Source organism: Sphingomonas sp. GW821-FHT04B01, assembly GCF_059420425.1.
In genome coordinates, this window is sequence record NZ_JBWKTR010000003.1 from 1 (window position 1) to 225,869 (window position 225,869).

General features: G+C 68.2%; 215 protein-coding genes, 1 tRNA gene, 1 other RNA gene and 1 pseudogene (1 of these 218 running past the window's edge). 97 read left to right on the top strand and 121 right to left on the bottom strand.

Annotated elements, in window-relative coordinates; genetic code table 11:
- Window positions 1–195: 195 nt before the first annotated feature.
- Together AC07UH_RS08860 and AC07UH_RS08865 are read right to left on the bottom strand one after the other, a co-directional pair.
- Window positions 196–1,182 (bottom strand): quinone oxidoreductase family protein, encoded by a 987-nt coding sequence (locus AC07UH_RS08860; RefSeq protein ID WP_495180089.1) that lies wholly within the window; start codon window positions 1,180–1,182, stop codon window positions 196–198.
- A gap of 56 nt (window positions 1,183–1,238) precedes the next feature.
- Complete coding sequence (locus AC07UH_RS08865) at window positions 1,239–1,910, bottom strand: polyamine aminopropyltransferase (RefSeq protein WP_495180088.1); 672 nt, start codon at window positions 1,908–1,910, stop codon at window positions 1,239–1,241.
- Window positions 1,911–2,075: 165 nt separating this feature from the next.
- Between AC07UH_RS08865 and AC07UH_RS08870 the strand changes: the two genes are divergently transcribed.
- Complete coding sequence (locus tag AC07UH_RS08870; RefSeq protein WP_038659824.1) at window positions 2,076–2,426, top strand: DUF6481 family protein; 351 nt, start codon at window positions 2,076–2,078, stop codon at window positions 2,424–2,426.
- Between the two features lie 117 nt (window positions 2,427–2,543).
- Here the strand turns inward: AC07UH_RS08870 and AC07UH_RS08875 are convergent, their stop codons facing one another.
- The 3 genes from AC07UH_RS08875 to AC07UH_RS08885 all read right to left on the bottom strand — a co-directional run bounded on the left by AC07UH_RS08875 (window position 2,544) and on the right by AC07UH_RS08885 (window position 11,848).
- Window positions 2,544–5,582: a TonB-dependent receptor domain-containing protein gene (locus tag AC07UH_RS08875; RefSeq protein WP_495180087.1), complete on the bottom strand. Its 3,039-nt coding sequence runs from the start codon at window positions 5,580–5,582 to the stop codon at window positions 2,544–2,546.
- A gap of 219 nt (window positions 5,583–5,801) precedes the next feature.
- Window positions 5,802–9,920 carry a translocation/assembly module TamB domain-containing protein gene (locus AC07UH_RS08880; RefSeq protein WP_495180086.1) on the bottom strand — a complete coding sequence of 1,373 codons (4,119 nt, stop codon included), beginning with the start codon at window positions 9,918–9,920 and terminating at the stop codon, window positions 5,802–5,804.
- A complete protein-coding gene (locus AC07UH_RS08885) occupies window positions 9,917–11,848 on the bottom strand; it encodes an autotransporter assembly complex protein TamA (protein WP_495180085.1) in 1,932 nt (643 codons plus the stop codon). The genes AC07UH_RS08880 and AC07UH_RS08885 overlap by 4 nt, the downstream gene beginning before the upstream one ends.
- Before the next feature lie 188 nt (window positions 11,849–12,036).
- On the opposite strand from AC07UH_RS08885, the gene AC07UH_RS08890 reads away from it, so the two are divergent.
- Window positions 12,037–12,798, top strand: coding sequence for a ThuA domain-containing protein (locus AC07UH_RS08890; RefSeq protein WP_495180084.1), 762 nt, complete (start codon window positions 12,037–12,039; stop codon window positions 12,796–12,798).
- 97 nt (window positions 12,799–12,895) lie between these two features.
- Window positions 12,896–13,066, top strand: a complete 171-nt coding sequence (locus tag AC07UH_RS08895) for a hypothetical protein (RefSeq protein WP_171009451.1) — start codon at window positions 12,896–12,898, stop codon at window positions 13,064–13,066.
- Here AC07UH_RS08895 and AC07UH_RS08900 read toward each other — a convergent pair whose 3' ends face one another.
- Entirely contained in the window at window positions 13,067–13,684 is a 618-nt protein-coding gene (locus AC07UH_RS08900; protein WP_495180083.1) for a LexA family transcriptional regulator, read from the bottom strand.
- Between the two features lie 91 nt (window positions 13,685–13,775).
- Between AC07UH_RS08900 and AC07UH_RS08905 the strand changes: the two genes are divergently transcribed.
- The 6 genes from AC07UH_RS08905 to AC07UH_RS08930 all read left to right on the top strand — a co-directional run bounded on the left by AC07UH_RS08905 (window position 13,776) and on the right by AC07UH_RS08930 (window position 19,831).
- Window positions 13,776–13,952, top strand: a complete 177-nt coding sequence (locus tag AC07UH_RS08905; RefSeq protein WP_171009450.1) for a hypothetical protein — start codon at window positions 13,776–13,778, stop codon at window positions 13,950–13,952.
- The gene (locus AC07UH_RS08910; RefSeq protein ID WP_495180082.1) at window positions 13,949–14,260 is read left to right on the top strand and encodes a hypothetical protein; all 312 of its coding nucleotides are present in this window, start codon (window positions 13,949–13,951) and stop codon (window positions 14,258–14,260) included. Before AC07UH_RS08905 ends, AC07UH_RS08910 begins: the two co-directional genes overlap by 4 nt.
- Before the next feature lie 9 nt (window positions 14,261–14,269).
- Window positions 14,270–15,052 carry a tryptophan 2,3-dioxygenase gene (locus tag AC07UH_RS08915; protein WP_495180081.1) on the top strand — a complete coding sequence of 261 codons (783 nt, stop codon included), beginning with the start codon at window positions 14,270–14,272 and terminating at the stop codon, window positions 15,050–15,052.
- 126 nt (window positions 15,053–15,178) lie between these two features.
- Complete coding sequence (locus tag AC07UH_RS08920; protein WP_495180080.1) at window positions 15,179–17,293, top strand: TonB-dependent receptor; 2,115 nt, start codon at window positions 15,179–15,181, stop codon at window positions 17,291–17,293.
- A gap of 186 nt (window positions 17,294–17,479) precedes the next feature.
- Window positions 17,480–18,664: an acyl-CoA dehydrogenase gene (locus tag AC07UH_RS08925; protein WP_495180079.1), complete on the top strand. Its 1,185-nt coding sequence runs from the start codon at window positions 17,480–17,482 to the stop codon at window positions 18,662–18,664.
- A 27-nt stretch (window positions 18,665–18,691) separates the two neighbouring features.
- Window positions 18,692–19,831, top strand: a complete 1,140-nt coding sequence (locus tag AC07UH_RS08930) for a CaiB/BaiF CoA transferase family protein (RefSeq protein WP_495180078.1) — start codon at window positions 18,692–18,694, stop codon at window positions 19,829–19,831.
- Here AC07UH_RS08930 and AC07UH_RS08935 read toward each other — a convergent pair.
- A pseudogene (locus AC07UH_RS08935) lies at window positions 19,816–20,241 on the bottom strand (DODA-type extradiol aromatic ring-opening family dioxygenase); the annotation flags it as partial. The gene AC07UH_RS08930 and the pseudogene AC07UH_RS08935 sit on opposite strands and share 16 nt — an antisense overlap.
- Window positions 20,242–20,603: 362 nt before the next feature.
- Between AC07UH_RS08935 and AC07UH_RS08940 the strand changes: the two are divergent.
- The 3 genes from AC07UH_RS08940 to AC07UH_RS08950 all read left to right on the top strand — a co-directional run bounded on the left by AC07UH_RS08940 (window position 20,604) and on the right by AC07UH_RS08950 (window position 22,813).
- Window positions 20,604–21,176: a (2Fe-2S)-binding protein gene (locus tag AC07UH_RS08940; RefSeq protein ID WP_495180077.1), complete on the top strand. Its 573-nt coding sequence runs from the start codon at window positions 20,604–20,606 to the stop codon at window positions 21,174–21,176.
- 91 nt (window positions 21,177–21,267) lie between these two features.
- Window positions 21,268–22,065 (top strand): RcnB family protein, encoded by a 798-nt coding sequence (locus tag AC07UH_RS08945; RefSeq protein WP_495180076.1) that lies wholly within the window; start codon window positions 21,268–21,270, stop codon window positions 22,063–22,065.
- Between the two features lie 64 nt (window positions 22,066–22,129).
- Window positions 22,130–22,813: a 2OG-Fe(II) oxygenase gene (locus AC07UH_RS08950; RefSeq protein ID WP_038659861.1), complete on the top strand. Its 684-nt coding sequence runs from the start codon at window positions 22,130–22,132 to the stop codon at window positions 22,811–22,813.
- Between the two features lie 10 nt (window positions 22,814–22,823).
- Here AC07UH_RS08950 and ffs read toward each other — a convergent pair.
- From ffs to rpsB, 14 genes are all read right to left on the bottom strand, one after another.
- Window positions 22,824–22,921, bottom strand: an RNA gene (ffs, locus tag AC07UH_RS08955) — signal recognition particle sRNA small type.
- A gap of 46 nt (window positions 22,922–22,967) precedes the next feature.
- A complete protein-coding gene (locus AC07UH_RS08960; protein WP_495180480.1) occupies window positions 22,968–23,288 on the bottom strand; it encodes a PilZ domain-containing protein in 321 nt (106 codons plus the stop codon).
- A gap of 47 nt (window positions 23,289–23,335) precedes the next feature.
- Window positions 23,336–23,569 (bottom strand): 50S ribosomal protein L31, encoded by a 234-nt coding sequence (gene rpmE / locus AC07UH_RS08965; protein WP_037535430.1) that lies wholly within the window; start codon window positions 23,567–23,569, stop codon window positions 23,336–23,338.
- 185 nt (window positions 23,570–23,754) lie between these two features.
- Window positions 23,755–24,204: a 3-hydroxyacyl-ACP dehydratase FabZ gene (gene fabZ, locus AC07UH_RS08970; protein ID WP_038659868.1), complete on the bottom strand. Its 450-nt coding sequence runs from the start codon at window positions 24,202–24,204 to the stop codon at window positions 23,755–23,757.
- A gap of 46 nt (window positions 24,205–24,250) precedes the next feature.
- Window positions 24,251–24,988, bottom strand: a complete 738-nt coding sequence (locus AC07UH_RS08975) for an OmpH family outer membrane protein (protein WP_038659872.1) — start codon at window positions 24,986–24,988, stop codon at window positions 24,251–24,253.
- Complete coding sequence (gene bamA, locus AC07UH_RS08980; protein WP_495180075.1) at window positions 24,988–27,822, bottom strand: outer membrane protein assembly factor BamA; 2,835 nt, start codon at window positions 27,820–27,822, stop codon at window positions 24,988–24,990. The genes AC07UH_RS08975 and bamA overlap by 1 nt, the downstream gene beginning before the upstream one ends.
- 80 nt (window positions 27,823–27,902) lie before the next feature.
- On the bottom strand, window positions 27,903–29,036 hold the full coding sequence (rseP, locus tag AC07UH_RS08985; protein ID WP_038659878.1) for an RIP metalloprotease RseP: 1,134 nt from the start codon (window positions 29,034–29,036) through the stop codon (window positions 27,903–27,905).
- Between the two features lie 13 nt (window positions 29,037–29,049).
- Window positions 29,050–30,225, bottom strand: coding sequence for a 1-deoxy-D-xylulose-5-phosphate reductoisomerase (locus AC07UH_RS08990; protein WP_495180074.1), 1,176 nt, complete (start codon window positions 30,223–30,225; stop codon window positions 29,050–29,052).
- Between the two features lies 1 nt (window position 30,226).
- Window positions 30,227–31,018, bottom strand: a complete 792-nt coding sequence (locus AC07UH_RS08995) for a phosphatidate cytidylyltransferase (RefSeq protein WP_495180073.1) — start codon at window positions 31,016–31,018, stop codon at window positions 30,227–30,229.
- A complete protein-coding gene (locus tag AC07UH_RS09000) occupies window positions 31,015–31,764 on the bottom strand; it encodes an isoprenyl transferase (RefSeq protein ID WP_495180072.1) in 750 nt (249 codons plus the stop codon). The genes AC07UH_RS08995 and AC07UH_RS09000 overlap by 4 nt, the downstream gene beginning before the upstream one ends.
- A complete protein-coding gene (gene frr / locus AC07UH_RS09005; protein WP_038659886.1) occupies window positions 31,761–32,318 on the bottom strand; it encodes a ribosome recycling factor in 558 nt (185 codons plus the stop codon). Before frr ends, AC07UH_RS09000 begins: the two co-directional genes overlap by 4 nt.
- Window positions 32,319–32,321: 3 nt before the next feature.
- Window positions 32,322–33,053 carry a UMP kinase gene (pyrH, locus tag AC07UH_RS09010; protein ID WP_038659889.1) on the bottom strand — a complete coding sequence of 244 codons (732 nt, stop codon included), beginning with the start codon at window positions 33,051–33,053 and terminating at the stop codon, window positions 32,322–32,324.
- Window positions 33,054–33,260: 207 nt separating this feature from the next.
- Window positions 33,261–34,196: a translation elongation factor Ts gene (gene tsf, locus AC07UH_RS09015; protein ID WP_038659892.1), complete on the bottom strand. Its 936-nt coding sequence runs from the start codon at window positions 34,194–34,196 to the stop codon at window positions 33,261–33,263.
- Between the two features lie 85 nt (window positions 34,197–34,281).
- Window positions 34,282–35,115 (bottom strand): 30S ribosomal protein S2, encoded by an 834-nt coding sequence (gene rpsB / locus AC07UH_RS09020; RefSeq protein ID WP_038659894.1) that lies wholly within the window; start codon window positions 35,113–35,115, stop codon window positions 34,282–34,284.
- A 336-nt stretch (window positions 35,116–35,451) separates the two neighbouring features.
- Here rpsB and AC07UH_RS09025 point away from each other — a divergent pair, with 336 nt between their 5' ends.
- Entirely contained in the window at window positions 35,452–35,688 is a 237-nt protein-coding gene (locus tag AC07UH_RS09025; protein WP_081974326.1) for a hypothetical protein, read from the top strand.
- Here AC07UH_RS09025 and AC07UH_RS09030 read toward each other — a convergent pair.
- On the bottom strand, window positions 35,627–36,463 hold the full coding sequence (locus AC07UH_RS09030) for a CDP-alcohol phosphatidyltransferase family protein (RefSeq protein ID WP_052075505.1): 837 nt from the start codon (window positions 36,461–36,463) through the stop codon (window positions 35,627–35,629). The genes AC07UH_RS09025 and AC07UH_RS09030 overlap by 62 nt on opposite strands.
- Before the next feature lie 11 nt (window positions 36,464–36,474).
- Window positions 36,475–37,206, bottom strand: coding sequence for a phosphatidylserine decarboxylase (locus AC07UH_RS09035; RefSeq protein WP_495180071.1), 732 nt, complete (start codon window positions 37,204–37,206; stop codon window positions 36,475–36,477).
- 146 nt (window positions 37,207–37,352) lie between these two features.
- Between AC07UH_RS09035 and AC07UH_RS09040 the strand changes: the two genes are divergently transcribed.
- Window positions 37,353–38,573 carry an NADP-dependent isocitrate dehydrogenase gene (locus AC07UH_RS09040; RefSeq protein WP_495180070.1) on the top strand — a complete coding sequence of 407 codons (1,221 nt, stop codon included), beginning with the start codon at window positions 37,353–37,355 and terminating at the stop codon, window positions 38,571–38,573.
- Window positions 38,574–38,608: 35 nt separating this feature from the next.
- On the opposite strand, the gene AC07UH_RS09045 is transcribed toward AC07UH_RS09040, so the two are convergent.
- On the bottom strand, window positions 38,609–39,181 hold the full coding sequence (locus AC07UH_RS09045; protein ID WP_495180069.1) for a TetR/AcrR family transcriptional regulator: 573 nt from the start codon (window positions 39,179–39,181) through the stop codon (window positions 38,609–38,611).
- 62 nt (window positions 39,182–39,243) lie between these two features.
- Between AC07UH_RS09045 and AC07UH_RS09050 the strand changes: the two genes are divergently transcribed.
- A complete protein-coding gene (locus AC07UH_RS09050) occupies window positions 39,244–39,738 on the top strand; it encodes a monooxygenase family protein (protein WP_495180068.1) in 495 nt (164 codons plus the stop codon).
- A gap of 47 nt (window positions 39,739–39,785) precedes the next feature.
- Here the strand turns inward: AC07UH_RS09050 and AC07UH_RS09055 are convergent, their stop codons facing one another.
- The 3 genes from AC07UH_RS09055 to AC07UH_RS09065 are packed head-to-tail and all read right to left on the bottom strand — an operon-like array spanning window position 39,786 to window position 42,530.
- A complete protein-coding gene (locus tag AC07UH_RS09055) occupies window positions 39,786–39,935 on the bottom strand; it encodes a hypothetical protein (protein ID WP_495180067.1) in 150 nt (49 codons plus the stop codon).
- Between the two features lie 50 nt (window positions 39,936–39,985).
- On the bottom strand, window positions 39,986–41,404 hold the full coding sequence (locus tag AC07UH_RS09060) for a hypothetical protein (RefSeq protein WP_495180066.1): 1,419 nt from the start codon (window positions 41,402–41,404) through the stop codon (window positions 39,986–39,988).
- Between the two features lie 46 nt (window positions 41,405–41,450).
- A complete protein-coding gene (locus tag AC07UH_RS09065; RefSeq protein ID WP_495180065.1) occupies window positions 41,451–42,530 on the bottom strand; it encodes a PA0069 family radical SAM protein in 1,080 nt (359 codons plus the stop codon).
- 56 nt (window positions 42,531–42,586) lie between these two features.
- Here AC07UH_RS09065 and AC07UH_RS09070 point away from each other — a divergent pair, with 56 nt between their 5' ends.
- Window positions 42,587–42,928 (top strand): VOC family protein, encoded by a 342-nt coding sequence (locus AC07UH_RS09070; RefSeq protein ID WP_495180064.1) that lies wholly within the window; start codon window positions 42,587–42,589, stop codon window positions 42,926–42,928.
- 182 nt (window positions 42,929–43,110) lie between these two features.
- Here AC07UH_RS09070 and moaB read toward each other — a convergent pair whose 3' ends face one another.
- On the bottom strand, window positions 43,111–43,638 hold the full coding sequence (moaB, locus tag AC07UH_RS09075) for a molybdenum cofactor biosynthesis protein B (protein ID WP_495180063.1): 528 nt from the start codon (window positions 43,636–43,638) through the stop codon (window positions 43,111–43,113).
- Between the two features lie 3 nt (window positions 43,639–43,641).
- A complete protein-coding gene (gene dnaE, locus AC07UH_RS09080) occupies window positions 43,642–47,142 on the bottom strand; it encodes a DNA polymerase III subunit alpha (RefSeq protein WP_495180062.1) in 3,501 nt (1,166 codons plus the stop codon).
- 100 nt (window positions 47,143–47,242) lie between these two features.
- On the opposite strand from dnaE, the gene AC07UH_RS09085 reads away from it, so the two are divergent.
- On the top strand, window positions 47,243–47,821 hold the full coding sequence (locus tag AC07UH_RS09085; protein ID WP_137898669.1) for an HdeD family acid-resistance protein: 579 nt from the start codon (window positions 47,243–47,245) through the stop codon (window positions 47,819–47,821).
- Window positions 47,822–47,882: 61 nt separating this feature from the next.
- Here AC07UH_RS09085 and AC07UH_RS09090 read toward each other — a convergent pair whose 3' ends face one another.
- From AC07UH_RS09090 to AC07UH_RS09110, 5 genes are all read right to left on the bottom strand, one after another.
- Window positions 47,883–48,362, bottom strand: a complete 480-nt coding sequence (locus AC07UH_RS09090) for a glutathione peroxidase (protein ID WP_495180061.1) — start codon at window positions 48,360–48,362, stop codon at window positions 47,883–47,885.
- The gene (locus tag AC07UH_RS09095; RefSeq protein ID WP_495180060.1) at window positions 48,359–48,952 is read right to left on the bottom strand and encodes a GNAT family N-acetyltransferase; all 594 of its coding nucleotides are present in this window, start codon (window positions 48,950–48,952) and stop codon (window positions 48,359–48,361) included. Before AC07UH_RS09095 ends, AC07UH_RS09090 begins: the two co-directional genes overlap by 4 nt.
- Complete coding sequence (locus AC07UH_RS09100) at window positions 48,949–49,620, bottom strand: ABC transporter ATP-binding protein (protein ID WP_038659931.1); 672 nt, start codon at window positions 49,618–49,620, stop codon at window positions 48,949–48,951. Before AC07UH_RS09100 ends, AC07UH_RS09095 begins: the two co-directional genes overlap by 4 nt.
- Window positions 49,613–50,857, bottom strand: coding sequence for a lipoprotein-releasing ABC transporter permease subunit (locus AC07UH_RS09105; RefSeq protein ID WP_038659934.1), 1,245 nt, complete (start codon window positions 50,855–50,857; stop codon window positions 49,613–49,615). The genes AC07UH_RS09100 and AC07UH_RS09105 overlap by 8 nt, the downstream gene beginning before the upstream one ends.
- A 624-nt stretch (window positions 50,858–51,481) precedes the next feature.
- Window positions 51,482–53,971 carry a TonB-dependent receptor gene (locus AC07UH_RS09110; RefSeq protein ID WP_495180059.1) on the bottom strand — a complete coding sequence of 830 codons (2,490 nt, stop codon included), beginning with the start codon at window positions 53,969–53,971 and terminating at the stop codon, window positions 51,482–51,484.
- A gap of 255 nt (window positions 53,972–54,226) precedes the next feature.
- On the opposite strand from AC07UH_RS09110, the gene AC07UH_RS09115 reads away from it, so the two are divergent.
- Entirely contained in the window at window positions 54,227–54,691 is a 465-nt protein-coding gene (locus tag AC07UH_RS09115) for an Hsp20 family protein (RefSeq protein ID WP_038659940.1), read from the top strand.
- A 38-nt stretch (window positions 54,692–54,729) separates the two neighbouring features.
- On the opposite strand, the gene AC07UH_RS09120 is transcribed toward AC07UH_RS09115, so the two are convergent.
- The 4 genes from AC07UH_RS09120 to secG form a co-directional block, all read right to left on the bottom strand.
- Entirely contained in the window at window positions 54,730–55,068 is a 339-nt protein-coding gene (locus AC07UH_RS09120; RefSeq protein ID WP_495180058.1) for a DUF6883 domain-containing protein, read from the bottom strand.
- Window positions 55,065–55,289 (bottom strand): DUF4926 domain-containing protein, encoded by a 225-nt coding sequence (locus AC07UH_RS09125; protein ID WP_495180057.1) that lies wholly within the window; start codon window positions 55,287–55,289, stop codon window positions 55,065–55,067. Before AC07UH_RS09125 ends, AC07UH_RS09120 begins: the two co-directional genes overlap by 4 nt.
- Window positions 55,290–55,341: 52 nt before the next feature.
- Window positions 55,342–56,976, bottom strand: a complete 1,635-nt coding sequence (gene pyrG / locus AC07UH_RS09130) for a CTP synthase (protein ID WP_038659946.1) — start codon at window positions 56,974–56,976, stop codon at window positions 55,342–55,344.
- Between the two features lie 89 nt (window positions 56,977–57,065).
- Window positions 57,066–57,413, bottom strand: a complete 348-nt coding sequence (secG, locus tag AC07UH_RS09135) for a preprotein translocase subunit SecG (protein ID WP_038659948.1) — start codon at window positions 57,411–57,413, stop codon at window positions 57,066–57,068.
- Window positions 57,414–57,683: 270 nt separating this feature from the next.
- On the opposite strand from secG, the gene AC07UH_RS09140 reads away from it, so the two are divergent.
- The 8 genes from AC07UH_RS09140 (at window position 57,684) to eda (ending at window position 65,378) form a co-directional block, all read left to right on the top strand.
- A complete protein-coding gene (locus AC07UH_RS09140; protein ID WP_038659952.1) occupies window positions 57,684–58,004 on the top strand; it encodes a MarR family transcriptional regulator in 321 nt (106 codons plus the stop codon).
- On the top strand, window positions 57,961–58,317 hold the full coding sequence (locus AC07UH_RS09145) for an SH3 domain-containing protein (protein WP_495180056.1): 357 nt from the start codon (window positions 57,961–57,963) through the stop codon (window positions 58,315–58,317). Before AC07UH_RS09140 ends, AC07UH_RS09145 begins: the two co-directional genes overlap by 44 nt.
- Complete coding sequence (gene argC / locus AC07UH_RS09150; protein ID WP_495180055.1) at window positions 58,314–59,243, top strand: N-acetyl-gamma-glutamyl-phosphate reductase; 930 nt, start codon at window positions 58,314–58,316, stop codon at window positions 59,241–59,243. Before AC07UH_RS09145 ends, argC begins: the two co-directional genes overlap by 4 nt.
- Before the next feature lie 13 nt (window positions 59,244–59,256).
- Window positions 59,257–60,720, top strand: coding sequence for a glucose-6-phosphate dehydrogenase (gene zwf, locus AC07UH_RS09155; RefSeq protein WP_038659959.1), 1,464 nt, complete (start codon window positions 59,257–59,259; stop codon window positions 60,718–60,720).
- A gap of 230 nt (window positions 60,721–60,950) precedes the next feature.
- A complete protein-coding gene (pgl, locus tag AC07UH_RS09160) occupies window positions 60,951–61,655 on the top strand; it encodes a 6-phosphogluconolactonase (protein WP_495180054.1) in 705 nt (234 codons plus the stop codon).
- A gap of 195 nt (window positions 61,656–61,850) precedes the next feature.
- Window positions 61,851–63,662: a phosphogluconate dehydratase gene (edd, locus tag AC07UH_RS09165; RefSeq protein WP_495180053.1), complete on the top strand. Its 1,812-nt coding sequence runs from the start codon at window positions 61,851–61,853 to the stop codon at window positions 63,660–63,662.
- 130 nt (window positions 63,663–63,792) lie between these two features.
- Window positions 63,793–64,758, top strand: coding sequence for a glucokinase (glk, locus tag AC07UH_RS09170; protein WP_038659969.1), 966 nt, complete (start codon window positions 63,793–63,795; stop codon window positions 64,756–64,758).
- Between the two features lie 14 nt (window positions 64,759–64,772).
- Window positions 64,773–65,378 (top strand): bifunctional 4-hydroxy-2-oxoglutarate aldolase/2-dehydro-3-deoxy-phosphogluconate aldolase, encoded by a 606-nt coding sequence (gene eda, locus AC07UH_RS09175; protein WP_495180052.1) that lies wholly within the window; start codon window positions 64,773–64,775, stop codon window positions 65,376–65,378.
- A 22-nt stretch (window positions 65,379–65,400) separates the two neighbouring features.
- On the opposite strand, the gene AC07UH_RS09180 is transcribed toward eda, so the two are convergent.
- On the bottom strand, window positions 65,401–66,270 hold the full coding sequence (locus tag AC07UH_RS09180; protein WP_495180051.1) for a LysR substrate-binding domain-containing protein: 870 nt from the start codon (window positions 66,268–66,270) through the stop codon (window positions 65,401–65,403).
- 92 nt (window positions 66,271–66,362) lie between these two features.
- Here AC07UH_RS09180 and bla point away from each other — a divergent pair, with 92 nt between their 5' ends.
- Entirely contained in the window at window positions 66,363–67,232 is an 870-nt protein-coding gene (gene bla, locus AC07UH_RS09185) for a subclass B3 metallo-beta-lactamase (RefSeq protein ID WP_495180050.1), read from the top strand.
- A gap of 6 nt (window positions 67,233–67,238) precedes the next feature.
- On the opposite strand, the gene mltG is transcribed toward bla, so the two are convergent.
- The 6 genes from mltG to fabD all read right to left on the bottom strand — a co-directional run bounded on the left by mltG (window position 67,239) and on the right by fabD (window position 72,121).
- Entirely contained in the window at window positions 67,239–68,207 is a 969-nt protein-coding gene (gene mltG, locus AC07UH_RS09190; RefSeq protein ID WP_495180049.1) for an endolytic transglycosylase MltG, read from the bottom strand.
- A gap of 4 nt (window positions 68,208–68,211) precedes the next feature.
- Window positions 68,212–69,468, bottom strand: coding sequence for a beta-ketoacyl-ACP synthase II (fabF, locus tag AC07UH_RS09195; protein ID WP_495180048.1), 1,257 nt, complete (start codon window positions 69,466–69,468; stop codon window positions 68,212–68,214).
- Between the two features lie 140 nt (window positions 69,469–69,608).
- The gene (locus AC07UH_RS09200) at window positions 69,609–69,845 is read right to left on the bottom strand and encodes an acyl carrier protein (protein WP_019515010.1); all 237 of its coding nucleotides are present in this window, start codon (window positions 69,843–69,845) and stop codon (window positions 69,609–69,611) included.
- Window positions 69,846–69,962: 117 nt separating this feature from the next.
- The gene (gene fabG / locus AC07UH_RS09205) at window positions 69,963–70,703 is read right to left on the bottom strand and encodes a 3-oxoacyl-[acyl-carrier-protein] reductase (RefSeq protein ID WP_038659990.1); all 741 of its coding nucleotides are present in this window, start codon (window positions 70,701–70,703) and stop codon (window positions 69,963–69,965) included.
- Between the two features lie 12 nt (window positions 70,704–70,715).
- Complete coding sequence (locus AC07UH_RS09210) at window positions 70,716–71,132, bottom strand: GxxExxY protein (protein WP_495180047.1); 417 nt, start codon at window positions 71,130–71,132, stop codon at window positions 70,716–70,718.
- A 29-nt stretch (window positions 71,133–71,161) separates the two neighbouring features.
- Window positions 71,162–72,121 (bottom strand): ACP S-malonyltransferase, encoded by a 960-nt coding sequence (fabD, locus tag AC07UH_RS09215; RefSeq protein ID WP_495180046.1) that lies wholly within the window; start codon window positions 72,119–72,121, stop codon window positions 71,162–71,164.
- A 194-nt stretch (window positions 72,122–72,315) separates the two neighbouring features.
- Between fabD and AC07UH_RS09220 the strand changes: the two genes are divergently transcribed.
- The 5 genes from AC07UH_RS09220 to AC07UH_RS09240 all read left to right on the top strand — a co-directional run bounded on the left by AC07UH_RS09220 (window position 72,316) and on the right by AC07UH_RS09240 (window position 74,753).
- Window positions 72,316–72,678 (top strand): RcnB family protein, encoded by a 363-nt coding sequence (locus AC07UH_RS09220; RefSeq protein ID WP_495180045.1) that lies wholly within the window; start codon window positions 72,316–72,318, stop codon window positions 72,676–72,678.
- 153 nt (window positions 72,679–72,831) lie between these two features.
- A complete protein-coding gene (gene rpsF, locus AC07UH_RS09225; protein ID WP_495180044.1) occupies window positions 72,832–73,281 on the top strand; it encodes a 30S ribosomal protein S6 in 450 nt (149 codons plus the stop codon).
- Window positions 73,281–73,505, top strand: a complete 225-nt coding sequence (gene rpsR / locus AC07UH_RS09230) for a 30S ribosomal protein S18 (RefSeq protein ID WP_007403456.1) — start codon at window positions 73,281–73,283, stop codon at window positions 73,503–73,505. The genes rpsF and rpsR overlap by 1 nt, the downstream gene beginning before the upstream one ends.
- A gap of 11 nt (window positions 73,506–73,516) precedes the next feature.
- Complete coding sequence (gene rplI, locus AC07UH_RS09235) at window positions 73,517–74,119, top strand: 50S ribosomal protein L9 (protein ID WP_038660005.1); 603 nt, start codon at window positions 73,517–73,519, stop codon at window positions 74,117–74,119.
- A gap of 166 nt (window positions 74,120–74,285) precedes the next feature.
- Window positions 74,286–74,753 (top strand): hypothetical protein, encoded by a 468-nt coding sequence (locus AC07UH_RS09240; RefSeq protein ID WP_038660008.1) that lies wholly within the window; start codon window positions 74,286–74,288, stop codon window positions 74,751–74,753.
- Here AC07UH_RS09240 and mutL read toward each other — a convergent pair.
- Window positions 74,662–76,506 carry a DNA mismatch repair endonuclease MutL gene (mutL, locus tag AC07UH_RS09245; RefSeq protein WP_495180043.1) on the bottom strand — a complete coding sequence of 615 codons (1,845 nt, stop codon included), beginning with the start codon at window positions 76,504–76,506 and terminating at the stop codon, window positions 74,662–74,664. The genes AC07UH_RS09240 and mutL overlap by 92 nt on opposite strands.
- Window positions 76,507–76,636: 130 nt before the next feature.
- Here mutL and AC07UH_RS09250 point away from each other — a divergent pair, with 130 nt between their 5' ends.
- The 21 genes from AC07UH_RS09250 (at window position 76,637) to cobA (ending at window position 100,330) form a co-directional block, all read left to right on the top strand.
- A complete protein-coding gene (locus AC07UH_RS09250) occupies window positions 76,637–77,677 on the top strand; it encodes a rod shape-determining protein (RefSeq protein WP_038660014.1) in 1,041 nt (346 codons plus the stop codon).
- A gap of 42 nt (window positions 77,678–77,719) precedes the next feature.
- Window positions 77,720–78,631: a rod shape-determining protein MreC gene (locus AC07UH_RS09255; protein ID WP_495180042.1), complete on the top strand. Its 912-nt coding sequence runs from the start codon at window positions 77,720–77,722 to the stop codon at window positions 78,629–78,631.
- Between the two features lie 14 nt (window positions 78,632–78,645).
- Window positions 78,646–79,170: a rod shape-determining protein MreD gene (gene mreD / locus AC07UH_RS09260; RefSeq protein ID WP_038660022.1), complete on the top strand. Its 525-nt coding sequence runs from the start codon at window positions 78,646–78,648 to the stop codon at window positions 79,168–79,170.
- Complete coding sequence (gene mrdA, locus AC07UH_RS09265; RefSeq protein ID WP_495180041.1) at window positions 79,167–81,269, top strand: penicillin-binding protein 2; 2,103 nt, start codon at window positions 79,167–79,169, stop codon at window positions 81,267–81,269. Before mreD ends, mrdA begins: the two co-directional genes overlap by 4 nt.
- Window positions 81,266–82,375, top strand: a complete 1,110-nt coding sequence (rodA, locus tag AC07UH_RS09270; protein ID WP_038660025.1) for a rod shape-determining protein RodA — start codon at window positions 81,266–81,268, stop codon at window positions 82,373–82,375. The genes mrdA and rodA overlap by 4 nt, the downstream gene beginning before the upstream one ends.
- 115 nt (window positions 82,376–82,490) lie before the next feature.
- Window positions 82,491–82,566: transfer RNA gene (locus AC07UH_RS09275), tRNA-Lys, on the top strand.
- Between the two features lie 622 nt (window positions 82,567–83,188).
- A complete protein-coding gene (locus AC07UH_RS09280; protein WP_495180040.1) occupies window positions 83,189–83,764 on the top strand; it encodes an opacity protein in 576 nt (191 codons plus the stop codon).
- Between the two features lie 182 nt (window positions 83,765–83,946).
- On the top strand, window positions 83,947–84,378 hold the full coding sequence (locus AC07UH_RS09285) for a hypothetical protein (RefSeq protein ID WP_038660031.1): 432 nt from the start codon (window positions 83,947–83,949) through the stop codon (window positions 84,376–84,378).
- A 49-nt stretch (window positions 84,379–84,427) separates the two neighbouring features.
- Window positions 84,428–84,919, top strand: a complete 492-nt coding sequence (locus AC07UH_RS09290) for a DUF421 domain-containing protein (protein ID WP_038660034.1) — start codon at window positions 84,428–84,430, stop codon at window positions 84,917–84,919.
- Between the two features lie 143 nt (window positions 84,920–85,062).
- Entirely contained in the window at window positions 85,063–85,971 is a 909-nt protein-coding gene (gene coxB, locus AC07UH_RS09295; RefSeq protein ID WP_495180039.1) for a cytochrome c oxidase subunit II, read from the top strand.
- Window positions 85,968–88,478, top strand: a complete 2,511-nt coding sequence (ctaD, locus tag AC07UH_RS09300) for a cytochrome c oxidase subunit I (RefSeq protein WP_495180038.1) — start codon at window positions 85,968–85,970, stop codon at window positions 88,476–88,478. Before coxB ends, ctaD begins: the two co-directional genes overlap by 4 nt.
- Window positions 88,475–88,852, top strand: a complete 378-nt coding sequence (locus AC07UH_RS09305; RefSeq protein WP_495180037.1) for a hypothetical protein — start codon at window positions 88,475–88,477, stop codon at window positions 88,850–88,852. Before ctaD ends, AC07UH_RS09305 begins: the two co-directional genes overlap by 4 nt.
- Complete coding sequence (locus AC07UH_RS09310) at window positions 88,849–89,427, top strand: cytochrome c oxidase assembly protein (RefSeq protein ID WP_495180036.1); 579 nt, start codon at window positions 88,849–88,851, stop codon at window positions 89,425–89,427. The genes AC07UH_RS09305 and AC07UH_RS09310 overlap by 4 nt, the downstream gene beginning before the upstream one ends.
- A complete protein-coding gene (locus tag AC07UH_RS09315) occupies window positions 89,424–90,464 on the top strand; it encodes a c-type cytochrome (protein WP_495180035.1) in 1,041 nt (346 codons plus the stop codon). The genes AC07UH_RS09310 and AC07UH_RS09315 overlap by 4 nt, the downstream gene beginning before the upstream one ends.
- A 123-nt stretch (window positions 90,465–90,587) precedes the next feature.
- Entirely contained in the window at window positions 90,588–91,166 is a 579-nt protein-coding gene (locus AC07UH_RS09320) for an ANTAR domain-containing response regulator (protein WP_137897054.1), read from the top strand.
- Window positions 91,166–92,380: a CmpA/NrtA family ABC transporter substrate-binding protein gene (locus tag AC07UH_RS09325; RefSeq protein WP_495180034.1), complete on the top strand. Its 1,215-nt coding sequence runs from the start codon at window positions 91,166–91,168 to the stop codon at window positions 92,378–92,380. Before AC07UH_RS09320 ends, AC07UH_RS09325 begins: the two co-directional genes overlap by 1 nt.
- A gap of 231 nt (window positions 92,381–92,611) precedes the next feature.
- Window positions 92,612–93,994, top strand: a complete 1,383-nt coding sequence (locus AC07UH_RS09330) for an MFS transporter (protein ID WP_137897052.1) — start codon at window positions 92,612–92,614, stop codon at window positions 93,992–93,994.
- A 79-nt stretch (window positions 93,995–94,073) separates the two neighbouring features.
- Window positions 94,074–96,566, top strand: a complete 2,493-nt coding sequence (gene nirB / locus AC07UH_RS09335) for a nitrite reductase large subunit NirB (protein WP_495180479.1) — start codon at window positions 94,074–94,076, stop codon at window positions 96,564–96,566.
- Window positions 96,563–96,901, top strand: coding sequence for a nitrite reductase small subunit NirD (gene nirD, locus AC07UH_RS09340; protein ID WP_171009305.1), 339 nt, complete (start codon window positions 96,563–96,565; stop codon window positions 96,899–96,901). The genes nirB and nirD overlap by 4 nt, the downstream gene beginning before the upstream one ends.
- On the top strand, window positions 96,898–99,540 hold the full coding sequence (locus AC07UH_RS09345; RefSeq protein WP_495180033.1) for a molybdopterin-dependent oxidoreductase: 2,643 nt from the start codon (window positions 96,898–96,900) through the stop codon (window positions 99,538–99,540). Before nirD ends, AC07UH_RS09345 begins: the two co-directional genes overlap by 4 nt.
- Complete coding sequence (gene cobA, locus AC07UH_RS09350; RefSeq protein WP_081974328.1) at window positions 99,530–100,330, top strand: uroporphyrinogen-III C-methyltransferase; 801 nt, start codon at window positions 99,530–99,532, stop codon at window positions 100,328–100,330. Before AC07UH_RS09345 ends, cobA begins: the two co-directional genes overlap by 11 nt.
- On the opposite strand, the gene AC07UH_RS09355 is transcribed toward cobA, so the two are convergent.
- From AC07UH_RS09355 to AC07UH_RS09385, 7 genes are all read right to left on the bottom strand, one after another.
- Window positions 100,264–100,449 carry a hypothetical protein gene (locus tag AC07UH_RS09355; protein ID WP_495180032.1) on the bottom strand — a complete coding sequence of 62 codons (186 nt, stop codon included), beginning with the start codon at window positions 100,447–100,449 and terminating at the stop codon, window positions 100,264–100,266. The genes cobA and AC07UH_RS09355 overlap by 67 nt on opposite strands.
- 1 nt (window position 100,450) lies before the next feature.
- Window positions 100,451–102,058: a family 43 glycosylhydrolase gene (locus AC07UH_RS09360; RefSeq protein WP_495180031.1), complete on the bottom strand. Its 1,608-nt coding sequence runs from the start codon at window positions 102,056–102,058 to the stop codon at window positions 100,451–100,453.
- On the bottom strand, window positions 102,055–102,729 hold the full coding sequence (locus tag AC07UH_RS09365) for a DUF6445 family protein (RefSeq protein ID WP_495180030.1): 675 nt from the start codon (window positions 102,727–102,729) through the stop codon (window positions 102,055–102,057). The genes AC07UH_RS09360 and AC07UH_RS09365 overlap by 4 nt, the downstream gene beginning before the upstream one ends.
- Window positions 102,730–102,740: 11 nt before the next feature.
- Window positions 102,741–105,767, bottom strand: a complete 3,027-nt coding sequence (locus AC07UH_RS09370) for a TonB-dependent receptor (protein WP_495180029.1) — start codon at window positions 105,765–105,767, stop codon at window positions 102,741–102,743.
- A 160-nt stretch (window positions 105,768–105,927) separates the two neighbouring features.
- Complete coding sequence (locus AC07UH_RS09375; RefSeq protein ID WP_495180028.1) at window positions 105,928–107,451, bottom strand: tryptophan halogenase family protein; 1,524 nt, start codon at window positions 107,449–107,451, stop codon at window positions 105,928–105,930.
- Window positions 107,439–108,857 carry a glucoamylase family protein gene (locus tag AC07UH_RS09380; protein WP_495180478.1) on the bottom strand — a complete coding sequence of 473 codons (1,419 nt, stop codon included), beginning with the start codon at window positions 108,855–108,857 and terminating at the stop codon, window positions 107,439–107,441. The genes AC07UH_RS09375 and AC07UH_RS09380 overlap by 13 nt, the downstream gene beginning before the upstream one ends.
- Entirely contained in the window at window positions 108,857–109,858 is a 1,002-nt protein-coding gene (locus tag AC07UH_RS09385) for a LacI family DNA-binding transcriptional regulator (protein ID WP_495180027.1), read from the bottom strand. Before AC07UH_RS09385 ends, AC07UH_RS09380 begins: the two co-directional genes overlap by 1 nt.
- A 168-nt stretch (window positions 109,859–110,026) precedes the next feature.
- Between AC07UH_RS09385 and AC07UH_RS09390 the strand changes: the two genes are divergently transcribed.
- Entirely contained in the window at window positions 110,027–112,306 is a 2,280-nt protein-coding gene (locus tag AC07UH_RS09390) for a glycoside hydrolase family 3 N-terminal domain-containing protein (protein ID WP_495180026.1), read from the top strand.
- A 28-nt stretch (window positions 112,307–112,334) separates the two neighbouring features.
- Here the strand turns inward: AC07UH_RS09390 and AC07UH_RS09395 are convergent, their stop codons facing one another.
- Genes AC07UH_RS09395 through AC07UH_RS09405 form a run of 3 tightly spaced genes read right to left on the bottom strand, consistent with a single transcriptional unit; the run spans window position 112,335 to window position 118,467 of the window.
- Window positions 112,335–113,555 carry a dipeptidase gene (locus tag AC07UH_RS09395; RefSeq protein WP_495180025.1) on the bottom strand — a complete coding sequence of 407 codons (1,221 nt, stop codon included), beginning with the start codon at window positions 113,553–113,555 and terminating at the stop codon, window positions 112,335–112,337.
- Window positions 113,555–115,648, bottom strand: coding sequence for a penicillin acylase family protein (locus AC07UH_RS09400; protein ID WP_495180024.1), 2,094 nt, complete (start codon window positions 115,646–115,648; stop codon window positions 113,555–113,557). The genes AC07UH_RS09395 and AC07UH_RS09400 overlap by 1 nt, the downstream gene beginning before the upstream one ends.
- A 14-nt stretch (window positions 115,649–115,662) precedes the next feature.
- Entirely contained in the window at window positions 115,663–118,467 is a 2,805-nt protein-coding gene (locus AC07UH_RS09405; protein ID WP_495189828.1) for a TonB-dependent receptor domain-containing protein, read from the bottom strand.
- A gap of 68 nt (window positions 118,468–118,535) precedes the next feature.
- Between AC07UH_RS09405 and AC07UH_RS09410 the strand changes: the two genes are divergently transcribed.
- The 3 genes from AC07UH_RS09410 to AC07UH_RS09420 all read left to right on the top strand — a co-directional run bounded on the left by AC07UH_RS09410 (window position 118,536) and on the right by AC07UH_RS09420 (window position 121,852).
- On the top strand, window positions 118,536–119,273 hold the full coding sequence (locus tag AC07UH_RS09410) for a sigma-70 family RNA polymerase sigma factor (protein ID WP_081974528.1): 738 nt from the start codon (window positions 118,536–118,538) through the stop codon (window positions 119,271–119,273).
- Window positions 119,182–120,189, top strand: a complete 1,008-nt coding sequence (locus AC07UH_RS09415; protein WP_495180022.1) for a FecR family protein — start codon at window positions 119,182–119,184, stop codon at window positions 120,187–120,189. Before AC07UH_RS09410 ends, AC07UH_RS09415 begins: the two co-directional genes overlap by 92 nt.
- Before the next feature lie 109 nt (window positions 120,190–120,298).
- Window positions 120,299–121,852, top strand: coding sequence for a CRTAC1 family protein (locus AC07UH_RS09420; protein ID WP_495180021.1), 1,554 nt, complete (start codon window positions 120,299–120,301; stop codon window positions 121,850–121,852).
- 52 nt (window positions 121,853–121,904) lie between these two features.
- On the opposite strand, the gene acs is transcribed toward AC07UH_RS09420, so the two are convergent.
- From acs to madL, 4 genes are read right to left on the bottom strand one after another with little or no spacing between them, the layout of a single operon-like run.
- Window positions 121,905–123,812, bottom strand: a complete 1,908-nt coding sequence (gene acs / locus AC07UH_RS09425) for an acetate--CoA ligase (RefSeq protein WP_495180020.1) — start codon at window positions 123,810–123,812, stop codon at window positions 121,905–121,907.
- Window positions 123,813–123,830: 18 nt separating this feature from the next.
- Window positions 123,831–124,514, bottom strand: a complete 684-nt coding sequence (locus AC07UH_RS09430; protein WP_495180019.1) for a GntR family transcriptional regulator — start codon at window positions 124,512–124,514, stop codon at window positions 123,831–123,833.
- 2 nt (window positions 124,515–124,516) lie between these two features.
- Window positions 124,517–125,284, bottom strand: a complete 768-nt coding sequence (gene madM / locus AC07UH_RS09435; protein WP_495180018.1) for a malonate transporter subunit MadM — start codon at window positions 125,282–125,284, stop codon at window positions 124,517–124,519.
- Window positions 125,281–125,715, bottom strand: coding sequence for a malonate transporter subunit MadL (madL, locus tag AC07UH_RS09440; protein WP_495180017.1), 435 nt, complete (start codon window positions 125,713–125,715; stop codon window positions 125,281–125,283). The genes madM and madL overlap by 4 nt, the downstream gene beginning before the upstream one ends.
- A 154-nt stretch (window positions 125,716–125,869) precedes the next feature.
- On the opposite strand from madL, the gene mdcA reads away from it, so the two are divergent.
- The 10 genes from mdcA (at window position 125,870) to AC07UH_RS09490 (ending at window position 133,605) form a co-directional block, all read left to right on the top strand.
- Entirely contained in the window at window positions 125,870–127,537 is a 1,668-nt protein-coding gene (mdcA, locus tag AC07UH_RS09445; RefSeq protein WP_495189827.1) for a malonate decarboxylase subunit alpha, read from the top strand.
- A gap of 13 nt (window positions 127,538–127,550) precedes the next feature.
- Window positions 127,551–127,868: a malonate decarboxylase acyl carrier protein gene (gene mdcC, locus AC07UH_RS09450; protein ID WP_038660098.1), complete on the top strand. Its 318-nt coding sequence runs from the start codon at window positions 127,551–127,553 to the stop codon at window positions 127,866–127,868.
- On the top strand, window positions 127,865–128,767 hold the full coding sequence (locus tag AC07UH_RS09455) for a biotin-independent malonate decarboxylase subunit beta (protein WP_495180015.1): 903 nt from the start codon (window positions 127,865–127,867) through the stop codon (window positions 128,765–128,767). The genes mdcC and AC07UH_RS09455 overlap by 4 nt, the downstream gene beginning before the upstream one ends.
- The gene (locus AC07UH_RS09460; protein ID WP_495180014.1) at window positions 128,754–129,461 is read left to right on the top strand and encodes a biotin-independent malonate decarboxylase subunit gamma; all 708 of its coding nucleotides are present in this window, start codon (window positions 128,754–128,756) and stop codon (window positions 129,459–129,461) included. Before AC07UH_RS09455 ends, AC07UH_RS09460 begins: the two co-directional genes overlap by 14 nt.
- A complete protein-coding gene (gene mdcG / locus AC07UH_RS09465) occupies window positions 129,454–130,071 on the top strand; it encodes a malonate decarboxylase holo-[acyl-carrier-protein] synthase (RefSeq protein ID WP_495180013.1) in 618 nt (205 codons plus the stop codon). The genes AC07UH_RS09460 and mdcG overlap by 8 nt, the downstream gene beginning before the upstream one ends.
- Entirely contained in the window at window positions 130,068–130,901 is an 834-nt protein-coding gene (gene mdcB, locus AC07UH_RS09470; RefSeq protein ID WP_495180012.1) for a triphosphoribosyl-dephospho-CoA synthase MdcB, read from the top strand. The genes mdcG and mdcB overlap by 4 nt, the downstream gene beginning before the upstream one ends.
- Window positions 130,898–131,818 (top strand): ACP S-malonyltransferase, encoded by a 921-nt coding sequence (locus AC07UH_RS09475; RefSeq protein WP_495180011.1) that lies wholly within the window; start codon window positions 130,898–130,900, stop codon window positions 131,816–131,818. The genes mdcB and AC07UH_RS09475 overlap by 4 nt, the downstream gene beginning before the upstream one ends.
- A gap of 416 nt (window positions 131,819–132,234) precedes the next feature.
- A complete protein-coding gene (locus tag AC07UH_RS09480; protein WP_038660127.1) occupies window positions 132,235–132,432 on the top strand; it encodes a hypothetical protein in 198 nt (65 codons plus the stop codon).
- Between the two features lie 47 nt (window positions 132,433–132,479).
- Window positions 132,480–132,896, top strand: coding sequence for a secondary thiamine-phosphate synthase enzyme YjbQ (locus tag AC07UH_RS09485; RefSeq protein WP_495180010.1), 417 nt, complete (start codon window positions 132,480–132,482; stop codon window positions 132,894–132,896).
- A 112-nt stretch (window positions 132,897–133,008) separates the two neighbouring features.
- The gene (locus AC07UH_RS09490; RefSeq protein WP_038660133.1) at window positions 133,009–133,605 is read left to right on the top strand and encodes a CC0125/CC1285 family lipoprotein; all 597 of its coding nucleotides are present in this window, start codon (window positions 133,009–133,011) and stop codon (window positions 133,603–133,605) included.
- 183 nt (window positions 133,606–133,788) lie between these two features.
- Here the strand turns inward: AC07UH_RS09490 and secA are convergent, their stop codons facing one another.
- From secA to AC07UH_RS09505, 3 genes are all read right to left on the bottom strand, one after another.
- Complete coding sequence (secA, locus tag AC07UH_RS09495) at window positions 133,789–136,536, bottom strand: preprotein translocase subunit SecA (protein ID WP_495180009.1); 2,748 nt, start codon at window positions 136,534–136,536, stop codon at window positions 133,789–133,791.
- A 101-nt stretch (window positions 136,537–136,637) separates the two neighbouring features.
- Window positions 136,638–136,907, bottom strand: a complete 270-nt coding sequence (locus tag AC07UH_RS09500; protein WP_495189826.1) for a hypothetical protein — start codon at window positions 136,905–136,907, stop codon at window positions 136,638–136,640.
- A gap of 60 nt (window positions 136,908–136,967) precedes the next feature.
- Window positions 136,968–137,528: an energy transducer TonB gene (locus tag AC07UH_RS09505; protein WP_495180007.1), complete on the bottom strand. Its 561-nt coding sequence runs from the start codon at window positions 137,526–137,528 to the stop codon at window positions 136,968–136,970.
- Between the two features lie 40 nt (window positions 137,529–137,568).
- On the opposite strand from AC07UH_RS09505, the gene argJ reads away from it, so the two are divergent.
- Together argJ and AC07UH_RS09515 are read left to right on the top strand one after the other, a co-directional pair.
- Window positions 137,569–138,795, top strand: a complete 1,227-nt coding sequence (argJ, locus tag AC07UH_RS09510; protein ID WP_495180006.1) for a bifunctional glutamate N-acetyltransferase/amino-acid acetyltransferase ArgJ — start codon at window positions 137,569–137,571, stop codon at window positions 138,793–138,795.
- A gap of 1 nt (window position 138,796) precedes the next feature.
- Window positions 138,797–139,594: an inositol monophosphatase family protein gene (locus AC07UH_RS09515; RefSeq protein ID WP_495180005.1), complete on the top strand. Its 798-nt coding sequence runs from the start codon at window positions 138,797–138,799 to the stop codon at window positions 139,592–139,594.
- Window positions 139,595–139,700: 106 nt separating this feature from the next.
- On the opposite strand, the gene trxA is transcribed toward AC07UH_RS09515, so the two are convergent.
- The 9 genes from trxA to AC07UH_RS09560 form a co-directional block, all read right to left on the bottom strand.
- Window positions 139,701–140,024, bottom strand: a complete 324-nt coding sequence (gene trxA, locus AC07UH_RS09520; RefSeq protein ID WP_038660146.1) for a thioredoxin TrxA — start codon at window positions 140,022–140,024, stop codon at window positions 139,701–139,703.
- A 59-nt stretch (window positions 140,025–140,083) separates the two neighbouring features.
- On the bottom strand, window positions 140,084–143,506 hold the full coding sequence (addA, locus tag AC07UH_RS09525; protein ID WP_495180004.1) for a double-strand break repair helicase AddA: 3,423 nt from the start codon (window positions 143,504–143,506) through the stop codon (window positions 140,084–140,086).
- Entirely contained in the window at window positions 143,493–146,459 is a 2,967-nt protein-coding gene (addB, locus tag AC07UH_RS09530; RefSeq protein ID WP_495180003.1) for a double-strand break repair protein AddB, read from the bottom strand. Before addB ends, addA begins: the two co-directional genes overlap by 14 nt.
- A complete protein-coding gene (locus AC07UH_RS09535; protein ID WP_038660155.1) occupies window positions 146,452–147,207 on the bottom strand; it encodes a nucleotidyltransferase family protein in 756 nt (251 codons plus the stop codon). Before AC07UH_RS09535 ends, addB begins: the two co-directional genes overlap by 8 nt.
- Window positions 147,204–148,169, bottom strand: coding sequence for an aminoglycoside phosphotransferase family protein (locus tag AC07UH_RS09540; protein WP_495180477.1), 966 nt, complete (start codon window positions 148,167–148,169; stop codon window positions 147,204–147,206). The genes AC07UH_RS09535 and AC07UH_RS09540 overlap by 4 nt, the downstream gene beginning before the upstream one ends.
- Window positions 148,166–148,612 (bottom strand): tRNA (adenosine(37)-N6)-threonylcarbamoyltransferase complex ATPase subunit type 1 TsaE, encoded by a 447-nt coding sequence (gene tsaE / locus AC07UH_RS09545; RefSeq protein WP_081974332.1) that lies wholly within the window; start codon window positions 148,610–148,612, stop codon window positions 148,166–148,168. The genes AC07UH_RS09540 and tsaE overlap by 4 nt, the downstream gene beginning before the upstream one ends.
- A gap of 217 nt (window positions 148,613–148,829) precedes the next feature.
- A complete protein-coding gene (locus tag AC07UH_RS09550) occupies window positions 148,830–151,181 on the bottom strand; it encodes a sensor histidine kinase (RefSeq protein ID WP_038660161.1) in 2,352 nt (783 codons plus the stop codon).
- A 163-nt stretch (window positions 151,182–151,344) separates the two neighbouring features.
- Window positions 151,345–152,766, bottom strand: a complete 1,422-nt coding sequence (ahcY, locus tag AC07UH_RS09555; RefSeq protein ID WP_038660164.1) for an adenosylhomocysteinase — start codon at window positions 152,764–152,766, stop codon at window positions 151,345–151,347.
- A gap of 100 nt (window positions 152,767–152,866) precedes the next feature.
- A complete protein-coding gene (locus AC07UH_RS09560) occupies window positions 152,867–153,427 on the bottom strand; it encodes a YqgE/AlgH family protein (RefSeq protein ID WP_038666475.1) in 561 nt (186 codons plus the stop codon).
- Window positions 153,428–153,548: 121 nt separating this feature from the next.
- On the opposite strand from AC07UH_RS09560, the gene AC07UH_RS09565 reads away from it, so the two are divergent.
- The 3 genes from AC07UH_RS09565 to AC07UH_RS09575 all read left to right on the top strand — a co-directional run bounded on the left by AC07UH_RS09565 (window position 153,549) and on the right by AC07UH_RS09575 (window position 156,172).
- On the top strand, window positions 153,549–154,028 hold the full coding sequence (locus AC07UH_RS09565; RefSeq protein ID WP_038660167.1) for a peroxiredoxin: 480 nt from the start codon (window positions 153,549–153,551) through the stop codon (window positions 154,026–154,028).
- 86 nt (window positions 154,029–154,114) lie between these two features.
- On the top strand, window positions 154,115–155,551 hold the full coding sequence (locus tag AC07UH_RS09570) for an AMP nucleosidase (RefSeq protein WP_038660170.1): 1,437 nt from the start codon (window positions 154,115–154,117) through the stop codon (window positions 155,549–155,551).
- Window positions 155,552–155,632: 81 nt separating this feature from the next.
- Complete coding sequence (locus tag AC07UH_RS09575) at window positions 155,633–156,172, top strand: hypothetical protein (RefSeq protein ID WP_137897019.1); 540 nt, start codon at window positions 155,633–155,635, stop codon at window positions 156,170–156,172.
- Between the two features lie 232 nt (window positions 156,173–156,404).
- Here the strand turns inward: AC07UH_RS09575 and AC07UH_RS09580 are convergent, their stop codons facing one another.
- Together AC07UH_RS09580 and AC07UH_RS09585 are read right to left on the bottom strand one after the other, a co-directional pair.
- Entirely contained in the window at window positions 156,405–158,216 is a 1,812-nt protein-coding gene (locus AC07UH_RS09580) for a M2 family metallopeptidase (protein ID WP_495180002.1), read from the bottom strand.
- A 73-nt stretch (window positions 158,217–158,289) separates the two neighbouring features.
- The gene (locus AC07UH_RS09585; RefSeq protein ID WP_495180001.1) at window positions 158,290–159,051 is read right to left on the bottom strand and encodes an alpha/beta fold hydrolase; all 762 of its coding nucleotides are present in this window, start codon (window positions 159,049–159,051) and stop codon (window positions 158,290–158,292) included.
- Between the two features lie 192 nt (window positions 159,052–159,243).
- Between AC07UH_RS09585 and AC07UH_RS09590 the strand changes: the two genes are divergently transcribed.
- Entirely contained in the window at window positions 159,244–159,516 is a 273-nt protein-coding gene (locus AC07UH_RS09590; protein ID WP_495189825.1) for a hypothetical protein, read from the top strand.
- Window positions 159,517–159,615: 99 nt separating this feature from the next.
- Window positions 159,616–160,239: a YitT family protein gene (locus tag AC07UH_RS09595; RefSeq protein WP_052075512.1), complete on the top strand. Its 624-nt coding sequence runs from the start codon at window positions 159,616–159,618 to the stop codon at window positions 160,237–160,239.
- A gap of 3 nt (window positions 160,240–160,242) precedes the next feature.
- On the opposite strand, the gene AC07UH_RS09600 is transcribed toward AC07UH_RS09595, so the two are convergent.
- From AC07UH_RS09600 to AC07UH_RS09620, 5 genes are all read right to left on the bottom strand, one after another.
- Complete coding sequence (locus tag AC07UH_RS09600; protein ID WP_495180476.1) at window positions 160,243–160,629, bottom strand: type II toxin-antitoxin system VapC family toxin; 387 nt, start codon at window positions 160,627–160,629, stop codon at window positions 160,243–160,245.
- A 5-nt stretch (window positions 160,630–160,634) separates the two neighbouring features.
- Complete coding sequence (locus AC07UH_RS09605) at window positions 160,635–160,916, bottom strand: CAP domain-containing protein (RefSeq protein ID WP_495180000.1); 282 nt, start codon at window positions 160,914–160,916, stop codon at window positions 160,635–160,637.
- Between the two features lie 44 nt (window positions 160,917–160,960).
- Window positions 160,961–161,989 carry an aspartate-semialdehyde dehydrogenase gene (locus AC07UH_RS09610; RefSeq protein ID WP_495179999.1) on the bottom strand — a complete coding sequence of 343 codons (1,029 nt, stop codon included), beginning with the start codon at window positions 161,987–161,989 and terminating at the stop codon, window positions 160,961–160,963.
- Window positions 161,990–162,052: 63 nt separating this feature from the next.
- Complete coding sequence (locus AC07UH_RS09615; RefSeq protein ID WP_495179998.1) at window positions 162,053–162,769, bottom strand: MgtC/SapB family protein; 717 nt, start codon at window positions 162,767–162,769, stop codon at window positions 162,053–162,055.
- 169 nt (window positions 162,770–162,938) lie between these two features.
- Window positions 162,939–165,149 (bottom strand): S9 family peptidase, encoded by a 2,211-nt coding sequence (locus AC07UH_RS09620; protein ID WP_495180475.1) that lies wholly within the window; start codon window positions 165,147–165,149, stop codon window positions 162,939–162,941.
- Window positions 165,150–165,380: 231 nt separating this feature from the next.
- Here AC07UH_RS09620 and AC07UH_RS09625 point away from each other — a divergent pair, with 231 nt between their 5' ends.
- The 5 genes from AC07UH_RS09625 (at window position 165,381) to AC07UH_RS09645 (ending at window position 169,140) form a co-directional block, all read left to right on the top strand.
- The gene (locus AC07UH_RS09625; protein ID WP_495179997.1) at window positions 165,381–166,040 is read left to right on the top strand and encodes a DUF6975 family protein; all 660 of its coding nucleotides are present in this window, start codon (window positions 165,381–165,383) and stop codon (window positions 166,038–166,040) included.
- Between the two features lie 77 nt (window positions 166,041–166,117).
- A complete protein-coding gene (locus tag AC07UH_RS09630; protein ID WP_495179996.1) occupies window positions 166,118–166,963 on the top strand; it encodes an AAA family ATPase in 846 nt (281 codons plus the stop codon).
- A 173-nt stretch (window positions 166,964–167,136) separates the two neighbouring features.
- Window positions 167,137–167,646, top strand: a complete 510-nt coding sequence (locus AC07UH_RS09635; protein ID WP_495189824.1) for a CHAP domain-containing protein — start codon at window positions 167,137–167,139, stop codon at window positions 167,644–167,646.
- A 31-nt stretch (window positions 167,647–167,677) separates the two neighbouring features.
- Entirely contained in the window at window positions 167,678–168,856 is a 1,179-nt protein-coding gene (locus tag AC07UH_RS09640) for a vWA domain-containing protein (RefSeq protein ID WP_495179994.1), read from the top strand.
- Between the two features lie 47 nt (window positions 168,857–168,903).
- Window positions 168,904–169,140 carry a hypothetical protein gene (locus tag AC07UH_RS09645; protein ID WP_038660207.1) on the top strand — a complete coding sequence of 79 codons (237 nt, stop codon included), beginning with the start codon at window positions 168,904–168,906 and terminating at the stop codon, window positions 169,138–169,140.
- A 218-nt stretch (window positions 169,141–169,358) separates the two neighbouring features.
- On the opposite strand, the gene AC07UH_RS09650 is transcribed toward AC07UH_RS09645, so the two are convergent.
- Window positions 169,359–170,444, bottom strand: coding sequence for an anhydro-N-acetylmuramic acid kinase (locus tag AC07UH_RS09650; protein WP_495180474.1), 1,086 nt, complete (start codon window positions 170,442–170,444; stop codon window positions 169,359–169,361).
- A gap of 120 nt (window positions 170,445–170,564) precedes the next feature.
- Here AC07UH_RS09650 and rimO point away from each other — a divergent pair, with 120 nt between their 5' ends.
- Window positions 170,565–171,890, top strand: a complete 1,326-nt coding sequence (gene rimO / locus AC07UH_RS09655; RefSeq protein WP_495179993.1) for a 30S ribosomal protein S12 methylthiotransferase RimO — start codon at window positions 170,565–170,567, stop codon at window positions 171,888–171,890.
- Window positions 171,891–171,950: 60 nt separating this feature from the next.
- Here the strand turns inward: rimO and AC07UH_RS09660 are convergent, their stop codons facing one another.
- Window positions 171,951–172,442 carry a P-loop nucleotide/nucleoside kinase family protein gene (locus AC07UH_RS09660; RefSeq protein WP_137897006.1) on the bottom strand — a complete coding sequence of 164 codons (492 nt, stop codon included), beginning with the start codon at window positions 172,440–172,442 and terminating at the stop codon, window positions 171,951–171,953.
- A 306-nt stretch (window positions 172,443–172,748) separates the two neighbouring features.
- Here AC07UH_RS09660 and AC07UH_RS09665 point away from each other — a divergent pair, with 306 nt between their 5' ends.
- The 4 genes from AC07UH_RS09665 to AC07UH_RS09680 all read left to right on the top strand — a co-directional run bounded on the left by AC07UH_RS09665 (window position 172,749) and on the right by AC07UH_RS09680 (window position 176,562).
- Window positions 172,749–174,140 (top strand): serine hydrolase domain-containing protein, encoded by a 1,392-nt coding sequence (locus tag AC07UH_RS09665; protein ID WP_495189823.1) that lies wholly within the window; start codon window positions 172,749–172,751, stop codon window positions 174,138–174,140.
- A 1-nt stretch (window position 174,141) separates the two neighbouring features.
- Window positions 174,142–175,506, top strand: a complete 1,365-nt coding sequence (locus AC07UH_RS09670) for a leucyl aminopeptidase family protein (protein WP_495179991.1) — start codon at window positions 174,142–174,144, stop codon at window positions 175,504–175,506.
- Complete coding sequence (locus AC07UH_RS09675; protein ID WP_495179990.1) at window positions 175,503–176,012, top strand: DUF2867 domain-containing protein; 510 nt, start codon at window positions 175,503–175,505, stop codon at window positions 176,010–176,012. Before AC07UH_RS09670 ends, AC07UH_RS09675 begins: the two co-directional genes overlap by 4 nt.
- A gap of 82 nt (window positions 176,013–176,094) precedes the next feature.
- Complete coding sequence (locus AC07UH_RS09680) at window positions 176,095–176,562, top strand: DUF1203 domain-containing protein (RefSeq protein WP_495179989.1); 468 nt, start codon at window positions 176,095–176,097, stop codon at window positions 176,560–176,562.
- Here AC07UH_RS09680 and AC07UH_RS09685 read toward each other — a convergent pair.
- Entirely contained in the window at window positions 176,559–177,320 is a 762-nt protein-coding gene (locus AC07UH_RS09685) for an energy transducer TonB (RefSeq protein WP_495189822.1), read from the bottom strand. The genes AC07UH_RS09680 and AC07UH_RS09685 overlap by 4 nt on opposite strands.
- Window positions 177,321–177,367: 47 nt before the next feature.
- Entirely contained in the window at window positions 177,368–178,114 is a 747-nt protein-coding gene (gene tpiA, locus AC07UH_RS09690; protein WP_495179987.1) for a triose-phosphate isomerase, read from the bottom strand.
- Window positions 178,115–178,223: 109 nt separating this feature from the next.
- On the opposite strand from tpiA, the gene AC07UH_RS09695 reads away from it, so the two are divergent.
- Window positions 178,224–180,185 (top strand): peptidylprolyl isomerase, encoded by a 1,962-nt coding sequence (locus tag AC07UH_RS09695; protein WP_495179986.1) that lies wholly within the window; start codon window positions 178,224–178,226, stop codon window positions 180,183–180,185.
- Between the two features lies 1 nt (window position 180,186).
- Window positions 180,187–181,689, top strand: a complete 1,503-nt coding sequence (gene trpE / locus AC07UH_RS09700; RefSeq protein ID WP_495179985.1) for an anthranilate synthase component I — start codon at window positions 180,187–180,189, stop codon at window positions 181,687–181,689.
- Between the two features lie 39 nt (window positions 181,690–181,728).
- Here trpE and AC07UH_RS09705 read toward each other — a convergent pair whose 3' ends face one another.
- Window positions 181,729–182,151 (bottom strand): hypothetical protein, encoded by a 423-nt coding sequence (locus AC07UH_RS09705; RefSeq protein WP_038660231.1) that lies wholly within the window; start codon window positions 182,149–182,151, stop codon window positions 181,729–181,731.
- A 151-nt stretch (window positions 182,152–182,302) separates the two neighbouring features.
- Between AC07UH_RS09705 and AC07UH_RS09710 the strand changes: the two genes are divergently transcribed.
- Genes AC07UH_RS09710 through lexA form a run of 6 tightly spaced genes read left to right on the top strand, consistent with a single transcriptional unit; the run spans window position 182,303 to window position 187,044 of the window.
- Entirely contained in the window at window positions 182,303–182,887 is a 585-nt protein-coding gene (locus AC07UH_RS09710) for an anthranilate synthase component II (RefSeq protein ID WP_038666493.1), read from the top strand.
- Complete coding sequence (trpD, locus tag AC07UH_RS09715) at window positions 182,884–183,879, top strand: anthranilate phosphoribosyltransferase (RefSeq protein WP_495179984.1); 996 nt, start codon at window positions 182,884–182,886, stop codon at window positions 183,877–183,879. Before AC07UH_RS09710 ends, trpD begins: the two co-directional genes overlap by 4 nt.
- The gene (gene trpC, locus AC07UH_RS09720) at window positions 183,876–184,652 is read left to right on the top strand and encodes an indole-3-glycerol phosphate synthase TrpC (protein WP_495179983.1); all 777 of its coding nucleotides are present in this window, start codon (window positions 183,876–183,878) and stop codon (window positions 184,650–184,652) included. Before trpD ends, trpC begins: the two co-directional genes overlap by 4 nt.
- Window positions 184,649–185,116, top strand: a complete 468-nt coding sequence (gene moaC / locus AC07UH_RS09725) for a cyclic pyranopterin monophosphate synthase MoaC (protein WP_495179982.1) — start codon at window positions 184,649–184,651, stop codon at window positions 185,114–185,116. Before trpC ends, moaC begins: the two co-directional genes overlap by 4 nt.
- A gap of 4 nt (window positions 185,117–185,120) precedes the next feature.
- A complete protein-coding gene (locus AC07UH_RS09730; RefSeq protein ID WP_495179981.1) occupies window positions 185,121–186,302 on the top strand; it encodes a molybdopterin molybdotransferase MoeA in 1,182 nt (393 codons plus the stop codon).
- 58 nt (window positions 186,303–186,360) lie between these two features.
- Entirely contained in the window at window positions 186,361–187,044 is a 684-nt protein-coding gene (gene lexA, locus AC07UH_RS09735; RefSeq protein WP_495179980.1) for a transcriptional repressor LexA, read from the top strand.
- 201 nt (window positions 187,045–187,245) lie between these two features.
- On the opposite strand, the gene AC07UH_RS09740 is transcribed toward lexA, so the two are convergent.
- Window positions 187,246–189,354 (bottom strand): ComEC/Rec2 family competence protein, encoded by a 2,109-nt coding sequence (locus AC07UH_RS09740; RefSeq protein ID WP_495179979.1) that lies wholly within the window; start codon window positions 189,352–189,354, stop codon window positions 187,246–187,248.
- A 92-nt stretch (window positions 189,355–189,446) separates the two neighbouring features.
- Here AC07UH_RS09740 and gltX point away from each other — a divergent pair, with 92 nt between their 5' ends.
- The 3 genes from gltX to AC07UH_RS09755 are packed head-to-tail and all read left to right on the top strand — an operon-like array spanning window position 189,447 to window position 192,356.
- Entirely contained in the window at window positions 189,447–190,853 is a 1,407-nt protein-coding gene (gltX, locus tag AC07UH_RS09745; protein ID WP_495179978.1) for a glutamate--tRNA ligase, read from the top strand.
- 16 nt (window positions 190,854–190,869) lie between these two features.
- Window positions 190,870–192,153, top strand: coding sequence for a citrate synthase (locus AC07UH_RS09750; protein WP_137896993.1), 1,284 nt, complete (start codon window positions 190,870–190,872; stop codon window positions 192,151–192,153).
- Window positions 192,153–192,356 carry a hypothetical protein gene (locus AC07UH_RS09755; protein ID WP_495179977.1) on the top strand — a complete coding sequence of 68 codons (204 nt, stop codon included), beginning with the start codon at window positions 192,153–192,155 and terminating at the stop codon, window positions 192,354–192,356. The genes AC07UH_RS09750 and AC07UH_RS09755 overlap by 1 nt, the downstream gene beginning before the upstream one ends.
- Window positions 192,357–192,583: 227 nt before the next feature.
- Here AC07UH_RS09755 and AC07UH_RS09760 read toward each other — a convergent pair whose 3' ends face one another.
- The 4 genes from AC07UH_RS09760 to AC07UH_RS09775 form a co-directional block, all read right to left on the bottom strand.
- On the bottom strand, window positions 192,584–193,927 hold the full coding sequence (locus AC07UH_RS09760) for a sensor histidine kinase (protein ID WP_495179976.1): 1,344 nt from the start codon (window positions 193,925–193,927) through the stop codon (window positions 192,584–192,586).
- Entirely contained in the window at window positions 193,924–194,991 is a 1,068-nt protein-coding gene (locus tag AC07UH_RS09765; protein ID WP_495179975.1) for a DUF2336 domain-containing protein, read from the bottom strand. The genes AC07UH_RS09760 and AC07UH_RS09765 overlap by 4 nt, the downstream gene beginning before the upstream one ends.
- Before the next feature lie 67 nt (window positions 194,992–195,058).
- Window positions 195,059–196,240 carry a nucleotidyltransferase family protein gene (locus AC07UH_RS09770; protein WP_495179974.1) on the bottom strand — a complete coding sequence of 394 codons (1,182 nt, stop codon included), beginning with the start codon at window positions 196,238–196,240 and terminating at the stop codon, window positions 195,059–195,061.
- Window positions 196,241–196,305: 65 nt separating this feature from the next.
- Window positions 196,306–196,596, bottom strand: coding sequence for a hypothetical protein (locus AC07UH_RS09775; RefSeq protein WP_038660267.1), 291 nt, complete (start codon window positions 196,594–196,596; stop codon window positions 196,306–196,308).
- A gap of 111 nt (window positions 196,597–196,707) precedes the next feature.
- Here AC07UH_RS09775 and AC07UH_RS09780 point away from each other — a divergent pair, with 111 nt between their 5' ends.
- Complete coding sequence (locus AC07UH_RS09780; protein ID WP_495189821.1) at window positions 196,708–198,996, top strand: coiled-coil domain-containing protein; 2,289 nt, start codon at window positions 196,708–196,710, stop codon at window positions 198,994–198,996.
- A 16-nt stretch (window positions 198,997–199,012) separates the two neighbouring features.
- Here the strand turns inward: AC07UH_RS09780 and AC07UH_RS09785 are convergent, their stop codons facing one another.
- From AC07UH_RS09785 to relB, 31 genes are all read right to left on the bottom strand, one after another.
- Window positions 199,013–199,168, bottom strand: coding sequence for a hypothetical protein (locus AC07UH_RS09785; protein ID WP_169742522.1), 156 nt, complete (start codon window positions 199,166–199,168; stop codon window positions 199,013–199,015).
- Window positions 199,169–199,278: 110 nt separating this feature from the next.
- Entirely contained in the window at window positions 199,279–199,563 is a 285-nt protein-coding gene (locus AC07UH_RS09790) for a DUF1467 family protein (RefSeq protein WP_038660276.1), read from the bottom strand.
- 6 nt (window positions 199,564–199,569) lie between these two features.
- Window positions 199,570–201,225 carry a ribonuclease J gene (locus AC07UH_RS09795; RefSeq protein ID WP_038660279.1) on the bottom strand — a complete coding sequence of 552 codons (1,656 nt, stop codon included), beginning with the start codon at window positions 201,223–201,225 and terminating at the stop codon, window positions 199,570–199,572.
- Window positions 201,226–201,281: 56 nt separating this feature from the next.
- Window positions 201,282–202,064 carry a type III pantothenate kinase gene (locus tag AC07UH_RS09800; RefSeq protein ID WP_495179972.1) on the bottom strand — a complete coding sequence of 261 codons (783 nt, stop codon included), beginning with the start codon at window positions 202,062–202,064 and terminating at the stop codon, window positions 201,282–201,284.
- A gap of 2 nt (window positions 202,065–202,066) precedes the next feature.
- Window positions 202,067–202,774, bottom strand: a complete 708-nt coding sequence (locus AC07UH_RS09805) for a biotin--[acetyl-CoA-carboxylase] ligase (RefSeq protein WP_495179971.1) — start codon at window positions 202,772–202,774, stop codon at window positions 202,067–202,069.
- Window positions 202,771–204,225 carry an NADH-quinone oxidoreductase subunit NuoN gene (gene nuoN / locus AC07UH_RS09810; protein WP_137896985.1) on the bottom strand — a complete coding sequence of 485 codons (1,455 nt, stop codon included), beginning with the start codon at window positions 204,223–204,225 and terminating at the stop codon, window positions 202,771–202,773. Before nuoN ends, AC07UH_RS09805 begins: the two co-directional genes overlap by 4 nt.
- Entirely contained in the window at window positions 204,225–205,754 is a 1,530-nt protein-coding gene (locus tag AC07UH_RS09815; protein ID WP_495179970.1) for an NADH-quinone oxidoreductase subunit M, read from the bottom strand. Before AC07UH_RS09815 ends, nuoN begins: the two co-directional genes overlap by 1 nt.
- Window positions 205,751–207,910 carry an NADH-quinone oxidoreductase subunit L gene (gene nuoL / locus AC07UH_RS09820; RefSeq protein WP_495179969.1) on the bottom strand — a complete coding sequence of 720 codons (2,160 nt, stop codon included), beginning with the start codon at window positions 207,908–207,910 and terminating at the stop codon, window positions 205,751–205,753. Before nuoL ends, AC07UH_RS09815 begins: the two co-directional genes overlap by 4 nt.
- 6 nt (window positions 207,911–207,916) lie before the next feature.
- Window positions 207,917–208,222 carry an NADH-quinone oxidoreductase subunit NuoK gene (gene nuoK / locus AC07UH_RS09825; protein ID WP_038660292.1) on the bottom strand — a complete coding sequence of 102 codons (306 nt, stop codon included), beginning with the start codon at window positions 208,220–208,222 and terminating at the stop codon, window positions 207,917–207,919.
- Window positions 208,219–208,830: an NADH-quinone oxidoreductase subunit J gene (locus AC07UH_RS09830; RefSeq protein ID WP_038660296.1), complete on the bottom strand. Its 612-nt coding sequence runs from the start codon at window positions 208,828–208,830 to the stop codon at window positions 208,219–208,221. Before AC07UH_RS09830 ends, nuoK begins: the two co-directional genes overlap by 4 nt.
- Window positions 208,831–208,873: 43 nt before the next feature.
- A complete protein-coding gene (gene nuoI, locus AC07UH_RS09835; protein WP_038660298.1) occupies window positions 208,874–209,359 on the bottom strand; it encodes an NADH-quinone oxidoreductase subunit NuoI in 486 nt (161 codons plus the stop codon).
- Between the two features lie 124 nt (window positions 209,360–209,483).
- On the bottom strand, window positions 209,484–210,539 hold the full coding sequence (gene nuoH, locus AC07UH_RS09840; RefSeq protein WP_495179967.1) for an NADH-quinone oxidoreductase subunit NuoH: 1,056 nt from the start codon (window positions 210,537–210,539) through the stop codon (window positions 209,484–209,486).
- Window positions 210,536–212,539: an NADH-quinone oxidoreductase subunit NuoG gene (gene nuoG, locus AC07UH_RS09845; RefSeq protein ID WP_495179966.1), complete on the bottom strand. Its 2,004-nt coding sequence runs from the start codon at window positions 212,537–212,539 to the stop codon at window positions 210,536–210,538. Before nuoG ends, nuoH begins: the two co-directional genes overlap by 4 nt.
- Entirely contained in the window at window positions 212,539–213,249 is a 711-nt protein-coding gene (locus AC07UH_RS09850; protein ID WP_495179965.1) for a hypothetical protein, read from the bottom strand. The genes nuoG and AC07UH_RS09850 overlap by 1 nt, the downstream gene beginning before the upstream one ends.
- Window positions 213,246–214,550 carry an NADH-quinone oxidoreductase subunit NuoF gene (gene nuoF, locus AC07UH_RS09855; protein ID WP_322847804.1) on the bottom strand — a complete coding sequence of 435 codons (1,305 nt, stop codon included), beginning with the start codon at window positions 214,548–214,550 and terminating at the stop codon, window positions 213,246–213,248. The genes AC07UH_RS09850 and nuoF overlap by 4 nt, the downstream gene beginning before the upstream one ends.
- Window positions 214,550–214,780, bottom strand: a complete 231-nt coding sequence (locus AC07UH_RS09860; RefSeq protein ID WP_495179964.1) for a hypothetical protein — start codon at window positions 214,778–214,780, stop codon at window positions 214,550–214,552. Before AC07UH_RS09860 ends, nuoF begins: the two co-directional genes overlap by 1 nt.
- A complete protein-coding gene (locus tag AC07UH_RS09865) occupies window positions 214,777–215,445 on the bottom strand; it encodes a complex I 24 kDa subunit family protein (protein ID WP_495179963.1) in 669 nt (222 codons plus the stop codon). Before AC07UH_RS09865 ends, AC07UH_RS09860 begins: the two co-directional genes overlap by 4 nt.
- Entirely contained in the window at window positions 215,445–215,675 is a 231-nt protein-coding gene (locus AC07UH_RS09870) for a hypothetical protein (RefSeq protein WP_495179962.1), read from the bottom strand. Before AC07UH_RS09870 ends, AC07UH_RS09865 begins: the two co-directional genes overlap by 1 nt.
- A gap of 45 nt (window positions 215,676–215,720) precedes the next feature.
- Entirely contained in the window at window positions 215,721–216,932 is a 1,212-nt protein-coding gene (locus AC07UH_RS09875; RefSeq protein ID WP_038666501.1) for an NADH-quinone oxidoreductase subunit D, read from the bottom strand.
- A gap of 59 nt (window positions 216,933–216,991) precedes the next feature.
- Complete coding sequence (locus AC07UH_RS09880) at window positions 216,992–217,846, bottom strand: NADH-quinone oxidoreductase subunit C (protein WP_038660325.1); 855 nt, start codon at window positions 217,844–217,846, stop codon at window positions 216,992–216,994.
- Window positions 217,843–218,394, bottom strand: a complete 552-nt coding sequence (locus tag AC07UH_RS09885) for a NuoB/complex I 20 kDa subunit family protein (RefSeq protein ID WP_038660327.1) — start codon at window positions 218,392–218,394, stop codon at window positions 217,843–217,845. Before AC07UH_RS09885 ends, AC07UH_RS09880 begins: the two co-directional genes overlap by 4 nt.
- A gap of 5 nt (window positions 218,395–218,399) precedes the next feature.
- Window positions 218,400–218,774, bottom strand: a complete 375-nt coding sequence (locus tag AC07UH_RS09890) for an NADH-quinone oxidoreductase subunit A (protein ID WP_038660330.1) — start codon at window positions 218,772–218,774, stop codon at window positions 218,400–218,402.
- A gap of 285 nt (window positions 218,775–219,059) precedes the next feature.
- On the bottom strand, window positions 219,060–219,872 hold the full coding sequence (locus AC07UH_RS09895; protein WP_038660333.1) for an inositol monophosphatase family protein: 813 nt from the start codon (window positions 219,870–219,872) through the stop codon (window positions 219,060–219,062).
- 147 nt (window positions 219,873–220,019) lie between these two features.
- Window positions 220,020–220,583: an elongation factor P gene (gene efp, locus AC07UH_RS09900; RefSeq protein WP_037530700.1), complete on the bottom strand. Its 564-nt coding sequence runs from the start codon at window positions 220,581–220,583 to the stop codon at window positions 220,020–220,022.
- Between the two features lie 64 nt (window positions 220,584–220,647).
- Window positions 220,648–221,235, bottom strand: a complete 588-nt coding sequence (locus AC07UH_RS09905) for a M23 family metallopeptidase (protein ID WP_495179961.1) — start codon at window positions 221,233–221,235, stop codon at window positions 220,648–220,650.
- 142 nt (window positions 221,236–221,377) lie between these two features.
- Window positions 221,378–222,400: a L,D-transpeptidase family protein gene (locus AC07UH_RS09910; RefSeq protein WP_495179960.1), complete on the bottom strand. Its 1,023-nt coding sequence runs from the start codon at window positions 222,398–222,400 to the stop codon at window positions 221,378–221,380.
- A gap of 93 nt (window positions 222,401–222,493) precedes the next feature.
- Window positions 222,494–223,177 (bottom strand): thiamine phosphate synthase, encoded by a 684-nt coding sequence (gene thiE, locus AC07UH_RS09915; protein ID WP_038660346.1) that lies wholly within the window; start codon window positions 223,175–223,177, stop codon window positions 222,494–222,496.
- The gene (locus AC07UH_RS09920) at window positions 223,174–223,704 is read right to left on the bottom strand and encodes a hypothetical protein (protein ID WP_137896974.1); all 531 of its coding nucleotides are present in this window, start codon (window positions 223,702–223,704) and stop codon (window positions 223,174–223,176) included. Before AC07UH_RS09920 ends, thiE begins: the two co-directional genes overlap by 4 nt.
- Before the next feature lie 4 nt (window positions 223,705–223,708).
- Entirely contained in the window at window positions 223,709–224,632 is a 924-nt protein-coding gene (locus AC07UH_RS09925; RefSeq protein ID WP_495179959.1) for a class I fructose-bisphosphate aldolase, read from the bottom strand.
- 26 nt (window positions 224,633–224,658) lie between these two features.
- Entirely contained in the window at window positions 224,659–224,985 is a 327-nt protein-coding gene (locus AC07UH_RS09930) for a type II toxin-antitoxin system PemK/MazF family toxin (protein ID WP_495179958.1), read from the bottom strand.
- Window positions 224,976–225,200: a type II toxin-antitoxin system RelB family antitoxin gene (gene relB / locus AC07UH_RS09935; RefSeq protein ID WP_038660352.1), complete on the bottom strand. Its 225-nt coding sequence runs from the start codon at window positions 225,198–225,200 to the stop codon at window positions 224,976–224,978. The genes AC07UH_RS09930 and relB overlap by 10 nt, the downstream gene beginning before the upstream one ends.
- Before the next feature lie 124 nt (window positions 225,201–225,324).
- On the opposite strand from relB, the gene AC07UH_RS09940 reads away from it, so the two are divergent.
- Window positions 225,325–225,831, top strand: a complete 507-nt coding sequence (locus AC07UH_RS09940; protein WP_495179957.1) for a TlpA family protein disulfide reductase — start codon at window positions 225,325–225,327, stop codon at window positions 225,829–225,831.
- An 18-nt stretch (window positions 225,832–225,849) separates the two neighbouring features.
- On the opposite strand, the gene AC07UH_RS09945 is transcribed toward AC07UH_RS09940, so the two are convergent.
- Window positions 225,850–225,869 carry the 3' portion of a phosphoglycerate kinase gene (locus AC07UH_RS09945; RefSeq protein WP_171009308.1) on the bottom strand. It continues 1,174 nt past the right edge of the window, so only the last 20 of its 1,194 coding nucleotides appear in the window; its start codon lies off the right edge, out of view — the gene reads right to left on this strand; it ends in the stop codon at window positions 225,850–225,852.

The window sequence follows — 225,869 nt, forward strand, 5'->3', positions numbered from 1 at the left end:
AGTACATTCCAAACCCACTCCGCCACCCCGGACTTGATCCGGGGTCCCGCTTCTCTGGACGGTGCGAAGAAGCGGGACCCCGGATCAAGTCCGGCATGACGGAAGATAGATGCCGTCAAAAACTCCAAATGGTCAGCTACGATAGCCCGCCCCGCCGGATGAGGACTTTCGCCACACTCCGCTCGTCAATGCGGCCTAACCCTGCGGCACGACCAGAACCGTGCTGCCGTGCGTGTCGCCGGCTTCGAGCGCGCGATGCGCCTCGGCGGCCTGTTCGAGCGCGAAGCGCTGGCCGATGTGCGGGCGGATCGCGCCACGGCGCAGCATCGCGAAGACGCGGTCGACGCCGGCGCGGCGCTCCTCGGCGGTGACGTAATAGTCGAACAGCGTCGGGCGGGTGACGAACAGCGAGCCCTTGGCGGCGAGCGTGCCGAGCGCGACGCCGGTGACCGGGCCGCCGGCATTGCCGTAACTGACGATCAGCCCGCGTCGTGCGGTGGCGGCGAGCGTCGCGTCCCACGTCGCCTTGCCGACGCCGTCGAAGACGACCGCGACGCCATCGCCGTCGGTCAGCGTACGGACCCGCGCGGCGACATCCTCGTCGCGGTGGAGGATGACGCGGTCGGCGCCGGCGGCACGGGCGTGCTCGGCCTTGTCGGCACTGCCCGCGGTGCCGATCACCGTCGCGCCGATCGCCTTCAGCCAGCCGACCAGCAGCTGGCCGACGCCGCCGGCCGCCGCCCAGACCAGCACCGTCTGCCCGGGCTGCACCCGCGCGCAGCGATCGGCCAGGCATTCGGTGGTGCAGCCCTTGAGCAGCAACGCCGCCGCGGTCTCGTCGTCGACGTCGTCGGGGAGGTGGAGAAGCTGCTGCGCGGCGACGTTGCGCGCGGTGGCGTATGCGCCGCGCGCCGGGCCGAAGGTGCCGACGCGATCGCCGACCGCAAAGCCCTCGACGCCGTCGCCGACCGCCTCGACCACGCCCGCCGCCTCGCTGCCGAGGCCGGCGGGCAGCTCGACCGGATAGACGCCGCTGCGGTGATAGGTATCGATATAGTTGAGGCCGACCGCGTGGTGGCGCATCCGCACCTCGCCGGGGGCGGGCGGCGGCAGGTCGGCGTCGACCCATTCGATCACCTCGGGCCCGCCGGTGCGGGTGATGCGTGCTACGCGTTCGCTCATCTCATCCTCCTTCGTCCACGCCTTCCGAACCGTCCGGCCGGCGCGGGGTTGCACGGTCAGCGCGGCACGGCGAACCAGATCGTGTGCATCGCGCCCTTGCCGTTGCTGCGCGCGCGGACGGTGACCTCGTCGACGGCGAAGCCGCCCTCGCGCAGGCGGCGGGCGAAGGCGGCGTCCTTCGCGGCGGACCATATGGCGAGCACCCCGCCGAGGGTCAGCGCCGCGCGCGCCGCGGCCAGGCCGCGTGCCGCATACAGCCGGTCGTTGGCGGCGCGCACCAGCCCGTCGGGGCCGTTGTCGACGTCGAGCAGGATCGCGTCATAGGTCCGCGGCGTCGCGGCGATCACCTCGGCGACATCGGCGAAGGTGACGGCGACGCGCGGGTCGTCGAGGCAACCGGCAGTCAGCGCCGCCATCGGCCCGCGCGCCCAGTCGACGATCTGCGGCACCAGTTCGGCGACGGTGACCCGCGCCTGCGGGCCGAGCGCGGCGAGCGCGGCGCGCAGCGTGAAGCCCATGCCATAGCCGCCGACGAGCAGATGCGGCGCGGCGCGGCCGGCGAGCCGGTCGATCGTCATCGTCGCCAGCGCCTCTTCGGAGCCGCTCATCCGGCTGTTCATCAGCTCGTTGCGGTCGAGCACGATCATATAGTCGCCGCCGCGGCGGAACAGGCGCAGCGGCTCGCCGCCGGGGACCGGGGCGGTGTCGATCAATTCGCGTGGCGTCATGCCGGCTCGCTCCTGCTGCGCACAAAGCGCGCCTCTACCGCGACGATCGCCGCGCCGCGATGGGCGTTTTTGCAGAATCGGGCGTTTTGCTTTAACGGGCGTCGCCGAGACGGCGTGCCTGCTGCGCGCCGTCCATATCGAATCGACAGGATCATCACGCCCCACATGTCAGCCTACAAGCCCCAGACGTTCCAAGAGCGCGCCGCGCTGTCCGCCCAAGCCAAGCAGGCGGCGTTGGAGAAGCTGCGCGCCAAGCCGCCGCTCGACCCGGCCGTGGTGGCCGCCCGCGTCGCCGCCGCCGAAGCCAAGGAAGCCGCGCTCGCCAAGGCGCGCGCCGACAAGCAGGCCGCGCGCGAACAGGCGATCGCGGAGAAGAAGGCCGCCGCCGAAGCCGCCGCGCTCGCAGCCGCCGAGGCCGCCGCGAAGGCCAAGCCCAAGATGCCGACCGAGGCCGAGATGAAGGCGGCGCGCGACGCGCGCTACGCCGCCCGCAAGCAGCGCGCGGGGAAGAAGTAAGGTCGCTTCGACAACCAGCGCGTTCGACATACGAAAGGGGGCCGGCGGAAAACCGCCGGCCCCCTTTTTGCATATCATCGAGACATCGTCTCCGACGAGTGACCGACTACTACGATCCTAGAATTTCACGTTCGCCGCGGCGCGGAAATAGCGTCCGAGAATGCCCGAGAAGTATTGGGTTGTCCCACCGCCAGCCGGTGACGGATAGGGCGGCGCGCGGTCGAAGACGTTGTCGACGATGAAGCGCAGACCAAACTGCTGGTTCACCTTCACACCCACCGTCGTATTGAATACCGTCCAGGCTCCGACGCCGCGAATGTCGCGGGAATTTGCCGCCTCGTCGATATCGAAGGCACCCTTGCCGATATATCGGCCCTGGAAGAGCAGATTGAAATTATCGCTGTCGTAGGTGATGTTCGCCGTACCCGAGTGACGCGGATAGCCGACCTCGCCAGCGGTGTGATCGATGTCGCCGGTGCCGACCTGCGTCTCAAGCTTGTCGCGGTAGAAATAATTGGTCGACAGGCCGACGACGCCGCCGTTCGTCAGACCGATCCGCTCTAGCGGCAGGCGATAGGCTGCGGTCACGGTCAGGCCGGCCATCTTGTAAGACGCCGCATTGTAATAGCCTTCCCGGATCGTCGTCAGCTGGCCGTCAGCGTCACGATCGAACGTGCCGCAAAATTCGTTCGGGTAGCCCGGCGAATCATAGCAGGCGTTGAGCAGTGACGCACCGTCGAGCGAGGTGATCGCGTTCTTCAGCTTGATGTCCACCCAATCGACCGCGAGCGAGAAGCCACGGACGAACTGCGGCTGGAAGATCGCACCGACGGTCCAACTGTCGGCGGTCTCGTTTTGCAACGCCGGATTGCCCGCGATCGTCACCGGAATGGTGAAGTTGCTGAAATTGGAGTCGAACGTCGCGGTGTTGATCCCGGCCGCAGCGCAATTGGCGGCGCGTACCGACGGATTGGGGCCGCTACCGACATAGCGGGCATCGCAAGGATCGTTGCCCACATCGAACGCGCGAGACGTCGGATTGAACACCTCGGTGATCGCCGGCGAGCGGATCGAGCGGGTGAAATTGCCCCGGAAGGTCAGATCGCGGAAGAAGCCAAGGCGGCCGCCCGCGGTCCAGGTGAGGTCACCACCCGACAGCGAGTTGTCGACGTAACGCGCCGCACCGTCGAACTCGAGCGTCTTGAGCCACGGCAGAGCATTCTTGCTCGAGACGAAGGGCACGACCAATTCGCCGAAGACCTCGTCGGTATTGTATTTGCCGGCAATCGGATCGATCGGGATCGTCCGGCCGAACTGCTGTTTGGTACCGTCGGCGAGCGTCTCGCCGGCATAATAGGTACCCGGATCGAACCGCGTCTTCTCTTCGCGATGCTCGTAGCCCGCCGAGATGCTGACGTCGTTGCCGAACAACGTGAACACCGGACCATTGATATTGGCGTTAAACACATATTGTTCGTTGACCGAACGCGGCGTGGCGATCGCGAAGATATAGTCGCGTGCTGCCTGGCTCGCCTGCCCGACACCGAAGATGTTCAGCGGCGCGCAGGTGCTGTTAAGCGTCGCGATATTGGCGTTCACGGCGCCGGGGCGACAGGTGATATTACCTGAGGCGTCACGCACCGCGTCGATCGCATTGGCGAAATTCTGCTGGACGAGCTCATAGTTGCGGCCGGTGGTCTGCGAACGGCCGTAGACGCCCGAGACTTCCCACTTGAAATCGTGACCGCCAACGTCGAGTGCGCCGTCGAATCCGGCGACGAACCGATAGGTTTCGACCGTCGCCTGCGACCGTCCGGTGGTCAGATCCGAGAGCGCGCGACCCACGTAGAATTGCTGCTGGCCGGGCGCGAGATTGGCGGCGATCGTCGCGCGATCGGCCGTCGACAGATACGGGTTGTTGATGTTGACGAGCAGGTTGCCGTCGGGGGTGCCGGCGTCGTCGAACAGCGCCGTGTTATAATTGGGCTGGTCGATCAGGTTGACGCCCTTGGCGTGGACATACCATCCCTCGCCGAAGAAACGGATGTTGTCCGTCAGCTGATAGCTCGCCTGCACGCTGCCGATATAGCGTTCGGAGTTGGTGAGCAGATTCGACTGCGCGGGCAAATCGTAGCCGTTGCCGCCGCTGCTGATATAGCCCTGACGGAGCACGGTTCCGAGATCGAGCGGCACCAGCGTGCCGTTCGGCCCGAACTGCTGGAGCTGGCCCGCAGCATTTCGGATGCCCGAGCGTGACGCGAGATAATCGTCCTCACTGAACGGCACGCCGCCGCTGGTGAAGGCGCTGTAACGCTGCGACGGATAGAGCAGACGGGCGAATTGCGAATTGGCGGAGGCGGGGGGCGTGCCGAAGAAATTGCCGGCGGCGGTAATCGCGCGATCGCTGGCAGTCAGGCCGGTGACTTTGTTATACTCGCCCGAGATCGTGATATTGCCGCGTCCTCCCGCGAAGTTCTTGCCGGCGAGCAGGCTGAGGCGGTTGTCAGGGGCATCGTCGTGATCGGACAGACCGGTCTGCGCCTCCAGGTTCAGGCCTTCGAAATTGCGCTTGAGGATGATGTTGACGGTGCCGGCGATCGCGTCGGAGCCATAGATCGGTGCGCCGCCGATCGCGACCGTCTCGATCCGCTCGACCAGGGTCGAGGGGATGTTGTTGAGGTCGACCTGCGTACCGGCGGACACTGGACCAAAAATGCTGGCGGTGTTCGACGAGACGAAACGGCGGCCATTGACCAGCACCAGCGTACGCTGCGTACCGAGACCGAAAAAGTCGACGAAGGTCTGCGCCGGGCCGAAGGACGATTGCGCACCGACTCCGCTGTTGCCCGGTGGGCCGAAGGCGGGAAGCTCGGTCAGTGCCTGACCGACGTTGGTATAGCCGCGGTTCTGGATCTGCGCCGCGCCGATCACCTGCGTCGGCTGCAACGTGTCGAATTCGGGCCGCGCAATGCGCGAGCCGGTGACGACGATATCAGCGCCTCCGGCCTGATCCGGCGCTGCCGGCGCCCCCGTCGTCTGGGCGACGCCAGTCTGATCCTGGCCAGGGTCCTGCGCGGCGACGTCGGCGGGTTGGGTCGGCGCTGGCGTAACCGTCTGCGCGGCAGCCGGGCTGGCCAATCCTACGAGAGCGAGCACGCTCGCGCCCAACAGAGCACGCGACCGGGAAGCACGGAAGATCATCTAACAGCCCCTGAACAAAGAATTTTTTAGCTCAACGCTGCTGTTAGGTTCAGGACTCGCGATGGGTCAATCTGACTGACCAACATAACTCAAAATGTTTCCGAATGTTGCGCAAATGCTACAGTTCGATGAACAACCCGAGGCTGAGCGAGCAGGGCCGCTCCCGCAACGAGCTCAATAATCCTTCGACACGCGGACGTTGGCGCTCTGTCGGCCGAGCGTCGAGATGCTCGACAGCAGCGATAGCCAGCGGGTCACCTGGAATTCGACCTGCGTCGCCGAATAGCCCTGACCGTCGGTGACGATCTCTGCATAGAGGCGGCGGGTCACGTATTTGCCGGCGGCGATCGAGGTGCCCTGGCCGGTCTGCGGATCGGCGGGGAGGATGCGCAGCCGGTCGAGGCCGGCGGCGCGGCGTACCGCGTTGATCGGGTTGAGGCCATTGCCGCCGTTCTGCAACGCCGCCACCGCCGCGGCGAGCTGCAACGCCTCCGGCGCGGACAATCGCGTGATCGAGGTGCCGAACAGCAGCCGCGACAGCAGTTCGTCCTCGGGTAGCGCCGGCGTGCTGGTGAAGCCGATCTCGGGCTTGAGCGCAGTGCCGGTGACGCGGATCGTCGCGTTGAGGCCGGTGCTGTCGGCATTCGCCTCGATATCGAGCACCGGATTGGCGGGCACCTCGCCGGCGAAGCGGATGACGCCGCGCGACAGCTGGAACTTGCGGCCGGCGAATTCATAATCGCCGCGGATCATGTTCGCCTGGCCGGTGATCGCGGGATTGCCGGGCTGGCCGGCGATGCCGAGGTCGGCGGACCATTCGCTGGACAGGCCGAGGCCGCTGACGATGACCTTGTCGGGCGCCTTCGCCTTGATCGCCAGTGTCCACGGCGCGGGCGGCGCCTCGTCCTCCTCGCCGCCCTCGGGCAGATTGATCTCGCGGATCTTGAGCTGCGGCAATGCGCTGGCGGCGCTCGCCTGGCCGAGCCGGTAGCGGCTGCGGTCGAGGACGACGTCACCCGCGATCGTGCCGCCGGCGCCGTCGGAAGTGAAGGTGAGCGGCCCGGTGACGGTCGCGCCGATGTCGTCGCGGTTGATCATCACCGCGTGATCGGCGCGCAGCTTGAGGTCGAGGCCGATGCCGTGCGCCGCGGCGAAGTCGAAGCCGCCGCTGCCGATGACGCGGCCGCCCTTGCCGGCGTCGGCGGCGAACCGGTCGATCTGCAGGCGCGAGCCGCCGAAACGGCCGGTCGCCTGGACGTTGGTGAGGACGGTGCCGGTATTGGCGCTCTCGATGCGTGCGCCGTTGGCCTGCAGCACGCCGCGGATCACCGGCGCGCCGATCCGGCCGCTGACGTCGGCGCCGATCGCGACCGGGCCGGAGAGGTCGAACAGTTCGAGGCCGGTCAGCCGCCAGACGGTGTCCGCCGGACCCTGGTAGCGCAATTGCGCAAACAGCGGCGCGGCGGCGATGCGGCTGGCGAGATCGCCCTCCCCCAACGGCCGCAGCAACGCCTGCGCGCGGCCGATCGTCCTGCCGCCCGAGGCCATCACCGCGCGCACGCCGAGCCGGTCGGCGGACAGTACGGCGGCGAGGCCGAGATCGATCGGTCGCGACGCCAGCACCAGCCCGGCGCGGCTGAGCCCGCGCACGGTGAGATCGGCCTTGCCGGTCGGCGCGGCGCCGGCGGCGGTCGCATAGCTGACGCTGCCCGAGGCGGTGCCGCTGAGGCCGAGGCGCGGATAGCCGATGTCGAGGATCGCCAGCGGCATGCGGGTGAGCGAGGCGTCGACCGCCAAAGCGGTGTCGCTGAACCGGCCGCCGACCTGCGCCTCGCCGCCGGCGAAGCTGAGGCGGGTCGGCGCGAGTGTCCAGCCGTCGCCGTCGCGGGTGATCTCGGCGGGCGAGAGCAGGCGCAGCGGACGGCGATCGAGCGTACCCTGCGCGGCGACCGAGAACCGATCGGGGGCGACCTGCGTCACCGTCTGGATATCGAAGGCACGGCCGCGCGAGCCGGCGATCGAGGCGCGCACCTCGCCGACGCCGCCGCGCAGCTTCGCATTGGCGGCGAAGCGGGCGAGGCTGAGCCGGCCCTGGCGGACGCCGGCGCCGGTCGCGGTGAGGTCGAGCGCGGTGCCGGCGGGGTCGAGCAGCAGCGCGGCATCGACATGGCCGCGGCGCAGGGTGGCGGCGCCGAGCCGCGCGTTGGTGGCGTCGAGATGCGTTTCGATGCGCTGCACGGTGCCGACCGGGCGGAACAGCAGCTCCCCCGCCAGTCCGCCGCCGGTGACGGCGAGGCGACCGGTGAAGCCGCCATGGCCCATCGCCAGCCGGCCGGCGGCGGTGGTGCCGCTGACCGCGATGCGATCGACGACGAGGATGTCATCGACGCCGGGCGGCAGCAGCATAATCGATCCCGCCGCGGTGAACGGCCCGAGCCGCGACCCGCCTTCGCCGCGCCAGGTGAAGCCGGTCGGGGTGGGATCGAGATGCGCGCGCACCTGCGACAGGCCGAGTGCATCATTCGGGGCGGCGAACTGGAGATCGAGCGTCGGGCGATCGATCTTGCCGTCGAGGCGCAGCGTCACCGGACCGTAGGTGCCGTGGCGGCCGCTCGCCTCGATATGGAAGGTGTCGTCGACGCGGCGATAGCCATTGCCGCGCAGCGTGAGCAGCGGCGAGGTCAGCACCATGTTCGAGAAGTGGAGCAATCCGTCGGCGCTGCGTTCGAGGTTGGTGACGATGCGCGGCAGGCCGCCGGTGAGGCCGCGCAGGAAGCCGTTGTCGAGCCGCACCACCTGCGCGGTGCCGCGACCGACGATGCGCGTGCCCCGGCCGCCCGGACCCGGCACGACGCGCAGATCGGAACGCAGGTCGACGACGCCCAGCCCCTTGATGAACAGGCGGTTGAGCGTGCCGTTGAGCCCGACCTCGTAGCGGCCGGTGGCGAGGTCGAGCGCGACCATCAGCCGGCCGGCCAGCTTGTCGGAGCGCAGCCGCAGCGCGTCGCCGGTCAGCAGCGACCCGTTGAGCACGAGCGGCCCGTCGAGGCTGAAGTTGCGCAGGATACCGCCGGCGACGGTGCCGATGCCGGTGACCTGCGCCGCGGTGAAGCGGGTCGGCAGCGTCAGCTTGCCCGGCCCGAGCCGGCCGCTGCCGGCGAGGCGGACGGTGTCGAGCCCGGTACGGTCAATCGCGAGCCGGTCCGCCTTCAGGCGATAATCGAAACGGGCGGTGCGGAAGCCGCCGTCGAGCACGGCACGCAGCTCGACGCCGGTTCCGGTCATCGTCGGGATCACCGCCGCCGGGCGGAGCAGCCGCGCGCGCAGTCGCACGTTGCGCCAGGCGTTGGCGCCGAGATCGACCAGTCCAACCGCGTCGAGCGCGAGCGCCGGGCTGCGCAGGTCGAGCCGGCCGTCGAGGCGGCGGTCGGTGAAGGTCGCGTCGCCGCGGACGCGCATCCGCGGGCCGGCGAGGCGCAGCGCGGCGCCGGTCACGATGCCGGCGGGGGCGATCTCGCCGGACAGCGTGTACCGGCCGTCGGTCGCCGCCAGCGCGAGGTCGAGCGCGCGCGCGGCACCGACGCGGCCGGTCGCCCTGCCCCGCCAGCGCGACCAGCGGCCGTCGCCGTCGATGTCGAGCGCGACGCTGCGCTTCAGCCCGAGGCTGCGTGCGAGCACGCCGCCGGCGGCGCCCGCGGCGCGGACATCGACGTCGAAGCGGTCGCGGTCAGGCTCGGCGTCGAGGCGCAGCGCGAGCCGGTCGGAGCCGGCGACGCGCGCGTCGAGCCGGACCAGCGCGCGACCGTGGCGGATGTCGGCGCGGCCGGCGACGCGGCCGACCCGCTCGCTGCCGAGCACGCGGCGGGCGAGCACCAACCGATCGACGCCCAGCGCCCCGATGCGGATATCAAAATCCGGCAGGATCGGCCCCGAGCGCGCCGACGGTCGGGTATGGGGAACGTGAAACAGCGTCGCCTGCGCGATCGCGAGCCGCTTGATGACGAGCTGGTGCCGCGCCCAGCGCCACGGCGCCCAGTCGAGGTCGACCGCGGGCGCCTGGACGAGCAGACCGTCGAGATCGTAGACGCGCACGTCCTTGAGCCGCGACCGGCCGTAGAGCGAACCGTCGATCCGGCCGATGGTGAAGCGCAGTCCGTTGGCGGTGCGGATCGCGCCGATCCGTTGCGCCACCCAGCGATGGCCGACGTCGGTGTCGACGATCAGCAGCGCCAGCGCGGCGATCGCGGCGAGCGCGACCAGCGCAGTCGCGATGCGCCGCAGCCAGCGCCTCAAAACGCCTGCCCCAGCGACACGTAGACGGCGATGCGGCTGTCGCCCGGCTGCGGATTGAGCGGGGTGCCGACGTCGAAGCGGATCGGGCCGAAGTTGGAATAATAGCGAACGCCGACGCCGGCGCCGTATTGGAAGTCGCCGAGCTTCGGGATCGCGCTGGTGTAGATCGTGCCGCCGTCGAGGAAGGGGACGATGCCGAAATTGCCGAAGGTCTTGACCCGTGCCTCGATCGAGAATTCGGCGAGGCTGCGGCCGCCGATGGGGTCGTTGTTGACGTCGCGCGGGCCGATCGCCTGATAGCCGTAGCCACGTACAGAGGCGCCGCCGCCGGCGTAGAAGCGCCGCGACGGCGCGATGCTGTCGCGCGATGCGCCGAGGATCGAGCCGAGCCGGATACGCTCGGCCAGCACGACGCCGCGGTGCGCCGGCTGGTAGGCGCTGGCGTCGATCTGCACGCGCGCATAGCCGAAGGCGTCGTTCTCGAGCGAGAATTCCGGGCTGAACCGGCCACCGAGGCGGAAGCCGCGGGTCGGGTTGAGCAGATCGTCCGAGCCGTCGTAATTGAGGCTGGTCGGCGCGGCGGCGATGTAGAAGGTGCGGCGGCGCGGCTCGCCGGTCGCGGCGATGACGTCGCGTTCGTCGGAGCTGAGCACCTCGCCGCCGATCGACCAAGTCCAGGTCTTCTGGAAGAAGATCGTCGTCTGCCGCTCGATATTGGCGGCGACGGTATAGGTCTTGGCCTCATAGGCGTCGCGCTGGACGTGGCTGGCGGAGATCTGCGCGGTGAAGACGCGATCGCGGTCGCCGAAATTGTTGCGGCGGAAGACGACGCTGCCGAGCTGTTCGCGGGTGCCGAGCACGCTGCGCAGCGTCAGCGCGCCTTCCGGTGGGAACAGGTTGCGATGCGTCCAGCTCAATTCGGCGCGGGCGCCCTCGCCGGTGCCATAGCCCAGCTCGCCGGCGATGGTGTGCGGCGGCGCGGCGGCGAGCTTGACGCCGATGTCGACGCTGCCGGGCGCGTCGCCGGGGATCGGCTTGACCTCGACCGAGGAGACGAGCCCGGTCTGGATCAGCGCGCGGCGCAGATCGTCGAGCGTCGTCGCGTCGAACGTATCGCCGGGGGACAGGCGGGCGATCTCCTGCACGTGTTCGGCGTCGAACACGCGGTTGCCGGGCAGCGCGACGAACTTGCCGAAGCGGCTCTCGGTGCCGGGCGCGACCTGCAGGTCGAGCGTCGCGCTCTTGCTGGCGTGGTCGACGACGACCTGCGGCTCGCCGACGTCGGCGAAGGGGAAACCGGACTGGCCGATCTTCGCGGTGAGGCGCGCGGTGCCGGCGACGATCGCATCGGCATTGACCGGATCCTGCGGCTTTACACCGAACGCCTCGCGCAGCGGCTGCGCCTTGGCGCCCGCTGCGGCGATGCCGCCGAGCGTCACGTCCTTGAGCCGATAGAGCGTGCCGGGCTCGGCGGCGAGCACGACGAGCGGCTTGGCGCCGGCCTCGACCCGCGTCGTCACCCGCGCGTCATAATAGCCCTCGCCGCGCAACAGCGTCTGGAGCAGGTCGGCGTCCTCGCGCGCCCGGCGATCGAGTTGCGCGGCATTGGCGACGCTGCCGTCGTTGGCATCGAGCGTCGAGAGTTCCTCGAAGCGCTTGCGCAGCAGCGGCGTCGCGGCGGTGTCGATACCGTCGATCCGCCAGCTATAGCGGCGTTCGGCGGCCCCGTCGGTCGCCGCCGCAGCCGCCGCGCCGGCGGGGTCGGCGCCGAGCTCGGGCCAGGCGACACCGATGTCGGGCAGCGGCGCGAGCGGTGCATTGGGATCGAGCGGCGTCGCCTCCGCCGGCATGGTCTGCGCCGCGGTTTGTCCGGGAAGAAGGAGCACGGCAGTCGCGCCAAGCCCGAACCACCCCAAACGCAACAGCATAGCGCCGTCCTAGCGCGCGTCCGTGGCTCGCAACAGTCCCATTTCCGACGCTTTTGCGCTCGAACGAGCGTGCATATCGCCCGGCCGGGCGCGGTATGGCCGCGACGGCGAGCCCGACCAAGGTTGCGGTTGCGCCGTTACGCCCGGCGCGGGCATGCGAGCGAACGTTCGCCGATGAAAGGAACGCCATGAAGGCCCTGCCCCTGCTCGCCGCGCTGGCCGTGTCGCTCGTCCCCGCCGCCGCGGTGGCGGAGGACCAGTTCAAGCTGCTCGTGATCGCCGCGCCGAGCACCTATCATTATGAATACATCCCCGTCGCGCGGGAAAATCTGGAGCGGCTGGCGCGGCTGCACGGCTTCGCAGTGACCTGGACGAGCGACGGTGCGGCGTTCGACGGCGATCTCGGCCAATATGCCGCGGTGATGTTCCTCAACACGCCCGCCGAGACGCTGAGCGAACCGCGACGGCGGCGGTTCGAGACCTATATGCGCGGCGGCGGCAATGCGATGGTGGTGCATCGCGCCGCGATCATCCCGCCGGCGGCGTGGCCGTGGTACGAGCAACTGGTCGGCCGCTCCTTCGTCAACCATCCGATGCTGCAGACCGGGGTGGTGACGGTGACCGACAAAAGCTTCCCGGCGACCTTCGGCCTGCCCGATCGCTGGATCTGGAGCGACGAATATTACGTCACCGCCAACCCCTATAAGGTGACGATCCATTCGGTGCTGAACGCCGACGAGACGAGCTACGATCCGACGCGGATCTGGCCGGGGCAGATCGGCCGGCGGATGGGCAAGGACCATCCCGAGGCCTGGTATCATTCCTACGAGAAGGGGCGCGTCTTCGTCACCCTGCTCGGCCACAATGTCGAGATGTACCGCGACGACCGTTACCTGCAACACCTGCTGGGAGGCATCTACTGGACCGCGACCGGGCGCGGGCAAGGGTGAGAGGCGGGGATCGGGTTACCGGGTCATCGCCGGCCGCCCCGGCGCGGGCGTGGAGGGCGATCTGGCGTCTCGCGGCGGGACGTGGCAGGACCGCGGCATGGCCGAAACTCCTCCTTCCGCCGCCGGCGGCATTCTCGTGGCGATCTGCTCGATCGGCGGCGCAGTCGTCGGCCTGATCCAGGGTCAGGTGACGATCGGTTTCCTCGCTGGGCTGGCGATCGGCGCGGCAGGTGCGGTCGCGGTGTGGCTGCGCGACAGCCGCCGCTGATCAGCGCGGCTCGCGCATCAGCCAGACGACGCGGCCGATCACCTCTACTTTGCCGTCCGGCACCGGCGGCGCGGCGGGATTGTCGCTGGCGATCGTCAGCCTCTCACGGCGCCGCGCGATACGCTTGACCATGACGGCGTCGTCGATGCGGATAACGAAGACCCGCCCCTGCGCATCCGGCGTGCGACGCGCCTGATCGACGACGATCAGGTCGCCGTCGACCAGCCCCGGCTCCATCGAATCGCCGCGTACGCGAACGATCGCCGCCATCCCCTCGCGCAGCCCGGGCCGCGTCGCCAGCGCCGGATCGATCGCCGCCGCGCCGAGCGTCACCTCGCCATCGACGAACGCGCCCGGCCCCGCCGAGGCGGCGACGTCGAGTCGCGGCAGCGTGAACGGGCGGCGGCCGGGGTCCGCGCCGAGTTCGGCCTCATCGACACCGAAATAATCGGCGAGCCGGCGGCGATCGTCGGGCGCGAGCCGGCGCGGCGAGCCGCGCGCGACGAATTGCTGAAGATAGGCGGCGTTGCGGCCGAGCATCGCCGACAACGCCGCGAGGCTGTCGCCCCGCGCCGCTGCCAATGCCTTCAGCCGCAGCCCTGCCTCGCCTTGTGCCATGCCGACGGATGTAGCGTAGGAAATTTTCCTAGACAAGTTGGATCGACCGGAACAGATCAAGAACGTCACCCCAGGGATTCGGGAGGGAACGATGTCATTGCTGCTCAAGATCGACCGCTATCTGCGGCGGACCAACATGTCGCGGACGCAGTTCGGCCGGCTCGCGGTCAACGATCCGAGGCTGGTCACCGACATGGTGCGCGGTCGCGTGATCGGCCCGGCGGTCGCGGCGCGAATCACGCGGTTCATGGACGGGACGGAGGCATGACGCGCCGTCCCGCCGAACAGACCCGGCTGCATCGCGCGCTGGCGGCGAGTGCGGCCTGTCACGGGCTGACCGTGCACCCCGTCACGGTGCACGAGCGGCCGTGGTCGAGCGCCACCTTCACCGGCTGGCGGCTGACGCTCGACGTGGCGATCGCCGGTGGCGATCCCGGCGACTGGCTGGCGGCGCTGCCCGAGGAGGATCTGCCGGTGCCCGGCCGGCTGGTCGCCGACCTGGTGGTGACGCACGCCGCCGGCGCGCGCGCGACGCTGGCGGTGCTGCTGCTGGAGGGCGGTGACGGCTTCGGCTAAGCTGCTGCAATGACGATCACTTATCGCAGCTACCTGCGCCTGCCGGAATTGCTCGACCTGCAAACGCCGCTGAGCGGCGTGCATGACGAATTGCTGTTCGTGACGATCCATCAGGCGTCGGAGCTGTGGATGAAGCTCTGCCTGCACGAACTCGGCGAGGCGCGGCGGCGGATCGCGGCGGACGATCTGCCGCCGGCGCTCAAGATGATGGCGCGGGTCAGCCGCATCCAGACGCAGCTCATCCAGTCGTGGGAGGTGCTGGCGACGATGACCCCGGCGGATTATGCCGCGATGCGCGGCAGCCTGGGGCAGAGTTCGGGCTTCCAGTCCGATCAATATCGCTGCCTCGAATTCATCATGGGCAATCGCAATGCGGCGATGGTCGCGCTGTTCGAGGAAGAAACCGTGCGCGCGCGCCTGACGGCGGAGCTCGCGGTGCCGAGCCTGTACGACGAGGCGCTGCGGCTGCTCGCGCGCCGCGGCCTGCCGGTGCCCGCGGAACGGATCGAGCGCGATTTCGCGCAGGTCGCGCCGCCGTCGCGCGAGGTCGAGGCTTGCTGGGCGATCGTCTACGGCCGGCCGCACGACCATTGGGATCTCTATGAGCTCGCCGAGAAGCTGGTCGATCTGGAATATCACGTCCAGCTCTGGCGGTTCGGGCATCTCAAGACGGTCGAGCGGGTGATCGGCTTCAAGACCGGCACCGGCGGCACCGCCGGCGTGCCCTATCTCGCCAAGGTGGTGGAACAGCGTTTCTTTCCCGAATTGCTCGACGTGCGCACGAGTTTGTAGCGCGACGAAGCGAGATATCGGCACGACGAACCGCGAGCGAATGCGCTTGGATATAATGTAACATATCGCCTAGATGCTTCGCACCTGCACAATCGCGGGTTCTTTATCGTGCACCGCGGAGTTTCGATGCTGAAGTTTTCCCTGCTGGCCGGCGCTGCCCTGATCACTGCCCCCGCCCTCGCCCAGACCGACCCGGCCGCCACCCCGGCGCCGCAGAGCCGCGACATCATCGTCACCGCGGCGGTGCCGCAGAGCGAGCGCGACGTGTTGCAGGGCACTTCGGTGATCTCGGGCGAGGAACTGACCCGCAACCTGCGCCCGACGATCGGCGAGACGCTGGCGCGCCAGCCGGGCGTGTCGGCGACCTCGTTCGGGCCGAGCGCGTCGCGGCCGATCCTGCGCGGCTTCCAGGGCGATCGCATCCGCGTGCTGACCGACGGTATCGGCTCGATCGACGTGTCGAACACCAGCGTCGACCATGCCGTCATCATCGATCCGCTGCTCGCCGAGCGGATCGAGGTGCTGCGCGGGCCGTCCGCGCTGCTGTTCGGCTCGTCGGCGGTCGGCGGCGTGGTCAACGTCATCGATACGCGCATCCCGCGGACGGTGCCGGAGAACGGCTACCGCCTGAACGGCATCGCCAATTACGGCTCCGCGGCGAACGAGCGGTCGGGCGGCGCGGCGGGCGACGTCGCGGTCGGCGAGCATCTCGTGCTGCATGCCGATGGCTCGTACCTCAAGGCGGACGATCTGCGCACCGGCCGCGGCTATCTGTTGTCGCCCAGCGCGCGCGCGGCGGCGCTGAGCCAGGTCGGCCTGCCGCAGGATACCGACGAGCCGATCGACTTCGCCGCCTCCGCCGGCCTGCGCAACCGCCTGCCCAATTCGGCGGCGACGACGTGGACCGCGGGTGCGGGCGCGTCGATCATCACCGACACCGGCAATCTCGGCGTGTCGTACAGCCATTACGACAGCCTCTACGGCGTGCCGATCCGCTATGCGACCGCGGTCGGGCAGGAGCAGGAGGCGCCGCGGCTGTCGGTGGTGCAGAACCGCGTCGACCTGCGCGGCGAGGTGAATACCGGCGGCGAATGGCTCGACAAGATCCGCATCCGCGCCGGCCAGGCGAGCTATCGCCATTTCGAACTGGAGGAAGACGGCAGCGTCGGCACCGCCTTCTACAACAAGGGGCTCGAAGGGCGACTCGAGATCGTCCAGGCGAACCGCGGCGGCTGGCAGGGCGCGAGCGGCGTCCAGTATTTCAACCGCATCTTCAACGTCGTCGGCGACGAAGCCTTCCTGCCCAAGAACGAGACCAACCAGACCGGCTTCTTCACGCTGCAACAATATAGCGCGGGGCCGTTCCGCGCCGAGGGCGGGCTGCGCTACGAACTGACCGACGTCGCCGGCCGCGTGCCGAACGGCGAGGACCGGTTCTTCGGCGGCACGCGCCATTTCGAGGCGCTGTCGGGCTCGATCGGCGCCTCCTATGCGATCGGCGACGGCATCCGCATCGGCCTCAACGGGTCGCGGACCGAACGCGCGCCATCGGCGGAGGAACTGCTCGCCAACGGGCCGCATGCCGGCACACAGGCCTATGAGCTGGGCGATCCCGATTTCCGGCTCGAGAAATCCTGGGGGCTGGAAGCGACGTTGCACGCGCATGGCGACGGCTACAGCTTCGACGCTTCGGCTTATTACAACTGGTTCACCAACTATATCTCGGAGAACCGCGTCGATCCCTCGGTCTGCCTGACGCGCACCGACGAACTCGATGGCCTGCCCTGCTTCCAGTACCAACAAGGCGACGCGCGCTATTACGGCTTCGAGGCGGATGCCTCGGTGCGGCTGGCGCGGATCGGCGGCTATACGATCAACGCCGACCTGCTCGGCGATTACGTCCACGCCAATATCGTCGACCTCGGTCCGGCGCCGCGCATCCCGCCGGCGCGCGTGCTCGGCGGCATCGAGGCGCAGGGCGAACGGCTCGGCGGGCGCGTCGAGGTCGAGCATGTCTTCGAACAGAACCGCATCGCCGCGTTCGAGACGCCGACCAGCGACTATACGATGGTCAACGCCTCGGCCTCGATCAGCCCGTTCGGCAAGGACAGCAAGACCAGCCTGCTGCTGTCGGCGAACAACCTGTTCGACGTGGTCGCGCGGCGCCATTCGAGCTTCCTCAAGGACTTCGCGCCGCTTGCCGGGCGCGACATCCGCGTGACGCTGCGCTTCGGGTTGTAAACATCGCATTCCTCCCCGGCACGGGGAGGTGGCACGGCGAAGCCGTGACGGAGGGGGGCTTCCACCAGGTGGATCGTCTGTGGATGCCCCCCTCCACCAGCTTCGCTGGTCCCCCTCCCCGTGCCGGGGAGGAGCTTGCGTCGCTCACCGTCCTCCCGTACCGCACCTTCAAAAGGAGACGATGCGATGGCCGGCATGGGCAAGTTCGACTGGGCCGATCCCTTCCTGCTCGACGATCAGTTGAGCGAGGACGAGCGGATGATCCGCGATACTGCGCGCGGTTATGCGCAGGACAAGCTTGCGCCGCGGATCGTCGAGGCGTTCCGCACCGAACACACCGATCCCGCGATCTTCCGCGAAATGGGCGAGCTCGGCCTGCTCGGGCCGACGCTGCCCGAAGAATATGGCGGCGTCGGCGCGGGTTACGTCGCCTACGGACTGGTGGCGCGCGAGGTCGAGCGGATCGATTCGGGCTATCGCTCGATGATGAGCGTGCAGTCGAGCCTCGTGATGTATCCGATCTTTGCCTACGGCTCGGAGGATCAGAAGCGCGCCTTCCTGCCCAAGCTGGCGAGCGGCGAATATATCGGCTGTTTCGGGCTGACCGAGCCCGATGCCGGTTCCGATCCCGGCGGGATGACGACGCGGGCGCGCAAGGTCGATGGCGGCTATGTCCTCTCCGGCGCCAAGACCTGGATTTCGAACAGTCCGATCGCCGACGTCTTCGTCGTCTGGGCCAAGTCGGACGCGCATGATGGCGCGATCCGCGGCTTCGTGCTCACCAAGGACATGAAGGGGCTGTCCGCGCCGAAGATCGAGGGCAAGCTCTCCCTGCGCGCCTCGATCACCGGCGGCATCGTGATGGTGGATGTCGAGGTCGGCGAGGATGCGCTGCTGCCCGGCGTCGAGGGATTGAAGGGGCCGTTCGGTTGCCTCAACCGCGCGCGCTACGGGATCAGCTGGGGCGCGCTCGGCGCGGCGGAGTTCTGCTTCCATGCGGCGAGGCAATACGGCCTCGACCGCAAGCAGTTCGGCACGCCGCTCGCCGGACGGCAGCTCTACCAGAAGAAGCTCGCCGATATGGAGACCGAGATCGCGCTCGGGTTGCAGGCGTCGCTGCGCGTCGGGCGGCTGATGGACGAAGGCCGGTTCGCGCCGGAGATGGTCAGCCTCGTCAAGCGCAACAACGTCGGCAAGGCGCTGGAGATCGCGCGGATGAGCCGCGACATGCACGGCGGCAACGGCATCTCGGGCGAATATCAGGTGATGCGCCATATGATGAACCTCGAGACGGTGAACACCTATGAGGGCGCGCACGACGTCCACGCGCTGATCCTCGGCCGCGCGATCACCGGGATAGCGGCGTTTTGAACCTGCGGCTGGCGCAGGAGCAGCGCGGTGGCTGACCACCCGCTGGCCGGGCTCAAGGTGCTCGAACTCGCGCGTATCCTCGCCGGCCCGTGGGCGGGACAGGTGCTCGCCGATCTCGGTGCCGAGGTCACCAAGATCGAGAGTCCTGCGGGCGACGACACGCGGACGTGGGGGCCGCCGTTCGTCGACTATGACGACGGCACGCGCGACGCCGCCTATTTCCACGCCTGCAACCGCGGCAAGACCAGCCACGTCATCGACTTCACCACCGCCGAAGGGCAGCAGCGGGTCCGCGCGCTCGCCGCCGACGCCGATGTGCTGATCGAGAATTTCAAGGTCGGCGGGCTGGTCAAATACGGGCTCGATTATGCCAGCCTGTCGGCGCTCAACCCGCGCCTCGTCTATTGTTCGATCACCGGCTTCGGCCAGGACGGCCCCTATGCGCCGCGCGCCGGCTATGACTTCATCGTCCAGGGGATGAGCGGGATGATGGACCTGACCGGCGATCCCGACGGCGCGCCGCAGAAGATCGGCGTCGCGATGGCCGATATCACCACCGGCCTGTATGCGGTGATCGCGATCCAGGCGGCGCTGGCGATGCGCGAGCGGACCGGGCGCGGCCAGTGGATCGACATGGCGCTGCTCGACACGATGACCGGGGTGCTCGCCAATCAGGCGGCGAATTACTTCGCCAGCGGCGTCACGCCGGCACGCGTCGGCAACGCGCATCTCAACGTCTGCCCCTATGCGGTGTTCGAGACCGCGGACGGCTGGTTCATCCTCGCGGTCGGCAACGACGGCCAGTTCCGGCGCTTCTGCGCCGTCGTCGGGCTGAATGCCGACGATCCGCGCTATGCGACCAACGCGTTGCGGCTGGAACATAAGGTGCCGCTGTTCGCCGCGATCACCGCCGCGACGCGGACCTTCGCACGCGACGACCTGCTCGGCGGGCTGGAGGCGGCGGGCGTGCCGGCGGGGCCGATCAATACCGTCGAACAGGCGCTCACCGATCCGCAGGTGCTGGCGCGGGGCATGGTGCTCGACCAGCCGCCGATCCGCGGGCTGCGGACGCCGATCCGCTTTTCCGACGCCGCGCTCGCCACCGACCGGCCGGCGCCGCGGCTGGGCGCGGGCGACCGCGCCGATGCGGCTCAGCCGAAGCGATAGGCCGACACCGCCCAGCCGAGCACGACGTCGTTATAGTCGCATATCGCCGCCGCCTCGCCGCCTGCACCGAGCGCGACCATCAGCGGCAGCAGATGCTCGGCCTCGGGATGGGCGAAGCGGGCGTGCGGCAGGCTTTCGTAGTCGATCACCCGCGCCGCGCGGCGGGCGGGATCGGGATCGGTGACCGCGTCGGTGAGCGCCGCGTCCCATGCGGCGGCGACCGGCGTCACCTGCGGCCCGCGGGCACGCAGATTGTGGAAGCTCATCCCCGATCCGACGATCAGCACGCCTTCGTCGCGGAGCGGCGCGAGCGCCCGCCCGATCGCGACATGCGCCGCCGGGTCGAGGTCGGCGCGCAGCGTCAGTTGCGCCAGCGGAATGGTGGCGGCGGGGTCGGCGACCATCATCGGGTCGTGCCGCAATCATCTGGATCGAACCGCGGCGTTTCGCCTTCGCCGAATCGACATTCGAGGTCGTCGACGGAAATTCGTCCCCCGCCATGGCAGGGCTATCGCATATGGCTGCGGTGATGAGGCTCGATCGGTTTCCTCATCAGGTCCGTCACCCCGGACTCGTTCCGGGGTCCACCGGGCCGCAAGGGAATGGTGTCGAATCCGGCCTTTCTCCTCGCCGCAGGGTGGACCCCGGAACGAGTCCGGGGTGACGGGGTGGGTTTGGAAGACGACAGACTCGCACAAGCCTCCATATGCGATTGCCCTCCCCCGCCAAGGGGAGGAATTTGATTGAATGTCGATCCGCTCTAAGAGGCGCCATGTCGCGCCTCACGGTCAACAACCAGCCGGTCGAATACCGGCTCGATCCCGCCACGCCCCTGCTGTGGGCGTTGCGCGACGCCTCGAACCTGACCGGGACGAAATATGGCTGTGGCACCGGCGATTGCGGCGCGTGCACGGTGGATGTCGACGGGCGCGCGGTGCTGTCGTGCCGGGTCGCGATCGGATCGGTCGAGGGCAGCTACGTCACCACGATCGAGGGCCTGTCGCGCGAGCGCAACCATCCGCTGCAACTCGCCTTCATCGCCGCCAACGTGCCGCAATGCGGCTTCTGCATCCCCGGCATCGTCATGGCCGCCGCGGTGCTGCTCAAGCGCAGTCCCGATCCCAGCAAGGCCGATATCCGCGGCGCGATCCGCAACCTGTGCCGCTGCGGCATCTATCCGCGGCTGATTGAGGCGATCCAGCGTGCCGGTCGGGCCGCCCTCGGCGAGGAGACGATTCCCGCCGGCGCGCGACCCGGTATCGATCCCGCCGATGCGGCGCGCGTCGTCCCGGCGCTCGTGCCCCCGCCGGCCGACGCCGCGCGCGACAAGCTGTCGGAACGCTGACGATCCAATTCAGCTTCGTCACATCGCGTCGTCGCTAGAAGGAGTCATCATCGGAGTCGGCTCGTGCGCCGGCGGGTTGAGGACGAACAGGATGAAGACCGTGATCAAGGCGTTGCTGGCGGCATCGATGCTGATGCCGGTGGCCGCGCAGGCGCAGGACGGACGCGGCGGCTGGGACCAGCGCGGGCCGGGGCCGGACCGCGGCCCACGCCCGGATGCCGGGCCGCGGCCGGAGCCCTCAGGCGATCGCGGATGGCAGGGCCAGGGACGCGCCGAGCGGCCGCAGCCGGGCGACTTCGGGCCGGATCGTGGTCCGCCGCCACCGCGCGAGCGGCGCGACGATGGTCCGGGGCGCGGCCCCGGCGATGGGGGACCGGGCTTTCGCGACGACCGTCCCGATCGCGGGCCGCGGCCGGATCGCGACGACCCGCGTCCTGATCGCGGCCCCAACGTCGGCTGGGGCAATGTCGGCCGCGGCAACGTCGGCCGTGCCGACGACGGCCGCGGCTGGGACGAGCGCCGGTTCGACGATCGCGGCCCGGCGGCGCGCGACTGGCGTGCGGGGCAACGGGGCGGCGCCTGGGACCGGCGCTGGCGCGACGACGACCGGTATGACTGGAACCGCTATCGCGCGGTGAACCGCGGCGCCTATCGCCTGCCGCGCTATTACGCGCCGTCGGGGTGGGGCCGCGGCTATCGCCGGTTCGGGGTCGGCGTGCCGCTGTCGCCGGTGTTGTTCAGCCGCGCCTATTGGATCGGCGATCCCTATGCCTATCGCCTGCCCGAGGCCTATGGTCCGTATCGCTGGGTGCGCTATTATGACGATGCGCTACTGGTCGACCTGCGCAGCGGGCTGGTGATCGATACGGTGTACGGCATCTTCTATTGATCGGGCGGGGCGTTACCCTGCTTTGACGGTTGTCTTTGCGGCGCGGCGACGGCATTTTCCCGCCATGTTCGCCCGTCGCAAAGCGCCCGCCCCTTCCCCGCTGCGCCAGCAGGCCGGTGCCCGCGTCGCGCAGCGGCTCGACGCCAATCCCGCCGTCGTCCGGGCCGAGGTGCCGGCGATCCAGATCTATTATCAGCTCGATTTCCTCGATGCGGCGCAATGCGCGACGCTGATCGCAATGATCGACGCCAACCGCCGGCCGTCGTCGCTGCTGTCGGATCGTGCCGACCCCGGCTTCCGCACCAGCGAGAGCTGCGACATGAACCGCTATGCGCCCGAGGTGCAGCCGATCGACGAGGCGATCGCCGCACTGCTCGGCCTGCCTGCCGACCATGGCGAGACGCTGCAGGGCCAGCGCTATGCCGCCGGACAGCAATTCCGCGCGCATCACGACTATTTCCACGAGACCGAGAGCTATTGGGAGCAGATGCAGGCGTCCGGCGGGCAGCGGACGTGGACGACGATGATCTACCTCAACGACGTCGCCGAGGGTGGCGCGACCTGGTTTCCACAGGCCGGGTTCAAGATCGCGCCGCGGCAGGGGCTGCTGCTCGCCTGGAACAACATGAACCCCGACGGCACGCCCAATACGGCGACGCTGCACGAGGGGACGGCGGTGGTGGAGGGGACGAAATATATCGTCACCAAGTGGTTCCGCGAGCGTTCCTGGCTCAAGCGGTCCAATTGACCCGATGCTATAGGGTGGGAGCCGGGACGACCCGCGGCGAAATCGTTGCGGCTGCTTCCTTCCGGACCTGACCGGGTTGGCGACGACCACGTCCGCCCGACTCCCGCGCAAGCCTATGGCGACGTCGGGCCGCGGGATCAAGGGGTGAGTTGGATCAACGCCCTGCCCGATTCAACGCGACGAGCTTTTCGAACACGTCGAGATCGAGCGCCTGTTTGAAGCGGCAGCCGGCCGCGAAATCCTCGGCCCAGCGGACCTCGGCGGCGATCGGCGCTTCGCCGGACAGCGTCAGCCAGATCATGCTGTGGCGGGTCAGCGGACAATAGGTCTGGAGGCGTGCGCCGTGGATCGAGATGTCCACGACCTTGCACAAGGCGCGGTTGGCCTTGCCGATATCGCCATCGAACGAAACCGGCGTGCGCGAGGCGCGACGCCGGCCGTAGGTCAGTGCAGGTTCGAACTCTGCCGCGAACATAGCCACGGTCTATCCAGACCATGGTTATGTTCGCGTTAACGCGCTGATCAGCTCTTGCGGAGCGTGAGACCGCCGCCGAAGCGCTTGTTGAAGCGGGCGACCTGGCCGCCGGCGTCGAGCATCGTGCCGCGACCACCGGTCCACGCCGGATGCGCCAGCGGATCGATGTCGAGCTGCATCGTGTCGCCTTCCTTGCCCCAGGTGGAGCGGGTCTCGAACACGGTACCGTCGGTCATCTGGACCTTGATCATGTGGTAGTCGGGATGGGTATCTTTCTTCACGTCACGATGCTCCGGATGCGGCTGGTTCCGACCAGCCTGGAAGGGAAGCGGCGCCCGTAGAGGAGCGCCGCGGGATTGTCAAAATGTGATGCCTTCCCCCGTTCGTGCTGAGCCTGTCGAAGCACAGGTGGGTCTCACCTACCCTTCGACAGGCTCAGGGCAAACGGAGGGGGCCGGTCCGATGCTCAGGCTTTGGGCGGGTCGGCGATCATCGCGGTGAAATTGGCTTCGGCGACGACCTGGCCGTCGATCTTCGCGACGCCGGCGAATTTGCACACCGAGCTGCGCTTCTGGACGAAGGTCGCCTCCAGCCGCAACAGCACGCCCGGTTCGACCGGCTTGCGGAACTTGGCGCCGTCGATCGCCATGAAATAGACGAGCTTGCCCGAGCCGGCGAGGCCGAGACTCTCGACCGCGAGGATGCCGGCGGCCTGCGCCAGCGCCTCGACGATCAACACGCCCGGCATGATCGGCCGACCGGGGAAATGCCCCTGGAAGAAGCCTTCGTTGATCGTCACCGCCTTGATCGCCGCGATCGACCGGTCGAGGATGATCTCCTCGACCCGGTCGACCAGCAGCATCGGGTAGCGATGCGGCAGGGCCGCCATGACCCGCCCGATATCGAGCGGCCCCATGGTCGTGCCCTGCTGCTGGGGTGCGTCGTCGCTCACCCGTGCAGCCTTAGCGGCCCTGCGGCGTGGCGCGCGGCGCGGCGCCGGCGGCCGGTGCCGGGGTGCCGGCGGCGGGAGCGGGTGCGCCGGCCTGCTGACGACGGGCGGCGTTCGCATAGACGAGCTGGCGATATTGCTGCAGCAACTCGACGGTCTGCTGCTGTGGCTGCCAGTTCGCCGGCGGGGTGATCGAGACGGTCGGCGTCGAACGGTCGAGCTCGGCGATGATGTCGCGGGTCACGTCGGTCGCCGGCGGCGCATACTGGATAGCGTTGGGCGCGAGCACGACGGTGATCTTCTTCGCGGCGACGACGGCACGCAGCGCCGGATCGTATTTGGCGGTGATCTGCTCGAGCGCATAGGCCTGCGCCTTGATCGCCGGACCCTGCAGCGATTCGATGTTCGGCTGCGCCTTCTGCTGCGCGGCACGGACCTGGTTGCCGATCGCGCTGTTCTGCGCCTCGGCGGCGGCGGCTTCGGCCTGGCTGACCTGGCCGTCCTTGTTGGTGTCGAGCAGCGTGCGCAGCTGCGTGTTCAGCGCGGTCTGCGCCGCAGCGGCCTGATCGAGCTGGGTCTTGTAGGTGGTCGAGATCTGCTGGTTGGCAGCGTCGAACGCCTTGGCGCTGAAGATCGCCGCATCGGCCTGCGCCGTGGCGATACCGGCCGTCTGCGCGGTCGCGGCGCCGGCCGCCAGCGCGATCGAGGCGCCGGCGAGTGCCGCCAGCGAGGTCTTGGTGATCGTCTTCATTAAAACTGAGTCCCCACGTTGAAGGTAATAAGCTTGGGATCGTCACCCTTCTGCGTGACGAGCGCCTTGGCAAGGTCGATCCGCAACGGACCGAATGGCGAAGTCCAGTTGACGCCGACGCCGATGCTGACGCGCGGCGTCGCACTGCTGGCGTAATAGGTTTCCTTGAACGGCGAAATCGGCGACTGATAGCCGATTGCGTTGGTCGAGCTGCCGGCGCAGACGCCGCCCAGCGTTTCCGAATAGCCGATCGCGCAGGTCGTGTAAGCACCCGCTCCTGCCGTCGCCCCGGTCGGCACCTGGTAGAGCTGGCGACCCGACGAATCGAGCAGCAGGCGCTGGATCGGCAGTACGGTGACGTTGCCTGCGGCGTCGGTGATCGTCGGGAAGTTCGCGGTCGGCAGCGGCCGGGTCAGGCCGAACAGGCTGCCCGCCTGGACGTAGATCGACGGACGCAGGCCGAGTTCGCGCGCGCCGGCACCCAAGGGGATCTCCAGCTCGGCGCGGGCGAGATAGTAAGCACGACCGCCGAGCGCGTCGTCGACGAGCTGGTCGCGATCGGTGACGAGGATCTGCTTACCCGTCGTGGTATCGACGGTATATTGCTGGCGCTGGACGCGCGGACCGACGCCGCGGATGTCGAAGCCGCGGAACTGCGGTTCGCCGAGATAGAAGCGATCGGTGATGCGGATGCGGTCGACGCCCTCGCCGCGACTGCCTTCGAGCGACTTGATATAGCCCGCCTCGCCGACCAGCGAGCCGATGAAGCCCGAGCCGACGTTGACGAACTTCGAGCCTTCGAGCCGGGTGCGGATGTACTTCACGTCGCCACCGAGACCGGCGAAATCCTGGCTGAAGCTGAGCCGCTGACCCGCGGTCGGGCGCAGGCGGCTGTTGAGGCTGTCGTAGATCAGCGAATAGCCGACCGACGAGGTCCAGCGGTTGCCGATCGCCTCGCAGAGATAGCGGCCGGCCTTGAGCGGGTCGCAGGCGCCGTCGGTGAAATAGGTCGACTGGTCGAGCCCGACCTCGTCGTAGGACAGGCCGTAGCGGCCGGCGAGCGACCAATATTCGGTCAGCGGCACGCCCATGCGGACCTGGAAGCCGGTCGACACCTGCGAATAGGTCGTCTGGCGCTGCGTACCGATATAGTTGAACGAATTATAGTCGCGGCGGAACACGTCGACGCCGACCGCGACGTTCTTGTCGAACAGATAGGGCTCGGTGAAGCCCAGCTCGACCGACTTCGAATAGGTCGAGTAATTGACGCCGGCACGCAGCACCTGCCCCTTGCCGCGGAAGTTGTTCTGCGTGATGTTGGCCTGGATGATGAAGCGTTCGAGGCTGGAATAGCCGACCGAGAGCTGGAGCTCGCCGGTGCTCTTCTCTTCGAGCGTGGTATCGAGGATGATGCGATCCGGGGTCGAGCCGGGGGTCTGCTTGATCTCCATCTTGTCCTGGAAGAAGCCCAGCGAGTTGATGCGATCCTGCGAGCGCTTGACCTGGAAGCTGTTGAACGCGTCGCCCTCGGCGAGACGGATCTCGCGACGGACGACCTTGTCCTGCGTCTGCGTGTTGCCGTTGATATCGATTCGCTCGACATAGGTGCGCTGCGCCTGCGCGATGTGGAAGTTCAGCCCCATCGTCAGCGTGTCGGCGTCGCGCGCATAATCGGGCTGCACGTCGGTGAAGGCGTAGCCGAACAGGCCGGCTGCCTCGCTCAACTGATCGATCGACGTCTCGACCAGCTTGGCGTTGTACCAGTCGCCCTTCTTGACCGGCAGCGACGCCGCCAGCTTCTTGTTGTCGAAGTCGCGGATCTCACTGTCGACGGTGACGTCGCCGAACTTGTAGCGCTTACCCTCTTCGACCACATAGGTAATGATGAAGTCGCGCTTGTCCGGGGTCAGCTCGGCGACCGCCGAGGTGACGCGGAAATCGGCATAGCCTTCGGTCAGATAGAATTGCCGCAGCTTCTGCTGGTCGTAATTCAGGCGATCCTGATCGTAGGAGGTGTTGGACGAGAGCAGGCGGAACCAGCGCGATTCCTTGGTGACCATCTCGCCGCGCAGCTTGCCGTCGTTGAAGATCTCGTTGCCGATGATGTTGATCTGGCGGACCTTGGACTTCGGCCCCTCGGTGATCTCGAACACCACGTCGACGCGATTCTGGTCGAGGCTGACCATCTTCGGGCTGATCACCGCGGCGAAACGGCCCTGGCGGCGATACAGTTCGATGATCCGCGACACGTCCTGGCGGACCGCGGTGCGGGTGAAGATCTGCCGCGGCGCGAGCTTGATCTCCTTGGTGATCTTGTCGCTCTTGAGCGCCTTGTTGCCCTCGAGGATCACGCGGTTGATGATCGGATTCTCGCGGATGCGCAGCACGATGTCGCCGGTCTCGACGCCCGAGATCGAGAAGTCGACGAACAGGTCCGACGCCTGCAGGTCCTTCAACGCCTGATCGAGCGTCTCGGCGGTATAGGGGATGCCGACGCGCAGCTTGGTATAGGACAGCACCGTCTCGGGTTCGATCCGCTGCGAACCCTCGACGCGCAGCGTCTTGATCGTGCGTGCCACGGCCGGAGTCGCAGCCTGCGCCGTCGCCGGAGCGGCCGGGGCAGCGGGCGTGCGGGCGGCGCGGGCCGGCGTGCGCCCGGTGGCGGGTGCGCGGGTGGGGGCCGGCGTCGGTGTCGCGGCGGGCGAGTCGGCGGCCGGCGCGGCGGGCTGCTGCGCCGCCGGTTCGGGCGCGGTCTGCGCCATCGCCGGCATGCCCGACAGCATCGTGCCGGCCAGCAACGCGGCGCTCACCGGCGCGAACTTGGTACTCTTCATCGCTGTCACTCAACCCACCCCAAATACGTCAGGATACCAATATCCGCCGGGACGCAAGCGCCTGCCCTGCCCCAAGCCGGTCAGCCGATCAAGCCGGCCAGCCGCTGCCACAGACCGACTGCACTCAAATCGTTGAAGGTCACGATCAGCATCAGCGCCAATACCGCGGCGAGTCCACCACGGAATGCCCATTCCTGCACCCTGGGTTCGAGGGGCCGGCGGCGGATCGCCTCGATCGCATAGAAGAAGAGGTGTCCGCCATCGAGCATGGGTACTGGCAGCAGATTGATGAACCCCAGATTGATCGACAGCATCGCCACCAGCCAGACGAACGCCGACACGCCGAGCGCCATCTGTTCGCCCGAGATCTTGGCGATGCGGATCGGGCCGCCGAGTTCGTCGATCGAGCGGCGGCCGCTGATGATCTGGCCGAGCGTCTCGAGCGTGCCCGAGATGATGTCGACGGTCATCCGCACGCCTGCCGCGGGCGCCTCGGCGAGGCCGACCGGCGCGAGCACGGGATCGCCGCTGCCGATGCCGATCCGACCGATGCGATATTCGTTGCCGAAGCGGTCGCGCTGGTGGACGACGCCGATCGCGAGCGGGCGGTCGAACGTCGTGCCGCCGCGCACGACGCGCAACGTCACCTGCTCGCCCGGCCGGATCAGCGCATAGCGCGCGACGTCGGTGAAGGTCTGGATGGCGCGGCCGTCGATCGACAGGATGCGATCCCCCGGTTGCAGGCCCGCCTTCGCGCCGGGGGCGCCGGCGATCACCGTGCCGACCACCGCCGGAGTCCGGTCGACGCCATAATGATGCGCGAAACCGGCGAGGATCAACACCGCGAGGATCAGGTTGATCGCCGGCCCGGCGGCGACGATGATCGCCCGCTGCCAAAGGGGCTTGGCCTGGAAGGTCAGCGCGCGTTCGGCGGCGGGGAGCGCCAGCCACGCGGCATCGGGCTGGCTTGCCGGGTTCATGTCGCCAGCGAAGCGGACATAGCCGCCGAGCGGCAGCCAGCCGAATTTCCAGCGAGTGCCGCGCGAATCGGTGATCCCCGCGATCTCGCGCCCGAAGCCGATCGAAAAGGCCTCCGCCTTCACGCCGAACAGCCGGCCGGCGAGATAATGGCCCATCTCGTGGATGAAGACGAGCGGGCCGATCGCGCAGAGGAACGCGAGTACGGCCATCAGAACGCCGGGAGACTGGATCAAGCTAGGCAATCCTTCACGCGCGAACCCTTACACGCCCCTTAGCATGGTCCCGAATACGCTCGTCCGCCATTCGTCGCGCCTCGCCGTCGATGGTGAGGACCGCCTCCAGCGTCTCCGGAGCCGGCGGATCGTAATGATCCAGCGTATCGGCGACGATTGCGGCAATTTCGAGGAAGCCGATACGCCGGTCGAGAAACGCGGCGACGGCAATCTCGTTGGCGGCGTTGAGGATGGCAGGACGCGCGCCGCCCGCCTCCAGCGCGTCGCGCGCCAGCTTGATCGCCGGGAAGCGGACGGGATCGCACGTCTCGAAGTCGAGCCGGCCGATCGCGACGAGGTCGAGCGGCGCCATCGGCGTCGCCATCCGCTCGGGCCAGGCGAGCGTATGCGCGATCGGCACGCGCATGTCGGAGGGGCCGAGCTGCGCGAGCATCGAGCCGTCGACGTAATCGACCATCGAATGGATCACCGACTGGCGGTGCATCACCACCTCGATCCGTTCGTGCGGCACCGGGAAGAGGCGCGCCGCCTCGATCAGTTCGAGGCCCTTGTTCATCATCGTCGCGCTGTCGATGCTGATCTTGGCGCCCATCGACCAATTGGGATGCGCGACCGCCTGTTCGACGGTGACGTCCGCCATCTGCTCACGCGACCAGTCGCGGAACGGGCCGCCGCTGGCGGTGAGGATGATGCGTCGCACCCCCTCGGGCCGGGCGAAGTCGAAACATTGGTAGATGGCGTTATGTTCGCTGTCCGCGGGCAGCAGCGTCGCCCCCGAGCGCGCCGCGGCGGCGAGGATCACCTCGCCCGCCGACACCAAAGGCTCCTTGTTGGCGAGCACCACCGTGCCGCCGTGGCGGATCGCCGCCATGACGGGTTCGAGCCCGGCACAACCGACGATCGCGCCCATCGTCCAGTCGGCGCCCGCGGCGGCGTCGCAGATCGCCTGCCGTCCCGCGGCGACCTGCGTGGTGGTGCTGGCGAGCGCGTCGCGCAATGCAGGCAGGCAGGATTCGTCGGCGACCACCGCGAGTTCCGCCCCGGTGCGGCGCGCAGCGGCGGCGAGCTTGCCGACGTCGCCATTCGCGGTGAGCGCGCGGACCCTGAAACGGTCGGGTTCGCGCTCGACGAGATCGAGCGTGGAGGTGCCGACCGAGCCGGTCGCACCGAGGATGGAGACGGTTTTCATATCAGAAGGCGAGCGGCACGACGACGAGCAGCGCCGCGACCGGCATAACCGGGACGACGCCGTCGAGACGGTCGAGGAAGCCGCCGTGGCCGGGGATGACGCTGCCCGAATCCTTGACGCCGGCGCGGCGCTTGAGGTGGCTCTCGTAGAGGTCGCCGGCCTGCGCGAGGATCGCGAGCAGCGGCGTCGCGATCACGAAGCGCAACGGGAGAAGGTAGACCTGGCCCATCACCGCGGCGACGACCGTCGCCAGCACGATGCCGCCGATCAGGCCGGCCCAGGTCTTGTTGGGACTGACCCGCGGCGCGAGCTTGGGGCCGCCGATGCTGCGCCCGGCGAAATAGGCACCGATGTCGGTCGCCCAGACGAGGCTCAGCGCCCATAAAGCGTTGCGCAGGCCATCGGGTTCGTGGCGGATCAGCAGCAGCGCGTAGATCGGCAGGCCGCAATAGAGCACGCCGGCGCCCAGTTGCGGGCGGCGGCTGATGATCGTCAGGAAGAAGAAGGCGCCGACCAGCAGCCCGAGCGCGAAGAAATCAGGGCCGGCGGCAAGCGGACACATGATCGCGAGCGGCACCGACAGGACATATTGGCCGAGCCGCTTGGTCTTCGAATCGGCGCCGTGGAGGTCACTCCACTCCGCCATCATGAAGACGCCGAGGGTGACGGCGAGCAGCCAGAAGACGAAGCCGCCGAATGCCAGCGCGACCAGCGCGAGCGCGATCAGGGCCAGACCGGTAAGCGTACGGGTCGCAAGCTCCGAGGGGCGCTTGCCGGCGGGCGCGTCGCTCACAGGCCGCCGTAGCGCCGCTGGCGCTGCCCGAAGGCGGCGATGGCGTCGCCGAGCGTGTCGGCGGTGAAATCGGGCCAGAGCGTGTCGACGAACAGCAGCTCGGCATAGGCCGCCTGCCACAGCAGGAAATTGGACAGGCGCTGCTCGCCCGACGAACGGATGACGAGGTCGAGCGGCGGCAGGTCGGCGGTGTCGAGCTCCGCCTCGATATGCTCGGCGGTGATCGCGGCCGCGTCGATCTCGCCCGCGGCGGCGCGTGCGGCGAGCCGGCGGGTGGCGGCGACCAGTTCGGCCTGCGAGCCGTAGTTGAGCGCGATCACCAGGATCGGACCGGTGTTGGCGGCGGTCTTGGCCATCGCATCGTCGACCAGCGCGACCAGATCGGGTGCGAAGCGGCGATAGTCGCCGATGATGCGCAGCCGCACGTTCTCGGCGACCAGCTCGGCGAGGTCGCTGCGGATGAACAGTCGCAGCAGCCCCATCAGCGCGCCGACCTCATCCTCGGGACGGCGCCAGTTCTCGCTGGAGAAAGCGTAGAGCGTCAGCGCCTCGACGCCCATCGCGCGCGCGGCGCGCGTGACGCGGCGCACCGCCTCGACCCCGGCCCTGTGACCGGCGACGCGCGGCAGATGCCGCGCCTTCGCCCAGCGGCCGTTGCCGTCCATGATGATCGCGACGTGACGCGGCACCGGCCCCGTGTCCGGGACCGCCGCCAGCGACGCAACCGAGGCCGCGATCGGACTCACTTTCCGAGGATTTCCTTTTCCTTCGCCGCCGCCGCCGCATCGAGCTCGGCGACCGTCGCGTCGGTGAGCTTCTGCACCTCGGTCTCGTGGCGCTTGCGCTCGTCCTCGCTGATGACGCCCTTCTTCTCGTCGGTCTTCAACGCGTCCATGCCGTCGCGCCGCACGTTGCGGACCGCGATCCGCGCGCCCTCGGCATACTTGCCGGCGAGCTTGGCGAGTTCCTTGCGGCGATCCTCGGTGAGATCGGGGATCGGCAGGCGCAGCGTCTGGCCGTCGTTGATCGGATTGAGGCCGAGGCCGGCGGAGCGGATCGCCTTCTCGACCGGGCCGACGTTCGACTTGTCCCACACCTGCACCGACAGCATGCGCGGCTCGGGTACCGAGACGGTGGCGACCTGCACCAGCGGCATGTGGCTGCCATAGACCTCGACCGTCACCGGATCGAGCAGGGCGGTGGAGGCGCGGCCGGTGCGCAGGCCGTTGAGGTCGTGCTTGAGCGCCTCGACGGCGCCGGCCATCCGGCGCTCGAGATCGGCCTTGTCATAGGCTGCCATGGTCTACTCCTGTTCGTTCTGGACGACCGTCGAGATGCCATCACCGTTGAGAACCGCGGCGAAATTGCCGTGTTCGCGAATGTTGAAGACGACGATCGGAATGTTGTTGTCGCGGCACAGCGCGATCGCGCTGGCGTCCATGACCTTGAGGTCGTCGGACAGCACCTTCGAATAGCTGACCGTGGCATAGCGCGTCGCGGTCGGCACCTTCTTGGGATCAGCATCGTAGACGCCGTCGACCGAAGTGCCCTTGAACAAGGCATCGCACTTCATCTCGGCGGCGCGCAGCGCGGCACCGGAATCGGTGGTGAAGAACGGGCTGCCGACGCCCGCGGCGAAGATCACCACGCGCCCCTTTTCCAGGTGGCGTTCGGCGCGGCGACGGATGAACGGCTCGCACACCGACGCCATCGGGATTGCCGACTGGACGCGCGTTTCGACGCCGATCTGCTCGAGCGCATTCTGCACCGCGAGCGCATTCATCACCGTGGCGAGCATGCCCATGTAGTCGCCGGTCGCGCGTTCCATGCCGCGCGCCGCGCCGGAGATGCCGCGGAAGATGTTGCCACCGCCGACGACGATGCAGAGCTCATAGCCCTGCGCCTTGACGTCGGCGATCTCCTCGGCGACGCGCGCGGTCACGGCGGGATCGATGGACAGGCCACCGCCCTCGCCCATCAGCACTTCGCCGGACAGTTTCAACAAGATGCGTTTGAAGCGCGGCGCGAACGTCATAAGTTCCTATCGCTGGTGGGAGAAAGCGGGTCGGACCTTAGGCCGACGCGCGCGCCGGGGCAACCTTCGCCTGATCGGATCCGGGGTTATGTGCGCCGGTGCAGGATGCCGATCCGCCTGACGGTAATGGCAACGACAAAGGGCGCCGCGCGGGATGCGCGACGCCCTTCGCTGGATGCCATGGCGCGCCGCAGCGCGCCGGCCGGATCAGGCCTTCTGCGCGACGCCCGAGGCGGCGGCGACTTCGGCGGCGAAGTCGGACGTTTCCTTCTCGATGCCCTCGCCGAGCTGGAAGCGGACATAGTCCTTCAGCACGATCGACGCGCCGGCGTCCTTGGCCGCCTTGGCGACGACGTCGCTGATCTTGGTCTTGCCGTCCATGACGAACAGCTGGCTGACCAGCGCATGCTCCTTGCGGAACTTGGCGATGCCGCCCTCGACCATCTTGGCGATGATATCGGCGGGCTTGCCCGATTCGGCGGCCTTTTCGGTCGCGATCGCACGCTCGCGCTCGATCTCGGCCTCGTCGAGGTCTTCCTCGTTGAGCGCCTTCGGGAAGGCCGCGGCGATGTGCATCGCGATCTGCTTGCCGAGACCCTGCAGCACCTCGTCCGAGGCATCCGATTCGAGCGCGACGAGCACGCCGATCTTGCCGAGACCCGGCGACGCCTGGTTGTGGACGTAGGACACGACCGCACCCTGCGACACTTCGAGGCGACGCGCGCGGCGCAGCGACTGGTTCTCGCCGATCGTGGCAATGTTGTTGGTCAGCACTTCGGCGACGGTGGTGCCCGACGGCATCGCCTCGGCCTTCAGCGCCTCGATGTCGCCGCCGGTGGCGAGCGCGATCTGGGTCACTTCACGGACGAACTGCTGGAACTGGTCGTTCTTGGCGACGAAGTCGGTTTCCGAATTGACCTCGACCGCGGCGCCCTTGGTGCCGGCGGTGGCGACGCCGACGAGACCTTCGGCGGCGGTGCGGCTCGACTTCTTCTGCGCGGCGGCGAGGCCCTTGGTGCGCAGCCAGTCCAGCGCGGCGTCCATGTCGCCCGAGGTCTCGTTGAGCGCCTTCTTGCAATCCATCATGCCCGCGCCGCTCTTCTCGCGCAGGTCCTTGACCATCGCTGCGGTGATATCAGCCATGTTGCATATTCCTTGTTCTGAATGTGTTTACGGGCGAGGCAGGGCGCCGCCCTACCCCGCCCGCATGACGGTTCGACGACGGCGGTTACGCGTCGATCTGACGCTCGGCCTCGGCGCCCGCACCCTCGACCGTGCCGGCAGCCTGCTGCTCGGGCTCGGGGGTCGGGACGGTCAGCGCTTCCTCGACCGGGGCGACATCCTGCGCACCGAGATCGACGCCGCGACGCGACTGCTGCTCCTGGTTGCCGCGCGTCGCCGCAATGGCTATCGCTTCGCAATACAGGCGGATGGCGCGGCTGGCGTCGTCGTTCGCCGGCACCGGGAATGCGATGCCGTCGGGCGAGACGTTCGAATCGAGGATCGCGACGACGGGGATGCCGAGCGTGTTGGCTTCCTTGATCGCCAGCTCTTCCTTGTTCGCGTCGATCACGAACATGACGTCGGGCACGCCGCCCATGTCGCGAATGCCGCCGAGCGACATTTCGAGCTTGTCCTTCTCACGGGTGAGCTGGAGCACTTCCTTCTTGGTGAGGCCGTGCGTGTCGCCCGAAAGCTGCTCTTCGAGCGTCTTCAAGCGCTTGATCGAGTTGCTGATCGTCTTCCAGTTGGTGAGCATGCCGCCCAGCCAGCGGTGGTTGACGAAATGCTGGCCCGAACGACGCGCCGCATCGGCGACGGCGTCCTGCGCCTGGCGCTTGGTGCCGACGAACAGCACCTTGCCGCCGCTGGCGACCGACGACGAGACAAACTCGAGCGCGCGGGCGAAGAGGGGAACGGTCTGCGACAGGTCGAGGATATGGACGCCGTTACGGTCGCCGAAGATGTAGGGCTTCATCTTCGGGTTCCAGCGGTGGGTCTGGTGGCCGAAGTGCGCGCCAGTCTCGATGAGCTGCTGCATGGTGACGACGGGAGCCGCCATAGGATGAGTCCTTTCCGGTTAATGCCTCTGGGAAGCGGATGACGCGGGCCTTGCGGCCGCACGCACCGGGCTATGATGCTTCCCATGCGGGGTTAGAGGGCTGCGCCATTAGCCGCAGCGGACGCAGAACGCAAGTCGTTCCAACCCGCTTGACAGGTGGAACGTAGGTGGAACATAAAGCGACCAGACAGTGGACACGGTGAGTCTAACCCAGTTTAGCGGCGCTGCGGCGAAGCGAAATCGGCGAAAATGGACCCAGCGCGGAACTCACTGATTAAACAATGGTTAAGCGAGTTATCCACAGGCTGCTCGCTCGCCTGCCAGGGAGTCGGTTCGATGGTTGCAGTCGTAAGTGTTCTCGTTTTTGCCGGTGCGTTCGCGGTTGCCGCGGGCGTGATCGCCGCGACGGTCGCGCCCCAGTGGCAGCGTATCGTCCGCCTCGCCGCCGGCAACGTCGAGCCCGCCTTCGCGCCGCTGTCGCAGCTCGCCTCGGCCGAACGCCGCATCGCCGTCAGGCGCTGGGCGTCGGCTCCGGTTCCCGCTGGCGTTCGCCGCCTGCGCGCTGCCGCCTGATCTTCGCATAACTGGCGACGCTGAACGGGATCGTGATCAGGTAACCGACACAGATCGCGCTCAGTGTATGCCATGGCGCCGAGACGAGCGCCGCGCCGAGCAGGACAACGCCGGCGATCGCCTCGAACCGGATCGTCCGGCGCAGGCGCAGCGAGCCCCACGAGAAGGTGGCGACGCTCGACACCATCAGCAGCGCGATGAACGCCACCCAGAGCGCGACGAGATACGGGTTGGCGAAGATCGGCTGATCGGTCCAGAACCAGAAATAGAGCGGCAGCATCGCGAGACCCGCCCCGGCCGGTGCCGGCACACCGGTGAGGAAGCCTGCCGATTTGTGCGGCTGGTCGTCGGCATCGATCGCCGCATTGAAGCGGGCGAGGCGAAGCGCGCAGAACACCGCGAGGATCAGTGCGCTGATCCAGCCGAGCCGCGGCAGCGCGGCGAGCGACCAGAGATACATGATGAGCGCCGGCGCGACGCCGAACGAGATCGCATCGGACAGCGAATCGAGTTCGGCGCCGAAGCGGCTCTCGCCGTGGAGCATGCGGGCGATGCGCCCGTCGAGCCCGTCGAGCACGCCGGCGATCATGATCATCGTCACCGCACTCTGCCATTCGCCGCCGATCGCGAAGCGCACGCCGCTGAGGCCCGAGCAGAGCGCGAGCGCGGTGACGGCATTGGGGGCGACGGCGCGCAGCGGCAGCCCGCGCGGACGGCGGGGCAGGCGACGCGGCAGGCGGCGGGCGGGATCGGGGGTGGAGTCGCGCGGTTCCATTTACTTGCCGATCATTGTGCGATGCCGGTGACGGCCATGCCGCCGACACGGCCGACAACCGTCTCGCCGGCGATCGTGCGCTGGCCGAGCGCCACCTGCGGGATGATGTCGTCCGGAAGGAAGACGTCGACGCGGCTGCCGAAGCGGATCAGGCCGATCCGCTGGCCGGTCGCGACCATGTCGCCCGGCTTGACGAAGGGCACGATGCGGCGCGCGACCAGCCCGGCGATCTGGGTGAAGCCGATGCGGCGACCATCCCGCCCCTCGACGACGATATGCTGGCGCTCGTTCTCGTCGGACGCCTTGTCGAGATCGGCGTTGAGGAACTTGCCGCTGATATAGACGACCTGACGGATCGTACCCGCGATCGGCGTCCGGTTGATGTGCACGTCGAACACCGACATGAAGATCGACACGCGCGTCAACGGCACCTCGCCGAGTTCGCCGACCAATTCGCGCGGTACCGCCACCCGCTGGATCATCGTGACGAGCCCGTCGGCGGGGGCGATGACGAGGCCGTCGCCGACCGGCGTGGTCCGGATCGGATCGCGGAAGAAGGTCAGCACCCAGACGACGACGGCGAGCAGCGGCCAGAACAGCACCTTGGTGACGATCGTCGCGATCAGCGTGAGCCCAAGCGCGATGGCGGCGTATTTATGGCCTTCGGGGTGGACCGAAGGAAAGCGCCACTTCACCGTGGTCGTCGGCAGCGGGCTGGTCGGTGGCTTTTCGAGCGATGGCATAACCACGGGGTGTAACCGTGTCGTTCATGCAACACAACGTTTGCCGGCGACGACGTTCACCGCGCGGCCAATCCGCCCGAGATGGTTGATCCCCTGCCCGCTTGTGCCTAGACGACGGCGCAAATCCCCTCTCGCAGGAAGCGCATATGGCCAAGATTCAGGTGAAGAACCCGATCGTCGAGATCGACGGCGACGAGATGACGCGGATCATCTGGGAATGGATCCGCGAGCGCCTGATCAAGCCGTATCTCGACATCGACCTCGACTATTACGATCTCGGCATCGAGAATCGCGACGCGACCGAGGACCGGGTGACGGTCGACGCCGCCAAGGCGACGCAGAAGCACGGCGTCGCGGTCAAGTGCGCGACGATCACCCCCGACGAACAGCGCGTCGAGGAATTCGGCCTCAAGAAGATGTGGAAGTCGCCCAACGGCACGATCCGCAACATCCTTGGCGGCACGATCTTCCGCGAACCGATCGTGATCAAAAACGTCCCCCGCCTGATCCCGGGCTGGACGCATCCGATCGTCGTCGGCCGTCACGCCTTCGGCGACCAGTATCGCGCGACCGACTTCCTCGTCCCCGGCCCCGGCAAGCTGCGCCTCGTGTTCGAGGGCGTCGACGGCCAGACGATCGACCGCGAAGTCTTCGATTTCCCGAGCTCGGGCGTCGCGATGGCGATGTACAATCTGGACGATTCGATCCGCGATTTTGCCCGTGCCTCGATGCATTACGGCCTCAACCTCAAGTGGCCGGTGTATCTCAGCACCAAGAACACGATCCTCAAGGCCTATGACGGCCGGTTCAAGGACCTGTTCGCCGAGGTGTTCGAGACCGAGTTCAAGGACAAGTTCAAGGAAGCGGGCATCGTCTACGAGCATCGCCTGATCGACGACATGGTCGCCTCGGCGCTGAAGTGGAACGGCGAGTTCGTCTGGGCCTGCAAGAACTACGACGGCGACGTCCAGTCGGATCAGGTCGCGCAGGGCTTCGGGTCGCTCGGCCTGATGACCTCGGTGCTGCTGACGCCGGACGGCAAGACGGTCGAGGCGGAAGCCGCACATGGCACCGTCACGCGCCACTATCGCCAGCACGAGCAGGGCAAGGCGACCAGCACCAACCCGATCGCGTCGATCTTCGCCTGGACCGGCGGCCTGAAGTATCGCGGCAAGTTCGACGGCACCCCCGAGGTGACCAAGTTCGCCGAGACGCTGGAGCGCTGCTGCATCGAGTGCGTCGAGAACGGCCAGATGACCAAGGATCTCGCGATCCTGATCGGGCCGCACCAGCCGTGGATGACCACCGAGCAGTTCTTCGAGGCGGTGCGCGCCAACCTCGAGCAGAAGATGGCGAACTGGGGCTGATCCGCTTCGCCTGAGACGATCGGGGGCTCGGAGGCTTAGGCTTCCGGGCCCTTTTTCGTAAGGCCGGCGACGAACAGGGCGAGCGCTGCGCGGGCGGCCTCCGGGTCGGGCGGCAGGCGGCGGTCGAGCGCGAGCGTCGCGAAGCCGTGGACCAGCGCCCAGGCCGCCATTGTCGCGGTCGCCGCGGTGCCGGGACAGAGCGTCGCGACGCGCGCGGCGAGTATGCCATAGGCATCGCCCTCGGCGGCGCGATCCGGGCTGACGTGCGCGGCGGTGGCGATCGCATCGGTGAACATCAGCCGGAACAGCGCGGGATGCGCCTGTGCGAAGGCGACATAGGCCAGCCCCTGTTCGACCAGCGCCTGTTCGGCCGCGATGGCGTTCCCCTGCGCGTCGGCGACGACGAGCCGGCCGTGCAGCATCGCAAAGCCTTCCGCCGCCACCGCGCCGAGCAGCGCCGTCTTGTCGGGAAAGTGGCGATAGGGCGCCATCGCCGATACCCCTGCGGCACGTGCGACGGCGCGGAGCGAGGGGTCGTGATCGCCGGCATCGAGCAGACGCATCGCATGCTCGACAAGCGACTGGCGCAAAGAAGGCGTCGACGTCATTCGGTGTGTTTACACTGTAAGCAGCTAATGGTAGCTTACGCTGTAAACAAAGGAGTCGGATGATGCAAATGGATGGGCGCGCCGCCACGGCCCGTGCGACGGTGGATCTGTCGGGCTATCCCGATCTGGTCATGGTGCTGCTCGGTTTCCGGGTCGGCAGCCTGCGCGGATTGCCCGCGCTGATGCGGATCGGTCGCGGCCTCGCCACCATCAGCCGTACGCCGCCCGACGGCTTGTTGGGCAATGACGGCATGATGTTCGCGTGGAACCACGTCGGCATCCGCCATTATTGGCGCGATCTCGACAGCCTCGGCCGCTTCACCCGGTCGGCGCCGCATAGCGGCTGGTGGCGGGACTTCCTCAGCGATCGCCACGGCTGCGGGTTCTGGCACGAGGCCTATAGCGCCAAGGGCGGGATCGAGGCGATCTATGTCGGGATCGACGCTCCCGTGGGGCTCGGCACGTTCGCACCGGCGCGGCGGCCTGAGGGGCCGTTCCTGTCGAGCCGCGACCGGTTGATGGCGGATGCGCGCGAACGACGGAACGGGGCGGCCTGATCCCCGTCCGTCATCCCGGCAGATACCGGGACGACGGTGGAGGACGATCAGCCGTTGTCTTTGACGCCGCCCTGGCCCTCGCCGTGATTGCCGTAGCCGGCGCCCGATTCCTCGGTGTCGGTGTTTTCCGTCGGGGCGAGCGGATCGATATTGTGGTCGTTCTTGTCCTGGTCTTCGGTGCGGTCGGGGTCGGTCATCGTCAGTCCTTCTGCAGCGCGGAGGTGGAAGACCAACCGACGGTCGGCCGCTACGTTCCGTGCGTGTTTCCGGGTCTCGCCGGCGGCGCGGCGGCCGGCATGCGGCGATAGACGGTCACGCCGAGGTCGCGCGCGACGGCGCGATAATGACGCGCGAGCGTGCGGCGGACGAGGATCACGCCGGGCCGCCGGCGGTTGCGGGGGATGTCGCCGATCGCGATTACCGGCGGGCGGGCGGCGAGGATGCGGGCGACCTCCTGCGTCGGGTCGATGCCGATCGCGCGCGCCTCGCTCGCCTCGACGAGGTGGAACGGAAATGGATAGCGCGTCGGCAGGCAGCTCTCCGTCGCGTCGTAGAGCGCCGGGGGGGCCTGGACGAGGAACAGACAGCCCGGCCCGCGCATCCGATCGATGATCCGGGCGAGCGCGGCGACGCGCTGACGCGTGTCGGCGGTATCGCCGCGATGCGGATAGCCGCTGAACACCAGCAATGCGCCCCCCGCGACGGCGGCGAGCGCCTGCATCGCGCGGCGGTCGAGCGCGGCGGCGGCGCACACCGCGATCGGGGCGAGCAGCGGCAGCGCGTAATGGTTGAAATAGGGCGGGACGAGCAGCCAGCCGACGACCGCGACGATGAGCCAGCCGGTCAGGAATCGGTCGGGGCGCAGGACCAGCCCGCGGATCGCAAGCCCGGCGGGGACGAGCAGGACGACGGCGACGCCGGCCAGCCGTGCCGCGATCGGATCGCCGGGGGTCGCCTGGCGCAGGAAGATCGATTCGATCGTGGCGAACCACCAGGCGCCGCCGTGCCCCATGCCGGCATAAGCGGCGGCAGCGGCGATCGTTGGGAGCAGCGCGCTCGTGGCATAGAGCGCTGCCGCAGCGGCGAGCCGTGCCGGGTTGCGGTGGCGTTGCCATGTAGCGCCGAGCAGCGCGATGCCGAAGAAACAGCCTTCGAAGACCGCGGTCGGCTTGATTTGCAACGCCAGCCCGGCGAGCAGCATCGCCGGGATCGCGGCGCGGCGGCGACCGGCGATCGTGTCGCGGGTCAGCAGCGCCGCCGCGACGATGGCGAGATCGTAGAAGACCGGCGACTGGCCGCCGCGGCCGCCGAGCAGCTCCAGCCAGACGAGATAGAGCAGGCCCGCCGCCAGCGCGCCGGCGGCGCCGGCATGGCGTCGTGCCGTCGTCGCGATCAGGCCGGCGGTGGCCGCTGCGGCGGCGAGCGCGAGCAGATGATAGGCGACGACGGGATCGCCGGGCAGGCCCCGTGCCGCCGCGGCGATCAGGAACAGGCCGATCGGCTTGCGGTCCCAGATGTCGACATAGGGGATCGCCCCCTCCCACATCCGCTGCCCGACGAGCAGGTACATCTGTTCGTCGACGTCGATCAGCGGGTTGCCGATATCGGGCAGGCGCAACGCCACCGCGACGAGGATCAGGATCAGCCAGGAAAGCCGTTGCGTCATGCGCCATGCGTCATGGGCAAAGAGGGTTAGCGGCGCGCTAACGCGGTCAGAACAGCTCGCCCTGCGGCCCGGCGGGCGGGCGGAACAGGTCGGTGCGCAGCGGCGCGCCGCGATTGCCGAGGCCGTGCTTGCGGCAGGCGATACGGAAGCGGGTGCGCATCAGCTCGGCCCAGGGGCCGGCGCCCTGCATGCGCGTAAAGAAATCGGGATCGTTGTCGCGACCGCCGCGCAGCGACTGGATGATGGCCATCACCTTGCCGGCACGATCGGGGAAATGTGCGTCGAGCCACGCCCGGAATAGCGGCGCGACCTCGTGCGGCAGGCGGACGGGGATGAAGAAACAGGATTTCGCCCCCGCCTCCGCGGCGCGTTCGACGAGATGCTCGAGTTCATGGTCGGTGATCGACGGGATCACCGGCGCGATCGAGACATAGACGGGCACGCCGGCATCGGCGAGCATCCGCACCGCGCGCAGTCGCCGTTCAGGATGCGGCGCGCGCGGCTCGATCGTCGTGGCGATCTTCGGGTCGAGCGAGGTGATCGACATCGCGACGCCGGCCAGTCCCTCGGCCGCCATCGCCGAAAGCAGGTCGATATCGCGCGTCACCCGATCCGACTTGGTGGTGATGGTGAGCGGATGGCGCGTCTCGGCGAGCACCTCAATGACGCCGCGGGTGATCCGCCAGTCGCGCTCGATCGGCTGATAGGGATCGGTATTTGTGCCGAGCGCGATCGGCGCGACGACGTAGCCGGGCTTGCGCAATTCGGCGCGGAGCAGCTCGGCGGCCTGCGGCTTGGCGAACAGCCGCGATTCGAAATCGAGGCCGGGCGAGAGATCGTGATAGGCATGCGTCGGCCGCGCGAAGCAATAGATGCAGCCGTGTTCGCAGCCGCGATAGGGATTGATCGAGCGGTCGAAGAAGACGTCGGGCGAGCTGTTGCGGGTGATGATCGTGCGCGGGGATTCGACGGTGACGCTGGTCCGCAGCGGTGCGGGCGCGCCATCGATCTCGCCCTGCGCATCGAGCCAGTCGCCATCCGCCTCACGCTCGGGCAGGTTGAAGCGGCGGCTCCCGGTGTTGACCGTGGCACCGCGGACGGCGCGTTTGACGAGCGGCTTGGCCATTGCGCGATGGTAGGCGGCCGACTAGAACATAGCAAGAACGCAATGGGAGATATAAGATGGCGCGGTTGAACTATCTCGAACTGCCGGTGGCCGACACGGCGCGGGCCAAGGCGTTCTACGGCGAAGCATTCGGCTGGGCGTTCAGTGATTTCGGGCCGAGCTATGCGGCGACGACCAGTGGCGATACCGATATCGGCTTCCAGGCCGATCCCGCGCAGCAGACCGCGGCGGTGCTGCCGGTGATCGAGGTCGCGGATGTCGACGCGGCACTCTCCGCGGTCGAGGCGGCCGGCGGGCGGGTGACGATGCCGGTCTTCGCCTTCCCGGGCGGACGGCGGTTCCACTTCGCCGATCCGGATGGGCACGAGCTGGCGGTGATGCAGGTCGACGCGGGTTAGGTCTGTTCTTCACGGCCGGCCGACCCACACGTCCGTCATGCCGGGCCCGTTCCCGCATCCACTGTTCCGCAGGAGCAAAAGCTGTTGGTCCTGCGGGCCGGTGGACCCCGGAACAAGTCCGGGGTGACGGGTAGTTCGGGGCGACGTCGCACACCCGACTTGCGCTTACGGTCGCGGACCGATCACCGTTCCATCAGCCGCGGCATCAGTTCGACGAAATTGCAGGGGCGGTGGCGGCTGTCGAGCTGGTCCTGCAGGATGCCGTCCCAGCCGTCCTTCACCGCGCCGGTCGAACCGGGCAGCGCGAAGATATAAGTGCCGCGCGCGACGCAGGCGCAGGCGCGCGACTGGACGGTGCTGGTGCCGATCTTGGCGTAGCTCAGATAGCGGAACAGCTCGCCGAAGCCGGGGATCATCTTGGTGGCAACGCGCTCGACCGCCTCCGGCGTGACGTCGCGGCCGGTGACGCCGGTGCCGCCGGTGGTGATGACGCAATCGACGCTTTCGTCATCGATCCAGCGGTGCAATTGCGCGACGATAGCGTCGGCATCGTCGCGCAGGATGACGCGGTCGGCGAGGACATGGCCCGCCGCCCCAAGCCGGCCGACCAGCGTGTCGCCCGAGCGATCCTCGGCGAGGCCACGCGTATCGGAGACGGTGAGCACGGCGATGTTGACCGGGCGGAAGGTCAGGCTGGTGTCGATCGGCATGGCTCAGCCCACCGAGCGCAGTTGCGAGGCGACGCGGTCGAGCGCGACGTCGCTGATGCCGGGGATCGCCTGGATCGTCTCGACCAATTCCATGTCGAGCAGGAAGTCGCGACCGAGCAGCACCGTCGCCTCGCCCTCCCCGACCGGGATATGCGCACGCACCTCGCCGCGGGCGCCACGATGATGCGCGAGCAGCGCCGACAGCGCCTCGAAGGCGGTGGCATGCGCCACCCTAGCGGCGATGGTGAAGCGCGCGATCGAGGCAAGCCCCTCGAACGGCTGGATGCGCTTCACAGAGACGCGCGGCGTCTCCTCGCCGGGCCGGCGGTCGAGCTCGACGGTGATGAGGCCGCAGCCGCCACAGCGCGCGGCATCCTCCAGCTCGGCGGCGACCGAATCGTCGAAACAGGTGGCGACGAACTGGCCGCTCGCATCGGACAAGGTCGCCATCATGTACCGCTTGCCACGCGCCGAGGTGCGCCAGCGCGCATCCTCGACCAGCACCGCCATCGTCGCGCCGGCGCGGGTGCCGTCCTCGGGGATGTTGAGCTCGGTCAGCGCGACATATTGGCGCGCACCGTGCATCTTGGCGAGATGCGCGTGGCGGTCGACCGGGTGGGCGGAGAAATAGAAGCCGAACGCCTCCTTTTCCTGCTCCATCGCATCGGCCATCGACCAACGCACGTTGGCGGGCAGCTTGATCGCATCGCCCGCGACATCCTCGGCGCCGAACAGGCCGTGCTGGCCGCTGGTCTTGCCCTCGTGGGTGCGGGCGGCGACCGCGAGGATCGTCTCGGCGACAGCGTGGATGCCGGCGCGGTTGGGATCGAAACAGTCGAACGTGCCGCTGGCGGCGAGCGTTTCGAGCTGGCGCTTGTTGATGAGGCGCGGATCGACGCGGGTGGCGAGATCGTCGATGCTCTTGAACGGACCGTTGGTGCTGCGTTCGACGACGAGCTTCTCCATCGCCCCCTCGCCGACCGACTTCAGCGCGGCGAGCGCGTAGCGGACGGCGAGGCCGCCATCCTCGGTCGCCTCGACGTCGAATTCGGCGTCGCTCTTGTTGATGTCGGGGCCGCAGATCGTCACGCCCAGCCGGCGCATGTCGTCGACGAAGATACAGAGCTTGTCGGTTTGCGCCATGTCGTAGCACATCGACGCGGCGTAGAATTCCTCCGGGTGATGCGCCTTCAGCCATGCGGTCTGATAGGCGAGCAGGGCGTAGGCAGCGGCGTGGCTCTTGTTGAAGCCATAGCCGGCGAACTTGTCGATCAAGTCGAACAATTCGTTCGCCTTGTTCTTGGGTATGCCGTTCACCTTGGCGCAGCCCTCGACGAAGATCGCGCGCTGCGCGTCCATCTCCGCCTTGATCTTCTTGCCCATCGCGCGGCGCAGCAGATCGGCGCCGCCGAGCGAGAAGCCGGCGAGGATCTGCGCCGCCTGCATCACCTGTTCCTGATAGACGAAGATGCCGTAGGTTTCGGACAGGATCGGTTCGAGCAGGTCGTGGGGATAGACGATCGGCTCGGTGCCCTGCTTGCGGCGGCCGAAGCTCGGGATATTGTCCATCGGGCCGGGGCGGTAGAGCGAGACGAGCGCGATGATGTCGCCGAAATTGGTCGGGCGCACGGCGCTGAGCGTGCGGCGCATGCCCTCCGATTCGAGCTGGAACACGCCGACCGTGTCGCCCTTCTGAAGCAGTTTGTAGACCGCCTCGTCGTCCCACAGCAAAGCGTCGAGATCGACGCTGATGCCGCGCTTGGCGAGCAACTGCACCGCCTTCTTGAGCACCGACAGCGTCTTGAGGCCGAGGAAGTCGAACTTCACCAGGCCGGCGCCCTCGACATATTTCATGTCGAACTGGGTGACCGGCATGTCCGACCGCGGGTCGCGGTAGAGCGGCACGAGCTGGGCGAGCGGGCGGTCGCCGATCACCACGCCGGCGGCGTGCGTCGACGAGTGGCGCGGCAGGCCCTCCAGCTTCGTCGCGAGATCGAGCAGGCGGCGGACCTGATTGTCGTTCGAATATTCCTTGGCGAGCTCGGGCACGCCGTTGAGCGCGCGCTTGAGGTCCCACGGATCGGTCGGATGGTTGGGGACGAGCTTGGCGAGGCGATCGACCTGGCCGTAGCTCATCTGGAGGACGCGGCCGGTGTCCTTGAGCACCGCGCGCGCCTTCAGCTTACCGAAAGTGATGATCTGCGCGACCTGATCGCGGCCGTATTTCTCCTGGACGTAGCGGATGACCTCGCCACGCCGGGTTTCGCAGAAGTCGATGTCGAAGTCGGGCATCGAGACGCGTTCCGGGTTGAGGAAGCGTTCGAACAGCAGGCCGAGCTTCATCGGATCGAGATCGGTGATCGTCAGCGCCCAGGCGACGACCGAGCCGGCGCCCGAGCCGCGCCCCGGCCCGACCGGAATGTCGTGATCCTTCGCCCATTTGATGAAGTCGCCGACGATCAGGAAATAGCCGGGGAAGCCCATCTGGACGATGACGTCGACCTCGAAGGCGAGCCGCTTGCGATACACGTCGCGCCAGTCGGGATCATCGGCGGGCTGGGTACCGAGTGCCTCGATCCGGTCGAGCCTCTTTTCCAGCCCCGCCGCCGCCTCGGCGCGCAGCATCGCCGCCTCACCCTCGCGATCGCCGGCAAGGCTGGGCAGGATCGGCTTGCGATAGGGCGCCATCACCGCGCAGCGCTGCGCGACGACCAACGTATTGTCGATCGCCTCGGGCAGGTCGGAGAAGAGTTCGCGCATCGTCTCGGCGGGCTTGAGCCATGCGTCGGGACAGGAGCGGATGCGGTCCTCGCTCTCGACATAGGTCGAATGCGCGATGCACAGCATCGCATCATGCGCGTCGAGAAAGGCGCTGTCCGAGAAACAGCAGGGATTGGTCGCGACCAGCGGCAGGTTGCGATCATAAGCGAAGTCGACCAGCGCCTGTTCGGCGGCCTCCTCGATCACGTCGCTGCGGCGGGCCAGCTCGATATAGAGGCGGTCGGGGAACAGCGCCTGCAACCGGTCGAGATAGGCGGCGGCGCGATCCGGCTGGTCCTCGTGGATCAACCGCGCCAGGGCGCCCTCGCCACCCGCGGTCAGGGCGATCAGGCCGTCGGTGCGCCCCTCCAGCGCGGCGAAATCGACATGCGCGGGCAGTTCGATCGGCCGTTCGAGATGCGCGAGGCTGACCAGCGCGCACAGATTGTCATAGCCCGTCGCATCCTGCGCATAGAGGGCGATCCAGTCGAGCGGCACGGCGACGCCGTCGGGCATGCCGGGCCGCGCGACGCACAGCATCGTGCCGATGACCGGCTGGACGCCGTCCTTCTTGGCGGCATCGGAAAAGGCCATCGCCGCATAGAGGCCGTTGCGATCGGTCAGGCCGGCGGCGGGGAAACGCATCGCCTTTGCCTGTTTGGCGATCGCCTTGGGCTCGATCGCCCCGTCGAGCATCGTGTAGGACGAGAAAATGCGGAGCGGTACGAAACCGGAATGAGCCATTGCGGAGACTTAGCCGCTCAACCCCGATTCGAACAGGGCAGGCCAAGGAACCTGCGGTGGATAACTCCGTTACGCGGGCATAACGGAGGAGGTTACGTCAATGTCGGACACTGTATTCACCGATCCGCTCGCGCCGCGTGCCGCCGGTGCCGGCTGGGGCTGGATCCTCGCTTATGGCGTGCTGTCGATCGTGCTCGGCGTGCTCGCCTTCCTCAATCCCTTCGCCGCGACCTATGCGGCGACGCTGGTGATCGGCGCCTTCTTCATCGCCGCCGGGCTGGTGTCGATCGCGGCCGGATTTGCCGGCAGGGATCACGAAGGGCGCGGCTATGCGATCGGCTTCGGCGTGCTGTCGCTGGTCATCGGGCTGCTGATGGCGTTCGCGCCGGCGACCGCGGCGATCTCGCTGACCTTGCTGGTCGCGATCTGGCTGGGCATCCGCGGGGCGCTCGAGATCGGGCTCGGCGCGCGGTTCAAGCGCGGGCGCGCGCTGATGATCGTGCTCGGCGTGGTCAACATCCTGCTCGCGATCTACGTACTCGCGACCCTGCCCTGGTCGGCGCTGACGCTGCCGGGGTTCATCCTCGGGATCAGCTTCCTGCTCGGCGGCGTCGCCTCGGTGGCGTCGGCGCTCAACCACAAGACAGGCGCGAAGCCCTTCGCCGCACCGGAGGTGTGAGCGGTCCCCTCGCGCAAAACCAGTACCCCGGCGGAGGCCGGGGTACTGGAAGTTGCAAGCGTTACAGCAGCGCCTCGATATCGGCGGCGATCTCCTCGGGCTTGGTCGTCGGCGCGTAGCGGTGGACCACCTTGCCCTCGCGGTTCACCAGAAATTTGGTGAAGTTCCACTTGATCGCCTTAGAGCCGAGCAGCCCCGGCGCCTCGGCCTTCAATCGCGAGAACAGCGGATCGGCCCCTGCCCCGTTGACGTCGACCTTGGCGAAGACCGGAAAGGTCACGTCATAGGTCAGCGAACAGAAATTGGCGATCTCGGCGGCGTCGCCGGGCTCCTGCGCGCCGAACTGGTTGCAGGGGAAGCCGAGCACCTCGAAGCCACGCTCGGCGAAGCGGCGATGCAGCGCCTCGAGCCCCTCATATTGCGGCGTGAAGCCGCATTTCGAGGCGGTGTTGACGATCAGCAGCACCTGCCCCGCCCAGCGATCGAGCGGGATCGGCGCGCCGTCGGCGCCGGTGACGGTGAAGTCGGTGATCGCGGTCATGCGTGCCTCGCGAGTAGGAAGAGAAGGTTCTGCTTCACCCCCGGCCATTCGCGGTCGAGGATCGAATAGACGACGCTGTCGCGCAGCCGCCCGTCCGCCATCTGCTGGTGGCCGCGCAGCACGCCGTCCTGCTTTGCGCCGAGCCGCTCGATCGCCGCCTGGCTGCGCTTGTTGAGCGAATCGGTACGGATTTGCACGCACTGGCAGTCCAGCGCCTCGAAGGCGTGGGTAAGCAGCATGAGCTTGGCCTCGGTGTTGACGCCGGTACGCTGCACCGCCTTGGCGTAGAAGGTGCCGCCCAGTTCGAGCCGGCGATGCGCCGGCGCCATGCGCATATAGCGGGTGGTGCCGACCACCTGCCCCGCCGGATCGGACACCGCGAACAGGCGGGCGCGGCCGATGTCCTGCTGCTCGAACGACGCGTCGAGCCAACGGTCCGCATCCTTGAGCTGCGAGACGTTGGCGTAGAAGGTGTCCCACAGATCGTCCGCCGCGGCGACCGCGACCAAAGCGTCCCGGTCGGCGCGCTCCAGGGGCCGCAGCGTGACGTGACGCCCGACGAGTGTCGGCGTCTCGCCCCACGCGGTCACGTCAGCACGCCTTCGTGCAGGCGGACGACGCGATCCATCTTCTGCGCCAGCCGCTCGTTATGCGTCGCGATCAGCGCCGCCGAGCCCTCGCCGCGCACCAGCCGCAGGAACTCGGCGAGCACCACGTCGGCGGTATGTTCGTCGAGATTGCCGGTCGGTTCGTCGGCAAGCACCAGCGCCGGCCGGTTGGCGAGCGCGCGCGCCACCGCGACGCGCTGCTGCTCGCCGCCGGAGAGCTGGCTCGGCCGGTGCGTCAGCCGGTGGCCGAGGCCGAGCGCCGTCAGCAGCGACACCGCGCGATCGTCGGCGGGCTTGCGCTCGGCGCCGTGGACGAGCTGCGGCAGCACGACATTCTCGGTCGCGTTGAAGTCGGGCAGCAGATGGTGGAACTGGTAGACGAAGCCGAGCCGGTCGCGGCGCATGATCGTGCGGCCGTGCGCATCGAGCTTCGCGGCTTCCTCGCCGCCGATCATGATCGAGCCCTGGAAGCCGCCCTCGAGCAGGCCGACCGCCTGCAACAGCGTCGACTTGCCCGAGCCCGACGGACCGACCAGCGCGACGATCTCGCCCGGCGCGACGGAGAGGTCGACGCCGCGCAGGACGTGGATCGTCTCCTCGCCCTGGCGAAAGCTGCGGGTCAGGCCGGTGGTGCGGAGGACGTCATTCATAGCGCAGCACCTGTACCGGATCGGTGCTCGCCGCCTTCCACGCCGGATAGAGCGTGGCGAGGAAGCTGAACACCAGCGCCATCAGCGCGATGATGACGATCTCGACCGGGTCGGGCTTGGAGGGAAGCTCGGTGAGATAGCGGATCGACGGGTCCCAAAGATTCTGCCCGGTGACGAGCTGGACGAGGTTCACCACCGCCTGGCGATAGAAGAGGAAGACGAAGCCGAGCACGAGGCCGGCGAGCGTGCCGAGCGCGCCGATCGTCGTGCCGACGACCATGAAGATGCGCATCAATCCGACCCGCGTCGCCCCCATCGTCCGCAGGATCGCGATGTCGCGCGTCTTGGCGCGGACCAGCATGATCAGCGACGACAGGATGTTGAACACCGCGACGAGGATGATGATCGACAGCACGGTGAACATCGCGACCCGCTCGACCTCGAGCGCCTGGAACAGCTGCGCGTTCATGCTGCGCCAGTCGGCGATGACCGCGCCGCCGCGCAGGCGATCGGCGAGCGGCGCGAGGATCGGCGCGACCTTGTCGGGGTCGACGGTCTGCAATTCGATCTGGCTGACGTTGTCGCCGAGCAGCAGCAGCGTCTGCGCGTCCTCGATCGGCATGATGACATAGGCCTTGTCGTAATCGTACAGGCCGATCTCGAAGATGGCGCCGACCGTATAATTGACGATACGCGGCACGGTGCCGAACGGCGTCGCCTGCCCCTGCGGGTTGAACAGCGAGATCTCGCTGCCGACCTGCGCGCCGAGCGCCTCGGCGAGCCGCGATCCGATCGCGATCCGGCCGCTGCCCGGCGTGATGCCGGCGAGCGTGCCCATCACGAGCTTGTCGCCGATCACCGGCTTGACGTCGGCGAGGCGGACGCCGCGGACCAGCACGCCTTCGGCGCGGCCGTTATAGGTCGCCGCGAGCGGCTGTTCGACCATCGGCGTGGCGGAGGTGACGCCGGGCGTCTTGCGCGCCTCGGCGACGATCTCGCGCCAGTCGGGCAGACGGCCGCCGACGCCCTGGATCACGGCATGGCCGTTAAGCCCGACGATCTTGTCGAACAGCTCGGCACGGAAGCCGTTCATCACGCTCATCACGATGACGAGCGCGGCGACGCCGAGCATCACCGCGACGAGGCTGATCGAGGCGACCAGGAAGATGAACGCCTCGCCCTTGCCCGGGAGCAGGTAGCGCCGGGCGATCATCCGTTCGTAGCGTGAGAGGAGCATGGCCGGACCTCTAGGTGACGTGCGAGTCACAAGCAACAAATGTTGCGGATTCGACACAGGTTTCGGTCAATCGATTCCGCCCCTCCACATAGCCGGTGACAAAGCCGGCAGTGCTGCCTAGCAAAGACTTACTGAGACACAGGCAACGGCCGTGGTTCGGGGAAGAGCGGAACGACAGCGCAGCGAAACAACGCGCGATTGTCGGAAAGCGACCTAAGGGGGCTGACGGGTTTTCTCGTCACGCAGGCGCCCGGATCGGCAACGGTCCGGGCGTTTGCTTGTCCGCCGCAGTTTTAGACCAGAGTAGCCGGGCAGAGGGAGGGAGCTTCCAGGTCGCGCCCCCTGTCCGGCGATGATGGTTATCGCAGATCAATCCTGAACCGGGTCATAACGCTGACAGATTTCTGTCGCTTCGGGGCGCCCCGATGTGCGCGACGACGCTAGGCGACGAGAAAGGCGCGCGAAATCCGGTTCGTCCCCCTTCGTCATCCCGACGAAAGTCGGGACCCATGGATGCGATTACGACACGATACGTACAACCTCTGGGATCATCGTGACCATGGGTCCCGGCATGCGCCGGGATGACGGCGGGTGGGAGCCACAAACAGCCCCCTAAATCGCCGCCTAGAACCGCTTCGACACCGTCAGGCCATAGGTGCGCGGATCACCCGGCTGGCCGACGATCAGGCCGGTGTTGCCCGACTGCGTCGACAGCAGTTCGAAGTAATTCTGGTCGAACGCATTGCGCACCCAGCCAAAGACGTTGAAATCGTTCTTGCGATAGCCCGCGCGGACGTTCGACAGCGAATAGCCCTCGATCCAGGTATAGGCGGACGGCGACGGGTTGGACGAGAAGCGCGACCGGTAATTGCCGTCGTAGCCGATATAGACCTCGCCGCCCGCGCCGTCGACGGGGACGTTATATTCGCCGCCGTAGGAGAAGGACCATTTCGAGATGCCCGGCAGGCGCTGGCCGGAGATGTCGCAAAAGGCCGGGCTACGCCCGCCGGGCGTCCCCGCCGGATCGGTCACGCCACCGGGCGCAGTCGCGGTGCCACCCGACAGTTCGGGCGGGCACGGCGCGTTCTTGAAGTCGACATATTTGGCGTCGGTGAAGGCACCGCTGACGTAGACGCTGAGCCGCTTGCTCGGGCGGAAGCTCGAATCGAACTCGACGCCGCGAGACCGCACCTTGCCGGCATTGGCGAGATAGCCGCGGATCACGTTGATCGCATTGTTGTTCACCGTCGCCTGATAGTCGGACACGTCGGTCCAGAAGCCGGCGAGGTTGAGCGTCAGCCGCCGGTCGAGGAACTGCGTCTTGAGGCCGATCTCGTAATTGTTGACCTTCTCGGGCTTCACCGTCTGCGTCGTCAGATCGACGCCGGTGCTGTTCGAATTGAGCGGCAGGCCGGACAGGTTGATCCCACCCGATTTGAAGCTGCGCGCATAGGTGGCATAGCCGTGGATCTCGGGCGCGAAATCATAGGAGACGGTGATATCGCCCGAGGTGTTCCACGCGCTGAACCGCGGGCTGTAACGCTGCGGCGCGAGGGTGTTGATCTGGTTCTGGAAGGTCGTGCGCGCCGCCGTGGTGGGCTGCGCGGCCAGCAGCGTCGCGACATTGTCGGCCGTGGCGGTGAAATTATACTGGCTGTTGGCGATGCTGACGACCGACTCGTAGAAACCCGACTTGCGGTCGTAATTGACGCGCAGCCCCGGCTGGATGTGCAGCGCATCGGTCAGCGCCCAGTTGAGCTTGCCGAACACCGCGAAGCTCGTGTTGTCGAAGCTGATCGTATTGGTCGAGGTCAGGCCGTTGAGAACGTTGGGGCTGCTGGCGTCGGTGCCCGACAGCAGGAAGCGGCTCGCCGCCGATCCCTGCACCTGCGACCCCTGGGTATCGATCGTCTGGTGGAACAGGAAGGCGCCGACCGTGTAGTCGAGCCGGTTGGTGCCGTTCGAGGCGAAGCGGAATTCCTGCGACACCTGCTTCTGCTGCGATGGATTCTGCGAGACGGTGGTGATCGGCAGGCCGGTGAAATCGCGATCATTCTGCGGCTGCCAGTCCCAATAGCGCCACGCGCTGACCGAGGTCAGCGTCGCCGGGCCGAGATCCCAATTGGCGACCAGCGAGGCGCCGCCGACTTCCTGCCGCGAGTTGATCGCCGCATCGAGATCGGTGCGCCGATCGAACGGGTCCTTGCTCGGCGGGGTATAATTGAGCGCCGCGGCGAGCGCGTCATATTGCCGCGCGAGCGGGCGCTGCGTGGTGCCGACGCGGGCATAATATTGCACGCAGCATTCCGGGTTCTGGACGTTGAAATCGCCCGACAGCGTGAAATTGAGCGACGGACTCGCGTTCCACAGCAATTGTCCGCGCACCCCCAGATTGCGCTGGCGATGCAGGTCCTCGCCCGAGGTGACGTCGCGGATCGTCCCCTTGCGCGTCGTTGCCGAACTCGACAGCCGCAGCGCCACCGTGTCGGACAGCGGCCCCGACACCGACGCCTTGGCCTGGACGAATTCGTAATTGCCGACGCTGACCTCGGCCCTGCCCTCCGGTGTGAAGCTCGGCGGGCGGGTGGTGACGTTGAGCGCGCCGGCGGTGGTGTTCTTGCCGTAGAGCGTCCCCTGCGGGCCGCGCAGCACCTCGACCCGGTCGACGTCGACAAAATCGAAGGTCGAGGCGCCGATCCGGCCGATATAGACGCCGTCGACGTAGAAGCCGACGCCCTGTTCGATGCCGTCGTTGGTCAGGCCGAACGGTGCGCCGAGGCCGCGGATGTTGATCGCCGAATTGCGCGGGTTGCTGGAGAAGAATTGCAGCGAGGGCTGCTGCTGCTGGAGGCGATTGACGTTGAACGCGCCGGTCTTGTCGATATCGGCGCCGCCGACTACCGACATGGCGATCGGCACGCGCTGCACCGATTCGGCGCGCCGGCGCGCGGTGACGAGGATGTCGCCGCCGCCCGGTGCCGAAGCCGCCGGCCGAGCGTCTTCGCTCGCCCCTGCGGTCACCGGCGCGGGCGCGGCATCGTCCTGCGCTGCGGCGGGTGCGGTGGCGGCAGCGGCAGTCTGGCCGGCGAGAAGAATGGCGAGCGTCAGCGACATGCGGTTTCCCTGATGTTATTTTCGCCGCAAACTCCACTGGTTCGGGGGATGTTCAAAGATGGAGATGCTTCGCGGCGACAAAGCGGGGCTTCGGCGCCAACCCCGGAAATTACGGATCGGGCGAACAGACGCCCTCTTGAACCGCGGCCGGGGCAATCCAAAATCGGGGCTGCACGGCGCTGATCACGGGCCGTGCACCGGCATCGCACGCTCGTGGATGCCGTCGTTCAACTCGCTTCTCGCGGAGGATTTGACATGCGACTCGACCTGACCCCCTATCGCCGCTCGACCATCGGTTTCGACCGCCTGTTCGACATGCTGGAAAGCAATGCGCGCGCCGCCACGGCGGAGAATTACCCGCCCTTCAACCTCGAACGCCTCGCCGAGGATCGCTATCGCATCACGCTCGCGGTCGCCGGCTTCTCGCGGGACGAGATCGAGATCACCGCGCAGCAGAACCTGCTGCTGGTCTCGGGCAAGAAGGACGACAAGGCCGGCAACGCCAACTTCCTGCACGTCGGCATCGCCAACCGCAGCTTCGAGCGCCGCTTCGAACTCGCCGATTTCGTCTTCGTCGAGGATGCCCGTCTCAACGACGGCCTGCTCGTGATCGATCTGGTCCGCGAAGTGCCCGAGGCGATGAAGCCGAAGACCATCGCGATCAAGACCGGCGCACCGCTCGCCGCGGTGGAGAACAAGGACGTGGCCGCGGCCGCGTAATTATCGGGGCGTCCGGGCCGATGGGTCCGGGCGCTCTGTTAACGGTGATCGGCCGGATAGGCGGTAATCAGACGGCAGCCTGCCTCGCCCTCCGGCTGGAGCCAGATCGTCACGATGCAGGGGTTGCGCCCGTCAGGCGTTTCGAGGCTGCATCGTACCTCATATTTCATACCGTAAGCGTTGGTCGACGTTCGTACGATCGGCCGTGTCGACCCATGCCGATCCAGCGCCACCGCAAAGGCGATTGGGTCGGACGAATCATATCCGTAGCGTCCGAAGAACGTCGCCTTTGCACGCCCGGTCGGATGATCGCGATTGAGCAGATACGCCTCGACTTTCGCGATCTCGATGACGCGAATGCCGGGCAGGCCGATCATATCACGCGGACAAGATCGCCACTGCGCAGGGTGACGACGATGGCAACAGGTTCGGCGAACTCGACCTCATAGGCCTCGCCGCCGTCGTGCCGGTGTACGATCGTCCCGACCGTTCCCGGCAACAGGACCCCTGCGTCGGTGCCGACGACGGAGCGCAGCCTCACCAACGCATAGTCGTCGAACGTCGGATCCGCGGGCAGCCTTGGTGATGATGTCGCCATATCGATGCTCCGCCGCCATCATGCCGCAGTCGCGCGGATCCGTGCAAGAGCGTCAGACCAAGCGGCTCTTCGTCAGTGCCGCCTGGATGAAGCTCGCGAACAGCGGGTGGGGATCGAACGGCTTGCTCTTCAGCTCCGGGTGGAACTGGACGCCGACGAACCACGGATGATCCGGCCGCTCGACGATTTCGGGCAAGGTGCCGTCGGGCGACATGCCGCTGAACACCAGCCCGCCCTTCTCCAGCGCGTCCTTGTAATGCGTGTTGACCTCGTAGCGGTGGCGATGGCGCTCGTGGATCACCGTATCGCCGTAGATCGACGACACGACGCTATTGCCGTCGAGCGATGCCTCATAGGCGCCGAGCCGCATCGTGCCGCCGAGATCGCCCTGCTCCTCGCGCTTCTCGAGTCCGTCGCGACCCATCCATTCGGTGATGAGGCCGACGACCGGCTCGTCGGTCGGTCCGAATTCGGTCGACGAGGCATTGGCGATGCCGGCGAGGTCGCGGGCGCCCTCGACGCAGGCCATCTGCATGCCGAAGCAGATACCGAAATAGGGGATCTCGCGCTCGCGGGCGAATTTGACCGCCTTGATCTTGCCCTCGGCACCGCGCTCACCGAACGCGCCGGGGACGAGGATCGCGTCGCACGGCTCGAGCTGGCTGACGATCTCGCCATTGTCGTTCTCGAAAATCTCGGCGTCGATCCAGCGGACGTTGACCTTGACCCGGTTGGCGATGCCGCCGTGGACCAGTGCTTCGTTGAGCGACTTGTAAGCGTCCTGCAGGCCGACATATTTGCCGACGACGCCGACGGTCACCTCGCCCTCCGGGTTGGTGAGCCGGTCCATGATGTCGGTCCAGCGGCTGAGGTCGGGCGCCGACGACGGCGTGATGCCAAAGGCGCGCAGCACCTCCGAATCGAGACCCTCGCCGTGATATTGCAGCGGCACCGCATAGATGCTCTTGGCGTCGAGCGCCGGAATGACCGCCGTCTCCGGCACGTTACAGAACAAAGCGATCTTGGCGCGCTCCGACGGCGGCAGCGGATGCTCGCAGCGGCAGACCAAAACGTCGGGCTGCACGCCCAAGGCGGCGAGCTCGCGCACCGAATGCTGCGTCGGCTTGGTCTTCAGCTCGCCGGCGGCGGCGATATAGGGGACGAGCGTGACGTGGATGCTGATCGCATTGCCGCGACCGACCTCGTTCTTGAGCTGGCGGATCGCCTCGATGAACGGCAGCGACTCGATGTCGCCGACGGTGCCGCCGATCTCGCAGAGTACGAAGTCGAGGTCATCGGTTTCGGCGCGGGCGAAGGCCTTGATCGCGTCGGTGACGTGCGGGATCACCTGCACGGTGGCGCCGAGATAGTCGCCGCGCCGCTCGCGCTCGATGATCGTCTTGTAGATGCGGCCCGAGGTGACGTTGTCCGACTGGCGCGAGGCGACGCCGGTGAATCGCTCGTAATGGCCGAGGTCGAGGTCGGTCTCGGCACCGTCGTCGGTCACGTAGACCTCGCCGTGCTGATACGGGCTCATCGTGCCGGGATCGACGTTGAGATAGGGATCGAACTTGCGAATCCGGACGCGGTAGCCGCGCGCCTGGAGCAAAGCTGCGAGAGAGGCCGCCATGAGGCCTTTGCCGAGCGACGAAACCACGCCGCCGGTGATGAAGATGTACCGCGCCATGGGAGAAATCGCCTAGCGTGTTATGGGGTCGAACGACAAGAGCGCGCGGGTCGGCCCCGCGCGCGATTCACGATGAACGGATCAGCGGGTTAGCGCTGGAGCGGCACCGCACCATTGTCGGCGGGAGCGTTGGGCACCGCATCCTGCGCGGGCGCAGGGGCCGGTGCCGCCGCCGGGGGCGTGCGGGCGAGCGAGGTGTCGATCGTCTGTGTCTGGCGATGCGCCGCGATGAAGGCCAGCGCGATCGACATGCCGACGAACACCGTCGCGAGGATCGACGTCATCCGGGTCAGGAAATCGGCCGCGCCGCGCGCCGACATCAGCCCCGACGGGCTGCCGCCCATGCCGAGGCCACCACCCTCCGACCGCTGCATCAGGATCACCGTCACGAGCGCCGCGGCGATGATGGCATGAACGACGAGGAGGAAGGTGAACATCTATGGTCCCGGAAACGCGTATGAAGGCGCGCACATAGGCGAGGGCTGCGAAACGATCAACCGTGCGGGTGCGCGCGTCGATCACGGCATCGGGCACCGAAGCCGCCCGCCGGTCCGCAACCGTATCCAGGCCACTTATTCACCCTACCCGTCCGTTTACCGGAAACCTGCACCGTGCGGGGGCGTTATGACCGCGAAACAAAGCCCCGAAAACGGCGCAGAAACGGATATTTGAACGTGGGAACTGCCGCGCAATCACTCGCGACGTGGATGACGGCCCTGGTGGATTACGTGCGCTCGGGCGAACCCGATCTCACCAACCGGCAGATGGCGCTGCTCCTCCTTGTCTACCTCAATCCCGGCCCGCATACGGTGCGGGGCCTGGCCCGGGCCCTCAACGTATCGAAGCCCGTCGTCACGCGCGCCTTGAACAGGCTGGGTGCGCTCGGCTATCTGCGCCGGCAACGCGACGACAGCGACAAGCGCAACATCTTCGTCGCGCGTACTTCTGAAGGGGCAGAGTTTCTTGAAGAGTTCGGGCAATTCCTTGGCGAAGGCGACGCCCGGTCGCGCCAGCCAGCCCTCGCGTAGGGCGTTCGCGCTCACCGGCCCGTCGGTCACGCTCGATCCCCGGACGCATGCGGTGCGCGGCGATCTCGCCGACGTCCGCCTCGCCGAACAGGTGTTCGCGCCGCATTATGCCGCGCCGATGGCCGCGGTGGCATTGGGCGACGCCGGCCTCTTCGCCGATCGCAATCTGAGCGAGCCGATCGCGACGCTGGCCACCGGTGACGTGTTCGAGGTGCTCGAACTCGCCGGGCGCCACGCCTGGGGCCGGGCGATCGGCCAGAATCTGGTCGGCTATGTCGACCGTTCCATCCTCGACAAGGCGACCACAGCATGAGCGTCACCGTGTTCATCGACGGCGCCGTCGGCACCACCGGCATCGACATCCGCGAGCGGTTGAGCGGCCGCACCGACATCACCGTCGTGACGCTCGACGACTCGCGCCGCAAGGACGCGGATGCCCGGGCCGAGGCGCTCAACGACGCCGATATTGCCATCCTCTGCCTGCCCGACGAGGCGGCACGCGAGGCGGCGGCGCTGGTGCGTAGCGGCACGACGCGGCTGATCGACGCCTCGTCGGCACATCGGGTCGCCGAGGGCTGGACCTACGGCTTCCCCGAACTGGCCGAGGGTCAGGCCGGGCGGATCGCCGCGGCGCGCTTCGTGTCGAACCCCGGCTGCTATCCCACCGCCTTCCTCGCGCTGGTTGCGCCGCTGGTGCGCGCGGGGCTGATCCCCACCGACTGGCCGCTGACCTATAATGCGGTGTCGGGCTATTCGGGTGGCGGCAAGGCGATGATCGCGGAATTCGAGGGCGGCGGAGTCGATACGGCGCTGCGCGCTTATGCATTAACGCTGTCGCACAAGCATTTGCCCGAGATGCGCGCGCATGCCGGGCTCGCCCATCCGCCGGTGTTCGCGCCCGCGGTGGCGCGGCTCAACCGCGGCATGCTCGGCGAGGTGCCGCTGGCGCTCGCCCAACTGCCCGGCCGGCCGAGCCTCGCCGCGGTCGAGGACACGCTCGCCGCAGCCTATGCCGGCAGCGCGCTGATCTCGGTCGCGAGTGGCGACGTCGCCGCGGTGACGATCGAGGAGAATAGCGGCACCGACCGGATGACCTTGCGCGTCTGCGGCAATGCCGACAGCGGCCAGGTGCGGCTGATCGCCACGCTCGACAATCTCGGCAAGGGCGCCGGTGGTGCCGCCGTACAGAATCTCAACATCATGGCCGGGCTCGATCCCCTGGCCGGCCTGATCGTTTAACAGAAGGACCGTCATGCAGCGCAATCCCGTCGGCAAGCTGCTCCTGTTCGGAGCGACCGGTGACCTCGCCCAGCGCATGCTGTGGCCGTCGCTCTACGGATTGCACGCCGACGGGCTGCTGCCCGAGGCGTTGACGATCGTCGGCTCGGCCCGTGGCGAGCAGAATGACGACGCCTTCCGCGCCTTCGTGCAGAAGGCGCTCGGCCAGTTCCTCGCCGCCGACCGCAAGGACGACGACAAGATCGCCAGCTTCCTCGAACGGTTGTTCTTCCAGCCCGCCGACCTGTCGGACCCGGCGAGCTTCGCTGGCCTCGCCGAAAAGATCGGCGACGTGTCGGGCGGGCTCGCCATCTATCTATCGACCGCGCCGTCGCTGTTCGAGCCGGCGGTCAAGGGCCTCGAAAGCGTCGGCCTCGCCGGCGAGACGGTGCGGATCGGGCTGGAGAAGCCGCTCGGCTACGATCTTGCCTCCAGCCGCGAGATCAACGACACCGTCGCCTCCGCCTTTCCCGAGGAGCGGACCTTCCGCATCGACCATTATCTCGGCAAGGAGACGGTCCAGAACATCCTCGCGCTGCGCTTCGGCAATTCGTTCTTCGAGCCGGTGTGGAACGCGCAGGGAATCGACAACGTCCAGATCACGATCGCCGAAACGGTCGGGCTGGAGGATCGCGCCGGCTATTACGAGGGCGCGGGCGCGCTGCGCGACATGGTCGCCAACCATATGCTCCAGCTCGTCGCGCTGATCGCGATGGAGCCCCCCGCCCTCTACGACGGCGCCGCGATCCGCGACGAAAAGGCGAAGGTGTTCCGGTCGCTGCGCAAGATCGCGCCCGAGGACGTGCCGATCTGCACCGTCACCGGCCAGTATGAGGAGGGCGCGGTCGGCGGCAAGGTCGTCAAGGGCTATGACGACGAGCTGGGCTATGACAGCAACGTCGAGACCTTCGTCGCGATCAAGGCGCATATCGACAATTGGCGCTGGCAGGGCGTGCCCTTCTATCTGCGCACCGGCAAGCGGATGGCGAAGCGGCGCAGCGAGATCGCGATCCAGTTCAAGCCGGTGCCGCATTCGATGTTCTCGGGCCGCGGCGGCATCCTCCAGCCGAACACGCTGGTGATCCGGTTGCAGCCGGAGGAATATGTCCAGCTGCTGGTGATGGCGAAGGAGCCGGGGCTCGACCGCGAGGGCATCCGCCTGCGCGAGGTGCCGCTCAACCTCAGCATGGACGCCGAGTTCGCCGGCTCGCGGCGGCGCATCGCCTATGAGCGGCTGCTGCTCGACCTGATCGAGGGCGACCAGACGCTGTTCGTCCGGCGCGACGAGGTCGAGGCGCAATGGACGTGGATCGACGCGATCCGCGCCGGCTGGGATGCCAACCAGACCAAGCCCAAACATTATGCCGCCGGCACCTGGGGCCCCGCCGGCGCGATCGCGCTGACCGAGCGCGACGGCGTGACCTGGCAGGACGATTGAGGCTTCAGGCCGAGCCGTTCACCCCCGTCACCCCGGGCCTGACCCGGGCTCCCGCTTCTCCCGCGGTCGGCCAATAGCGGGACCCCGGGTCAAGCCCGGGGTGACGGGATATGGGGTGTGTTTTGGGTCACCATACAGTCGATTCCGTCGCTCATACGTATGCGCGGCCTCTTACCTTGCGCGTCCGCCCGGTCTATCGGACGGGACGCCGACCGAACGAAAGCAAAGACATGACCGAGATCGAATGGTGGGAATATGATGACGCCGCCGAAATGGCCCAGGCGGTCGCCGGCGACATCCAGTTCATCATCGAGGCGGCGATCGACGCACGCGGCGCGGCGGTGATCGCGCTGTCGGGCGGCAAGACGCCGATCCCGATCTACGACACGCTGTCCAAGGCGAAGCTCGACTGGAAGCGGGTGACGATCGTCCCCACCGACGAGCGTATCGTGCCGCTCGGCGACGCTTTGTCGAACGTGACGATGATCGCCAAGACCTTCCTGCCCAAGGGCGCGCGGGTGATGCCGATCGTGCCGCAGGCGACCGCCGACTATAAGTCCGCCGGCCGCTCGGCGGATGCGCTGATGCAGGACCTGCACTGGCCGCTCGACCTGTGCCTGCTCGGCGTCGGCGGCGACGGCCATACCGCGTCGATCTTCCCCGGCCCCGATTTCGACGAGGCGCTGTCCGGCCCCAAGGAGCGGCGCGCGCTCGGCGTGATGCCCGAACCGCTGCCGCCCGAAGCGCCGGTCGCCCGCGTGACGCTGTCGCGCGAGGGCATCGTGACGGCGCGCGCGCTGATGATCGCGGTCACCGGCCAGGCCAAGCGCGACGTCATCGAACAGGCGATCAAGCAGGGGCCGTCGTCGCCCTATCCGATCGGCCGCGTGCTCGCCGACGCCGAATTGCCCGTCGATATCCACTGGGCGCCGTAACGCCGGTGACGGAGCGGGGTTGAGACCCACCGTGCTTCGACAGGCTCAGCACGAACGGTGAAGGGGAATCGCTCCCGCCCCGTTCGCCCTGAGCCTGTCGAAGGGCCTGTGTCCCGATCCGCTTCCGTCGCTCACCCCGATATGGTTTATGGTGACACCTCAGGCACCTAACGCCCCCTCCCCAGGATCCGCGTCATGAACCCCGAAGTCTCCGCCGTCACCGACCGCATCATCGAACGATCGCGGGAGCGCCGTGCCGCCTATCTCGCGCTGATCGAGCACGAGCGGGAGAGCGGCGCGCGCCGGCCACAGCTCGGCTGCGCCAACCTCGCCCACGCCTATGCCGGCACCGAGGAGGATCGCGACACGCTGCGCGCCGATACCGGCATGAACATCGGCATCGTCACCGCCTATAACGACATGCTGTCGGCGCATGCGGTCTATTACCGCTACCCCGAGCTGATGAAGGTCTGGGCGCGCGAGGCCGGCGCCACCGCGCAGGTCGCCGGCGGCGTACCGGCGATGTGCGACGGCGTGACGCAGGGCTATGCCGGCATGGAGCTGTCGCTGTTCAGCCGCGACACGATCGCGCTCGCGACCGCGGTCGCGCTCAGCCACGGCACGTTCGAGGGCGCGGCGCTGCTCGGCATCTGCGACAAGATCGTGCCGGGCCTGCTGATGGGCGCGCTGCGCTTCGGCCATCTGCCAATGGTGCTGATCCCCGGTGGTCCGATGCCCTCCGGCCTCCCCAACAAGGCCAAGGCGGCGGTGCGCGAGGCCTATGCCGAGGGCAAGGCGGGGCGCGAGGAGCTGCTCGACGCCGAGATCCAGGCCTATCATTCCAAGGGCACCTGCACCTTCTACGGCACCGCCAACACCAACCAGATGATGATGGAGGTGATGGGTCTGCACATGCCCGGCGCCGCCTTCGTCAATCCCGGCACCAAGCTGCGCCAGGAGCTGACCCGCGCCGCGGTGCATCGCCTTGCCGGCATGGGCTGGCGCGGCAACGACTATCGCCCGCTTGGCCATTGCGTCGACGAGCGCGCGATCGTCAATGCCGCGGTCGGCCTGCTCGCCACCGGCGGTTCGACCAATCACCTGCTCCACGTCCCGGCGATCGCGCGCGCGGCGGGGATCGTCATCGACTGGGAGGATTTCGACCGGCTCAGCCGCGCGGTGCCGCTGATCGCGCGCGTCTATCCGAATGGTGCCGCCGACGTGAACGCGTTCGAGGCGGCGGGCGGCATGCCCTTCGTCATCCGCGAATTGCTGTCGGCCGGGCTGCTGCACGGTGATATCACGACGGTCAGCGGCGACAGCCTCGCCGCTTATGCCGACAAGCCGGCGATCGTCGACGATCGGCTCACGTGGCATCCGGTCGGCGACAGCGGCGACACCGCCATCCTGCGCCCGGTCGGCGAGGCCTTCTCGCCCGACGGCGGCATGCGCATCCTCGCCGGCAACATTGGCCGCGCCTGTATCAAGGTGTCCGCGGTCGACAAGGAGCGCTGGGTGGTCGAGGCGCCGGCGCGCGTCTTCCACGACCAGCTCGACGTGCTCGAGGCGTTCAAGCGCGGCGAGCTGGAGCAGGACATGGTCGTCGTCGTCCGCTTCCAGGGGCCCCGTGCCAACGGCATGCCCGAGTTGCACAAACTGACCCCGCCGCTCGGCGTGCTCCAGAACCGCGGCTTCAAGGTCGCGCTGGTCACCGACGGCCGCATGTCGGGCGCGAGCGGCAAGGTGCCATGCGCGATCCACTGCTCGCCCGAGGCCCTCGGCCATGGCGCGATCGGCAAGATCCGCGACGGCGACATCATCCGCGTCGATGCGGTCAACGGCACGCTCGACGCTTTGGTCGACGCGGCGGAATGGCTGGCGCGGCCGCTGTGCGACGCCCCCGGCGCGGCGAGCGGCACCGGCCGCGAGCTGTTCGCGATGTTCCGCGGCCTTGCCGACGAGGCCGAGAAGGGCGCATCGGGCATGCTCGCGGCGGCGGGTCTATAGCAACACCAACCACCCTCACTCTTCCCACCGCCTGCGGCGGCGGGCCCCTTCCCTCTCCCGCCGGGAGAGGGAGAGACGGCAAAGCCGGCGATGGGTGGGGGTGGGAGCGGAACGTCAGGAGAGAACAGAAATGCAGCTCGTCAGCGTCGATATCGGCGGCACCCATGCCCGCTTCGCCATCGCGGAGGTGGAGGACGGCCATGTCGTCGCGCTCGGCGAACCGGTGACGCTCAAGACCGCCGAACACGCCAGCCTGCAGACCGCGTGGCAGGCGTTCGCCGCCCGCCACGGCGCGCCGCTCCCCAAGGCGGCGGCGATCTCGGTCGCCTCGCCGATCACCGGCGACATCATCCGCCTGACCAACAATCCCTGGGTGATCCGCCCGTCGCTGATCCCCGAGCGACTCGGCGCGGACATCTATACCGTCATCAACGATTTCGGCGCGGTCGGCCATGCCGTCGCGCAATTGCCGCACGACGATTTCGAGCACCTTTGCGGCCCCGACATCGCGCTGCCGACCGAGGGGGTGACGACGGTCTGCGGCCCCGGCACCGGCCTCGGCGTCGCGCAGGTGTTCAAGACCAAGGGCCGCTATCACGTGCTGCCTACCGAGGGCGGCCACGTCGACTATGCGCCGCTCGACGGCATCGAGGACGCCTTCGTCAAGCGCCTGCGTCGCACCTATACGCGCGTCTCGGCGGAGCGGATCTGCTCCGGCCCCGGCATCGTCGCGCTGTACGAGACGCTCGCCGAACTCGAAGGCCGCGCCGTTCCCAGCCGCGACGACAAGACGATCTGGACCGAGGCGCTCGACGGTACCGATTCGATCGCGCTCGCCGCGCTCGACCGCTTCTGCCTCGCGCTCGGCGCGGTGGCGGGCGACCTCGCGCTGGCGCATGGCGCCAAGGCGGTGGTGATCGCCGGCGGCCTCGGCCTGCGCATCAAGGACAAATTGATCCGGTCGGGCTTCGACCAGCGCTTCGTCGCCAAGGGCCGGTTCCAGAACATGATGGCGGGCATCCCCGTCAAGCTCATCACCCATCCGCAGCCGGGCCTGTTCGGCGCCGCCGCGGCCTTCGCCCAAGAACACGCATAAGAGGCTCCTGCGTCATGACCGACATCGCCACCATCATGCAGACCAGCGCCGTCATCCCGGTGCTGGTGATCGACGACGCCGCCACCGCGCGACCGCTGGCCGAGGCGCTCGTCGCCGGCGGGCTCAAGGTGCTCGAGGTGACGCTGCGCACCGGCGCGGCGATGGAAGCGATCGCCGAGATGAAGACGGTTCCCGGCGCGATCGTCGGCGCCGGCACAGTGGTGAACGAGGGCCAGGCGCGGCAGGTGATCGACGCCGGCGTCGAGTTCATCGTCTCGCCGGGGCTCACCGAGCGGCTCGCCAAACCGATCCTCGATGCGGGCGTCGCCTATCTGCCCGGCACCGCGACCGCGGGCGACATCATGCGCGGGCTCGACCTCGGCCTCACCCATTTCAAGTTCTTCCCCGCCGAGACGTCGGGCGGATTGAAGGCGCTGAAGGCGCTGGCGGCACCCTTCTACCAGTGCCGCTTCTGTCCGACCGGCGGCATCACCGAGGCGAGTGCGCCCGATTGGCTGGCGTTCGCGCCGGTATTGTGCGTCGGCGGCAGCTGGGTGACCGGCGGCGCGATGGCAGAGGTCGAGGCCAAGGCGCGCGCCGCGAGCGGCCTGCGCCGCTGACGGCAGGGCGGAGGCGGGCGGATCACTCCCCCGCCTCCGTCACCAGCCAGTCCCGGAACGCGCGCATCGCCGGCGACGGCTTGCGCGACAGCAGATGCGTCAGCCAGTAGCGGCCGGCATCGATCTCGACCGCAAACGGCTGGACGAGCTGCTCCGCGGCGAGTTCGCGAAGGAACATCGCGCGCGGCGCCAGCGCGATGCCCAGCCCCGCCATCGCCGCGCTCGCCATGACCGCCGAACTGTCGAACAGCGGCCCACGCAGCGCCGGCGGCGACAGCCCCGCCTTGGCGAACCACCCCTCCCACTCGCTGGTCCGGTACGAGCACAGCAGAGGTTCGCGCAGCAGATCGGCCGGCTCACGCAACCGCGCGGCGATGCGCGGCGCGCAAAGCGGGGTCAGTGGCGCGGCGAGCAACGGCTCTGCCTGTGTGCCGTGCCACGCGCCGTCGCCGAAGCGGATCGCACCGTCGAGCCCCTCGCCCGCCAGATCGACGCGGTTGTTGTTGATCGACAGCCGGACATCGACGTGCGGATGGCTTGCGACAAAGCGATCGAGCCGCGGCAGCAGCCAGCCGGTGGCGAACGTGCCCACCACGCCGAGCGCGAGGGGATGTTGCAGGCGTCCGCCCTCGAACCGGTCGAGCGTGGCGCCGATCCGGTCGAACGTCTCGGCGAGGACCGGGACCAGCGCCTGCCCCTCGTCGGTCAACGCCAGTCCGCGCGGCAGCCGCCGGAACAGCTTCGTACCCAGCCTCTCTTCGAGCGCGGCGACCTGATGGCTCACCGCTCCCTGGCTGACGAATAATTCGCTCGCGGCGCGGGTGAAATTAAGATGCCGTGCCGCCGCCTCGAAGGCGCGCAAAGCGTTGAGCGGGAGCTGGGCGCGATCCATCGGTCATGAGTAAACCTCATGGCTAACGCGAGGGAAGATGGTTTGTATGGCATCGCCGTGACGGGCATTCCGGGAACGAAGGAGACCCGTCCATGATCGCCAGCCTCGTTGCCGCCATGCTCGCCGCGCAGACCACGCCCGTCGCCACAACGCAGCGCGACGATCCCCTCACCCGGCCGATCGTCGGCGAGCATGTCGCCGAATGGCTGGCGCCGCGGCCGCCGGTGCGGGTGTTCGGCGACAGCTATCTGGTGGGCTTCGGCGGCCTCAACGTCGCACTGATCGACACGGGCAAGGGGCTGATCCTGATCGACGGCGCCCTGCCGCAAGCCGCGCCGGCGATCCTCGCCAATGTCAGAAAGCTTGGCTTCCGGCCGCGCGACATTCGCTACATCCTTAGCACCGAGCCGCATTTCGATCATGCCGGTGGCATCGCCGCGCTCGCCCGCGCCACCGGCGCGACGGTGATCGCCAGCGCCCGTGCTGCCGAAGGGCTGCGATCCGGCCGCCTCGCCGCAGACGATCCGCAGCGCGGTTACGACAGCCGCTTTCCCGCCGTTGCCGCGGTGCGGGTGATCGGGGACGGCGAGCGGCTGACGCTGGGGCGCACCACGGTGACCGCGCATGCGACGCCCGGCCATACGATGGGCAGCACGAGCTGGAGCTGGCAGTCTTGCGCGCGCCAAGGGTGCAGGACGATCGTCTTCGCCGCCAGCCTCAATCCCGTCTCGAGCGACGGCTATCGCTACACCGCCGCCACGAGCCGCCCGATCGTCGCCGGATTCCGCAAGAGCTATAGGGTGATGCAGACCCTGCCGTGCGATCTGCTGATCACCGCCCACGCCGATCAGGACGGCGCCACCGATCGCTTCCGCACGACACCCGGCGCCTGCCGTGCCTATGCCGCCTCGTCACGTCGCAAGCTCGACGCGCGCCTGCGCGAGGATCGGGCGACGCGCTGACCCGCGCTACATCTCGCCGCGCTGGCGCCGGATCGCATACCATTTCTGCACATTGGCGTTGTGCTGCGCCAAAGTGTCCGCGAACACGTGCCCGCCGGTGCCGTCCGCGACGAAATACAACGCCTTCGACGATGCCGGGTCGAGCACCGCATCGATCGAGGCACGCCCGGGATTGGCGATCGGCCCGGCGGGCAGGCCCGCCTCGGCATAGGTGTTATAACCGTTCTTCGCATGCAGCTCCGAGCGCAGGATGCGCCGGCCCAGCGGCCGCCCCTTGGTAATCGGATAGATGACCGTCGGATCCGCCTGCAACGGCATCCCCTGCTTCAACCGGTTGCCATAGACCGCCGCCACCGTGCGCCGCTCGGCAGGCTTGCCGGTCTCCTTCTCGACGATCGAGGCGAGGATGATCGCCTGTTCGGGGGTCGTCACCGCGATCCCCGGCTTGCGCTTCGCCCAGGCGGCGGCGAGATAGTCGCGCATCGCCGTCTGCATCCGTGCCACCACGCTCGCGCGCGTGTCGCCGCGCTGGAAGGCATAGCTGTCGGGCAGCACCGAGCCCTCGGCAGGCACCGGCACGTCGCCGGTCAATCCGTCAGCCTTCATCAGCGCGTCGTGGACGAGCACGGAAGGATAGCCCTCCGGCACCACCACCAGCCGCTGCAACACCTTGCCGCCCTGCAGCATCTTGAGAATGTCGGCCGGGCTGGTGTGCGCCGGGATGCGATATTCGCCCGCCTTGATCGGCTCGCCCGAACCGAACACGCGGGCGAGCAGGCGGAAGCGCCCGGCCGAGCGGATCGCCCCCGCCTTCTCGAGTTCGCGCGCGGCGGAGGCGAGACTGCTGCCCTCCGCGACCTGCACGGTCAGCGTCCGCGGCGCCGGACCGCTGCCACCCCAGCCCTGCACCACCAGAAACGCCGCGACGATCGCGACGAGGCCGATCAGCAGACCGAGGCAACCGACCTTGCGCATGGAATCAGATCGCCTTCATCACCAGCGAGGCGTTGGTGCCGCCGAAACCGAACGAATTGTTGAGCACCGCGCGCACCTCGCGCTTGCGCGCGACGTGGGGGACGAGGTCGACGCCCTCCGCGCCTTCCGACGGATTGTCGAGGTTGAGCGTCGGCGGCACGATCTGGTCACGCATCGCGAGGATGCAGAAGATGCTCTCCACCGCGCCGGCGCCGCCGAGCAGATGGCCGATCGCCGATTTGGTCGAGCTCATCGACAGGCCACCGATCGCATCGCCGAACAGGCGCTTGACCGCGCCCAGCTCGATCATGTCGGCCATCGTCGAGGTGCCGTGCGCGTTGATATAGTCGATGTCGCCGAGCGCGAGGCCCGAGCGCTTCATCGCCATTTCCATCGAGCGGAACGCGCCCGATCCTTCGGGTTCCGGTGCGGTGACGTGATAGGCGTCGCCCGACAGGCCGTAACCGACGACCTCGCAATAGATTTTCGCGCCGCGTGCCTTGGCGTGCTCATATTCCTCGAGCACGACCACGCCCGCGCCCTCGCCCATGACGAAGCCGTCGCGGTCGCGGTCATAGGGGCGGCTGGCCTGTTCGGGCCGGTCGTTGAAGCTGGTGTTGAGCGCGCGCGCCGCAGCGAAGCCGGCGATGCCGATCGGACAGATCGTGCTTTCCGCGCCGCCCGCGAGCATCACGTCGGCATCGTCGAGCGCGATCATCCGCGCCGCGTCGCCGATCGAATGCGCGCCGGTCGAACAGGCGGTGACCACCGCATGGTTCGGCCCCATCAACCCGTATTTGATCGAAACCTGACCCGAGATCAGGTTGATGAGCCGGCCGTGGACGAAATGCGGGCTGACGCGCTTCGGCCCCTTTTCGGCAAGCACGAGCGATTCGCTCTCGATCCCCGGCAGGCCGCCGATGCCCGAACCGATCGAACAGCCGGTGCGGAACCGCTCCGCCTCGCTCATCTCGGTGAGGCCGGCGTCCTCGAGCGCCTGGCCGGCGGCGTCGATGCCATAGACGATGAACGGATCGACCTGACGCTGGACCTTGTGGTCAACGCGCTTGTCGGGGTCGAAGCCGTAAGGATGATCCGCCGGCTTGACCTCGCAGGCGATGAGGCATTTCTGGTCCGACGCGTCGAAGCGCGTGATCGGGCCGGCGCCCGACTTGCCCGCGATCAGGTTCGCCCAGGCGGTTTCGACGTCCGCGCCAAGCGGGGTCACCAGACCCAAACCGGTTACGACAACGCGCCGCATACCCTTACTCCATCCAGTCCAAACAGGTCGCCGTCCGACGGAAGCGGGCGGCTGTTACGAAAAACGGCCCCCCGCCCTCACAATCGGGGACGGGGAGCCGTTCAGATCCGGCCCTTAGCGGGCGCGGGCAAGCCGAAGGCTCAGCCCTTGTGCTCGTCGATATAGGTGATCGCGTCCTTGACGGTCGTGATCTTCTCGGCGGCATCGTCGGGGATCTCGACCCCGAACTCTTCCTCGAACGCCATGACGAGCTCGACGATGTCGAGGCTGTCGGCACCCAGGTCGTCGATGAAGCTCGCGTCCTCGGTCACCTTGTCGGCTTCGACGCCGAGATGCTCGACGACGATCTTCTTCACGCGGTCGGCGGTCTCGCTCATGGTATAGTCCCTCTTCGCTTTGGGGGGTGTTTGTCAGTTACCAAACGCCCGTAGAACGGGGCGGTTCGGGTGGCAAGCGTCTGTTAAGGTCGATCGTTGTGATCAGCCCCAACCCGCCTAGATCATGGCCATGCCGCCGTTGACGTGCAAGGTCTGGCCGGTGACATATCCGGCTTCGCGGCTGGCGAGGTACACGACGGCGGCACCGATATCCTCGCCGGTGCCGAGATCGCCGGCCGGAATCCGCCCCAACAGCGCGGTTTTCTGCGCCTCGGGCAGCACGTCGGTCATCGCCGAGCGGATGAAGCCGGGCGCGACGCAATTGACCGTGATGTTGCGGCTGGCGAGCTCCTGCGCCAGGGCCTTCGACATGCCGACGAGGCCGGCTTTCGATGCGGCATAATTCGCCTGCCCCGGATTGCCGGTCTGCCCGACCACCGAGGTGATCGACACGACGCGGCCGAAGCGCTGCTTCATCATCGGCTTGGCGGCGGCGCGGACGAGGCGGAACGCGGCCTCCAGATTGACGCGGATCACCTGATCCCATTCGTCGTCCTTCATCCGCATCGCCAGATTGTCGCGCGTCACGCCGGCGTTGTTGACGAGGATGTCGAGCCGCCCGCCGAGCGCCTGCACCGCCTGCGGCACCAGCGCGTCGACCGCGGCGGCATCCGACAGGTCGCACGGCACCGCGACATGCGCGCCGCCAAGCCCGGCGCGAAACGCCTCGAGCTTCTCCGCATTGGACCCCGACACCGCCAGCGTCGCCCCCTGCCCCGCCAGCGCCTTCGCGATGGCGGACCCGATACCCCCCGAAGCGCCGGTAACCAGCGCAGTCATGCCTGTCAGATCGAACATTCTTCGCAATCCTTATTGATTCACGCGAAGACGCGAAGACGCGAAGGCGGTGTGGCCGTTGACGATGCGTCGCAGCCCTTCCTTGAGCGTCGCGCCTCCAAAGTTGATAAGCAGCCCAAGGGGCTGGCTGGTCAGCCGAAGGTAGGTGAGCAGTTGCTTGGCGTGAGCGGCGTTAAGCCGCTCGACCGATTTGATCTCGACGAGCAGCGCCCGGGCGACGACCAGATCGACCTTGAACGCCGCGTCGAACGAGAGCCCCTCGAAGGAAAAGGATACCGGCATCTGCCGGTGGACCTCATAACCGAGGTGCGTGAGCTTCGCGGCCAGAACGGTCTCGTATACGCTCTCTAATAAGCCGGGCCCCAAGTCACGGTGAAGACGAAAAGAAACGTCGATGACATCCGAGGCGGCGGCCTCGAGATCCACCATCTTCGCGTCTTCGCGTCTTCGCGTGAACATCACACCTTTTTAAGCAAATCCTCGATGTCGTCCATCGTCACGACGCTGGTCGCCTCGACGTCCGGGGCGATGCGCTTGACCATCGGGGCGAGGACCTTGCCGCCGAATTCGACGAAATGCGTCACCCCCGCTTCGGCCATCGCCAGCACCGATTCGCGCCAGCGCACCATGCCCGTCACCTGGCGGACCAGAGCGGCGCGGATCGCATCGGGGTCGGCGATCGGCGCGGCGTCGACGTTGGCGTAGACCGGCACCAGCGGGGCGGCGATCCGCGCGTCGGCGAGCGCGGCCTTCATCGCCTCGGCGGCGGGCTGCATCAGCGGGCAGTGGAACGGCGCCGACACCGGCAGCAGCAGCGCGCGCTTGGCGCCATGGTCCTTGGCCAAAGTGACCGCACGCTCGATCGCGGCGCGGTGGCCCGAGATCACCACCTGCGACGGATCGTTGTCGTTGGCGACGGTGCAGACGAGGTCGCCACCACCCTCCGCGGCGATCGCCGCGACGGCGGCGGAGGCGATCGCCTGCGCCTTGGCGAGATCGGCACCGAGCAGCGCCGCCATCGCCCCCTCGCCGACCGGCACCGCCGCCTGCATCGCCTCACCGCGCAGCCGCAGCAGCCGCGCGGTGGTGGCGAGGTCGAACGCGCCCGCCGCGCACAATGCGCCATATTCACCCAGCGAGTGGCCCGCGACGTAGTCGGCCTTGTCGGCGAGACGGAGGCCGCCCTCGCGCTCGGCGACGCGCAGCGTGGCGATCGCATTGGCCATGATCGCCGGCTGCGCATTGGCGGTGAGTTGCAGGTCCTCGCCCGGCCCCTCGGCCATCAGCCGGAACAGATGCTGGCCGAGCGCCTCGTCGACCTCGCCGAACACCTCGCGCGCGACCGGGCTCGCCTCGGCCAGCGCCTTGCCCATGCCGACCGCCTGGCTGCCCTGGCCGGGAAAGATGAATGCCCGCATCGCGCGTCTCCTCTGAACAACAGGAGCGCGCCACTAGGACCGCTGCGGCCCTCACGCAACCTGAACGAACCTCACGGAGTTGCGACACCTTGCGACCGTTTTCCGGGATCGACGAGAGAGGTGTGCGACAAGTCGCCCCTATCTCTCGTATCGACGCCGGACACGGCGCCGGTATGCAAATGGGAGTGATTACAATGAAGAAGCTGATCCTGAGCGCGATCGCCGCGACCCTCGTCGCCAGCCCGCTGGCGGTCGCCGCCGCCGACGCCGCCCCCGTGCAGCGCGAGCGCACCGTCACCACCGTCAAGGAGCGTCCGAACGGCCGCACCGTCGTCACTCAGCGCACCACCGTCCGCAACAACGGGCCGCGCGCCTGGCGCGCCGGCCAGCGTTTCGACCGCCGCTATGCAACCAACTATCGCGTCGTCCGCGACTATCGCACCTATCGCCTCGCCGCCCCGCCGCGCGGCCAGTATTGGGCGCGCTCGGGTAACGACGCGGTGCTCGTCCGCGACAACGGCACCGTCGTGCGGGTGATCCAGCGCTCGTTCCGCTAAGCGCCAAGGCTTGCCTTTTCGCCCGCAAGGCGTATGAGCATCGATACCCGGGGTGGAGAGCCAGTCTCTCCGCCCCGGTTTTTATGTTTGAGACGACAGTCGGAGGGGCGTCGCATGGGGCGGCGTCAGCGATCGGCCAACGAAGGACAAGGCATGGCTCTGTACGAGCACACGTTCCTTGCGCGCCAGGATCTGGCACAGGCGCAGGTGGACGCGCTGGCGGAAACCGCCACCAAGATCATCGAAGACAATGGCGGCAAGGTCGTCAAGACCGAGACCTGGGGCCTGCGCAGCCTCGCGTATCGCATCGCCAAGAACCGCAAGGCGCATTACGTCATGCTCGAGATCGATGCCCCCGGCACCGTTATCGCCGAGCTGGAGCGCCAGACGCAGATCAACGAAGACGTCATCCGCTACATGACCGTCAAGGTTGATGCGCTGGAAGACGGTCCGACCGTGATGATGCGCAAGCAGGAGCGCGATCGTGAGCGTCGTGGCGACCGCGAAGGCGGCCGTGATGGCGGCCCGCGCGGCGACCGTGGCGATCGTGGCGATCGTCCGGAGCGTGCCCCCCGTCGTGACCGTGAAGAGGAGGCCGCATAATGGCTCGCCCGTTTTTCCGCCGCCGCAAGTCGTGCCCGTTCAGCGCCAAGGATGCGCCGCGGATCGACTATAAGGACGTCCGTCTGCTCCAGGGCTTCGTGTCCGAGCGTGGCAAGATCGTGCCGTCGCGTATCACCTCGGTGAGCGCCAAGAAGCAGCGCGAGCTCGCCCAGGCGATCAAGCGCGCCCGTCACCTGGGCCTGCTGCCCTACGTCGTTAAGTAAGGAACGGACACATGGACGTCATTCTGCTTGAGCGCGTCGAGAAGCTCGGCGCCATCGGCGACGTGGTGAAGGTCAAGGACGGGTTCGCCCGCAACTTCCTGCTGCCGAACAAGAAGGCGCTGCGCGCCAACGAAGCCAACCGCAAGGTGTTCGAGGCGAACCGCGCCCGCATCGAGAGCGACAACGCCAACCGTCGCGGCGAGGCCGAGAAGGAAGCGGGTTCGTTCAAGGACGCGAGCGTCACCCTGATCCGTCAGGCGTCGAACACCGGCCAGCTCTACGGTTCGGTCGCGGTCCGCGATCTGATCGAGGCGCTCGTCGCCGACGGCCACAAGGTCACCAAGAGCCAGGTGGTGCTGGACAAGCCGATCAAGTCGATTGGCCTGTACACCGTGCGCGTCGCGCTGCACCCCGAGGTCACCGTGACCGTCAAGGTCAACGTCGCCCGCTCGCCGGAAGAGGCCGAGATGCAGGCATCGGGCGTCGACGTGATGTCGTCGATGTTCGAGCGCGACGAAGCCGGCTTCGTCGAGGATTACGATCCCAACGCCGAGCCGGGCGCGACTGCCGAAGTGCAGGCCGACACCGCGGAGGAAGCACCGGCGCAGGGCTGAGCCCCGCGTTCGCCTGCCCGAAGACAAAGAGGCCGTCCGGAGCGATCCGGGCGGCTTTTTTCATGGTGTCGGACGCCGACGGCAGCATTCCCAGCCGAGGCAAAATGGTCAGTGCTAATCAACGCGTTAACACACGCGAAAGACCTAGACCATTATGGACTGATTCATGCCAGCCCGTTTCAGCATCGCCGTCGACCCCGTCCGGCATCTCGTCACCGTCACCTCGGCGGGGTTCTTCCTGGTGGAAGACGTCGCGGCGTTCCGCGAGTCCTATCGCGATGCGCTCGAGCTGCTGCATTGCGGTCCCAACCAGCATCTGACGCTCACCGATGCGTCGGGAATGCGCATCCAGAGCCGCGAGGTCGTCGAGGCGTTCATGGCGATGACGCGCGATCCCACGCTGCGCTCGCGCCGCATGGCGTTCGTCGTAGGCATGTCGCTGTCGCGCCAGCAGATGCGCCGCCTGCCCGAGCCGGGCCGCGAGGGCGTCGGCTATTTCTCCGAGCGCGCCGCGGCGGAAGCCTGGCTGTTCGAGGACTCGCTCACCGGCGGCCGAACAGTTTTTCAATATCGCCATGCGCCAGCTTCACCCAGGTCGGACGACCATGGTTGCATTGGCCAGAGTGCGGCGTAGCCTCCATCTCGCGGAGCAGCGCATTCATCTCGGTCACGCCGAGCACCCGGCCGGCGCGCACCGAGCCGTGGCAGGCCATCGTCCCCGCCACCGCGTCGAGCCGCTCGCGCAGCGATAGCGCCTGATCGAAGGCGGCGAGTTCGTCGGCGAGGTCGGTGACCAGCCCGGTCGGGTCGGCCTGACCGAGCAGCGCCGGCGTCGCGCGCACCAGCATCGCGGTCGGCCCGAACCGTTCGAGGTCGAGTCCAAGTTCGGCGAGTTCGGCGGCCCGCGCCTCGAGCCGGTCGCAGGCGGGCTCCTCCAGCTCGACCACCTCGGGAAGCAGCAGTGCCTGCGAAGCGACCCGCCCGCCGGCGAGCGCGGCGCGCATCCGCTCGAGCACCAGCCGTTCATGCGCGGCATGCTGGTCGACCAGCACCAGCCCGTCCTCCGCTTCGGCGACGATATAGGTCTTGGCGACTTGCCCGCGCGCGACCCCGAGCGGATGCGACGCGGTCTGCGGCGGCGGCGCCCAGGCGGGTTCGGCGCGCGCGGCCGGCGGCGCGGTGAAGAAGGTCGGCCGATAGTCGCGCACAGCCCCGTAAAGCCCCTCCCCGCTCGGTGAGGTGTCGAAAGCCGCGGACACCTCCCCGATACCGACCGTCTCCGGCAGCCCCCAAGCTCGCCCCTCCGCGGGAGGAGCGGGGTTTTCGGGCTGCCACATCGCCAGCGCATCCGCGCTCGGCCGTTGCACGCTGCGATGCCCGGCAGCGTCCAGCGCCCGCCGCAGCCCCGACACGATCAGCCCGCGCACCATGGCGGGATCGCGAAAGCGCACCTCGGTCTTGGCGGGGTGGACGTTGACGTCGACCTCGCTCGCCGGCACGTCGAGGAACAGCGCCACCACCGCATGGCGGTCGCGCGGCAGCATCTCGGCATAGGCGCCGCGGATCGCACCCATCAGCAGCCGGTCGCGCACCGGCCGGCCGTTGACGAACAGATATTGGTGATCGGCGACGCCGCGATTGTAGGTCGGGATGCTCGCCACCCCGCCGAGCACCAGCGGCCCGGCGTCGGTCGGCCGCTCGAGGTCGATCGGCACCGCATTGTCGGCGAGCGCGCGGTCGGTCAGCGCCGCGACGCGCTCCGGCCGCTCCTCCGCCTGCGTCACCGCCAGCGCGCGGCGACCGTCGTGTTCGAGCGTGAAGGCGATGTCGCAGCGGGCCATCGCCAGCCGCCGCACCGCATCGAGGCAGGCGGCATATTCCGCGCGCGGCGAGCGCAGGAACTTGCGCCGCACCGGCACCCGGCCGAACAATGCCTCGACGATCACCCGCGTCCCCGGCGGCAACGCGGCCGGCCCCTCGCGGACCAGCGCGCCATTGTCGATCGTCCGCGCCCAGCCCTCGGCCCCCGCGACTCGGCTTTCGATCGTCAGCCGCGCGACGCTGGCGATCGACGGCAGCGCCTCGCCGCGGAAGCCGAGCGTGGCGACCATTTCGAGCGCGCCCTCGTCGCCGACCAGCGAATCCGGCAGTTTGGACGTCGCGTGCCGTTCCAGTGCCAGCGCCATGTCGGCGGGGGTCATGCCGCACCCGTCGTCGGCCACCTCAATCCGCGAAAGGCCGCCCTCCGAGAGGGTTATGGCGATCCGCCGGGCACCCGCATCGATCGCATTCTCGACCAGCTCCTTCAACGCGCTGGCGGGCCTTTCCACCACTTCACCGGCGGCGATACGGTTGACGAGATGTTCAGGCAGACGGCGTATTGACACCGCGCAAGCTCTATACCAAGCGAACGCATCCCGCGAGCCCCTCCGCCAGACGTGACGAACTTCGTGACCGACATGGTCTGCGGCGGGTCTCCTGGAACTCCCGCGTCCCGCATACGGAACCTAGCGCTCGATGGCATTTCCTCGCTTCTTCAAATTCATGTCCCATGACATGGCGATCGATCTCGGCACCGCGAACACGCTGGTCTACGTCCGCGGCCGCGGCATCGTGCTCAACGAGCCGTCGGTGGTCGCGGTCGAGACGATCAACGGCGTGCGCCGGGTGAAGGCGGTCGGCGACGACGCCAAGCTGATGATGGGCAAGACGCCGGGCTCGATCGAGGCGATCCGGCCGCTGCGCGACGGCGTCATCGCCGACATCGACGTGGCCGAAGAGATGATCAAGCATTTCATCCGCAAGGTGCACGGACCGCGCAAGTTCGCGCGCTGGCCCGAGATCGTGATCTGCGTGCCGTCGGGTTCGACCAAGGTCGAGCGTCGCGCGATCCGCGACGCCGCGTCGAACGCGGGCGCGAGCCAGGTCTATCTGATCGAGGAGCCGATGGCGGCGGCGATCGGCGCCGACATGCCCGTCACCGAGCCGATCGGCTCGATGGTCGTCGACATCGGCGGCGGCACCACCGAGGTCGCGGTGCTGTCGCTGCGCGGCCTCGCCTATACCACCTCGGTCCGCGTCGGCGGCGACAAGATGGACGAGGCGATCGTCAGCTACGTCCGCCGCAACCACAATCTGCTGATCGGCGAGGCTACCGCCGAGCGGATCAAGCAGGAGGTCGGCATCGCGCGGCCGCCCGCTGACGGCATCGGCAAGATCATCTTCGTCAAGGGCCGTGACCTCGTCAACGGCGTGCCCAAGGAGATCCAGATCAACCAGGGCCAGATCGCGGAGGCGCTGAGCGAGCCGGTCGCGACGATCGTCGAGGGCGTCCGCGTCGCGCTCGAGAATACCGCACCCGAACTCGCCGCCGACATCGTCGACCAGGGCATCGTGCTCACCGGCGGCGGCGCGCTGCTCGAGGGGCTGGACGAGGTGCTGCGCGACGAGACCGGCCTGCCGGTCACCGTCGCCGAGGACCCGCTGACCTGCGTCGCGCTCGGCACCGGTCGCGCGCTCGAGGATCCGATGTTCCGCGGCGTGCTGCAGACCGGCTAAGCCGCGGACGTTCTTTCACACGAGACGGGGGGACATCGGCGCATGGCGCCTGCCCGCGACCGTCGCACGGGTTTCTCGCGGCGACGGCAGTATAGTACGTTCTTCGGCTACGTGCTCGCAGTGGCGGGCGCGGTGGTCGGTGCCGCGCTGCTCGCCGCCTCCATCTTCAATCCGCCCGCGTTCAGCGCGGCGCGGATGGCGGTGGCGAGCGTCACCGCGCCCGTCGCCAGCGTGCTCGACGCCGGCGTCGACGCGGTCGCGTCGGTGCCGGAGGCGATCGGCACCTGGTTCCACGTCCACGGCGAGAATGCCACGCTGCGCGCCGAGGCCAAGCGCCATCGCGCGCTGCTCACCAAGGCGCGGGTCATCGCCTATGACAACCGCCGCCTGCGCGCGCTGCTCAAGGTACGCGACCGCACGCCCGAACCGGTCGTCGCGGCGCGGCTCGTCGCCTCGACCGCATCGAGCGGCCGGCGCTTCGCCTTGCTCGACGCCGGGCGGGTGCAGGGCGTCACCCCGGGCATGCCCGTCCGCGGCCCCGAAGGTCTGGTCGGCCGCGTGCTCGAAGCCGGGCCGTTCGCCGCGCGTGTGCTGCTGATCACCGATCCCGACAGCCTGGTGCCGGTACGCCGCACCCGCGACGGCATGCCGGCGATCGCCGCCGGCCGCGGCGACGGCCGCGTCGACATCCGCTCGGTCAACGCCGCCAACGTCCGCTTCGCGGCCGGCGACATGTTCGTCACCTCGGGCACCGGCGGCCTCTACGCGCCGGGCGTACCCGTCGCGCAGGTCGAGGCGACGGGGTCGGACAGCGTCCTCGCCATTCCGTTCGCCGCGCCGGATTCGCTCGATTTCGCGTTGGTAGAACGCCCGTTCATGCCGCTGCCGCCGCCCCCGCCGCCGCGTGCCGCCGCCCCCCCCGCGACGCCGTCCGCGCCCGCGCCAGCCCGTTGAGCGGGGTGACGCCCATGTCCCGCTCCACGATCGATTATCGGCCCTTCGAACCGCCGCTGCCGCCCGGCCGGGCGCGGGCGGTGCCGTGGATGAGCGTCCTCGGCGGTTCCGCGCTCACCGCGGTGCTGCCGGTCGTCGCCAGCCTCGCGCTGGTGCCGCCGCTGGGGCTGCTGATGCTGCTGACCTGGCGACTGCTCGCGCGCTTCGCGCTGCGCCCATGGGCCGCGGCGCCGCTCGGCCTGTTCGACGATCTCGTCAGCGGTCAGCCGCTCGGTTCGGCGGTGCTGCTCTGGTCGCTCTGCTTCATCGCCATCGATCTCATCGAGCAGCGACTGGTGTTCCGCGACTTCTGGCAGGACTGGCTGATCGCCAGCGGCGCGCTCGCTTTCTGCCTCACCGTCGGGCGCTGGATCGCGCTTCCGCTCGGCGCGCACGTCGATCCCGTGCTATTGGCGCAGATCATGATCGCGGTGATGCTCTTCCCCCTCTCGGTCCGCTTCGTCGCCTGGATCGACCGCAAGCGCGGACCGGCCGCATGATCCGCCGCTCGCCCCGCATCGTCACCGAGGCGATGCAGACGTACAGCTTCTCGCGCCGCACCTGGCTGCTCGGCACCGCACAGGCGGGGGTCGGCGTGTTGCTCGCCGCGCGGATGGGCTGGCTCGCGATCGCGCAGAACGAGAAATACAATCTCCTCGCCGAGAGCAACCGCGTCAATCTGACGATGATCCCGCCGCGCCGCGGCTGGATCATCGACCGCCACGGCGCGCCGATCGCCAACAACCGCACCGACTTCCGGATCGACATCATCCCCGACCGGCTCGAGGGCGGCGACGCCGGCCGCGACCGCGTGCTCGGGCTGCTCGCGCGGCTGCTCGATTTGACCCCGGACGACGTCGAGCGGATCAGGATCGACCTCAAGGGCGCGGCCGGCTTCCAGCCCGTCCAGGTCGCCGAGAACATCAGCTGGGACCGGTTCGCCGCGATCAGCCTGCGCCAGCCCGAGTTGCCCGGCGTCGCGCCGACCCGCGGCTTCGCGCGCGCCTATCCCGCCGGTGCCGCGGTCGCGCATCTCACCGGCTATGTCGGCGCCGCCAATGCCGAACAGTTCAAGAAGACGCGCGACCCGCTGCTCGTCACCCCCGGCTTCAAGCTCGGCAAGGACGGGCTCGAAAAGCAGCTCGAGACGCAATTGCGCGGCACGCCGGGCGCCAAGCGCGTCGAGGTCACCGCGCGCGGCAAGGTCGTCGCCGAATTGCCGACCCGCGCCGACGTGCCGGGCAAGACGCAGCGGCTGACGATCGATGCCGGCTTGCAGGAATATGCCGCGCGCCGGCTCGGCACCAATTCGGGCTCGACGGTGGTGATGGACTGCCGCACCGGCGAGATGCTGGCGATGGTGTCGATGCCCGCCTACGACCCCAACAGCTTCTCCGACGGGATCAGCCATCTCGAATGGAAGATGCTGTCCGACGACGACCACGTGCCGCTGATGAACAAGGTGACGCAGGGTCTGTATCCACCGGGGTCGACGGTGAAGCCGATGAACGGCCTCGCCTTGCTCGCCGCGGGCGTCGGTGCGCACGACCGCATCGTCTGCTCGGGCGCGTTGCGCGTCGGCACCGGCATCTTCCACTGCCACAAGAAGGGCGGCCACGGCCCGCTCGACCTCAAGGGCGCGATTGAGCAGAGCTGCGACATCTATTTCTACGAGATGATCCGCCGGCTCGGCTATGACAAGATCGCGCCCATCGCCCGGCTGGTCGGGCTCGGCCAGAAGTTCGATCTGCCGATCGCCACGCAGCGCTATGGCACGGTACCGGATTCCGAGTGGAAGCTGCGCAAGTACAAGCACAATTGGACCGTCGCCGACGGCCTCAACGCGTCGATCGGCCAGGGCTATGTGCTTGCCAACCCGCTCCAGCTCGCGGTGATGGCGGCGCGCATCGCCTCCGGGCGGACGCTGCAGCCGAGCCTGCTCGCCAACCACGTCCACCTCGACGCCCCCGCCCTGCCCGTCGCGTCGGAGCATCTCGCGATCGTCCGCGATGCGATGTATGGCGTGATCAACCAGGGTGGCACCGGCGCCGCCGCGCGGATGCTGGTGCCCGGCGTCGCCATCGCCGGCAAGACCGGCACCGCGCAGGTCCGCCGCATCACCATGGCGGAACGGCGCAGCACCGGCGTCATCAAGAACGGCCAATTGCCCTTCAAGATGCGCGACCACGCGCTGTTCGTCGGCTTCGCCCCCGCCGACAACCCGCGCTACGCGATCGCGGTGGTGCTCGAACACAATGGCCACACCGTCCGCAACCTCGACACGCCGATGATCGGCCGCGACATCATGACCTATCTGTTCGATCGCGACCGCGCGATGAAGAGCCTCGCCGACGTCGAGCCGACCTGGGGCGGCGACATCGGCACGCGCATGGCGGCGCAGGCTGCCGCCTACCGCGCCGCACAATCGCCGCCGCCCGCCGCCAACGCCACCAAGACCGACGCGACCGTGCCGAGCGATTCCGATGCGGTGGAGGCGGCAACCGATCTCGCCAACCAGACCCAGGCGGCGCTGGCCACCCCCGGTCCGGTCGGCAACACCGTCGCCGAAGACGGCACGACCGAACGAAGCGAACCATGACCCGCAGCCGTATCGTCCCCGATCCCATCGCCCGCCAGCCGTGGCGCGTCATCCTGCTGGTGGTGGCGATCGGTGCGTTCGGCCAGATCGTGCTCTATTCCGCCGCCGGCGGCTCGCTCCAGCCCTGGGCGCTGTCTCAGGGCATCCGCTTCTTCGTGCTGCTCGGCGCGGCGCTCGGCATCTCCTATGTCCCCGAGCGGATCTGGAAGGCGTCGGCGCTGCCCGCCTATGTCGTGATCGTCGTTGCGCTGGTGCTGGTCGAGCTGGTCGGCGCGGTGCGCGGCGGCAGCCAGCGCTGGCTCGACGTCGGCATCAAGCTGCAACCCTCCGAATTCATGAAGCCGGTGATCGTGCTCGCCTGCGCGCGCTTCTACGACATGCTGCCGCCCAACGAGACGCGGCGGTTCGGCGCGATCTGGCCCGCCGCGCTGCTGGTCGGCATCCCCGCCGCGCTGATCGCCAAACAGCCCGATCTCGGCACCGCCTTGATGGTCTGCGGTGGTGGCGTGGTCGTCATGTTCCTGGCGGGTGTACCCATGCGGCTGTTCATCGGCGGCGCCTTGGCCCTCGCGGTCGCCGCGCCGATCGCCTTCAACTACGTGCTGCACGATTATCAGCGCAACCGCGTGCTGATCTTCCTCGATCCCGAGAGCGACCCGCTGCGCACCGGCTATCACATCAGCCAGTCGAAGATCGCGATCGGGTCCGGCGGGATCTGGGGCAAGGGCTTCCTCAACGGCACGCAGAGCCATCTCGATTATCTCCCCGAAGGCCACACCGACTTCGTCTTCGCGACGATGGCGGAGGAATGGGGGCTGGTCGGCGGCTGCCTGCTGATCCTCGCCTTCATCCTGGTGGTGCGCTGGGGGGTCAACGTCGGCCAGCACGCCACCACCCGCTTCGCGCGCCTCACGGCTGCCGGGCTGGCGACGACGATCTTCTTCTACGTCGCAATCAATCTCGCGATGGTGATGGGCCTCGCGCCGGTGGTCGGCATCCCCCTGCCCCTCGTCAGTTTCGGCAGTTCCGCGCAGATGACCGTCCTGCTTTGTATCGGCGTTCTGATGTCGATCGACCGCCAAAACCGCCGTGCGGTACGCTGGTGAGACAAAAAATGCCGCAGGTGCAAAAAAGGGTTTGCAACCTGCGGCACGACTGCTAATTGGCCGCCTCCCGACGGGGCCGGCGCCTCTCCAAAGCGCCAACATCAGGCCAGGTCATGGACGCATAGCTCAGTTGGTAGAGCAGCTGACTCTTAATCAGCGGGTCCTTGGTTCGAGCCCAAGTGCGTCCACCACCCCTTCCACCGCAGAGAACCGAAGTTTTCGACAGCGGCGGAGGCATGTCTATTCGACATGTTCCGATACGATTTCCGACAAATCTTCCCGACTTTGATGACGTGCGCGCGGCGCGCCGCGGCATTTTGTAAGCGTTGTCAGCGGTCGCCTTGCGGCCGATCCACGTGACGTCGAGCGTTGCGTCACTGGAGATCGGTAACACATCGCCGCTTACCGACCGGACCTTCGCGATCCTGCCGTGACGGAAGCCGGCGACGGTCATCTTCTTCGGCAGCGCTGCCTTGAAGCAGATCGCGCGGTGCATCGACGGGATGCCGGGCTTTTCATATCTTTGCCGCTACGCTCCTCCACGACAATGACGGCGGCGAGGCGCGACGTGCGCGCGAGCTTGTCCCCGACTGCTTCTGTCGGTGATTCTCTGATTCAGCGAGGTATGACACCCGAACTTAGACGACCAACGGTAAGGGCCAGCGATAGTATCCTCGAAGTGCCTTTCAAGAGGCTGTTGCCGCATTGCAACACGCTCTCCGTGCCGTTTGCGGCGATCGGATACGCATCGAAGGACGGCGGTTTCATCACCTGACAGGCTGTGTTTCGCCTGCCGCTTACAAGGTGATTGATATGAAGAAGCTGCTTCTCGCAGCGGCCAGTGCCGCGTTCCTGATCCCCGCCGCAGCCGTCGCTCAGGACACGACGTCCGACGGTTCGCGCGCCTTCGGGATCGATCCCTATGTCGGCGTGACCGGCGTGTACGAAGGCTTTGAAAGCAACCCGGGCCATGGCATTCCCTTCTCGGCGCCCGGTGATCGCCTGAAGGGTGGCCTCGTCGAGGGCGTCGCGGGCGTGAACGTGCCGCTCGGTTCCTTCTTCGTCGGTGTCGAAGGCAATGCCGCCAAGGGCTTCAGCGGCGACATCGACTGGGAATATGGCGTCCACGGCCGCGCCGGCGTGCGTGCAGGTGAAACCGGGTTGGTCTATGGCAAGGTCGGCTATCGCTGGGTGAACTTCGATCGCTACGGCAACAACAGCCCCGACTTCGGCCGCATCTCCTACGGCGTCGGCGGCGAGTTCGGGCCCAAGGCGATCGGGCTCGACGGTCTCGTGAAGAAGGAAGGCGTGCGCTTCCGCGCCGAAGTCGCCACGACCGGGAATTTCGAGACGGTCCGCCCCTCGTTGGGGATCATCGGCCACTTCTGATCCGTTTCAGGACTGTTGCCTCACGGAGCCTCGGACCACGTGTCCGGGGCTCTTCGTGTCTTGGCATCCCAGCGACGTATCGCCTTTATATCGCGGGATAGTTTGAGTCCGCAGGGGCCGATGTCGCCGATGGACTGTTGAGGCCCCGCGCGTGATCTCGTCCGCCGCGCTGGAGCCAGGATATGTCGCTGAAAGATATCGTTGATAACACGGCCGCCGCGGTCGGTTCCGTTGCCGCGGCCGCCGCTGATCCGGTCGACGCCAAGGCGGAGCGATCGGCGTTGCTCACCGATCTGCGTCAGGCGCGAACCGCGTTTGACACGAACCCGTCCGCACCGGCCGGCGGGCGGTGGCTCGCCGCCGACGGCGCCGGACGCGTGGCGTTCACGCCGATGCGTCCCGACGGCCAGCCTATGGTCATCGGCGGGCAGTCGGTCACCTTCTGGCAGGCCGAAGCGCTTCCGGCGATGCTCGATGCGTTCGAAGCTGCGATCAACGCCGGCGAACTCGACCCGCAGCTGACCGGATCGACCCCGGCGGGACATTCGCTCCCGTTGGAGCGGCTCGCGAACACATCGCCCCAGCGTCCGACGCCGGATACGGCAACATATTGAAATAGAGCCTATGCGCTGCTCGGCGCGTTCACTCGACCGAGAGGTGCGCATGCCCGACTGGTCGTCGATGTTCAAACCCGAGCTGTCGCTATGGGAGGTGATCGCGCGCGGCACGATCATGTACCTCTTCCTGTTCCTGGTGATGCGCTTCCTGCTCAAGCGCGAGGGCGGACAGGTCAACATCGCCGACATCCTGGTCGTCGTGGCGGTCGTCGATGGCGCGCAGCCGGCATTCAGCGGCGACGCGCAGTCGATCACCGAGAGCGCCGTCTTCGTTCTGACGATCCTGTTCTGGAGCTGGGTCCTCAATTGGGCAAGCTACCATTTCAAGCCGCTCGCCTTCCTCACCGCCGCTCCCCCGATGGTGCTGGTCGAGGATGGGAAACTCAATCGTGCCAACATGCGCAAGGCCTTGATGAACCGAGAGGAGCTGATGCAGCAGCTGCGGGAAGAGGGCGTCGAGGATCTCGAGCTTGTCCATCACGTCATCATGGAAGGCGATGGCGAGATCAGCGTGATCAAGAAGGACGATGCGGCGTAACGAAATGAAGGCCCATCCGGACCGAGCAATCTTTCCTTACGATATCTGAACGAACCGAAACGGACCTGCCGCGTTGAGCGCGCATGCGGGGGGTAAAGTCAGGAGCTGCGATCGCCACGGCGATCGCGCTGGCCGGATGCAACATGCATCAATCGACGTTGGCGCCATTCGGTGCCGACGCCGTCGACATACGGCGGCTGTTCCTGTTGATGCTGGTCGGCGCCGTCGTCATCGCGACGGGGCTCGCGCTCCTGATGCGCCATGCGGTGCGGGCGCGGGAAGGCGCGCTGACGCATCAAAAGGGGATGCGCGTCGTCCTCTGGCTCGGCGGGGTGATCCCGACCGTCGTGCTGCTCGGCCTGCTGGTCTACTCCCTACCTTATATGAAACCACGCCCGGTCGGCCCCGCCGACATGCGGATCGCGGTCGAGGGCGAGCAATTCTGGTGGCGCGTCACCTATCGTCCGCCCGGCGGCGGCGCTGTGGAAACCGCGAACGAGGTGCGCATCCCCGTCGGCCGCACCGTCGCCTTCCGCCTGACCGCCGCCGACGTCGTCCACAGCTTCTGGATTCCGGGGCTCGGCGGCAAGATGGACATGATCCCGGGTCGCACCAACACGCTCGTCGTCCGCGCCGACAAGGCGGGGCGCTATCGCGGCCAGTGCGCCGAATTCTGCGGGCTCAGCCACGCGCTGATGGCGCTGGACGTCATCGCGATGGAGCCCGCGGCGTTCGACGCCTGGCTCGCCGCGCAGCGCCGCCCGGCGCCCCCCGCCGCCGCCGATCCCGGCGCGCGGCTGTTCGCCGCCAACGGCTGCACCGCGTGCCACGTCGTCGGCCGCAGCAGCGCGCGCGGCATCGGCCCCGACCTCACGCATTTCGGCGCGCGCGAGACGCTCGCCGCGGGCATCCTGCCGATGAACACCGCCAATGTCGCGCGCTTCATCCGCCATCCCGAAGCCACCAAGCCCGGCGTGCGTATGCCCGCCTTCCCGCAGCTCTCGCACGGTGAGGCCATTGCCATCGCCCGCTATCTCCAGGGCCTGAAATGAGCCTCCACGCGCAAGACGATCCGCAGCTCCGCGCGGCCCAGGAAGAGCGGCTGCGTGCGGTGTGGAAGCCGCCCTCGGGCTGGTTCTTCCGCTGGACCGACGTCAACAACAACCGCATCGGCGTCTGGTACACGCTGACCGCCTTCGGCTTCATGCTGTTCGCCGGCGTGCTCGCGCTCGTCATGCGCACGCAGCTGGCGGTGCCGGACAATGATCTCGTCTCGGCGAACACGTTCAATCAGCTGTTCACGCTGCACGGCTCGATGATGATGTTCCTGTTCGCCGTGCCGATGTTCGAGGCGGTGTCGATCATCCTGCTGCCGCAGCTGCTCGGCGCGCGCGACCTGCCCTTCCCGCGCCTGTCGGCGTTCGGCTATTGGAGCTTCCTGCTCGGCGGCGTCTTCGTCGGCGGATCGATCTTCTTCAACGCCGCGCCGGACGGCGGCTGGTTCATGTACCCGCCGCTGACCACGCGGACCGATCTCAGCGGGCTCGGCGCCGACATCTGGATGCTCGGCCTCAGCTTCATCGAGGTATCGTCGGTCGCCGCCGCGGTCGAGCTGATCGTCGGCGTGCTCAAATGCCGCCCGCCGGGCATGCGCCTCAACCTGATGCCGCTCTACGCCTGGTATATCCTCGTCGTCGCGGTGATGATCCTGTTCGCCTTCCCCCCGCTGATCGCGGGCGACCTGCTGTTCGAGATGGAGCGGCTGCTCGGCTGGCCGTTCTTCGACGCGGCCAAGGGCGGCGATCCGTTGCTGTGGCAACACCTGTTCTGGATCTTCGGCCACCCGGAGGTCTATATCGTCTTCCTGCCGTCGATCGCCCTGTTCGCGATGATGATCCCCACCTTCGCGCAGCGTCACCTGCTCGGCTATCCGTGGATCGTGCTCGCGGCGGTCGGCACCGCCTTCCTGTCGTTCGGCCTGTGGGTCCACCATATGTTCGCGACCGGCCTGCCCAAGATCAGCCTCGCCTTCTTCTCCGCCGCCTCCGAAGCGGTGGCGATCCCCACCGGCGTGCAGATCTTCGCCTTCATCGCGACGCTCTGGGCGGGCAAGGTCAAATGGTCGGTGCCTTTGCTCTATGCGAGCGGCAGCCTCGCGGTGTTCGTGATCGGCGGACTGACCGGCGTGATGGTCGCGATCGCGCCGTTCGACTGGCAGGCGCACGACACCTATTTCATCGTCGCGCACCTGCATTACGTGCTGATCGGCGGCACCCTGCTGCCGTTGTTCGGCGGCCTCTATTATTACTGGCCGCTCATCACCGGCAAGAAACTGTCCGACCGGCTCGGCCGCATCGCCTTCTGGATCATGTTCGTCGGCGTGAACCTGTCCTTCTTCCCGATGCACCTGTCGGGGCTGGAAGGGATGCCACGACGCGTCTTCACCTATCCCGCCGACCTCAACATCGGCTGGCTCAACCTCGCCTCGACCGCGGGCGCCTATCTGTTCGCCACCGGTGTGCTGGTGCTGGTGGTCGACCTCGCGCTGTCGCCGACGCGGCAGAAGGCGCCGCGCAACCCGTGGAACGCGGGCACGCTCGAATGGCTCGCGCATCCCGACGACGAGGATTGGGGCATCCGCTCGGTGCCGCTGATCGAGAGCCGCTATCCGATCTGGGACCAGAAGGATTTCGTCGCCAAGGTCGACGAAGGCCGCTTCTTCCTCCCCGACGCCGAAGAGGGCCGGCGTGAGACGATCATCACCTCGGTGCTCGACGCTAGGCCGGTCTCGGTGATCCGCCTCGGCACGCCGAGCGTCAAGCCGATGATGACCGCGGTCGCGCTCGGTGCGGTGTTCATCCTGACCACCTATCACCTGTATCTGCTGTCGGCGCTCAGCGGCGTCGTCACGCTCGCCTGCGTTTTGTGGTGGCTGTGGGACACCGCCGAAATCCCCGAAAAGCCCGAAAAGCCGATCGGCCATGGCATTACGCTGCCGCTTTACATCTCCGGCCCCGCCGCGCCGGGCTGGTGGGCGATGTTCATCACGATGATGGCCGACGCCACCGCCTTTTCCGGCCTCGTCTTCGGCTATTATTTCTACTGGACGATCCACCCCGATTTCGGCGCCGGCTTCGACGGGCCGGGGGCCTATTGGCCGATCGTCACGCTGCTGCTGTCGCTGGCGAGCTGGGCGGCAACCGTCGCCGCCCGCGGCATCCACGCGCGCGGCGCGGTGCTGCCGGCACGGGCGTTGCTCGTCGCCGGGGCGATGGCAGCGATCGCCAGCCTGGCCACCGGCCTGCGCTGCCTCGACGGGCTCGATCCGAAAGCGAACGTCTATCCGGCGATCGTCTGGGTGCTGGTGATCTGGACGCTCGTCCACGCCGCGATCGGCGCGATCATGCAGCTCTATACGCTTGCGCGCAGCCTCGCCGGACGGATGACGCCGACGCACGACGCCGATCTGCGCAACATTACCGTCTACCAGCATTTCTTCGCGCTCACCGCGCTGGTCGCCTATCTGACGATCGGCCTGTTCCCGGAGGCGGGGCTGTGAGGCGCTGGCTGCGGCACGCGCGCCGGCTCAACGTCACGCTGTGGACGCTGATCGTCCCGCCGACGACCTGGGCGGTGCATTTCCTCTTCTCTTACCTCTGGGCGGCGGTGTCCTGCGCCAAGCTCGGGACGTGGGCACGTTTCCCGACGGCCTTCGCCATCGGCACGCTGGTGGCGCTGCTGGTGATCGCCGCGGCAGGCGTGATCGCCTGGCAGCAGGCACGCACCCCCGGCGCACCCGCGCCGCATGACGAGGGCACCGACAGCGACCGCCTGCGCTTCCTCGCATATTCGACGCTGCTGCTGTCGGCGCTGAGCTTCGTCGCAGTGGTGTTCACCGCGATGCCGGTCATCGTGCTGAGCGACTGCCGGTGAGGCGCGCCAGCCTCGCCGCCGGCCTCGCGCTGCTGCCGCTCGGCTGGGTGCTGAGCAGCCGGGGCATGACCGGCCATATGGCGGCGCATATGATCGCCGTCGCGATCGCCGCGCCGCTCGTCGCGATCGGCGTACAGCATGGCCGCTGGGACCCGGCGACGCGCTGGCCGCGGCTCGCCGCACCGCTGCCTGCCGCGCTGATCGAGGCGGTGATCGTCTGGGGCTGGCATGTCCCCGCGCTGCGCCGCCTCGCCGATCACCAGCCGGCATGGCTGATCCTCGAACAGGCGAGCTTCCTCGCCGCCGGGCTGCTGCTCTGGTCGGCGGTGCTCGCGCCCCGCCATCGTGCCGCCGGCGTCGGCGCCTTGCTCGTCACCTCGATGCACATGACGCTGCTCGGCGCGCTGATCGGCCTCGCCCCCCGCCCCCTCTACACGCACCACGGCGCCGACGCGCTGATCGACCAGCAGATCGCCGGCGTCGTCATGCTGCTCGTCGGCGGCGTCGCCTATCTGCTCGGCGGGCTGGCGATGCTCGGCCGGCTGCTCCAGACCCACAACGAGGCCATCGCATGACGATCCGCATCACCTGGGCGCGCGCGGTCGCGACGCTGGTCGGCCTCGCCGTCGCCGGGCTGCTCTTCGCCTGGTCGGGCGTGTTCAACATCGCCGCATCGAGCGGCCACTGGCCGATCACCGACTGGTTCCTGCACTGGACGATGCGCAATTCGGTACGCACCCATGCCGCCTTCACCAGCCCCGACGATCCCGCCGACCGCAGCGGCCTCGTCAGCGCCGCCAGCCATTTCGCCAATGCCTGTGCGGTCTGTCACGGCGCCCCCGGCATCAAGCCCGCCCCGGTCATGCAGGCGGCGACCCCGCCCGCCCCCGACCTCGCCGTCAATGCGAAGCAATGGACCGACAAGCAGCTCTTCTGGATCCTCCAGCACGGCGTCAAATATACCGGCATGCCCGCCTGGGCGGTGCAGGACCGGCAGGACGAGGTGCGCCGCATGGTCGCGTTCGTCCGCCGCCTGCCCGGCATGACGCCGGCACAATATGACGCTCTCGTCGCCGAGGCGAACCCCGGCGCCGATCTCGCGACCTGCACCGGTTGCCACGGCACCGACGGCCGCGGCCGCGGCGCACCCGACATTCCGGTGCTCGGCGGACAGGACCCCGCCTATCTGCTCGCCGCACTGCAAGGCTATGCCGATGGCAGCCGTTCCAGCGCGGTGATGCAGCAGGTCGCGATGCGGATGCCGCCCGAGGCGATGCGCGATGCCGCGCGCCGCTTCGCCGCGATGCCCGGTCTCGGCGCAGCGCCCGCGGGCGACGCCGCCGCCGCGCGGATCGTGACGCAGGGACTGCCCCGGCTCCAGCTATCCGCCTGCGCGAGCTGCCACGCGCCCGGCAAACCCTATCCCGTGCTCGCCGGCCAGCGCCCCGCCTATCTCGCGCAGCGCCTGCGCCACTGGCGCGGCGACGAGACGGTGGTGGACGCGCGCAAGAGCCATGCGACGATGCCGGTCATCGCCCGCCGCATCCCAGAGGAGATGATCGACCCGCTCGCCCGCTATCTCGCCGGAGACGCGGTCGGTCGCGGCAGATGATCCGAGGGCGCCATCGAAGGATCGCACCACAACCGCCGAGGGCAATGAGCCGCTAATCCCTGCAATCGCAGGATTCCATCAACCGACTTCGCGAATCGGGGGGGTGGGGGGTATGGCTTGAGCATGCGTATCGCGATCATCGACACGAGCACGACGCGTGCCGCGATCATCTCCGACGGATTGCGCGAGGCGGGCCTCCACGATCTCGTCCTGATCGACGGCACGCGTGGCATGGTCGCCGCGCTGGAGAAAGCGGCGCCCGACGTCGTCCTGATCAACCTCGAAAATCCGAGCCGCGACGTGCTCGAGGAGTTCTTCGCGGTGTCGCGCGCGCTCGCCCGGCCGATCGCGATGTTCGTCGACCAGAGCGATGCGGAAACCACCGCCGCCGCGGTCGACGCCGGCGTGTCCGCCTATATCGTCGACGGCCTCGCCAAGCAGCGGATCAAGCCCGTCATCGACCTCGCGATCCGGCGGTTCCAGGCGTTTGCCCGGTTGCAGGACGAATTGCACGAAGCCAGAAGCGCGCTCGCCGACCGCACCACCATCGATCGCGCCAAGGCGATCCTGATGAAGCGCCGCGGCATCGACGAGCCGACCGCTTACGGCCTGCTCCGCGCGCAGGCGATGCGATCCAACCGCCGGATCGCCGAGATCGCCGATGCGATCATCACCAGCGACGCGCTCATGGGAGATTTGTGATGGCGCTCGACCGGGTCCGCATCGGGTTCCTGCCGCTGGTCGATGCCGCGCTGCCGATCCTCGCGCGCGAACAGGGGTTCGCCGAAGCCGAGGGGCTGGAGATCGAGCTCGTCCGCGACATGACCTGGGCGACGGTGCGCGATCGGCTGCTCTATGGCCATACCGACGCCGCGCACATGGTCGCGCCGCTGGCGATCGCGACCGCGCTGGGCCGCGGGCGGCCCGCGGTACCGATGGCGGTGCCGTTCGTGCTGGGGCTGAACGGCAATGCGATCACGCTGTCGCTCCCGCTCGCCGCGCTGGTGATGGACGGCGATGCGCTCGGCGATCCGGCCGTGCTCGGCGTGCGGCTGAAGGCGGTCGCGGCCGAGCGTCTCGCCGCGGGGCGGCGGTTGCGGTTCGGCGTGGTGCATCGCTATTCGAGCCACAATTACATGCTGCGCTATTGGTTGGCGGCGACAGGCATCCGGCCCGATACCGATGTCGAGATCGTCACGACCAGCCCGACCTTCGCCGCCGATGCGTTGGCGGCGGGGGAAGTCGACGGCATCTGCGTCGGCGAACCGTGGAACGGCGTCGCGGTCGATCGCGGCGTCGGACGGATCGCGCTGGTCACCGCGCAGGTCTGGCGGCGCGGCGTCGAGAAGGTGCTGGCGATGCGCGCGGCGACGCTGGACGAGCGCCGCGACGTCGTCCACCGCCTGATCCGCGCGCTGCATGCCGCGGCCGCGCATTTCGTCGATCCCGGCACGCGCGAGGCGAGCGCGGCCATCCTCGCGCGACCCGCCTATCTCGACGCGCCGATCGATGCCGTGACGCGGGCGATCAGCGACCGGGTACGGCTCGTCAAGGACGCCGCGCCGATCCACGTCCCCGACTTCATGTTCCAGTATCGCGAGGCGGCGAACTTCCCGTGGCGCAGCCAGGCGGCCTGGCTGTATTCGCAGATGCTGCGCTGGGACGGCACGCCGTTTTCGGCCGGGGAGGCAGCCACCGCGCAGGGCGTGTTCCGTCCCGACGTCTACCGCGCGGCGCTGGCCGGATCGGGCGCGCCGCTGCCCAATGCGAGTTCGAAACTGGAGGGCGCGATCGCCGCGAACAGTATCGGCGCGGGATCGACGCAGGGGCGGCTGATCTTGGGCAATGACGCATTTTTCGATCGGCGCGCCTTCGATCCGGACGATATCACAGGATATTTGAGCAGCTTACCGTAAAGTTGCTGCATCTGCGAAACGGCGCTTGCGTGATCGCGCCACTTCGATCATCCTGACAGCGTTCGGCAAGGGAGTCGGACACGACATCATCGCGAGACCGGTTCCAACGACGGGGCCAGACCGCGCAAGGCGATCCACCGATCGTCGAGAGGCAACGAAGCCGTCCAGATGCGTCCGCAAGGTCGCCGTCTGGGCGGCTTTTTCTTTGTCCAACGCAGATGGGGAAACATCATGCTGTTCGCATCGCCGGGGATCGAAGTCACCGGATCGAAGGCCACGAGGATCGACCTGTTCAGCGCCGCCACGCCGCAGATGCGCGCGTTCCACGTCACCTGGCTGGCGTTCTTCGTGTGCTTCTTCGCCTGGTTCGCGGCGGCGCCGATGATGCCGCTCATCAAGGCCGAGTTCGGCCTGAGCAAGGACCAGATCGCCAATATCAACATCGCCGCGGTGGCCGTCACGATCCTCGTGCGGCTGGTGGTCGGGCCATTGTGTGACCGGTTCGGACCGCGTCGCGCCTATACGTGGCTGCTGCTGCTCGGCGCGATCCCGGTCTTCGGGCTCGCCTTTGCCCGGACCTACGAGACGTTCCTGTTCTTCCGCCTGGCGATCGGTGCGATCGGCGCGTCGTTCGTGATCACCCAATATCACACGAGCGTGATGTTCGCGCCCAACGTCGTCGGAACGGCCAATGCGACGGTCGGCGGCTGGGGCAATGCAGGCGGTGGTGCGGCACAGAGCCTGATGCCGCTGGTGGTCGCGGCGATGATCGGGCTTGGCGTCGAGCACGCCTGGGGATGGCGCGCGGCGATGTTCGTGCCGGGTGTGGCGATGGTCGCGATGGCGTTCGTCTACGCGCGCTACACGCAGGATACGCCGCAAGGCGACATCGTCGACCTCCGCGCGGCCGGCATCGCGCTCGACGGCGGCAAGGCGACCGGCATGGCGATCTTCCGCCGCGCCGCGTCCAATTACCGGACGTGGATGCTCGCCGCGACGTACGGCGCGTGTTTCGGCGTCGAGATCTTCATCCATAACATCGCCGCCAGCTATTACGTCGACCGGTTCGGGCTGTCGCTCACCGGCGCCGGGCTCGCCGCCGGGATCTTCGGCGGCCTCGCGCTGTTCGCCCGCGCGCTCGGCGGCATCGCCAGCGACCGGATCGCGCTCGTCAAGGGGCTCGACGGTCGCGCGTTGCTGCTGTTCGGACTGATGCTCGGCGAGGGTGTCGGGCTGGTGCTGTTCGGCAATGCCGGCAGCGTCATGCCTGCCATCCTCGCGATGACGATGTTCGGGCTGTTCACGCACATGGCGTGCGGTGCGACCTATGCGCTGGTGCCGTTCGTCGACCGCAAGGCGCTCGGCGGGGTCGCGGGGCTGATCGGCGCGGGCGGCAATATCGGCGCGGTCGCGGCGGGATTCCTCAACAAGGCGTCGGCGACGCCGCAGCAATGCCTGATCGTGCTCGGCTATGTCGTCGCTGGCACTGCGGTGTGCGCGCTGGCGGTGCGCTTCTCCGCCGCGCACAAGTCGCAGGAGCAGGCGCTGTTCGATGCGGCGCTCGACGCGCGGCGCGATCGCGGCCTGCCCGGCGGCGGCGCGGTGGCGGCATGAGCCGCTGCCCGACGCCGCGCCGCGACCCGCTCGCCGCCACCACCCGCAAATTCTCGCTGCAACTGGATTGGACATGCTGATGGAACATCGGGTCATCACCCCCGGGTCGGACGCCCGCGAGCATCTCGTCGTGATCGGCAACGGCATGGCCGGATGCCGCGCGGTCGAGGAGCTGATCGCGCGCGATCCCGCCCGCTACCGCGTCACGATCTTCGGCGCCGAACCGCATGTGAACTACAATCGCATCATGCTCTCGCCGGTGCTCGCGGGCGAGAAGACCTTCGAGCAGATCGTCATCAACGACGCGGCCTGGTATGCGGCCAATGCGATCACGCTGGTGACCAGCGATCCGGTGCACGCGATCGACCGCGCCGCGAAGACCGTCACCGCGCGATCGGGGCTGACCGTCGCGTACGACCGGCTGCTGATCGCGACCGGCTCCGACCCGTTCATCATCCCGGTGCCGGGCAAGGACCTGCCCGGCGTCATCTCGTTCCGCGACATGGCCGACGTCGATCACATGCTGGCGGCGGCCGGCCGGGGCGGCGCGGCGGTGGTCATCGGCGGCGGGCTGTTGGGGCTGGAAGCGGCGCATGGCCTGACGCTGCGGGGCATGAAGGTGACGGTGATCCACCTGATGCCGACGCTGATGGAACGCCAGCTCGACGAGGCCGCGGGATGGCTGCTCAAGTCGGCGCTGGAGGCACGCGGCCAGGTGATCCTGACCGAGGCCAACACCGCCGAAATCGTCGGCGACACGCACGTCGAAGGCGTCCTGTTGAAGGACGGGACGCTGATCCCGGCGAGCCTCGTCGTCATGGCGGTCGGCATCCGCCCGTCGGTGGCGCTCGCGCGCGACGCCGGGCTGGAGATCGGCCGCGGGATCAGGGTCGACGACCATATGGTCACCAGCGACCCGTCGATCCTCGCGGTCGGCGAGTGCGTCGAGCATGACGGCAACGTCTACGGCCTCGTCGCGCCGCTCTGGGACATGTGCCGGGCGCTGGCCGATGGCCTCGTCGGGCGGCATAGCGGCTATCGCGGATCGGTGACGTCGACCAAGCTCAAGGTCGCCGGGCTCGACGTATTCTCGGCGGGCGATTTCTCGGGCGGTGCCGGCGCGGAGGACATCGTGTTGCGCGACGCGTCGCGCGGCATCTACAAGCGCGTGGTGGTCAAGAACGACCGCATCGTCGGCGCGGTGCTGTACGGCGACACCGCCGACGGCGGCTGGTATTTCGACTTGCTCAGGCGCGGGGAGGACATCGCCCCCATCCGCGACATGCTGATCTTCGGCCAGTCCTTCGCGTCGGGAGGGGCGCAGGCGGACCCTAAGGCGGCCGTTGCGGCGCTCTCCGACGATGCGGAGGTCTGCGGCTGCAACGGCGTCACCAAAAGCAAGGTCGTGGCGTGCATCGGCGCCGGCAACACGACGCTGGATGCGGTCCGCGCGACCTGCAAGGCATCGGCGTCGTGCGGATCATGCACCGGCCTCGTCGAAACGCTGCTCGCGGTGACGCTGGGCGACGACTATTCGGGCGAACGCACGGTCAAGACGATGTGCAAATGCACCAGCTTCGGCCACGACGACGTCCGCCGCGAGATCGTCGCGCAGGGCATGCGATCGATCCCCGAGGTGATGCAGAAGATGAGCTGGTCGACGCCCGACGGATGTTCGTCGTGCCGACCCGCGCTCAATTACTACCTGCTCTGCGCGCTGCCCGGCGCGTATAAGGACGACCAGCAGAGCCGGTTCGTCAACGAACGGCTGCACGCCAACATCCAGAAGGACGGCACCTATTCGGTCGTGCCGCGGATGTGGGGCGGCGTGACCAACCCGCGCGAGCTGCGCGCGATCGCCGATGTCGTCGAGAAATACGATGCGCCGCTGGTCAAGGTGACGGGCGGCCAGCGGCTCGACATCTTCGGGATCAGGAAGGAGGACCTGCCCGCGGTCTGGGCCGATCTCAACGCCGCGGGGATGGTCAGCGGCCATGCGTACGGCAAGTCGCTGCGCACGGTGAAGACCTGCGTCGGCTCCGACTGGTGCCGGTTCGGCACGCAGGATTCGACCGGGCTCGGCGTCAGGATCGAGCAAATGACCTGGGGCTCCTGGATGCCGCACAAGTTCAAGATCGCGGTCAGCGGTTGTCCGCGCAACTGTGCCGAGGCGACGATCAAGGATTTCGGCGTGGTCTGCGTCGACAGCGGCTACGAACTGTCGGTCGGCGGCAATGGCGGGATCAAGGTCCGCGCGACCGACTTCCTGTGCAAGGTCGCGACCGAGGAGGAGGCGATGCATCATTGCGCCGCCTTCATCCAATTGTACCGGGAGGAAGCGCGCTATCTGGAGCGCACCGCGCCGTGGATCGAGCGGGTCGGCGTCGACTATATCCGCGAACGCATCGCCGACGATGCCGCGGGCCGCGATGCGCTGGCGGCGCGGTTCCTGTTCTCGCAGACCTTCATGCAGGACGATCCCTGGTCCGCGCGCGTCGCGGGCGCGCACGGCGAACAGCATGCGCCGATGGCGCGCTTCACCCCCATCGACGGAACGAGGGAAATGGCATGATCGGCGAATGGCTCGATATCGGCTGGGTCGACGAGATTCCGGTCCGTGGCAGCCGCACGGTGCAGGTCGCCGGCGGCGACGACATCGCGGTGTTCCGCACCGGCGAGGGCAAGGTGTTCGCGCTGGCCGATCGCTGCCCGCACAAGGGCGGCCGGTTGTCGCAGGGCATCGTCCACGGCGGCGCCGTGGCGTGTCCGCTGCACAATTGGCGGATCGCGCTCGATACCGGCGAGGCGCTGGGCGAGGACAAGGGGTGCACGCCGGTGATCCCGGTGAAGGTGTCGGGCGGGCGCGTCCTGATCTGCCGGACGTCGACCATCAAGGCCGCGGCGTGACCGGGGCGCCGCTTCCTGCCCCCGGCGGGGATAACGCGGGGACGAGCGCGCCCATCCGCACCACCTGCGCCTATTGCGGGGTCGGCTGCGGCATCCTCGCGACCCCGACCGGCGAGCGGAGCGCCGATATCAAGGGCGACCCCGACCACCCCGCCAACGCCGGCAAACTGTGCTCGAAGGGCACGCATCTCGGCGAAACGATCGGCCTCGAGGGTCGCCTGCTCACCCCGATGATCGGCAGGCGTACGGCCTCGTGGGATGCGGCGCTCGGCCTCGTCGCCAAGCGCTTCCGCGAGACGATCGCGCAGCACGGCCCGAACAGCGTCGCCTTCTACGTCTCCGGCCAGTTGCTGACCGAGGATTATTACGTCGCCAACAAGCTGATGAAGGGCTTCATCGGCGCGGCGAACATCGACACCAATTCGCGGCTCTGCATGGCGAGCGCGGTGGCAGGGCACGTCCGCGCGTTCGGCGAGGATATCGTGCCGGCGTCCTACCACGATCTCGATGCCGCCGACCTGATCGTGCTGGTCGGATCGAACGCCGCCTGGTGCCATCCGATCGTCTATCAGCGCATCCGCGCGCGCTGCGATGCGGGCGCGAAGCTCGTCGTGATCGACCCGCGCCGCACCGAGACCGCGGATGAGGCCGACCTCCATCTCGCGATCCGGCCCGGCACCGACGTCGCGCTGATGAACGGTCTGCTGGCGTGGTGTCGCGACGCGGGCGTGGTCGACCACGCCTATCTCGCACGCCACGTCGCGACGCCCGACGACTTCTGGGACCGGTGCGAAGGGGGAAGCGACCTGTGGTCGGTGGCGCGCGTCTGCGACGTGCCGCCGCAGGAGCTCAGGCGGTTCTTCGAACTGTTCGCCGCCACGCCCAAGACCGTGACGATGTTCAGCCAGGGGGTGAACCAGTCGCTGGCGGGGACCGACCAGGTCAATGCGATCATCAACCTCCATCTTGCCACCGGGCGGATCGGCAAGCCCGGCGCGGCGCCCTTCTCGATCACCGGCCAGCCCAATGCGATGGGTGGCCGCGAGGTCGGCGGGCTCGCCTCGAGCCTTGCCGCGCACATGGATTTCACGCCCGCGAACGTCGCGCGGGTCGGCCGCTTCTGGGCCGCGCCCAACATGGCGACCAGGCCCGGGCTGAAGGCGGTCGACCTGTTCCGCGAGCTGGGACAGGGGCGGATCAAGGCGATCTGGATCATGGCGACCAACCCCGCGGTCTCGATGCCCGACGCCGGACGGGTGCGCGAGGCGCTCGCCGATTGCCCCTTCGTCGTCGTCTCCGACGTGGTCGACACCACCGACACCTCGGTCCACGCGCACGTCCGCCTGCCCGCCGCGGCCTGGGGCGAGAAGGACGGCACCGTGACCAACTCCGACCGCACGGTCAGCCGCCAGCGCGCGTTCATGGCGGCGCCGGGCGAGGCCAGGCCGGACTGGTGGATCGTGACGCAGGTCGCGCGCCGGATGGGGTGGAAGACCGCCTTCCCCTACGATCGCCCCGCCGAGATCTGGCGCGAGCACTGCCGCCTGTCCGCCTATGAAAACGACGGTACCCGACTGTTCGCGCTGCCCGGCCATGCCGCCAAGGGCAATGCCGAATATGACGCGATGGCGCCGTTCCGTTGGGGCGGCACGCCCTTTTCCGACGGGCGCTTCCCGACACCGGACGGCCGGGCGCGGCTGATCCCCGTCGCGCAGAAGCCGGTGGCGGCGCCGCTCGGCCAATGGCCGATGACGCTCAACACCGGGCGCTACCGCGATCACTGGCACACGATGACCCGCACCGGCCTGTCGCCCAGACTCGCGCGGCACCGCGAGGAGCCGCTGGTCGAGATCCATCCCGACGACGCCTCCGCACGCGGGATCGTCGACGGCGATCTGGCCCGGGTGACGACGCCGCAAGGCAGCAGCCTGTTCCGCGCGACGGTCGTCACGTCGCAGCGGGCGGGCGAGGTGTTCGTGCCGATTCACTGGACCGATCGCACCGCGACGGGTGGCCGCGCCGGCCGCCTCCCCCGCCCGCTCGCCGATCCGGTGTCCGGACAGCCCGGCTTCAAGTCGACGCCGGCCAGGATCGACCGCGTCGAAACGACGTGGCGCGGCTTCCTCATCGTCCGCGGCGAACTCGCGACCCCGCCCGACTGCCTGTGGGCGACACGGGTTGCAGTGCCACACGGCAGCGCATGGGATATGGCAGGCACTGGCGACGCCGACGCGCTCGACGCATCGCTGCCCAAGGGCCAGCGGATCGAGGCGATCGATGCGGCACGCGGCAGCCGCCGGGTCGCGATCCTCGACGGCGGCCGGCTTCAGGCGGTGCTGTTCGTCACGCGCGATGGCAGCCTCCCCCCGCGCGACTGGCTCGTCGCGCAACTGGGCGAGGCGACCGCCGCCCCGACGCTGCTCGCCGGGCGGGCCGCGGGCGTGCAGGTCGACCGCGGGCCGATCGTCTGCGCCTGTTTCGACGTCGGCCTCAAGACCATCCTGGCGGCGATCGCCGACCAGCATCTCGCCGACGTGCCCGCGATCGGGGCGGCACTCGGCGCGGGGACGAATTGCGGGTCGTGCAGCCCTGCCCTCGCCAAACTCCTCGCCACCGAAGGATCGACGCATGCCGCATGATTTCCCACCCGGTTCGGTCTGGCTGGTCGGGGCCGGCCCCGGCGACCCCGACCTGCTGACCCGGAAAGCGGAGCGACTGCTCGCCGCCGCCGACATCGTCTTCTACGATGCGCTGGTCGGCCCGGACATCCTCGCGCGCATCCCGCGCCACGTCGAACAGGTCGGCGTCGGCAAACGATCGGGTCGCCATTCGAAGGACCAGCCCGCGATCAACACGCTGCTCGCCGAGGCGGCGCTGGCCGGCAAGCGCGTCGTCCGCCTGAAGGGCGGCGACCCGTCGATCTTCGGCCGGTCGACCGAGGAGATCGATCATCTCGCCGCGCAGCACATCGCGGTGCGGATCTGCCCCGGCATCACCGCGGCGAGCGCCGCCGCCGCATCGGGCGGCGCCTCGCTGACGCTGCGCGGCCTCGCCCGCAAACTCACGTTCGTTACCGCGCACGCCCGCGCCGGCGAAGCGCTCGACCTCGACTGGCATGCGCTCGCCGATCCCGATGCGACGCTCGCGGTCTATATGGGCCGCGCCGCCGCCGCCGAAGTGTCGCGCAAGCTGATCGCCGCCGGCCGCGCCGGCGACACGCCGGTCATGGTCGCGGTCAACGTGTCGCTGCCGAGCGAGCGTATCGTGCGCGGCAAATTGTCGGCGCTGGCGTTTCTGGTCGAGACGATCAGCGATAGCGACCCGTCGCTGCTGCTGATCGGCGAAGCCGTCGCCAAGACGCGCTACATCGCCGCTACCCGGCTGAGCGGCGAGACGCCATTCTCGTCGAACGCCTCGACCGCGACGTAATAGCCCTGCCCTCTGGTCAGCGCGCGCAACGGCAGTACCGCCGCCGGTCCGTTCGCGACGCGGTCGGCGAAGACCTGATAGGTCAGAGCGAGCCGGTCGGGGCGTATCCCCCAACGCACGTTATAGCCGACGGCCGGCGATCCGCCGCCAGCGGATCGTCGCGTCGCGCGTATCGGCCGCGCGCGTCGCCTCGACCAGGTCGGGTGCGGCGGGGGCCACCCCGCCGGCGCTGCCGAAGACGCGCAGGTCGGCGATCGCGAGATGCGCGCCGCCGATATGACCGTGGACGTAGCGGACGAAGCGGGCGGCCGTCGGTCGCGGTAGTTCGAAATAGGCGTTGGGGCGGTCGCGCCGTGGCGCTTCGGTACGCGCGAGCGGCCGCCATTCCCTCCCGTCGCGCGAGGATTGCAGCTGAAATTCGGTGTAGATGTCGGGAGCGTCGCCGAACCGCCCGGCCTGATAATCCGCGAAATCGACCTGCACCGCGCGTATCGTCTTCACCGCCCCGAGATCGATCGTCAGCGTCGCGCCGGGCGCCTTGTCCGGCGACAGCCAGAAGCTGCGCGGATTTTCATCGGTGGCGTCGCCCGGTCCATGCCCCGCGACGCTGCCGCTCGCCTGCGCGCGCTTCCGGTAGGAGAGCAGCATCCAGCCGGTGAACAGCATATCGGGATCGGTGACGCGCCCGGTCGGCAGCCGCTGCGGGAAGTCGCCGAAGCGGGTCGATACCCGCATCTGCCCATCGGCATCGAACACGGTCGGCCACAGTCCGACGCGCCGCTCGAACGTCCAGTTATAGCCGATCCACGGCGTTCCCGTGTTCCACCAATTGCCGTGCAGATCCTGGAACGTATTGCCATGCCCGGCGCCCTGCACGAAGCCGCCGGGTTTGTAGCCGATGGGATTATAGGCGGCGTAGGTGAATGGCCCCATCGGCGAGGTGCCGACGTAGGTGCCGGTTGCATACGCATTATATTCGGTGCCCGGAGCGCCATATTGCAGATAGTAGCGGCCACGGACCTTGGTCATCCACGCGCCCTCCATATACGGCTTGACCGGCGTGCCGTCGGGGGTGGTGCCGCTGTGATCCTGACCGAAACGCTCCCAGCCGTGACGGTCGGGATCGAGCAGGATGAAGGATTTGCGCGGGCTGCCGTACGTCATCCTGCCGTCAGTGAAGCCGACGGGCGCGCCGTAGATCGGGAAGACGTTCGACGAGTTCCAATAGAGGTACCAGCGCATGTCGTCGTCCCGGAACAGGTCCGGGTCCCATGGTCCGGGCGGCACCTCGCCGGGCTTGATCGTCTCCTCGAAGCCCGATCGTACCGCGCCCGGCAGCGGCGGCATGCGGCGGACGAACAGGTCGATGCGCCCGCTCGCCGGATCGCTGCTGCTGTAGATCGTCCCCTGCGTCGTCATCGACGGCATGATCAACAGCCGCTCGCCGTCCGAGGACACGGCGGGCGCGACGATCCCCTCCGCCGGCCAGCGACTGGGTTTGACGAAGCGCCAGGTGACGAGGTCGGTCGAGCGCCAATATCCGTCCGCCAGCGTGAGGAAGAGGTAATAGGCGCCCTTGAACGGCACGATCACCGGGTCGGCGCCGGTGCGATACGACACGCCCTCGTTGACCTGCTCGAAATTGTAGCGGTAGTCGAGGTCGATTGGATTGGCATAGGTCTGCGCCGGCACGGCGGCAGCGAGCGCGAGCGCGAGCCAGGCGATCATCGCTGCGCCTGGACGAACAGATTCGCGGTCAGCCGCCCCTGCCGCGGATCGGCGCTGAGCGGCAGATCGTCCGGGATGATCCCCGAATGGAGCAGGCAACCCTGATAGATGACGACGCGATCACGCCGCGCGTCGACCCGGCCGATCTGTTCGAACGCGGCGGTGCTCTCGTTGATATAGCCGTCGAGCGCCGGACCGTCCCGACGCGCGGCAGCAAGGAAGGCGGCGCGATTGCCGTCATCGACGCGCTCGATCCCGGTGGCGCGCTGCCGGTAGAAGGCGGTCCCCGCCGGCTGGTCGGACAGATAGTGCAGCACGGCGATATAGCCTTCGTCCGTCGCGTCGAAATGCGGCGCGCGTTGCACCGGCGTGAGCGTCTCCGGCGCGGCGGTGACGATCGAGAAACTCGCCTCGATCCAGTCGAAGCCGTCGATCGCGAAGGCGCCGCCGATGAACGGCGCGACGCGGTCGAGAAGCGCGGTGGCATAATCGTAGGCCGCACCGTCGCCGGCAGCGAGGACGCGGCGAACCCCGGGGTAATGGCCGCCCGCCGCGGGATAAGGCGCCAGCGCCGCCGCGAGATCGACGATCCGGTCGACCGCGCCGCTCGCATCGTCGACGACGACGACCGGGCTCTCGCCGTGCCCGATGCGGAGCAGGCTCGGCGTCATCGTGCCGGTCCTCAGAACTTGTAGCGCGCGCCCACCTGGAACGAGCGCGGCACGCCCTGCGTGTCGTTCTCGCGCTTGGTGGGATTGACGCCCGACCCGGCGCCCCAGGCGGTGTAGGTGCGGTTGACCGAATCGAACAGGTTGAACGCGGCGAAATTGACCTCGAGATCGGTCCCCCACGGCATCCGGAACGTCTTCGAGATCCGCGCGTCGACCGAGGCGTAGCCGACGATCTGGTCGGGCCAGAAGACGCCGCCGAAATTGCCATAGGCGCTGGCGTTCTCGGGCGGATTGGCGGGGAAGATGACTTGCCCGAACGACGGCCCCGAACTGAACGTGCCGGTCAGCGACAGCTTGGTGTCCCATGGCCCGCGCGCGATGCCGGTGCCGACGAAACGCCATTTCTCGACGCCGGCGACGTAATTCCAGCCATAGGCATCGACGCGCGGACCGTTGTAGAATTCGTCGCTCTGCAATTCCTGCGCGACGTTGCTCTTCGCCTGCTGCAAGGTCAGCGTCGCGGTGAAGCCCCATTTCGACCCGGTGACGAACGGCTTCTCCGCGGTGAAATAGACCGCGTTATATTCCGCCTTGCCGTCGTTCGAACCGATGTTGAGCTTGCCGCTATAGCCCGGCAGGATGCCGGAGGCGGGGAAGTTGTCCTCGATCCACTGATCGCCCTGGCTGGTGTACTGGCCGCTCGGAAGGCGGTTGCCGCGCACATATTTGAAGATGTTGTGGCTGCGGATGTGGCTGAAGGTGATCGACGTCTGCACGACGCCCAGCCGCTTGCGCACGCCGAAGTTGAACTGATCCGAATAAGGCAGCTTCGTATCGTTGTTGAGCAGCCAGACGTCGCCGCCGACGCCGGTCGCCGTCGCCGCGGCGCGCAGATTGTCGACGTTCTTGTAGCTGTCGTTCCACACCAGGGTCGTCGCCGGCAGGACGCCGCCATTGCCCTGGCGGAAGCTGGCGCAGGTCGGCTGCCCCGGCCCGTCGCAGAAGCTGAGCGTGACGGTGCGCTGGTACAGCGCCTTGACCGTCTCGATCCCCGCGGTGATGAACAGCGGCCGGTCGTAATATCGCCCGGCGCCGGCGAACAGCACCGTGTCGCGGTCGCCGTTGATATCGTACGAAATGCCCAGCCGCGGCTGGAACGCCTTCCAATACGGCTTCCGGTTGCTGCCGTTCGAGATATAGTCTTCCGGGTTGATCCCCGCCGCCTGCCACGGCTGATAGTTGCGCAGCGCGGTGGCGATTGCGTCGGGCGTGACGAACTTGTCGTTCTTGGCGTTGGTCTCATAGTCCCAGCGGATGCCGGCGTTGACCGTGATGTGATCGTTGACCGTCCAATCGTCTTGGATGAACAGGCCGATCTGCGTATCCTTGACCTTCGCCGCCTGGACCGGGACGACCGACACCGCCGCCTGCTGCGGCGTCGACGCATCGAAGGTCGTGTAGGTCGAGGGGGTGAAATAATAGGAGCCGTTGCCGAGATTGTCTTCGGCGCGCGACAAGTCGTTGAGCGATACCTTGACGCCGGCCTTAATAACGTGCGCGTTGCTGAAGAAGGTGACGTTGTTCTTGAACGTCCAGGTCTTCTGATTGTCCGACTGTTCGAAGCCGTTGGTGCCGAGCGCAGCGACGACCGAACCCGGCTGGCCGAGGATGATCTCCGGACCGCTGCCGGTGCGCGGCGTGCCATTGAAGACGGTGTTATAGGCGATCGTCGCCTCGTTCAGCCAATTGTCGCCCCGGTGATTCCACTCGAGCTGATAGAGGTCGATCTTCGATTGCAACAGATGGCCGTGCGACGGCACCGACGTGCCGCCGAAATCGGCGAGATTGCTCTCGCGACGGAAGAAGCCGCTGAAATTGACCGTGTCGGCGTTGCTGACGAAGGCAGTGAGCTTGCCGAAATACAGCTTCTGGTGGAAGTCCTGCGCATAGCTGCCGTTATATTGATCGGCGATCGCCTGCGGCACGACCTGCGACGGCTGATCGGTGTTGGTGGTGCCGAGCAGCACCGCGGCCGAAGGCGCCTTCTGGTCGGTCGCTTCGAACGCGCCGTAGAAATGCAGCACGTCCTTGATGATCGGGCCACCGAAGTCGCCGCCATATTGCTTGCGGTCGTAATCGCCCTGCTTGAGCGAACCGTCGCGGTTGTTCGCCTTGCCCGGCCGGTCGAAATATTTGGTGCCGTAGAAGCCCTTGGGCTGCCATTCGCCGAAGATCGTACCGTGGAAATCGGTGCCGCCCGACTTGGTCACCGCGGTGATGATCGCCGAACCCGCCTGCTCATACTCGGCCTTGAAGTTCTGCGTATCGACCTTGAACTCCTGCACCGCGAGCTGCGGGAACGGGTTGCCCTGACTGAAGTTCTGGCCGGCGACGCCGCCGTGATTGACCTGGTTCTTGAGGCTCAGGCCGTCGATGAAGACGTTGACGTTGTCGGCGCTGATGCCGCCCGCCTGCACCTGCCGGTTGCTGCGCCCCGGCGTCACCGAGACGCCCGGTGCGAGCGCGGCGAAGTTGAGGAAGTTCCGGTCGCTCTGCGGCAGGCTCTCGATCTGCTGTTGCGAGACGTTGGTGGAGATTTCGGCGGTGCGCACCTCCTGCGTGCGGCGGCCGGTGACGACGATGTCGCTGCCCGTGCCACTGCCCGCGTCGGCGGAGGTCGTCGTCTCGGTCGCGCCGGCCTCGGTCGCCGCGGCGGGGGTGTTGATGTCGAGCGTGATCGTCTGGCCGACCGGCACGACGACCTGCTGCGGCTGCTGACCGTCGACGGCGACGCGATAGGTGCTCGGGCGAATGCCGGGGATGGTATAGGTGCCCGCATCGTCGGTGCGACCGCGGATGACCTGCCCGGTGGTGAGATCGGTGATGACGACGGCGGTACCGGGTGCGGCGCCCGCGACCTTGCCGCGCAGCGTCGACGTCGACTGGGCCAGCGCCGGCGCGCCGACGGCGAGCGCCATGGCAAGCGCCGCGGCCGACATGCCGCGACGGAACCGTGCGGCCTGATACCCTGCTGCCATTGCAAACCCCTCCGTCTGTCACCCGATCTTTGCTTCCACCGGCGCGTCGACGAGCGACGGCAGCGGATCGCGCTGGGCATATGAAACCGGTTACTCGCCTCCGTAACCGGTTACAACACGGCTCGCGCTAAAGACTTGGACCGTTGCGCTCCGGCAACAGTCAGGCCTGGCAGTGGCGGGCGATGAACGCTTCGTGCGTCGGCATCCCGGCGGCGACCTCGGCGATCACCTCCTCGACATCGCCGAGAAAGGCGGCGGCCTGTGCGGCAGGGATCATGTCGACCATCGGATCATAGGCCACGCGCAGGCGCTGGCCGAGCAGCACCTGCACCCAGCTTTCCTCGCGGAACAGCTCGGCCTTGCCGTGCATGAAGAACCGCGCCGACGCCGCGAACAGCGCAAGCCGTTCGGTGAGGCTGTCGGGCACGTCCATATGCTTGACGTAGCGCCAGAATTCCGTGTCTTCGCGGTCGGTGACCTTGTAATGCGCAATGATGAAATCGCGCACGTCGCGATATTCGAAGTCGGTCTGGCGATTGTATTCGGCGATGTCGGCATCCTGAAAGCCGCGCCCGGGGAACAATGCGATCAGTCGGAGGATGCCGGTCTGGATCAGATGGATGCTGGTCGATTCGAGCGGTTCGAGAAAACCGCCGGCAAGTCCGAGCGCGACAACATTTTTTTCCCATGCGCGCCGCCGCTTGCCGGGACGGAAGCGCACCGGCCGTGGATCACCGATCGCCGGGGAGTCGAGATTGGCGAGCAACGTCCGCGCGGCCGCCTCGTCCGAAACGAAGCGGCTGGCATAGACGTGGCCGTTGCCGGTGCGATGCTGCAGCGGGATCCGCCATTGCCAGCCGGCATCATGCGCGATCGAGCGGGTATAGGGCGTCAGCGGCCCCTGCCGTGCGCTCGGCACCGCCAGCGCGCGGTCGCAGAGCAGCCAATGGTCCCATTCCTCGTAACCGACCCCCATCGCATCGCCGATCAGCAGCCCGCGCATGCCCGAACAGTCGACGAACAGGTCGCCGTCGACCGTCCGTCCGTCGGCGAGCACGACATGGTCTAGGAAGCCGTCCTGCCCGCGCCGGTTGGCGGCGACGATCCGCCCCTCGATCCGCTCGACGCCCGCCGCCTCGGCGCGGCCACGCAGGAAGGTGGCGTAAAGCGCGGCGTCGAAGTGATAGGCGTAATCGAGGTCGGCGATCGGCGAATTTGGATGCGCCGGATCGGGCAAGGCGAAACGGTTCATCCGTGCCGCCAGCGTGTTGAGCGCATAATGATCGAGTGGTCGGGCCTCCCCCGTCGCCCGCGCCTTGAGCCAGAATTGGTGGCAGTGCAGCCAGTAGAGGTCCTGACCGATCTTGCCGAACCCATGGATGTAGCTGTCGCCGACGCCGCCCCAGTTGCGGAACTCGATGCCGAGCTTGAACGTCGCCTGCGTCGCGCGGACGAACTCGAATTCGTCTATGCCGGCGAGGCCGTTGAAGGTCCGGATAGCGGGGATCGTCGCTTCGCCGACGCCGATCGTGCCGATCTCCGCCGATTCGATCAGCCGGATCGTATAGACGCCGAGCAAGAGCCGCGACAGCAGCGCCGCGGTCATCCAGCCGGCGGTGCCCCCGCCGACGATCGTGATCGTCTTGAGCGGCGGATTGGGATGGCTCCCGCTCACCCCAGCCATCCGCCGGCGAACCCTGCCCGCGTCAGCCCGCGCCGGATCGTCGGCGAGCGGCGCATCGCCCGCCACACGCCCTCGTCGCGCATATTGGCGATCGCGCCGAGGATCGCGCCCTGATCGATGCCCAGATAATCCCCGTCGATCCAGCCGCTCGTCGCATCCACCGACCCCGCCTCCAGCTTGACGTCGGTATAGCGGAACGACGGGTTGAAGCTGTCGAGGAAGCCATATTTGCCGTAGAGCCCGGGCCATGCCTTCATCGCATTGGCGGCGGGAACGACGATCTCCGGCGCGAAGGCGAGGCTGCCCAGCGCGGCGGTCGGCGCCAGCGTCCCATCGTCACGCTCGTCCGGCTGGCCGAGCGGGCCCCGCGCCGAATAGCCGAAGAACTCCGCGGTCCGTCCCTTGAACGGCAAGCGGAAATTGCCCGGTCCGTCGCAGGCGGTCAGTCCCCAGATATCGCGGCCATAGCCGTCCCAGCGCATCGGGTTGGCGATGCAATAGGCGCGATTGGCATAGGTCGCGCGGCGGCTGTTCTCGAAATAGTCGAAGCCCGCCTGCCGCATCGTCGCATCGCGGATGCCGCGGAAGTCGATCCACATCTGGCTGTACTGATGGCCGAACAGCGGCGCGAAGGCGAGGTGCCGCGTCGTCCCCCGGCCGCGCCAGAAGCCCGGATAGGTTTTCGTCCACGCATCCCACGCCCCGTCGGCGAGCGGCTTGCCCCGGCTGCCGAGGCCGACGATGTAGACCATCATCCCCTCGTTATACCCCTCCCACGGCCGCTCGATGAAGCCCTGCCCCGGGTGCCAGCCCATCGATACGCTGCCACGCGCGTTGGTGAACCACGGCCAGTCGGCGCGATCGGTGATTTGCTGCGCCAGCCGCCGGATCTCCGCCTCCGCCGGGTCGGCGCGATCGTACCAGGCGCCGGCGAACAGGATGCCGAGGAAGAGGAGCGTGGTGTCGACGCTCGACAGCTCGGTATCGCGGAAGCGCTGGCCGGTCTTCATGTCGAGGAAGTGATAGAAGAAGCCCTTGTGCCCGCTCATTCCCGCCGGCGCGTCGCCCTGCGGCGCGGCAGCGAAGAAGCGCAGCGTGGCGAGCGTCAGGTCGCGCGCGGCTTCGCGCCTGATCCAGCCGCGCGTCACCCCGACGGGATAGGCGGTCAGCGCGAAGCCGACCGCGGCGATGCTGGCGAAAGACGGGGTCGGCCAGCGATCCGGCACCAGCCCGTTGTCGCGATTGGCGAGATCCCAGAAGAAGCGGAAGGTCCGCTGCTCCAGATCATCGAACCAGCCGGGCAGCGCGACGCGCGGCGCCGCCCCGGCCAGAGCGGGCAGGCAGGCGGCGGCGGTGGCGAGCGGGGCGCGAACCAGCAGCGCGCGGCGGTCGATCGGGGTACGCATCATGTCGGCAGGGGTCCGGTGGTGGAGCGGATGACGAGCTCGGTCGCGACGATTTCCGTGTCCGGCGACAGCGCACCGCCGTCGAGCGCATCGATCAGCCGCGCGGTGGCGCTCGCCCCCATTTCGGCGAGGTTGATCCGCACCGTCGTCAGGCCGAGATAGCGGGCGAGCGGAACGTCGTCGAAACCGGTGACCGCGATGTCGCCGGGGACCGCCGCCCCCGCCTCGCGCAGCGCGCTCATCGCCCCCAAAGCCATCATGTCGTTGGCGGCGACGATGCCGTCGCACGCCTCGCCCGTGGCGATCAGCCGGCGCACCGCCGCGACGCCCGATTCCTCGCGGAAATCGCCTTCGATGACGATCGGGTCGCTATCGGGTGCGTGCACCGCCATCGCGGCGAGGAAGGCGTCGCGGCGTTCGCGTCCATCGATATTGCCGTCCGGGCCGCTGATGTGCAGGAGCCGGCGGCGGCCGGTCGCGGCGAGGTGCGCGACCGCTGCCCTGATCCCGGCGGCATTGTCGATCCGATAGGCGGCGCGGCCGGTCGTCTCGCGGCAATTGACCAGCACCGCGGGTACGTCGCGTGGCAGCGCCTCGTCGAGCTCGGCGACATCGAGCTGCGGCGCCATCACGATCAGCCCGTCGACGCGCCCGCGCATCGATCGCATCGCCTGCGCCGCCAGCGCCGCATCGGCGTGCATGTTCGACAGCAGAAGGTGATAGCCGCGCGCCGTAACCTCGCGATCCATGCCGCGGACGATCTCCGAGAAGAATTCGCCGTAGAGGTCGGGCAGGACGACACCGATCGCATGGCTGCGGGCCAGCGACAGACTGCGCGCGCCGGCGTGCGGCACATAGCCGAGCGCCTTGGCCGCCGCGAGCACGCGCGCACGCATGTCGGGGCGGACGCTGCTATGCCCGTTGAGCGCGCGCGATACCGACGCGACCGATACCTCGGCGACGCGCGCGACGTCGCGGACCGTGGCGGATGCCTGTTTCATGCCCTCCCCTTGCGTGCCATCCCCGACCTTCTATCGTCGCGACACATCTTGTGCGACGCCGGTGAGCTGTGTAACCGGTTACAGGATAGCGTCAACGCGAAAAGCACCGGGTCCTTCGCGGGTCACCCCGGGCACGCGCGACGACGGCGATGAGGGGACGACCTGGATATGACCGACATCACCATCTCGCGGCGTGCGGCGCTGCTCGGCGCCGGGACGATCGCCGCCTGGGCCGCCAGTCCGGCGCGTGCGCTGCTCGCCGCGGCGGCGGACGACGCCTTGCCCGCCGGGATCGAGGCGATCCTCGCCCGGATGACGCTGGAGGAGAAGGCGGGCCAGTTGCAGCTCAACGCCGCAGCGTGGAGCGGCGGCATCGCCACCGGGCTCAACCCGCCGACGACCGGCGGCCCGAGTTTCGAAGGCCAGCTCGCCGACGCGGTCGCGGGCAAGCTCACCGGCGTGTTCAACGGCAATGGCGCGGTGATGGCGCGGCGGATGCAGCAGGCGGTGATGCGGGAATCGCGGCTGAAGATCCCCTTGCTCTTCGCCGCCGACGTGATCCACGGCCACCGCACCATCTTCCCGGTGCCGGTGGCCGAGGCGGCGAGTTTCGATCCCGATCTGGCGATGCGCACCGCACGCATGGCCGCCTATGAAGCCGCGGCGGCGGGGATCGACTGGACCTTCTTCCCGATGGTCGACATCGCCCGCGACCAGCGCTGGGGCCGGACGATGGAAGGCGCGGGCGAGGACACGCTGCTCGGCCAGATGTTCGCCACCGCGCGCGTCCGCGGCTTCCAGGGCAAGCAGCTCGGCGACATCGACGCGGTGATGGCCTGCATCAAGCATTTCGCCGCTTATGGCGCGGCCGAGAGCGGGCTCGATTACAACAGCGTCGACCTGTCGGAGCGGACGCTGCGCGAAGTCTATCTGCCGCCGTACAAGGCGGGGTTCGACGCCGGCGCGATGAGCGGCATGGCCTCGTTCAACGAGATCAACGGCGTCCCCGCGACCGGCAATGCCTGGCTGATGCAGCAGGTGCTGCGCGACGAATGGAAATTCCCCGGCATCATCGTCTCCGATTACACCGGCGACGAGGAGATGATCGCCGCCGGCTTCGCCAAGGACGGCAAGGATGCCGCGCGCCTCGCCTTTCTGGCCGGGGTCGACATGAGCATGCAGTCGAATCTCTATGCGCTGCACCTCGCCGACCTCGTCCGCGAAGGCGCGGTGCCGCAGGCGACGCTCGACCGGTCGGTGCGGCGCGTGCTGATGGTCAAGCACCGGCTCGGCCTGTTCGACGATCCGTTCCGCCGCATCGATGCCAAGCGCGAGACGGCGCGGTCGCGCACCAAGGCGGCGCTCGCGCTGTCGCGCGAGGCGGCGCAGAAATCGATCGTGCTGCTCAGGAACGACGGCGACCTGCTGCCGCTCGACCCGGCGCAGCGCATCGCGCTGATCGGTCCGTTCGCGAGCGGCCAGCACGACCTCAACGGGCCATGGGTGGTCTATGGCGACAACAACCAGGCGATCGATCTGGCCACCGGCGTCAAGGCGGCGGGCGCGCGTACCGTCAGCGTGACGCCCGGTTCGGGTGTCGAGGAGCCGCTCGTCGGCGGGATCGACGCGGCCGTCGCGGCGGCGCGTGTCGCGGATGTCGTCGTGCTGGCGATCGGCGAGAGCGAGACGATGTCGGGCGAGGCGCAGTCGCGCACGTCGATCACCGTGCCCGCGCCGCAGATGGCGCTGGCCGAAGCGGTCGCCGCGACGGGCAAGCCGATCGTCGTGCTGCTCAAGAACGGCCGCGGGCTCGCGCTGGACGGCGCGGTCAAGGCGGCACCGGCGATCGTCGTCACCTGGTTCCTCGGGTCGGAAACCGGCCATGCCATCGCCGACGTGTTGTTCGGCAAGGTCGGCCCGTCCGGACGCCTGCCGCTGAGCTTCCCGCACGAGAGCGGACAGGAACCCTATTATTATGCGCACAAGGCGACTGGCCGCCCCGCGCCCGACGGCCCGCGCCAGCCGTACAAGGCGCAATGGCGGACGTCGCCCAATGCCGCCCTCTATCCGTTCGGCCATGGCCTCACCTACGGCAAGGTCGGCTATGCCGCCGCGAACGTACCGGCGACGCTGGCGTGGGACGGGCGGATCGAGGTATCGGCGACGATCAGCAACACCGGCGCCCGCGCCTGCGAGGAGCTGGTCCAGCTCTACATCCGCGACCGCGTCGCCAGCATCACCCGGCCGGTGCGCGAGCTCAAGGCGTTCCGCAGACTCGCGCTGGCGCCGGGCGCGAGCGAGACGGTGCGCTTCAGGCTGACCCGCGCGCAGCTCGAATTCCTCGGCGGCGACCTGCGGCCCACGGTCGAACCCGGCACGTTCGACGTATGGATCGCGCCCTCGGCACAAGCCGACGGCGTGCACGGCACGTTCGAGCTGGTGCGCTGATCCCGTTGGCGCATGAACCGTATGCGGCTCATGCGGTGACGGGAATGGTCGGGCGCGCGGCCGGATCGCCCGCGGCCTGCGCCGCATCGAGCACGCGCAGCGCGTTGCCGCCCCACACCTTGGCGACGTCCGCCGCGCTATAGCCGCGTGCGAGCAGCGCCGCGGTGATCTTCGGAAAGGCGGTGATGTCGTCGAACCCCTCGACCCCGCCGCCGCCGTCGAAATCGCCGCTGATGCCGACGTGATCGATCCCGGCCACCGCGATCGCATGCAGCAGATGCTTCATCACGTCGTCGAAGGTCGCACGCGGCACCGGCCAACGGACGTCGATCGCCTTGCGCTCTGCCAGAAACGCTTTGCGATCCGCCTCGGTCATCGTCGCGCGCGGCGGCAGCTTCGCCATCAGCGCCGCCAACGCCGTCTCGCGCGCCGGAATTTTGGGCTGTGCGATCATATAGCCGTCGAAGGCGTTGATCTGCACCACGCCGCCCTTGGCCGCCAGCGCGCGCAGATCGGCGTCGGTGACGTTGCGCGGATGATCAAACATCGCACGCACGCCCGAATGCGACAGAATGATCGGCGCCTTCGACAAGGCGATCGTCTGACGAAGCACGTCGTCGGAAGCGTGACTGCAGTCGATGAGGATGCCGAGCCGATTGGCCTCCGCGACGAACATCCTGCCTTTGGGACTGAGCCCGTGCCATTCGGGCGTGTCGGTCGCGCTGTCGGCGAGGTCGTCGTTCCTGAAGTGGACCGGGCTCATCATCGTGACGCCCAGCCGCTGGAAGCCGCGCATCAGCGACAGGTCGCCCTCGAACGGATAGCCGTTCTCCATACTCATGAAGACGAACCGCTTCTTGGCGGCAACGGCAGCGCGGGCTTCCGCCGAGGTGGTTACCAGCCGGAAGGCGTCGGAATGCCGCGCGACCATCTCGCGGATCTGCACCGCACGCACCAGCGCCGCATCGCGCGCATCGCGATCTCCTTCCGACGTGCGGGGGCCTTGCGCGGTGAAGATCGCGAAGATCCCACCGTCGATCCCGCCCTCGACCATCCGCGGGTAATCGACCTGATCGCCAGTGTCGGCCCGGCTGTGGCGGTCCATGATGCTCCAGCCGGGGCGGCCGAGATTGGCGGGGGTGTCGAAATGCGTGTCGAGCACGATCGCCGCCTCATGCACCTGCCGTGCGTCCTGCGCAGAGGCGGCGAGCGCGAACAGCGCCAGCGGCGCAAGCCATGCGGCGCGCATCAGAACGCCGTCCTCTCTTCGACGTGACGTTCCACCTCGGCGCGGTCCCGCCATAAGGTGCGGAAGGTCTTGGTCGTCAGGAAGCGCAGCTGGTCGCTGTTGTGCTTCGATCCGGGCTGGCTCGCATTGCCATAGCTCATCATGCCCACCGCCTTCATCGGTGTGGAGAATTCGATCATCGACACCCAGGTCTCGCCATGGACCGGCGTGCGTTCGCCGTTCTTCATCGGTCCCCAGGTGATCGTCCGGAACACGCCGGTATTGCCGAAGCCGCCGTTGCCCGGCACGCTGACGTCGCCGAGATGGAAGCGCGAGGCTTCGCCGAACGGGCGGTCGAGTGAGCCGTACAATTGCCGGGTCTTCGCCGCCGCCACCTTCAGCATCGCGACCGCCGCGGCCGGGTCCTTCAGCCCGCGCGGCGTGGCGAGCGGATCGTCGAGCGTCCACTTCACCGCGTAATTGCTTTGGTCGACGAAATTGCGCGGGGTGAACAGCGCCGCCCAGGTCTCGAACAGCAGCGCGCCGCGGGCATCGCCCTCGAATCTGTGGTCCCAGCTCGCGAGCAATGCCGATGCCGCGACGATGTCCGGATCCTTATGGCCTTTCGCTGCGGCGAGCAGATCGGGCAGCAGCCGGTCCGCCATCAGGGACCGGGTTTCCAGCTTGCGCGTGACGAAATCGTCGAACGACAGCTTCGGCGTCGCGGTCATCAGCATGACCGAATGCTGCGCGCGCTGGCTGACCGGGCCGACCGGCGCGACATAGGCGGGGAACGCCTTGGGATCGAGCTGGCGCGGCCAGGTCGCCAGCCAGGGCGGATCGTTGGCGTTCTGGACGAAGCCGCTCGCCGGGTCGACCACCTTGGGCAGGTCGTCATAGCCATGCACGTCGCGCCACACGGTCGCCGGCGTGTCGCCCGCCACCGGCTTCGACCAGGTCGATACGTCGCCGTCCGCGTGGCGCGGCAGGATCCCGTTGTCGATGTACATGATATGCCCGGCGCGATCGGCATAGACAATGTTGAACATGGGCACCTGCATCCGCCCAAGTGCTCGCTGGAATGCCGCGAAGTCGTGCGCCTTGCCCATGTCGAGATATTGCTGGAGCACGCCCGGGCGATCAAGACCGGCGACCTTCAGCGCGATCGTACCGGTGTTGTTGGGCAGGTCGAACACCGGCCCCTGGGTCGCATAGCGCTGCGTAAAGGCGACCGTCTTCAACGTCCCGTCGGGCTGGCGCACCTTGTATCTTTTTTGCGCGGTGGTGAAGGGCAGCACCTTGCCGTCGTAGCGATAACCGCCATCCGCCAGCGTCAGCTTGTAACTGGAATAGCCGAGCATCGTGTTGACGGTGTTGGTAAAGCCGAGATCGTCGTTGAACGCGAAGCGGAGCACCGGCAGCCCGACCTGCGTCGCGCCATAGACGCTGTAACCGGGCGCGGTCAGATGGGCCTCGTAGTAAGTGAGCATGCTCGGTGCCCAGGGGAGATGCGGGTTGGCGAGCAGCATCGCCTTGCCGCTCGCCGAGCGTGACGGCGCCACCGCCCAGGCGTTGGACCCGCCCGCCTCGTTCGTGGTCGGATCGGCGAGCACCTTGCGATCCGACGCGATGTAGACGTAGTTCATCAGCCGGTGGGCGTGCGCCATCACGTCGGTGCCGCTGACCGGCAGCACGCGCCGCATCGCCGGGGCGATCGCATCGGGATGCGCGGCGGCATAGGCGTTGATCCCCGCGGCGAACGCGTCGAGATCCGCCCGCATCTGCGGCGTCTGCTGGCGGAACCACGTCACCGCGCGGGTCGGCACGTCGTTGGCGACGAGCCAGCGGTCCTGCGTCTCGTTGTCCGCGCCGCCCCAATATTCGGCGGCGCGTCCCCGCGCCTCACCGAACAGCTTGAGCAGCAGATTGCCGTGGCTCTGCGCCTGCGCATAGCCGAAGCCCCAGAAGGCGCCTGCCTCGGTCTTGGCATAGACGTGCGGCACGCCGAACGTGTCCCACAGGATCTCGCCGCCTCCGGCATTGCTCTTCGGCGTCGCGGCCGGCGCCGCTGCTGCCAGCCCGAGGGCCGCAGCCCAGATGATCGTCGCGCGCATCGCCCTGTTCCCCATCAGAAATTGACCGCGACGCGGCCGTAATAATAACCGCCGGTGAAGCCGTAGGCGCCGCTGGTCGCGTAGAAGCCCGCCCCGGTGTTGACGTTGGTCAGCGTGTCGTTGCGATCCGGGTAGACGTTGAACAGGTTGTTCGCACCGACCGCCACCGTCAGGCTTTCGGTCGTCCTCCACGACAACTCGAGATCGGTGATCCACTTCGCGCCAAAGGTACGGTCGTTGATCACGGCATTGCCGAACGATTTGAAGCTGCCATAGCGGACGACACGGGTCGACAGGGTGAAAGCGTCGATCGTCGCGACGTTACCGATGAACAGCTTGGTGCGCGGCAGGTTGACCGTCAGGTTGTTGCGCGACAGCCGGTCGAACAGCACGTAATCCGCGCCCAATGCGGCCAGCTGCGGCGGATTCGCCTTCACGCCGGTGATGATCGTCTTGTTGTAATTATAGCCGAGGTTCCACGCGAGGTTGGCGATCGTGCCGACCGGATGACGATAGGTTGCAACGACGTCGACGCCGCGTGTGCGGGTATCGATCGCGTTGGTGTAATATTGCGCGCTGATATCGGGCGACTGGCCATTGGCGACCAAGATCGCCGACACGGCATTGCCGGTGAGCGTCGAGGTGATCGCGATGCGGTCCTCGACCTTGATCTGATAGCCATCGACCGTGACGCTGAGCCGCGGCAGCGGCGTCAGCACCAGTCCGGCGCTGAAATTGGTCGATTTCTCCGGTGTCAGCGGTTGTGCCCCCAGCGCCAGGGCGGCGGGCGATCCGACCGGCAGCGTCTTGATCTGCAACAGGTTGAGCGTCGGCGGCGTGCCGATCGTACGGAACTGTCCGGTGGTCGACGCATAGATTTGCTGCGCCAGCGCCGGCGCGCGGAAGCCCGTGCTCGCCGCGCCACGCAGGGCGATCCAGGGCGCGACGGCATAGCGCGCGTTGACCTTGCCGATCAGCGTGTCGCCGCTGTCGTCGTCATAATGTTCATAGCGCAACGCGCCGCCGATCGTCACGTCGCGCGACGGGTCCCAGGCGATATCGGCATAGGCCGCGAGGTTGTTGCGCTTGACGAAGCCGGCGTCGGACGGCTGGAAACCGGCTGCGCCCGAGGCGCCCGGCGTCGGCCGGCCGAGGCTGGACGTATAGGTCCCGGCCGCATAGCTCGCCGGCTCGCCCTGCACGACCTGGTAGCTTTCGATGCGGTGCTGGAGGCCGCCCGACACCTGCAACGTTCCCGCCCCGACCGGGTAGGAGCGGGTAAGGTCGAGCGAGTTCACCGCCTCTTTCGAGATCAGCGACCCGACATAGAATTCCGTCGGACTGGTCGGTCCCAGCGAGGCGTTGATCGTGCGGTCCGCGCGCTGGCGCGAGCGGTTGCGCCCGAGCGTCGAGCTGAAATCCCACTTCCATCCGGCAATGACGCCCCGTGCGCCCACCGCGACCTCGTAATCCTCCTCGCTGATGACAACACGGGGATAGAAGCCGTTGGGATAGACCTGCGGCAGCGAATTGGCGTTGGTCGCGGGACGATAGGTGTAATTGAGGTCCGACTTGCGCTGCCCATAGGTGCCGAACGCATAGAGTTCGACGGTGCCGATATCATAGCCGGCGTTCAACGCCGTGGTGATGCTTTCCTGCGGCATCGATCCGTAATTGGACGTGACCAGCCGGTCGATCGTCGCCTCGCGCGGGTCGAGCGCGCCGTTCACCAGCGGATACAGCCGGATGTTCGAGGCGATCGGTTCGGCGCGGTTCGACGCCTGCTGCTTTTTCGCGCCGGCCGAAAGGTTGACGAACCCATGCTCGCCCAGCGGCAGCCCGAGGTTCAGATCGGCCTGAAACAGCTCGCCGTCGCTACGATCCATGTTCTGGCCCGCGGTCAGCGCGCCAAAGCCGCCCTTCGCATCGTCCTTCAGGATCACGTTGATGACGCCGGCGATCGCGTCCGAGCCATATTGGGCGGCGGCACCGTCGCGCAGCACCTCGATGTGATCGACCGCAGCGGTGGGGATCATGTCGAGGTCGGCCGGGACCGAACCGTTATAGTAATTGGAAACGGCGTTGATGAGCGAGGTTTTGTGCCGACGCTTGCCGTTGACCAGGATCAGCGTCTGGTCCGGATTGAGGCCGCGCAAGCCGCCGGTCGCGATCACGGTCGATGTGCCGCCCCCCGCCCGTGTCGGCAGGTTGAACGAGGGCACCAAGGTGTTGAGCGCGGCGAACACACCGGACTTGCCGGTCCGCTGGAGCTCGGCACCGCTGATGACGTCGATCGGCGTCGGGCTGTCGACGACGGTACGCGGCTGGCCACGGCTGCCGGTGACGACGATGTCGCTCGCCGGCTCGTCGACCTGGTCTGCGGTCGGGGCGGTCGGATCCTGCGCATCGCTGACCTGCGCCTGCTGGAACGCCGGGGTGAGTGCGACCGTGCGCAGCGCGGCGGTACGCATCGGTTGCGGCGGCTTCGCCGACGCCGGCAGCGACAATGCGATCACGCCACCGCCGCTGCGGTTGACGCGCAGACCGGTGCCGGAGAGCAGACGCCCGAGTGCGGCCTCTGCCGACATGCGCCCCTTCACGCCGCCGGTACGCAGACCGGCGACGCGGTCGTAGGGAAAGAGGATCTGCACCCCCGATTGTTCGGCGAAACGGGCGAGTGCGCTCTGCACCGATTGCGCCTCGATGGCGAAGGTGATCGTCGCCGGGGCGGTCGTCGCCGACTGCGCCGCCGCGGCCGGCGCCAACGGCATGATGGCAGTGCCGGTCAACAGCGCGCCGAATATCAAAGCTCTAGTCATCGTCAGCCCCCCGGCAATGGTGTCTCGTTGGGGGAAGACGTTCGCTGCGACACAATCTGCTAATCATCATGGCATTTTTATTTCATGATGGCTGGACAGCCGGGGCAAAGGCTGGTCGTATCGTCGCAACATCAAGTCCGCGGGAGAGGAACGCCTTCGTCACGTTCGGGGAGGTTCCGGTGGATTCAAGCACGGGCAACGGGTCGGTCAGGGCCAGGCTCGAATGGTACAAACAGGCCATTCTGCCGCATGAGGGCGCGCTCAGGTCGCGCCTGCGACGGGTGCTGCCCGATGGCGCCGACGTCGATGACGTCGTGGCAGAGGCGATGACGCGGGCCTATGCGACCGGCGACATCGAACGCGTGCAGTCCGGCCGCGCCTATCTGTACCAGATCGCCCGCAATCTCGTCATCGACGCGGCCCGACGCAGCAAGATCGTGTCGTTCGATCTCATTTCCGATCTCGACCTGATCGGCGTCGACGACAGCGCGCAGGCCCGGCTGGAGGCACGCGATGAATTGCGGCATCTTCAGTCGATCCTCGACACCCTTCCCCCGCAATGCCGGCGCGCTTTCGTCTTGCGGCGGGTGTATGATTGGCCGACGGGTGCGATAGCAGACGAGATGGGCCTGTCCGTTTCTACCGTAGACAAGCATTTAGCACGTGCCGCGCTGAAGATCATGCAGGCGATCGGCGAGTACGAGGGTTCGGGTTTTGGATGGTCCCTGCACAAGCGCAACGATAAGACAGGCGATCGACGCGGAAGCCACGCGACTGTTCCTGGCGGCCCGCGCCAGCGAGGCTGACGCCGATTGGGACGCCGCCTATCGCTGGATCGAGCAGGACCCCGCGCACGGCTATGCCTTCGCCAAGGTCGAGGCGGGTTGGGCGCTTGCCGCCCGGTTGCGCGACGCCCCGCCCGAGCAGTCGATCCCGGCGACGCCCCCGGCCCCGGTGTCGATCGCCACAGCGCGGCAAGATCCGGCACCTCCGGTCAGCCGGCGCCGCGCGATGGGCGGAATCGCCGCCGCCCTGATCGCGGCGATCGGCGCGATCGCCTGGCGTCGCGGCAATCGGGACGGCCATTATACGACCGGAATCGGCGAACGGCGCGCCGTGACGCTTGCCGACGGCAGCCTGATGCGGCTCAACACCGATACCGCGGTCATCGTCGATCTGGCACCCGAACGCCGTTCGATCCGGCTGCTGCGCGGCGAAGCGAGCTTCGACGTCGCGCACGACACAAGCCGTCCGTTCGTGGTCGCGGCCGACGAGGCGCGCGTCCGTGCGGTCGGCACCGCCTTCACGGTGCGGCTGCGCCCCGATCTGACCGAGGTGACCGTGAGCGAGGGTGTCGTCGGCGTGCGCGACGGCGGCCGGACCGAGCGCCCGGTCGCGGCGGGCAATGCCGCGGCGATGCGACGCGGGACGATCGCGGTGACGCCGCTGGCGCACGGCGATATCCAGCGACGTCTCGCGTGGCAGGACGGGCGGCTGAGCTTCGACGGCGATACGCTGGAACAGGCGGTCGACGAGTTCAATCGCTATCGCACCGTGCCGATCGTGATCGGCGATCCGACGCTGGCCGGCATCCGGATCGGCGGTACCTTCCGGTCCGATCGGTCGGGTGATTTCGCCCGCGCGCTCGAACAGAGCTTCGGCATCCGCGCAATCGAAGGAGCCGACGGTTCCCTGCTTCTGGTTCCGGCAGGCGACGGATAGCAGAAACGCGCGGCCCACCCGTTTGGCACGGAGAGAGGCGGGCGTCGAACGTCCCGACGCGGACCCGCAGTCCGATCAACCCGCCCCGCCCATACAACAGGGGAAGCTTATGTTCCGTCGTCCGATCGTCCGATTGCTCCCCCTCGCGCTCCTCGTTGCCGCCGCGCCGCAGGCGGCGGTGGAGACGGACGGCAAAGGGGGCCACGGCGTGCCGCTACCCGCGACCGGCCTTACCCCGCCGGCCTTCCAGCCGATCCAATCAGACCTGTTCGGCGTCGCCGGCTCGCTGTCCAACGCCTGGGCCGACATGGACAATGACGGCGATCTAGACTTTGCGGTGTCGCTGAAGAGCGGCGAGCTGCGCCTCTATCGCAACGACGGCGGCACCTTCGTCAGCGTCGGCGCGGCGATGGGCCTGCCGACGACGGGACACGAATTGCGCGGGCTCAGCTGGGGCGATTACGACGGCGACGGCTGGCTCGACCTGCTCGGCGGCGCGACCGATCCGAAACAGCCGACGCTCGTCTTTCACAACCGCAAGGGCAAGGGGTTCGAGGAGGTCGGCGCGGCGATCGGGCTCGGCTTCTCCGGACGCTCGGCGCGGCAGACCAGCTGGGTCGACTATGACAACGACGGCGATGTCGATCTCTATGCGGCCGACCGGATCGGTGCCAACCGGCTGATGCGGAACGATGGCGGTCGCTTCACACAGGTGTTTGCCGGAACGGGCGTCTCCGATCCGCGTCCCACCGTCGGCGCCTGCTGGTTCGACTATGACGAGGACGGCGACCTCGATCTGTTCCTTGCCAATCAATCCGGTGCCGCCGACGCTTTGTGGCGCAACGACGGCGCGCGTTTCGTCGACGTCGCCGTCGCGGCCGGCGTCGCCGGACCGAAGCGGACCAAGGACGAGGGCGGCGTCGGCTGCGCGATCGGCGACTACGACAATGACGGGCGGCTCGACCTGTTCGTGCCCAATTACGGGCCGAACGCACTCTATCGCAATCGCGGCGATGGCACGTTCGACAATGTGTCGGTCGCCGCCGGGGTCGGCTTCGACAATCACGGCGTCGGCGCCGCTTGGGGCGATTACGACAATGACGGCTGGCTCGATCTGTCGATCATGGCCTATGAAGGGCCGGTCGGGAATCAGCAGCCGACCAACGCGCTGCTCCACAACGAACCCGATGGCAAGGGCGGCCGGCGGTTCGTCAACGTCCTGCCCGGCGACAGCCTGATGAACGCCGGTGACCATGGCGTGCAATGGGTCGACTATGATCGCGACGGCGCGCTCGATCTGTCGGTGACCGATGGATACGGCCCGGTCGGCGGTCACTTCCTGTTCCGCAACGGGCTGGCGAAGAGCGCCGCCGCCCGCAGCCTGTCGGTGCTGGTGCTCGACGCGAAGGGGCATTTTACGCGACCCGGTGCCGAAGTGCGGCTGCGCGGCGGCGACGGACGCATCCTCGCGACGCGCCAGGTCGGCACCGGCGATGGCTATAACACGCAAAGCGCGCAGCCGGTGCATTTCGGCGTTGCCGAGGCGCGTACCGTGACGGTCGAGGTGACGTATTTGCGCCATGGAAAACGGGTCGTTCAGCGTCGCGCGAACATTCGCATCGCCGATTATGGTGGCCGTGCGCTCGTCGTTCGCGAGAAATAGCGACGGGCGAAAGGCGGGGCCTGCGATCGACGCCGATGATCCGAACGCGGCTCTAGCCGGGCACTCTGGCCTGCGATTCGGAGAGGAGGGCCTTCACCACGCCCGGATCGGCGAGCGTCGAGGTATCGCCGAGGCTTGCCGTATCCCCCTCGGCGATCTTGCGCAGGATGCGGCGCATGATCTTGCCCGAGCGGGTCTTGGGCAGGCCGGGGGCGAACTGGATCGCATCGGGGGTCGCGATCGGGCCGATCTCGCGCCGCACCCAGTCGCGCAAGGCCGCGCGCAGCGTCTCGTCGGCGGCCACGCCGGCGTTCAGCGTGACATAGGCATAGATCCCCTGCCCCTTCACGTCGTGCGGGAAGCCGACCACCGCCGCCTCGGCGACATCGGCGTGGAGGACGAGCGCGCTCTCGACCTCGGCGGTCCCCATGCGATGACCGCTGACGTTGATGACGTCATCGACGCGGCCGGTGATCCACCAATAGCCGTCGGCATCGCGCCGCGCACCGTCGCCGGTGGTGTAGACGCCCGGATAGAGGCTGAAATAGGCGTCGAAGAAGCGCGCGGGATCGCCCCACAGGCCGCGCATCTGCCCGGGCCAGGAAGCGGCGATGACCAGATTGCCCTCCGCCACGCCATCGAGTTCGTGACCCTCGGCGTCGAGCAGGCGCGGATCGACGCCGTGAAAGGGCAGGCTCGCCGAGCCGGGCTTGGCCGGCGTACCGGGCAGCGGCGTGATCATATGGCCGCCGGTCTCGGTCTGCCACCAGGTGTCCATCACCGGGCAACGGCCGCCGCCGACGACGTCGTGATACCAGCGCCACGCTTCGGGATTGATCGGCTCGCCGACCGATCCCAGCATCTTGAGCGAGGCGCGGCTGGTGCCGGTGACATAGGCGTCCCCCTCCTTCATCAGCGCGCGCAGCGCGGTCGGCGCGGTATAGAGGGTCGTCACCCGATGCCGGTCGACCACCTCCCAGATCCGCGCCGGGGTCGGCCAGTTGGGAACGCCCTCGTACATCAGCGTCGTCGCGCCATTGGCGAGCGGGCCGTAGACGATATAGCTGTGGCCGGTGACCCAGCCGATATCGGCGGCGCACCAATAGACGTCGGGCGCGGTGTAATCGAACACCGTCGCGTGCGTCATCGCCGCCCACAGCAGATAGCCGCCGGTGCTATGGACGACGCCCTTGGGCTTGCCGGTCGAACCGCTGGTGTAGAGGATGAACAAAGGGTCCTCCGCCGCCATCGGCTCGGGCGGGCAGTCGGCGGCGACGCCCGCGGCAGCCTCGTGATACCAGACGTCGCGGCCCGCGGTCATCGGCACCGCGGCGCCGGTCGCGCGGACGACGAGGACGTGGTCGACGGCGCCCGCGATCGCCAGCGCCTCGTCGACGCAGGCCTTGAGCGCGATCGTGCGGCCGCCGCGGCGGCCCTGGTCGGCGGTGATGACGATCCGGCTGTCGCAATCGGCGATCCGGCCGGCGAGCGCCTCGGCGGAAAAACCGGCGAACACCACCGAATGGACCGCGCCGATACGCGCGCAGGCAAGCATCGCGAACGCCGCCTCGGGGACCATCGGCATATAGAGGGTGATGCGGTCGCCCTTCCCCGCGCCGAGCCCCTTGAGCACGTTGGCGAAGCGCGACACCTCGCGGTGCAGTTCGGCATAGGTGATGCGGCGCGGTTCGGTGGCGGGATCGTCGCCCTCCCACAGGATCGCGACCTGATCGCCGCGCGTCGCGAGATGGCGGTCGATGCAATTGGCGGCGACGTTGAGCACGCCGTCCTCGAACCAGCGGATATGGAAATCGTCGCGGTCGAACGACCAGTCGCCCGCACGCGTCGGCGCCGTCATCCAGTCGAGCCGGGTCGCCGCCTCCAGCCAGAAGCCATCGGGATCGGCGAGCGAGCGGGCGTGGACGGCCTGACGGTCGGCGAGCGGGGTGGCGGTCGACATGGCATCTCTCCTTGGCGTTCAGCCGATCGCGTCGTGATCGGCGATATAGCGGTCGAGCGCGCTCGCCGCGTTGAGCATGTGCGCGCGCATCCGGCGCGCCGCGGTCTCGCCATCGCCCTCGGCGATCGCCGCCATCACGCCGTCATGCTCCTCGCGCGAGCGGAGGATGCGGCGGCCCTGGCGCAATTGCGTGCGGCGGAAGGCGTTGAGCCGGGTGCGCGTCGCCATCGCCTGTTCGGCGAGGAAGGCGTTGTGCGTCGCGTGATAGAGCGTCTCGTGAAAGGCGCGGTTGAACGCGTCATAGGCGTCGACATCGTCCGCCTCGACCATCGCCAGCGACGAATCGTGAAGCTGGATCAGCCGGCTGCGCTCAAGCGGCGTCATGCGGTTGGTGGCGAGCCGCACGCACATCGCCTCGATCTCCGCCATCGCCTCGAACATGTCCATGATCCGCTCGGGGGTCAGCCGGGTGACGACGACGCCGCGGCGCGGGCGCATCTCGGCGAGGCCGCTGACCGCAAGCTGGCGCAGCGCCTCGCGCACTGGCGTCCGCGACGCGCCGAACCGGTCGGCGAGCTGCTGCTCGTCGAGCTGTGTACCGGCACGCAGCGCGCCGCTGGCGATCTCGTCGGTCAGCGCGTTGCGGATCCGGTCGGACAGCAACGTCCGCTCCTCGCCCAGCTCGTCCACGTCGCTCGCCATCGTCAGCCCCCCACGATCCCGCGCACCGCCAGATAGAGGATCGACGGCGCGACCAGACAGCCAAGACCGGTGTGGAAGGTCGCGGTCAAGGCGCCATAAGGCACGAGCCGCCGGTCAGTGGCGGCAAGCCCGCCCGAAACGCCGCTGACGGTGCCCATCAGCCCGCCGAACACCATTGCGCTGCGCGGATTGTCGAGGCCGATGAAGCGCGCCACCAGCGGCGTGCCGATCATCACCAGCACGGCCTTCAGCACGCCGGTGGCGATCGACAGCGCGATCACCGCCGAACTGGCGCCCAGCGCCGCGCCGGTGACCGGACCGACGATATAGGTGACCGCGCCCGCGCCGATCGTCGTCATCGACACCGCATCGGTATAGCCGAACGCCGCCGCGACCAGCGCACCGAACACGAACGGGATCACCGTGCCGAGCCCCAGGGCGACCGCGCCGATCAGCCCGGCCTTCTTCGCCTGCACGACATCGACCTCGAACGCGGTGGCGACGATCGCGAAGTCGCGCAGCATCGCGCCGCCCATCAGGCCGATGCCGGCGAGGATCGGGATGTCGGCGACGCCCTTCTCGCCGCCGGTCCACAGTCCGGCGGCGAAGGCGCCGGCCAGACCGATGATGATCGCGATCGCCGAGCCGTGGACGCGACCACGGGTCAGATGTTTCGACAGTGCATTGGACAGCCACATGACCAGCCCGACGATCGCAAAGGCGGTGAGCAGCGCATTGGCGACGAAGACATGGGTGAGCATCGCGGTCATGCGGGGTCTCCCGCGGCGACGCGCGCCGCCTCGCGCGCGGTGGCGCTCCTCGCCCCGATCTCGTCCATCGTCTCGTTGGTGCCGCCCAGCCGGCTGAGGATCGCGACCATGCCGAAGCAGAGCAGCAGCGCGCCGACCGCGGCGATCACCACCACCGGGCCGCCCTCGGCGGCGGCGACGACATTCTGCTGCGCCGCCATCGCCACGACGATCGGGATGTAGAGCGCACCCCAGAATTCGACGCCGAGCTTGAGGCCATGGCTCATCAGCGCGCGTGCGCCGAGCCACAGCCGCGCCGCGATCAACAGGATCATCGCGATGCCGACCCCGCCGACATTGGCCTTCACGCCGAGCGCGACCCCGAGAAGATCGCCGAGGAACACGCCGATCAGCGTGCAAATGGCGAGGAGCGCCACGCCGGAAATCGTCATGCCGGCACCTGCGGGAACGCGCAGATCGGCCCATGCGTATGCATCGTCACGCTTCGCATCCTTCCATGTACGCCGATCTGTCGTCGGCACATTGCATTGTATGCAAACTCTTGCATTCGACGCAATAGGCAATACAAAGAGGGCATTCGGAGCAATGTTTGGATACGGACGGGCGATGCGCGACTGGAACAGCAAACAAGCGGCGCGCACGGCGCGGATCGAAGCGGGCAGCCGTTTCGCCACGGGCAAGCTGGTCACCCCCGCCGACCTGACGCCGTTCCTCGAGGCGGTGCTGCGTCCCGGCGACCGCGTCTGCCTGGAGGGCGACAACCAGAAACAGGCCGATGTCATCGCCCGCGCGCTCGCCGCGGTCGATCCGGCGCGGATCCACGATCTGCACATGGTCCAGTCGGGGGTGGTGCTGCCCGAACATCTCGACCTGTTCGACAGCGGCATCGCGCGGCGGCTCGATTTCTCCTATTCGGGGCCGCAATCGGCGCGGATCGCCAAGATGCTGTTCGGCGGGACGATCGAGCTCGGCGCGGTCCACACCTATCTCGAACTGTTCGCGCGCTATTTCATCGACCTGACGCCGCAGGTCGCGCTGATCGCCGCGGTCAGCGCCGATCGCGACGGCAATCTCTACACCGGCCCCAATACCGAGGACACGCCGACCGTGGTGGAGGCAACGACCTTCGGCAACGGGCTGGTGATCGCGCAGGTCGGCGAGATCGTCGACAAGGTGCCGCGCGTCGACATTCCCGGCGACCAGGTCCATTTCATCGTCGACGCCGCCAAGCCCTTCTACGTCGAGCCGCTCTTCACCCGCGACCCGGCGGCGATCACCGAGACGCAGATCCTCACCGCGATGCTGGCGATCAAGGGGCTGTACGAACCCTATGGCATCCGCCGGCTCAACCACGGCATCGGCTTCAACACCGCCGCGATCGAATTGCTGCTCCCGACTTATGGCGAACGGCTCGGCCTCAAAGGCAAGGTGTGCACCCATTGGGCGCTCAATCCGCATCCGACGCTGATCCCGGCGATCGAGGCGGGCTGGGTCGAGCAGGTCCATTGCTTCGGCTCGGAAGTCGGGATGGAGGACTATCTCCGCGCCCGGCCCGATATCTTCTTCACCGGCCCGGACGGCTCGCTACGTTCGAACCGTGCCTTCTGCCAGACCGCCGGCCTCTATGCCTGCGACATGTTCATCGGCTCGACGCTGCAGATCGACCTGATGGGACATAGCTCGACCGTCACCGCCAATCGCATCGCCGGTTTCGGCGGCGCGCCCAACATGGGATCGGACGCGCGCGGGCGGCGGCATCCGAGCGAACCCTGGCTGCGCGCCGGGGCGGAGGCCGATCCCGACGGCCCCGCCCCGCTGCGCCGTGGGCGCAAGCTGGTCGTCCAGATCGGCGAGACGTTCGGCGACGGCAACACGCCGATGTTCGTCGAGCGGCTGGCCGCGCTCGACCTTGCCGAGAAGCTCGATCTCGATCTGGCGCCGGTGATGGTCTATGCCGACGACGTCACGCATATCGTCACCGAGGAGGGCATTGCCAATCTGCTGCTGTGCCGGACGAAGGACGAGCGCGAACAGGCGATCCGCGGCGTGGCGGGCTATACCGACATCGGTCGCGGCCGCGACAAGGCGATGGTCGAGCGGCTGCGCGAGCGCCGGATCATTCAGCGGCCGCAGGATCTCGGCATCGATCCGCTCGACGCCGATCGCAGCCTGCTCGCCGCACATTCGATCAAGGATCTGATGCTCGCCTCGGGTGGGCTCTACCGGCCACCGAGCCGGTTCCGGAACTGGTAAGGGGACGCGGGACATGGAAACGCTTCGCTACGATATCGCCGCGCCGCGCGCCGCCGGCGGCGACCGGCAGACCGCGCTGGTCGGCGTCGTCGCCTCGGGCAATCTCGAAGTGCTGCTCGAACGCGGCGGCGCACCCGATCGCTGCACGATCGAGATCGCGACCGCGGCGCATGGCTTCGCCGAGCTATGGGCGGCGGTGACCGCCGACGTGGTCGCGGCGCGCGGCGGCGGCGGCCTGCGCATCGCGATCAACGATGGCGGCGCGCGGCCCGATACCGTCGCGCTGCGGCTGGCGCAGGGCATTCGCCTGATCGAGGAGCCGGTCGCATGAGCCATCTCCGCCAAAGCTGGTATGAGGCAAGCGCCCGCGCACGCCTCGACGCGCTGGTCGACCCCGGCAGTTTCGTCGAGTTCGTCGGTCCCGAGCGGCGCGAGACCAGCCCGCACCTGCCGATCTTCGACCTGCCGCGCCAGTTCGACGACGGCATCGCGGTCGGCGCGGCGACGATCGACGGCAAGGCGATACTGGTCGCCGCGCAGGAGGGCCGCTTCATGGGCGGCGCGTTCGGCGAGGTGCACGGCGCCAAGCTCACCGGCCTGCTCCGCGCCGCCGCGACGCTGCGCCGCGACGTGGTGATCGCCTTCGACACCGGCGGCGTGCGGTTGCAGGAGGCCAATGCCGGCGAACTCGCCATCGCCGAGATCATGCGCGCCGTGCTCGACGCACGGCTGGCGGGCGTACGCGTCGTCGGGCTGATCGGCGGGCGCTCCGGCTGCTATGGCGGCGGCAGCCTGATCGCCGGCTGCTGCTCGGCGCTGGTCATCTCCGAACAGGGGCGGCTCAGCGTCTCGGGGCCGGAGGTGATCGAAACCAATCGCGGCGTCGAGGAATTCGACTCGCGCGACCGCGCGCTGGTGTGGCGGACGATGGGCGGCAAGCATCGCTATCTGATCGGCGGGGTCGACCTGTACGTCGACGACGATGCCGCCGCCTTTCGCACCGCGACGCTCGACGCGCTGCATCGCCCCGCGACGCTGGACGCCGCCGTACTCGCGGCCGAACAGGCGCGGCTCGAACGCCGGCTGGCGCGCTTCGGCGACGCGCCCGACGGCCGTGACCTGTGGGCAGCGCTCGGCGTTGCCGATGCGGCGACCGTCCCCGATCTGGCGACCACCGATTTCCTCGCCGCTGCCGCCGGCCACCGGGAGAGTGCCGATGACGCCCGCTGATATCCTCGCCTCGCTCTTCCCCGCCGGCCATGACGTCACGGCGACCGGCGCGCTGCTGCGCGGCACGGGTGATGGCATCCACGTCCTCGGCATCGTCGACGGCGCCTTTCCCGGCTTCGACGAGGCGGTCGCGCTCGCCGGTGACGTCCTCGCGATCGCCGCGCACGACGACGGCGCGCCGATCCTGTTCCTGCTCGATTCGGGCAGCCAGCGGATGAGCCGCCGCGACGAGCTGCTCGGGCTCAGCGAGACGCTGGCACATCTCGCCAAGGCGCTGCGGCTGGCGGCGGCGCGCGGCCATCGCACGATCGGGCTGCTCTATGGCGGCACCGCGGCGGGCGCGTTCATCGCCACCGCGCTCGCCTGCGACACGCTGGTCGCGCTGCCCGGCGCGCATCCCGCGGTGATGGACCTGCCGTCGATGGCGCGCGTCACCAAGCTGCCGCTCGCGGTGCTGGAGGAGAAGGCGGCGGCGACCCCGGTGTTCGCGCCGGGGCTCGACAATATCGTCGCGACCGGTGGCATCGCCGCGGTCTGGGACCCGAACCGGCCGCTGTCGGACCAGCTCGCCGCCTTGCTCGCCGAACCGCCGGCCGGCGACGCGCGCGCCACGCTCGGCGCCGCGCGTGGCGGCCGACCCAAGGCCGCGGCGATCGCGGCGGAGGTGGAGCGGCTGGCGCTGGCGCATGGCTGAGCTGGCGCGCCATATGCTCGCTTATGTCGCGCCCGAAGCCTGGGCGACGATGATCGGCGCCGACGAGCCGGCGGCACTGCGCGACTGGGCCGCGGCGGGTCGGCCGGCGATCGTCCGGCGCGCCTTATGCGACGACGGTGGCGCGGTGCCGCTCGGCGTGCCGCTGCCACCCGCGCTCGGCAAGCGGCGCGTGGCGCTGCGCTGCCCGCCGCACGCGATCCTGCGCACCGCGCCGCCGCCGCTGCTCCGCGACGCGGCCGCCGCCGCGCCGCGCGAATGGCAGGTGACGATCGCCGCACTGCTGCTGTGCGATCCGGCGATGCGCTGTTTCGGCAGCCTCGCGTGGCAGCATCTGACCGGGCTAGCCTATCTCAGCGAAAGCTCGGACATCGACCTCATCCTCGCCTGCGCCGGCGCTGCGGAGGCGGACGCCCGCGCGGCGCAACTCGCGGTGATCGCCGCCGACGCACCGATGCGCGTCGACGCCGAACTGGTCGCGACCGACGGCGCCGCCGTGCAATGGCGCGAATGGCGGTCGGGTGCGCCCGACGTGCTCGCGAAATCGCCTGACGCGGCGCGCCTCGTCGATCGTGCGGCGGTCTTCTTATGATCGCCCTCGTCCGCCACGGCGAGGACCGCAGCGCCGCGGCGATCGGCGACACCGCCGCAGACTGCCTGATCCGTGAGGTCGAGACCTGGCCCAAGCCCGGACTGGTCAGCCACGTCGACCAGGGCGCGCACGACGACATGAACGCCGATTTGCTCCGCCGCAGCGCCCGCGTCCTCGCGCCCTATTTCGCCGATCTCGCCGCCGCCGGGGCGGCCGGGGCCGAGATGGACCGGCTGCGCGCGATCGGCATGACGGCGGAGGCGGCGATGCTGGCCGCGACCGCCGGGGTGAACACGCATCGCGGCGCGATCTTCGGGCTCGGCCTGCTCGCGGCAGCGGCAGGGTTCCGCATGCGGTACGGCGTCGCGGCACCGCTCGGACGGATCGTCGCGGCGCGCTGGGGTACGGGCATTCTCGGCGGTCCCGTCGATCTGCACAGCCATGGCAGCGTCGTCGCGCGCCGCTATCGCGCGGGCGGCGCGCGCGCCGAAGCGGCGGCCGGCTTCCCCGCCGTCTATGACGTCGCCCTGCCCGCGCTCGCCGACGCGCGCCGGATCGCCGACGGAGACGAAGCCGCCCGCGTGCAGGCGTGCATGGCGCTGATCGCCGGGGTCGCGGACAGCAACCTCCTCTATCGCGGCGGCCCCGCCGGCCTCGCCTTCGCGCAGCGGCAGGCAAGCGCCTTTCTCGCCGATGGCGGGGTCGGCGCCGCCGGCTGGCGCGCCCGTGCCGCCGCGATCCATGCGGCGTTCGTCGCGCGCCGGCTGAGCCCCGGCGGCTGCGCCGATCTGCTCGCGATGGCGCTGTTCGTCGCGGCGGTCGAGCGATGAGCCTCGCGCTGCTCTGTTCGGGTCAGGGACGGCAACATCGCGCGATATTCGACCTCGTCGCCGATGCGGCGACTCCGGTTCTGGCCGCCGCATCGGCGACATTGGGGACCGACGTCCGCGATTTCGTGCGGACCGCGTCGGATGCCGATCTGCATGCCAATCGCGCCGGCCAGATCGTCTGCGTCGCCGGCGCGATGGCGGTGGCAGAGGCGCTGTTTCCGGATGGCGCACCGCCGGCTACGATCGTCGCGGGGTATAGCGTCGGGGAGATCGCGGCATGGGGGATCGCGCGCGTCTGGTCGCCGGCGGACACCTTCGCCGTCGTCGATGCGCGCGCCGTCGCGATGGACGCCGCGAGCGGGCCGGATGACGGGCTCGGCTATATCCGTGGCCTGCCGCATGACGATGTCGCCGCGCTGGCCGACCGGTTCGGCTGCGCCGTCGCGATCGTCAATCCCGGCCGCCTGTTCGTCTGCGGCGGCACGCGCGACGCTATCGCCGCGTTATGCACGGCGGCACTGGCCGATGGTGCGGTGAGCGCCGCCCCGCTGCCGGTTCACGTCGCCTCGCACACGCCGCGTCTCGTCGCCGCCGTCGCGCCGCTCGCGCAGACGCTCGCCGCCACCGCGATGGCCCGGCCGACGCTCCGCCTGATGACCGCGACGGACCAGAGCCTCGTCAGCCTGCCCGCCCGCGCCACCGCGGGCCTCGCCGGACAGGTCATGGCGACGATCGACTGGGCCGCACTGCTCGACGCTTTGGCCGAGCGCGGCGTCGATCAGGTCCTCGACCTCGGCCCGGGCTCCGCCCTCGCCGAGATGGCATCCGCCGCGATGCCCGACGCGCGCGTCCGCGCCGTCGATCAGTTCCGAACCCTGCAAGGGGTGCGAGACTGGCTGGTCCGTCACGACCGGTGAGCGTTACGGCAGATAGGCGATCGGGGGCAATTCAGTCCGGTCAGCGTCCCTGCCATCTTCGCTACAAGAAATGTGTCGGAGCAGTCATACCAAGCAATTATATTGCAGCGCACCACGTGCAACGGCAATAATAGCGCTTGCGCCTCCATTACGAAGACGACATCATCCAGCCCAACGAGGAACGACACGTTCCCGCCGGAGAGAGATGCATGATGATCTTCCTGGAAGTCGCGATCGGCGCCCTTGGCCTCGCACTGCTGACGACGCCTGTCTTCATCGCGCTGGCCGACAAGCGCAAGATGACCAGACCGGAATAAGCGCCGCCCCGCGGCGGCGGGGTCACCAGCGTTAATGCATGCGTCGCGAATTGGGTCTAGGATGGTCGCTACCGCACCACCCTGGCACAGGACCTCATCGTGGATTCGCCCTGCCCCGTTACCGCCCAGCTCGTCGCCTCGATCCACCAGCCTTGGCGCGCATCGGTGCGCGAATGCCTCGACCGCTGGCTGCGCCTCGACTCGACGGCACGCGAGTCGGCCTATCTCGTGCTTGAGGGGCCCGAGCCCAACCTCCGCCGCACGCTCAACGCCGCCGAGATCGCCAAGCTTGCCTGAGCGGGCGGCGGCCGGGCCGCGTGGCCCGAACCGGAACGGGAGCTGACATGCGGCAAGCCACGACCATCCTGCGCGTCGAGACGCGGCGGCAGGGCCTGCTGGACGTGACCGGCGAGGTCATCCGCTGGGTGGCGGCGCAGGACATCGATACCGGGCTGCTCACGGTTTTCTGCCGGCATACGTCGGCGTCGCTCGTGATCCAGGAAAATGCCGCGCCGGCGGTGCGCCGCGACATGGAGGCCTATTTCGCCCGCCTCGCGCCGGAAAGCCGCGATTATGACCATGACGACGAGGGGCCGGACGACATGCCCGCGCATCTCCGCACCGCACTGACCGGCGTGCAGCTGTCGATCCCGGTCATCGAGGGCGCGCCTGCGCTGGGGACGTGGCAGGGCATCTATCTGTTCGAACATCGCACCAGTCCGCATCGGCGCAGCCTGGCGCTGCACCTGATCGGCGCGTGAGCCGCGGCGAAGCGTTGCAGACGGGAGCCAAGTCGTTCATCGCTCGTTCCACTGGGACGATGTATAGGCGGCACGGTTCGCCGCATCCGCGAGCGAATGGAGTATTGGAGTCATGAGTCATCTGGGCCGCAAGGCCGTGGTCGCGGCACTCGCCGCCTCCACGCTGATGGTCGCCGGCTGCGCGACCGAGACCACCTATCGCCCCGCCACCGGGCAGGGCTTCAACCGCACCGGCTACAGCGATCGCCGGATCGAACCCGACCGCTATCTCGTCAGCTTCGCCGGCAACAGCGTCACCTCGCGCGATACGGTGGAACGCTATCTGCTGTTCCGCGCCGCCGAACTGACGTTGCAGAACGGCTATGATTATTTCGTCATGGCCAATCGCGACACCGATTTGCAGTCGCGCACGTACAGCACGCCCGGAGTCGGCGGCGGCTGGGGCTATGGCGGCTTCGGCGGCTATTGGGGTCCGTCGTGGCGCTATTACGGCCGCGGTTTCGGCTGGCGCAGCTGGGACCCGTGGTTCGGCGGCGGCTTCGGCGGCGGCCCGTGGGGCAATGATTTCGACATCCGCACGATCGATCGCTACGAGGCGACCGCGGAGATCGTGATGCGCAAGGGACCGATCCCGCGCGACAATTTGCGCGCGTTCAACGCCCGCGCGGTGGTCGACAGCATCGGCCCGACGGTAGTGCTGCCGAAGTAACGTACCGTTCGCGTTGCGGCAAAAGGCCGGGTCACCCTGCGGTGATCCGGCCTTTTTCGTGAGATGGTGACAGCGACGGCTGCCGCGCTCTCCGGCATCCCGCTTCGTCAGCCGTCGCGGAGACGAAGCGGGACCCCGGCGCAAGGCCGGGGTGACGGGGGGGGGGGGAATGCCGCCGGAGCGTCAGGCGGTGACGGCACCGTGGCAATGCTTATATTTCCGGCCCGAGCCGCACGGGCATGGCGCGTTGCGGTTGACGCGGCCTTCCCAATGTTCCGGATTGTCGCCGAGGATCGCCTCCGCATCCGGCTGCATCATCTGCAGCGGCGGGATCTGCGTCGTGATCCGGCCCAGCGTGCCGGCGTCGATATCGTTCGAATTGTCCTCGCCGGTGAACGGGTCGAAGTGCGTCGTGATGAAGTCGGGCAGCTCGGGCAGGTCCGGCGCTTCCTGCATCTGGAACTGCGCGTGCGCGATCGTCTTGGTGACGTCCTCTTGGATCGAGTCGAGCATGCGCTGGAACAGCGAGAACGCCTCCTGCTTATACTCGTTGATCGGCGTCTTCTGCGCATAGGCGCGCAGATGGACGACCTGACGCAGCGCGTCGAGCGTCGCGAGATGCTCCTTCCAGTGATGGTCGAGGTTCTGGAGCAGGATCGACTTCTCGACCTGCGTCCAGGTCTCCGGCTCGAGCTCGGCAGCCTTGGTGGCGATCGCCGCATCGGCGGCCTCGCGGACGCGCTCCTCGACGATCTCGGGATCGATCGCCTCTTCGGTCAGCCAGTCGTCGACCGGCAGGTCGAGATTGAGGATCTCGGTCAGCCCCGCCTTCATGCCCGCGATATCCCATTGCTCGGGATAGGAATTGGGCGGGCAGGCACCGCCGACGATGACGTTGACCGTCTCGGTACGCATGTCGCTGACCACATCGCCGACCGCATCGGCGTCCATGATGTCGGCACGCTGTTCGTAGATGACCTTGCGCTGGTCGTTCATCACATCGTCATATTCGACGACCTGCTTGCGGATGTCGTAGTTGCGCGCCTCGACCTTCTTCTGCGCGGTCTCGATCGCCTTCGACAGCCACTTGCTGCCGATCGCCTCGCCGTCCTCGATATTGTTGCGCATCATCTTGGCGAACAGCGTGTCCGGGCCGAAGATGCGGAGCAGATCGTCGTCGAGGCTGAGGTAGAAGCGCGACAGGCCTGGATCGCCCTGACGGCCCGAACGGCCGCGGAGCTGGTTGTCGATGCGGCGGCTCTCGTGCCGCTCGGTGCCGAGCACGAACAGACCGCCGGCGGCGAGCACCTCCTGCTTCTCGACCTCGATCTCGGCGCGGATCCGTGCCGCCTCAGCCTCATATTCGGGCGTGCCCTCGACGAGTTCGGGATGCTCGTCGAGCATGCGGAATTCGAGGTTGCCGCCGAGTTTGATGTCGGTGCCGCGGCCCGCCATGTTGGTGGCGATCGTCACCGCCGCCTTGCGACCGGCCTGCGCGACGATATGCGCCTCCATCTCGTGGTAGCGCGCGTTGAGCACCTTGTGATCGACGCCTTCCTGCGTGAGGAATTCGCTGAGCAGCTCGGACTTCTCGATCGACACGGTGCCGACCAGGACCGGCTGGCCGAGCGCGGCATGTTCGCGGATCTTCTTGGCGATCGCGCGGAACTTGTCGGTGGTGTCCTTGTAGAATTCGTCCTCCTCATCGACGCGGCGGACGCCGACGTTGGTCGGGATGGTGACGACGTTCATCTTGTAGATGTCGTAGAATTCGGCCGCCTCGGTCGCCGCGGTGCCGGTCATGCCCGACAGCTTCGGGTACATGCGGAAATAATTCTGGAAGGTGATCGACGCCATCGTCTGGTTCTCGGGCTCGATCGTCACGCCCTCCTTCGCCTCGACCGCCTGGTGCAGGCCGTCGGACCAGCGGCGCCCGTCCATCATGCGGCCGGTGAATTCGTCGATGATGATGACCTTGCCATCCTTGACGATGTAATCGGTGTCCGCCTTGAACATCATGTTCGCGCGCAGCGACTGGTTGACGTGGTGGACGACCTGCGTGTTCTCGAAATCGTAGAGGTTGGCGCCCTCCAGCAGGCCCGCCGCCTCGAGCATCCGCTCGATCCGCTCGGTACCGCTCTCGGTCAGGATGATCGACTTCTGCTTCTCGTCCTTCTCGTAATCGTCCGCCTCAAGCTGCTTCACGATCGCGTCGACGCTCATGTACAGCTCCGACTTGTCGTCGGTCGGGCCGGAGATGATGAGCGGCGTGCGCGCCTCGTCGATCAGCACCGAATCGACCTCGTCGACGATCGCCATGCTGAAGGCGCGCTGCACCATCGAGCTTCGCTCATACTTCATGTTGTCGCGAAGGTAATCGAAGCCGAATTCGTTGTTGGTGCCGTAGGTGATGTCGCTGTTGTAGGCGGCGCGGCGCTGTTCGTCGGTCAGGTTGGGGATGATCGTGCCGACGGTGAGGCCGAGGAAGCGATAGACCTGGCCCATCCACTCGGCGTCGCGCGCGGCGAGATAGTCGTTGACGGTGATGACGTGGACGCCGTCGCCGGGCAGCGCGTTGAGATAGGTCGCCAGCGTCGCGACGAGCGTCTTGCCCTCGCCGGTGCGCATTTCGGCGATCTCGCCGCGGTGGAGGACGATGCCGCCGATCATCTGCACGTCGAAATGGCGCATGCCGAGCACGCGTACCGCCGATTCGCGCACCGTCGCGAACGCCTCGGGCAGCAGGTCGTCGAGCTTGGCCCCATTGGCGAGCTGCTCGCGGAACTTGGCGGTCTGCGCGGCGAGCTGCTCGTCGGAGAGCGCCTGGAGCGTCGACTCGAACGCGGCGATCTTCTGGACGATCGGGTTGAGCGATTTGACGTAGCGGTCGTTGGACGAGCCGAAGAGCGATTTAGCGAAGCCGCCGAACATAGGGATGGTTCCTGGATAAGCGCGCGCGGCCCCAGGGATGCGGGGGTGCGCAGCGTCGTTGGTCACGAAGATGTGGGTCGCAGCCCGGGCTGCAACGGGCGCTATTCGCGCCGGCGGCGGGCGTAGAGCGGTTCGCCCGGCGTTACGGCCGGAGCGGCGGCGGCGAGGCCCCAGGCCGCGGACGCGACCAGCGTCGGCAGCGCCTGCTGCGGCCGGCTGGCAACCCGGGCAGGAACCGCACGCGTCTCCACCATAGCTGCCGCGCTTGCGACCGCATGTGCCGCTGCCGGCGTGCGCATCGCCGACGTCCCGCCCGTCAGGGCGGACAGCAATGCAGACAGGAGAAGCAGCAGATTCACGCGACGAGCCATAAGCGGCCACTGCCGCCGCGTCCACCGTAAGTCGCGCGGCAACCTGCCCTTCCGTCGCGATCAACCGGGAATTTGCCAGACGACGCGACGCGTGAAGACGCGCGGCGCTGTGTCCGCCGGTACGGCCGGATAGCGTGCGCGGCGCATGATCGCGTCACAGGCGGCGCGATCGAGATCGGCATGACCACTGGTATGCAGCGTCTTGCAGTCTCCCACGCTGCCATTCCCATCCACCACCCAGGTAATGGTGACGGCGCCCTCCTCGTTATTGCGCAACGCCGCCATCGGATAGTCGTCGGAGGTGATCCAGTCCGCCGGATTTGTCGAAACGGGCGGTCTGGTGACGCGAGCGCGATCCTCGCGCACCGCAGCGTCGACGGTCCGTCGATGGCGTGCCTGATCCTCCGCCCGGCGCAACGCGATCTCCCGCCGTGCGGCGTCCATACCGGCGTTCACGGCGAAGGCGATCGCGAGGATACTGGCCAGCAGAACAACGGCGAGCGCAACCAGCACGGCGAGCCGCAGATTGCGTCCGTCGCCCGCGAAGCGGGAGCCCTTCCTGCCGGGATGCGCAGCGGCGCCAAGGACGGTTATTCGTGCCGGTGAGGGTTCGTCGATCATCCGTCTTTGCCCTGTCTTGGAAGCAGCCTATGGCAGCGCCATGTCTTCGTCCATCTCCCCGCTCGCCACCCCCTTCCCCGCCCTGCCCGTGATCGCCGGCGTGGTGCCGCACGTCGCCCGAGCGCAGTACAAGACGTGGGACCGCTGCGATCTCACCTTCGTCACGCTCGCCGAAGGGACCAGCGTCGCCGGCGTCGTCACGCAGAGCAAATGCCCGTCGCCCGAGGTCGAATGGTGCCGCAAGGCGCTGACCCTCGGCACGGCGCGCGCGCTGGTGGTCAACGCGGGCAATTCCAATGCCTTCACCGGGCATCGCGGCCGCGCCGCGGTCGAGGCGATCGCGGCGCGCACCGCGCAGCATCTCGGTTGCCAGCCATCGGACGTGTTCGTCGCCTCGACCGGGGTGATCGGCGTGCCGCTGCCGATCGACAAGGCGGAGGCCGGGCTCGATGCCGCCTTCGCCGCAACGCCGTGCGACTGGCGCGCCGCGGCGGAGACGATCGGCACTACCGACACCTACCCCAAGGGCGCGACGACGACCGCCATCGTCGATGGTCGCACGGTGACTTTGGTCGGCATCATCAAGGGTTCTGGGATGATTGCGCCCGACATGGCGACGATGCTTGGCTTCGTCTTCACCGATGCGGCGGTGACGCCCGGCTTCCTGCAGGCCTCGCTCAACGCCGCCAACCGCAACACCTTCTCGTGCATCACCGTCGACGGCGACACCTCGACCAGCGACACGGTGCTCGCCTTCGCCACCGGCGCGGCCGGCAATGCGCCGCTCGGCGACGCCGACAGCGATGGGGCGGACGCCTTCGCCGCGGCGCTCGCCGACCTGTGCGCGCAGCTCGCGCTGCTGGTCGTGCGCGACGGCGAGGGCGCGACCAAGCTGATCGAGATCGCGGTCACCGGCGCGGAGAACGACGCCTCGGCGCATCGCATCGCTATGTCGATCGCCAATTCGCCGCTGGTGAAAACCGCGATCGCCGGCGAGGACGCCAATTGGGGCCGCGTCGTCATGGCGGTCGGCAAGGCCGGCGAACCCGCCGAGCGCGACAAATTGTCGATCCGCTTCGGCGAGACGCAGGTTGCGCGCGAAGGCCTCGCGGTCGAGGGGTATGACGAGGCGCCGGTCGCCGCGCATCTGAAAGGGCAGGAGATCGAAATCGGCGTCGACCTCGGCCTCGGCGACGGCGTGGCGACGGTTTGGACCTGCGACCTCACCCACGGCTATATCTCGATCAACGCCGACTATCGGAGCTGACATGCACCATCCGCACCACGACGCGGTCGTCACCCTGATGCGCCGGGTGGCGGCGGAGATCGTCCTGCCGCGCTTCCGCAACCTCGCTGCCGACGAGATCGAGGAGAAGGCCGCGGACGATATGGTGACCGTCGCCGATCGCGAGAGCGAGGCGGCGCTGACCGCCGGGCTGGCGGCGCTCGATCCCGGCATCCGCGTCGTCGGCGAGGAAGCGGTGGCGGCGGATGCGTCGCTGGTCGACGGCATCGAGCACGGCCGGGTGTGGATCATCGATCCGATCGACGGCACCAACAATTACGCGAGCGGCATCGCCACCTTCGGAATCATGATCGCGCTGGTCGAGGGTGGCGAGACGCAGGCGGGGTGGATCCTCGATCCCGTCGCCGACCGGCTCTGCCACGCCGTGCGCGGCGGCGGCGCCTATATCGACGACGTACGCGTGCAGGCGCGGCCGAGCGGCGGCGAGCGCCCGTCGGCGGTGCTCGCCACCTATTGTATGAGCGAGGCGGAGATCGCGGCACTCTACGCCCGCGCCGAGCGCGCGTTCACCGTCGCGCCGATGCCGCGCTGCGCGGCGGAGCAATATCCGCGACTGGTGCTGGGGACGAACGACGTCGCCTTGTTCCAGAAGACGCTGCCGTGGGATCATGCGCCCGGCTCGCTGTTCCTGCGCGAGGCGGGCGGTGTGGTCCGCTGGCCGGATGGCGAGGACTATCACGTCGGCGATCAGCGTCGCGGCATGCTCGCCGCCGCATCGCCCGCCTTGTGGGACCAGGCGGCGAAGCTGCTGTTCGGATAGCAAAAGCCCCTCCTCTTCAGAGGAGGGGGTGGGGTGGAGGACACTGGGAACAGGCCTCCGTGATACAAACCCTACCCCTCCCCCAAAGGGGAGGGACTTGCATCGCTTACGCCAGCGCGCCTTCCAGCCAGGCCTTCAGCCGGCCCTTCGGCTCGGCGCCGACCTTGGTCGCCGCCGGGGCGCCGCCCTTGAACAGGATCATCGTCGGGATGCCGCGCACGCCATATTTGCCGGGCGCATCCGGATTCTCGTCGATGTTGAGCTTGGCGATCGTCACCTGCTCACCGAGCTCTTCCGACAGTTCCTCGAGGCTCGGCCCGATCATCTTGCACGGCCCGCACCATTCCGCCCAGAAGTCGACCAGCACCGGACCGTCGGCCTTGAGCACGTCGGTGTCGAAGCTCGCGTCGGTAATCGCCTTGGTAGCCATTTCAATCTCCTTTGCAGCCCATCTAGGATGGCGCGGACCCCGGCTCAACCGTCGGCGCCCTAGCTTTGCTCCCGGAGGCGAAAGCGCGGCTTGTGCGCGTCGAGCAGCGCCGGCTCGAGCACGAACAGACGGGGCCCGCCGGTGTAGAGCAACGCCGCCTCGATCCGCCGCTCCGGAAAGATCGTCGCAAGCGCCGCGGCATAGGCGGCCATCTGGTCGAGGTGATAGGGCGGGATATCGGCCACCGCCCCCGGGACGCGCCGGCCGGTCTTGAAGTCGACGACGCGGATATGATCCGGCGCGATCAGCAGCCGGTCGACCGTCCCCGACACGACCAAGCCGTTCGGGAGCGTCGCGGCGATCGGCGCCTCCGTCAGTGCGTCGCCGCCGAACAGATCGGCGAAACGCGCATCGTCGAGCACGGCGAGCACGCCGGCGGCGATCTCCGCGCGTACCGCAGGGTCGGTGACGCCGCCCGCGGTCGCGAGCCAGCGTTCGGCACTGGCGGCGCGCGCATCGGGCGCGACCGCCGGAAGACGCTCGAACAGCGCGTGGAACAGCCGCCCGCGCTCCGCGGCGGCGCGCAGCGCCGGACCGGGCGGCGGATCGCTTACCTCGTCTTCGCCGATCGCAGACGGCGCAAGCGGCCGCGACGGCCGGCTCTCGATCGGCGCGGGGCGCTGCGCCCATTCGGGCAGGACGACGGTCTCGACGCGCTGCGCCTTTGCCGCGGGACGCGTCTTCACCGGCGGCTGCGGGATGCGGCCGATGAAGATGCGTGGCCCCTCCCCCGCGACGCCCAGCGCATCGAAGGCGCGCGACGCGGCGGCATACCAGCTCGCCACCGGCGGCTCGCCCTTGGCGCGCGGGCCGAGCGCGCCGCCGATCACCAGCCGTTCCTCGGCACGCGTCGCGGCGACGTAGAACAGCCGCCAATGTTCCTCCAGCTCGCGCCGCTCGACCTCGCCGATCGCCACGTCGAGCGGCCCGCCGCGCTCGGCAGAGCGCGGGCGGAAGATCGGGATCGGCTGCGCGCCGGGCTCGGGCGACCAGCGCACCAGCGCGCGCGGCGCGGCGGTTGGATCGACCGTCGCATCGGCGAGGATCACCAGCGGCGCCTGCAAGCCCTTGGCGCCGTGCGCGGTCATCACCCGCACCGCGTCGAGCGGGGCGGAGGGATCGCGGACGATTTCGACATCGCCGCGATCGAACCAGTCGAGGAAACGCTGCATCGACGGCGTCGAGGTCGTCTCGAAGGCGAGCGCGGCGTTGAGCAGTTCCTCGATCGGATCGCGCGCCTCGGCACCCAGCCGACGCAGCAGCCTGCGCCGTCCGTCGAGCGGACCGGACAACAGCTCTTCGAGGAACTGATAGGGCGTGGCGATATCCGCACGCAGCAGCATCGACCGCAACGGCGCCAGCCGTTCGTCCGACTGGGTGAGTGTCAGATGCCGCCACAGGCTGCCGTGATCGCGCGGCGCGGCGTGCATCAGCTCGTCCTGCGTCCAGCCGATCAGCGGCGACACCAGCAGCGACGCGAGCGACAGGTCATCCTCAGGCTGCAACGCGAAGCGCACCGCGGCGAGCAGATCCTGCACCGCCAGCGGCGCGTTGAGCCGCAACCGGTCGACGCCGGCGACCGGCACGCCCTCGGCATAGAGGCGCGCGACGATCAGCGAGGCGAGATCGCCGCGCCGCTTGACGAGGATCATCACATCCTCGGGGCGCAGCGGCCGGCCCTTGCTCTCCAGCATCAGCCCGCCGTCGATCCAGTCGCGCACCGCGCGGGCGATCCGCACCGCCTGTTCGCGGACGGCGTCGTCGATCCACGCTTCCTCGTCCTCGTCGCTGCCGCCCGCCACCACCGGCGGCCATAGCTCGACCGTGCCGGGGCCGGGCACCTCGCTGGCATGATCCTCCAGCGCGCCGATCGCGCCGAGGCCGGGCTCGCCCGCCGCGGCGACCGCGGCATCGACGAATTCGAGGATCGGCCGCGTCGAGCGGAAGGAATGGGTCAGCGACAGGCGCTGGAACGGCAGGCCGCGTTCGGACTCGGGCCAGTCCTCGGTCCCCTCCACCTCGGCGGCGCGGGTGGCGAAATGGCCCTCCGCCCAGCGGAAGTTGATCGGGTCGGTGCCCTGGAAGCCGAAGATCGCCTGTTTAAAATCGCCGACGGTGAACAGCGTGCGAGTCGAGGGCGCATGGACGCCGCGGCCGACGAAGAACTCGCCCGCCAGCGCGGTGACGATCCGCCACTGGTTGAGGTTGGTGTCCTGCGCCTCGTCGATCAGCACATGCTCGGTCGCCTGATCCAGCTTGTAGCGCACCCATTCGCCGATGCCGGGCTGTTCGAGCAGCCGCACCGTAACGCCGATCAGATCGTCGAAATCGACCGCGCCGCTGCGCCGCTTCGCTGCGGCATAGGCGCGCGCATAATCGCGACCGACGTCGAGCGCGTCGGCGAGCAGATCGGCATAGGCCGCGCGTTGCGTCAGCGACAGCAGATCGAGGCAATGGTCGCCGAGCGCAGCGGCAAGCTCGGGATAATCGGGTTCGGCATCGACCAGCTTCTTCGACGCCTTGCGCGGTTCGTTCTTGCCGGTCAGCACCACGCCGGCCAATTCCTGCAAGGTCGCCGCACGCGCCTCGGGCGCGGCGGCGAGCCAGCGGTCGAGCGTCTCGGCATGGCCGAGGCCCGTCGCCGCGCCCCACGCCTTGTTCGCCGCCGCCAGCCGCTCGACCAGATCGACGTCGATCGCGTCGCAGCCGGACGCCAGCGCCTCGCCGATATCGCCCTGCGGCAGGTCGAGCGCTCGGCGCAGCCACGGCTGGATGCCGCTCGGCAGCGCCTCCAGCGCGATCAGCGAGCGCGCGCAGGCGAGCAGGAAGCTCTCCGCCCCGCCTTCGCCCAAGCGGAGCGACAGCGCGCCGATCGTCTCGATCGGGCGGAGGCGGCCGTCGCGCTCCGCCTCGACCAGCAAAGTCGCCAGCGTCTCGCGCGCCAGCACCGCCTCCTCGCGCGCTTCGAGCGGACGGAAGCCGGGGGTCAATCCCGCCTCGACCGGAAAGGCGGCAAGCAGGCTCTGGCAGAAGCCGTGGATCGTCTGGATGCGCAGGCCGCCGCCCGGCGCGTCGAGCACGCCGGCGAACAAGGTGCGCGCGCGCGCCTGCAAGTCGGGCGTCGCGCGCTCGCCGAGCGCTTCGAGATCGGCGGCGAGCTGCGGCCCCGGCATCCGCACCCAGGCGGCGAGCCGGTTGCTGATCCGCTGCGCCATCTCCGCCGCGCCCGCCTTGGTGAAGGTCAGGCACAGGATCGCAGCCGGCTGCGTCCCGCCCAGCAGCAGCCGGAACACGCGCGCGGCGAGCACCTGCGTCTTGCCGGTGCCGGCGGAGGCGGACAGCCAAACGTGCGCGTGCGGATCGCTCGCCGCCGCCTGCGCGCCCTTCAACCGCGGCAAAGTGGCGAGGTCAGTCCCGGCCATACCATTCGTCCCGGCGCATCAGTTGGTCGTACTCGGCATAAGGCGCATATTCCGGCACCAGTTTGGCAGTGAACGGCGCACTGCCGGTCAACCAGTGGCTCGCCGCCTCGATGAAATTGCTCATCGCGATCGTGGTGAAGTCGGTGGTGACGATCCGGTCGCGCTTGCCCTCGGCGTCGACCGGGGTTTCGATATAGCCGAACTGATCGCGCTTCTTGCCGAGCGACCAATATTCGAAACCGCCCGCACGGCCCGAGACGTCGCCGAACCCGCCACGCTCGGCGATCGCGCCGAGCAGGCCGAGCTGAAGGCTGTACCCGGCCTTGACCGCGGCGGCGGACGGCGGCTTGCCAGTCTTATAGTCGACGATCGCGAGGCTGCCGTCGGGCAGGCGATCGACGCGGTCGTAGCGGCCGGACAGCTTCACCCCCGCCACCTCGATATGCCCCTTGCCCTCGGCGGAGGCGACCTTGCGGCCTTCGGCGTCCTGCGCGGCGACCGTCTTGGCGATCCAGTCGATCGCCTCGACCAGCCGCGGCCGCCAGAGCGCGCGCATCATCGGATGCGTCCGCTCGTCGTCGAGCATCGCGGTCGCGCGCGGCAGCAATGCGTCGGCGGCACATCGGTCGAGCTTCCACCATTGTTCGAGGATGTCGTGCACCGCGGTGCCGCGCCACGCCGCACTCGGGTCGGCATCGACCGGATCGAGCGGCATCAGCCCGAGCACGCGCCGTGCATAAAAGGCGTAAGGGTCGGCCTTGAGCCGGTCGATCTCGGTCACCGAAATCGCCTTGGGGCGGCGCGCCGGATCGGGCAGCGGCGCCGGCCGGTCGGCGGGGACGTGCTCGCGCGGATCGTCGAGCGCATGCGCCCAGCGTTCGAGATCGTGCGCGCGAACGAACCGCTCGCCCGCCATCGCCTGGAGGCGCAGCCAAAGGCGGGACGCCAGCGCCGGCGAGGCGGCATCGCGCCGCGCGCGCGTCACGATCGCCTGCGGCGCGCCGAGCGCCTGGCCGAATTCATGCGCCGCGACGCCGACCGCGCGCTCAAGCCCCGGCAGCCCCAATGTCGCACGGATACGCGGCGCCAGCCACGGGTCGGGCGCCGGCCGCCCCGGCCATACGCCCTCGTTGAGCCCGCCCAGCACCATGAGATCGGCGGTCTGCAACCGCGCCTCGATCAGGCCGTAGATGGCGATACGCGGATGGCCGACCCCCGACCCAGGCCGCACCGCGACCTCATCGAGCAACCCGCGCAGCAGCGGCGCCAGTCCATCGGGCGCGATCCGCGGCGGCCCGGCGGGCGCATCGGCTTCGAGCGCGTCGAGGAACTCCGCGGCAGCACGCCCCGCCGGCCCCGACCACAGGTCGTCTCCGCACAGCGCCTGCGCCGTCTCGCGAAGCACCGCGAGCAAGCCGGGCAGCGGCTGCATACCCTGTTCGAAGACCAGCTCGATCGGCTTGAGCAACCCGACCGGCTCGGCGAACCACGCCGCGGCGCGATCGCGTTTGTTGGTCAGCAGATGGCCCATGATCCCGTCGAGCCCCGCCGCCGGCCGCGGGCCGCGCAGCCCCCGGTCGAGCCCGCGCACGCCGTCGAGCCACGCGCCGCGGATGGCGCGGTCGCCCGGCACGTTGCGCACCAGCGGATGTTTGAGCAGCGCGAGCAACGCCATCGGCGCGAAGCGCTGCGCCGCCGCCTCGGCGAGCGCGAGCAGCAGCGTTCCCGGCGGCAGGATCGACAAGGGGCGGCCAGCCGAGTCGTTGGCCTCGATGTTCCAGCGGCGCAGATGTACCGCCACCCGCCGCGCCAGCGCGCGATCGGGCGTGACCAAGGCCGCGGTTCGGCCCTCTTCTTCCAGCGCGCCGCGCAGCGCGAGCGCGATCGTCTGCGCCTCTTCCGCCGGTGTCGCCAGTTCGGCAGCGGCGACGCCGGTCAGCCGCCGGTCCTCCGCCTTCAGCTCGGTCCATTTGCCGGTGAAGGCGGCGGGCGCGAGCGCATTGGCGATCGCCCGCCCGCGCACCGCGCCGGCATCCGGCCCCGCGGTGCCGGGCCAATTGGCCACCTCGCCGCGGCCAACGCTCATCCGCTCCAGCATCAGCTTCAGGTGATATTGCGGATGCGTCTCGAGCGACCGTCGGATGTGGCCGGTGACGGGATCGGGCCGGTGCGGCCCGAGCGCATCCCATTCCTCCTGCGGCATCGCCAGGTCGAGCCCCGCGAACACCGTCATGCCCTGTGGCGCCTCGGCGACGCAGCGCAGCAGCCGCGCCACCGCCGGCGCCGGATCGGTGACGCCGGCGGCGCAGACGATCCCCTGCGGCGGTTGCTGGCGCCACCGCTCGGCGACCCGGTCGAGCAGTATCCGTCGCCGCGTCGCCGCGTCGATCAGCCCGAGCCGAGCCAGCTCCGCGGGCCAGCGTTCGAGCACGATCGTGAAGGTCGACAGTGCGCGCTGCCAATGTTCGGTCAGTTCGGGGGCGAGGTCGATATCGCGCAGCGCCGTCGGCGGGACCTCCTCGACCAGCAACTGGTCGAGCGTATGGCAGAGTTCGCCCGCCAGCCGCACCGCCTCCGCCGCGTCGATCGCCGCACCGGCGCGCGCGCGCTCCTCGAAGACGAGCCGCGCGAGAATCATCCGCCGCTGCATCGGCGCGACCGCGGGCGGCGGCGGCGCGCCCTCGTCCGCCGGATCGAGCGCCGCGCCGACCGCCTCGCCGAGATCGGGACTGCCGAGCGTCACCAACCGCGGCAGCAGCAACCCGCCACCGCTCGCGCGGACGAAGGCGCTCGTCACCGCGCGCACCGCACGATTGTTGGGCAGCAGCACCAGCCCGCGGGCCAATGTCATTGCATCGCCACCCGCCCGCCGCAGCAACCCGGCGACGAGCGTGTCGGCGAACGCCTTGTGCGAGGGAATCGAATAGAGCTGCGGCCTGCGCGCCTCAGCCATTGGCGATCAGCGCTTCGGTCTTCGGGATCGCCGCGGGCGTGCCGACGTCGAACCACAGCCCCTGATGGACCTGCGCATAGGCGCGTCCCGCCTCGATCGCGCGGTTCCAGAACAGGTTGGTGGAGAACGGCCCCTCCGGCCAGTCGCGCAACAGGCGCGGATGGAGGATCTGGATGCCGGTATAGACGAAGGGCGCGACCGTCGCCGCCTTGCGCCGCGCGATGATCCGGCCGTCCGCGCCGATCCGGAAATCGCCCTGCCCCCGATGATTGTTGGCGCGCGCATAGGGCACCACCAGCAGCAAGGCGTCCATCGTCGCATCGTCCCAGCGCGACGCGAGCAATTTCAACGTGTCGACCGGTCCGTCGAACCACAGATTGTCACTGTTGATCACCAGCACCGGATCGTCGCCGAGCAGGCCGCGCGCCTGCACCAGCCCGCCGCCGGTCTCCATCAATTGCGCGCGCTCGTCGCTGATCGCCACCGCGATGCCGTCGTCGCGGTTGGTGACATGCGCCTCGAGCGTATCGGCGAGATAATGGACGTTGACCACGGCGCGTTGCACCCCGGCGGCGGCGAGCCGGTCGAAAACGTGATCGATCAGCGGCTTGCCCGCGACCTCGACCAACGGCTTGGGCCGCGTCGCGGTCAGCGGCCGCATCCGTTTGCCGAGGCCCGCGGCCATCACCATCGCGGTCGCCGGCACGACGCCGCCGGGATCGGGACGCAGGATGCGCTGCCGCGTCATGCGCTCAACGCCGCCGGATCGCCGCGCAAGGCAGGTGGCACGTTGGCATCGAACCAGCGCGCCACCGGTGCCAGCGCCGGTTGCGCCAGGTCGCGCTCCAGATAGCGCCAGACGCGCGGGCATAAGGTCGGATAGCGCGGCTTGCCGTCGCGCTTCCACAGCCGGGTGAAGATGCCGATGATCTTGGCGTTCCGCTGCGCGCCGAGCACGTGATAGGCGGCGAGGAAATCGTCGCCCGCCCCCGTCGCGCTCCGGTAGCGCGCCAGCATCGCCGCCTCCAGCATCGGATCGACGTCGCGCCGCGCGTCCTGCAGCAGCGACACGAGGTCATAAGCGGGATGCCCGGCGAGCGCGTCCTGGAAGTCGAGCAGCCCGAGCCGCCGCTCCGCGCCGACCAGCATCAGATTCTCGGCATGATAGTCGCGCAGCACGGTGACCGGCGACTCGGTCAGCGCGTGGTCGAACACCGCGTCCCAGGCGGCGCGATAGCCCGGCTCGTCGACGGTGAGCCCGACCGCGGGGCAATACCAGTCGACGAACAGGCCTGCCTCGCGATGCAGCACCGCGCGATCATATGGCGGTAGGTCGCCGGCGGGATGCGCGCGCAGCGCCACCAGCAGGTCGATCGCCGCGGCATAATGCGGCAACGCCGCCGCCTCGCCGGCATCGGCGGTCTCGCGCAGCCGCACGTCGCCGAAATCCTCGAGCAGGACGAGGCCCTGGGAAAGGTCGGCGGCGTGGATCGCGGGCGCGGCGAAGCCGTGGTCGGTCAGCCATTGCGCGATGCGGATGAACGGCCGCGGGTCCTCGTGCGGCGGCGGCGCGTCCATCAGGATCGCGCTGCGCCCGGCGCTGGCGACGCGGAAATAGCGGCGGAACGAGGCGTCGCCGGCGACGGGGGAGATGTCCCCCGACCAGCCATGCGTAGCGAGAAATGCCGGCGCGCCGGCGGGCGGGGTCATATCGGCCATCGCGGCTTCCATGACGCCGGGACGTCGGCTGTCAAGATTCGTCCGCCGTCCGGCCCCGGCTGCAAGGTGAGCGCCAGCGCCTGCGGCCAATAGCCCGGCGCCCGCTCGGGCCATTCGACCAGCAGCAGCGTATCGGTCAGCGCCTCGGCGAGGCCGAGTTCCTCCAGTTCCTCCGCATCCTCGATCCGGTAGAGATCGACGTGCAGCACTGGCAGATTGACCTCGGGCGGCTCGTAGGGCTGGACGATCGCGAAGCTGGGGCTCGGCGCCTCGCCGGCGAGGCCGAGCGCGGCGAGCAGGCCGCGCGCGACGCTCGTCTTGCCCATGCCGAGATCGCCTTGCAACGTGATGACGTCCCCGGGCCGGACGCGCGCGGCGAGCGAGGCGCCGAACGCCTCGGTAGCGGCGGGGTCGGGAAGCCGGATGCCGGTCATGCCGACCTCCGGAATGCACCGCGGCGGGTCGCACGCCACCCCACCGTGCTCCTGCGAACGCAGGAGCCCAGGAGTCCCGCGACCTGCCGGCCGTCGCTCTGCTTGGCCCTGGGTTCCTGCATCAGCAGGAACACGGTAGCCGCAAACGACGCATCGAACGCTTCCATCGCGGCCGGATCGGCAAACCGGATACCAGTCGTGCTCACGCCCAGCCCACTCATCGCCGCGGCAACTCCACCGTCACCAGCGTGCCCTCACCGGGCTGCGAGACCAGCTCGATCCGCCCACCATGCGCCTCGACGAACTGGCGCGCGAGCGGCAGGCCCAACCCCAGCGCACGCTCGCCGGTCGGTTGCATGCCGGGCTCGCCGAACCGGTCGAACGCGCGCGCGATACTCTCCGCATCCATGCCGAACCCGTTGTCCGAGACGACGATCCGCGCGCCCGTCGCGCTGCCGTCGGCGTGCAGCAGGATGCGCCCGCCCTCCGGCGTCGAGGCGACCGCATGACGCAACAGATGCTCGACCACTTCCTTCAGCCGTTTGGGATCGCCGCGCACCCGGCCGGTCGAGCGCGCCAGCTCCACCGCGAAGTCGAGCTTGCGCCGCTTCGCCGCCGGCCGGATCGTCTCCGCCGCGGCGCGCGCGGTGGCGGCGAGGTCGACGTCGACCCGCTCGATTTCGGCATCGTCGCCGCCCTGCGTCAGATCGAGCACATCGTCGATCAGCAGCCCGAGCCGCTCGACCGATTGCAGGATCGCCTCGACATAGCCGTCCGCGTCCGCGGTCAGCTTGCCGGCGAAGCCCGCGTGCAGCATCTCGGCGAAGCCGCTGATCGAGGTCAGCGGGGTGCGCAATTCGTAGCTCATATTGGCGACGAATTGCGTCTTGACCCGGTCCGCCGCCTCCAGCGCATTGGCGCGGTCGCGCAACGCCTGCTCGGCGCGCCGGCTGTCGGTGATGTCGAGCATCGTCAGCAACGCATTGCCGTCGGGCAGCGGTACCGCGGCGAAGGCGAAATGCCGTCCGTCGGCGAAGGCGACGCGACCGCCGCGCTGCTGGCGTTCGGTGGTGGCGGAGCGGACCAGCTCGGGGATCAGCGCGGCGCGATTGGGCGTCGCGAGCTTCGACGCCGCCGCCGCCGCGAAGGCATCGACGCGCGGATGACCGGCGAGGAATTCCTCCTCGAACCCCCAGACCGCGCGCAAGCGGTTGTTCCAAAGCTGCAACTTGCCGTCGGCGGCGAACACCGCCAGCGCCTCGAACAGATTGTCGAAGGTCGCGGTGCGCACGCGCAGCAGCGTGTCGCGCGCGCTGGCGAGCTGCACCTCCTCGGTACGATCCTCGAAGATCGTCAGCAGGCCGCCGTCGGGTAGCGGCTGCGCGACGACGCGCAGATGGGTGCCGCCGGGCAAATGCCAATTCTCCTCGCTCGCCGTCTCGCCGGGGACGAACCAGCCGCGCCGCTCCGCCTTCCAGCTCGGGAAGTCGCGCACCTCGGGCACGCGGCTCGCCTCGCGCATCCGTTCGAGCACGCGGTCGAATTCGGGCCGATCGGCGAGCCATTCGGCGCGCATCGCGAACATCCGCCGGAACGGCTGGTTGCAGAAGACGAGGCCGCGGTCGGGGCCGAATTGCGCGACACCGGCCGAGAGGCGGTCGAGCAGGGCGCGCTGCGCGTCGGCGAAGCGCTTGGCGCCCGCGCGCGACTGTTCGAGGTCCTCGATGTCGACCGCGAAGCTCGCCACCCCGCCGGTCGGCAAGGGCACGTCGTGCACTTCGAGCGAGCGGCGCTCGCCACCGATGGTCGCGGGCAGGACCTCGCGTTGCGGCGCTCCCGATGCCCGCGCGGCATGGGCGCCGGCGCGCGGACCGCCGCGCCCCGATCCCTCGACCAGCTCGAGCTGGCGACCGATGACGTCGGCGGCGTCGACGCCGTCGACCGCGCGGACATAGGCACTGTTGACCATCGCCAACCGCATGTCGCCGCTGCGATACCACATCGGCAACGGCGCCGCCTCGATCAGCCCGGTCAGCGCCTCGAAGGCGATCGACAATTGCTCGACCTGATCGCGCAGATGGGTGATCTCCGCCTCGCTGTCGGTGGCGTCGAGCGTCCAGATGACCACCGCCCCGGTCGCGCCGAGTTCGCCCGGCGCACGGCTGCCGCGGATCGTGATCGCCCGGCCCGAGCCGATCGGATGCAGCGCCCGGACGAAGCCGCGTCCCGCGCGCTGCGCCGCCTGCACGTCGGTGGCGAGCGCCTCGGCCTCCTCGGCGGGCAGCCCCGCCCCTTCCGCGGCAAGATCGCCCAGGAAGCGCGGCGCGACGGACAGTCCCAGCCATTCCACCAGTCGCGGCGGCATCTCGATTCGCCCATCGGCGCGCACCAGCATCGCCATCGCCGGCGAGACGCTGCGCAACACCTCGGCCTCGCGGCTGCGCGCGATCACCGCGGCGGCCTCGCCGCGCAGCCGCCAGCCGACGAACAGCGCGAAGCCGCCGGCGGCGACCAGCGCCGCCAGCACCGCGCCACACAGGACTGCCGCCATCACCGAAAGCTGGATCAACGCTTACCCCTCGTCACGCCCGACACGGCGTGCACGGCCCGAGTGTAGAACGCAACCTACGGCAGCAGCAATGAGAGTTGGTGGCAGCGTCTCCGCCGGGGCGCGTGCAAAGAAAAAGGCGGCGCCTTTCGGCACCGCCCCTTCCCACCACGATCGCGGACGATCAATAGCGATAATGATCCGGCTTGAACGGCCCCTCGACCGGCACGCCGATGTAGCTCGCCTGCTTCTCGGACAGCTTCGACAGCTTGACGCCGAGTTTCTCGAGGTGGAGCGCGGCCACCTTTTCGTCGAGATGCTTGGGCAGGACGTACACTTCGTTCTTGTACTTCTCGCCCGCGGTCCACAGCTCGATCTGCGCGAGCGTCTGGTTGGTGAAGCTCGCGCTCATCACGAACGACGGGTGGCCGGTCGCGCAGCCGAGGTTGACCAGGCGGCCCTTGGCGAGGACGATGATCTGCTTGCCGTCGGGAAATTCAACCAGGTCGGTGCCCGGCTTCACTTCGCTCCACTTGTAATTCGACAGCGCGGCGATCTGGATCTCGCTGTCGAAATGGCCGATGTTGCAGACGATCGACATCGGCTTCATCGCCTTCATGTGATCGGCGGTGATGACGTCGGCGTTGCCGGTCGCGGTGACGAAGATGTCGGCGCGCTTGACCGCCTCGTCCATCGTCACGACCTCGAAGCCCTCCATCGCCGCCTGCAGCGCGCAGATCGGATCGATCTCGGTGACCATGACGCGGGCGCCGCCGTTGCGCAGCGACTGCGCCGAGCCCTTGCCGACGTCACCGAAACCGGCGACGGCGGCGACCTTGCCGGCGAGCATCACGTCGGTGGCGCGACGGATCGCGTCGACCAGCGATTCCTTGCAGCCGTAGAGGTTGTCGAACTTCGACTTGGTGACGCTGTCGTTGACGTTGATCGCCGGGAACGGCAGCTCGCCCTTCTTGGCGATCTCGTACAGACGGTGCACGCCGGTCGTCGTCTCTTCCGACACGCCCTTCAGGTTCTTGACCGTCTCGGTCAGATAGCCCGGCTTCTTGGCGATGAACGCCTTGAGCGCGCGCTGGAACTCGACCTCTTCTTCATTCTCCGGCTCGCCGAGCGTCGCGCCGGCCTCGAGCTTCGCACCCCAGAGCGCGAACATCGTGGCGTCGCCGCCGTCGTCGAGGATGATGTTGGCGGTCTGGCCCTCGACATCGCGATCCCACGAGAAGATGTCGCCGACATAATCCCAATATTCGGCCAGGCTCTCGCCCTTCACCGCGAACACCGGCACGCCGGTCGCGGCGATCGCGGCGGCGGCATGATCCTGCGTCGAGAAGATGTTGCAGGTCGCCCAGCGCACGTCGGCGCCGAGCGCGGTCAGCGTCTCGATCAGCACCGCGGTCTGGATGGTCATGTGCAGCGAACCGGTGATCCGCGCGCCCTTGAGCGGCTGGCTCGCGCCGAACTCGTCGCGCAGCGCCATCAGGCCGGGCATCTCGGTCTCGGCGATGCGGATCTCGGCGCGGCCGAAATCGGCGAGGCCGATGTCCTTGATGACGTAATCGTTCTGTTCGACCGCGAGCGCAGTAGCCACGTGTCATGCTCCTGAAGAAGATGGATGCCGGCCCCTTAGCCGCTCCGGCCGCGCGGATCAAATATAAAGATATCTTTATATGTCGTCGGCCGCGGCGCGGTCAGGCGGTGCCGGCGTCGGGGACGAGCAGTCGCGCGTCGATCCCCGCCTTGCCGAAGGCCGCGGTCCAGCGCCGTCCGGCGGGGGTGTCGAACAGCAGATCCTCGTCGCCAGCGACATGGAACCAGCCCGGCCGGGTCAGCTCGCCTTCGAGCTGACCGTCGCCCCAGCCGGCATAGCCGAGCGCGACGAGATAGCGCGTCGGACCGCTGCCCTCGGCGATCGCGCGCAGCACGTCGACGGTGCTCGACAGCGACCAGCGGCCGGCGACGTCGATCGTATCCTGTCCGCTCCAGTCGCTCGAATGGACGACGAAGCCACGCCGCGGATCGACCGGGCCGCCGAAATGCACCGGCGCATCCGGCGCGACGCCATGCGGGATCTCGAACTGGTCGAGCAGATCGTGCAGGCTCAGCCCCTCGATCGTCGCGCCGACGCCGATGCCGATCGCGCCATCGGCGTCGTGCGCGCACATCGCGATCACCGCATGGTCGAAGCTGGGGTCGCGCATACCCGGCATCGCGAGAAGGAACTGGCCGGCAAGGAAGGGTCGATAGTGCATCGCGGCGAACATAAGCTGCGCCACGGCTTCTGCCATGCTTGAAATCAACGCCGTCATGCCCGACCTCCCGCGGCGTGGCGCCGTCCGGCGACCACCCGCATTCCAGCATCGGAGACCCAAGATGACGATCACCGTCGGCGACAAGATACCGGCCGCCACCCTGACCAAGGTCACCTCCGATGGCCCGGATCAGATCACGACCAACGCGTTGTTCGACGGCCGCACCGTCGCGCTGTTCGCCGTGCCCGGCGCCTTCACCCCGACCTGCTCGGCCAAGCACCTGCCCGGCTTCGTCGACAAGCGCGAGGAACTGGCCGCCAAGGGCATCGACGAGATCGCCTGCATCTCGGTCAACGACCCCTTCGTGATGGGCGCCTGGGCGAAGTCTGCGAATGCGGAGGGCATCACGATGCTCGCCGACGGCAACGCCGATTTCGCCGAGGCGATCGGCCTGACGATGGACGGCAGCAAGTTCGCGATGGGCAAGCGCAGCCAGCGCTACACGATGCTGGTCGAGGACGGCGTCGTGAAGCAGCTCCACGTCGAGGCCCCCGGCGAGTTCAAGGTGAGCAGCGCGGAATATCTGCTCGGCGAGCTCTGATCCCGTCGTCCTCTCCCGCAAGGGGGGAGGGCCTGCGGGCATGCCATTGTCTTGCCAGCGTCACCACCGCCGCGTAACCATCCGGGATGACACTCGCATCCCGGATCGTCGCCGACCTCGACACCCTCTACCGCGCCTCCGTCGAACGGTTGCAGACCGCACTCAACGCCTATCTGACCGACGGTACGCCGCCCTCGCCCGAAAGCCGGGTCGACGGGTCGTTCGCCTATCCCGTCATCCATCTGCGCTACGCCAGCGTCGGCGACCGGCCGGCACCGCTGCGCTCGTTCGGCCGGCTCGTCTCGCCCGGCGACTATACGATCAGCGTCACCAAGCCGGCGCTGTTCGCCGACTATCTCACCGAACAGCTGACGCTGCTGCTCGAGGACTATGACGTCGAGGTCGAGGCCGTCCCCGGCCGGCAGGAAATCCCCTTCCCCTATGTCCTCGATCCGGGTCATGCGCTGAGCCTCGACACCGTCTCGGCGACCGAATTGTCGCGTCACTTCCCCGCCACCGAGCTCGCGCATATCGGCGACGAGATCGCCGACGGCCTCTGGATCTCGGACGGCGGCACGCGCCCGCTCGCGCTGTTCGACGCCTTGCGCACCGACTTCAGCCTCGCGCGGCTGCGCCATTATATGGGGACACCGTCGGAACATACGCAGCGCTTCGTGCTGTTCACCAACTATCACCGCTACGTCGACGAATTCGTCCGCTGGGGCGCGTCGCAGCTCGGGCCGGAAAGCCGCTTCACCGCGCTGTCCGGCGCCGGCAATATCGTCATCGATCATCCCGGCGACGTCGACAAACTGGTCAACGACAGCGCGTGGCGGCGGCACCAGATGCCCGCCTATCACCTCATGGCCGACGATCGCACCGGCATCACGCTCGTCAACATCGGCGTCGGCCCGTCCAACGCCAAGACGATCTGCGACCATCTCGCGGTGATGCGCCCCGAGGCGTGGCTGATGATCGGCCATTGCGGCGGCCTGCGTCCCTCCCAGCGGATCGGCGATTATGTCCTCGCCCATGCCTATCTGCGCGACGACCACGTCCTCGACGACGTGCTGCCGCCTGAAATCCCCGTCCCCGCGATCGCCGAGGTGCAGCAGGCGCTCGCCCGCGCATCGGAGATCGTCAGCGGCCAGTCGGGCGAGGAACTCAAGCGCCGGCTGCGCACCGGTACGATCGTCACCACCGACGATCGCAACTGGGAGTTGCGCTATTCCGCCTCGGCGCTGCGCTTCTCGCTGTCGCGCGCGGTCGGCATCGACATGGAATCGGCGACGATCGCGGCGCAGGGCTATCGCTTCCGCGTGCCCTACGGCACGTTGCTGTGCGTCTCGGACAAGCCATTGCACGGCGAACTCAAGCTGCCCGGTCAGGCCAACCGCTTCTACGAGCGGGCGATCAGCGAGCATATGCGGATCGGCATCGAGACCTGCGAGCAATTGCGGCTGGAGGGCGCCAAGCTGCACAGCCGCAAGCTGCGCGCCTTCGACGAGCCGCCGTTCCGCTGAGTCGAGCAGGGTCGTCACCGGACTCGGAAACCAACCCGGGCTAATGCGTTACGCTTGCGAACCAATCAGGGAGTTGCTGCCGTGGCCGATGAAACCGACGACACGCCGAAGTCCGACACGCCCGCGGTGACGCCGCGCCGCCGTGCGCCGCGCAAGACGACCACGACGCGCGCGGCCGCGACCAAGGCTCCGGCAAAGCCGCGCGGGCCGCGTGCCAAGCCCGCCGAACCCTCGACGGTCGAGAAGGTCGAGACTGCGGTGAGCGACGCCGCCGCCAAGACGACGCGCCGCGCCAAGGCCGCGGTGACCAAGGCCGAAGGCGCGGTCTCCGCCGCCGCCAAGACGGTGAAGCCCCGTTCGACCAAGCGCGCCACGCCGCGCGCCGCGACGAAGAAGCCCGCAGCCAAGAAGCGCGACTCCGACGGCACCAGCAAATGGGGTATCGCCGCGATCGGTGCAGGCGTCGCGACGGTCGGCGCGGTGGCGGCGGCGGCGCTGCTGTCGCTGCGCGGCAGCACGCCCAAGGACGGCAAGAAGGCGCACGGCCCGACGGGCGAAGACGCCTCCAAGTCGTTCGAAGCCGGCATCGCCGACGAGAATACGATCCCGGACAAGACTTGATCCGATTCCTCCCCTTTGTGGGGGAGGCCTATCGCAAACGAGGGTCCGAGTATGCGGGTGGCCAACCCCGCTCCGTCACCCCGGCCTTGCGCCGGGGTCCCGCTTCTTCGGACGGCGAGAAGAAGCGGGATGCCGGATCAAGTTCGGCATGACGGGATGTAGGCGCCGTCGCGACATTCCGATCGATCCGATGCGATAGCCCCGCCCTCGCGGGGAGGACAATGCTCGCCCCTCACCAGCCCGACGGCTTGCCCCTGTTCTGCTGGTCGAGCCACGTCTTGAGCGGCGCGAAATAGTCGACCAGCGCCTTGCCCGACATCTGCCGCGATCCGGTCATCACCTGCAGCGCATCGGGCCAGGGCTTGGACTGGCCCATCGCCAGCATCGCGTTGAGCTTCGTCCCCACCGCCTTGTTGTCGTAGAAGGAACAGCGGTGCAGCGGTCCCTTCCAGCCGGCCTGATCGCACGCCGCCTTGTAGAACTGGAACTGGAGCACCCGCGCGAGGAAGTAGCGCGTATAGGGCACCGTCGCCGGGATATGATATTTTGCGCCGGCATCGAACTTGGTCTCGTCGCGCGCCACCGGCGGCGTGATACCCTGATATTGCAGGCGCAGCGCGTCCCAGCCCTTCTGGTAATCACCGCTGCCGATCCTGCCCGAAAAGACGTTCCAGCGCCATTTGTCGACCAGCAGGCCGAACGGCAGGAACGCCACCTTGTCCATCGCCTGCCGCAGCAGCAGACCGATATCCTTGTCCGCGCTCGGCACCTGCGCCGGTGCGAGCAGGCCGATCTTGACGAGGTAATCGGGCGTGATCGACAGCGCGACGGTATCGCCGATCGCCTCGTGGAAGCCGTCGTTGGCGCCGTTCTTGTAGAGATAGGGCTGCGCCTTGTACGCGCGCTGATAGTAATTGTGGCCGAGTTCGTGGTGGATGGTGACGAAATCGTCGCCGTTCACCTTGGTGCACATCTTGATGCGGATATCGTCGGCATTGTCGATATCCCAGGCGGAGGCGTGGCAGATCACCTCGCGGTCGGCCGGCTTGACGATCTGCGACCGCTCCCAGAAGGTCTTGGGCAGCGGCGCGAAGCCGAGCGACGAATAGAAGGCCTCGCCCTGTTTCACCATCCGCGTCGGGTCATAGCCCTTGGCCGTGAGCAGCTCGCCGGTGTCGTAGCCGACGTCGCCCGCCCCCTTCGGCGCGACGATGTCGTAGATATTGCCCCATTCCTGCGCCCACATATTGCCGAGCAGGTCGCTGCGGATCGGCCCCGTCTTGGGCTGCACCGCATCGCCGTATTTTGCGTTGAGCTTCCAGCGGACATAGGTGTGCAGCGACAGATAGAGCGGCTCGACCTCCTTCCAGATCTGGTCGGTCAGCGCCTCGAACTGCGCGGGCGTCATGTCATAGCCCGAACGCCACATCGCGCCGACGTCGCCGAAGCCCAGTTCCTTGGCACCGGCGTTGGAGATCGCGGTCATTCGCGTATAGTCCTTGCGCATCGGCGCGCCGACATTGTCGTTCCAGCTGACCCACATCTCCTTGAGCTTGGCGGGATCGCGCGACGTGCCCATCGCCGCCTCGATGTCCGAGCCGTTGATCGGCTTGCCGTCGAGCGTGCCCTTGCCCTTGCCGTAGCTCGACGACATCCGGGTGGTCAGCGTGGCGAGTTCGGTGGCGGCGCCCGGCGTGGTCGGCGCGGGCAGGCCGACACCGTTCTTGAGCAGGTCGAGCTTGCGCCGCGTGTCGAACGACACGCCGGACACGCCGTTGAACCGCGCCGCCCCCTTCGCCCATTGCACCGCCTTCTCGGTCAGTTCGGCACCGGATTTGGCAGCGAGCGCGTCTGTGTCGTCGGTGATGTACGTGGCGTTGACCCAAGCGGTCTGCTGCGCCGGCACCGAGAGGTCGGCAGCCTCTTTTTCGGCCGCGGCGACATAGGCGTCGGCCTCCGCCGCGGTCGGCTTGGCGCCGGTCTGGGCGGCGGCGGGCATGACGAACAGGGCCGCGGCGAGCGCGGCGGTGGAAACGAGACGCATGGATGAAACCCCCTGACGATCCTGTGATTGTCGTCAGGATGGCCGCGTCATCGTCCGCGGGTCAAGCCATCGCTCAGCCGGCGAGATAGTCGGCGATCGCCTGCCCCAGTTCCGGCTTGGCGACCGCGCTCATATGGCCGCCGGGGATCTCGCGATACACCGCCTGCGGGATCGCATCGGCCAGCGCCGCGCCCGAACCATTGTCGTCGTCCTCCGCGCCGGTGATGACCGCGACCGGCACGTCGATCGCCTCCACCGCGTTGAGCGGCGTATCGACGAACGTCTCGAGCACGTTGAGCAGCGCGACGGGATCGCCCTTGGTCGTCTTAAGGAAGGCCTCGGTCATCCATTCGTTGCTGCCGCGCTCGAAACTGCCGAGGTTGGTCAGCACCTTGCGGAAATAGTCGCCGCGACCCGAGGTGGTGAGGATGCCGGTCAGCCCCATGCCGGCCATCACCGCCCGCCGCGGCGTCGCGCCATTGACCAGCATCCGCATCGTCGTCCGCCCGCCGAGCGAATAGCCGCCGAGATCGTAATCGGTGAGGCCGAGATGCGCGATCAGTGCCATGCCGTCGCGCATCAGCGCGTCCGGCGGATAGGCGGCGACGTTATGCGGCCGGTCGCTGAGGCCGTGACCGCGCAGATCGGGCATGATGACCCGGAAGCCGCGCGCGGCGAGCTTGGCGGCATGACCGTATTTCAGCCAATTGACCTCGGCAGTCGAGAAATAGCCATGGATCAGTACGGCGGGCCGCCCCTCGCCCAGCTCGCGCCAGGCGATGCTGGTGCCGTCGAAGCTTTCGAAATACTGCGGGTCGGTCGGCGAGTCGGCCACGATCTAGGGTCCTGCTGCTGCGGATACGGAATGGCGATACCCGTTGGGTTGCGGGCGACGCGATGTCCAGCCTCGATCGCCGCCGGTGCGGTCGGAGGGCACCGGGATTGCCGGACGAGACCGTCGAAAATCGATCTTTCCAAAGGGGTGAAACAGGCATACTCTGCCTTCAAAGCTTGTAGGAGAGCGATGATGGACAATGGTCTGCAAACCCACGGCATGACGCCGGCGGGCGACGAGAGCCTGGTGATCCTCCAGAGCCTGTTGTGCCTGTTGCGCGAGAAGAACGTGCTCAGCCGCGCCGATATCGAGGAACTGACCGACCGCGTCGCGATGCGGGCCGCACAGGCGGAGCGCGATCCCCTGCCCTGCTGTTCCGAGGCGACGCAGGGCGCGGCGCGCGAGATGGCGCGGATCGGCGATTACGTCGGCCATCGCTATGGCGGCAAGCACCGCCGGATCTGACCGTCTTCCGTTCACCGCCCGAAACTGTATAGCGCACGATACCGTCCCCGAGAGCGGTATCGCCGGGAGAGGCGCCTGACCCATCACGCATGAGGTCCGATGCAGTCCCGCGACATTGCCTTCTCCCACGGCCGCCCGCACAGCGTCGCCGAAGACGCCTATGCTCTGCTGATCGGGTGTATCCTGATCGTCGTCGGGCTGATCTTCCTGAAGGCCGCCGGTCTCGTCACCGGCGGTGTCGCCGGTATCGCGCTGTTGATCTCCTACAAGGTGCCGTTGCCCGCGGGCGTGCTGTTCACGCTGATCAACATCCCGTTCTTCGCCTTCGCGCACAAGGTGATGGGCGCGCGCTTCGCGGTGAAGTCGGTGCTGGTCAATCTCGGTATCGCCGGTCTGTCCGCCCTCGCGCGCGCGTCGATCCACGTCGTCGACATCCACCCCGCCTTCGCCGCGGTTGTCGGCGGCACGGTGATCGGCATGGGGATATTGTCGCTCGCCCGGCATCAGGCCGGCGTCGGGGGCACCGGCGTGCTGACCTTATGGCTGCAACGCACGCGCGGCTGGAACGCCGGCCGCTCGCAGATCGCGATCGACGTGGTGATCCTGGCCGTCTCCGCACCTGTCATCACCGGCACGCAGCTCGCCTGGTCGGCGCTCAGCGCCGCCGCGATGAGCCTCATTCTGATCGCCTGGCACCGACCGGGGCGCTATATCGGGCATTGATCCTCAGTCGGTGTCGAACGGTAGCAGGTCGATCGGGTAATAATCGACGGCCTTGAGGTGGAACTTGCGATCCGCCGTGATCAACCGGCATTCGAGTTTCGTCGCAAGCGCCAAATACACGCAATCGTACACCGGATGGCAAAGGTGGAAGGCGATCTTCAACGCCTGCTGGATCAAGGTCCCGGTCGGATAGAGGCGACTGAAATACCGGGGTAATTCATCGAGATTGCGCTCGGCATGGATCATCAGCAAGCGGCTGCCTCGCACCATCGCCCAATAGGCATTGGCCGCCTCCGTGAGGATAAGGTCGGGCGCCACCAGCCGCGGCTCGGAACGGATCCGATGCCGCCGCCGATCCCAATTCCTCGACCGAGAATTTGACCGCCACACTGGCGTCAACGACCGTCGTCATCCGCCCAGCCATCGTCCGTGTTGCGACCGCCGGAAGTGTCGCGATACCAACGGATGATCAGCGTGCTGTCGTCCGACAGGCAGTCGGTTGGTGCCATGGCACGTTGCTGCGCGGACAGCGCCAGTTTCTCGTCCACGGTGAGCGGCCTCAAGTCTTCGCGCAACGCCAAGACCTCCTGCTCGACGGTATGCCCGAGCGCAGCGGCGCGCTCGGCGATCGCGTCGGCGGAGATGGCGTCGATACGGGTGGCGAAACCGTCATGCATGTCCGGACTCTATCATGAACGGACAGGCACGCGAAAGTCGCCCCTCAACCGTCCTTCTTGAGGTGCCGCCGGCCAAGCAGCTCGGCGATCTGCACCGCATTCAGTGCCGCGCCCTTGCGCAGATTGTCGCTGACGCACCACAGGTTGAGGCCGTTCTCGATCGTCGGATCCTCGCGGACGCGGCTGACATAGGTGGCATCGTCGCCCGCCGCCTCGATCGGGGTGATATAGCCGCCGTCCTCGTGCTTATCGATCAGCATGACGCCGGGCGCCTCGCGCAGGATGCGCTTGGCGTCGTCGGCGGACAGTTCGTTGGCGAATGCGATGTTGATCGATTCCGAATGGCCGACGAACACCGGCACGCGCACGCAGGTCGCGGTCACCTTGATCTTCGAATCGAGGATCTTCTTGGTCTCGACCACCATCTTCCACTCTTCCTTGGTCGACCCGTCGTCGAGGAAGCTGTCGATGTGGGGGATGACGTTGAAAGCGATCTGCTTGGTGAACTTCTTCGCCTCGGCGCTGTCGCCGACGAAGATGTTGCGGCTCTGCTCGAACAGTTCGTCCATGCCGACCTTGCCCGCGCCCGACACCGATTGATAGGTCGAGACGACGACGCGGGTGATCGTCGCGGCATCGTGCAGCGGCTTCAGCGCCACCACCATCTGCGCGGTCGAGCAGTTCGGATTGGCGATGATGTTCCTGGCCTTGTAGCCGTCGATCGCCGCGGCATTCACCTCGGGCACGATCAGCGGCACGTCGGGATCCATCCGGTAGAGCGACGAATTGTCGATCACCGTACAGCCGGCGGCGGCGAACTTGGGCGCATAGACCTTGGTCGCCTCGCTGCCGATCGCGAACAGCGCCATGTCCCAGCCGGCGGGATCGAAATGCTCGATATTCTGCACCTTGAGCATCTTGCCGGTGTCGCCATATTCGATCTGCTCGCCCTGGCTGCGGCTCGACGCCAGCACGGCGATCTCGTCGAGGGGGAATTCGCGCTCGGCGAGGATGTTCACCATCTCGCGCCCGACATTGCCCGTCGCCCCCGCGACCACCACCCGATAACCCATGAAACCCTCCGCTGCGTTGCAGCGCCGCCTAATACGGTTGCGTGGCCACGTCCATCGGCTTTGCTAATCGTACGTGCTGAGCTGCCACGTCGCGTGGCCGATGCCGTGGACGCGGGCGAGGTGGTCGACCAGCGCGTCCAGCTCCTTGTCCGGCACATTGGTGCTGACCAGCGTCGCCGTCACCTCGACCAGATCGTCGCCGCGCGCCTCGCTGTCCAGCTCGGCGACGGGCAGTTGCGCATTTTCGAGATGCGCGACGAGCATGTCGCCCATCGGCCCCGCCTGCGCCGGATCGACGGTGATCGTCACGGTATAGGTCGCCTCGACCGAATGGCCGACGAGCGGGATGCGGTTGATCGCATCGACCAGCGGCCGCAGCAGCGTGTTGGCAGCGAGCACGACGACGGTGAGCAGCACCGCCTCGGCGACCATGTCCGATCCCGCGATCGCACCGACCGCCGCCGAACACCACAAAGTCGCCGCGGTGTTGAGCCCGCGGACGTTCATCCCCTCCTTCATGATGACGCCGGCGCCGAGGAAGCCGATCCCCGACACAACATAGGCGATGATCCGGATCGATTCGACGTCGCCGCCGAGCCGCTGGCCGAGGTCGACGAACGCCGCCGCGCCGATCGCGACCAGCGCGTTGGTGCGCAACCCCGCGGTGCGCTGGCGATATTGCCGCTCGGCGCCGATCGCGGTGCCGAGGACGAAGGCGGTGACGTAGCTGACGAGCGTGTCGAGGAACGGCCAGAGATGGAAGAGGGTCAGGAAACGCATCGGCCGCGTGTAGCGGGGCGAAACGACGAAATCATGTCAGCGCTGGCCTGCCCCGTCATGCCGGACTCGATCCGGCATTCCGCTTCTTCCAACCGATGGAAAGAAGCGGGACCCCGGCGCAAGGCCGGGGTGACGGAGGCATTCGCACCGGAGAAACAGGGGCGCGCCTCTATTTCTTGTTCTTCACGGTCCGGTCGAGGAATTCGAGGATCGTTCCCCACAGATGCTGGCTGACCCCCGGCCCCGCCACGCGGTGCGTATAGCCGGGGTAGAACATCATCTCGAACGGCGTCGCGGTCGCCTGCATCCGCGCCGCTACCTTGGTCGAATTGTCGAGGAAGACGTTGTCGTCCGCCATGCCGTGGATCAGCAGCAGCGGATCGCGGATCTTCGACGCCTCCTCGACCGCCGCCGAACCCGCATAGCTCTGCGGGTCCTTCGCCGGATCGCCGAGATAGCGTTCGGTGTAATGCGTGTCGTACAGCTGCCAGTCGGTCACCGGCGCGCCCGATACCGCCGCGGCATAGACCCCCGGCGTCTTCTCGAGCATCTTGAGCGACATATAGCCGCCATACGACCAGCCATAAGTGGCGATCCTGCCGCCATCGACGAACGGCAGCGACTTCAAGTAATTCGCCCCGGCGAGCTGATCCTCGACCTCGACCGTGCCCATCGCGTGATAGATCTGATCCTCGAACGCCTTGCCGCGATTGTACGAACCGCGATTGTCGATCTTGAAATAGACCCAGCCCTGGCTGACCAGATATTGCGGCAATGCGCCCTGCCAGCCGCGCGTCACCTGCTGACCGGTGCCGGGGCCGCCGTAATGTTCGAAGAATACGGGGTATTTTTTGCCGGCGACGAGCGGCGGCGTGATCATCTCCCAATAGAGCGTCGTGCCGTCGGCGGCCTTGATCGTCCCGAACTTGGTCGGCTGATGCTGCGCGAGGAACGGGAAATAGGGATGGCCCGCAACCACCGCATTCTCGTTGATCCACGCGATCCGCTTGCCGCTGGTGTCGGCCATATAGACCTGCGTCGGCTGTGAGGAATTGGACCGCGACACGATGAAGCGGCTCGCCGCCTTGTCCATCGTCGCGCTGTTGGTCCAGCCGCGCTCGGTCAGCCGTTCGATCGCATTGGGTTTGGCGATGTCGACCGCATAGAGATGCTGTTCGAGCACGTCGTCCTTCAGCCCGGTGAAATACAGCCGCCCCTTCTGCTCGTCGACGCCGACCAGCCCGGTGACCACCCACGGCCCCTTGGTCAGCTGCGTCCACTTGCCGCCCGGCGTCCAGCGATAGAGATGGCCGTAGCCGTCGCGCTCGGAGCGCCAGATCAGGCTGCCGTCCTTCATCGGCTGATAGTCGTCCGACAAATTGAGCCAGCTCTTTGCGCCCGACTTTTCGGTGAACAGCACGCTCGCCTTGCCCGTCTCCGGGTCGACGCGCAGCATGTCGAGCGTCTTCTGGTCGCGGCTCTGCCGCTGCACCAGCAGGGTCTTGCCGTCGGGCGTCCAGTCGACCCGCGCCAGATAGATGTCGGGGTTGCTGCCGAGATCGACCTTGACCTGCCCCGATCCGTCCGGCCGCATCACGTACAGCTCGACCAGCACGTTGGGCGTTCCCGCCGCGGGATAGCGCTGCTCATAGGTCTTGGTCCCCGCCGCGCCGATCGATGCGCGGGTAAAGACGTGGACCGGCGCTTCGTCGAACTTCTCGACCGCGATGAACCGCTCGTCGGGCGACCACCAATAGCCGGTGGTGCGATGCATTTCCTCCTGCGCGACGAACTCCGCCTCGCCGAAGTGGATCGTGCCGCCGCCGCCCTGCGTCACCGCGCGTGCCGCGCCACCGGCGAGCGGCTGCGCGAACAGATTCTGGTCGCGCACGAAGCTGACATAGCCGCCCTTCGGCGACACGACCGGATTGAGTTCGCCGCCCGGCGTCTGCGTCAGCCGCCGTACCTGCCCGTCGAGCGACGCCAGATACAGGTCGCCGTCGAGCGGCACGAGGATCGCCTTGCCGTCGGGCGAGAAATCATAGGCGACGATGCCCTTCGACCCGCCGATCCGCGCGCGTTCGCGCTGCATCTTCTCCGCCTCGCTCAGCTCGGCGCCGCTGCCGACCGTCTTGCTGTCGACCAGCATCCGCTCGGCGCCGGTGCGCGTGTCGCGCGCCCACAAATCGGTGCGCTCCTTCTCGTCGGCGCGCGGACGCAGGAAGGTGAGCAGGGTCCCGTCGGGCGACAGCCGCACGCCACGCGGCTGCGAGCCCGACAGATCGGGGCTGCCGAACACCCGCGCCAGCGTCAGCGCGCCGCCTTCGGGCGCCGCCGCGGGCCGAGTCGCGGCGGTCTGCGCCCCCGCCTCAACGGTCATCGCCACGCTTCCCACCGACGCGAGCGCCAAGGCCACGATCCATCCCCGCATCCACCTTCTCCAAAAACAACGAGTTGGCGTTCTTACGGCACGGCCCGCCCGCGTAAAGACGGAATGAGACAGGGTTACCGACGCATAAACCGTCTCTTTACTCGCTTCGGTATAGTTAGTGGGTAGACAAGGGACCAAGTCGGACCGGCTTGGCGGCACGATATCGATTAGCGGGACAGCATGTTGGACACGGCACAGAAGGGTGGGCAAGCGAGCGCTTGGGACGTGGTGACCGAGCTCGGCGAGGCCGACGGCAGCGTGGCGCATCCGCATCTCAGCCTGCTCATCTCGCCCGCCGCCGCCTCGCGCGATCTGTCCGACGCGGTCCACGCGCTCTGCGCCGTCCACGGTGACCCACCCGGCCTCGCGGTCGAGGCGCGCACCTTCTGCGTCCAGCCCGACGCCTGCGACTGGCTGACCGCGGTCGCCGACGCCTTCGTCGGGGAGCGCGGCTATATCGCCCGCCTCGCCGCCGCCGCCGGCCCCACCCCCTCGACGCCGGGCCAGGCCGAGACCGAGGCGGCGCTGATCGCCAGCCGCCACGCGCTCGAGACGCTCGCCCGCTCCGAACGCCGCGGCTGCGCGACCGGCGCGGTCGCCGCTTTGGTGCACGACTGGACGACGATCCGCCTGCTGCTCGATCACGCCGCCGAACGGTTCGGCGTCGAGCCGGTCCCCGCCGGCTTCCCGTCGCTCGCCGAGACCGCATCGAGCGTCACGATGCTCGGCGCGACGCTGGCCACCGAACGGGCGGTCCGCTTCGGCGCGCAGCAGTTGCTCGCGCAGCATCGCGCGTTGTGGGACCTGCTCGAAGCCCGCGCCAGCGCGCGCAACGGCTGAGCCGGCCCTCGCGTCGCTTGCGCGGCGCGACGCGATGCGCCAACCAGATTCCCGACACTCCACCGTCGGGAACGGCCATGAAGCGCTTCGAAGGCACGCAAAGCTATGTCGCGACCGACGACCTGAAGGTCGCGGTCAACGCCGCGGTGACGCTGCGCCGCCCCTTGCTGGTCAAGGGCGAACCGGGCACCGGCAAGACCGTCCTCGCCTATGAAATCGCCAAGGCGACCGGTGCCGAGCTGATCGAGTGGAACGTCAAGTCGACCACCAAGGCGCAGCAGGGCTTGTACGAATATGACGCGGTCGCCCGGCTGCGCGACGGCCAGCTCGGCGACGAACGCGTCCACGACATCGCCAATTACATCCGCCGCGGCAAATTGTGGGAGGCGTTCTCCCGGCTGACCCCGCCGGTGCTGCTGATCGACGAGATCGACAAGGCGGACATCGAATTCCCCAACGACCTGTTGCAGGAACTCGATCGGATGGAATTCCACGTCTACGAGACGAAGGAGACGGTGCGCGCGGTCGAACGGCCCATCGTCGTCATCACCAGCAACAACGAGAAGGAGCTGCCCGACGCCTTCCTGCGCCGCTGCTTCTTCCATTACATCAAATTCCCCGATCGCGAGACGATGCAGGCGATCGTCGACGTCCACTTCCCGGGCATCCAGAAGATCCTGGTGAGCAAGGCGATGGACGTCTTCTACGAGGTCCGCGACGTGCCGGGCCTCAAGAAGAAGCCGAGTACCAGCGAATTGCTCGACTGGCTCAAGCTACTGCTCCACGAGGACATGCCGCTCGACATCCTCCAGAACCGCGACCCGACCAAGGCGATCCCGCCGCTGCACGGCGCGCTGCTGAAGAACGAACAGGACATCATGCTGTTCGAACGGCTGGCGTTCATGGCCAAGCGGCAGCGCTGAGCCGCATACCACCACCCATCGTTCCGCCCCTGCAACGACCGGCAACTTTTTGCCGCTTTATTGCGCGTTAACCATGACTGCCAATCTGCCAGTCATCCGCAATGACGTAACTCGCCCCAATGCGGGGCTTATTTCCCAGGTGCGGCCTGCTGGTCGCTGCCGCACAGGCGGCAATGCTTGCCGCCCCTCTCGGCGCGTCGGCCGGGCTGCTCGACTATGTCGGGCAGTGCGTGCCGTTCGCGCGTGCCGCATCGGGGATCGAGATCTACGGTGATGCCTGGACGTGGTGGAACCAGGCCGAGGGTCGCTACGACCGCGGCCATCGTCCGCGCCAGGGTTCGGTGATCGTCTTCGCCAAGACCGGCCGCCTGCCGCTCGGTCATGTCGCGGTGGTCAGCCGCGTCGTCGAGCGTCGCGTGCTGATGCTCACCCACGCCAATTGGTCGCGCCAGAACGGCAAGCGCGGCCATGCCGAACAGGACGTCACACTGTACGACGTATCGCCGGGCAACGACTGGAGCGAGGTCAAGGTCTGGTATCGCGATGTCGAGGGACTCGGCGGCGGCATCTACCCGGTCAAGGGCTTCATCTACGGCGGCCACCCCTCGCCGCAACTCACCAGCCGCAACCCCGATTACGTCGGCGCGCTGATCGACGCCTACGTCCCCGGCGCCGGCCGGTAGACACGCGCCGCGGCACCCCTAAGATGCCGCCATGTTCCTCGCCTTCCTCGACGAGCTTCGCGCCGCCGGCATCCCGGCCAGCCTCAAGGAGCATCTCGTCCTGCTCGAGGCGCTCGACGCCGAGGTGATCGACCGCACGCCGGAGGCCTTCTACTATCTCGCCCGCGCTACCTATGTGAAGGACGAGGGGCTGCTCGACCGCTTCGATCAGGTTTTCGCCAAGGTCTTCCGCGGCATCGCCACCAGCTACGGCGCCGAGACGGCGGACCTGCCCGAAGACTGGCTGAAGGCGGTCGCCGAGCAATATCTCACCCCCGAGGAGATGGCGCGGATCGAATCGCTGGGCTCGTGGGACGAGATCATGGCGACGCTCAAACAGCGGCTCGCCGAACAGGAAGGGCGCCATCAGGGCGGCAGCAAATGGATCGGCACCGGCGGCACCAGCCCGTTCGGCAACGGCGGCTACAATCGGGAAGGCGTCCGCATCGGCGGCGAGAGCCGCCACCATCGCGCGATCAAGGTCTGGGACCAGCGCGAATTCCGCAACCTCGATTCGACGCGCGAGCTCGGCACACGCAACATCAAGGTCGCGCTGCGCCGCCTGCGCCGTTTCGCGCGCGAGGGCGCGGCGGACGAACTCGATATCGACGGCACGATCGACGGCACCGCGCGCCAGGGCTGGCTCGACGTGCGGATGCGCCCCGAACGGCGCAATGCGGTCAAGCTGCTGCTGTTCCTCGATGTCGGCGGCTCGATGGACCCGTGGGTGACGCTGTGCGAGGAATTGTTCAGCGCCGCCACCGCCGAGTTCAAGAACCTCGAATTCTTCTACTTCCACAATTGTCCCTATGAAGGCGTGTGGAAGGACAATCGCCGGCGCTTTTCCGAACGCACGCCGCTGTGGGACGTGCTTCATAAATTCGGCCACGATTACAAGCTCGTCCTCGTCGGCGACGCATCGATGAGCCCGTATGAGATCAGCCATCCGGGCGGCTCGGTCGAGCATAACAACGAAGAGGCCGGCGCGACGTGGATGCAGCGGCTGACCAACACCTATCCGGCCGCGGTGTGGCTCAATCCCCTCCCATCACCGCAATGGGGCTACAGTCCGTCGATCCGCATGATCCGCGAGCTGATGAGCGAGCGCATGTACCCGCTGACGCTCGCCGGACTCGACGACGCGATGCGCGAACTGACCCGCAAACGGTAGCGCACGGTCGGCGTCTTTGATAGAATAGGTCCATATCGGGGAGACTCATGATGCGTTGCCTGCCGTTGCTCATCGCACTCGTTCCCACGCTTGCCGCGGCACAGCCGACGAAGCCGAAGCCGCCGCTCGTCGACAGATGCGAACGGCCGAGCACCCGCCAGGTGTCGGGCGCGGTCAAGCCCGGCCTCCACAAGCTCGGCGAACTGCCGCCGGCCAAGCCGATCTACACCGTGGTCCGGGAGATCGACGGCTGCCCGACCCCGGTCAGCGTTCGCCCACGCTGAAATCTCGGAACGCTTCGCGACCACATGCTCCGCGAAGGGCGATACCCTATCAGTGCTCCCGCGAAAGCGGGAGCCCAGGAGTCACGAACGGCATCAGGCGTTGCTCTGCTTAACCGTGGGTTCCCGCTGTCGCGGGGACACTGGAGGTGGCGTCAAGCAGAGCATCGCTGAGCCGATCGCTGCCATTGCAGCGTCCATGTCGTCCAACGCGGCACGCGCTACGGCCGGCTCACCACCCCACCGGGCAGCGGTGCCGCCACCCCGGTTGTCCCCGGAAAGCTGATCGGCAGACCGCGCAGCGTTCGCACCGCCATATAGGCGAAGCCCTCCGCCTCCATCGCATCGCCGTTCCAGCCCAGCGCATCGCTCGGTTCGGGCGTCAGCCCGGTCCGTTCGCCGATCATCCGCAGCAAGGTCGGGTTATGCCGGCCGCCGCCCGCGACGATCAGCCGCCGCAGCCGCGCCGGCAGCCGGTCGATCGCCTCGTTGACGCTCGCCGCGGTGAAGGCGGTCAGCGTTGCGGCGCCGTCCGCCGCCGCAAGCCCGCGCGCCGGCTGGATGGTGAAATCATTGCGATCGAGGCTCTTCGGCGGTGCCAGTTCGAAGAAGGGATGGTCGAGCATGCCGGTCAGCACCGCCTCGTCGACCTGCCCCGCCGCCGCCAGCGCACCGTCCGCGTCGAAGCGCGCGCCGGTCTCCGCCTCGACCCAGCTGTCGATCAGCCCGTTCGCCGGCCCGGTATCGAAGGCGACGAGCGTCCCGTCCGCGCCGACGAAGGTGATGTTCCCCACCCCGCCGAGGTTGAGCACCGCCACCGGCTTGTCCAGCCCCGCGACCAGCGCGGCATGATAGACCGGTAGCAGCGGCGCCCCCTGCCCGCCCGCGGCGACGTCGGCGCTGCGGAAGTCGCTGACCACCGCGATGCCCGTCGCCCGCGCCAGCACCGCGCCGTCGCCGATCTGCCACGTCCAGCCGCGATCGGGGCGATGCGCCACCGTCTGGCCGTGATAGCCGATCACGTCGACCGCCGCCGCCTCGACGCCCGCCTCGCGTAGCAATTTGTGGACGGCGAAGGCATGCGTCCGGTCGATCAGCTCGCCCGCCGCGACCAGATCGGGGCTCGCCCGCGGCCGGTCGAAGGTCAGCGCCAGCGTCGTCGCCGCGGCGAGCTGCGCGCGCGCCGCATCCGAATAGGCCTCGCCGCGAAACGCCAAGGCGCGCACCTGTCCCTCGCCATCGGTCTCGATCAGCGCCGCATCGATCCCGTCGAGCGACGTTCCGGACATCAACCCTATTGCCAGCATCAAACGTCACTCCCCTGCCGCCGCTGTGCCGCCTGCCCCCGCCGGTGTCGAGCGACGAACGACGCCGGACACGGCACCATCTGGCAAAAGCGCGGCGAAACGCCTATGTGCGCCTCTCTCATGGCAACTCGTCTCCCCTCCCCGCCGCGCGTCGGCATGGTGTCGCTCGGCTGTCCCAAGAATCTGGTCGACAGCGAACGCATCCTCACGCAGCTGCGCGCCGACGGCTATCAGATGTCCGCCGATTACGCCGGCGCCGACGTCGTGCTGGTCAACACCTGCGGCTTCCTCGATTCGGCGAAGGAGGAAAGCCTCGAGGCGATCGGCGAGGCGATCGCCGAGAACGGCCGCGTCATCGTCACCGGCTGCATGGGCAAGGAGGCCGAGGTGATCCGCGCCCGCTTCCCGCAGGTGCTCGCGGTTACCGGCGCGCATCAGTACGAACAGGTCGTCGAGGCGGTGCACGAGGCGGCGCCCGCTCACCTCTCGCCCTATATCGACCTGATCCCCGACGCCGGGCTCAAGCTGACCCCGCGCCATTACAGCTATCTGAAGATCTCGGAGGGCTGCAACCACCGCTGTTCGTTCTGCATCATCCCGAGCCTGCGCGGCGATCTCGTCAGCCGCCGCCCCGACGCGATCCTGCGCGAGGCGGAAAAGCTCGTCGCCGCCGGCACGCGCGAACTACTGGTCATCAGCCAGGACACCAGCGCCTACGGCATCGACATCCGCAAGGAGCCGCGGCTGTGGAAGGGGCAGGAGGTCGTGCCGCACATGACCGACCTCGCCCGCGAGCTCGGCAGGATCGCCCCCTGGGTCCGCCTCCACTACGTCTATCCCTATCCGCACGTCGATCAGGTCATCCCGCTGATGGCCGAGGGGCTGGTGCTCCCCTATCTCGACATTCCGTTCCAGCATGCCGCGCCGTCGGTGCTCAAGCGCATGAAGCGCCCCGGCAACGACGCCAAGGTCCTGAGTCGCATCCACCAGTGGCGCGAGATCTGCCCGGACATCGCGATCCGCTCGACCTTCGTCGTCGGCTTCCCCGGCGAGACCCAGGCGGACTTCGAATACCTGCTCGACTGGCTCGACGAGGCGCAGCTCGACCGCGTCGGCGCGTTCCGCTTCGAGCCGGTCGAGGGCGCCGCCGCCAACCTCCTGCCCGATCACGTGCCGGAGGAGGTGAAGGAGGAGCGCTACCAGCGGATCATGGCGAAGACCGCCGCGATCAGCGCCGCCAAGCTCGCCGCGAAGATCGGCCGCACCCTCCCCGTCATCATCGACGAAGTGGGTGAAGAAGGTGCCACCGGCCGCAGCCAGGCCGACGCCCCCGAGATCGACGGCCAGGTCTTCCTGCGCGACGCCGCGCATCTGGCGGTCGGCGACATCGTCCCGGTGGCGATCGAGGATGCCGACGAGCACGACCTGTACGGCGTACCGGTTTGACGCGAGGCGGTTCGGGTCCTCTCCCGTTGCGCGGTTAACGTCGCGGGAGAGGACGGATGGCTAGGGTCGATGCAGAACGACGTCGAACCCTTCCTCGGGTGCCGGCGGAACGAAATGCTTCGTGATCTGCGCGAAATCGTCGTCGCTCACGGTAAATTCGTGCGTGCCGTCGTCATTCCGCCGGCGTAATCGGGATTTGCAGACGTCATCCGGAACGTCGAGATAATGAAGTTGGTGAGCACATCCCGCCTCTTCGAACACGGCGCGCATCCATGCCCGGCTTGCCGGTGTATTCGCCGGAAAGTCCAACACCACGGATAATCCCGCCCGCAACAGATCGACCAGATGCGCGCGCATCGCATCGCGCAGGCGCGCTGCGTTCCGAACATAGTCGGCGAGACTGTTCTGCTCGCCCGGATACAGGCGTGCCAGCCAGTAATCTTCCTTCACGACGATCGTGCGGGGCTGTTGTCCCAAAGCCGTCGTCAGCGTGGATTTCCCGGCAGCGATCTTGCCGCACATGAGGTGCAGCGTCGGTTGTTCCAAAGACATGGTTCGATACCCTTCGCAGATGCACGCAGCATCGTGATAGTCACAAGCGGATAGACCCGGCCCGACGCATCAGGCCGGGTGGTTAATTCGTCCGCTGTTCGCAATCGCGATGGGAATGACGAAAGGCATGGCACGAAGATGCCACCCCTCCTTTCGCTAGTCCAGCGTGAGATGGCATCGAAGGCCGGTGTTCGAACCACGACGGTGCCGCTTCCTGATATCACCGTAGGACACCGCCAGCCGCGCTCGACGCCCGCCCGCCGATTTCACTTTCGCCAGACCACCCGGATGTGGCAGCCTTCCGCGATGTTTCCAAAGACGCTCGCGACGCTCGCTCTCCTCCTCACCGCCAGCCCCCTCGCCGCCCAGACGCTCACCCCCGCCGAACGGACCGCGGTCGACACGGTCGTCGCCGATGCGCTCGCCACGACCGGCACGCCCTCGGCGCAGGTCGCGATCGTGCGCGGCGGGCGGATCGTGCTGACCAAGGCCTATGGCAAGCAATCGGACCGCGACGCCGCACGCCCCGACGCGCCCTATCAGATCGCCTCGATCTCGAAGCAGTTCACCGCCGCCGCGCTGCTGCTGCTCGAGGACGACGGCAAAGTGTCGCTGGACGACACCGTCGCCAAATGGCTGCCGGGGATCAGCGGCGGCGATCGGATCACCATCCGCCAGTTGCTAAGCCACACCTCGGGCCTGCAGGATTACTGGCCGCAGGACTACAGCTTCAAGGCGATGGAGACGCCGACCACGCCGCAGGCGATCGTCGATCGCTGGGCGAAGAAGCCGCTCGACTTCGCGCCCGGCACGCAATGGCAATATTCCAACACCGGCTATGTCGTCGCCGGCCTGATCGCCGAAAAGGCCGCGGGCGAGCCGTTGCTAACCCTCCTCGAACGCCGCGTCTTCAAGCCGCTCGGCATCACCGCGATCGATCAAGACAAGGCGATCGGCGCCCGTTTCCCCTCGGGCTATCACCGCAACGCGCTCGGCCCGGTCCGCGTCGCGCGTCCCGCCGCCGACGGCTGGCTCTATGCCGCGGGTGAGCTGTCGATGAGCGCCGGCGACCTCGCCAAATGGGACGTGGCGCGTCTGAACCGCGGCCTGCTCCCCGCCGACGACTGGGCAGCGCAGGAGAAGCCGGTGCTGCTCGCCGACGGCAGCACCACCAATTACGGCCTCGGCGTCAGCCTCGGTAAGCGCGCCGGCCAGCCCTATGTCGAGCATAGCGGCGAGGCGGTCGGTTTCCTGTCGGAGAATATCGTCTATCCCGAGCAGAAAGCGGCGATCGTCGTGTTGACCAACGCCGATTTCGGCAACGCCTTCGTCAGCATCGCGCAGGGCATCGCCAAGGTCGTCCTTCCCGCCGATGCGGACGCCACCGAGGCGGCGAAGACCAAAGCGGCGCGCGCAATGTTCGACGCACTGCGCGGCGGCACCCTCGACCGCTCGCTGCTCACCGCCAACGCCTCTTATTATTTCACGCCGCAGGTGCTCGCCGACTATCGCACCAGCCTGTCCGCGCTCGGCGTACCGACCAGCTTCGAGAAAGCGGGACAGACGCAATTGCGCGGCGGCTTCGTCCAGCGCCGCTACACCGTGACCTATCCCGACCGGAAGCTGTCGATCGGCACCTTCGCCGAGCCCGACGGCACCGAGCGCTACGAGCAATTCCTCGTCAGCCCGGCGACCTGATATGCCCGACACCCTGCTCCAGCCCGACCGCGGCCAGCCCGCCCGCCCCATCGCGCTGATCGCGCCTGACGCCTATGACGCATGGCTCGCCGCCCAGCCGCCACGCGTTCGCACCGCGCTCGCCGCGCAACGCTTCACCGGCAAGTCCGGTAGCCACGCCATCTACGCCGACGAGGACGTGCAGGCGATCGTCGTCGCCGCCGCAGCCGACGTCTGGACGCTGGCGAAGCTCGCCGAGGCGCTCCCCGCCGGCACCTATCGCGTCGGCGGTGCGATCGGCCCCGCCGCGCTCGGCTGGCTGCTCGGCCAATATCGCTTCGACCGCTATCGCAAGGCGGACGACACCGGCGCGCGCATCCTCCTGACGCAGGACGCCGCAGGTATCGAGGAGACCTTGCGCATAGCCGCCGCGACCGGCTGGGTGCGCGATCTCGTCAACACCGGCGCGGGCGACCTCGGCCCCGCCGAGCTGGAAGCCGCCGCCGAACGGCTGGCGCGCGATCATCAAGCGAGCGTCACCATCACTCGCGGCGACGCGCTCGCCACCGGCTATCCGCTGATCCACGCCGTCGGACAGGCGGCGGTCAAGGAGCGCGCGCCGCGGCTGATCGAGCTCGAATGGGGCGACCCCGCGCATCCGCGCATCGCCTTGGTCGGCAAGGGCGTGGTCTTCGATACCGGCGGGCTCGACATCAAGCCATCGGCCGGCATGCGGCTGATGAAGAAGGATATGGGCGGTGCGGCGCATGCGCTGGCGCTCGCCAGCCTCGTCATGGCGGCGCGGCTGCCGGTGCGCCTGCACCTGCTGATCCCGGCGGTGGAGAATGCGATCGCCGGCAACGCCTTCCGCCCCGGCGACGTGCTGCGCAGCCGCCTCGGCCCGACGATCGAGAACACCAACACCGATGCCGAAGGACGGCTGATCCTCGCCGATGCGCTCACCCGCGCCGGGGAGGCGCATCCCGAGCTGATCCTCGACTTCGCGACGCTGACCGGCGCGGCGCGCGTCGCGCTCGGCCCCGATTTGCCGCCGCTGTTCACCGACGACGAGACGCTCGCGGCGGACCTGCTCGCCGCCGGCACCGCGCTCGACGACCCGCTGTGGCGATTGCCGCTGTGGGACGGCTATGACGAGATGCTCAAGTCGGACATCGCCGACATGGTCAACGCCCCCGACGGTGGCTTCGCCGGCGCGATCACCGCCGCGCTGTTCCTGCGCCGCTTCGTGCCGAAGGACACGATCTGGGCGCATATGGACGTCTTCGCCTGGCGCCCCTCCGCCAAACCGGGTCGTCCGAAAGGCGGCGACGCCTATGCGCTGCGCGCCTGCTACGCGCTGCTCAAACGGCGCTATGGCACGCGGTGAGCGTCACCCGCCGCGATCCGCCCCACGCGAGCCGTATCGCGGACTGGTATGACGGCGCGGACCTGCTCGATTGCTATGCCGCGCCGCTGCCGCCCGGGCATGACGGCGATATCCGCACGATCGCGCGGGCGATCCTCGATCGGCCGAGCTGGTGGTTCCGCGCGCTGCTGGGGATACGCGACGGTTTCGCCCGCAGTACCGGCCTGCAGACGACAGGCGATATCCGCCGCGCGGTTTCCGCCGAGACGCGCGTCGCCTTCTTCCCGATCCGCGCCCAATCGGCGGACGAGATCATCCTCGGCGAAGACGACCGGCACCTCGATTTCCGCCTCTCGCTGCTGGCGGAGCGCGGCGCGGACGGGGCCGCCACCGTGTTCGCCACGACGGTGGTCCATTGTCGCAACCGGCTCGGCCGTGCCTATCTCGCCGCGATAACGCCATTCCACCATCTCGTCGTCCGATCGAGCCTCGGACGCGCGGAAGCCGCCGGCTTCGTCGCCGACTGACCTTCCGATTTTGATCGCAAGCAACGGGATGCCGACGGGTCGCCCGCGGCGCAGATGCAGCTCCACTTGAGAGGAGCCATCCATGTCCTTCCGTATCCTGGGCCTCGACCCGGCACCGTTCCGTCCCCTCGTCGGCCTGTCCGATGCCGCACTGGCGGCGCGGGGCGCGCGACGGTATGTCGTCGATGCGGACCCCGGCTTCCCCGACCGGATAGAGGTGCGCGATCTGGCGATCGGCAAAACCGCCATCCTGCTCAACTACGAACACCAGCCGGCCGACACGCCCTATCGCGCACGCCATGCCATCTTCATCGGCGAACGCGCGACGCAGGCGCTCGATCAGGTCGATGTCGTGCCGGAGGCGCTCCGCCGCCGCCCGATATCGCTGCGCGCCTTCACCGCGGCGGGGGAAATGACCGATGCCGATCTCGTCGATGGCGTGCACCTCGCCCCTCTGATCGACCGGATGCTGGCGGATCCGGCGGTCGCCTGCCTCCACGCGCATTATGCCAAGCGGGGATGCTACGCCGCCCGCATCGTCCGCGCCTAGCGATCGATCGTCGGCGGATCGATGTCCCATTGCTGGTCGCGCAGCACCGTCGAACGCACCGGCCGCCCGGCAGCATCGCGCCACGGATCGTAGCGGAAGCGCTTCTCGATCGCCGCACAGGTCACCTGATCCATCAGCGCACTGCCGCTCGAACGCGCGATCGTGCAGCCGGTGACGCGGCCGTTGGTCTCGACGCGATAGCGGACGCCGACGACGCCGCGAAAGCCGGTGTCGAGGATCGCGTCGGGGATGTCCGATCCCTTGATCCGGCCGCTGACCAGCCGCGGCACCTTTTCCCAGCCGCTGCCGTCGCCATCGCCGTCGCCGCCCGCGCCATTGCCGTCGCCGATCCCGCCGGCGCCGGTGCCCGGCCCCGCCCGGTCGGATGCGCCGGAGGTCGCCTGCGCGCCGATATTGGGCAGCGGCGCGACGACGATCGGCGGCGGTGGCGCGATCTGGACGATCGGCACCGGCGCGGTGACCTCGGTCGCCTTGGAGCGGAGATTGGGCGGCGCCGCCCGGCCGCTCGGCCGGTTGATCCGCTTGGGCGGCGGTATGACGCGCTCCGGCGGCGGCGGCTCGGGCGCGACGGTGAAGGTGGCCAGCGCGCTCTGCATCGGTGTGACGCCGCCCCGGAAGGCAAGCCCGAGCCACAGGACATAGCCGAGCGCCGCGACGATGACGGCGGTCAGAGCGGCGGCGCCGAGCCGTTCGCGTAGGGGAGCAGGCGCGATCACGATGGCAAGATGATGCCGCACCCCGCCTTTCGCAACGCTGACCGGGTTTCGGCGACCGCTCGCGCGCGCTACACCCCGGCCGCCGCCTCGATGATCGGCACGAACTTCGCGGCGGTCAGGCTCGCCCCGCCGACCAGCGCACCGTCGACATTGTCGCAGGCGAGGATCGTCGCGGCATTCTCCCCGGTCACCGATCCACCGTACAGGATGCGCACGCCGTCGGCGGCATCGCCGATCAGCGTGCGCAGCTTGGCGCGGGCGATCGCGTGGATCGCGCAGATCTGCTCCAGCGTCGGCGTGCGGCCCGTGCCGATCGCCCAGCGCGGTTCGTAGGCGAGCGTGAACCAGCTGCCGTCGGCATTGTCGGGGACCGACTTCTCGATCTGCGCCTGCACCACGCGTTCGGCGCGGTCGGCGTCGCGCTCCGCCTCGGTCTCGCCGCAGCAGGAGATGACGTGCAGCCCCTGCCGCCGCGCCGCCGCCGCCTTCGCCCAGGCGTCGTGGCTGGTCTCGCCCTGGTCCATCCGTCGCTCGCTGTGGCCGACGATGGTGAAGCGTGCGCCCGCCTCGGCGACCATCGCGGCCGAGACGCAACCGGTATGCGCGCCGCTGTCCGCCTCGTGCACGTCCTCGGCGCCGATCAGCAGCCCCGGTGCCCGTTCCGCCGCGGGCGCGATCAGCGTGAACGGCACCGCGACCATCACGTCGACGCTCGGCGCGCCGGCCGCCGCCGCGGCGATGCCGTCGAGTTCGGCGAGCGCGGCACGCGATCCGTTCATCTTCCAATTGCCCGCCACCAGCTTGCGCCGCGTCATCCGACCTCCTGTTTTACATGTTCAACAAACTGTGCCCGCCCGCGCGCTTGATGGCAAGCCGCTGCGCCCCTAAAGACGCTGCACTTCAAGAGGGACGATCGGCCTTTTCATGCTCAGCTTTTTCCGCCGGATCATCAATTCCAAGGCCGGCATCGTCGTCACCTTCATCGTCCTCGGCGTGATCGCGCTCGCCTTCGCGGCGGGCGACATCACCGGCTTGGCGGGGAATGGCACCAGCCTGTCGGGCAACAGCGTCGCCACCGTCGGCAGTCAGAAGGTCACCGCCACCGAGCTGCGCAGCCGCGTCCAGACCGAGCTGCAGGCGGCATCGCAGGAGGCCGCCCGCCAGCAGCAGCCGGCGCCGACGATGCAGCAACTGCTCGACCAGGGCGGATTGCAGGCGACACTCGACCGGACGATCAACGGCCTCGCGCTCGAAGCGTTCGGGCGCGGCCAGCATATGATCGTCAGCAAGCGCTCGGTCGACGGCGTGATCGCCAGCATCCCCGGCCTCCGCGGCCCCAACGGCCAGTTCGATCCCGCCAATTACCAGCGCCTGCTCGCCGACCAGAAGCTCACCGACGCGCAGGTCCGCACCGACATCGCCCGCGACATCATCGCGCAGCAGCTCATGCTGCCGACGCAGGGCGCGACGCAGGTGCCGATGAAGGTCGCGCTGCCCTACGCCTCGCTGATGCTCGAAAAGCGCTCGGGGCAGGTCGCCTTCGTCCCGGCCAAGGCGGTCGACACCGGCCCGGCGCCGACCGACGCCGAGCAGCAGGCCTTCTATCGCCGCAACATCCAGCGCTACACCGTGCCCGAGCGGCGCGTCGTCCGCTATGCGGTGGTGACGCCGGAGCAGGTCAAGGCGCGCGCGGTGCCGACCGACGCCGAGATCGCCGCCGCCTACAACCAGCAGCGCAGCCGCTTCGCCGCCGCCGAGAAGCGCGACATCAGCCAAGTGGTCGTCGCCGATCAGGCGGGGGCCAATGCGCTCGCCGCCAAGGTGAAGGCCGGCACCCCGATCGCCGATGCCGCACGCGCCGCCGGGCTGGAGCCCGCGGTGCAGACCGGTCTCACCAAGCCGGCCTATGCCGCCACGAGCAGCGCGGGTATCGCCGATGCCGCCTTCGCCGCGCCCAGCGGCGGGGTGATCGGCCCGGTGCGTGGTCCGCTCGGCTGGGTCGTCGCCCGCGTCGAGAAGATCGAACAGGTGCCGGGCAAGACGCTCGAACAGGCGAAGCCGGAACTCGTCGCCGAATTGTCGACGCGCAAGCTGCAACAGGCCCTCGCCGACGTGCACGATTCGCTCGACACCGCGCTCGGCAAGAACGCCACCTTCGACGAGGCCGTCGCCGACCAGAAGCTCAGCGCGCAGACCACGCCGCCGTTGCTCGCCAACGGCACCAACCCCGACGCCCCGGCGGCACGGCCCGACCCGGCGGTGGCGCCGATCGTCGCCGCCGCCTTCCAGATGGCGGAGGGTGATCCGGCGCAGCTGGTGCCGGTCGGCCAGGACGGCGGCTTTGCGGTCGTCGCGATCGGTCGCGTCGTCCGCGCCGCGCCGCGGCCGCTCGATCAGGTGAAGACGCAGGTGATCGCCGACGTCACCGCCGATCGCGCACGCACCGCCGCGCGCAAGCTGGCGACGGATATCCTCGCCAAGGTCAACAAGGGCACGCCTTTGGCGCAGGCGATGGCCGCCTCGGGCCGCGCGCTGCCGCCGGTGCAGACCGCCGGCGCCAGCCGTGCGCAGCTCGCCGCGGCGCAGGGCAACGTCCAGCCGCCGCTCGCGCTGCTCTTCTCGATGGCGAAGGGCAATGCCAAGCTGCTGGAGGCGCCGAACAACGCCGGCTGGCTGATCGTCAAGCTCGATACGATCGTTCCCGGCAATGCCGCCGGCACGCCCGCCGCCGTCGCTGGCGCACGCGGCAGCATCGCCCGCGTCGTTGGCCGCGAATATGCCGAGCAATTCGCGCGCGCGGTCCGCAATGCGGTCGGCGTCAAGACCGATGCCGCGGCGCTGGCACGCGTCCGCGCCGATCTCGCCGGCAACACCGGCGGCAATTGAGATGACGGCGACGACCGCCGCCGTCGAGACGCTCGCCGCCGGTCGCCCGGCGTTCGTCTGGCGGCGGCAGGTCGCCGACACCGAAACGCCGGTCGCCGCCGCGCTCAAGCTGATCGAGCCAGGGCGCGGCGACTATCTGCTCGAATCGGTCGAAGGCGGCGCGACGCGCGGGCGGCACAGCCTGATCGGCCTCGCCCCCGACCTCGTCTTCCGCGCGCACGGCGATACCGCCGAGATCAACCGACATTGGGCCACCGACCGCGACGCTTTCGTACCGACCGGCGTCCCGACGCTAGAGGCGCTGCGCAAGCTGGTCGCCGAATGCCGGGGCGACGTGCCCGCCGAACTGCCCAAGGCGCTCGCCTGCCTCGTCGGCTATTTCGGTTATGAGACGATCCGGCTGGTCGAACGGCTCGAAGCGCCCGCCGCCGATCCGCTCGGCCTGCCCGACATGCTGTTCGTCCGTCCGACGGTGATCTGCGTGTTCGACCGGCTCGCCGACGCGCTTTATCTCGTCGCGCCGGTGTGGCCCGATGCGGCACGCGACCCGGCGAAGCTCGTCGCCGATGCGGAGGAACGGCTCGACGGCGTCGCCGCCCGCCTCGCCAATACGCCGCTGCCCGCACCGGTACAGGCGGTTCCGGACGATCTCGCTTATACCCCGGCGATCCCGCCTGCCGATTACGCCCGCATGGTGAAGCGCGCGCAGGCCTATATCGCTGCCGGCGACATCTTCCAGGTGGTGCTGGCGCAGCGCTTCTCGGCGCCGTTCGCGCTGCCGCCGTTCGAGCTGTACCGCAGCCTCCGCCGGATCAACCCGTCGCCTTTCCTCTACCATCTCGACCTGCCCGGCTTCGCGCTGATCGGGTCGAGCCCGGAGATCCTCGTCCGCGTCCGCGACGGCGAGGTCACCATCCGCCCGATCGCCGGCACCCGTCCCCGCGGCAAGACCGCCGCCGAGGATGAGATCAACCGCGACAGCCTGCTCGCCGATCCCAAGGAACGCGCCGAGCATCTCATGCTGCTCGATCTCGGTCGCAACGACGTCGGCCGGTCCTCCGCGCCCGGCTCGGTGCGGGTGACGGCGAGTTATGGCATCGAGCTGTACAGCCATGTCATGCACATCGTCTCGAACGTCGTCGGGGTCCTGTCGCCCACCGCCGATGCGATCGATGCACTGCTCGCCGGATTTCCGGCCGGCACGGTCAGCGGCGCCCCCAAGGTGCGTGCCTGCCAGATCATCGCCGAGCTCGAACCCGAACGCCGCGGTGCCTATGCCGGTGGTGTCGGCTATTTCTCGCCCGACGGCTCGATGGACAGTTGCATCGTGCTGCGCACCGCGGTGGTGAAGGACGGCACGATCCACGCGCAGGCCGGCGCCGGCATCGTCGCCGACAGCGATCCCGCGTCGGAACAGCGCGAATGCGAGGCCAAGGCCGGCGCCATCCTCGCCGCCGCGCGCGATGCGGTCAGCCGCGCTGCCGAAGGCGGCTTCGGCCAGTAACCGCCGCCGCGTTTAGTCGCGGCGGCAGAAGATTAGCGATCAGGGGACCGAAGCATCGGCATCCTGCTTGGCACGACGCTCCGCCGCCCATTGGCGGTTGGTCGCCAGCGCACAGCCGCTCTGACCGCCGGTGCCGACCGGCGAACAGGTGTCGGGAAGGCCGCCGGCAGCCCGGCCGACCTGGTCCATCGTCGCGGCGCGATTGCCCCATGCCTGGTTCTTGGCCGGGATCGGACCGCTGTCGCGGAACTGCTTGGGGATGCGATAGGGCTGTTCGAGCGTCGAGCAGATGACGATCTCGGTATCGCTGCTTTGCGGGCATTTCTGGCCGACGCCGAGCGTGACCGCACGCACGCGCTGCGGCGGCGTGCCCGACCCTGCCGTATCCGCCACCGGCGCGCTCTGCGCACCGGCGACTGCGGGCAACGCGATCAAAGCGGCAATCATCAACGGGCGGAACATGGCATGCGTCTCCTTTGCGACTTCAACGTGCAGGCGACGCAGTTTCTCCCGGCGCGCGACACGGAGCGGTTATAAGCGCCCGCAGAATGCTACAGGATTGCCGGGACGCAACAGGCGTTGCACCGGCGCGGGCATCGTTTATGGCGGCGCGATGATCTTGGTCGTCGACAATTACGACAGCTTCACCTGGAACCTCGTCCATTATCTCATGGAGCTGGGCAGCGAGGTGGAGGTGGTGCGCAACGATGCCATTTCGGCGGGCCAGGCGCTGTCGTCGGGGGCCGAGGCGTTCCTGATCTCGCCCGGCCCGTGCACGCCGACCGAAGCGGGGGTCAGCCTCGATCTCGTCGCCGCCGCTGCCGATGCCGGCCGTCCGTTGCTCGGCGTCTGCCTCGGCCATCAGGCGATCGGCCAGCATTTCGGCGGCCGTGTCGAGCGCGGCGGGCTGATGCACGGCAAGACCTCGCCCGTCGCCCACGACGGTACCGGCCTGTTCGAGGGCCTGCCCTCGCCGTTCACCGCGACGCGCTACCACAGCCTGATCGTCAACGACGTGCCCGCGCCGCTGGTGGTGAATGCGCGCGCCGACGACGGCAACGTCATGGGCTTCCGCCACGCGACGCTGCCGATCCACGGCGTCCAGTTCCATCCCGAAAGCATCGCCACCGAACACGGCCATGCGATGCTCGCCAATTTTCTGCGGATTGCCGGCATCGCGGTCAAGGCGCCCGCGTGACGATCCTGACGCTGCTGCCCGATCCGTCGACGCCGCTGTCGCGCGAGAGCGCGGCGCAGGCCTTTGCCGACATCCTCGACGCGCGCGTGTCGGAAGAGGCGATCGCCGCCTTCCTCATCGCTTTGTCCGACCGCGGCGAGACCAGCATCGAGATCGCCGAGGCCGCGCGCGCCCTCCGCGCCCGCCTCATCCCGATCGCCGCCCCCGCCGGCGCGATCGACGTCTGCGGCACCGGCGGCGACGGTCATCACACGCTCAACGTCTCGACCGCGGTGGCGCTGGTCGTCGCGGCCTGCGGCGTGCCCGTCGCCAAGCACGGCAACCGCGCCGCCTCGTCCAAGGCGGGCGCCGCCGACACGCTCGAGGCGATCGGCCTCGACATGGAGGTCGCCGGCGCCACCGCCGAGGGCAGTCTCGCCGATCTCGGCATCGCCTTCCTGTTCGCCGCCAACCATCATCCCGCAATGGCGCGGATCACCCCGATCCGCCGCCGCATCGGCAAGCGCACCATCTTCAACCTGATGGGGCCGCTCGCCAATCCGGCGCATGTCACGCATCAGCTGATCGGCATCGCCCGCCCCGATTATGCCGGCCTCTATGCCGAGGCGCTCGACCAGCTCGGCACCGCCCGCGCCGCGGTGATCTCGGGCGAGGAGGGGCTCGACGAACTCTCCACCGCCGGCCCGAGCATCGCGGTCAACGTCGGCAGCGCGACATTGCCGGCCACGATCACGCCCGAGGATGCCGGCCTGCCGCGCCATCCGCTCGCCGCGATCCGCGGCGGCGACCCCGCCTATAACGCCGCCGCGCTGCGTCGCCTGCTTGCCGGCGAGGCGGGCGCCTATCGCGACGCGGTGCTGCTCAACGCCGCCGCCGCGCTGGTCGTCGCCGGCCACAGTCCCCATCTCACCGCCGGCGCGCACGCCGCCGCGGCCGCGCTCGACGACGGCCGCGCGGGCGCGCTGCTCGACCGCTGGATCGCCTACCGATGACCATCCTCTCCCGCATCATCGAAACCAAACGCGCCGAGGTCGCCGCACGCAAGGCGACCACGAGCCTCGCCGATCTCGACGCACGCATCGCCGCGGTGACCAAACCGCGCGGCTTCCGCGCCGCGCTCGACGCCAGGCCGGGCCACGCGCTGATCGCCGAGATCAAGAAGGCGAGCCCGTCGAAGGGCCTGATCCGCGCCGATTTCGATCCCCCCGCCCACGCCCGCGCCTATCAGGCGGGCGGCGCCGCCTGCCTGTCGGTGCTCACCGACGAGCAATGGTTCCAGGGCTCCGACGACTATCTCGTCGCCGCGCGCGCCGCCTGCGACCTGCCGGTGATCCGCAAGGATTTCATGGTCGATCCGTGGCAGGCGACCGAAAGCCGGTCGATCGGCGCCGACGCGATCCTCATCATCGTCGCCGCGCTCGACGACAACCAGATGGCGGAGATCGAGGCATCGGCGCGCGACTGCGGCATGGACGTACTGGTCGAGGTCCACGACGCGCACGAACTCGACCGCGCGCTCAAGCTCAAGTCGCGACTGATCGGCGTCAACAACCGCGACCTGCGCGATTTCACCGTCGATTTCGCCCGCACCTACGAACTGGTCGACAAGGCGCCCAAGGGCTGCACCTTCGTCGCCGAGAGCGGGCTCGAGACGCGCGCCGATCTCGACGCGATGGCCGCACACGGCGTGCACTGCTTCCTGATCGGCGAGGCGCTGATGCGCGCCGACGATGTCGAGGCCGCGACCCGCGCGATGATCGGATGAGCGGCCTCACCCATCTCGACGCCGACGGCGCCGCGCATATGGTCGATGTCGGCGACAAGGCGGTGACCAGCCGCCGCGCCGTCGCCACCGGCCATATCGCGGTCGCCGCGGATGCGCTCGCCGCGATCCGCGACGGTGCGGCGAAGAAGGGCGACGTGCTCGCCGTCGCCCGCGTCGCCGGCATCATGGCGGCGAAGAAGACCGCCGAGCTCATCCCGCTCTGCCATCCCCTCCCCCTCACCCGCGTCACGCTCGATCTGGTGCTCGACGACACCGGCATCACCGCCACCGCGCTCGCCGCGACCGACGGCAAGACCGGCGTCGAGATGGAGGCGCTCACCGCCGTCTCGGTCGCGCTGCTGACCATCTACGACATGGCGAAGGCGATGGACCGCGGCATGACGATCACCGGCATCCGCCTGCTCGAAAAGGCCGGCGGCAAGTCCGGCGACTGGCGCGCCTGACGCCATGGCCTTGCTGCCGATCGCCGAGGCGCAAGCCCGCCTGTTCGCCTCGGCGGCCCCGGTCGCCGTCGAAGAGGTACCGCTCGCTCAGGCGCACGGACGCTGGGCCGCCGCCGACGTCGTCGCCCGCCGGACACAGCCGGCGACCGATCTGTCGGCGATGGACGGCTATGCCATCCGCTTCGCCGACCTCCCCGGTCCCTGGACGCTGATCGGCGAAAGCGCCGCCGGCCGCCCCTTCGCCGGCGCGGTCCGCCCGGGCGAAACGGTTCGGATCTTCACCGGCGCGGCGATGCCCGCGGGCGCCGACACGGTGATGATCCAGGAGGAAGTCGCCGCCGACGGCACGGCGATCCTGCTGATCGGCGAAGGTCCGCCGACGCACGGCCGCAACACCCGCCGCCGCGGCCTCGATTTCACCACCGGTGACCGGCTGATCGCGCAGGGCGAGCGGCTGACCGCCGCGCGGATCGCGGTCGCGGCGACCGGCGGGGTGGCGACGATCGCCGTCCACCGCCGCGTGCGGGTCGCGATCTGCGCGACCGGCGACGAATTGGTCGAGCCCGGCCGCGGCGCCTCGGCCGACGTGCTCCCCGAATCGAACCGCGCGATGCTGGCGGCGCTGCTCGCCGACCTGCCGATCGAGTTGATCGACCTCGGCATCCTCCCCGACGATCTCGGCACGTTGCGGGACGCCTTCGCCGGTGTCGATGCCGATTTGCTCGTCACCACCGGCGGCGCTTCGGTCGGCGACCACGATCTCGTCCGCCCGGCGCTCGAGGCCGCCGGCGGCAGCATCGACTTTTGGCGGATCGCGCTGCGCCCCGGCAAGCCGATGATGGCGGGCCGGCTCGGCGACACGATCCTGCTCGGCCTGCCCGGTAATCCGGTGTCCGCGTTTGTCACCGCCTTGCTGTTCGTCAAACCGCTGGTCGCGCGCCTCGCCGGCGCCGTCGACCCGCTACCGCGCACGACGATGACCATCCTCGGCGAGGATCTGCCCGCGAACGGCCCGCGCACCGACTATCTGCGCGCCGAGCTGCGCGACGGTCGCGCCTTTGCCTCGACCATCCAGGACAGTTCGATGCTCCTCACGCTCGCCCGCTCGCACTGCCTGATTGTGCGGCCGGTGGACGCGCCTGCCGCCAGTGCGGGCGACTCGGCAGAAATCCTCGTCATCGCTTGACGGGCGCTATCCTGTTCCCTAGAAGTTCCGCGTCTGTTCCGACGGGGAAGGTCCGCTCATGCTCACGCGCAAGCAACACGAGCTCGTTTGCTTCATCAACGACCGGCTGGAAGAAACCGGCATCTCGCCCTCGTTCGAGGAGATGAAGGAAGCGCTCGACCTGAAATCCAAATCGGGCGTCCACCGCCTGATCAGCGCGCTCGAGGAACGGCATTTCATCCGCCGCCTGCCCAACCGCGCCCGCGCGCTCGAAGTGCTGCGCATGCCGGAACGGTCGGAACGCAAGCCCGCGCCGGCCGCTCCGGCCGCGCCCCCTGCCAAGACCGGCAACGTCCGCCCCACGGCGACGCCGGCCAACGACGTCATCGAGATCCCGCTGCACGGCCGCATCGCCGCCGGCGTGCCGATCGAGGCGTTCGAGGGAAGCTCGATGCTCGCGGTGCCGGCCGCGCTGCTCGGTTCGGGCGAACATTATGCGCTGGAAGTATCGGGCGATTCGATGGTCGAGGCGGGTATTCTCGACGGCGACTATGCGCTGATCCGCCGGACCGAAGTCGCCCGCGACGGCGAGATCGTCGTCGCGCTGATCGACGACAGCGAGGCGACGCTCAAATATTTCCGTCGCGAGGGCGCGATGGTCCGGCTCGATCCGGCCAACCGCGCCTATGAACCGCAACGCTACGTGCCCTCGCACGTCCGCGTGCAGGGCAAATTGTCGGGCATCCTGCGCCGCTACGATTGAGCCGCCGGCGGGATCGCATATGGGCCTCCATGTACGCCCAACGCTTTCCACCCTCTCTCGGTCACCCCGGACTTGTTCGAGACCTCTGGGAACGTCATCCCGGTGCTCCTGCGAAAGCAGGAGCCCAGGAGTCCGGAACGCCATACGCCGTTGTTCTGCTTGGCTCTGGACTCCTGCGTCCGCAGGAGCACTGGCGGACTTTCACGAGGCACCCCATCGACGCTTTCTATGGTGCTCGCCCGTCACCGCCGGCATGACCCGCACGGCAGCGAACCACGGATGTGCATCCCCGTCGCGCCGCACCGTCCGCACCTCGCCACCCGCGAAGGTCACCGCGACCCCGCCGATCCGCCGCAGCATCGGCGCGTCCAGCCGGAGCCAGCGCGGCCGGCACGCCCGCGGCAGATGGCGTTCGCTCACCACCACATCCGCACGCGCACAGGCCGTCGCGAGATCGTCGCGGTTCACCGGATACAGGCTCCGCGTCGCCAGCACCCGCCAGCGCCGCCCGCCCGCATCCACATCGGCCGCGCACGCATCGCGCGTGCAGCGCGCCGCCGCCTGCTCCCCCAATAGCATCCCCGCGTCGGCGCCGCCGTTTTCGGCGAGCATGTCCCGCGTATAGTCCCCGGCCCGATCACGCAGCAGCGCCAGACCGCCGCCGACACGCACCGCCATATGCCGCCCGTCGCCCGTCACCAGCAGGTCGGGCGCGGGCGTCAGCCACGTCCAGCCCGCACCGATGACGAGCGGTACCACGCCGAGCCGCCGCCACCGCGTCCGCCACAAAGCCAACCACAATCCCCCCGCCACCAGGAGCGCAAACGCCGCCGCCGGCATCGAAGGCAGCGCAAGCGACGATCCCGGCGCCGCGGCGACCGCATGCGCGAGGACCAGCAACAGGCGCAGGGCAATATCGGTCGCCCACCAGACCGGCCCGCCGCAGCCCAAGGCGTCGAGCAGCAGGGCGAGCGCCTCGAGCGGCATCACCACGAAGGTGGTGAGCGGGATCGCGACGATGTTCGCCGCCGCGCCGTAGAGCCCCGCTTTGTGGAAATGATAGACCGCGATCGGCATCAGCGCCGCCTCGACGACCAGCCCGGTGAGCAGCAGCGACGCCAGCGACCGCAGTACGCGAGCCATTCGCCCCTCCTCACGCGGCGCGAACCACGATTCGATACGCGGCTGCTCGTGCAGCGCGACGATCGCCGCGATCGCCGCGAAGGACAGTTGGAAGCTCGCGCCGGTCACCGCCTCCGGCCAGACGAGCAGCACCGTCATCGCGCCCGCGGCGACCAGCCGCAACGTCACCGCCTCGCGCCCGAGCACCAGTGCCCCCAGCACCAGCAGCGATGCGACGCAGGATCGGATCGTCGGCACCTGACTGCCGGTGAGCCAGGTATAGCCGATCGCCGCCAGCGCTCCTGCCGCCGCCGCGACCAGCGGCAACCGGACGCGGATCGCCAGCCACGGCCACAAGGCGAGCAGCCGCATGACCAGCAGCATCGTCGCGCCGACGGCTGCGGTGATGTGCAACCCGCTGACCGACAAGAGATGCGCGAGGCCGGCACGGCGCATCGCTTCCGAATCGTCCGGGGTGATCGCACCCTCGTCACCGGTGGCGAGCGCGGCCGCGATCCCGCCGCGGCTGCCGTCCAGCCGGGCGGTGATATGATCGGTCAGCCGCGTCCGCAGGCCACCCCCCGCCGGGGCGGGCCGGATCACCGTCACCGGCGCGAAACCACGCCCGTTCGCGCCGATACCCGCGAACCACGCCACCCGTGCGAAATCATAGGCGCCGGGCACCGCGGCGTCGGGCGGCGGCATCAGTCGCGCCCGCAGCCGGACGACCGCACCCGCCCCCACGTCCGCCGGTACGTCCGCTGCGGCGAGATTGACCCGCAGCCGCGTCGGCAGGCCCTGGCCGGCGTCGGCGCGGATCGTCAGCCGCATCAGTCCGCGTGCGATCAACGGCTCGGCCCGCTCGACGCTGCCGCGTACCACCGCGACGACCGGGCGCGCGAGCACCGGTTCGGCGACCCGCTCCGCCCGCCACCAGATCAGCGCCAAACCGGCGGCGACGGCCACGGCTCCGAGGGCGATGACCCGCGCAGCCCGGTCGCCGCGTGCCAGCCCGATGGCGGCGAACGCCGCTGCGGCGCACAGCAGCAACGTCGTCGTCCACGCCCGCGGATCGGGCAGCACGAACCACGCCGCGATCCCGCCACCGAATGCCACCGGCAGCCACAGCACCAACTGATCGCGTTCCGCCTCCAGCCATTCTTCGATACCGACGCGCAACCGTTCCATGGCGCGGGGCATTTGAAGGCGCAGAAGCCGCGTGCTAGGGCCCGCGGCGGCCGCTCCGGCCGTCACGTCTCGAACCTTGGGAGCAAGCGCGGTTGAGCGCCACGAACGATAATCCTGCGACGATCGTCACGCGCTTCGCGCCGTCGCCGACCGGCTATCTGCATCTCGGCGGTGCGCGTACCGCACTGTTCAACTGGCTCTACGCGCGCCATCAAGGCGGCAAGTTCCTGCTGCGCATCGAGGACACCGATCGCGCCCGCTCCACCCAGCCGGCGATCGACGCGATCCTCGGCGGGCTGAAATGGCTCGGCCTCGACTGGGACGGCGACGCCGTCTTCCAGTTCGCCCGCGCCGACCGTCATGCCGAAGTCGCGCATCAGATGGTCGCCAGCGGCCACGCCTATCGCTGCTACATGACCGCCGAGGAGATCACCGCGCAGCGCGAAGCGGCGCAGGCGGCGAAGCAGCCGCTGCGCATCCGCTCGCCGTGGCGCGACGCCGATCCGGCGACGGCACCCGCAGACCAGCCCTTCGTCGTCCGCCTCAAGGCGCCGCGCGACGGCGCGACGACGATCGAGGATCGCGTCCAGGGCTCGGTGACCGTCCAGAATGCCGAGCTCGACGATCTGATCCTCCTGCGCTCGGACGGGACGCCGACGTACATGCTCGCGGTGGTGGTCGACGACCATGACATGGGCGTGACGCACGTCATCCGCGGCGACGACCATCTCAACAACGCCTTCCGCCAGCTGCCGATCTACAAGGCGAACGGCTGGCCCGAGCCCGTCTACGCGCATATCCCGCTGATCCACGGCACCGACGGCGCGAAGCTGTCGAAGCGCCACGGCGCGGTCGGCATCGAGGCCTATCGCGACGAACTGGGCATATTGCCGGAAGCCTTCGACAATTACCTCCTGCGCCTCGGCTGGGGCCATGGCGACGACGAGATCATCAGCCGCGAGCAGGCGACCGAATGGTTCGACCTCGCCGGCGTCGGCAAGAGCCCGTCGCGCTTCGACCTCAAGAAGCTCGAAAATCTCAACGGTCATTATATCCGCGCCGCCGATGATGCCCGTCTTGCCGCGCTGATCGCGCCGATCGGCGGCTATGCCGACACGGAGTTGCTGACCCGCGCGATGCCGGTGCTCAAGGCGCGCGCCGCCAACCTCAACGAATTGAGCGAGGGCGCGCGCTTCCTGTTCGCCCACCGCCCGCTCGACCTCGATCAGGCAGCTTCGGACCTGCTCGGCGGCACCGCACCCCGGCTTCTCGCTGCGCTGCACGCCGCGCTTGACGCGGTGCAGCAGTGGGATCAGGAGGCTCTCGAAGCAGCGGTACGGCAGGTCGCCGAGGCCCAGGGCGTCAAGCTCGGGCAGGTCGCCCAGCCGCTCCGCGCCGCTCTCACCGGGCGCAAGACATCGCCCGGAATCTTCGACGTGCTCGCGCTTCTCGGCAAAGAGGAAAGCCTCGGCCGGATCGCGGACCGAATGGCAGTCTGATAGGAAGGACAACGACATGACCGACGCCGCCAAAGTATCCGTGGACGGTAAGGATTTCGACTACCCGGTCATGTCCGGCACGGTCGGGCCGGATGTTGTCGACATCCGGAAGTTCTATGCGCAGACCGGCGACTTCACCTACGATCCGGGCTTCACCTCGACGGCGTCGTGCCAATCGAAGCTGACCTATATCGACGGTGACGAAGGCGTTCTGCTGCACCGCGGCTATCCGATCGGCGAGCTGGCGGAAAATTCCAGCTTCATGGAGGTCGCCTACCTACTGCTCAACGGCGAGTTGCCCGAGAAGGGCGAGCTGGCGCAGTTCGAGCATACGATTTCGCGGCACACGATGGTGCACGAGCAGCTCGCGACCTTCTTCCGCGGCTTCCGTCGCGACGCGCATCCGATGGCGATCCTGTGCGGCGTCGTCGGCGCGCTGTCGGCCTTCTACCACGATTCGACCGACATCCACGATCCGGTGCAGCGTACGATCGCCAGCCACCGCCTGATCGCCAAGATGCCGACGATCGCCGCGATGGCGTACAAGTACAGCGTCGGCCAGCCGTTCCTGTATCCGGACAATTCGCTCAGCTACACCGGTAACTTCCTGCGCATGACCTTCGGCGTCCCCGCCGAGCCTTATGAGGTGAATCCGGCGGTCGAGAAGGCGATGGATCGCATCTTCATCCTCCACGCCGACCACGAGCAGAACGCGTCGACCTCGACCGTGCGTCTCGCCGGTTCGTCGGGCGCCAATCCATTCGCGTGCATGGCGGCGGGCATCGCCTGCCTGTGGGGCCCGGCGCATGGCGGCGCCAACGAGGCGGCGCTCAACATGCTGCGCGAGATCGGCACGCCCGAGCGCATCCCCGAGTTCATCGCCCGCGCCAAGGACAAGAACGATCCGTTCCGCCTGATGGGCTTCGGCCATCGCGTGTACAAGAATTACGATCCGCGCGCGACGGTGATGCAGAAGACGGTGCGCGAGGTGTTCGACGCGCTAAAGGTCAACGATCCGCTGTTCGACACCGCGCTGCGGCTCGAGGAACTGGCGCTCAGCGACGATTACTTTATCGAGAAGAAGCTGTTCCCGAACGTCGACTTCTACTCGGGCGTAATCCTGTCGGCGATCGGCTTCCCGACCTCGATGTTCACCGTGCTCTTCGCGCTCGCCCGCACCGTCGGCTGGGTCGCGCAGTGGAACGAGATGATCACCGATCCCGACCAGAAGATCGGTCGTCCGCGCCAGCTCTACACCGGCCCGACGCAGCGTAGCTACGTTCCGGTGGACCAGCGCTGATGCGCCGCGCCCGGCCGGTCCTGTTCTCCATCGGCGTGCTGATGGCGCTGATGGGGATGCTGTGGATCGGTCAGGGCCTGGGCTACGTCCATTGGCCCGAATCGAGCTTCATGCTCGACCAGCGGCCGTGGGCCGACCGCGGCGTCGCGCTGGCGGTCGCAGGGCTGCTGCTGATCCTGGTGGCGCGACGGATGCGGCGGTAAAAGCGTCGATCGCCTAATTCCTCCCCCGCCAGGGGGAGGGGGACCGTTCGGCGCCAGCCGAATGGTGGAGGGGGAGGAAAGGCGGGAGCTTTACAAGCGGGCTCTCACCCTTTCCTCCCCCTCCGTCACGGCCTCGCCGTGCCACCTCCCCCTGGCGGGGGAGGAATATCCCGTATAACTCCGCCGGTTCCAAACGCTGCGATCCCCGACATCCTGCGGCAATGCCCCTAAACCGGCAGCGACAGCGTGAACCGCGCACCGTCTCCCGGCACGCTTTCCACGCCAAGATCGCCCCCCATCGCCCGCGCCAGCCGCCGCGCGATATAGAGGCCGAGGCCGTTGCCGCCCGCCTCGCTCGGATCGACGCGTTCGAACTTCTCGAAGATGCGCGCCTGATCCTCCGGCGCGATGCCCTTGCCCTGATCCGCGACGACCGCTTCGGCCATGTCGCCGCTGCGGCTGACCGTGACGCTGACCACGCCACCCTCGGCCGAATAGCGTAGCGCGTTGCCGATCAGATTGACCATGATCTGCAAGGCGCGGCGAAAATCCCCGGAGGCCGGCACGCGCAGGTCCGGCAAGGGGCGCGCGATCGCCACGCCGGCATTGGCGGCGCGAACCGACAGCAGGCCGGCCGCGCGCCGGGCGACGTCGGCAAGATCGATCGCCTCGGTTTCCAGTGAGAAATCGGCGCGCTCGACCGCCTGCAGATCGACGAGGTCGTCGACCAGTCCGAGCAGATGGCGACCGGCATTGGCGATATCCGATGCATAATCGACATAGTCGCGTTGCACTGGCCCCTCCGCCTCGGCGTGGATCGTGTCGGCGTGCGCGATGATCCGCGCGAGCGGCGAGCGCAACGCGCGATCGAGCCCCTCGGTGAAGTCGGTCGAGATCGTCGCCTCGACCGGCGCAGGCGCGGTTTCCGCGACGCGCGCCACGCCGGCCAGCCCGGCGAAATCGCCCGCGGCATCTTCCTTGACCGTCGCGGTCAGCAGCATGCGCGTATCGCCGCTGCGTAGCCGCGCGCGCTGCTCGTCGAACGGGCGCCGCCGCGCCACCGCCTCGAGGATCGGCAAGGCGCCACTCTCGGTCGCATCGAGCGTGAACAGCGAAGTCAGCGGCTGGCCGAGCAGCCCGAGCGCATCGAGCCCCAGCCGCCGCGCCGGATCGATCGAGACGAAGGTCAGTCGCAGGCCGGCGTCGGTCTCCCACGACATCGCGCCATCCTCGATCACCGTCGCCAGCGGTCGTTCCGCGACAGGCTGCGGGCGCAAGCCGCGCCAGCCGCTCACCGCCATCCGCACCCCCTCGCCGTCCGGCTGCACCCGCACCCAGAGTTCGAGGTCCGCGTCCTGATCGGCGACCGTCACCGACCGCGACACCAGGATGCCGAGTCGCCGCGCGAGCCGCACCACCGTCGCCAGCTGCGGGATCGCCAGCGCCGCCCCGATCGCCCCGCCGGCCTGATCGTTGAGCGCCATCAGCGCCGGGTCGGCGGCGATCAACCGCCCCTCGCCGTCGAGCGAGGCATGGCTCAGCGGCATGTCGGGAATGCTGTCGACCCTCATCGCACCGCCTCGCGAGTGAGCGCCGCGATCGCCATGCGCAGATCGTGGTGCAGCGTCAACGGCGCCAGCGCCGACCGCGCCGCCTCCGCCGACACCGTGACGATCGCGTCGAGATCGTCGGCGAACGCCTCGATGTCGCGGCGCGGGTCGGCATCCGCCAAGGCGAGGGCGATCCGTGCGATCGCGCTCCGGTCGAGCCCGGCCGCACGTAAGGCCAGCCACAGCCGGTCGCCTTCGGGTTCGAGGACGATCGTCCGCGCGCCCTCGAAGTCGAGATCGACCGCCCGGCCGAGCACCGCGATGAACAGCAACAGCCGCCGGTCGCCCAGCGTTTCGATCAGCAGTTCGCCGACCTCGTGCGGGCGCGCGTCGATCGCCGCCGCCAGCCGCACCGCGGCAGCTTCGGGCCGCTGCCCCTCGTCGTGTGCGGCGAGATTGCGTTGCGCCGCCTCGACGATCGCGCGGTCGACGCCGCCGTCCTCGCCGCCCGCAGCGACCTGCGCCTCGCGGATCGCGGCCGCGACCCACCAGACCAGTTGATGATGGCGTTCGGCGGGCAGGATGCCGGTCACCACCCCGCCCTGCTCGGCAGCGGCGCGGCGCCGCGTCTCCGCCGACAGCAACGCGCGCGCGGCTGCGGCGACGACGCCATCGTCGACCTCGGCGAGCCGGACCAGCAGGCTCGCCTGTTCGGGGGTCGCCGCGCTGGGCGCGAGGCGCGCGGCGATCAGATCGCAGGACACCTGCGCGAGAAGTTCATCGATCAGCAGCCGGTCGCGCAGCAGCCCGGCGCGCGACAGTCGCTGCACCACGTCGTCCTGCGCCGTCAGCAAATGCTCGGCGCGCGCTTCGGCATCGCGTCCGGACAGGATGCGCGCCGCGTGACGACGGATCTCCGTCTCGATCCCCTGCACGACGCCGCTCAGCACCCGGCCCAGCGTCAGCCGCGTCCGCTCGTCGAGTCGCGCCTCTTCGGCGAGGAAGAAGTCGGCGATCGCTCCCGTCAGGCGCGCGTCCGCCCGCGCGGCGAGCCGGCGCGCTGCATTGATACGGGTGTCCAGCACATCCCGCTCCGTCTGTTCCGGTCCGACCGCCATGGCCTGACGCTACCTCTCTATCATTAAGACAGCGCTAAGGGTGCCGCCGCAATCGTTCGATTGCAGCGGCAAGCGTGGCGGCGGCGTAGACGGCGGCGAGACCGAGCCCGATGGCGGGCGCCGAGACGATCGCACCGCACCAGACGAGCAACAGATAGGCGGGCGCACTGCCCCACCAGCTCCGCCGCGGTCGGTGCCCGAGCGCGCGTTCGCCGAGCACCGCAAGCAGAACGAGACCGATCGCCAGGATCTCGGGCGCGCCGTCCGCCTGTGCCTGCGCAGCCTGTCGACCGTAGAACAACGCCGCCAGCGCCGGCAGGCCACCGGCAAGCCGCTGCAACCAGCGCTCCGCCGCGGGCTCGTCGCGCAGGTCCGCCAGCGTCGCGGCCAGCGACAGGCCGAGCGTGCCGAGCACGGCCAGCAACAGCCCCGATCCCGGATAGGTGATGGCGATCAACGTCAGCCCGAGCACGCCGACGACTCCCGCGCCCGCCGCCACCGCGGTCGCCGGAACCGTGCGCGGGACGAGCAACGGGATCACCGCGCGCGCGAGCGGCGCCGTCACGAATCGCTCGAACCAGCCGCTGCGGCCGGAGATCATCGCCGCCAGCACCGTCCGCCCCCGCGCCTCCAGCGCCGCCGCGGCATGGCCGACGCCGTGGCCGCCGCGGATCGCCTCCTGCGGCAGCAGCACGTGGACCGCATGCGCCTGCGAGGCGAGGCGCACCAGCGTCGACTGGACGTCATAGTCGCGCGGCATCGCGGCCAGTTCCGCAAGCCGGCGCGGATCGAGCCGCGCCACCCCCGCCCAGACCATGCCGCTGCCGACCCGCTCATAGCCGAGCGCCGCCTGATCCTCGGGCATCACCAGCAAGGCGTCGCCGCCGTCCCGCGCCAGCGCCGCCAGCGTCTCCGCGGTCGTCGTCAGGCCGTCGGCGAGCATCAGCACGCGGGCCAGCGGGTGGAGCTTCTCCGCCGCCTCGGCCGCGGTGCGGACCGTATCGACCGCGACGCCGCGCTTGCCGATCCGGCTGATCGCGCCGAGCAATTCCGGCGTCAGCCGCGAGACGAGGATCACGATCTGCGACGCGCCCGACGCGATCAGCAGGCGTGCCTGATATTCGATGAGCGTCACGCCGCCGAACGGCAGCGTCGCGGTCAGCATCGCGGGCCGATCATCCGCGTCGTGCATGGCGAAGAGAAGGCCGGCGAGCATCCGGCCGCTGTTAGGCGGTGATGCCGCCCCTGCCTAGAGCCACGCGCGCTTTGTCGCGCGTCGCCTCAGAGCCGGTCGATCGACCGCCGCAGTTTGGCGAGCAGCGCCGCATCATGGGGCAGTTCGGCCGCCTGCGTCGCGAGCGCCATCAGACGGACCGCGCCGAAGCTCGCCGCCAATCCCTTCAATCGCGCCGCCGCACCGCGCCATTCGTCGTCGTCCTGCGCCGCCTCCAGCGCGACCAGGCCGCGCTGCGCGCTCTCGACGAACGCCAGCCGCAACTCGGCGATCAGCGCCGGTTCGTCCCCCACTGCCGCGGCCAGCGCCGCATCGATCGCACCTGGATCATAAGCCATCGCCGGTATGTAGCGCAGCGCTGCTTAACCAAGTGTTGCGGTTTTGCTTTATGAGGGTCGCGAAGACGGGTAGGTTCGCCATCGAAGAACGGGGGTTCCATGATCATCGACATGCGGGCAGACAGCGCCACCAGCGACGCTTACGCCTCTGGTGAGCACGATCGGATCGGCGGCTATATGGCGGAAAACGAAGGCGAATGGCAGGCCGAGCCGCTTCCCTGGACGGACGCGGCCGAGCCGGAGTCACCCCGGTCCGCATGGCTGCCGCCGGTGCTCGCGCTGCTCGTCTCGCTGCTCTGGCTTGGCGGCATGCTGTGGCTGGCGCGCGATCAGCTGCCGTTCCTGCTGCCCGTCGACCTCGCGCAGTTCATCGCCGCGCTCGCGGTCGTGCCGGTGCTGATCGGCATCGTCTACCTTCTCGCGATGCGGACCAGCCGGCGCGAGGCGCGGCGGTTCGGCGCCACCGCCGCGGCGATGCGCGCCGAGGCCGCGAGCCTCGAACGCACCGTCGCGATGCTTTCGCACGCGCTCGACGGCAACCGCCGCCAGCTCGCCGAGCAGGTAGCGACGCTCAAGACCATGGGCGACACCGCCAGCGAGCGCCTCACGTCGGTCAGCCGGGGCATGGCCCAGCAGATCGACCAGGCGGAAGCCCACGCCTACGCCCTCTCCCAAGCCGCCACCGATGCACAGCAGAGCCTCGGCGTGCTGCTTGCCTCCTTGCCGCGCGCGCAGGCCGATGTCCTCGATATCCAGCATCTGCTCGACGATACCGGCCTTGCCGCGAGCGAGCATGCCGCGGCGCTGTCGGCGCAGCTCGCCGCGCTCGCCGAACGTGGCCGCGAGGCGGAGAACGTCACCGGTAGCGCGGCGCAGAAGCTCGCCGCACATATCGCCCGCATGGAGGCGACCAGCGAAACCGCGAGCGCACGGCTCGAAGCCGTTACCGGCAGCATGTCGGACGCGGTCGACGGCCTGCTCGACCGTACTGCCGATGCCGTAGACGAGGCGCGCAAGGGCATCGCCGTGCAGGGCGAGGCGATGCTGGCGATGCTGCGCGTCAATCAGGCGGCGCTCGACAGCGCCGCGCGCGACAGCGTCGATGCGCTCACCGAGCGGGTCGCCGGGCTGGAGGACGTGATCGATCGCGTCACCTTGCGCCTGCACGACCAGCGGATGGCGAGCGAGGAACTGCTCGCCGGACTCGACGGCGGCATCGGGCAGGTCGAAACCCGCCTCGACCAGCTTCACGTGCACGGCGTCGAACGATCGCAGATGCTCGCCGCGTCGATCAGCGCGCTCGGCGGCTCCGCCGACGCGATGACCGAGGCGTTGCGCGCCGGCGACGTCATGGCATCGCGGACGATCTCCACCACCGAATCCTTGCTGATCGCGCTCGATGCCGCGGCGCGTGAGATCGACGAGACGCTGCCCGAGGCGCTCGGCCGGCTCGATGCAAAGGTCCTCGCCAGCAAGCAGGTCGTCGTCGCCGCCAAGCCCGAACTGCTGGCGCTGGTCGCCGCCGCGGAAAGCACGCACGAGGCCATCGAGGCGATCGCCGGCGTCATCTCCGAACAGAGCGGCACGCTGGATCAGCTTTCGGGCACCCTGCTGCAGACGTTGAGCGAGGGGCGTGCCAAGGCGGATGCGCTCGGCATGATGGTCGACGAGACGATCGAACGGACCCACCGCTTTGCCGAGGACGCCGCGCCGCGGCTGGTCGACGCCCTGCTCCGCGTCCGCGAAACCGCGACGGTCGCCGCCGACAAGGCGCGAGAAACGCTTTCCGCGGTCATCCCCGATGCCGCCGCGCAATGGGAGCAGGCGGGCGCCGAGGCGATGCGCCGCGCCACCGGCGACACCGTCGAGCGTCAGGTTCGCGCCATCGCCGATGCGACCGGCGAAGCGGTCGAGGCGGCGACCCGCGCGACCGAGCGGCTGTCCGCACAGGTCCGCCAGATCCTCGAACAGACCGCGCTGGTCGAAGCGAAGATCGATCAGGCGCGCAGCGAGCGCGACGAAGCCGAACACGATACGTTCGCCCGTCGCGCCTCGCTGCTGATCGAATCGCTTCACTCGGCGTCGATCGACATCACCAAGGCGTTCGCACCCGAAATCTCGGACAGCGCCTGGGCGGCCTATCTGAAGGGGGACCGCGGCGTCTTCACCCGCCGTGCGGTCCGCGTGCTCGACCCCGCCGACGCCCGCGACATCGCCCGGCTGTACGACGACGACGAGACGTTCCGCGAGGCGGTCAATCGCTACATCCACGACTTCGAGAGCATGTTGCGCAATATCCTCGCGCAGCGCGACGGCTCGCCGCTCAGCGTGACCTTGCTGTCGTCCGACATGGGCAAATTGTACGTGGCTCTGGCGCAGGCGATCGAGCGCCTGCGCTGAGCCACAGGCACGGCGATCAGTTGATCGTCGTATGTTCCGGAGAGGATCGATCGTCGGTGAGATCGTCGATCGCCATCGCGATGCGCGCGGCGATATGGTGCCGCCCCTCCTCGTCCATCAGCACGAGCGCGCGGGTCAGCAGATCGAGCGTCTGAAGGCTGGTCGGGGTCACGCGCGCGGCCTTCCACGATCAGGCGGCCCCGGCGGCCACCGTCCCGCACCATAACAGATTCGGGACGCGGAATGCTGGCGGCGAGATGACATCGGCGTCATCTCGCCCGCTCACACCGCGTTATACACCGCCTCGCGATTAAAGAGGTCGAGCATCTGCGGCGTGACCCAGCCGAAGCGGTAATTGGCGAAGAACAGGACGAACAGCAGGGTCGCGACGATCGTCACGCGGATCGCGAGCCGGCCGAGCCGGAAGTCGTGCGGGGCGCTTTCGGCCTGACCGGCGACATAGTCGCCCCCCACCTCGCGCGTCGTGCGGACGCCCCAAGGCAGGACAAGGAAGACCGAAAACGCCCAGAACAGGACGTAGATCGCCAGCATCGACGTCCAGCGCACGGGGGATCAGGCCTCGACGATCAGCACGTCGACGATCGGCTTCTTGCCGGTCCAGCGCGTCGCGACGCGACGTACCGCGAGGCGGATGTCCTCGCGACGCCGGTCGAGCTCGCGCTTCTGACCCTTCATCGCCTCGGCAGCGGCTTCCGCGGCATCCTCGACGAACGCCGCGCGATCCTCCTCGACCGGCACGCCCTGGACGCGGATCTGCGGCCGGCCGAGCGCGCGCCCGTCGCGACCGATCGCCACCGCGACCGAGATCTGGCCGTTGATCGCCAGACGGCGCCGCTCGTTGATCGTCGAGCCGTCCGCCGGCAGGATCACGTCGCCGTCGAGCACCAGCCGGCCGACACCGGCATTGCCGATCTTCTCGACCTTGCCCGGCAGCAGGCGCAGGATATCGCCGTCGCTCTGCACAATCGACTGCGGCACACCCTCGCTCAGCGCGAAACGGGCATGCTCCATCATATGGCGCATCTCGCCGTGGACGGGGATCAGCACCTCGGGGCGGATCCACTTGTACATCTGCGCGAGTTCCGGGCGGCCCGGGTGACCGGAGACGTGGACGTGCGCCTGACGCTCGGTGATCATCACCACGCCCTTGCCCGCCAGCGTATTCTGGATCTTGCCGATCGCCACCTCATTGCCGGGGATCTGCTTCGACGAGAAGATCACCGTGTCGCCGAGGTCGAGCTTGATGGTGTGCGAGCCGTCGGCGACGCGGGCCAGCGCGGCGCGCGGTTCACCCTGACCGCCGGTGGCGACGATCAGCACCTTGTTCTTGGGCAGGCGCATCGCCGTCTCGGGATCGACCGTCTCCGGGAAGTCGCCAAGATAGCCGGTGGCACGCGCGACTTTCAGGATCCGGTCGAGCGAGCGGCCGGTGACGCACAATTTACGCCCGGTTTCCTTGGCCACCTGACCCAGCGTGTGCAGCCGTGCGGCGTTCGAGGCGAAGGTGGTGACGAGCACCCGCCCCTTGGCCTTGGCGACCTGTTCGGCGAGCCCGACCCGCACCGACGCTTCCGACCCCGACGCATCCTTGTTGAAGACGTTGGTCGAGTCGCAGACGAGCACGTCGACACCGGCATCGCCGATCCGGCTGAGCTGTTCGGGACTGGTCGGCTTGCCGATCACCGGGGTGGGATCGAGCTTCCAGTCGCCGGTGTGGAACACCCGGCCGGCCTTGGTCTCGATGACCAGCGCGTTGGGCTCGGGGATCGAATGCGACAGCTCGATGAAGCTGACGCCGAACGGGCCGATCTGCACGCCGGCGATGCCGCCGTCCTTGCCCGGCTGGATGACGCGCAGTTTGACGCGGTTGGCGTTGCCCTCTTCCTCCAGCTTGCCGCGGATCAGTCCGGCGGTGAACGGCGTCGCGTAGAGCGGCACGCCGAGGTCTTCGGCGAGATACGGCAGCGCGCCGATATGATCCTCATGGCCGTGGGTCAGCACGATGCCGACGAGATCGTTGATGCGATCCTCGATGAACGAGAGATCGGGCAGGACGATGTCGATGCCGGGATAGGCCGCATCGGCGAAGGTCACGCCGCAATCGACCATCAGCCATTTGCCGGCATGGCCGTAGAGATTGACGTTCATGCCGATCTCGCCGGAGCCGCCGAGAGCACAGAAGAGAAGTTCGTTGGTCTTGGGAGTCATTTAGGTCTTTCAAAGAATGTGGCGCCCGGCGGGCCGATGGATGGCGCGAGCGCGTCTCAGCCGATATGGGCGTTTTGGTACATGATCGCCAGCCCCTGTATCGTCAGGTCCGGCTCGATGACGTCGAACACGTCGGTATGCTGTTCGAACAACGTGGCGAGGCCGCCGGTGGCGATGACCTTGACCGGGCGGCCGATCTCGGCCTTCATCCGTGCGACCAGCCCTTCGATCATCGCGATATAGCCCCAATAGATGCCGATGGTCATCTGATCGACGGTGTTGCGGCCGATCACGCTGCCGTTGTTCTTGGGCGCCTCGATCGCGATCCGCGGCAGCTTGGCGGCGGCGCTGACCAGGGCGTCGAGCGACAGGTTGATCCCCGGCGCGATGATGCCGCCCTTATAGGCGCCCGAATAGTCGCTTGCATCGAAGGTCGTCGCAGTGCCGAAGTCGATGACGATCAGATCGCCGTCATGCAGCGCATGCGCCGCGATCGTGTTGACCGCGCGGTCTGCGCCGAGGCTCTGCGGCTCGTCGACGTCGAGCACGATGCCCCATTCCACCGGCGCGCGGCCGGCGATCAGCGCCTCGCTGTGGAAGTATTTCTGGGCCAATACCTGAAGATTGTGCAGCGCGCGGGGCACGACGGTGGCGATGATGACCGAGTCGATCTGGCTGCGGTCATGGCCTTCGAGCGCGAGCAGCTGGCTGAGCCAGACGGCATATTCGTCGGCGGTGCGCCGCGGATCGGTGGCGATGCGCCAGCGCGCCTTGATCGTCCGCCCCTCGACCAGCGCGAAGACGACATTGGTATTGCCGGCATCCACCGCGAGCAGCATCGTCAATCCTTCAGGACAGAAACGTCGGCGGCGTGAATGACATGCCGCTCGCCCGACGCCAAGCGCAGGATGAGCGCGCCGTCCGCGTCGAGCCCGTCGAACAGGCCGTCGCGCGTGCCGCCGTCCGGCAGTCGCACGCTGAGCGCGGTGCCGACAGGATGCGCCGCGGCGAGCCAGGCATCGCGGACCGCGGCAAGCCCCTGCCCGCGCCACACCGTCAGCCAGCGGCCGAAGGCTTCCGCCAGTACGTCGAGGAACGCCGCCGCGGTGACCACGGCCCCGGCGGCGGCGAGGCCCGTCGTCGCGCGATCGGGAAGATCGGGGTGATGCGCCAGATTGACCCCAATGCCCACCACCACCGCATCATCGCAGCGTTCGAGCAGGATGCCGGACAGCTTGGCGTCGCCGATCAAGAGATCGTTGGGCCATTTCAGCCGGGCAGCGTCGGGCAGGAAGACGCTCACCGCCCATTGCAGCGCCACCGCGGCGACCAGCGCCAGCGTCGCAGCCGGGGGATCGGCGGGGCGGAGGCGGACCAACGTGCTGGCGTAGAGATTGCCGGGTTCGGACACCCATTGGCGCCCGAGCCGGCCCTTGCCGGCGGTCTGGCGCTCGGCGCGCAGCCAGAGCCCCTCCTCGGCGCCCTGGCGCGCGAGGAGGCGCATGTCGGCGTTGGTCGAGCCCGTCTCCGCGACGGTCCGGATCGTCAAATCGCCGGGAACAGCGCGCGCGCCGCAGCCATCGTCCAGCCGCCGAGCAGCGGGATCGCCAGATAGCCGAGCGGCGAGACGAAGGCGGCGGTCAGCACGATCAGCCCGCCCTCGACCGGGTTGTTGCCCTTCGGGAAGGCCGGCGCCGGTTCGTCAAAGTACATCGTCTTGACGACGCGCAGGTAATAATAAGCGCCGATCGTCGAGGCGGCGATACCGATCACCGCGAGCGGGAACAGGCCGGCGCGCACCGCGGCGTCAAACACCGCAAACTTCGCGTAAAAGCCGAACAGTGGCGGGATGCCGGCGAGGCTGAACATGAAGATGGCGAGCGCCGCCGCAAGGCCCGGGCGGGTGCGCGACATGCCGGACAAAGCCGCAATGCTTTCAACGGGTTGGCCCTCGTCGTCGCGCATCTGCAACACGATCAGGAACGAGCCCAGCGTCATCGCGATATAAATCGTCATATAGATCAGCACGCCCGACACGCCCTCGGGCGTACCGGCGGCGAGGCCGACCAGCGCGAAGCCGACGTTGTTGATCGACGAATAAGCAAGCAGCCGCTTGATGTTGGTCTGGCCGATCGCCGCCACCGCGCCGAGCAGGATCGAGGCGAGCGCGGCGAAGATCACAATCTGGCGCCACTGGTCGGTCGCCGGCCCCATCGCCTCGACCGCGACGCGGACCGCGAGGCCCATCGCCGCCACCTTGGGTGCGGAAGCGAAGAAGGCGGTGACCGGCGTCGGCGAGCCTTCGTAGACGTCCGGCGTCCACATGTGGAACGGGACCGCGGCGATCTTGAAGGCGATACCCGCGAAGACGAAGACGAGACCGAACAGCAGGCCGAGCGACTGCGGGCCCGCATAAGCGGCAGCGATGCCGGTGAACAGCGTGGTGCCCGAGAAGCCGTAGACCAGGCTGATGCCGTAGAGCAGGATGCCGCTCGCCAACGCGCCGAGCACGAAATATTTCAGGCCCGCCTCAGCCGAGCGCGTGTCGCGGCGCATGAAGCTCGCCAGCACATAGGCGGCGAGGCTCTGGAGTTCGAGGCCGACGTAGAGCGTCAGCATGTCGCTCGCCGAGACCATCAGGCCCATGCCGGCGGCGGACAGCAGGATCAGCACCGGATATTCGGGACGCAGATCGTCGCCGTGCGTGCGCTGGAAGAAGTCGGGCGCGATCACGATGCTCACCGCCGCGGCGACGAAGATCAGCACCTTGGCGAAGGCGGCGAAGGCGTCGGCACGATACAGGTCGTCGAACGCCGCCCCGCCGTAGCTGGCCGGGCCGAGCAAGGCGAGACAGGCGCCGGCGAGCACCGCGACCGCGGTCCACGAGACGGCCCGCGTCGACGCCGATCCGCCCCAGGCGGACACCAGCATCAGGACGACGGCGCCCGCGCCGAGGATCACCTCGGGCAGGGTCATGGCGAGATTGGCGGCGTAATCCATCAGTGAGCAATTCCGTGGGCGGCAGGCGCCGTGGCGAGGGGCTTGCCGGCAGTCGGCTGGGAATCGGAGACGGGCGTCGCGCGATCGATGCGGGCGAGCAGCACGCCGACATCCTTGCGCATCGGCGCCATGAAGCTCTCCGGATAGACACCCATCCACAAAGCAACGGCGGCGATCGGCGCGAGCAGCCACAATTCGCGATGCGACAGATCCTGCATCTCACGCACGTCGTCCGACTTGATCTCACCGAAGACGACGCGGCGATAGAGATACAGCATATAGGCCGCGCCGAGGATGATGCTGGTCGTGCAGAGCAAGGCGATCCAGGTCGACACCTGATAGGTGCCCATCAGCGCCAGGAATTCGGCGACGAAGCCGCTGGTTCCGGGCAGGCCGATCGACGCCATGGTGAAGAACAGGAAGAAGAGCGCGTAGCGCGGCATGTTGATCGCCAGACCGCCGTAGCGGCTGATCTCACGCGTGTGCAGCCGGTCGTAGATGACGCCGACGCACAGGAACAAGGCACCCGACACCAGCCCGTGGCTGAGCATCATGATCATCGCGCCCTCGATCCCCTGCCGATTGAAGGCGAAGAGGCCGATGGTGACGATCGCCATATGCGCGACCGACGAATAAGCGATCAGCTTCTTCATGTCGGACTGCACCAGCGCGACGAGCGAGGTGTAGATCACCGCCACCGCCGACAGGCCGAAGATCAGCCAGGTGAGCTGGCCCGAAGCTTCAGGGAACATCGGCAGGCTGAAGCGCAGGAAGCCGTAGCCGCCGAGCTTGAGCAGCACGCCCGCGAGGATCACCGACCCCGCGGTCGGCGCCTGCACGTGCGCGTCGGGCAGCCAGGTATGGACCGGCCACATCGGCATCTTCACCGCGAACGAGGCGAAGAAGGCGAGCCACAGCCAGGTCTGCACGTGCGCCGGGAAGTCATAGGCCTGCAACGCCGGGATGCTCGACGTACCGGCGGTTTGCGCCATGTAGAGCATCGCGATCAGCATCAGCAGCGAGCCGAGCAGCGTGTAGAGGAAGAATTTGTACGAGGCGTAGATGCGGTTCACCCCGCCCCAGATGCCGATGATCAGATACATCGGGATCAGCCCTGCCTCGAAGAACAGGTAGAAGAGGAACAGGTCCTGCGCCGCGAAGGTGCCGATCATCAGCGTTTCGGTGAGCAGGAATGCCGCCATATATTCGGGCACGCGATTGGTGACCGAACGCCAGCTCGCGCCGATGCAGATCGGCATCAGGAACACGCTGAGCATGATAAGCATCAGCGCGAAACCGTCGATGCCGAGATCCCAGCGGAAGAAGCCGAACGCCGGGCCCTGCTCGACGAACTGCCATTGCGCGCCACCGATGTCGTAATTGGCCCACAGCAGGATGCCGAGCGCCAGTTCGACGAAGGTGGCGGCCAGCGCCAGCATGCGGGCGGTGGCGGCGGGGACGAACAGGCAGGCGATCGCCGCGAGCGCGGGGATCAGCAGCATGATCGAGAGGATGGGCAGCCCGCTCACTGTGCGATCGCCCAGGTGACGACGGCGGTCAGACCGATCAGCATGACGAAGGCATAGGTATAGACATATCCGTTCTGGAGCCGGCCCGCGAGCCGGCTGGAGAGCTGCACCACCCAGGCCGAGCCGTTCGGCCCGAACCGGTCGATCGTCTGTTCGTCACCGCGATGCCACAGCAGACGGCCGATGGCGAAGGCGGGACGGACGAAGATGAGGTGGTAGAGTTCGTCGAAATAATATTTGTGGACGAGGAAGCGGTACAGGATGCGGAACTGGTCCGCGACCGCCGCCGGGAAGCTCGGCGCCTTGATATAGGCATACCAGGCGGTGAACAGGCCGAGCAGCATCGCGATCGTCGCCGACAATTTGATCGGCACCGGCACCTCGTGCATCGCGTGCATCAGATGTTCGCGGAAGGCGATGTCGCCCTTCCAGAACAGCACGCCCGCATCGGGTTCGATGAAATAGCGGTGGAAGACGAAGCCCGCCGCGATCGCGCCGATCGACAGGATGACGAGCGGCACCAGCATCGGCCACGGACTCTCGTGCGGGTGATAGCCGCCGGTCCCCGCGGGCAGGTCCTGCTGCGATGCGCCGTGCGTCGACGGGCGATCGCCGCTGTCCTCGGCCTGCGCCGGATTGCCGTGCGCCTCGTCGGCATGGTGTGCGTCATGGCCATGCGCGTGGTGCGCATCGTGGCCGTGCGCTTCATGCGCATGATCGTCATGGCCGTGGCCATGCGCGTCGTGCAGCGCGTGCTGGATATGCTCCGACGCGGCCCAGCGCGGCTTGCCCCAGAAGGTGAGGAACATCAGGCGCCACGAATAGAAGCTGGTGATCAGCGCGACGAGCACGCCGACGAACCACACGCCGGGCTCGCCCGCCGCCCAGCCGGCCTCGATGATCGCGTCCTTCGAATGGAAGCCCGCGAAACCGATGCCGAGCGGATTGCCGAACACCGCCGGCAGGCCGACGCCGGTGATCGCCAGCGTCCCCATCATCATGCCCCAGAAGGTCAGCGGGATGCTTTTACGCAGGCCGCCGTAATAGCGCATGTCCTGCTCGTGGTGCATCGCGTGGATGACCGAGCCCGCCCCGAGGAACAGCAGCGCCTTGAAAAAGGCGTGCGTGAACAGGTGGAACATCGCCGCGCCATAGGCGCCGACGCCCGCGGCGAAGAACATATAGCCGAGCTGCGAACAGGTCGAATAAGCGATGACGCGCTTGATGTCGGTCTGCACCATGCCGACGGTCGCGGCGAACAGGCAGGTCGCGGCACCGACCGCCATCACGACGTGCAGCGCAGTCGGCGACATTTCGAACATCGGCGACAGGCGGCAGACCATGAAGACGCCGGCGGTGACCATCGTCGCCGCGTGGATCAGCGCCGACACCGGGGTCGGGCCTTCCATCGCGTCGGGCAGCCAGGTGTGCAGGCCGAGCTGCGCCGACTTGCCCATCGCGCCGACGAACAGCAGCAGGCAGAGCACCGTCATCGTATCGACGCGCATGCCGAGAAAGCCGATCGTCGAGCCCGCCATCGTCGGCGCCGCGGCGAGGATCGCCGGGATCGAGACGGTGCCGAACACCAGGAAGGTGCCGAAGATACCCAGCATGAAGCCGAGATCGCCGACGCGGTTGACGACGAACGCCTTAATCGCGGCGGCATTGGCCGACGGCTTGCGGAACCAGAAGCCGATCAGCAGGTAGGAGGCCAGACCGACGCCTTCCCAGCCGAAGAACATCTGCACCAGCGTATCCGCGGTGACGAGCATCAGCATCGCGAAGGTGAACAGCGACAGATAGGCGAAGAAGCGCGGCTGGTCCGGGTCCTCGCTCATATAGCCCCAGCTATAGAGGTGGACGAGCGCCGACACGCTGGTGATGACCACCAGCATGATCGCGGTGAGCTGGTCGACGCGTAGCGACCAGTCGACCGCCATGTCGCCGCTGACGATCCATTTCAGCACCGGCACGACGGTCGCGGTGTTGGTGCCGGCGAGGAAGCCGAGGAAGATCGGCCAGCTCAGCAGGCACGAGAGGAACAGCGCGCCGGTGGTGATCGCCTTGGCCGGCACGAAGCCGATCGCCTTGTTGCCGAGCCCGGCAACAATCGCTGCCAGAAGCGGCAGGAACACGATGAAGAGGATGGAGGTCACCTGTATTTAGCCCTTCATCCGATTGACATCGTCGACCGCGATCGTGCCGCGGCCACGGAAATAGATCACCAGGATCGCCAGCCCGATCGCCGCCTCGCCGGCGGCGACGGTCAGCACGAACATCGCGAACACCTGCCCGACGAGATCGTGGAGATAGGCGGAGAAGGCGACGAGGTTGAGGTTCACCGCGAGCAGGATCAGCTCGATCGCCATCAGGATGACGATCAAATTCTTCCGGTTGAGGAAGATGCCGAGCACACCCATCGTGAACAGGATCGCCGCCACGACCAGATAATGCGTCAACCCAATCACAACTGCACCCCCTCGCCGACCGTCGGCTGGACGTTGCGCGTCGCATCCTGCGGACGGCGCGCATTCTGGCGGCTGATGTTCTGGCCGCGGACGCCGCCACGCTGGCGATGCGTCAGCACGATCGCGCCGATCATCGCGACGAGCAGGACGAAGCCCGCCGCCTCGAACACGAAGAGATAGCGCGTATACAGCAGCTGCCCCATCGCCTGGATGTTGGGCACGTCGCCGTCGATCGGCGCGATGCGGCGGCTGATCTTGAGGCCGCCGGCGCTCCACGCGCCGATGCCGATCAGGATCTCCGCCGCCAGCGCGACCGCGAGCGCGAGGCCGAGCGCGGCATAGCGCGCGACACCGGCGCGCAATTGCGCGACCTCGATGTCGAGCATCATCACCACGAACAGGAACAGCACGGCGACCGCACCGACATAGACGATGACGAGGAGCATCGCGATGAACTCCGCCCCGACGAGCACCATCAGCCCCGCCGCGTTGAAGAAGGCAAGGATCAGCCACATCACCGAATGGACCGGATTGCGCGACGAAATCGTCATCGCCCCCGAACCGATCACGATGATCGCGAAGAGATAAAAGGCTATGGCCTGGATCACGAGTTGGTCGGCCCCCTAAGCCCGGAATCGAATGCGGCGCGCATTAACGGTATGGCGCATCGGCGGCAAGGTTCGCCGCGATCGCGCTTTCCCAGCGGTCGCCATTGTCGAGCAGCTTGGCCTTGTCGTAGATCAGCTCCTCGCGCGTCTCGGTCGAGAATTCGTAATTCGGCCCCTCGACGATCGCATCGACCGGGCAGGCCTCCTGGCACAGACCGCAATAGATGCACTTGGTCATGTCGATGTCGTAGCGCGTCGTGCGGCGGCTGCCGTCGTCGCGCGGTTCGGCCTCGATCGTGATCGCCTGCGCCGGACATACCGCCTCGCAGAGCTTGCACGCGATGCAGCGTTCCTCGCCGTTCGGATAGCGGCGCAGCACGTGCTCGCCGCGGAACCGCGGGCTGACCGGGTTGCGCTCATAGGGGTAGTTGATCGTCGCCTTGGGCTTGAAGAAATACTTCAGCGTGAGGGCGTGCGCCTTCACGAACTCCCACAAGGTGAACGACTTGATGATCTGTGCGACGCTCAAGAGCCCAATCCCGTCATTCGGTCGATCACGACGACCATCAATCCGATCGCGACGCCGATCAGCGCCCGATCCCGTAACGCCTGCGGCCGAAGGCCACGGGCGATCATCCATTCGCTGGCCCGGCTCATCCGCCGACCGGTACGCGGATCAGCATCAGCACGCCCGACACCAGGAACACCCAGAACAGCGACAGCGGCAGGAAGACCTTCCACCCCAGCCGCATCAGCTGGTCGTAGCGGTAGCGCGGCACCGTCGCCTTGACCCAGCTGAACACGAAGAAGAAGAACAGCATCTTCGCGAACAGCCAGATGATCCCCGGCACGTAATAGAGCGGCGCCCAGTCGATCGGCGGCAGCCAGCCGCCCCAGAACAGCGTCGCGTTGAGCGCGCACATCAGCAGCACGTTGGCATATTCGCCGAGCCAGAAGAGCGCGAAGCTCATCGAGCTATATTCGGTCTGGTAACCGGCGACGAGCTCGCTCTCCGCCTCGGTCAGATCGAACGGCGCGCGCTGCGTCTCGGCGAGGCTGGAGATGAAGAACATCACCGCCATCGGAAAGAGCAGCGGGTTGATGCCGAAGGCGTTGATGTGGAGGTTGAGCGTGCTCGTCTGCGCCAGCACGATGCCGCTGAGGTTGAACGTCCCTGCCCACATCACCACCGAGATCAGGATGAAGCCGATCGCGACTTCGTAGCTCACCATCTGCGCGGCGGCACGCAGTGCCGAATAGAAGGGATATTTGGAGTTCGACGCCCAGCCCGACAGGATCACGCCATAGACGCCGAGCGACGAGGCGGCGAGCACGTAGAGCAGGCCGACGTTGATGTCGGCGAGCACCACGCCCGCCCCGAACGGCACCACCGCCCAGACGATCAGCGCCACCGTGAAGGTGATGATCGGCGCGAGCAGGAACAAGGTCCGGTTCGCCGCCGCGGGGACGATCGTCTCCTGCAGGAAGACCTTGAGGCCGTCGGCGAACGACTGGAGCAGGCCGAACGGCCCGACGACGTTGGGGCCGCGGCGCAGCGCCATCGCCGCCCAGATCTTGCGATCGGCATAGATGATCATCGCCACGGCCAACATCAGCGGCAGCGCGATGACGAGGATGCCGACGATCGTCGCGACGAACCATGCCCAGCCGTAGGACAGGCCGACGGTCGTGTTGAAGAATTCGGTCACTCCGCCGCCTCCGCGAACGTCTCGCCATGGACCAGTTCGGCCGAACAGCGCTGCATCGTCGGGGACGCGCGGCAGATGGCGTTGGTCAGATAGAAATCCTTGATCGGATAGCCGGCAAGGCTCCCCTGCCCGGCGCCGTCGAGCGCCGGCGGGTTCCACGCATAGCCGGCGAGCTCGCCGACGTTGCGCAATGCGGGGACCTCGACGGTCATCGCCTCGCGCAGCCCGGCGAGGCTGTCGAAGGGCAGCGTAACGCCGAGCGCCTCGGACAAGGCACGGAAGATCGTCCAGTCCTCGCGCGCATCGCCCGGTGCGAACACCGCGCGCTCGCCACGCTGGACGCGGCCTTCGAGATTGACCCAGGTGCCCGACTTCTCGGCATAGGTCACGCCCGGCAGGATGACGTCGGCATGATGCGCGCCGGTGTCGCCGTGATGGCCGACATAGACCTTGAAGCCGCCGAACTTGGTGTAATCCACCTCGTCCGCGCCGAGGAAGAAGGTCACCGCCGCCTGCGAGAGATCGGCGATGCCGCCCTCCTGCGCATAGCCGAGCATCAGCCCGCCCATCCGGCTCGCGGCCATATGGACGACGTTGAAGCCGTTCCAGCCGTCACGTACCAGATCGAACTGCTTGGCGAAGGCGAGCGCCGCACCATGGCCACCCTTCAGCGCGCCACCGCCGACGATGACCATCGGCTTGGCGGCATCAGTAAAGAGCTTGGCGACCGCCTCGGGTAGATTGCCGAGCAGCGACAGATCGGCACCCAGCCATTCGACCTTGTAGGTCAGCTCGGTTTCCGGCCCGATCGCGAAGACCTTGGCGCCCTTCTTGATCGCCTTGCGGATGCGGGTGTTCACCAGCGGCGCTTCCCAGCGCAAATTGGTGCCGACCAGCAGGATCGCATCGGCCTCTTCGACGCCGGCGATCGTGGTGTTGAAATTGACCGCGGCGAGGCTCGACGTGTCATAGTCCATGCCGGTCTGCCGCCCTTCGAGCAGCGACGAACCGAGCTTCGCGAGCAGCGCCTTGGCGGCGTACATCGTCTCGCAGTCGACCAGATCGCCCGCCACCGCGGCAACGTTCGCGCCCGCAGCCTCGACCCTGGTCTTGATGACCGCGAACGCCTCGTCCCAGCTTACCGGAGCGAGCTTGCCGTCGCGACGCACATAGGGGCGATCGAGGCGACGACGGACGAGGCCGTCGACATGATGGCGCGTCTTGTCGTGCGCCCATTCCTCGTTGACGTCCTCGTTGATGCGCGGGACGCAGCGCAGCACCTGACGGCCACGGCTGTCGAGGCGGATGTTGGTGCCGACCGCATCCTGCACGTCGATCGTGAGCGTCTTCTTGAGCTCCCACGGCCGCGCTTCGTACGAATAAGGCTTCGAGGTCAGCGCGCCGACCGGGCAGAGGTCGACGACATTGCCACTCAGCTCGCTGGTCACCGCCTGTTCGAGATAGCTGGTGATCTGCATGTCCTCACCGCGATAGATCGCGCCGATCTCCTCGACCCCGGCGACCTCTTCGGCGAAGCGGACGCAGCGGGTGCACTGAATGCACCGGGTCATGATCGTCTTTACGATCGGACCCATATATTTCTCGGTCACCGCCCGCTTGTTCTCGGTGTAGCGGCTATGGCCCTTGCCATAAGCGACCGACTGGTCCTGCAGATCGCATTCGCCGCCCTGATCGCAGATCGGGCAGTCGAGCGGATGGTTGATGAGCAGGAATTCCATCACGCCCTCACGGGCGTTCTTCACCATCGGCGTGGTGGTGAAGACTTCCTGATTGTCCGCGGCGGGCAGCGCGCACGATGCCTGCGGCTTGGGCGGCCCCGGCTTCACCTCGACGAGGCACATGCGGCAATTGCCGGCGATCGACAGCCGCTCATGATAGCAGAAGCGCGGGATTTCCTTGCCCGCGGCTTCGCACGCCTGGAGGACCGTCGCGCCCTGCGGCACCTCGACCTCGATCCCGTCTACTTTCAGCTTCGGCATTACTTGGATTCCTGCGACGCGGGACGTACCGGTGGCACGACACCGCGATAAAGAACTTCGCCCAACGCGCCCTCGAGAATGATCTTGCCCAAAGTCAACTTTTGTCCACTCGGCAGGCATTGCGAGATATTCGGGGCCAATGCGGCAAATGCCGCATTCTGCGCCGGACTGGCGGTCCGTGCCATGACCACAGCTTTCGCGTCTACAGGATCATGCTCGACGACGCATTGCGCCAGAACGAGCAAACCCATCTGGATATTGCGATCGCCATCGGCCGTCGTTGCCTGCGTGTTGGCGTCGAACGGCACCGCCGGCAACTGCCACGCCACCTTTCTTATCCCAGCCTCGGACCGACGGCGATACAATTCAACGAACAGCGCTCCGCGCAGCAACATCGGCTTGAACCGCATCATGCCGCTTGCCAGACACTCGCTATCCGCCATCGGCGCCAGCGCGCTCGTGTTCACGTCCTCGGCAGGCAGGGTGAGCAACCGGGCAACACGGCCCGACTGCCGATCGACGGTGCAGCGTGCGAACTCCGCCATTGCAATCCGGCCGCGATCGGCCGCCGACAGGCCCGGCGTCTCCGGCAGCCGCGCGCGGCGGGGGATCGGGATGTTGGTCCCGGTATCCGCCTCGGTCTGCTTCTGTGCGATCGCCCCGGAGGCGATCGACAGTCCGACCATTGCCAGGACGAACGAAGACCTCACTCGGCAGCTTCCTGCATCGGCGTCAGATCGCCGCCGCTACGTTCGTTGATCCGGCGCTCCAGCTCGGGGCGGAAATGCTTGATGAGACCTTGGATCGGCCAGGCCGCGGCATCGCCGAGCGCGCAGATCGTGTGGCCCTCGACCTGCTTGGTGACCTGATGCAACGTATCGATCTCGGCGATGTCGGCGTCGCCGGTGCGCAGCCGCTCCATCACCCGCCACATCCAGCCGGTGCCTTCGCGGCACGGCGTGCACTGGCCGCAACTCTCATGCTTGTAGAAGTACGAGATGCGGCTGATCGCGCGGACGATGTCGGTCGACTTGTCCATGACGATCACCGCCGCGGTGCCGAGGCCGGATCCGACCGCCTTGAGGCCGTCGAAATCCATCGGCGCGTCGATGATGTCCTTCGCCGGCACCAGCGGCACCGACGAGCCGCCCGGGATCACCGCGAGCAGATTGTCCCAGCCGCCGCGGATACCGCCGCAATGCGTCTCGATCAGCTCGCGGAACGTCAGGCCCATCGCATCCTCGACCACGCACGGCTTATTCACATGCCCGCTGATCTGATAGAGCTTGGTGCCCTTGTTGTTCTCACGGCCGAAGCTCGAGAACCACGATGCACCGCGGCGGAGGATCGTCGGTGCGACCGCGATCGATTCGACGTTGTTGACCGTCGTCGGGCAGCCGTAGAGGCCCGCGCCGGCCGGGAACGGCGGCTTCAAACGCGGCTGGCCCTTCTTGCCCTCGAGGCTTTCGAGCATCGCGGTCTCTTCGCCGCAGATATAGGCGCCGGCGCCGCGATGGACGAAGACGTCGAAATCGTAGCCCGAACCGCTGGCGTTCTTGCCGATCAGCCCCTTGTCGTACGCCTCGGCAACCGCGGCGAACAGCGTCTCCGCCTCGCGGATATATTCGCCACGGATGTAGATATAGGCCGCCCGCGCGCGCATCGCATAGCCCGCGATCAGCGCGCCCTCGATCAGCTTGTGCGGATCGTGGCGGATGATCTCGCGATCCTTGCACGAGCCGGGCTCGGATTCGTCGGCGTTGATGACGAGGAAGTTCGGCCGGTCGGGCTTGGGCTCCTTGGGCATGAACGACCATTTGGTCCCCGTGGGGAAGCCAGCGCCGCCACGGCCGCGCAGCCCGCTCGCCTTGATGACGTCGATGATCGCGTCCTGGCCGAGCGCCATCAGCGCCTTGGTATTGTCCCAGTCGCCACGCTTCAGCGCCGCGTCGAGGTTCCATGGCTGGAACCCGTAGACGTTGGTGAAGATGCGGTCTTTATCGGCAAGCATCAGGCGTGTCCGTCCACGAGATCGAGGCGCTGCTTGACCCGGCGCATGTCGCTCGACAGGCCGTCGACGCCCTGCTGTACCGCGGCCAGATGGGTATCGATGCCGAGCAGGCGATGCTCCATCGCCGTCTGCCGCAATTCCATATTGATCATCCGGTCCTTCACATCGGACATATCACCGCGGATGCCACGGAGCATCTCGGTGATGAAGCGGGTATCGTCGACCGTCATGCCCACTCCCCCCGATAATCGTGATTGGCGTCGACCATCGCGGTCAGCGTCGTCGGGCCACCCTCCGGGCAGCTCGTCTGGCGGCCGATCGTCGACCCGGCCTTGGGCGTCTCGCCATTGGCGAGCGCTTCGAGCACCGCGACGGTGCGGTCGTAGTCGAGGTCTTCGAAATTGTCGTCGTTGATCTGGACCATCGGCGCGTTGGCGCAGGTGCCGAGGCACTCGACCTCGGTCAGCGTGAACATGCCGTCCGGCGTCGTCCCGCCCTTGACCAGCCCGCGGTTCTTGCAGGCGGCGAGCACGTCGTCCGAGCCGCGCAGCATGCACGGCGTCGTGCCGCAGACCTGCACGTGATAGCGGCCGACCGGCGCGAGGTTGAACATCGTGTAGAAGGTCGCGACCTCGAAGACGCGCATGTACGGCACGCCGATCTGACGTGCGACGAACTCGATCACCGGCACGGGCAGCCAGCCCTGCGTCTGCGTCTCGGCGCCGACCTGGCGCTGGGCGAGGTCGAGGAACGGGATCGACGCGGACTGCTCACGGCCCTTGGGATAGCGCGCGAGGATCTCGTTCGCCTTCTTCTGGTTCTCTTCGTTCCAGGCGAAGCCGCCCCAGCGGGCGCGGGTTTCGGCTTCGTCGGGAATGTGTGCTGCTTCAGCCATTAGCGGTGATCCACCAGATCCAAGCGCCGCTCGACGCGGCCCAGACGTTCCTCGACGCGGTCCAACCGCCTGTTCAAACCCGTCATCTGCAAGAGCATGTTACCCAGATGTTCGTCCGTCGCGGTCGCCCGCGCCTTCAGCTCGCCAATGTCGAACCGCACTTCGGTCATGTCACCCTGCAGCTTCTGCAAGACGGCGTAGATGAGTTCGTTTGTTACCGGTTCAGGCATGATCCACCCCCAGCTCGCTTCGACCCATGCAATGCGCGCGTGCGGTCACCGGTCGCACTCGCCGAACACGATGTCCATCGCACCGAGGATCGCGGTGGTGTCGGCCAGCATGTGGCCGCGGCTCATGAAGTCCATCGCCTGAAGATGGCTGAACGCGGTCGGCCGGATCTTGCAGCGATAGGGCTTGTTCGAGCCATCGGAGACGAGGAACACGCCGAACTCGCCCTTCGGGCTCTCGGTCGCGACATATACTTCGCCGGCGGGGACGTGATAGCCCTCGGTGTACAGCTTGAAGTGATGGATCAGCGCTTCCATCGACTGTTTCATCTCGGCGCGCTTGGGCGGCACCACCTTGCGATCGGTCGAGGCGATCGGCCCCTCCGGCATGTCGCGCAGGCATTGCTTCATGATCCGCGCCGACTGGCGGACCTCCTCGACGCGCACCATGAAGCGATCGTAGCAATCGCCGCGGGTGCCGACGGGGATGTCGAACTCCATCCGGTCGTAGACGTCATAGGGCTGCGACTTGCGCAGATCCCAGGGGATGCCCGCGGCGCGGATCATCGGCCCCGAGAAGCCCCAGGCGATCGCATCCTCGCGGCTCACCGTCGCGATATCGACGTTGCGCTGCTTGAAGATGCGGTTGTCGGCGACGAGGCTGATCGCATCCTCGAACAGGCGCGGCAGGCGCGTGTCGAGCCAGTCGGCGATATCGGTGAGCAGCTTGAGCGGCACGTCCTGATGGACGCCACCCGGCCGCATGTAATTGTGATGCATGCGCGCGCCCGAAGCCCGCTCGAGGAAATTGTAGCAATCCTCGCGGATCTCGAACATCCACAGGTTCGGCGTCATCGCGCCGACGTCCATCACGTGCGAACCGAGATTCAGCATGTGGTTGGAGATGCGGGTCAGCTCGGCGAAGAAGACGCGCAGATACTGGGCGCGGATCGGCACCTCGATATCGAGCAGTTTCTCGATCGCGAGCACGAACGTATGCTCCATGCACATCGGCGAGCAATAATCGAGGCGATCGAAATAGGGGATCGCCTGCGCATAGGTCTTGTATTCGATCAGCTTCTCGGTGCCGCGATGCAGCAGGCCGACGTGCGGATCGATCCGCTCGATGATCTCGCCGTCCAGCTCCATGACCAGTCGCAGCACGCCGTGTGCGGCAGGATGCTGGGGGCCGAAATTGATCGTGTAATTCTGGATCGTGACGTCACCCTCGGTCGGATGCGCCGGGCTAGTGACGTGCATCAGCTCGTCGACATAGGGGTCGACCGTGTTGGTGGCGGGCGCGAGATGCGGGTCCTGGCTCACTGATTCTGTCCTCCGCCCTTGGTCGGCACGACGTCCGAATCCTTGGGCTTGTCCTGCCGGGCGTTGCCGGGGCCGGCATCGCCGGCGCCGGTGTTCGCGGTGCCGGTCGAATCGTTCTTGGCATAGGGTTCGCTGCCGGCCTTGGGCGCCTGTGTCGGCGTGCGCGCGGCATCGGCCTTGACGATATCGTCCGCCTTCAACGGCGTCGGTGCGCCCTTGGCCTCGGGCAGCATGCCCTTCTCGTCGCCGGGCAGCACATAGGCCGCGCCCTCCCAGGGGCTCTGGAAGTCGAAGTTGCGGAAGTCCTGCGCCAGCTTCACCGGCTCGTAGATCACGCGCTTCGCCTCTTCCGAATAGCGCATCTCGACGAAGCCCGAGAGCGGGAAGTCCTTGCGCTGCGGATGGCCGCGGAAACCGTAGTCGGTGAGGATACGGCGCAGGTCGGCGTTGCCGGTGAACAGCACGCCGTACATGTCGTACACCTCGCGCTCGAGCCAGCCGGCGACCGGCCAGATGCCCGTCACCGACGGCACCGGCTTGACGTCGTCGGTGGCGACATGGACGTGCAGGCGATGGTTGCGCGTCAGCGACAGCAGGCAATAGACCACCTCGAACCGCTCGGGGCGGCTCGGATAGTCGACGCCGGCGATCTCCATCAGCTGCTGATATTCGAGACCGGGCGTGTCGCGCAGCTTGGTCAGCGCATCGACGATCGCGGTGCGCTCGACGTAGAGCGCGACCTCGCCGACCTGATCGACCGCGTCGAGCAGCGCCGAACCGAGCGTCGCACGGACGATCTCGATCGTCTCGCCGTTGAGGTCGGCGGCCCAGGCAGGAGCAGGCGCCCTCACCGTTCGACGCTCCCCTGACGGCGGATCTTACGCTGCAGCTGCATGATCCCGTAGAGCAGCGCCTCGGCGGTCGGCGGGCAGCCGGGCACGTAGATGTCGACCGGCACGACGCGGTCGCAGCCGCGCACCACCGAATAGCTGTAATGGTAATAGCCGCCGCCATTGGCGCAGCTGCCCATCGAGACGACGTATTTCGGCTCCGACATCTGGTCGTAGACCTTGCGGAGTGCCGGCGCCATCTTGTTGCACAGCGTACCCGCGACGATCATCACGTCCGACTGACGCGGCGACGCGCGCGGCGCGGCGCCGAAGCGCTCGAGATCGTAGCGCGGCATGTTGACGTGGATCATCTCGACCGCGCAGCAGGCGAGACCGAAGGTCATCCACCACAGCGAACCGGTGCGCGCCCACTGGAACAGCTCCTCGGTCGAGGTGACAAGGAAGCCCTTGTCGTTGAGCTCGCCGTTGAGGCTGTCGAAGAAGCCCTGGTCGGGCGGCACCAGCGACGTGGCGGTCGCCGGGCGTTCGAGTTCGACGGGTCCGGACATAGCGGTCATTCCCAATCCAGCGCTCCCTTTTTCCAGGCATAGACGAGGCCCAGGGCAAGCTCGCCGATGAAGATCATCATGGAGATCCATGCGGTCCAGCCGATGCTGAAAACCGATACTGCCCAGGGATATAGGAAGGCGGCTTCGAGATCGAAGATGATGAACAGGATGGCGATCAGATAAAATCGCACGTCGAACTGGCTGCGCGGATCCTCGAACGCGGGGAAGCCGCACTCATATTCCGACAGCTTCTGTTCGTTCGGCTTGTTGGTGCCGGTCAGCCGGGCAACGACCATGGGCAGGAACACGAACGTGCTCGACAGCGCCAGGGCGACGCCCAGGAACAGCAGGATAGGCAGATATTGCGACAGATCGACCAAAGGGCTTCTCGCAGGTGCGAAGGATGTGGGGGTCGCTTTAGGCCCCCAAGGGGGTACGGGCAAGGCCGCGGAGGGTGTGAGAATCACTCTCAATTGGTGGAGCGGGGATCGGGGACAACACCTCATTCCTCCCCGCCAGGGGGAGGTGGCATGCCACAGGCATGACGGAGGGGGAGGTAAGCGACGACTTCGGTTCCGTGTCCTCCCCCTCCGTCACGGCTTCGCCGCGCCACCTCCCCCTGACGGGGGAGGAATTGGCGCATTTTGCGGGCCGGACGATCCGGTTTAGCGGAGCGCGCCGGCGACCAGTTTGTGGAGCTTGACGTGCAGGCCGTCGTTGCCCGCGAGGAACTCGTTGCGCTCCATCGCCTTGTCGGCGCCGCGGAAGTCGGTGACATAGCCGCCGGCTTCCTTGACCAGCAGCATGCCCGCCGCGGTATCCCAAGGCTTGAGGCCAGATTCCCAATAGCCGTCGAAGCGGCCCGCGGCGACCCAGGCGAGATCGAGCGCGGCGGCGCCGAGCCGACGGATGCCGGCGACTTCCGGAGCGATCGCACCGAAGATGCGGCTCCACTGAACGAAATCGCCATGGCCGAGGAACGGGATGCCGGTGGCGATCAGCGCCTCCGACAGGTCACGGCGGGCCGAGACGCGCAGCCGCTGGTCGGTGAGCCACGCGCCGCGGCCCTTTTCCGCCCAGAAGCTCTCGTCGGTGAGCGGCTGGTAGACGAGGCCGGTCGTGATCTCGCGCTTGCCCGACGGGGTCGGCTCCTCGACCGCGATCGAGATGGCGAAATGCGGGATGCCGTGGAGGAAATTGGACGTGCCATCGAGCGGATCGATGATGAAGCGCGGCTTGTCGGGATCGCCCGCGACCTCGCCGCCCTCCTCCATCAGGAAACCCCAGTCGGGGCGGGCGCGGCGCAGTTCCTCGAACAGCGTCTGCTCGGCGCGCTTGTCGGCGATCGACACGAAGTCGGCCGGGCCCTTGCGGCTGACCTGGAGGTGCGAGACCTCGTTGAAGTCGCGGCGCAGCGCGGTGCCGGCCTTGCGGGCGGCGCGCTCGATGACGGTGAAGAGGCCGGAATGGGAGGGCATGGGAATTTCTCTATACCCCTCTCCCGCTCGGGAGAGGGAGGGGCCCGCCGCGGTCAGGCGGTGGGAGGGTGAGGTCGAAGGAAGGCCCTGCCCTCACCCGACCTCGCTACGCTCGGCCACCCTCTCCCACAGGGAGAGGGATATCGGTCAGTCGGCCCGGCGGACGTAGGTCTGTTCGTAGACGTCGACGACGATGCGCGTGCCGGCGCCGATATGCGGCGGGACCATGACGCGCACGCCATTGTCGAGGATCGCGGGCTTGTAGCTCGACGAGGCGGTCTGCCCCTTCACGACGGCGTCGGCCTCGACGATCATCGCCTCGATCGTGCTCGGCAGTTCGACCGAGATCGGCTTTTCGTCATAGAGTTCGAGCACCACGTCCATGCCGTCCTGCAGGAAGGCGGCGGCATCGCCGAGGATGCCGGCGTCGAGCGTGATCTGCTCGTAATTGTCCTTGTCCATGAAGGTCAGCGCGTCGCCGTCGCGGAACAGGAACTGGAAGTCCTTGGTGTCGAGGCGGACGCGCTCGACCGTCTCGGCGGAGCGGAAGCGGACGTTGTTCTTGCGGCCGTCGATCAGGTTCTTCATCTCGACCTGCATATACGCACCGCCCTTGCCGGGCTGCGTGTGCTGGATCTTGACGGCGCGCCAGATGCCGCCCTCATATTCGATGATGTTGCCGGGACGGATGTCCACGCCGCTGATCTTCATGGATCTGAACCTATTGGAAAGAGCGAGATAGGCGCGCGGCTGGCGCACGCCCGGTGGCGCCCCTTTACCGTCCCCGTGCGCGGCCGGCAAGCAGCGGGAAGGGATTGACGTCCTCGCCCTGATGCCAGCGCTCGCCGGGCTGCATGCGCTGCAGGCCGAAATGGAGGTGGTAATTGCCTGCGCCGGCATCGCCGGTGTCGCCGACATAGCCGATCGGCTGGCCGGTCCTGACCTGCTGACCCTCGTGCAGGCCGGGGGCGTAGCCGGCGAGATGCGCATAATAATAGATCCAGCGGCGATCGGGCGAGCGGATGTAGGCGGTGGTGCCGCCGAGGCTGGATTCGAACAGCTTCTCGACGGTGCCGGGGGCCGCGGCGATCACCGGCGTGCCGGCGGCGGCGGGAATGTCGGTGCCGTGATGGCCGCGGCTGCCACCGCCCCGCGGGTCCATCCAGCTGTCGACGATCGCCGCGCGGCGGACGCCGGCGACGGGGACGGCGAGCGGCGCGTCGTCTCGCGCCGAGGGTTCGCCAACCGCCACGTCGACGCGGGGCGTGGTGGTGCGCGAAGCGGCGCCGAAGCTGGTCATCGCTGCGAAGGCGGCGCCGAGCAGGAGGACGATGGCGAGGATGATCCAACCGAGGCGGGTCATGCGCCCTGCCTCATCCACCTCGTCACCCCGGACGTGTTCCGGGGTCCACCCATCCACAGGGAAATCGTATCCGCCGCTTGCCGACGCTCCACGCCGCAGAGTGGACCCCGGAACGAATCCGGGGTGACGGAGCATCGGCCGCTCACGCCTGGAACACCGCCTTGGTCCCCGGCTTCACCATCTGCGCGAGACGCGCGACGTCCCAGTTGGTCAGGCGGATGCAGCCATGGCTTTCGGTGCGGCCGATCAGTTCGGGATGCGGCGTGCCGTGGATGCCGTAATGCTCCTTCGACAGATCGAGCCAGACGACGCCAACCGGGCCGTTCGGCCCCGGCGGCAGCATCTCCTTCTGATCGCCCTTCTTGGCGTCCCAGAACAGCGCCGGGTTATAGTGGAACTTGGGATTGTAGTCGGCGCCGTAGATCTTCCACGTGCCGAGCGGCAGCGGGTCGTGCTCCGAGCCCATGGTGGCGCTGAACTGCGCGATCAGCTTGTCGTTCTTGTCGAGGACGCGCAGCACCTTCTCCGACTTGTCGACGACGATATGGTCGGCGACCGGCTGGGTGGCGTCGACGTTGAGCATGTTGAGCGTCTGGCGCCAGTGATCCGGCAGCTTGGGATCATAGGCGCGGCTGGCGGGCAAGGCGTTCGGAACGACGATCGTGCTGCCGACCCTGAGCCGCGTGTCGGGCGAGTTGAGCGCGATCAGCACCGCCGGCTGGGTGTGGAACATCTCCGCCAGCTTCTCCATCGGCGTGGCATAGCCGAGGCTCGGCAGCTTGGCCTGTTCGCCGTAATCCTTGGGCAGCGGGTTGTAATATGGCCCGGCGAGCGCCTCGCGGGTCAGCACGAAGCGCGCGGTGGGGCGCTTGGCGCGATACGGGTAGAGCGCCTGCAACGTCGCGGCATCGGGCTTGCCGGTGCGCGGCAGGCCCCTGGCCTCCTGGAAGCCCTTGAGCGCCGCGGTGAGCGACTGGCCGCCCTTGCCGTCGAGCACGCCCGGACCAAAGCCGAGCGAGTCGAGGATCACTTGCACGTGGAGGATGTTGCGATCGAGCGCCGGGGCGGCCGGCTGGGGGACCGGCTGTGCGACCGTCCGTTGCGCGATCGTCGGGGCGGCGAGCGCGGCGCCCGCAAGCAGCGCCGTAGCCAGAACCATCTTCATGTCGCCAATCCCTTCAACCGTTACGCTGGTGGATCAAACGGTCCGCAGCAATTGTGGTTTCGTAGGTGGCGTTTTATCCCGATCGCCTGCCGGTCAGCCGCGCAGCACCTCGGCGAACGCCCGCACCGCGGCCGCCTCGTCGCCGCCCCATACCGCGCCGGATACGGCAAGAAAGTCCGCTCCCGCCGCGACCAGTGCCGGCGCATTGGCCGGCGTGATGCCGCCGATCGCGACGCTGGGCAGCTCGAACATCGACGCCCACCACGACAGGATCGAGGGTTCGGGGTGATGTTCGACCGCCTTGGTCGTCGTCGGATAGAAAGCGCCGAAGGCGACATAGTCCGCGCCGCCCTCACCCGCTTCCATCGCGAGATGACGGCTGTCGTGACAGGTCACGCCGATCTGCACCTCCGGCCCGAGCGCGTCGCGCGCCTCGCGCGGGTCGCCGTCCTCCTGGCCAAGATGGACGCCATCGGCGCCGAGCCGCTTCGCCAGCGCGATACTGTCGTTGACGATGAACGCGACCTCATGATCGGCGCAGATCCGCTGCAAAGGCTCGGCAAGCTTGGCGGCGATATGCTGGTCGACGTCCTTGACGCGGAACTGGAAGGCGGCGACCGGGCCGGCGTCGAGCGCGCGCGCCAGCCGGTCGGCGAAGCCGCCCGTCACGTCGAGCGGCGAGATCAGATAGAGCTGGCACGGCGGCCGGCGGTCGTTGCGCCGGAAGTTGGCGGCAAAGTCCGGGTCCAGCGGCCCGAGGGGATCGTCTTCGGTCATCCGCCAGCGCCTAGCGCCTTCCACGCGGCGGCGAAAGCCGCCGGATCATCCAAGCGATGCGCGATCGTGGTGATGCCACGCCGGCCCGGCAACGGCGCGACCAGATCGACGACCAGATTGGGATAAGCGAGCAGGGCGAGGTTGAGCACCGACCGCCGCTTCATCGCGGCGTGCTCGATCGAGGGCCGCAAGCCTGCGATCGCCTGCAGCGGGATGTCGACGCGACGGATCGTGCCGACCTGCAATATCAGCCGTTCGCGGTCGAGCAGCACCGGGCGGCGCTTCATCGCCAGCAATGCGCGCACCAGCCAGACCAGCCCGCCGAGCGTAAGAACGGACAGCGCCAGTGCCGCGGTATGGCTCCACAGAGCGACCAACAGATGGGTGACCGTCATTTCGACCAGCCCGACCGCGACGAGCGCCCAGACCAACGGGGCGACCGCCCGGTGATACGCAAAGCGCAAGGGCAACGTAGCAGGCGCCGCGCCGGACGGATCGCGATCCGTGTCCGGTGCAGCGCCTGCCATCGGGTCAGGCCGCCTCGCCCTTGTAGATGGCGATCAGCTTGCCGAGCATGTCGAGCGCGTCCTCGCGGCTGCGCTGGAAGGTGTTGCGGCCGATGATCGAGCCGTTGCCGCCGCCCGCCAGAATGTCGCGCGCGTCCTGATAGACCGCGTCGGCGCCCTTGGCGGCGCCGCCCGAGAAGACGACGATGCGGCGGCCGGCGAAGCTCGCCTGCACGACGTGGCGGACGCGGTCGGCCTGGTTGGACCAGTCGGTGCCCTCATAGACGCGCTTGGCCTCTTCCTGCTCGATATGCGCGGACGGCAGCTTCACCTTGATGATGTGCGCGCCGAGCAGCGCCGCCATGTGCGCGGCATAGGCGCCGACATCGAGCGCCAGCTCGCCGTCCTTCGACAGCTTGCCGCCGCGCGGGTAGCTCCAGATCACGGTGGCGATGCCGACCGACTTGGCCTCCTCGCTGAGCTCGCGGATCTCCTCCATCTGCTCGAAGATGCCGTCCGAGCCCGGATAGATGGTGAAACCGATCGCGGCGCAGCCGAGGCGCAGCGCGTCGGAGACGCTGGCGGTCACCGCCTGATCGATGGTGGTCGCCCAGCTGTTCGAGCTGTTGAGCTTGAGGATCGTCGGGATCTGACCGGCGAAGGTGTCGGCGCCCGCCTCGAGCGGCCCGAGCGGCGCGGCATAGGCCGACAGGCCGGCGTCGATCGCGATCTGATAATGGTAATGCGGGTCGTAGGCGGGCGGGTTGACCGCGAAGGAGCGCGCCGGTCCGTGTTCGAAGCCCTGGTCGACGGGCAGGATCACCAGCTTGCCGGTGCCGCCCAATTTGCCCTGCATCAGGATGCGGGCGAGGTTCGCCTTCACCGCGGGGCTGGTCGCTTCGTATTTGTCGAGGATGGCCTTGACGGCGGGGGTGACGGTGGTGGTCATGGGTCGGCTCCTTGGGTCGGATAGGGTCAGAGCATCAGCCAGCGGCGCAGCGCCTGGTCGATCTGCTCCATACGGGTGGGGCTGGCGTGACCGATCACCCGGGTGATCCGCTCGCGCGCGACGCTGGAGATGCGGTCGATCTGCACCTCGCATTCCGCGGTCAGACCATTGTGCTCGCGCGGCGACATCACCACCCGGAACAGCGCCTCGCCGCCGATGACGTTGGTCAGCGGACAGACGGTGATCGTCGCATGCGTCGCGTTGAACAGGTCGGACTGGACGACGACGCAGGGCCGCGCCGCTTCGCCGCCAGGTCCGTCGACCAGCGCGATGGCGCCATGCGCTATCTCCACGCGGCACCGTCCTGCCAGAACACGACGTCCTCGACCGAGGCGCGGGCGGAGGCGCGGGTCGACTGGCGGCGGGCCTCGCGACGATAGGCGTCGTCGTGCAGATCGACGTAGCGGCGCACCGCCTCGCGTGCGATATCGCTCTTGCTACGCCCCTGGGTGCGCGCGACCGCGGCGAGCCGCTCTTCCAATTCGGTATCGAGTCGTACGCCGAGCATGCCACCTGCCTGTTAAACGCGTTTAACATAGCCCGGTCGTGGCGGGCGATCAACCGCTTAGGTCGGCGATATTGACGATGCCGCGGATGTCGTGATCAATCGGCGCCCGGGGGGAAAGATCATCATGCGGCTGCTTCATCTGGCCTTGGCCCTGGCGCTGGCGACCACGCCAGTCCTGTCGTCGGAGGCGGCGCCGCGGTCGGGGCTGATCGGCCAGCCGGCGCCCGATTTCGAACTGACGCTGATCGATGGCGGCAAGGTCAGGCTCGCCGACCTGCGCGGTCAGGTCGTCGTGCTCAACTTCTGGGCGACGTGGTGCGGGCCGTGCCGCCGCGAATTGCCGCTACTCGACGGTTATTATCGCTTGCAGAAGCAGCACGGGCTGCGCGTCTTCGCGGTGGCGACGGAGGATTCGGTGCCGGCGCGGCTGATGAAGCCGCTGTTCGCGGCGATGGCGATCACGCCGACCAAGCGGGTCAAGGGCCGCTACGAGCTGATCGGCGGGGCGGTGCCGACCAATTACATCATCGATCGCGCCGGGATCGTCCGCTACGCCAAGGCCGCGGCATTCGACCTGGACGACCTCAACACGATCCTGACACCGTTGTTGAACGAGGCGCCGCCCGCCTGAGCGGTGCCTCGCTAAGCATCAGCGGCCGATCAGCGCGG

Excerpts from the sequence above, each read along its gene's own strand:
- efp (WP_037530700.1), bottom strand. The coding sequence starts at position 220,583 with ATGAAGATCAGCGGCGTGGACATCCGTCCCGGCAACATCATCGAATAT.
- AC07UH_RS09375 (WP_495180028.1), bottom strand. The coding sequence starts at position 107,451 with ATGGCTGGGGTGAGCGGGAGCCATCCCAATCCGCCGCTCAAGACGATC.
- AC07UH_RS09755 (WP_495179977.1), top strand. The coding sequence starts at position 192,153 with ATGCGCCGCGCCCGGCCGGTCCTGTTCTCCATCGGCGTGCTGATGGCG.
- pyrH (WP_038659889.1), bottom strand. The coding sequence starts at position 33,053 with ATGACGTTCGCGCCGCGCTTCAAACGCATCTTGTTGAAACTGTCCGGC.
- AC07UH_RS09595 (WP_052075512.1), top strand. The coding sequence starts at position 159,616 with ATGCAGTCCCGCGACATTGCCTTCTCCCACGGCCGCCCGCACAGCGTC.
- nirB (WP_495180479.1), top strand. The coding sequence starts at position 94,074 with ATGGAACATCGGGTCATCACCCCCGGGTCGGACGCCCGCGAGCATCTC.
- AC07UH_RS09645 (WP_038660207.1), top strand. The coding sequence starts at position 168,904 with ATGATGCGTTGCCTGCCGTTGCTCATCGCACTCGTTCCCACGCTTGCC.
- tsaE (WP_081974332.1), bottom strand. The coding sequence starts at position 148,612 with ATGACCGGCATCCGGCTTCCCGACCCCGCCGCTACCGAGGCGTTCGGC.
- AC07UH_RS08990 (WP_495180074.1), bottom strand. The coding sequence starts at position 30,225 with ATGAAAACCGTCTCCATCCTCGGTGCGACCGGCTCGGTCGGCACCTCC.
- AC07UH_RS08925 (WP_495180079.1), top strand. The coding sequence starts at position 17,480 with ATGGCCGGCATGGGCAAGTTCGACTGGGCCGATCCCTTCCTGCTCGAC.
- AC07UH_RS09905 (WP_495179961.1), bottom strand. The coding sequence starts at position 221,235 with ATGACCCGCCTCGGTTGGATCATCCTCGCCATCGTCCTCCTGCTCGGC.
- AC07UH_RS09395 (WP_495180025.1), bottom strand. The coding sequence starts at position 113,555 with ATGCGCGCCGCATGGCTTGCGCCGCTGGCGCTGTTCGCGCTCGCCGCC.
- AC07UH_RS09730 (WP_495179981.1), top strand. The coding sequence starts at position 185,121 with ATGGCCTTGCTGCCGATCGCCGAGGCGCAAGCCCGCCTGTTCGCCTCG.
- AC07UH_RS09085 (WP_137898669.1), top strand. The coding sequence starts at position 47,243 with ATGTCGGACACTGTATTCACCGATCCGCTCGCGCCGCGTGCCGCCGGT.
- tpiA (WP_495179987.1), bottom strand. The coding sequence starts at position 178,114 with ATGACGCGGCGCAAGCTGGTGGCGGGCAATTGGAAGATGAACGGATCG.
- AC07UH_RS09405 (WP_495189828.1), bottom strand. The coding sequence starts at position 118,467 with ATGACTAGAGCTTTGATATTCGGCGCGCTGTTGACCGGCACTGCCATC.
- fabF (WP_495180048.1), bottom strand. The coding sequence starts at position 69,468 with ATGCGGCGCGTTGTCGTAACCGGTTTGGGTCTGGTGACCCCGCTTGGC.
- AC07UH_RS09420 (WP_495180021.1), top strand. The coding sequence starts at position 120,299 with ATGTTCCGTCGTCCGATCGTCCGATTGCTCCCCCTCGCGCTCCTCGTT.
- AC07UH_RS09055 (WP_495180067.1), bottom strand. The coding sequence starts at position 39,935 with ATGACCGACCCCGACCGCACCGAAGACCAGGACAAGAACGACCACAAT.
- glk (WP_038659969.1), top strand. The coding sequence starts at position 63,793 with ATGCAGCTCGTCAGCGTCGATATCGGCGGCACCCATGCCCGCTTCGCC.
- mreD (WP_038660022.1), top strand. The coding sequence starts at position 78,646 with ATGTCCCGCTCCACGATCGATTATCGGCCCTTCGAACCGCCGCTGCCG.
- addA (WP_495180004.1), bottom strand. The coding sequence starts at position 143,506 with ATGGCCGGGACTGACCTCGCCACTTTGCCGCGGTTGAAGGGCGCGCAG.
- AC07UH_RS09430 (WP_495180019.1), bottom strand. The coding sequence starts at position 124,514 with ATGGCGAGCGACGTGGACGAGCTGGGCGAGGAGCGGACGTTGCTGTCC.
- AC07UH_RS08870 (WP_038659824.1), top strand. The coding sequence starts at position 2,076 with ATGTCAGCCTACAAGCCCCAGACGTTCCAAGAGCGCGCCGCGCTGTCC.
- AC07UH_RS09570 (WP_038660170.1), top strand. The coding sequence starts at position 154,115 with ATGACACTCGCATCCCGGATCGTCGCCGACCTCGACACCCTCTACCGC.
- AC07UH_RS08950 (WP_038659861.1), top strand. The coding sequence starts at position 22,130 with ATGTTCGCCCGTCGCAAAGCGCCCGCCCCTTCCCCGCTGCGCCAGCAG.
- AC07UH_RS09330 (WP_137897052.1), top strand. The coding sequence starts at position 92,612 with ATGCTGTTCGCATCGCCGGGGATCGAAGTCACCGGATCGAAGGCCACG.
- trpC (WP_495179983.1), top strand. The coding sequence starts at position 183,876 with ATGACCATCCTCTCCCGCATCATCGAAACCAAACGCGCCGAGGTCGCC.
- AC07UH_RS08915 (WP_495180081.1), top strand. The coding sequence starts at position 14,270 with ATGACGATCACTTATCGCAGCTACCTGCGCCTGCCGGAATTGCTCGAC.
- AC07UH_RS09390 (WP_495180026.1), top strand. The coding sequence starts at position 110,027 with ATGACCGACATCACCATCTCGCGGCGTGCGGCGCTGCTCGGCGCCGGG.
- AC07UH_RS09650 (WP_495180474.1), bottom strand. The coding sequence starts at position 170,444 with ATGCTGGCAATAGGGTTGATGTCCGGAACGTCGCTCGACGGGATCGAT.
- fabD (WP_495180046.1), bottom strand. The coding sequence starts at position 72,121 with ATGCGGGCATTCATCTTTCCCGGCCAGGGCAGCCAGGCGGTCGGCATG.
- AC07UH_RS09635 (WP_495189824.1), top strand. The coding sequence starts at position 167,137 with ATGCTTGCCGCCCCTCTCGGCGCGTCGGCCGGGCTGCTCGACTATGTC.
- eda (WP_495180052.1), top strand. The coding sequence starts at position 64,773 with ATGACCGACATCGCCACCATCATGCAGACCAGCGCCGTCATCCCGGTG.
- rimO (WP_495179993.1), top strand. The coding sequence starts at position 170,565 with ATGGCAACTCGTCTCCCCTCCCCGCCGCGCGTCGGCATGGTGTCGCTC.
- trpE (WP_495179985.1), top strand. The coding sequence starts at position 180,187 with ATGACGGCGACGACCGCCGCCGTCGAGACGCTCGCCGCCGGTCGCCCG.
- AC07UH_RS09560 (WP_038666475.1), bottom strand. The coding sequence starts at position 153,427 with ATGCACTATCGACCCTTCCTTGCCGGCCAGTTCCTTCTCGCGATGCCG.
- AC07UH_RS09370 (WP_495180029.1), bottom strand. The coding sequence starts at position 105,767 with ATGGCAGCAGGGTATCAGGCCGCACGGTTCCGTCGCGGCATGTCGGCC.
- AC07UH_RS09630 (WP_495179996.1), top strand. The coding sequence starts at position 166,118 with ATGAAGCGCTTCGAAGGCACGCAAAGCTATGTCGCGACCGACGACCTG.
- AC07UH_RS09290 (WP_038660034.1), top strand. The coding sequence starts at position 84,428 with ATGCCCGACTGGTCGTCGATGTTCAAACCCGAGCTGTCGCTATGGGAG.
- AC07UH_RS09625 (WP_495179997.1), top strand. The coding sequence starts at position 165,381 with ATGTTGGACACGGCACAGAAGGGTGGGCAAGCGAGCGCTTGGGACGTG.
- AC07UH_RS08910 (WP_495180082.1), top strand. The coding sequence starts at position 13,949 with ATGACGCGCCGTCCCGCCGAACAGACCCGGCTGCATCGCGCGCTGGCG.
- AC07UH_RS09210 (WP_495180047.1), bottom strand. The coding sequence starts at position 71,132 with ATGGTGGATCTCGAGGCCGCCGCCTCGGATGTCATCGACGTTTCTTTT.
- zwf (WP_038659959.1), top strand. The coding sequence starts at position 59,257 with ATGCAGCGCAATCCCGTCGGCAAGCTGCTCCTGTTCGGAGCGACCGGT.
- AC07UH_RS09580 (WP_495180002.1), bottom strand. The coding sequence starts at position 158,216 with ATGCGTCTCGTTTCCACCGCCGCGCTCGCCGCGGCCCTGTTCGTCATG.
- AC07UH_RS09030 (WP_052075505.1), bottom strand. The coding sequence starts at position 36,463 with ATGGAACCGCGCGACTCCACCCCCGATCCCGCCCGCCGCCTGCCGCGT.
- AC07UH_RS09695 (WP_495179986.1), top strand. The coding sequence starts at position 178,224 with ATGCTCAGCTTTTTCCGCCGGATCATCAATTCCAAGGCCGGCATCGTC.
- rpsR (WP_007403456.1), top strand. The coding sequence starts at position 73,281 with ATGGCTCGCCCGTTTTTCCGCCGCCGCAAGTCGTGCCCGTTCAGCGCC.
- AC07UH_RS09535 (WP_038660155.1), bottom strand. The coding sequence starts at position 147,207 with ATGACGCGGCAGCGCATCCTGCGTCCCGATCCCGGCGGCGTCGTGCCG.
- AC07UH_RS09780 (WP_495189821.1), top strand. The coding sequence starts at position 196,708 with ATGCGGGCAGACAGCGCCACCAGCGACGCTTACGCCTCTGGTGAGCAC.
- AC07UH_RS09860 (WP_495179964.1), bottom strand. The coding sequence starts at position 214,780 with ATGACGGTCGACGATACCCGCTTCATCACCGAGATGCTCCGTGGCATC.
- AC07UH_RS09180 (WP_495180051.1), bottom strand. The coding sequence starts at position 66,270 with ATGGATCGCGCCCAGCTCCCGCTCAACGCTTTGCGCGCCTTCGAGGCG.
- dnaE (WP_495180062.1), bottom strand. The coding sequence starts at position 47,142 with ATGGCTCATTCCGGTTTCGTACCGCTCCGCATTTTCTCGTCCTACACG.
- AC07UH_RS09045 (WP_495180069.1), bottom strand. The coding sequence starts at position 39,181 with ATGACGTCGACGCCTTCTTTGCGCCAGTCGCTTGTCGAGCATGCGATG.
- pyrG (WP_038659946.1), bottom strand. The coding sequence starts at position 56,976 with ATGGCGCGGTACATCTTCATCACCGGCGGCGTGGTTTCGTCGCTCGGC.
- AC07UH_RS09885 (WP_038660327.1), bottom strand. The coding sequence starts at position 218,394 with ATGTCCGGACCCGTCGAACTCGAACGCCCGGCGACCGCCACGTCGCTG.
- AC07UH_RS09610 (WP_495179999.1), bottom strand. The coding sequence starts at position 161,989 with ATGGGTTATCGGGTGGTGGTCGCGGGGGCGACGGGCAATGTCGGGCGC.
- AC07UH_RS08900 (WP_495180083.1), bottom strand. The coding sequence starts at position 13,684 with ATGGCACAAGGCGAGGCAGGGCTGCGGCTGAAGGCATTGGCAGCGGCG.
- AC07UH_RS09640 (WP_495179994.1), top strand. The coding sequence starts at position 167,678 with ATGTTCCTCGCCTTCCTCGACGAGCTTCGCGCCGCCGGCATCCCGGCC.
- AC07UH_RS09460 (WP_495180014.1), top strand. The coding sequence starts at position 128,754 with ATGACGCCCGCTGATATCCTCGCCTCGCTCTTCCCCGCCGGCCATGAC.
- frr (WP_038659886.1), bottom strand. The coding sequence starts at position 32,318 with ATGGCAGCCTATGACAAGGCCGATCTCGAGCGCCGGATGGCCGGCGCC.
- AC07UH_RS08865 (WP_495180088.1), bottom strand. The coding sequence starts at position 1,910 with ATGACGCCACGCGAATTGATCGACACCGCCCCGGTCCCCGGCGGCGAG.
- AC07UH_RS09940 (WP_495179957.1), top strand. The coding sequence starts at position 225,325 with ATGCGGCTGCTTCATCTGGCCTTGGCCCTGGCGCTGGCGACCACGCCA.
- AC07UH_RS09385 (WP_495180027.1), bottom strand. The coding sequence starts at position 109,858 with ATGAAACAGGCATCCGCCACGGTCCGCGACGTCGCGCGCGTCGCCGAG.
- pgl (WP_495180054.1), top strand. The coding sequence starts at position 60,951 with ATGACCGAGATCGAATGGTGGGAATATGATGACGCCGCCGAAATGGCC.
- AC07UH_RS09125 (WP_495180057.1), bottom strand. The coding sequence starts at position 55,289 with ATGGCGACATCATCACCAAGGCTGCCCGCGGATCCGACGTTCGACGAC.
- AC07UH_RS09750 (WP_137896993.1), top strand. The coding sequence starts at position 190,870 with ATGACCGACGCCGCCAAAGTATCCGTGGACGGTAAGGATTTCGACTAC.
- argC (WP_495180055.1), top strand. The coding sequence starts at position 58,314 with ATGAGCGTCACCGTGTTCATCGACGGCGCCGTCGGCACCACCGGCATC.
- AC07UH_RS09250 (WP_038660014.1), top strand. The coding sequence starts at position 76,637 with ATGGCATTTCCTCGCTTCTTCAAATTCATGTCCCATGACATGGCGATC.
- tsf (WP_038659892.1), bottom strand. The coding sequence starts at position 34,196 with ATGGCTGATATCACCGCAGCGATGGTCAAGGACCTGCGCGAGAAGAGC.
- relB (WP_038660352.1), bottom strand. The coding sequence starts at position 225,200 with ATGCTCGGCGTACGACTCGATACCGAATTGGAAGAGCGGCTCGCCGCG.
- AC07UH_RS09515 (WP_495180005.1), top strand. The coding sequence starts at position 138,797 with ATGCACCATCCGCACCACGACGCGGTCGTCACCCTGATGCGCCGGGTG.
- AC07UH_RS09590 (WP_495189825.1), top strand. The coding sequence starts at position 159,244 with ATGGACAATGGTCTGCAAACCCACGGCATGACGCCGGCGGGCGACGAG.
- AC07UH_RS09710 (WP_038666493.1), top strand. The coding sequence starts at position 182,303 with ATGATCTTGGTCGTCGACAATTACGACAGCTTCACCTGGAACCTCGTC.
- madM (WP_495180018.1), bottom strand. The coding sequence starts at position 125,284 with ATGACCGCGATGCTCACCCATGTCTTCGTCGCCAATGCGCTGCTCACC.
- AC07UH_RS09285 (WP_038660031.1), top strand. The coding sequence starts at position 83,947 with ATGTCGCTGAAAGATATCGTTGATAACACGGCCGCCGCGGTCGGTTCC.
- AC07UH_RS09615 (WP_495179998.1), bottom strand. The coding sequence starts at position 162,769 with ATGCGTTTCCTGACCCTCTTCCATCTCTGGCCGTTCCTCGACACGCTC.
- rpsF (WP_495180044.1), top strand. The coding sequence starts at position 72,832 with ATGGCTCTGTACGAGCACACGTTCCTTGCGCGCCAGGATCTGGCACAG.
- mltG (WP_495180049.1), bottom strand. The coding sequence starts at position 68,207 with ATGCGCAAGGTCGGTTGCCTCGGTCTGCTGATCGGCCTCGTCGCGATC.
- bla (WP_495180050.1), top strand. The coding sequence starts at position 66,363 with ATGATCGCCAGCCTCGTTGCCGCCATGCTCGCCGCGCAGACCACGCCC.
- AC07UH_RS09875 (WP_038666501.1), bottom strand. The coding sequence starts at position 216,932 with ATGCACGTCACTAGCCCGGCGCATCCGACCGAGGGTGACGTCACGATC.
- secA (WP_495180009.1), bottom strand. The coding sequence starts at position 136,536 with ATGTTCGGCGGCTTCGCTAAATCGCTCTTCGGCTCGTCCAACGACCGC.
- AC07UH_RS09920 (WP_137896974.1), bottom strand. The coding sequence starts at position 223,704 with ATGGCAGGCGCTGCACCGGACACGGATCGCGATCCGTCCGGCGCGGCG.
- AC07UH_RS09475 (WP_495180011.1), top strand. The coding sequence starts at position 130,898 with ATGAGCCTCGCGCTGCTCTGTTCGGGTCAGGGACGGCAACATCGCGCG.
- AC07UH_RS09540 (WP_495180477.1), bottom strand. The coding sequence starts at position 148,169 with ATGACCCCGCCCGCCGGCGCGCCGGCATTTCTCGCTACGCATGGCTGG.
- fabZ (WP_038659868.1), bottom strand. The coding sequence starts at position 24,204 with ATGGGGCCGCTCGATATCGGGCGGGTCATGGCGGCCCTGCCGCATCGC.
- nirD (WP_171009305.1), top strand. The coding sequence starts at position 96,563 with ATGATCGGCGAATGGCTCGATATCGGCTGGGTCGACGAGATTCCGGTC.
- AC07UH_RS09500 (WP_495189826.1), bottom strand. The coding sequence starts at position 136,907 with ATGGCTCGTCGCGTGAATCTGCTGCTTCTCCTGTCTGCATTGCTGTCC.
- AC07UH_RS09740 (WP_495179979.1), bottom strand. The coding sequence starts at position 189,354 with ATGGAACGGTTGCGCGTCGGTATCGAAGAATGGCTGGAGGCGGAACGC.
- edd (WP_495180053.1), top strand. The coding sequence starts at position 61,851 with ATGAACCCCGAAGTCTCCGCCGTCACCGACCGCATCATCGAACGATCG.
- AC07UH_RS09105 (WP_038659934.1), bottom strand. The coding sequence starts at position 50,857 with ATGCTCCTCTCACGCTACGAACGGATGATCGCCCGGCGCTACCTGCTC.
- AC07UH_RS09365 (WP_495180030.1), bottom strand. The coding sequence starts at position 102,729 with ATGACGCCGAGCCTGCTCCGCATCGGGCACGGCGAGAGCCCGGTCGTC.
- AC07UH_RS09455 (WP_495180015.1), top strand. The coding sequence starts at position 127,865 with ATGAGCCATCTCCGCCAAAGCTGGTATGAGGCAAGCGCCCGCGCACGC.
- AC07UH_RS09485 (WP_495180010.1), top strand. The coding sequence starts at position 132,480 with ATGCGGCAAGCCACGACCATCCTGCGCGTCGAGACGCGGCGGCAGGGC.
- AC07UH_RS09865 (WP_495179963.1), bottom strand. The coding sequence starts at position 215,445 with ATGGCTGAAGCAGCACACATTCCCGACGAAGCCGAAACCCGCGCCCGC.
- rodA (WP_038660025.1), top strand. The coding sequence starts at position 81,266 with ATGACCCGCAGCCGTATCGTCCCCGATCCCATCGCCCGCCAGCCGTGG.
- ctaD (WP_495180038.1), top strand. The coding sequence starts at position 85,968 with ATGAGCCTCCACGCGCAAGACGATCCGCAGCTCCGCGCGGCCCAGGAA.
- AC07UH_RS09660 (WP_137897006.1), bottom strand. The coding sequence starts at position 172,442 with ATGTCTTTGGAACAACCGACGCTGCACCTCATGTGCGGCAAGATCGCT.
- AC07UH_RS09220 (WP_495180045.1), top strand. The coding sequence starts at position 72,316 with ATGAAGAAGCTGATCCTGAGCGCGATCGCCGCGACCCTCGTCGCCAGC.
- nuoG (WP_495179966.1), bottom strand. The coding sequence starts at position 212,539 with ATGCCGAAGCTGAAAGTAGACGGGATCGAGGTCGAGGTGCCGCAGGGC.
- AC07UH_RS09705 (WP_038660231.1), bottom strand. The coding sequence starts at position 182,151 with ATGTTCCGCCCGTTGATGATTGCCGCTTTGATCGCGTTGCCCGCAGTC.
- trxA (WP_038660146.1), bottom strand. The coding sequence starts at position 140,024 with ATGGCTACCAAGGCGATTACCGACGCGAGCTTCGACACCGACGTGCTC.
- coxB (WP_495180039.1), top strand. The coding sequence starts at position 85,063 with ATGCATCAATCGACGTTGGCGCCATTCGGTGCCGACGCCGTCGACATA.
- AC07UH_RS09565 (WP_038660167.1), top strand. The coding sequence starts at position 153,549 with ATGACGATCACCGTCGGCGACAAGATACCGGCCGCCACCCTGACCAAG.
- nuoN (WP_137896985.1), bottom strand. The coding sequence starts at position 204,225 with ATGGATTACGCCGCCAATCTCGCCATGACCCTGCCCGAGGTGATCCTC.
- AC07UH_RS09065 (WP_495180065.1), bottom strand. The coding sequence starts at position 42,530 with ATGGCCAAGCCGCTCGTCAAACGCGCCGTCCGCGGTGCCACGGTCAAC.
- AC07UH_RS08860 (WP_495180089.1), bottom strand. The coding sequence starts at position 1,182 with ATGAGCGAACGCGTAGCACGCATCACCCGCACCGGCGGGCCCGAGGTG.
- AC07UH_RS09110 (WP_495180059.1), bottom strand. The coding sequence starts at position 53,971 with ATGTCGCTGACGCTCGCCATTCTTCTCGCCGGCCAGACTGCCGCTGCC.
- AC07UH_RS09910 (WP_495179960.1), bottom strand. The coding sequence starts at position 222,400 with ATGAAGATGGTTCTGGCTACGGCGCTGCTTGCGGGCGCCGCGCTCGCC.
- addB (WP_495180003.1), bottom strand. The coding sequence starts at position 146,459 with ATGGCTGAGGCGCGCAGGCCGCAGCTCTATTCGATTCCCTCGCACAAG.
- AC07UH_RS09605 (WP_495180000.1), bottom strand. The coding sequence starts at position 160,916 with ATGCATGACGGTTTCGCCACCCGTATCGACGCCATCTCCGCCGACGCG.
- AC07UH_RS09870 (WP_495179962.1), bottom strand. The coding sequence starts at position 215,675 with ATGCCTGAACCGGTAACAAACGAACTCATCTACGCCGTCTTGCAGAAG.
- AC07UH_RS09490 (WP_038660133.1), top strand. The coding sequence starts at position 133,009 with ATGAGTCATCTGGGCCGCAAGGCCGTGGTCGCGGCACTCGCCGCCTCC.
- AC07UH_RS08890 (WP_495180084.1), top strand. The coding sequence starts at position 12,037 with ATGAAGGCCCTGCCCCTGCTCGCCGCGCTGGCCGTGTCGCTCGTCCCC.
- AC07UH_RS08905 (WP_171009450.1), top strand. The coding sequence starts at position 13,776 with ATGTCATTGCTGCTCAAGATCGACCGCTATCTGCGGCGGACCAACATG.
- AC07UH_RS09280 (WP_495180040.1), top strand. The coding sequence starts at position 83,189 with ATGAAGAAGCTGCTTCTCGCAGCGGCCAGTGCCGCGTTCCTGATCCCC.
- AC07UH_RS09760 (WP_495179976.1), bottom strand. The coding sequence starts at position 193,927 with ATGAGGGTCGACAGCATTCCCGACATGCCGCTGAGCCATGCCTCGCTC.
- moaC (WP_495179982.1), top strand. The coding sequence starts at position 184,649 with ATGAGCGGCCTCACCCATCTCGACGCCGACGGCGCCGCGCATATGGTC.
- rpsB (WP_038659894.1), bottom strand. The coding sequence starts at position 35,115 with ATGGCGGCTCCCGTCGTCACCATGCAGCAGCTCATCGAGACTGGCGCG.
- AC07UH_RS08975 (WP_038659872.1), bottom strand. The coding sequence starts at position 24,988 with ATGAAGACGATCACCAAGACCTCGCTGGCGGCACTCGCCGGCGCCTCG.
- AC07UH_RS09670 (WP_495179991.1), top strand. The coding sequence starts at position 174,142 with ATGCCCGACACCCTGCTCCAGCCCGACCGCGGCCAGCCCGCCCGCCCC.
- argJ (WP_495180006.1), top strand. The coding sequence starts at position 137,569 with ATGTCTTCGTCCATCTCCCCGCTCGCCACCCCCTTCCCCGCCCTGCCC.
- AC07UH_RS09240 (WP_038660008.1), top strand. The coding sequence starts at position 74,286 with ATGCCAGCCCGTTTCAGCATCGCCGTCGACCCCGTCCGGCATCTCGTC.
- moaB (WP_495180063.1), bottom strand. The coding sequence starts at position 43,638 with ATGCCGATCGACACCAGCCTGACCTTCCGCCCGGTCAACATCGCCGTG.
- AC07UH_RS09200 (WP_019515010.1), bottom strand. The coding sequence starts at position 69,845 with ATGAGCGAGACCGCCGACCGCGTGAAGAAGATCGTCGTCGAGCATCTC.
- AC07UH_RS09925 (WP_495179959.1), bottom strand. The coding sequence starts at position 224,632 with ATGACCACCACCGTCACCCCCGCCGTCAAGGCCATCCTCGACAAATAC.
- AC07UH_RS09035 (WP_495180071.1), bottom strand. The coding sequence starts at position 37,206 with ATGCCATCGCTCGAAAAGCCACCGACCAGCCCGCTGCCGACGACCACG.
- AC07UH_RS09070 (WP_495180064.1), top strand. The coding sequence starts at position 42,587 with ATGGCGCGGTTGAACTATCTCGAACTGCCGGTGGCCGACACGGCGCGG.
- bamA (WP_495180075.1), bottom strand. The coding sequence starts at position 27,822 with ATGAAGAGTACCAAGTTCGCGCCGGTGAGCGCCGCGTTGCTGGCCGGC.
- AC07UH_RS09410 (WP_081974528.1), top strand. The coding sequence starts at position 118,536 with ATGGCATTTTTATTTCATGATGGCTGGACAGCCGGGGCAAAGGCTGGT.
- acs (WP_495180020.1), bottom strand. The coding sequence starts at position 123,812 with ATGTCGACCGCCACCCCGCTCGCCGACCGTCAGGCCGTCCACGCCCGC.
- fabG (WP_038659990.1), bottom strand. The coding sequence starts at position 70,703 with ATGTTCGATCTGACAGGCATGACTGCGCTGGTTACCGGCGCTTCGGGG.
- AC07UH_RS08945 (WP_495180076.1), top strand. The coding sequence starts at position 21,268 with ATGAAGACCGTGATCAAGGCGTTGCTGGCGGCATCGATGCTGATGCCG.
- AC07UH_RS09895 (WP_038660333.1), bottom strand. The coding sequence starts at position 219,872 with ATGCCCTCCCATTCCGGCCTCTTCACCGTCATCGAGCGCGCCGCCCGC.
- AC07UH_RS09320 (WP_137897054.1), top strand. The coding sequence starts at position 90,588 with ATGCGTATCGCGATCATCGACACGAGCACGACGCGTGCCGCGATCATC.
- AC07UH_RS09255 (WP_495180042.1), top strand. The coding sequence starts at position 77,720 with ATGGCGCCTGCCCGCGACCGTCGCACGGGTTTCTCGCGGCGACGGCAG.
- mdcB (WP_495180012.1), top strand. The coding sequence starts at position 130,068 with ATGATCGCCCTCGTCCGCCACGGCGAGGACCGCAGCGCCGCGGCGATC.
- rplI (WP_038660005.1), top strand. The coding sequence starts at position 73,517 with ATGGACGTCATTCTGCTTGAGCGCGTCGAGAAGCTCGGCGCCATCGGC.
- AC07UH_RS09665 (WP_495189823.1), top strand. The coding sequence starts at position 172,749 with ATGTTTCCAAAGACGCTCGCGACGCTCGCTCTCCTCCTCACCGCCAGC.
- cobA (WP_081974328.1), top strand. The coding sequence starts at position 99,530 with ATGCCGCATGATTTCCCACCCGGTTCGGTCTGGCTGGTCGGGGCCGGC.
- AC07UH_RS09380 (WP_495180478.1), bottom strand. The coding sequence starts at position 108,857 with ATGCGTACCCCGATCGACCGCCGCGCGCTGCTGGTTCGCGCCCCGCTC.
- lexA (WP_495179980.1), top strand. The coding sequence starts at position 186,361 with ATGCTCACGCGCAAGCAACACGAGCTCGTTTGCTTCATCAACGACCGG.
- mdcA (WP_495189827.1), top strand. The coding sequence starts at position 125,870 with ATGTTTGGATACGGACGGGCGATGCGCGACTGGAACAGCAAACAAGCG.
- AC07UH_RS09060 (WP_495180066.1), bottom strand. The coding sequence starts at position 41,404 with ATGACGCAACGGCTTTCCTGGCTGATCCTGATCCTCGTCGCGGTGGCG.
- mdcG (WP_495180013.1), top strand. The coding sequence starts at position 129,454 with ATGGCTGAGCTGGCGCGCCATATGCTCGCTTATGTCGCGCCCGAAGCC.
- AC07UH_RS08920 (WP_495180080.1), top strand. The coding sequence starts at position 15,179 with ATGCTGAAGTTTTCCCTGCTGGCCGGCGCTGCCCTGATCACTGCCCCC.
- AC07UH_RS09775 (WP_038660267.1), bottom strand. The coding sequence starts at position 196,596 with ATGGCTTATGATCCAGGTGCGATCGATGCGGCGCTGGCCGCGGCAGTG.
- AC07UH_RS09040 (WP_495180070.1), top strand. The coding sequence starts at position 37,353 with ATGGCCAAGATTCAGGTGAAGAACCCGATCGTCGAGATCGACGGCGAC.
- AC07UH_RS08960 (WP_495180480.1), bottom strand. The coding sequence starts at position 23,288 with ATGTTCGCGGCAGAGTTCGAACCTGCACTGACCTACGGCCGGCGTCGC.
- mdcC (WP_038660098.1), top strand. The coding sequence starts at position 127,551 with ATGGAAACGCTTCGCTACGATATCGCCGCGCCGCGCGCCGCCGGCGGC.
- thiE (WP_038660346.1), bottom strand. The coding sequence starts at position 223,177 with ATGACCGAAGACGATCCCCTCGGGCCGCTGGACCCGGACTTTGCCGCC.
- nuoF (WP_322847804.1), bottom strand. The coding sequence starts at position 214,550 with ATGCTTGCCGATAAAGACCGCATCTTCACCAACGTCTACGGGTTCCAG.
- madL (WP_495180017.1), bottom strand. The coding sequence starts at position 125,715 with ATGACGATTTCCGGCGTGGCGCTCCTCGCCATTTGCACGCTGATCGGC.
- AC07UH_RS08885 (WP_495180085.1), bottom strand. The coding sequence starts at position 11,848 with ATGCTGTTGCGTTTGGGGTGGTTCGGGCTTGGCGCGACTGCCGTGCTC.
- AC07UH_RS09120 (WP_495180058.1), bottom strand. The coding sequence starts at position 55,068 with ATGATCGGCCTGCCCGGCATTCGCGTCATCGAGATCGCGAAAGTCGAG.
- AC07UH_RS08895 (WP_171009451.1), top strand. The coding sequence starts at position 12,896 with ATGGCCGAAACTCCTCCTTCCGCCGCCGGCGGCATTCTCGTGGCGATC.
- AC07UH_RS09090 (WP_495180061.1), bottom strand. The coding sequence starts at position 48,362 with ATGACCGCGATCACCGACTTCACCGTCACCGGCGCCGACGGCGCGCCG.
- AC07UH_RS09620 (WP_495180475.1), bottom strand. The coding sequence starts at position 165,149 with ATGACCGTTGAGGCGGGGGCGCAGACCGCCGCGACTCGGCCCGCGGCG.
- AC07UH_RS09325 (WP_495180034.1), top strand. The coding sequence starts at position 91,166 with ATGGCGCTCGACCGGGTCCGCATCGGGTTCCTGCCGCTGGTCGATGCC.
- AC07UH_RS09315 (WP_495180035.1), top strand. The coding sequence starts at position 89,424 with ATGACGATCCGCATCACCTGGGCGCGCGCGGTCGCGACGCTGGTCGGC.
- AC07UH_RS09115 (WP_038659940.1), top strand. The coding sequence starts at position 54,227 with ATGCGACTCGACCTGACCCCCTATCGCCGCTCGACCATCGGTTTCGAC.
- secG (WP_038659948.1), bottom strand. The coding sequence starts at position 57,413 with ATGTTCACCTTCCTCCTCGTCGTTCATGCCATCATCGCCGCGGCGCTC.
- AC07UH_RS09770 (WP_495179974.1), bottom strand. The coding sequence starts at position 196,240 with ATGCTCGCCGGCCTTCTCTTCGCCATGCACGACGCGGATGATCGGCCC.
- AC07UH_RS09680 (WP_495179989.1), top strand. The coding sequence starts at position 176,095 with ATGTCCTTCCGTATCCTGGGCCTCGACCCGGCACCGTTCCGTCCCCTC.
- AC07UH_RS09795 (WP_038660279.1), bottom strand. The coding sequence starts at position 201,225 with ATGACTCCCAAGACCAACGAACTTCTCTTCTGTGCTCTCGGCGGCTCC.
- AC07UH_RS09360 (WP_495180031.1), bottom strand. The coding sequence starts at position 102,058 with ATGATCGCCTGGCTCGCGCTCGCGCTCGCTGCCGCCGTGCCGGCGCAG.
- AC07UH_RS09400 (WP_495180024.1), bottom strand. The coding sequence starts at position 115,648 with ATGCGCGCGACGATCATCTGGGCTGCGGCCCTCGGGCTGGCAGCAGCG.
- AC07UH_RS08940 (WP_495180077.1), top strand. The coding sequence starts at position 20,604 with ATGTCGCGCCTCACGGTCAACAACCAGCCGGTCGAATACCGGCTCGAT.
- AC07UH_RS09025 (WP_081974326.1), top strand. The coding sequence starts at position 35,452 with ATGGTTGCAGTCGTAAGTGTTCTCGTTTTTGCCGGTGCGTTCGCGGTT.
- mrdA (WP_495180041.1), top strand. The coding sequence starts at position 79,167 with ATGATCCGCCGCTCGCCCCGCATCGTCACCGAGGCGATGCAGACGTAC.
- AC07UH_RS09140 (WP_038659952.1), top strand. The coding sequence starts at position 57,684 with ATGACGGCCCTGGTGGATTACGTGCGCTCGGGCGAACCCGATCTCACC.
- AC07UH_RS09505 (WP_495180007.1), bottom strand. The coding sequence starts at position 137,528 with ATGATCGACGAACCCTCACCGGCACGAATAACCGTCCTTGGCGCCGCT.
- AC07UH_RS09100 (WP_038659931.1), bottom strand. The coding sequence starts at position 49,620 with ATGAATGACGTCCTCCGCACCACCGGCCTGACCCGCAGCTTTCGCCAG.
- AC07UH_RS09800 (WP_495179972.1), bottom strand. The coding sequence starts at position 202,064 with ATGCTGCTCGCGGTGGATGCCGGCAATACCAATGTCGTCTTCGCGCTG.
- AC07UH_RS09050 (WP_495180068.1), top strand. The coding sequence starts at position 39,244 with ATGCAAATGGATGGGCGCGCCGCCACGGCCCGTGCGACGGTGGATCTG.